This window comes from Nonomuraea polychroma (genome assembly GCF_004011505.1).
Lineage (GTDB): Bacteria > Actinomycetota > Actinomycetes > Streptosporangiales > Streptosporangiaceae > Nonomuraea > Nonomuraea polychroma.
In genome coordinates this window covers 4488653-4718444 of sequence record NZ_SAUN01000001.1, presented here as the reverse complement: position 1 = coordinate 4718444, position 229792 = coordinate 4488653, and the positions used below count along the sequence as shown (strand labels likewise).

Below are 229792 nucleotides of genomic sequence, written 5' to 3'. Positions count from 1 at the left end.
GTATTCGCCCCACTTCTCGTAGACGCGCTTGCGCTCTTCCGCGCCGGCCTCAGCCCAGGGGCGTTCGTCTCCCACGACGAAGAACACGGACTTCATGGTTTCCTCCTCTTGGGTCGCAACCATGACGCACGACCGAGGCCGGAATCGACACCGCCAGGGAAAGTCTTTCCGAGAAGTCAGGACACGATGCTCTCGAGGGCGAAGCTGAGGACGGTGCCGACGACCATCCCGGCGCCGGCGGCCGCGGCGGCCCACTTGCCCAGCGGTTCGCCCTTCGCATGGCCGGCGATGCCCAGCGCGATGCCGGCCAGGCCGAACAGGATCGGGCTGAACAGCACGGACACCGCCGCGCAGACGAACCCGACGATCGACAGCACCTGATCGATCGCCCGCCGGCCGGGGGGAGGACGCCGCGGTGGCTGCGCGCCGGTGCGCCGGTCGTCGCCCGGGGGCGAGTCCTGGGGCGAGGTCACGGACGGCTCCTCTCCGGAGGCGGGAACCACATCACACACCGGAGCGGGTGCCGTGTCGAGCCGCATCCGCCCATCTCAGGCGGTGTGTTCCGGGCGGGTCAGCGGTGCCGGGAGCGGGCGCGCGTGCACGACGTCCAGGCGGGAGACCGCTCGGGTGAGGGCCACGTAGAGCCGGTTCAGGCCGCGCCGTTCGGCCGCGGCGATCGCGGCGGGCTCTGCCACGATGACGTGGTCGTACTCCAGGCCTTTGGCCAGCGACGCGGGCAGCACGCTCAGCCGCCCGGCGAGGTCGAGGCCGTCGTTCCACAGCGCGGACGTCAGCGCCTCGACGGCGGCGTCGGCCGCGATCACGCCGATCGAGCCCTCGAATCCGAGCGCCTCGCGCGCCGCTGCGACCACCCCCGTCTCCAGGTTCGTCACGCGGGTCAGCCGCAGCCGGCCGTCCGAGCGGTACGAGCGGGTGGCGGGCACGTCCACGCGCAGGGCCCCAAGGAGCGTGTTGGCCAGCTCCACCACCGCGGCCGGCACCCGGTAGCCGGTCGTCAGCGCGATGACCTCGCCGTCGGGCTTGCCGAGCAGCGCCATGCGCTCCTTCCACGACGTGGCCGCCCAGGGTGTGGTGCCCTGGGCCAGGTCGCCGAGCACGGTGAGGGAGCCATGCTCGCTGCGCCTGGCCACGGCGCGGCACTCCATGGGGGACAGGTCCTGGGCCTCGTCGACGATGACGTGGCCGTAGCCGCGTGGGCGCTCGATCATGGCGGCGATCTCGTCGAGCAGGACCAGGTCGGCGGGGGTCCAGGAGGCGCTTTTGACGCTGCGGGGCGGCTGGAGCCAGGTGATCGCCGCGCGCTCGGTATCGGTGAGCACCCCCTTCGCCGGATCCCGGCCTCCACGCTCCTCTGAGGTGGTCGTGGCGGGGGTGGGGCCGCGGAGGAGGTCGTACAGGAGCTCCTCTGGCTTGACCGGCGGCCATACGGCGTCCAGGGCCGGGGTGACGGCGCGGCCGATTCGCCGGAGCCAGGCCGCGTTCGCGGTCTGGCCACGAGCCTCGGCCTGGCGTCGGATCGACGCCACCACCCGGGCCCGTACCCGTTCCCGCCCCACCCCGTACGGGAGGGACTCGCGCCGCGTGTCGTCCACGATGCGCCGCAGCTCATCCTCCTGGACGCGCCACCGGGAGGAGCCGTCGGCCACCACGACCGGCTCGACCGGTTTGCTGATCCGCCCGTACACGGCCCTGCGCAGCACCTCGGCCATGCGGGCGTCGTGCTTGACGATCGCCGTCGCCTCGCTGTCCGCGGCCGTGACGGGGACGGTGGCCAGCAGCCGCTCCAGCGTGGTCTGCTCCACGTCCACCTCGCCCAGCGCGGGCAGCACCGCGGAGATGTAGCCGATGAAGGCCCGGTTCGGGCCGAGCACCAGCACGCCGCTGCGTTCGAGCCGCCGGCGGTGCGCGTACAGCAGGTAAGCGGCCCGATGCAGGCCGACCGCCGTCTTGCCGGTGCCCGGCGCGCCCTGCACGCAGATCGAGGCGTTCAGGTCGGCGCGTACGAGGTCGTCCTGCTCGGGCTGGATGGTGGCGACGATGTCGCGCATCGGGCCGACGCGGGGGCGTTCGATCTCGGCGGCCAGGATGCGGCTCTCGCCCTGCTCGCCCTGTTCGAGCCGCTCGTCCTCGTACGAGGTGAGTAGGGTGCCGGACCAGCCGAAACGGCGGCGTACCGCGACGCCCTGGGGGTCGCGGGGGCCCGCCCGGTAGAACGCCCGCGAGACCGGCGCCCGCCAGTCGATCACCACGGGAGGGCCGCCGTGCTCGCCGGAGATGTGCCGCCGGCCGATGTGGTACGACCGCCCCCGATGCTCGGCCGAGCCCTGGCCGAAGTCCAGCCGCCCGAAGAACGGCGGCCCCTCCGGCTCCTCGGTCAACTCCTTCAGTTCCTTCGCGAGGCTCTTGAGTTGCCGTCCCAGCCGCTCGGCGGAGTAGCGGTCGCCGGCCACGGTCTCACCGAGGATCACGTTGTTCCGCGCGCCCTCCAGCATTCTCCGCAGCCCCGCCCGGCACCGTTCGACGTGCTCCCGCTCGTCGTCGAGCGTTCCCATCACACCTCCGGAAACTGTTAACTCGGTTAAGAGATTAACCAGGTTAACACTTTGGTAGAGTGTGCTCATGACGGGACTACGCGAGCTCCAGCGCCGGCGCGTCCATGAAGCCATCTCCGCGGCGGCGGTCGCCCTCTTCCTGGAGCGCGGCTTCGACGAGGTGCCCGTGACGGAGATCGCGGCGGCGGCAGGAGTGTCGAAGCCGACGCTGTTCAAGTACTTCCCGGCCAAAGAGGACCTGGTCCTGCACCGGATCGCCGACCACGAGGGCGAGGCGGCCCGCGTGGTCAGGGGGCGGGCCTCGGGGGAGGTGCCGCTGGAGGCGCTGCGCCGCCACTTCCTCGACGGGCTGGCCGGACGCGACCCCGTCACCGGGCTCAACGACCATCCCGAGGTGATGGCCTTCCACCGGATGGTGTTCTCGACGCCCAGCCTGGTGGCCCGCCTGTTCCAGCACATGTCGCGGGACGAGCGGGCCCTGGCCGAGGCGCTGGGGGAGAGCATGGACGACCTGACCGCCTCCCTGCTCGCCGCGCAGGTGCTGGCCGCACAGCGGGTGCTGGCCCGGCGCAACTGGCAGCTCCTGGCCGAGGGGCGGCCGCTGCGGGAGGTGGAGCCGGAGGCGGTCCGCGCCGCGGAGCGGGCGTTCGCGCTGCTGTCAGCCGGTAGGCGCTGACGGGGCGGGTTCAGGCCAGAGGGCGGGGGGTGGGGAGGCGGAGGCGGTCGACGGCGTCGCGGCGGGTGCGTTCGGGGCGGCGGTCGTAGCGGGCCGTGGTGGCCGGGGACGAGTGGCCGACCAGGGCCTGCGCCGTCGCCAGGTCCACCCCCGCGTCCAGCAGCTCGCCGATGAACGTGCGCCGGAAGTCGTGCGCCGTACGCCGCGCCGCCCCGGCCGCCCCGAGCCGCCGCGCCAGGATGTCGGCGATGCCCTGCCCGGTGAGCCCCACCGGGCGGCCGTCGCGCGTCCGCACCCGCCCCGCCTTGCTGATCGGGCTGAACAGCGCGCCCGGCGCCGCCCCGCGGACCGCCAGCCACCGCTCGACCAGACCGATCGCGTCCGTCGTCAGATACACCAGGCGTTCCTTGTCGCGCTTGCCGCGCACCCGCAGCGACCGCGCGCCCGGATCGTAGTCGGCCAGCGCCAGCCCGCCCAGCTCGGCCCGCCGGCACCCCGTGGAGTACAACACGGCGATCAACGCCGCGTCGCGCACCCCGGCAGGCGAGTCGTCGCACACGGACAGGGCCGCGCCGACCACCTCCGGCGGCACGTGGTGCCCGGTCGGCAGCCGGCTCTGCCGTACCGGAGCCAGATCGGAGGCGCGGGCGAAGTCCTCCGCGCTGGTCTGCCCGAGCCGCCACGCCTCCTTCAGCACCCGCCGCAGCGCCACCAGGTGCTTGTTGACGTACGCCGCCGACCACCCCTGATCGGTGAGCATCGTACGGATGCGCACCGTGTGCTCGTACCGCAGCAAATGCCACGGCTGCCCCGCGCCCGTGGCCGTCTCGTCGCCGGTGAGGAGGCGGGCGAGCCGGTCGAGGCAGCCGCGCATGGTGCGGCGCGACTCCGGGCTGGTGAGCGAGTCGAGGTAGACGTGGTACGGGTCGCGCGCCGGCTCGACCGGCGGCGCGGCCACATCCGGCACGGCGGGTACGGCAGGCAGGCTCACCTGGACGATCTTAGAACGCGCTCATCCCAGAAGGGCCACGCCTTCCAGGAGCCGGTTCACGTCCGAGCGGTCGTTGTAGGGGACCAGCCCCGCGCGCACCGCGCCGCCCGAGTCGCGGATGCCGAGCGCGGCGGTCAGCTCCCAGGCGTAGTTGTGGCCGTTCCAGACGTTGACCCGCAGCCCGGCCAGGTGCTCGGCCACCTGGCGCGGGGTGTGCCCGGCCACGGTGAAGTACGCGGTGGCGGTGCGCCTGGCCGGTTTGCCGTACACGGTGACGTGCGGCATCGTCTCCAGCCCCGCCAGCAGCTCCGCGAACAGCTCCAGCTCGTGCTCCTCCGCCGCCGTCATCGAGGCGAGCAGCCTTTCGCGGCGGCTGCCGGAGCCGGGGACCATGGACGCCAGGTGATCCACCGCCGCCGTCACGCCCTCCAGGTCGGCGAAGGCCGCCGTGCCCGTCTCGAACCGCTCTGGCACCGTGTCCGGCGAGGAGGCCAGCTTGTCCGGCCGGAGCGTCTCCAACAGCGCCGGGTCGGCCACCACCGCGCCGATGTGCGGGCCCGACCACTTGTAGGCGCTGGTGGCGTAGAAGTCGGCGCAGAGCGCGCGCATGTCCACGGGGCCGTGCGCGGTGGCGTGCACGCCGTCCACGTACATCAGCGCGCCCGCCCGGTGCGCCAGCTCGGCGATCGCGGGCACGTCCGGCCGGGTGCCGAGGATGTTGCTCGCTGCCGTCACCGCCACCACCCGTGTACGTTCGCCGATCAGGTCCGCGTACTGCTCCACCGGCAGTTCCCCGGTCACCGGGTCCACCTCGGCCCAGCGGACGGTCGCGCCGGTCTGGGTCCACGGGCGGACGTTGGCGTCGTGGTCCAGCCTGGAGACCACCACCTCGTCGCCGGGGCCGGCGATCGCCCTGGCCAGGCGGTAGGTCAGGGTGGTCATGTTCGGGCCGAGGATCACCCCGCCGGGGTCGCCGCCGACCAGGTCGGCCACGGCCGCGCGGCAGGCCGCCACGATGGCGTCGGAGCGGTGACTGGCCGGGAAGGCGCCGCCCACGTTGCCGATCCCGCTGCGGTAGGCGTCGGCAATCGCGTCGATCACCGATCGGGGGGTTTGGGTGCCGGCCGCTCCGTCGAGGTAGGCGTAGCCGTCGGTCAGGGCGGGGTAACAAGCGCGTACCGCATTAATGGGGAAAGGCATGATATGTAGATGCTCACCCTTCGGGACCTCAACCGTGCCACCTTGGCCCGTCAGTATCTCCTCAAACGCCACAAAGGGGATGTTACCGACGTCGTGCACGGGCTGGCCGGGCTGCAGGCGCAGGAGCCGCGTCCGCCGCTGGTCGCGTTTCGCGGGGACTTCGTCGAGGTGGTTGCTCCAGGTGCGAAGGGGAGGGGTTCGAGCGCGATCACCTGCACACGGCTCTGCACACCCGCACGGTGGTCCGTGCGACCATGTGGCGGGCCACGCTGCACATGGTGACGGCCAAGGACTTCGCCGCGTTCCGGCCGCTGCTCGCGCCCATGCCGGCCGCCGCCGCGCGCCGCTTCGACGAGGTGGACTTCGACGCCGTCGTGGCCGCCGCCGACCGGCTGCCGGCCGCGGGGCTCATGACGTTCAACGAGCTCCGGCCCGTACCCGGCGGCCCTGGAGACCCTGATCGAGCGGTACCTGGCGGCCTTCGGCCCCGCCGCCCCCGCCGACGTGCAGACCTGGTCGGGGCTGGGCGGCCTCAAGCGGGTCATGTCCGGGATGGACCTGGAGCGGCTCGCCGGCCCGGACGGCAAGGAGCTGTTCGACCTGCCCGGCGCGCCGCGGCCGGGCGGCGACGTGCCCGCGCCCGTGCGGTTCCTGCCCGACTTCGACACGCTCGTCCTCGGCCACGCCGACCGCACCCGGGTGGTCGCCGACGCGTACGGAGGGCAGGTCACCACCAAGAACCTGCGGGTCAGGGCCGTCTACCTCGTCGACGGGTTCGCGGCGGGCACCTGGCAGATCAAACGCTCGGGCAAGAAGGCCAGGCTGCTCGTCAGCCCGTTCACCTCGGCGCCGCTGGAGCCGCTGGAGGAGGAGGGGCTGCGGCTGCTGGCGTTCGCCGAGCCCGACGCGAGCGCGCTGTCCCTTGAAGTGGCGGACCCTTGAAGAGATGGGCGCAGTCTGATTGGTTCGGTGCGGAGGTGTCCCCCATGCCGCAGCTTTCCGCCCTGGACGCCCAGTTCCTGCATTTCGAGACCGCGACGAACGTCGCCAACATCGCCGGCCTGGCCATTCTCGACGGCGACCTCAACCGCGCCGACCTGCAGGACCTGCTCGAACGCCGGCTCCCGTACGTGCCCTCCCTGCGGCGCAAGCTGGCCCAGGTGCCGTTCGGGCTCGACCACCCCTACTGGGTGGAGGAGGACGATCTCGACCTCGACTACCACGTACGCGAGATCGGCCTGCCGCCGCCCGGCGACGACAGGCAACTCGCCGAGCAGGTCTCCCGCCTGCACGCCCGCCGCCTCGACCGCGGCCGCCCGCTGTGGGAGATCTACCTGATCCACGGCGTGTCCGGCGGCCGCATGGGCCTCTACACCAAGATCCACCACGCGGCCGTGGACGGCATCGGCGGCGCCGACGTGCTGGCCGCGCTGCTCGACACCAGCCCCGAGCCCGCGCCGCCGCCCGCCGCCGCGCCCGAGCCGGAGGCGCCGCCGCCCGGCCGCGCGGAGATGGTGGCGCGCGGGCTGGCCAGGCTGGCGATGAACCCCGCCCAGGCGGTGCGGTTCGCGGCCCGGGCCGTGCCGCACCTGGACGAGATCCCCGTCGTGTCCCGGATCCCGGGCAGCCAGCTCGTCTCCGGGGTCGCCCGCAAGCTCGCCGGCGCGGGGCAGGCGCCTGAGCTGCCGACGCTGCCCGCGCCGCGCACACCGTTCAGCGGCCCCGTGTCCCAACACCGGCGTTTCGCGTTCGTGTCGCTGCCGCTCGAGGAGATCAAGCAGGTCCGCAAGGCGTTCGGGGTCACGGTCAACGACGTCGTCATGGCCGTGTGCGCGGGCGCGCTGCGCAGGTGGCTGGCCGCGCACGGCGGCGTGCCGAGCCGGCCGCTGGTGGCCGGGGTGCCGTTCTCGCTGCGGGAGGCCGGCGTCGAAGGGCGCGGCAACCAGGTGACGATCATGACGGCGCCGCTGGCCGTGCACGTCGCCGATCCCGTCGACCGGCTGTACCAGGTGCGGCAGGCCATGCACCGGATCAAGGACAGGTTCTCGCTGGCTCCCGCGCGATGGTTGCGCGAGTTCAGCGAGTCGATGCCGGCCGCGCTCATGGGGCTGGCGTCGAGATCGGCGTTCGGGCTGGTGGGGGAGACGCTCCCGCCGATCAACGTCATCGTCTCGAACGTGCCGGGGCCCCAGTTCCCCCTGTACGTGTGCGGCGGGCGGTTGCTGACCCACTACCCGGTGTCCGTGATCACGGATGTGAGCGGCGGCGTCAACATCACCGCGTTCTCCTACGACGGCTCGCTCGACATCGGCGTCGTCACCGACCGGCGGATGGTCCCGGACGCCTGGGAGCTGACCCGGCACCTGCGCGCCGCCTTGGAGGAACTCCGCGACGCCGAGGCCACCCTGCCCCACTGACGGTTGCATCGCGGAACGGTCCTTGCCGCATTGATGTCTAGGCTGGGCGCATGATCCTGAATCGCCGGGTGCTCAACCGCACCACGCTCGACCGCCAGCTCCTGCTGAGCCGCGCCGCCATCACGCCCGCCCAGGCCATCGAGCGGCTGGTCGCGGTGCAGGGGCAGGAGATCGACGCGCCGTACATCGGGCTGTGGACGCGGCTGGCCGCCTTCACCCAGGACGACCTGGCCTCGCTGCTGTACGGCAAGCAGGTGGTACGCGGATCGTTGCTGCGCGGGACCCAGCACCTGGCGCTGGCCGACGACTATGTGTGGATCCGGCCGATCGTGCAGGTGATCCTGTCCAGGACCCGGCAGGCGGCCTTCGGGCGCGTGACGCGCGACGTGGACCTGGAGGAGCTGGCCACGCTGGCGCGCAAGCACCTGGCCGGGCGCACGCTCACCCGTCCCCAGCTGCGCGATCTGCTGAGGGAGCGGTGGCCCGATATCGAGCCGATGGCGCTGAGCTGGTCGGCGCAGGCGCTGGTGCCGATCGTGCACACGCCGCCGAACGGGATCTGGGGGACCGGCGGGGCCACCCCGTTCACGCTGGCCGAGGAGTGGCTCGGGCGGCCGCTGGACGGCACCGGCTCGGTGGAGCGGCTGGTGGAGCGGTATCTGGCGGCGTACGGGCCGGCGAGCGTGATGGACGTGCAGATGTGGTCGGGGCTGACGCGGCTGCGGGCGGTCGTGGAGGGCATGCCCCACTTACGGAAATATCAGGACACCGAGGGTCGCGTCCTCTACGACCTGCCCGACGCGCCCCTCGCCGAGGAGGACGTGCCCGCCCCCGTACGGTTCCTGCCCTGGTTCGACAACCTCATCGTCGCCTACGCCGACCGCGGCCGGCTGATGACCGCAGAGCAGCGCAAGGCCGTGTGCGTCGGCGCGGTCATCTACCCCACGTTCCTCGTCGACGGAACTGTCGGTGGCATGTGGGACCTTAAGGACGGCGTGCTGACGGTCGAGCCGTTCCATCCGCTGCCCGACGGCGTGATGGAGGAGCTGGCCGCCGAAGGGGCACGCCTGATGGCCTTCGCCGGTGTCGAGGAAGGGAGCATCGCATGGCTACCGCCCAGGAGCTCTACGACGACCTGATCGCCGAGCACCTCACCAGGCCCGAGGTGAGCGTGGGACGCATGCTCCACGCGGACGGACTCAAGGTCGGGGGAAAGGTCTACGCGTTCTTCTCCCGGGACCGGGTCGTGCTCAAGCTGCCGGCCGCGCGGGCCGGGGAGCTGGTAGGGGAGGGGACGGCGGAGGTCGTGCGGATGGGGTCGCGGCAGATGCGGGAATGGGTCGCGTTACGGGAGCCCGACGAGGTGGTGTGGCGGAGCCTGATGGAGGAGGCGGCGAGCTACGTCGAGAGCCTGGGCCGCTGACGGGACCGGCCCACGTCCACGGCATGCCGCGTGCGCCGCTGTGGCGTCAGCGGCGGGCGTAGTCGCCGATGGCCGGTTCCAGGAGGTCGAAGACGTGCTGAGCGCTCTCGGTGAGCGCGGCGGCGATCGTGTCGTCGCTCTCCCCGGCCAGGGTGCGGCTCTGCAGCTCGCGGAAGAGCAGCCGGTCCGCCGCCGCGAGCTGCGCGGCCACGGCCCGCGCGGTGAGCCGGCGGTCCTGGCCGCCGGTGGGCCGGAGAGCGTCTTGTCCAGGTTGGGGTGTGTCCTGTCCGGGCAGGGGAGCGTCATGCGGGGAGTCCGGCGCGATCGGCTCGGTGGCGAGCTGGGCCGCGAGCGCTTCCTCACGCTGGTCGTGCAGGTCGCGCAGGCGGGCGACCAGCGTCGGGCTGTCGGCGATCATCCGGGCGAAGTCCTGCCTCGTGAAGCCGATGATCGGATCGCGCCGCTCCAGCGCCGCCATGTACGCCCGCCGCACCGCCCCCAGCGCCGATTCGCCCGGCTCGCGCCCCGAGACCGCCTCGGCCAGCCCCGCCACGAAGACCTCGTGGTGGTCCAGCGCCAGGTCCTCCTTGCGGGGGAAATAGTTCGTCACCGTCATCTTCGCCACCCTGGCCGCGGCGGCGATGTCGGCGATCGTCGTCCGGTCGAAGCCACGTTCCAGGAACAGTTGGGTAGCGTGGTCGGAGATGGCCTGCCTGGTCTCTCGCTTCTTCTGTTCCCGCAAGCCCAAGGTGTCGATGCTCATAGCCACAGTCTTCCATAAATTTTTAGGTTCGACCTGATTTTAGGTTGACCAAGCCCAAGGTTCAACCTAAAGTTAGGTGCGACCCAAGATTAGTGCGTCCATCCAACGCGAGCGAGGAGAGAGTTTTGTCCGAAGCAGCAGAGGTTCTCGAACTGGACGACAACATCGCCGGCGGCGGCGCGGCCGTCGGCGCGGACTCGGTGAAGGCTTACCTGAAGGAGATCGGGCGCGTCCCGTTGCTCACCGCCGAGCAGGAGATCGACCTGGCCAAGCGCATCGAGGCCGGCCTGTTCGCCAGGGAGCGGCTGGACACCGAGCCGGGGCTGCCCGCCGATCTGCGCGCCGATCTGGAGTGGATCGCCGACGACGGCGAGCGCGCCAAGAGCCGCATGCTGGAGGCCAACCTGCGGCTGGTGGTCTCCATCGCCAAGCGCTACACCGGCCGCGGCATGCTCTTCCTGGACCTCATTCAGGAGGGCAACCTGGGCCTGATCCGGACGATCGAGAAGTTCGACTACCGGCTCGGGTTCAAGTTCTCCACGTACGCGACCTGGTGGATCAAGCAGGCCATCACCCGCGCCATGGCCGACCAGGCCCGGACGATCCGCATTCCCGTCCACATGGTGGAGCTGATCAACAAGGTCGCGCGGGTGCACCGCCGCCTGCAGAGCGACCTCGGCCGCGAGCCCACCCCTGAGGAGATCGCCGCCGAGACCGACCTGGAGGTGGCGCGGGTCGTCGAGGTCCAGGGATACGGCCGCGAGCCGGTCTCCCTCAGCACGCCGCTGGGCGACGAGGGCGACAGCGAGTTCGGCGACCTCATCGAGGACACCGAGGCCGTCTCGCCTGCCGACGCGGTGTCGTTCACGTTGCTCCAGCAGCAGCTCAACGCCCTGCTCGACCAGCTCTCCGAGCGCGAGGCGGGCGTGATCAGCATGCGGTACGGCCTGGCCGACGGCCAGCCGAGGACGCTGGACGAGATCGGCAAGGTCTACGGCGTCACCCGCGAACGCATCAGGCAGATCGAGGCCAAGACGATGTCCAAACTCCGTCACCCGTCCCGCGCGCTGGCGCTGCGCGACTATCTCAGCTGACCCCAGCCGAATGGCGATCAATGCCCGGGGTGCCGCACAGGTGATCTTCCTTGGGGGTGGCGGCACCTTTATGGGTGGATCTGGAGGGAAATTTCCGCTCGCCTGGAGAAAGGCCGCGCAAAAAAGAACTCAAGAGTGTCGCATTGGACCTTTGACCGGCAGGGTGGCTGGCCTAGATTCCCAAGCGTGAAACGCACCCGCTCCAGCGTCGTCCACCAGGCGGCCTACGCGTTCAAGAATCCCCACAAGATCGTGCCGCACCTGCGGCGGCTGGCCCGCGACACGTGGTTCAGGCTGCGCACCCGCGATCACGTCGCGTACTACCGGGCGGTCATGAAGTCCGACACCGCGCGCGACCCCAAGGGCGCGGTCGGCTCGCACACCCACAAACGCTGGCTGGCGCTCGGTCGCATGCAATTCGACTACCTCGTCGAACACGGGCTCAAACCGGAATGCCGCATGCTGGAAATCGGCTGCGGCAACCTGCGCGCCGGCCATTTGTTCATCGACTACCTGCACACCGGAAACTACTACGGAATCGACATCTCGCCCGACATCCTCATGGCGGCGCAGGACACGCTCGTCCAGCACGGCCTGGGCGACAAACTTCCGTATCTGACCCCGGTCCGCGATCTGCGTTTCGCGTTCCTGCCCGACGGGCATTTCGACGTCGTGCACGCGCACAGCGTGTTCTCCCACTCGCCGCTGCACGTCATCGAGGAGTGCTTCGCGCACGTGGGCCGCATCATGAAGCCGAACGCCTGGTTCGACTTCACCTTCGACCGGACCGAGGGCAAGGAGCACCAGGTGCTCCGCGAGGACTTCTACTACCGCACCGAGACGCTCGTGGCCCTGGCCGAGAAGTACGGGTTCACGGCGACGTTCATGGAGGACTGGGAACGCCTTCCGCACAAGCAGTCCAAGATCCGGATCACCAAGTCCGCCACGTGAAAACCGTGTGCACACGGGCGGGGCGGGTTTCTAAGGTTGGGGTGTGAGAGACGTACGGTCGTTGCCCAAGGCCCACCTGCACGTTCACCTCGAAAGCACGGTGCGGCCGGAGACCGCGCGCGAGCTCGGCGGATCTCGCGAGCCGGAGAACGGGTTCCGCACCTTCAGGGAGTTCGGCGACGCACGGGCGCGGGTGCGGGAGCTGCTGCGCACGGTCGAGCATTTCAGGCGGATCGCGGTGGAGTTCTGCGAGGACGAGGCCGCGCAGGGCACCCGCTACGTGGAGGTGACCTTCACCGCCGCCTCCCACGGTGAGCGGCTGGGGGCGCCGGAGATGCCCCTGGAGGCGGTGCTCGAGGGGCTGACCGAGGGCGGGGCCAGACACGGCATCGAGTGGCGGGTGCTGCTCGACCACTCCAGGCGGCGGCCGGTGGAGCGGATGTGGCGCACACTCAAGCTGGCCACCCGCTACGACGCCGTGATCGGCCTCGGACTGGCCGGTGACGAGGCCCACCCGCTCGCCCCGTTCGCGGAGGTGTGCGATGCCGCCAGGGACGCGGGGCTGCGCCTGACGCACCACGCGGGGGAGGCGGCCGGCGCGGCCAGCATCCGGGAGGCGCTCGACGTAGGGCACGCCGAGCGGCTCGGTCACGGGATCCGGGTGATCGACGACGACACGCTGGTGGCGGAGGTCCGCGAGCGCGGCATCCCGCTGGAGGTCTGCCCCACCTCCAACGTCCTGCTCGGGTTCGTCCCCTCGTTCGCCGCGCACCCCTTGCCGCGGCTGCGGGCCGCCGGGCTGGCGGTCACGGTCAACACCGACGGGGAGACGGCGCTCGCGGACGAGTACGCCCGCCTGCGCGACGTCTTCGGCTACGACGACCGCGACCTGGCCGATCTGGCCCTGGCCTCGATCGAGGCGTCGTTCGCCCCGGAGGCACTCAAGTCCCGCCTCCGCACCGAGGTGGAGGCCTGGCTCGAGCCGTCCCCGTGACCGGCCGGCCACCTCCCGACGACTGTCACGCCGCAGCCCCCGCGCCGGCGCCTGCCGAGGGGCGTTGCGACGGAGCAGTTCAGCTGCCCCCACCCGCGGAGGGCAGCCACGCAGAAGATCCCGTCTCCGCAATATCGAGACCAGCCGCATCGCCACACCCGCGTTCTTCACCATCGCGCGCTGGCCGACGTGCTGGGCATCTCACTCGACCACCTCGCCGACCGCTCCACACCCGAGTGACCGTTCCGGTCCCTGAAGGGTTCCCGGCCCCGCCCATATGCCGGTTTATTGCACCTTGACTGATGTCTTTTCTCGCTTTTTGCCGCCTGTCTGCGGCGGTGTTGGGATAGCCCGGGAAGCTCCCCTCCCGCGTCCGCGGATCGCGGGAGATTGCCTGGTCAGAGCCGAAGGTCGACTACCTAGGAACATGTCCTATTTGTTCAGACCTGCGACCGCTGCGCCGCCCGCGGCTCGCGCCGCTGCCCTGTTCCTGGTGCTCTGCGTCTCCCTGGCCCTCGTGCCCGGGTCGGCGCTCAACCCGGGCACGTTCTGAGGGCGGCTACGCGCGGGCCAGCCGGATCACGGCGGCCCCCAGCGGCTCCAGCTCCACCTGCCCGGACACCGCCTCCCCGGTGAGCAGGTCCGTCCCCTCCCCTCCTACGGGGACGGACGCGCCCAGCTCGCCGCTGTGGTTGAGCAGGAACACGTACTCGTAGGCGTCGTCGCCCCGCACCGAGCACTCCACGTGGGCGGGGACGCCCTCGAAGTGCCGGCGCACGCCCGCCGCCTCCACCGTCTCCGCCACCAGCGCGTCGAAGGCGGCCTGCTCCAGCAGCGTCGCGACGTAGACGACCCGGCCGGCGCCGTACCTGTTCTCGACCACGGCGGCCCGGCCCGCCAGCAGCCCGTCGGCGTACGCCGCCAGGGCCGTCCCGGTCTCCAGGTGCAGGTCCTCGCGCCACCAGGTGGCGCTCGCGCGCCGCCCGTCGGCGAAGTCGACCGCGAACTCCTCGTGCGGCCGCGCCGGCCAGTACTCGTCGATCTTCGCGCCGATGAGCTCCCGGAACGCCCCTGGGTACCCGTTCGGCCGCACCCGGTTGTCCCCGTCGACCACGCCGGAGAAGAACGACATGAGCACCGTCCCGCCGTTGCGGGCGAACTCGGTGATGCGCCGCACGCCCTCGTCGTCGATCAGGTACGCGTTCGGCACCACGAGCACCTTGTACGACTCCAGCGCCGACGCGGCGGACACCACGTCCACCGGGTAGTGCCGCTCCCACAGCGGCGTGTAGTGCCGCATCACCGTGTCCGTGTAGCTGAAGTCGTTACGCGGCAGGCCGAAGACCTCCTCCAGCCCCCACCAGCCGTCCCAGTCGAACAGGATCGCGATCTCCGAGCGCGAGGTCGTGCCCGCCACCGGCGCCAGCAGCTCCAGCTCCCGCCCGAGGTCGGTGATCTCCCTGAACGTGCGCGAGTCCGGCCCGGAGTGCGGCACCATCGCCGAGTGGAAGCGCTCCTGGCCGCCGCGGCTGGCCCGCCACTGGAAGAACATGACCGAGTCGGCGCCGCGCGCCATCGCCGCCAGCGAGCCGAGCCGCATCCGCCCCGGCTCCTTGACCACGTTGAGCTTCCACTGGCTGACGGCGCTGCTCGACTGCTCCATCAGCATCCACGGCTGCCCGCCCTTGAGCGAGCGGAACAGGTCGTAGTTGAAGGCCGCCGACACGTGCGAGTCGGCCTCGGCCGGGTTCGGGTAGATGTCGAGTGCGGCGGCGTCCTCCTCGGGGGCCCACTTCCAGTAGTCGGCGTGGCGGAAGAACCGCATGAAGTTCGTCATGACCGGGATGTCGTCGCGGAAGGAGCGCACGATGTCCCGCTCGGCGATGTAGCACTCCAGCAGCGCGTCGGAGGTGAAGCGCTTGAAGTCGAGGCGGCGGGTGGGGTTCATCCAGGTGCGGGGGATGTGCGGCACGTCGATCTGGTCCCAGTCGGTGTAGATCTGGCCCCAGAACCGGGTGGTCCACGCCTCGTTCAGCGCGTCGAGGTCGCCGTACTTGCGCCGCAGCCAGCGGCGGAAGTTGACCGCCGCGGCCTCGTTGTACGCCGTCGGCCCGTACTCGTTGCTGATGTGCCACATCGCCAGCGCCGGATGGAACGAATACCGCTCGGCGAGCTTGGTCGTGATGTTCGCCGCGTACTCCCGGTAGATCGGCGACGACGGATCGTAGTGCAGCCGGTTCCCGAAACCGAACGGCTGCCCGTCCTCCCTGATCGGGAACACCTCGGGATGCAGGTGGGTGAGCCAGACCGGCGGCGCCGCGGTGGGGGTGGCCAAATTGACGCTGACGCCGTTGTCGTGGAGGAGGTCCATGACCTCGTCCAGCCAGCCGAACGTGTACTTGCCCGGCTCGGGCTCCAGCGACGCCCACGCGAACACACCGAGCGAAACGGCGTTCACGCCGGCCTCGCGCATGAGCCGGACGTCCTCCCGCCAGACGGCAGGCTCCCACTGCTCGGGGTTGTAGTCGCCACCGAAGGCGAAACCTTTGACGCGGCTCCTGAACGCGTCCATGCGCGTCATCTCAACACTCCTGTCGATAGTTCGGGGCTCGCTCAGCGCCGGTCGATCGAGACGGTGGTCAGCCGCCGCTCGGCGCCGGTGATCTCGCGTACGGGACCGGTCAGCGTCACGGTCCGCTCCGCCACCACGTCCGCGACCGAGCGGCGGACGGATACCCCGACCTCGCCGGGCTCGACGATGCGCCGCCCGTCCCGGCCCGTGAACGCCAGCAGCCGCACCGGCACGTCGAAACCGACGCGTGCGCTGTCACCGGGGTCCAGCTCGACCCGGGCGTACCCCACCAACTGGGCGACGGGCCTCGTCACCGAGGCGACGCGGTCGGCGGCGTAGACCTGGACGACCTCCGCGCCGCGCCGCTCGCCGGCGTTGCGCACCGTGACCGAGCAACGGATGGAGTCTGGCGCCGCGTCGGCCGCCAGATCCTCGTAGGCGAAGCGCGTGTAGCTCAGCCCGTGGCCGAACGGCAGCACGGGGGCGGGGTCGATGTTGCTGACCGAGCCGGCCCCGCCCAGCCTCGGGTGCAGGTAGCTGTAGGGCTGGCCGGCGCTCGCGCGCGGCAGGCTCATCGGCAGCCGGCCCGACGGGTTCACGGCTCCGCTCAGCACGCGGGCGATCGCGCCCGCGCCCTCCTCGCCGGGGAAGAACGCCTGGACGACCGCCGCGGCGTCCCTGACGATCCCGGGCACCGCGTACGCGCGGCCGGTCATCAGCACCACCACGGTCGGCGTGCCGGTGGCCAGCACCGCCTCGGCCAGCTCCCGCTGGGCGCCGGGCAGCTCGAGGTCCTCCACGTCGCACCCCTCGCCGGAGGTGCCCCGCCCGAACAGTCCCGAGCGGTCGCCGAGCACGAGGATCGCGACGTCGGACCCGGCGGCCAGCCGGGCGGCCGCCTCGATCCCGGTCCGGTCGCCGTCGTCCACGCCGGTGCCCCGCTCGGTGACGAGGGTCGCGCCGGGCAGTTCCTCCCGCAGCGCCTCCAGCAGCGTGGGCGCGGCGATGCCGGGCTCGGTTTCGCGGAGCTCGGGGAAGTGCGGCAGGACGTGCTGGACGAAGGAGTAGCAGCCGAACAACGCGGCGAGGTCGTCGGCGTTGGGGCCGACGACGGCGACCCGCTTGCCTGCGGCGTCGCCGAGCGGCAGCAGGCCGTCGTTGGTCAGCAGCACGATCGACTCCTCGGCCAGGCGCCGCGCCACCTCGCGCGAGGCGGGATCGTCGAGGTCGATCGGGCCGGTGAGCGCGGCCGGCTCGTAGTCGTCGTCGAGCAGGCCGAGCGCGGCCTTCTGCCGCAGGACCCGGCGCAGCGCCCGGTCGATCAGCGACTCCTCGATCCGGCCCGACGTGACGGCCTGCTTCAGGGGCTCCAGGTAGGTCACGCCGGTGGGCAGCTCGACGTCGATGCCGGCGCTGAGCGCCTGCACGGCCGCGTCCTCGGCGTCGGCGGCCACGGCGTGCAGCGTGTGCAGGAAGGCGACGGCGAAGTAGTCGGCGACGACGGTGCCGTCGAAGCCCCATTCGTCGCGCAGGACGCGGGTCAGGTAGTGGGCGTCCGCGGCGACCGGGATGCCGTCGATCTCGGCGTAGGAGTTCATGACCGAGCCCGCGCCCGCGTCCCGTACCGCGACCTCGAACGGGAACAACAACGTGTCGGCCACCTCACGGGCGCCGGCGTGCACCGGCGCCAGGTTCCGCCCCGCGCGGGAGTTCGAGTAGCCGACGAAATGTTTCAGTGTGGCGATGACGCCCGCCGACTGCAGGCCGCGCACGTAGGCGGCGCCGATGGTGGCGACCTCGTACGGGTCCTCGGAAATGCACTCCTCGACCCGGCCCCACCGCTGGTCGCGGATGACGTCCAGCACCGGCGCCAGGCCCTGGTGCACGCCGAGCGCCCGCATGCTCTGCCCGATCCGCCGCGCCATGTCCGCCACCAGATCGGGGTCGAACGACGCGCCCCACGCGGGCGGCACCGGATACACCGCGGCCCGCCACGCCGCCAGCCCCGTCAGGCACTCCTCGTGCGCGAGCGCGGGAATGCCGAGCCTCGTGTGGTCACGCAGCCACCGCTGCCGTGCCGCCAGGACGCGGCTGGCCTGCTCCGGATCGACCGGCCGGGTGCCGTAGTGGCGGGTGATCTGGCCCAGCCCGTGGCGGGCGAACGCCTCGAACTCGACCTCCTCGCCCTGCATCGCATCCTGTAGCGGCGCGACGACGCCCTCGTCGCGGTTGACGTTCAGCCACAGGCCGACGAGCTGGGCGAGTTTCTCGTCGAGCGACATGTCCGCGAGCAGTTTCTCGACCCGCCGCGATCGGCGTTCGGCGGCCTCCGACGTCGGCTGCTCAACACGTGCAGGCATACACCCTCGATTGGTCGGAAAGTTTCTGGCTAGCTTTCCGAAAGATTACCGTGACATTGCCGATTCGTTACGGTAGGCTGCGGTCCGCAACCCTGTCAACAGCCCCCTTGGATCAACAAAAGACCGCCGATCGGCCCAGTTCAGAGGGCTGACTGGCTTTCACGTGATTTTCCGAAAGTTGTCACTCGCCGGTGTCAGCCGGATGGCGGCACCGCGGCAGCGGGAGGTTCTGTGTCCCGAGCGACGCTCGCCGACGTCGCGGCGGCCGCCGGAGTGTCGGTGCCGACGGTTTCCAAGGTCCTGAGCGGCAAGAAACACGTCTCGGCCGCCACCAGGGACAAGGTGCTCGAAGCCGTCCGAGCCTTCGGCTACGAGGCGCCGCGCCCGCCGAGCACGCCCCGGGTCGGCATGGTCGACCTGCTCATCGACGGCCTCGGCTCGCCGTGGGCGCAGGTCCTCATCAAGGGCGCGGAACGGGCGGCGGCGCGGTGGGGGTTCTCGCTCGTGGTGACCTCGTCCGCACGCCCCGACTTCGACCTGCGGCGCTGGATCGGGATCATGCGCAAGCGCGGCACCGACGGCATCGTGCTCGTGCTCTCCCGGCACCAGAAGGACGAGATCGCCGCCATCGGCGAGCTGCTGCACGTCCCCCTCGTGCTGCTGGACCCCGTCGGGCAGCGCGACCCGCGCATGTCCACGGTAGGGGCCACCAACTGGTCCGGCGGCGTCATGGCGACCACCCACCTGCTCGAGCTGGGGCACACCCGGGTGGGCTTCATCGGCGGGCCGCTCGACGTGCAGTGCACGCTCGACCGGTACGAGGGCTACCTGGCCGCGCACCGCACGTTCGGCATCGACCCCGACCTCGAACTGACACGCTACGGCGACTTCCTCGTCTCCGGCGGCAAGCGGTTCGGCGGCGAACTCCTCGACCGCGACGACCCGCCCACCGCGATCTTCGCCGGGTCCGACCTGCAGGCCGCGGGCGTCTACCAGGCGGCCGCCGAGCGCGGCGTCCGGGTCCCCGGCGACCTGTCCGTGGTGGGGTTCGACGACTCGCCGCTGTGCGAGATGTTGTCGCCGCCGCTCACCACCGTGCGCCAGCCGCTCGACGACATGGCCAACGAGGCCGTGCGGCTCATCTCCGAGGAGCTGACCCACCCCGGCGGGCCCGCGGGAACCCGCATCGAGCTGGCCACCACGCTGATCGTCCGCGCCAGCACCGAGCGGCTGCCCTCATAGCAGACCGGTAAGCGCGGGAAAGATGAATTCTCCTGCGTGACCCCCTATCCTGATGCCCGGCACGGTCATGATCCCCGTCACCCAGAGGACGGACGCCGGTGAAACCTGGCTTTCTGATCAAGGACCCGCGCAGTCGTGCCCGATTACGGCTGAGCGGCGCCAGCACCACGCAGGAGCGGCTCGCGTTTCTCAACGACGCGAGCACCCGCATCGGGAGCACCCTCGACCTGGAGCAGACCTGCCGCGAGGTCCTGGACGTGGCCGTGCCGCGGTTTGCGGACACCGGCGGGATCATGGTCCAGGAACGGCTCATCACCGAGGGCGAGTTCCCCGTCCGCCCCACCGACGGCACGGCTCTCGTCCGCCGCGTGGCCACCGCCGTGGCGGCCGAGAACCCCTGGGATTGGGACACCGCCTTCCCGGTCGGCGAGGTCGTCGTCTACCCGCCGCACCTGCCGCAGGGCCAGGCCATGGCCACCGCCAAGACCGTGCTGGTGCCGCGGCTCCCCCAGAGCGTCGGCGACGACCACACCAAGGCGTTCGGCCGCGAGATCATCGCCAAGCTGCTTCCCGGCTGCTCCTTCCTCGTCGCGCCGCTGCTCGCCCGCGGCAACGTGCTCGGCTTCTTCGTCCTGCTCCGGCAGGCGGTGAGCGAGCCGTTCCAGGAGGCGGACGTCGCGCTGGTCGAGGAACTGGCCGCCCGTACGGCGATCTGCATCGACAACGCCCGCCTTTACAGCAGGGAGCGGCGTACCGCGCTCATGCTGCAGAGCAGTCTGCTGCCGAGATGCCTGAAGACGCCGCCCTGGCTGGAGGTCGCCTACCGCTACCTGCCGGCCAGCGACCTGGCCGGGGTGGGCGGCGACTGGTTCGACGTGATCTCCCTGTCCGGCGATCGCACGGCGCTCGTGGTCGGCGACGTCATGGGGCACGGGGTACGCGCCGCCGCCACGATGGGCCAGCTCAGAACGGCCACCCAGACCCTGGCCAGCCTCGACCTGGACCCGCCCGAGCTGCTGTTCAGGCTCAACCGGGTGGCGCAGCAGCTCGACTCCGACCAGATCGCCACCTGCGTCTACGCCCGCTACGACCGGGCGGCGGGCACGCTCCAGATCGCCAGCGCCGGGCACCTGCCTCCCGTGCTCGTCCAGCCGGCCGGCGTGGCCGGCCGGCTCCCGGTGCTGCCGGGGCCGCCGCTCGGCATCGGCGCCGAACCCTACGAGATGTACGAGACCGCCCTGCCCGCCGGCGCCATGCTCGCCCTCTACACCGACGGGCTGGTCGAGGGCCGGGAGTGGAACATCGACGAGGGTCTCGACAAGCTCTGCGCGCTCCTGACGGGCCCGCCGCTGGGCATCGACCGGATCTGCGACATGATCGTCCGCGCCCAGTGCCCGAACAGCGAACGCGACGACATCGCCCTGCTCCTGGCCAAGGCGGTGTGACCACCCTGATTCTGTCGGTCGCGCCTGCTTTGCTGATCCGCGCGGACGCACAAGATCGGCTTTTGAAAGGGGGTGCGATGGACGCGGAGGACCGTTTCTGGGACATGGTCGAGGAGGCATGGGCGCCCCTCGGCGAGGAGGTCGGCCGGGCACGACAGGCGCTGACGGACCGGAGCCCCATCGACCGCGCGGCGGTGACCGGCGGCTCCGACGACGGCTTCCTGTACGCGCGCCGCTTCATCGTCGCCATGGGTCGCGACTTCTGCAGCGGAATGCTCCGCAATCCGGATGTCAGATCATTGAGCGGGGTGTGGAGACCGCCACGGATGAGGCATGGGACGTGGTGGTACGCCAGGCGGAGGTGATCGGCCGGCTGGCCGCCGAGCCACGACTGGGATTGGCCGTTGCGGAATCGGCGGCGGACAAGCTGGGATCTCGCGGCGTCAGGTGTACGTGCTGCTGGGCCGGTGGCGTGCGGGCGAGAGCGTCGTGTCGGACCTGCTTTCTCCGGCGCTCCAGCGGCGGCCGGGGGCGAGACCGGTTGCCAGCGGCGGTCGAAGCACGGGTACGCGATCATGTGATCCATGTCGATCCCCCAGGACCCGCCCGTACCCGCACCACCGCAAGAGTCCAGCCATTCACGAACGGCTCGCCGGATCGGCTGCCTAGCCCTGCCGTTAGTGCCGCTCCTGCTGCTCGCGGCGATTGTCATGGCGCCGGTGTGGATCAATGACCACCGGCTGGCGCGCATGGTGGACCGCATCCAGGAGTTTCCGCTGCCGCCCGGAACGGACTTCGGGTACTTCGACCCGCAGGTCGAGGTGAGCGGCGACTCCGGCGACTGCTGGTACACCATCCGCTTCGAACTCTCCACGGACCGGCCTGTCCAAGAGGTGCTGAACCACTATCGCCAGGCGAAGATCGAGGACCCCGACGGAGACCTCGGCGACTACGGGGTCGCGGGCTGGACGCCATTCGACGAGCCCGGCACGCCCGTGGATGGCACCTCCGCCACAAAATCATTGATCATCGACCTGGACGGGATGTACGACGACACCTGGACGGACATGCGCTGCTGGTGAGGTGGCGGGCCGCTCGCGTGCTGAGGCGTACGACCGAGAACGCGTTTCATGATCCGCCAGGGCATCCTGGCCTCCATTCTCGCGGACCCGCGCTCGGCCGTTTCGCCTCCTCCCATGGTGTCCGTTAGGGGAACGCTCAACGAGACAACCTGAGACGTAAGCATCGGCCCGGCCGACCTGTGTGAACGCTGTCTCATATAGGCAGTCCGCGAAACTGTTCGGTGACGGGGGGCCAAGCGGTCCGGTTTGCGGCCCGACCGGAACCAACCGGGCCCGGCCCGGCCTTGAATCAGGCCCTGCCGGCTGTCCGGTCCGGCGACACGCTGGTGGTGCCCAAGCTCGACCGGCTTGCCCGCTCCGTTCCCGATGCCCGGGTCATCGGCGACACCTTGGTCGCGCGGGGTGTGCGGCTGTCGCTGGGCGGCAGCGTCTACGACCCGTCCGACCCGATGTCGAAGATGTTCTTCAACATGCTGGCGGTCTTCGCCGAATCCGAGGCCGACCTGCTGAAGATGCGCACCCGCGAGGGCATGGCAACCGCCCGCTCACGCGGTCGGCTCAGGGGCCGAGCACCCAAGCAGACCGCGCGCCAGCAGGCCGAACTGGTGCGGACGCACGCCACCGGTGACTACACCATCGCCGAACTGATGGAGGTGTTCTCGGTCGGCCGTGCCACCGTCCACCGCGTCTTTGAACGCGCCGCCGTCAGCCCAGCCGCCAGAGCCGAGGACGCTGCGCCCGCGTCCTGATCCCGCTCCGGCAATCGAGCGTTTCCGGGAGGGCCTCAATCATGGGAGTCTGTGCGGCATGCGTCCTTCGCGGATCTATGTCCGCGGGCTGCCCCTGCCCGTTTTGCTTCTCGAACTGCTGGCCGCGGGAGGCTGGCCGCCTCCTGGTGACGCTGCGCTGAGCGCCGTCATGCCGTGGTTTGAAGACCCGGTGGACGTCCTGACGGACGTCGACCAGATGCGTCGTGAGTCCCGGGCCTTGGACTGGATGAGCGAGGATCCGGCCACCGCCGATCATTTCCGGCTGGCGCGGGGCGGCCAGTCCACCGATCTGGTTGAGCTGCCTTGGCTCGACACCGATCTGGCCGTGCTCATCGCGGTCAACCGCCGTCCTGGGGACGACGTCGCCATCGCCCTTGATTACCGCCGCGGGAGCGGTGATCCCGCCGTCGTCGCCTCCGATTGGTGGACAGACCCACAGCAATGCGCCTGGCGGGTGGTCGCGCCGACGTTCTCGGCTTTCGCCGCCACCTTGGGCGTCCACGGACGGCGCCGCTGTCGGTACGTGGGCCCGGACGAACTCCGCGTTCAAATATGGTCGGACGGAACGGGATATCCGATCACCTCCCACGGCGATTTGGCCACGTGGCTCGCCCGGCAGGACGGCCACGAGCGCCAGGAGCCGTTCACCTTCGTCATCGACGAGACCACGACACTTCGCCTCGCCCCGCGGCGGAGCGAGCACGTCGTCTGCGCCGGCGGAAAGCCGGTACTGAGTGCCGGCGAGATCACGTTCACACGGAGCGGTGACGCCTGGCGGGTCAGTGAGATCAGCAACCAGTCGACCGGCTACTGCCCCGACGTCTCCTCATGGGCCGACGTCCAGACCGCTCTCGACGACGCCGGCCTCGATCACCCTGGGGCCTTTACCTTGCCGATCGTCTTCCGCCGCTGCCTCCACTGCGGGCAGCTCAACATCGTGAAAGACGATCACTTCAACTGCGCGTTGTGCGACGAGCCATTGCCTACCGCCTGGAACGCGGACATGCCTGGCGAACCTGAGGCTGGACCGGAGGACGCGGTGGCCGTCTGCGACGTCGTCGCGGGAACGGTCGTGGAGGACGAAGGGCCGTTCGGGCCACGGATACGGCTCGACGGAAACCTCGCATCGATGCCCGCGCACATCAGGGACTTTCCCTGGCGTGGAAGCCGGGCCGATGCGGTCAGGGTTGGGCAGCGCGTCACCGCTGAAGTCGTCTCCGTCGATACGGCCGCCGGGCGGATCTGGCTGTCCTTGGCGGCGACCGAGCACCCGGAGCTCTGGACGTTCCTGAAGGGGCTGCGTGCAGGGGACGTGCTCACTGGCCGGGTCGCCGACATCCAGAACTTCGGTGTGTTCATCGCCCTGGACGAAGGCCCGCTGCACCCCACCTACGCCGGCGTCGGGTTCGTGACGATCCCCGAACTGTCGTGGAAACGCTTTGAGCAGGTGGCCGACGTCGTCCGTACCGGGCAGCGAGTCCGCGGTGAAGTGCTCGCCGTCGATACCACCAACGGCGAAGCCAGGCTCTCCCTCCGTGCCCTGCAGCCGGATCCGTTCCAGTCGTTCGCTGACAATGTCGGGGTGGGACACCGGCTCCCGGGCACCGTCACCAAGATCGTCCCGTTCGGGGTGTTCGTCGAAGTCGCGGACGGCATTGAGGGGCTCATCCACAAGGGCGAGCTCACCGAGGTCCCGATCGATGGACTCGAGCAGATCGTCCAGCCAGGCGACACCGTCCAGGTCTTTATCATCGACCTGGACCGTGACCGGCGCCGCCTGCTCCTGTCACGCACACGCGCCGCCCATGACCGTGTGGGCGGGTCGGCATGAGGCGCCGCCACACCACGTTCGATCGGGACATGGCCGCGCTGTCGGCGCAGGGCGTTCACCGAGATTCACTGCCCGGCCGGGGGCGTCCGGCGCAGGTCGGAGGACAGCTCCCTGATGAGGACCTCGGCATCCTCAAGACCTTCCTGCACCGCTGACCTCTCCACAGAATCGGCCGATGACCGAGCATGAGCAGCCCCGAACCAGCAACGCCGACCCGCATGTCAGAGAAGATCTCCGGAGGGGCGCGGCGCTACAGATCATCCGACACCGACAGGTCACCGAGGGACACCAAGCAGCTCGAGCCGCGCTGGACGACGACGACCCAGCTGTCCGTGCCGCGGCCATCAGCGCCCTGCGCGCTCTCGCGATCCCGGATCTGCCCGACGTTGCCCGAGCGCTACTGCACGACCCCGCCGAAGAGGTCACCACGCGCGCCGTATGGGCCCTCCATGACTCTAGTGATATGACGGTCGCCGATCTGGCACCGCTCGCCTCATCCCCACATCCGGGCCTGCGCGTCACCGCGATTGACCACCTCCGGTACGCGGTCGGTCCAGGAGCCGACGAACTCCTCTCAACCGCGCTCAGTGACGAAAAGCCGGCCGTGCGCCGGACTGCGGTTCCCGGACACCGGATCGGGAATCTCATGTGAGTCCTGCTCGAACACCGCCGGCTGGCCCTCCTGACCCACGCCAGGATCACGCCGCACGAACCGCAGCCGGCCCGGCTGCCCGAGGTCTCAGGGACAAAGTCGCAGGTCAAGCCGAAGACACGAGGAATCCGGCGTGAGCGGGTCGGCCACGTGCGCGAAACCGGCGGGTACGTCGACGCGCAAGGCGCCTTGCGGACGGGAAAGATCCTTGAACGAACCCGAGACCAGGTCAGGAGACGAAACAGTGGAGAGCGAAGGCCGGCCCGTGCCGGATGGCGCCGGCGGGCGGGCGCGGCCGCTGCGCGGCCTGCGGGTGGTCGAGCTGTCCAGCTACGTGGCGACGCCGCTCTGCGGGATGACGCTGGCTCAGCTGGGCGCCGACGTGATCAGGGTCGAGCCGGTCGGCGGCGCGGTCGACCGTACCCGATGGCCGCTGGCCGAGAGCGGCACGAGCCTGTACTGGTCAGGCCTCAACAAGGGCAAGCGGGCCATCGAGGTGGACCTGGCACGCGAGGAGGGCCGCAGGCTCGTCGCCGACCTGGCCGTACGCGCCGGGATCGTGGTCAGCAACGCGGACCGGTTCCCCGAGCTGACATACGAGGCGTTGCGGGCGCGCCGCCCCGACCTGATCCACGTGCTGCTCACCGGCCGCCGCGACGGCGGGGCCGCGGTGGACTACACCGTCCAGGCGGCCACCGGATTTCCCCTCCTGACCGGCCCGCCGGACACCGCCCAGCCGGTCAACAGCGTGGTGCCGACCTGGGACCTGGCCGCCGGGCTCTACCTGGCGGCCGGGCTGCTGGCCGCCGAACGGCACCGCCTGCTGACGGGCGAGGGCCAGCAGATACGTCTCGCGCTCGAAGACGTGGCTCTCGCGACCGCCGGAAGCCTCGGCTACCTTGCCGAAGCCCAGCTCGGCGGCACGCCCAGGCAACGTGACGGCAACCACGTCTACGGCACCTTCGGCCGCGACTTCGCCACCGCCGACGGCGGGCGGCTGATGGTCGTCGCCCTCACCCCACGGCACTGGCGGGACCTTCTCGCCGCGACCGGCCTCACCGACGTGGTCACCGCGCTGTCCGCCGCGCTCGGGGCGGACTTCACCGAGGAGTCACAGCGCCACCGGCACCGCAAGGTGCTCGGCGAGCTGCTCGCGGGCTGGTTCGAGGCGCACACCCTGGCCGAGGCGGAGGCGGCGTTGCGGGACACCCGGGTGTTGTGGTCGGCGTACCGGAGCTTCGCCGACCTGGCCCGCCTGCTGCCGCAGAACCCGCTGATGGCGCGGCTCCACCAGCCGGGGGTCGGCGAGCACTGGGCGCCGGGATCACCGCTGGTGATGGACGGGGAGCAGGCGGGCCCGGCGGCGGCCCCTCTGGTGGGGCAGCACACCGGCGAGGTCCTGCGCGACGAGCTGGGCCTGTCCGCCCCGGAGCTGGCGAAGCTGCGGGAGGACGGCATCATCCGAAGCGGGGAATGACGGAGCGGAGGACGAGCATGAGCACACTGAGCGAGGACGAGCGGGACATCGTCGCCCTGGCCGGCGAATTCGTCGACGAGCGGGTGCGGCCGCGGGTGCGGGACTACGAGTCGGTGGACAAATACCCCGCCGAGTTCATCGAGGAGATGAAGAAAATGGGCTTCTTCGGCCTGCTGGCCCCCGCCGAGCACGGTGGCGCCGACGTCAGCGCCGCCTGCTTCGCCAGGGTGACCGAGGAGCTGGCCCGTGGCTGGATGAGCCTGGCCGGCGCCATCGGCGGGCACTCCGTCATCACCTACTTGATCCGCGCGTTCGGCACCCCGGACCAGCGCGAACGTTACCTGCCGCCGATGGCCGACGGCACGCTCAGGGCCACGATGGCGCTCACCGAGCCGGGCGGCGGCAGCGACCTGCAGGCCATGCGCACCCACGCGGTCGCCGACGGCGACGACCTGCTGATCACCGGGTCCAAGACCTGGATCTCCAACGCTCGCCACTCGGGCCTGATCGGCCTGCTGTGCGTGACCGACCAGGACGCCAGGCCCGCCCACCAGGGCATGAGCGTGCTGCTCGTCGAGCCGGGCGAGGGCCTGCACATCTCCAAGAACCTGCCCAAGCTCGGCTACCGCGGCGTCGAGGCGTGCGAGCTCGTGTTCGACCGGATGAGAGTCCCCGCCTCCGCCGTGCTCGGCGGCGCGCCGAACGAGGGATGGGCGCAGATGATGCGCGGTCTCGAGGTCGGCAGGATCCAGGTGGCCGCCCGCGCGGTCGGCGTGGCCCAGGCCGCGCTCGACGACGCCGTCACGTACGCCCAGGAGCGCGAGTCGTTCGGAAAGCCCATCTGGAAACACCAGTCGGTGGGCAATCTGCTGGCCGACATGGCGACCAAGGTGCAAGCGGCGCGGCTGCTCACCGAGGACGCCGCGCGACGGCTCGACGAGGGCGTCCGGGCCGACATGGAGGCCGGCATGGCCAAGCTGTTCGCCTCGGAGGCCGCGATGCAGGTGGCGCTGGACGCGATGCGGGTGCACGGCGGGTACGGCTTCTCCAAGGAGTTCGAGGTCGAACGGTATTTCCGGGACGCCCCGCTGATGATCCTGGGTGAGGGCACCAACGAGATCCAGCGCAACGTCATCGCGGCGCAGCTCATCGCGCGCAACCCCATCAACTGAACGAGAGAAGCTGATCAGTCATGACGCTACTGGCCGGCAGGACCGCGGTCGTCACCGGCGGCGCCCTGGCCATCGGGCCCGCCATCGCGGAGGTCCTCGGACGGTGCAGGTGAGCTGGACGCCGCACACCGTCACCACCGTCGAAACGGTCGAACCGCACCCCGTGGCGGCCCTGTCGGCGCTGTTCGACGACGGCATGCCCGCGATCGGCCCAGGAGACGCCCTGCCGCCGTTGTGGCACTGGGCCGCGCTGGCCCGCTGGCCCGTCTCCTCCGTGCTCGGCGTGGACGGCCATCCGGCACGCGGGTCGTTCCTGCCTCCCGTGGAGTTGCGGCGGCGCGTGTTCGCCGGCGGCGAGGTCGTCTTCCACGCCCCGCTCACGGTCGGCGCCACGGTCCGGCGTGAGTCGCAGGTGGAGTCGGTCACCGAGAAGGCCGGGCGCTCCGGCAGGCTGGTCGTCGTGGTCGTCGCCACCAGGCTGTACGACGAGCACGACCGGCTCGCGCTCGACGAACGCCAGGATCTCATCTACCGCGACACGGCGCCCGTTCCCTCCACGGCGGACATCGACATCCCGGCGGCCCAGGCACCGGTGGGCGCTCCCTTCAGCCGGGCGGGGGAGTGGGAGTGGGATCTCGCCACGGATCCGACCCTGCTCATGCGCTTCAGCGCCGCCACGTCCAACCCGCACCGCATCCACTACGACTGGCCGTACGCCACCCGCGTGGAGGGCTACCCCGGGCTGGTGGTGCACGGGCCGCTGATGACGCTGGCCCTCGCCGAGATGCTCCGGCTGGAGCAACACGACCTGCCGATCGCACGCCTGCGGCACCGGAACCGCCGGCCGCTGTTCTGCGGCCAGACCGCGCGGCTGCGCCGGATCGAGGACGCCCCGCTCACGCTCGGCCTGTTCGCTCGGGACGCCGGCGAACCATGCACCACGGTGACGATCGAAGGGATCGCACATGCGTGAGCACAACGCCCGCGTCATCGTCGACACCTTGCAGGCCGTCGTCGGCACGGCGGCCGCCCACGTGCAGCCGGCCGACGAGCACCAGGCCGTGGCCTACGACCTGGCGTCCGTGTCGTCGTCCGTCGCGGCCGCCGCGGCCCTGCTCAGCCACGGCCCCGGTGGCCAGGGTGCCGGCGGCCGCGATCGCTGCACTGGCGGCCCCGGCTCCGGCGACCTCGCCGACGACGCGGCCCAGGACGACCTGGCGTTGCTCTACGCCGCCGACGTCGCCGCGGACCTGGCCGGCCGCATGACCGGCCGGGAATCCCTGTGGGGCGTGGAGCGGACCGCGCTGGACGGGATCGCCGCCCACATCGCCGCGGGACGAGACCCGGCACTCCTCGAACCGGTGGCCGAGCGCGTCATGGCCACCCACGAGGCCGGGCCGCGGCACCTGTCCGAGGAGCTGCAACTGGTCCGCACCGCCTTCCGCGAGTTCGCCGCCGACCAGATCGCCCCGGCCGCCGGCCGGATACACCGCGACGACGAGGACATCCCCGACGCCGTCATCGACGGGCTCGCCGACATGGGCTGCTTCGGGCTGTCGATCCCCGCCGCGTACGGCGGCTACGCCGAAGGCGGCGCCGACGAGCTGCTCGGCATGGTGGTGGTGACCGAAGAGCTCTCCCGCGCCTCGCTCGGGGCCGCGGGCTCGCTCATCACCCGCCCCGAGATCATCGGCGCCGCGATCACCCGGGGCGGCACCGAAGAGCAGAAACGCCGCTGGCTGCCAAAGATCGCCTCGGGGGAGCGGTTGTGCGCCGTCGCGGTGACCGAGCCCGACTGCGGGTCGGACGTCGCCGCCATCACCACCAGCGCGGTCAGAGACGGCGACGAATGGGTGCTGAACGGCGTCAAGACCTGGTGCACCTTCGCCGGCCGCGCCCACTACCTGCTCGTCCTCGCCCGCACGGACCAGGACCGCGCCGCCGGCCATCGCGGCCTGTCGCTCTTCGTCGTCGAGAAACCGTCCTTCACCGGCCACACCTGGCGACTCACCCAGGAGGGCGGCGGGAGCGTCGAAGGGCGCGCCATCCGCACCCTCGGCTACCGCGGCATGCACTCCTTCGAAGTCGGCTTCGACGGCTGGCGCGTGCCCGCCGCCGACCTGATCGGCCTGGACGACGGCCTCGGGCGCGGCTTCTACCTGCAGATGCAGGCATTCGCCAACGCGCGCCTGCAGACCGCCGCCCGAGCCGTCGGCGTCATGCAAGCGGCGCTCGAACTCGCCGTGGACTACACCCGGCAGCGGTCGGTCTTCGGCCGGTCGCTCGCGGACTACCAGCTCACCCGGGCCAAGATCGCCAGGATGGCGGCGTTGATCGCCGCGTGCCGGGCGTTCACGTTCGCGGCGGCGCGGGCGGTCGCGGCCGGTGACGGCGGCCTGGAGGCGGCGCAGGTGAAGCAGGTCGCCTGCCGGGCGGCCGAGTGGGTCACCCGCGAGGCCCAGCAGTTGCACGGCGGCTACGGGTACGCCGAGGAGTACGCCATCTCGCGGCTGTTCGTGGACGCCCGCGTGCTGTCGATCTTCGAAGGCGCCGACGAGGTCCTCGCGCTACGGGTCATCGCCCGCCGGCTGCCGAAACCCTGACATCCCGGTCGCCGTCGGTGGCCAGCACTCTGGTGAGCGCCTCCCTGACGGCGGCGCGGACCCTGGCCGGGTCGTCGAGGTCGAAGCCGACCACGAGCCCGTCCCTGAGCAGCAGGAGGATGTCGGCGGTCCGCTCCGCGTCGGGGTGGCCGTCGGCGGCGAGCAGGTCCCGGTACAGGTCGCGGATCCAGCGGCGGTACTCGGCGATGGCCTGCCGCACGGGGTGCTCGGGATCGGGATATTCGGCCGCCGTGTTGACGAAGGGGCAGCCGCGGTAGGTGGGGCCGGCGCCGAACTCGCACATGAACGCGAAGATCGCCATCAGCTTCTCACGTGCCGGGGCGGCGTCCATGGCGCCGACCGCGGCGCGTTGCCGCGCGTCCTGCTCGGTCACGTACGCGCGGACGAGGTCGTCCTTGCTCTTGAAGTGCTTGTAGAAGGTCGCCTTGGCGACGCCCGCCTCCGCGATGATCCGGTCGATCCCGACCGTGTGAACGCCTTCCCCATAGAACAGGCGCGCCGCGGTGTCGAGCACACGGGTGCGCGCCGCGCTCGGGCGACGCCCTTCCAACGTTTCTGCGGTCACCAGTTGACGATACCAGACAGACCTGTCTATTCTCAGGACAAGCAAGAGACAGACAGGTCTGTCTACTATGAAAGGGCATCGTCATGAGCATGTACACCGCCATCGCCACCTCCGCCGGGCGCGACGGCCGCGCAGTCTCCTCCGACGGCCGGCTGGACGTCAAGCTGGCCCGGCAGAAGGAGCTGGGCGGCGACGGCGAGGGCACCAACCCCGAGCAGCTCTTCGCCGCCGGTTACGCCGCCTGCTTCGCCTCGGCGATGCAGCTGGTGGGCGCGCGGAAGCAGATCGACGTCTCGGACGCGTCGGTGACGGCCGAGATCGGCCTGTCGCCCAACGGCAAGGGCGGCTTCCAGCTCGAGGCCACGCTCCGCGTCGAGCTGCCCGACTCGATCGCGCCCGACACCGCTCGCGACCTCGTCGAGGCCACCCACCAGGTGTGCCCCTACTCCAACGCCACACGCGGCAACATCCCGGTCAACCTCGTCATCGAGTAGGACCGGTGCGGAGAGGGGAGTAAGGAAGATAACCCCGCCTACGCTTCCGAGATGACACGGCGGACCGGGTCAGTACGCACGACGGTGTAGCACCAAGCCATCCCCGTGCCTGACGACCGGAGCGGTGATCCCGGCGACCCTGAAGTCGAGCAAGCAAACAAAAACGACTCGGCACAGGAGCCAGACATGACCACGCTCACCGCTCTCACCCACCGCACCATCCCGGCCGTGACCCGCTGGCTGGCCACGCACAGCATCGACGTCCTGCGCGTCAGCCTCGGCCTGATCTTTCTGGGATTCGGGGCGCTCAAGTTCTTTCCCGGAGTCAGTCCGGCCGAGGAGCTGTCGGTGGCCACCGTGCAGGCGCTGTCCTTCGGGATGCTCTCCGGCGGCACCGCGCTGATGGTCGTGGCGGCCGTCGAGTGCTTCATCGGCCTGACGCTGATCAGCGGACGGCTGCTGAAGACCGGCCTGGCCGTGCTGGCCGGGGCGCTGTTGGGGATCATGGCGCCGCTGGTGCTGTTCTTCACGGACCTGTTCCCCGGGCCTCCCACGCTGACCGCGCAGTACGTGCTCAAGGACATCGTCCTGGCCGCCGCGGGACTGGTCATCGCGGCCCGCGCCCTGGGTGCCCGGCTGGTTCCGCAGCAAGGATGAGCCACGGCCGCCTGCCGGCCCGTGTCCCCGGCAGCTCCGGGGACTCGGCCGCCCGTCCGCCCGTGCCCCGGCGGTTCCCGGGACACGGGCGGACCTTCTGTGTCAGCCGCGCTGCGCGCTGAAGGGAGCGATCGCGATCCGGTCGATGACCGGGGCGTACTGCGAGCGGAGGAGCACCCCGGGGAAGGTCTCCGACGCGTAGGTCTTGCCGTCGAAGTTCGGCAGCTCCTCAGCGGAGAACCGCACCGTGTTCTCCCCCTTGTTCAACTCCACCGGGACGGTGAGCTCCCAGAAGTTGTTCTCGTGGAAGCTGTGGGGGAAGAACGTCCGCTGCGGGGCGGCGCCGTTCACCGCGATGTCGGCGTGCCTGGCCAGCGGGTCCGGGTTGTAGTGCGTGGCGGCCGACTGCTCCGGGTTGGAGTAGCGGACGCGCATGGCGTACGTGCCCGCTTTGTCGGCCTGCACCGTGAAGGTGAGGGTGTTGGCGTTGCCGGGCGCGCCGCCGATCCCGGTGACCGCGCTCTTGCCGCTGGACAGGGAGAGCTGCGACGCCTCGGCCGTCCCGGCAAGCTGGGCCGCCTCCGCCTCGTAGGCGGTGCCGGGCAGCGCGTCGCCGGCCGGGCGCACCTCCAGCCGGTCGATGAGCGCCGTGCCGGACGCGCCGGTGACCGTGACCTTGTTGATGCCGCCCGACAGCGACACCGTCCTGGTGGAGCCGTCGCGCCGGGCGTCCTCCATCACCTCGATGCCGTTGACGGATATCGTCGCCTGGCCGGAACCGAGCAGCTTGAGGTCGAGGACGGCCGCGGCGTCCCGGGCGGAGTAGACCCAGAACGTCACCGACTTCCCGCGGTCGGCCGCCACGACCCCCGAGCCGCCGACGCCGTCGTCCTTGACGTCGTAGGCGATGCGGGCCCCGCCCAGGTCGGCCAGTTCGGCCTCGTAGATCGAGGTCGCCGCGGCCGGGTTGGCCAGCGACAGCCGGATCCGGTCGACGATCGCGTCGCCCTTGGTCGCCTTGGCGCCGTCGAGGCTCCGCGCGGCCAGGGAGATCACGTGCTTGCCCGCCTTGAGTTCCACCGTGGTGTCGGCGTGGTCCCACACGACCCACTTGTAGCCGAGAGGCAGGAACAGCTCCTGCTCGGCGGCGCCGTCCACGCGGAGGAAGACATTGGTGGGTCCCTGCTCGCGCACCCGGTCGAAGGTGTTGAGCGAATTGGCGAAGACGCTCAGGTCGTAGCGGCCGTCCTGCGGGACCTCGACGGTGAAGTCGAGCACCCCGTCGGAGCCGGTCCGCAGCCCGCCGACGTTGTAGCGGCCGGAGGTGTAGAACTTCGACACGTCCGAGGGCGAGCCCTCGGGGCCGTTGCGGCTGTAGCCGCCGCCGGTGTACTTGGCGTCCTCGGCCTCGTACGACTGCTCCCACAGCTTGGGCGCGGCCGCCGTCACGGTGCCCGTGCCCTCGGGGCTGAGCACGATCTCGTACGCCGACGACTCCTTCATCCGCGGCAGGTCACCGCTGCCGAAGTCGAACGCCACGGTGCCGTCCTCGACCTTGACGTCGCGCTCGGCGATGATCTCCGGCTGCGCCGAGTCGCCGATCTGCCCGGTCCACGGGATCTCGCGGATCCAGGCGTGCACGGTGGTGCCGAGGACGCCGGCGGGGACGTTCTCGAAGCGGATGTGCCCGGCGCTGCTCGCGCCGCCGAAGATCGCCCGGGCCTGCTTCTTGGCCGGGTCGAGCGTGGCGACGCCCTGCAGCGTGTAGTTCTGCCCCGGGAACGGCGGCGTGACCTGCACGGTGTGCCCGCTCATGCTGCCATAGGCGTTGAGCAGCCACCACTGGCCGTTGGCGCGGTTGGCCTGCACGGCGGAGTCGGACAGGTTGCCGTCGATGTTCCAGTAGGCGATGTCGGCGTCCACCTTCGACTCCTCGATGGCCGACACCCACTGGATCATCTGGCCGGGCACCGAGGTGTGGTAGTTGAAGGCGTACTCGTTGACGTTGATCGGCAGCTTCTTCCCGGCGTACTCGGTGCCGGCGAAGACCTCGGCCTCCCACCCGCGGTAGCGCTTGACGCTCTGCCGCACCTGCTCGGGATGGCTGAGCTCGTGCCAGGTCATCACCTCAGGCACGGTGCCCGCCTTGACGGCGTGCTGCAGGAAGCCCTTCACCTGGGCGTACAGCACGCTGGTGTTGGGGCCGGCGATCCGCGCCTGCGGCATCTTGCCCTTGATCAGCGCGTAGACCTCGTCCCACGCCTTGAAGTAGTCCGTCGGGTCGTTGAGCCAGCTCTTGCGGTTGTAGCTCCACTCGCCGGTGCCGAACATGTTGCCCTCGGGCTCGTTGAACGGCACGAAGACGACGTTGTCCTGATATTTCAGGTCGAGCTCGCGGACCTGGTCGACCTGCTTGGCGATCTTCTCCTTGTACAGGTCGAGCTTCTCCTGCGGGGTGCTGCCCGGCCACTGGTACGGGAAGCCGCGGTGGATGTCGGTCATGTAGATGTACACGTCGCCGTCGGTGCTGTCGGCCAGCGGCTTGACCACCTCCAACGCGTCGGCCCCCGGGTGCTGCGGGCCGTCCTGGGCCTTGGTCGAGACCGTGCGCAGGCGCATGCCCTCGATCAGGTTGTTCGTCGGCACTCCGGGCCCGTACAGGCCGTAGAGCGTGCCGGACGCGCCGCCGTGGAAGGCGCCGGTGTCCTTGGCCAGGTCGATGACGAGCTGGCCCTCGCGGATCACGGTCACGTCGGCGGTGACGGGCCGGCCGCCGGCCGTGCCCTTCACGGTGAACGTCCCGGCCTTGGCGTAGTCCTCGGGGTTCACCTGCGCCCAGGTGATGGCCAGGTCGCGGTCGTAGCCGTCGGAGAAGGTGGCGCGGACCGCGGCCGGCAGGGTCGGCGCGGTGCCGATGAACGTCCGCACCGCGAAGGTGTCCTGGGCCAGGCCCGTCGGGGTGGGCGCCTGGCCGCCGGCGAGGGCGGCGACCTGCTCGGCCGTCAGCGCGGCGCCGTAGACGCGGAAGTCGTCGATCGCCCCGTCGAACAGCGGGTCCGGATAGAACGAGCGGCCGATGAACCCGGCGGACGTCGTGGCGGCGTCGATCAGCTGCGCGGCCGTCACGTTCGTGGCGGCCGAGGCGACGGCGGCGCCGTCGAGGTAGGTGGTGACGCGCTTGGCGGCCGTGTCGAGCGTGACGGTCAGCGTCTTCCAGGCGTTGGCCGGCAGCGCGGCCGACCCCGTGACCTGCGCCTCGCCGCCCGCGGACGAGGCGGTGACCGCCGTGCGCAGGCGGCCGTCGCCGTTGTACGGCGTGGTGAACAGGTAGCGGCTGGTGTCCTTGCCCAGCGCGTAGATCCACTGCCAGGGGGCGGTGGTGCCGTCCCACTTCACCCGAGCCGACACGGTCAGGTCGGTCTTGCCCTTGATCGCCTCCAACGGCAGCTTCACGTAGGCGCCGCTGGAGGTCGGCGCGCCGCCGGGCAAGCTCAGCGCGTGACCTCCGCCCGCGCCGTCGACCAAAGACGCGGTGGAGCCGTTGACCAGCGTCCCGTGCAGGCCGTTGCCCGAGGAGTCGGTGACGGAGCCGGTGGTGACGTCGTCGGCGTCGAACTCGTAGACGAGGGCCGGAGCGGGCGGATCGGCCGCCGCCGCGACCGGTACGCCAAGGGTTAACGCGAGGGTGAGGGCGGCCGGGAGCAGTCCGGCACGCATGGCCTTGGTGATGCTCGGAAAGGTCATCACGATGTCCCTAGGTCATGTGAGCGCTAACAAGTTCGAGGGAGTCGATCCGCAACGCAACCGAGGGTTTCGCGTAGGTTACGTAGCCGCAGCGCGCACGTCAATGGGGCGTTCTCTTACCGTTTCCGGCGTGTCACGATTCGGTATCGTCCGCGGCCTTTGCTCTTGACGCCTGCCTCTCGGAGGAGTGACAGTCGAGCCCAATCGTTGAACCGGTTCGCCACTGCTGCTGAGACATGATCCCATGGATCTCCCTTGCATGGCGTCGTCGGGTCGACGATATGAGGGAGTCCGCAACGCCATCGTCGAACCGGTTCGATGCATTATCAGGAGGTGAGAGTGGCGACGATCGGAGACGTGGCCCGGGAGGCCGGGGTGAGCCGCAGCACGGCGTCGTACGCGCTGTCGGGCAAGCGGCCCATCTCGGAGGAGGTCCGCCGGCGGGTGCTGGCGGCGGCCGAGGCGCTGGCCTACACGCCGAACGCAGGCGCTCGCGCGCTCGCCACCTCCCAGACCAAGGTCCTCGGTCTGCTCGCGCAGTTCCACGAAGACGAGTTCGCGCCCGCGATGATGCAGTACATCCTGGGCGTCACCGACACCGCCCGCGACCTGGGCTACGACACGCTGCTGGTCACCGAGGCCAACGGCGCTCGGGCACTGCGGCGCATCACCGACTCCCGGATGGTGGACGGCGTCGTCCTGATGAACATCGCGCAGGACGACCCGAGGCTGCCCATCCTGCGCGCCGCGCCGCAGCCGGGCGCGCTGGTCGGCCTGCCCGGCGACTGCACGGGGCTCGACGTGTTCGATCTGGACTTCGAGGAGGCCGGCCGGGCCATGGTGGAGCACCTCCACCGCCTCGGCCACCGCGAGCTCATCCTGATCTCGCAGCCCGAGCACGTGGTCGAGCGGGGCGGCGCCTACGTATGGCGGCTACGGGACGCCGCGCGGGAACGGGCGCGGCAACTGGGCATCACCCTGCACGCGGTGTACGGCGAGTCCCGGCAACCCGCCGTGGGCCGCATGCTCAACGGCCTGCTCGACGCCTACCCCGAGGCGACCGGCCTGCTGATCAACAACGAGGCGGCCGCCGCCGCGCTGCCGTCCGTCACCTACCAGCGCGGACTCCGGGTCCCCGAGGACCTGTCGGTCATCGGGCGTTACTCCGAGGAGTTCGCCGCGACCTTCTCCCTGCCCTATTCCTTCATCGAGAGCGCGCCCGACCGCCTCGGCTCCATGGCGGTGCGCCAGCTCGTGCGCCGCGTCGAATCGGCGTCGGCCCGCGACGAGCCGTTCGTCGTGCGCTTCATCTCTCCCGAACTGGTCTCCCGAGGCAGCACCGCCGCCCCGGGAGCGCCTCTCCCGTCTCCGCACGCCCGCTGAGTGCGGGCCCTGCCCCCCGACACCTTCTGGCCGCTCGATGTGAGCGCTAACATTGGAGGAATCGATGAACCGTTCGTCGATGTCCACGAGGGCGGCGGTCTTCGGAACCGCCGTTCTGGCGCTGTCCGCTCTGTCCGCCTGTGCCTCCGCTCCCCAGGGCGGCGCCACTCCCTCGGCCGCCGGCTCCGCCGGCGGGGCCTACACGTGGTGGGACCCGTACCCGCAGCATGACGCGGCCTCCGCCTGGGCCAAGCGGGTGAACTCCTGCGGGCAGCAGGCCGGCGTCACCATCGAGCGCACCGCCTACGACACGACCGCGCTGACCAACCAGGCGCTGCTGGCCGGGCAGGAGGGCAACGCGCCGGACGTCATCCTCCTCGACAATCCGGCCGTCTCGACGCTCGCCGATGCCGGGATGCTCACCGCCATGTCCGACTTCGGGCTGGACACCTCCAGGTTCGACAAGAACCTCATCGCCGCGGGTGAACTGGACGGCAAGACCTACGGCATCCCCATCGGCGCCAACACCCTCGCCCTCTACTACAACAAGAAGATCCTCGACGAGGCCGGCGTCGACCCCGCCTCCATCAAGGACTGGGCCTCGCTCAACGCGGCGCTGAAGAAGGTCAAAGCCGCGGGCAAGAAGCCGATCACTTTCTCGGCCATCGGCACGGAAGAGGGCTCGTTCCAGTTCCTGCCGTGGTTCTGGGGCGCCGGCGCGCAGCTCACCCAGCTCGACTCGCCCGAGGCCGTCTCGGCGCTGGAGCTGTGGACCTCGTGGGTCAAGGACGGCACCGCGCCCAACTCCGTCATCAGCAACTCGCAGAACACCACCTGGGAGGAGTTCCTGACGGGTGAGTTCGCCTTCGCCGAGAACGGCACGTGGCAGATCAACAGCGCCGAGAAGGCGGGCTTCCCCACCGGCATCGTGCAGATCCCCGGCAAGGGCGGGGGCGGCGCCCCGACGCCCACGGGCGGCGAGTTCATCACGGTCCCGGTGCAGAAGGACACCGGCCGCTACAACGTCACCAAGAAGATCCTCGAGTGCATGACCACGCCCGAGGGCCTGGTGGAGACCGGTACGACGTTCGCGTACTACATCCCCTCCACCGCCGAGGGGCAGCAGGCGATCCTCGCCAAGGAACCGGACCTGAAGCCATGGGTCGAGGCCGTGCAGTCCGCCAAGGGCCGCACCAGCGACAACCTCGGCACCAAGTACCCGAAGATCTCCGAGGCGATGTGGACGGCCGTGCAGAAGGCACTGAGCGGCTCGGCCAGCCCGGCCGACGCGCTCAAGGAGGCACAGGCCCAGGCGAAGCAGGCCACCGGCGGCTGATCCGATGACCTCCGTTCGCACCCAATCGGTCACGGTGAGGAGAGCGGCGCACGAGGCTCCGCGGCGGCGCTCTCCGCGGTGGACGGCCCTCGCCTTCCTCGCGCCGCTCGTCCTCTACATGCTTCTCTTCTACGCCTATCCGCTCTACCGCAACATCGAGCTCAGCGTGCACGACTACACGCCGCGCGCGTTCGTGCAGGGCGACCCGGAGTTCACCGGGCTCGCCAACTACGCGAACATCCTGGCCGACGACACCTTCCTGCGGGCACTGAGCAACACCGCGGTGTTCACGCTGGGGTCCATCGCCCTGCAGTACGCCCTCGGGCTGGCGCTCGCGGTCTTCTTCCACCGCACCTTCCGCCTGTCGGTGGCGTTGCGGGCGATGTTCCTGGTGCCGTGGCTGCTGCCGCTGATCGTCTCCGCCTCGACCTGGTCGTGGATGCTCAACAGCGAGAACGGCATCGTCAACTCGGTGCTGCAGGCGTTCGGGATCGGCCAGATCAACTGGCTCACGTCCCCCGACACCTCACTGCTGGCCGTCACCATCGCCAACATCTGGCTCGGGATCCCGTTCAACCTGGTGATCCTCTACGCCGGGCTGCAGAACATCCCGGCCGACCTGTACGAGGCCGCCGGACTGGACGGGGCGAACGCCTGGCAGCGGTTCTGGCGCATCACGTTCCCCCTGCTGCGCCCGGTGTCGGCGATCACGCTGCTGCTCGGCCTCATCTACACGCTCAAGGTCGTCGACATCATCTGGATCATGACGAAGGGAGGCCCAGCGGACGCCTCGACGACACTGGCCATCTGGTCGTACCGGGAGGCGTTCGGCACCGGGCAGCCCGACTTCTCCCCGGCGGCGGCCGTCGGCAACATCCTCATCCTCATCGCCTTCGCCGCCGGTCTGGTGCACGTGCATCTGCAGCGCAGGGAGGAACGCGCATGACGGTCCGCAGATCCTGGTGGAAGACGGCGGTGGGCGTCGTCCTGGTCGGACTGATGCTCTTCCCGGTCTACTGGATGTTCAACGTCTCGCTCACCAAGACGAGCGACATGCGGGCCGACCCGCCGCACTGGTTCCCGTGGGACCCCACGTTCGAGGGGTACACCGCGGCGTTCGGCCAGCAACTGCCGGCCCTCGCCACCAGCCTCTTCATCGGCCTCGGCACGGTCGCGCTCACGCTGCTCGTGTCGCTGCCCGCCGGCTACTCGCTGGCCAAGCTGCGGCCGCTCGGCGCGCGCGGGATCGACTTCCTGCTCCTGGTCGCCCAGATGATCCCCGCCGTGGTCATGGCCATGGGCTTCTACGCGATCTACATCAGGCTCGGGATGCTCAACACCGTCGCGGGCCTGATCGTGGCCGACTCCACGCTCGCCGTGCCGTTCGGGGTGCTGCTCTTCCGCGCGTTCATGGCGAGCATCCCCGCCGAGCTCATGGCCGCGGCCCAGATCGACGGGGCGAGCACCTGGCGTACGTTCCGCTCCGTCATCCTGCCGCTCAGCCGCAACTCGGTGATCACGGTCTCGCTCTTCGCGTTCCTGTGGGCGTGGTCGGACTTCATCTTCGCCTCCACGCTCAACCGCAACAGCGACGTCATCCCCATCACGCTCGGCATCTTCCGTTACATCGGCAACAACACGACCCAATGGAACTCGATCATGGCGACCGCCGTGATCGCGTCCATTCCCGCCGCGTTCCTCCTCGTCCTCGCGCAGCGTTACATCGCCGCCGGGGTCACCGCGGGCGCCGTGAAGGACTGAACGTTCCGTGATTCGAAAGGCCCACCACATGACCGACCGCTCCGTTCCCGTGCTGCCGCCGACCGGCCCGGTACGCCCCCTCGGGCTCGCCCAGGTGTCCATCACCGGCGGGTTCTGGGGCCGCAGGCAGACCGTGAACGCGACGGCCACGCTGTCCCACTGCGAGGCGTGGATGGAGCGCCTCGGCTGGCTCGCGAACTTCGATCGCGTCGCCGACGGCACGACCGGGCCCGACCGCCCGGGCTGGTCGTTCTCCGACTCCGAGGTCTACAAGCTGCTGGAGGCCCTGGCCTGGGAGACCGGCCGGACCGGCGACCCCGGGGCGGAGGCGGCGATCAAACGGCTCACCGCCCGCATCGGCCGGGCGCAGGACCCGGACGGCTACCTCAACACGTGCTTCGGGCACGGCGAGCAGCCGCCCCGCTACAGCGACCTCGAAATGGGCCACGAGCTCTACAACACCGGCCATCTCCTCCAGGCCGCGGTGGCCCGGCTGCGCACCTCAGGCGAGGACGACCTGGTACGGATCGCGCGGCGGGCCGCCGACCACGTGTGCCGCACCTTCGGCCCGGACGGCAATCCGGGCATCTGCGGGCACCCCGAGATCGAGGTCGGGCTTGCCGAGCTCGGCCGGGCCCTGGGGGAGGAGCGCTACGTCGAGCAGGCCCGCCTGTTCCTCGACCGCCGCGGGCACGGGACCCTGCGGGACATCCCGCTGGGCCGCGCCTACTTCCAGGACGACATCCCGATCAGGAGGGCCGACGTCTGGCGCGGCCACGCCGTACGCGCGCTCTACCTCACCGCCGCCGCCGTGGACGTCGCCGTCGAGCTCGGCGACGACGAGCTGCTGCGCGCGGTGGAGCGGCAGTGGGAGCGCTCGGTCGCGCGCCGCACCTACATCACGGGCGGCATGGGCTCCCGCCACCAGGACGAGGGATTCGGCGAGGACTGGGAGCTGCCGCCGGACCGGGCCTACTGCGAGACGTGCGCGGGGGTCGCCTCGATCATGGTGTCCTGGCGTCTTTACCTGGCCACGGGCGACGTGCGTTACACCGATCTGATCGAGCGCACGCTCTACAACGTCATCGCGACCTCCCCGAGCACCGACGGCCGGGCGTTCTTCTACGCCAACCCCCTCCACCAGCGCACGCCGGGCAGACCGGCGGACGCGGACGAGGTCAGCCCGCGTGCCGAGGCCGGCGTCCGGGCCGCCTGGTTCGACGTCTCCTGCTGCCCCACCAACGTCGCCAGAACGCTGGCCAGCCTGGAGGGCTACCTCGCCACGGCCGACGACGACGGCCTGCAGATCCACCAGTACGCGCCCGGCGCCGTCCGCGCCGAGCTGCCCGGCGGGCGGCAGGTCGCCGTGGACGTCGAGACGGACTACCCCAAGTCGGGGACCGTCCGCGTCCGGATCACGGCCGACGCGGCCTCGCCCTGGACCCTCTCGCTGCGCGTGCCCGCCTGGGCGGCCGGCGCCACCTTGACCGAGGACGGGCGGGCGCGGCCGGTCGAGCCCGGCATGGTGGAGGTCCGGCGGGCGTTCCGCGCCGGCGAGGTCATCACCCTCGAGTTGCCGATGGAGCCCCGCTTCACCTGGCCGGACCCCCGCATCGACGCCGTACGCGGCTGCGTCGCCGTCGAGCGCGGTCCCGAGGTCCTGTGCGCCGAATCCCACGACCTCCCGCACCCCGGCGGGCTCGACGCCCTGGCGATCGACCCCCTGTCCAGCCCTCAGGCCGTGCCCGGCGGAGCGCGGGTCCGCGCCCTCCTGCCCGCCCATCCCGACCGGCCCTGGCCCTACCGTCTCTCGGCTGCTCCTCCGGAGCACGCAGAGTGGCTCGACGTACCACTGCGCCCCTACCACTCATGGGCCCGGCGCGGCCCGTCGAGCATGCGCATCTGGTTGCCCGTGTGCACATCCCCCGAAGGAGCGTGACACCATGTCCCGAATCGGAGCGATCGCCTTAGCCCTGGTCACCACGGCCGCCACCGTGGTGACCGCGTCCCCTCCGGCCGCCGCGGCGGGCGCGACGCTGACCGTCAACGTCGCCCAGCCCTTCCGGACGGTCACCCACGCCGCCTCCGGCGGCCTGTACGGCCTGGCGGAGAACTCCCGCCCGGCCGACTCCACCCTGTTGCCGATCAAGGTGAACTCGCTGACCCAGCCCGCGCCCGGCGTCGGCCAGCGCCCCAACGGCCAGCCGCCCGGCGGTGACGCCCTCCTGGTCGCCCCGCAGGCTACCAGGGTCGGTGCGGGCGAGTTCATCCGCATGCCCGACATCTACCCCGACTTCCCCTACCGGTGGGTGAGCTGGGACGACTGGCTGGCCAAGGTGAACACCATGGTCAACGCCCGGCTGTCGGCCACCACGGTCACGAACATCATCGGCTGGGAGCTCTGGAACGAGCCCGACTACACCTGGAACACCGCCGCCGCGGGCACCTTCAACGACGGCTGGGTGCGTACGTACCGGGCGGTGCGCGCGCTCGACACCCTCACGCCGATCGTCGGCCCCAGCACCGCCACCTACAACCGCTCCTGGATGCAGTCGTTCCTCACCCACGCCAGGAACACCGGCACGCTGCCCGACATCATCTGCTGGCACGAGCTGACGAACCCCACCAGGATCGCCGCCGACATCGCCGACTACCGCAACCTGGAGGCGTCGCTGGGCATCAGCCCGCGCCGCATCTCCATCAACGAGTACGCCGCCCCCGCCGAGGTGGACGTCCCCGGCCGGGTCGCCAGCTACGTGGCCAAGCTGGAGCGGGGCGGCGTCGAATCCGCGCACCGGGCCTTCTGGTACGAGTACGGCACCATGAACGGCCTGGTCGTCAACAACAACCAGCCCACCGGCACCTGGTGGTTGTACAAGTGGTACGGCGACATGGCCGGGAACATGGTCACGACGACGTCCACCACGCAGACCGGCCTCGACGGGTTCGCCTCCTATGACCCCACCAGCCGGATCGTCAACGTGGTGTTCGGCAACGAGGCCGGCGCCAACACCGTCAACCTCACCGGTCTCGGCCCGCTGGGCTCCAGCGTGCGCGTCACGCTGCTGTCCACCCCGTCCAGCGGCCGCTTCACCGCCGTGACCGCGCCCACCACCGTCTCCAGCACCACCCGCACGGTCAGCGGCGGCCAGCTCAGCGTGTCGGTGCCGAACATGAGCGCCACCAGCGCCTACCAGCTCGTCGTCGAACCCACCAGCGGGGTGCCGTCCTACCAGCAGCGTTACGAGGCCGAGAACGCCTCCGTGTTCCGCGCCCAGCGGCTGAACGCCTCCAGCGCGTCGGCGGGCGGCTACGTGGGCCGGATCGACAACGCGGGCACGCCGCGCACCGACAGCTACGTCGACTTCGTGGTGAACGTGCCCACCGCCCGCGCGTACACGATGACCATCGGGTACGCCAACGGCACCGGCGCCACCGCCACCCAGGGCCTGGCCTACAACGGCGGGGCCTGGACCACGGTCAGCTACCCGCCGACCTCGGGCTGGGGCCAGTTCGGCGCCACGATCAGCACCACCGTCAACCTCAGGGCCGGCTACAACGTGATCCGGCTGGCGAAGGGCTCACCGTACTTCGCGGGCGGCACCGGATACGCAGAGCTCGACTACATCCAGCTCACCTGACCGAACAGCCGTCCGGCGCGTGGCTCGCCGCGTTCCCCCAGATCGGCCCGCCGCTCATCACCAGGCCGCCTGGACCGCCTGCCCGCCTCCCCAAGGCGGGCAGGCGGTGCCGGTGGCTCCATGAGCCGCGCGCTGGACGTCGACGTGACCCAGCCGGGCGGGTCTGGTCGAGGCAAAGGGCTGCGGGCGAGCGCCCCGGGAACGTCCGCCCGCAGCTCAGGGAATGGATGGGCCGGCCGTGGCGTTGTCCCCGCAACCCCGAAGCCGGCTTTACCCCGCCCGGTAGATCTTTGCCGGATTCGTGGTGTTTTGTTTGCGTTTGTCCGGTTTAAGTCGGTAACGTAGTTCTCGTTGCCGGTGAATGACCCGCGCCTTACCTCTGAAGGCCGGTTGCCGCATCCTCTTGCGCTCCACGTAGCGACTGTGGCCTCATGCCCGGCTACGTCGATCAAGCGAGTGCAAATGTACCGTGTCCCCTAATAAAGGACTGACCCTTGACCATGACTGCCCGCATGCGCTCCATCGCCCTGCTCGCAGCCTCCACCCTCGGCGCCCTGACCATCGGCTCCGCCGCGGCCCACGCCGACACCGGCGAGGGCTCCGTCAAGGCCGTGCTCCAGGGCTCGACCACGGCGTCCTACTTCTGGGACGACTCCTCCGGTCGCGCCGGTGACACCGGCCTGCCCGCATCGGGCAAGCCCATGCAGAAGGGCCTGGCCGCCAGCCCCAGCTGGCCGCTCATGACCGAGGGCTACGTGGTCTACAAGGGCAAGAAGCTGCCCTTCTTCGTCGGTGACCGCGGCCCCGGTGACCCCTCCAGCCGTGGCGTCATGCTGGACCTGGACGCCAAGACCTTCGCCGAGCTGACCGGCGGCACGTTCAACGCCGACACCCTGGGCGTGGACGGCGTCGAGGGCGAGGGCCACATCAAGATCCAGTACGTGGTGACCAAGTGGGGCGACGGCGTCGGCCGCAAGAGCCACCCGGCCGCCTTCTCCACCGGCGCCTGGGCCGAGAAGGACACCGCCTCCGTCTCCACCGTCTCGGTGAAGCACTAGGCCGGTCACCCGGTCAGTCCGTCCGCGAGGAGGGCATCCCCTAGGGGGTGCCCTCCTCGTCTGTATCGTTACAAAGCGATCCAGAGGAAGGACGGTCATGACAGAGGTTCCCCGGCCGCTTTACCGCGACCCCATGTTCGACGGCGCCACCGATCCCACCGTGATCTGGAACCGCGCCGAGCGCACGTGGTGGCTCGTCTACACCAGCAGGCGGGCGACCGCCCCGCACCGCGAGGACGTCAGCTGGGTGCACGGCACCGACCTCGGCGTGGCCTCCTCCGCCGACGGCGGCGTGACCTGGCTGTACCGGGGGACCATCGACGGCCTCGACATCGAGTGGGGGCGGCACACGTACTGGGCGCCGGAGATCGTCGACGACGGCGCCGGCTACCACATGTACGTCAGCGTCATCCACGGCGTCCCCGAGGCCTGGCGGCCGCACGAACGCCACATCCGCCACTACACCAGCCCCGACCTCGTCCGCTGGACCTACCGCTCCACCTTGGACCTGTCCTCCGCGTACGTGATCGACGCCTGCGTGGCCCCGCTGCCGGGCGGCGGACACCGCCTCTGGTACAAGGACGAGGCCCACGACTCCCACACCTGGGCCGCCGACAGCCGGGACCTGTACCACTGGCAGGTCAAGGGCCCGGCGGTCACGATCTCCGCCCACGAGGGCCCCAATGTGTTCACCCTCGGCGGCCACCACTGGATGATCGTGGACGAATGGCACGGCCAGCGTGTGCTCAGATCCGACGACCTCGAGACCTGGCAGCCCCAGGGGCTCATCCTCGACAAGCCGGGGACCGGCGAGCACGACGCCGGCTACGGGCACCACGCGGACGTCGTGGTGACCGGGGACGAGGCGCTGGCCTTCTACTTCACGCACCTGGACGGGGACGACGGGCGGCGTTCGGCCGTGCACGCGGCCCGGCTGCGGGCCCGCGACGGCGTGCTGTCCTGCGATCGCGACGAGCCGCTCACCGGCCCGCTGCTGCCCGTTGAGGGTCCGGCAACACATCCTTGACATCGGCCGATTTTTATCGATACAAACCCCTTTATCGATAAAAGACGGCGGAAGGCTGGATAGCGGACATCGGCGTTCGCGAGCCGGTCGCCCACGCGCGGACGCCCCGTCCGCGCGCCATCCCCCACGGTAACGATCGCCAAAGAGGTGAGCGATGTCCCTGCTCAGAAGATCGGTTGCGACGTTTGCGGCAGCGACCGCCGTCCTGGCCGCAACGGCCGGATGCGGCTCGGGAAGCGAAGGCGGCAGCGGCGGCAAGACCAAACTGAGCTTCTTCTCCTGGGAGAACGAGCAGACGATGAAGCCGCTCATCGACGCCTTCGAGAAGCAGAACCCCAGCATCGACATCGAGTTCTCCACCGCCCCGCCCGTGGCCGAATACATTTCGACGCTGCAGACCAGGCTCGTCTCGGGCACCGCGGCGGACGTGTTCGTGATCGCCGCGGAGAACAAGACCAACCTCGTTCAGGGCGGCTTCGTCAAGGACCTGACCGGCAAGCCGTTCTTGGCGAACATGTCCAAGTTCAACACCGAGGCCTGGTCCGTGGACGGCAAGGCCTACGGCATGTCGATCTCGTCATGGTCCGCCGGCATCCTCTACAACAAGGACGTCCTCGCCAAGGCGGGCGTCTCCGAATTCCCCACGAAGTGGGACGACTTCATCGCGCTGTGCCAGAAGCTCAAGGCAGCGGGCACCACGCCGTACTACGAAGGGGCGACCGGCCTGCCGCTCAGCGTCGCGGCCCTGGTCGGCCACGAGAACGCGCGCCAGGGCGGTGACGTCGACGCCCAGATCTTCGCCGGCCAGAAGAAGTTCGGCGACCTGTGGACCGGGCCGCTGACGACCTACAACCAGCTGTTCACCAGCGGCGTGATGACCAAGGACGTGGTCGGCCTGAAGGGTGAGCAGATCGTGGACGAGTTCGTCAACGGCCGGGTCGCGATGATCGCCGCGGGCCCGTGGGACGTTCCCACGCTGCGGCAGAAGGCGCCGAACATGAACTTGGCCTTCGCCGGCGTGCCCACCCCCGACGGCAAGCCGTTCTGGGCCGGCGCCGCCTCGCCCGGCTGGGCCATCAACGCCAAGACCCAGCACGAGAAGGAGGCCGAGGCGTTCCTGACGTACCTCGGCAGCAAAGAGGCCGTCACGCTGTTCAACAAGGGGACGGCCGCCATGACGACCACGTCCGACGTCACCCCCGTGATCGACAAGGTGCTGGAGCCCAACCTCAAGGCGCTCAAGGACGGCACCTTCTACCTGCCGCAGATCGCCTGGCCGCGGGTCCAGGACGCGCTCAACACCGAGGCGGTGGCGCAACTCCAGCTGATGATCCAGGGCCAGGCCAAGCCCGAGGACGTGGCCGCCGCGCTGGACAACCGGCTCAAGAGCAGCTGACATGACGGTGCTCGACAGAAGGGCGCCCGCGGTGACGGGCGCCCTGTCCTGGCTGATGTCGCCGAAGCGGCTGGAAGGGCTGCGCCTGCAGGCGTTCATGGTGCCGATCGGGATCGTGTTCGCGGTGCTGTTCGCGATCCCGCTGGCGCAGTCGCTCTACTTCAGCGTGACCGACTTCAACGGCTACTCGATGAAGGTCAACTTCGTCGGGCTGGAGAACTACCGGAAGATCTTCACTGACCCGTCGATGCTGGCGGGCCTGGGGTTCACCCTGCTGTTCGCGATCGGCACCACGGTGATCGTCACGGTGCTGGCGATCCCGCTGGCGGTGCTGCTCAACCGCCGCTTCTTCGGCCGCAACGTGGTGCGGGCGGTGTTCTTCTTCCCGGCCATCCCGAGCATCGCGATCCTCGGCCTGGTATGGGCGTTCATCCTGTCGCCGCTGGGCTCGGGCGCGATCAACTGGCTGCTCGACGCGGTGGGCGGGTTCGGCCCCGTGCCGTGGCTGTCGGACGGCACGCTCGCCCAGCTGTCGGTCATCATGGTCGCCGTCTGGTCGTCCACCGGCTGGCACGCGATCCTCTACCTCGCCTACCTGCAGTCCATCCCCGGCGACTATTACGAGGCGGCGCGGGTGGACGGCGCCTCGGCGCGGCAGGCGTTCTTCCGGATCACGCTGCCGCTGCTCGCGCCCGCGGTCACCGTCAGCTCGCTGCTGCTGATGACCGGCGGGCTGAAGGTCTACGACCTGCCCTACACCCTCACCAAGGGCGGCCCCGGCTACGCCACCTTCACCATCACCCAGTCGATCATCCAGAGCGGCATCGCGCAGGCCAAGTTCGGCCAGGCCTCCGCGCTGGCGGTGGTCTTCATGCTGGTCGTGGGCGCGATCGTGGCGCTGCAACTGGTCCTGTCACGTCGTCTCGAAGGACGCCTGTCATGAGGAAGCAGCGTTCCTCGCCGATCCTCTCGCTGGTCATGATCCTGGCCGCGGCCGTGGTCGGCGTGCCCTTCTACTACATCGTCGTCAACACGTTCAAGACACAGCGGGAGACCTCGGCCTCGCCGCTCGCCCCGCCCACGAGCCTGTACCTCGACAACTACGCGCGCGTCTTCGAGAACACGCCGATCCTGCAGTCGTTACTCAACACGGTGTACGTCACGGCCGTGTCAATCGTGATCATGCTGGTCATCGGGTCGATGGCGGCGTACGCCATGCTGCTGCGCACCACCCTGGTCAACCGGGTCGCCGGCGTGCTGCTCGTGATCGCGTTCCTGGTCCCCGGCCAGGCCACGCTGATCCCGGTCTACCGGATCCTGGTGGAGCTGCAGCTCGTGGACAGCCTGGAAGGGCTCATCCTCCTGTACACGGCCGGGTCGATCTTCTGCTACTTCCTCATCCAGGGATACCTCCGGTCGCTGCCGATCTCGATCTTCGAGGCCGCTCGCATCGACGGCGCAGGACCCTGGCAGATCTACTGGCGGATCGTGCTGCCGCTCATCCGGCCGATCCTCATCACGGTCGGGGTGTTCCAGACCATGTGGATCTGGAACGACTTCATCACGCCGAACGTCTTCATCAGCTCGCCCGACAAGCAGACCCTGGTCCTGCAGGTCTACAAGGCCGTCGGGGAGTACTCGGTGGACTGGCCGGCGTTCATGACGCTCAGCGTGATCGTGCTCATCCCCGTCGTGATCTTCTTCATCGCGATGCAGCGGCACATCGTCAACGGGCTCCTGCAAGGAAGCGTCAAGGGCTGAGGCCCTCCATGAGAGGATTCTCCGGTGAGGCGGCGGGGATGGTGACGATCCAGGACGTGGCGCGAGCGGCAGGCGTGTCCGCCATGACCGTGTCCCACGTGATCAACGACCACCCGCACGTCAAGACGGAGACCCGGGCCCGCGTGCTGCAGGCCATCGCCGACCTCGACTACCGGGTCAACGTGGCCGCGCGCAACCTGCGCACCGGGCGCACCGGCACGATCGGGCTGGCCGTGCCCGAGGTCGACCGGCCCTACTACGGGCAGCTCGCCGCCGAGATCATCACGGCGGCGGCCCGGCACAACCTCAAGGTGGCGATCGAGCAGACCGGCGCCTCCCGCGAGGGCGAGCTCGACGCGCTCGCCCTGTCCCGCAACCGGCTCTACGACGGGCTCATCCTCAGCACCGTCGGGCTGGGGCCGGCCGACACCGACCTGCTCAAGGTCGACTACCCGATGGTCATCCTGGGGGAGCGGATCTTCGACGGGCCGGTGGACCACGTCGCGATGCCCAACGTCGAGGGTGCGCGGGCGGCGACCATGCACCTGATCGAGCGGGGCTGCCGCCGCATCGTGCTGATCGACGGCTGGCCCGGGGACGAGGTCGACGTCTCCAGCCTGCGCCAGGACGGCTATCGAGAGGCGCTGGCGGAGGCCGGCATCCCCCTCGACCCGCGGCTGCTCGTCCACATCGACGCGCTCACCATGGAGCAGGGCGCCGCAGCCGCGCGGCGGGTGAGCGAGTCAGGGGTCGAGTTCGACGGCGCGTTCTGCGTGACCGACACCGTGGCGATGGGCGCGTTACGCGGGTTCGCCGACGCCGGGGTGCGCGTGCCGCAGGACGTCAAGGTCATCGGGTTCGACAACATCGCCGAGGGCGCCTACATCGTGCCCTCGTTGTCGTCGATCGACCCCGACCACGCGCTCATGGCCAGCACGGCCGTCCGGTTCCTGGTGGGGCGGCTGGCCGAGAAGGGGAAGAAGCGGCAGGTCGCGCGGGAGTTCATCAGCCGCTTCACGGTCGTGGCCCGCGAGTCGACCGGCGGCTGACCGCCGCCGGTCGACTCGCTGCTGGGGCTCAGCCCTGGGAGGTACGGAAGCGGGGCACGGGCACCCGCGACCAGTCGATGTCCGAGCCCAGGTAGAAGCTCGGGTAGGCGGGCTGGTTGTAGCCGGTCTGCTGCCGGGCCACGTCCACGCGGTACTGCGGGTCGTGCATGAGCGTGTACAGCTTGCGGTCCGTGACCTCCGTACTGAGGAAGATCCGGATCGCCGAGCTGTCGGCCGTGCGCGTCAGCAGCTCCTCCCGCCAGTCGCCGAACACGTCGGCCACCAGGCCCGGGTTGCCCTTCGTCCAGTTGTTGGTCAGCGTGCCCTCCGCGGTGAGCACCGTGCCGCGCTTCCAGTCGTCGATCGTCGGCGTCTGCAACACCGTGGTGGCGGTGCCGTTGACGAGCTGGGTCGTCATGTCGGCCGCCCAGCGGATGCTCATGTTCGTGCCGGGCGTGGTCCGGCCCAGGTGCTCGCCGCGCGCCGACCACAGGCCCGCCTGGATCTCCTGGTTGGGCGGCATCGACGACCATGCCTCCAGGCCGCGGATGGCGGGGTCGATGTCGCCGACCATGCCGCGCCCGGTGTCCCGGCCGCTGTAGCCGCCGAACAGCACCTTTCCGGTGGCGGCGTCACGCATCGCCCATCCGTACGGAGCCCACGCGCCGCCCTCGTGCACGGTCCAGATCTCCAGGCCCGGGTGGTCGGGGTCGAGGTCGCCGACGTGCATGGCGTCGCCGTGGCCGAGCCGCACGCTCTGCCCGGGCACGTTGCTCTGCGGCGGGCCCTCGGCGAACGACGAGTACAGCAGGTCGCCGTCGTCGTCGATGGTCGCGGCCCCGTACACGATCTCCTGCCGGCCGTCATTGTCCACGTCGGCCACGCTCATCGAGTGGAAGCCCTGGGTGGTGAGGTCGGCGTACTCGGGGTTGCTGCCGGGCACGCCGTGGGGCGAGGCGTTGAACGGGTTGGCCATCGGCGCGTGGCCGCTGTCGACGTACCAGACCTCCTTCAGCTTCCTGCCGTTCCAGTCGTAGGCGACCAGCGTGGTGCGGGTGTAGTAGCCGCGGGCGAAGATCGCCGACGGCCGCCTGCCGTCGAGGTAGGCGACGGCGGACAGGAACCGGTCGACCCGGTTGCCCGGCTCGATGCGGCCCATCGCGTAGTCGCCCCACAGCAGGCCGTCGTCGCCGCGGCCCGGCTTGTAGTGGATGGTCTGCAGTTCCTTGCCGGTGGCGCCGTCCAGCACCGACAGGTACTCGGGGCCGGTGATGACGAAGCCGGCGAACTCCCGCAGGCGGTTGTTGCCGCTGCGGCTCGGGGCGTAGACGTCGACGAAGTACGTGGCCAGGTCGACGGCGGCCTCGTGCGACAGCGGGTACTGGTGCTTCGAGGCGATGCCGAAGGCCTGCTCCAGCGTCGCCGGCCAGCGCCCGGCCACCACCTCGGGGTGCTCGTGCCACTTCTCGAACATGCCGACCACGTGGTCGAAGTAGTCCGCCGCGCTCTTGCGGTAGTCGTCGGCGTGCGAGTGGCCGGCTTTGACGTCCTGCTCCGGCATCGTGACGTAACGCTCGGAGACGACCTGGCCGTCGCGTCCGTAGCGGATCATCTTCGTGCCGGGGGCGGTCTTGAGCATCATCTCCGAGCGGCCGTCGCCGTCGAAGTCGTAGACCAGGAACTGCGTGTAGTGGGCGCCCGAGCGGATGTTGACGCCCAGGTCGAGCCGCCAGCGGAGGGTGCCGTCCAGCTCGTACGTGTCGACGTAGGTGTTGCCGGTGTAGCCGCGCTGGGAGACGTCCTTGGAGTTGGACGGGTCCCACTTCACGACGTACTCGTACTGGCCGTCGCCGTCCACATCGCCGACGCTCAGGTCATTGGCCGAGTACGTGTACGCCTCGCCGGCCGGGGTCACGCCGTCGGCCGGTTTCTTCAGTTGAAGATCATAAAACGATTTAACCCAGGGCGTGGCGGCGGCGCTGCGGCGGCCCTCCCGGCCCTTGACGACGGGGGCGACGCGGTACTCGGCCGAGCCGGTGCCGGCGGCGTCGAGGTAGTTGGTGCTGTCGGACACCGTGGCGATCGGGCGGCCGTCGCGGTAGACGCGGAAGCCGGCGCCCTCCATGCCGGTGGCGCCGGCGCCGGTCACCTCGTTGCCGAGCAGCCGCCAGCTGAGGAACACGCCCTCGCTGGTGGAGGCCGCCACCAGGCCACGGTCGAGGTGTTCGAGCCGCACGCCCGCGCCGTGGCCGCCCTCGGGGTCGGCGGCGGCCGGGGCCGCGGTCGCCGACGCGGTGAGCAGGGCGGCCAGGGCGGTGGCGAATAAGCGGCGCACGCCGCTGGGGGATCTCATGGCACAGGGCTCCTGGCGCATTAAATCGATAAAATCTCCCGGAGATTATTGGCCGCCTGTGAGGTTTGTCAAGGATGGATTTCGGTGGCATTTTTCGCGAAATAAATGCGCGAGTTGCAGTGAATTGATTTGCCGATCGCAGACTCGCGTCCGTGTCGCTCCTGTGCCCATGATGGCTGGTGTGCCCGCGGCGCCCGCTCGCCTCGGCCACGGGAACGCATGACCCCGGATTGGAGCTCCCTATGGCCACCTCCGAGACCACCACGCCGGCTCCGACGCTCGACCTGCTGGCTCGGCCGTCCGGCGGGTTCGCCATGGTGGCGATGGACCAGCGCGAGAGCCTCAGGCAGATGTTCGCCGCCGCCACGGGAGAGCGGGTGAGCGACGGCACGCTGACGGCGTTCAAGCTGGCGGTGGCCAGGGAGGTCGGGCCGCACGCCTCGGGGTTCCTGATCGATCAGGACTACGGTTTCTCCCGGGTGGCGGCCGAGCGCCTGATCCCCGGCGGGCTGATCGTCGCCGTCGACAGCCTCCAGCAGACCCCTGACGGGCCTGTCGAGGACACCTCGATCGACGAGCGCGTCCACCTGGCCGCCGCCCGCCGGGCCGGCGCCGTGGCCGCCAAGCTGCTGCTCATCTGGCGCGACGACGAGCACCGGCAGCGCCGCCTGGACATCGCCGCCGAGTTCGTCCGGCGGTGCGCCGCGGCAGGGCTGCTGTCCGTGCTCGAAGGCGTCGCCAAACCGCCCGCCGGGCACACCGCCTCTGGGGCCGTGTTCGACGGGCCTGCCGCGATCAGGGAGGCCGCCGCCGAGCTGGCGGGGCTGCGGCCCAGCCTCTACAAGGCCCAAGTACCGCTCGGCGGGGCCGCGCCCGAGGAGCGGCTGATCGAGGAGTGCGCGCGGCTCGACGAGGTGATCCCCGTCCCGTGGGTGGTGCTCTCGCAGGGCGTGGAGCGCGACGACTTCCCGGCCGCCGTGCGGGCCGCCTGCCGCGCGGGAGCCTCCGGGATGCTCGCCGGACGTGCCATCTGGAGCGACCTCGTCGGCATCGACGTCTCATCCCACGACCTTGCCGCCGCCCTCCGGGCCCGCGCGGTGCCCCGGCTCCAGCGGCTGGCCGAGATCGTCGACGAGCACGCCCGCCCGTGGAATGCTCGCTGAGCGGGGCCGTCGGGCGATCTCGGGCGACACAGAATGACATGGATTGCGCGTCGCTCTGATCACGGCGTCTTGTGCGGTTTTGCCGTTAAAACGTACGAATTAGACCGTACTTCTGATTTGTGGAGGACTTTGTGCGCTTATATGCAGCCATCCTGAGCATCGCCGTCTCGGCCGCGCTCCTCGTCCCACCAGGGTCGGCGGCAGCCGAGCCTGCCGAGCCGCCCCAGCCCGCCGTACGCGACTTCGGCAACGGCCCCGAGCGGAACGAGGTGGCCGCAGGCGCCGCGGAGGGGCAGCGGGCCGAGACGCTCCGCCGGGCCCCGGAGACGACCGAATCGTACGGATTGTCCCGCGACCGCGGGTATCCCAGGCAGGTCCAGCTTTCGACCCCCGCGGAGAACCCCGCCGACGCCTCGATCAAGCTGGGCCTCGTGCCGTACCACGCCATCGCGCCCAAGCTGAACGACCTGCAGCGGCGCAGCGACCGCGTCAGCGTGGAGATCATCGGCCGCAGCCACCAGGGCCGCGACCTCTACCTCGTGACCCTCACCGCCCCCGAGAGCCGCGGCGAGGCCGGTGAGCAGAGCGCCATCCGCGACCGCATCGAGAACGACCCGGCCGGGGCCGCCCGCGACCGCAGGCTGGCCGCCAGGTACAAGGCGCCGATCTTCGTCAACGCCAACATCCACGGCAACGAGTGGGAGGGCACCGACGCCGCGCTGCGTACCATCGAGGAGCTCGCGACCAGCACCGACCCGCAGGTCGCCGACCTCATGAAACGCACCAGGCTGTACTTCAACGTCACCGCCAACCCCGACGGCCGGGTCAACGGCACGCGGGCGAACGGCGCCGGCTTCGACATGAACCGCGACTTCATCACCGCCTCCCAGCCCGAGGTCCGGGCCATGCGCCAGGTGATGATCGACACCCAGCCGGTCGCCATGATCGACCTGCACGGCTACGTCAACGGGACGCTCATCGAGCCGACAACGCCGCCGCACGGCGCCAACTACGAGTACGACCTGTTCATCAGGAACACCTACGCCAACGGGCTCGGCATGGAGGCCGCGGTCAACGGGCTCGGCTACACGCCGGCGAAGGATGGCGTGCACCCGGTGCAGATCCCGTTCCGTGACTCGGACGAGGGCTGGGACGACTGGCCGCCGATCTTCACCCCGCAGTACGCGCCGTTCCACGGCACCGTCGCCTCGCACACCGTCGAGATCCCGCTCCGGGTCAACAACGCCGACTACAACCTGCCCGTCGAGGAGCTGCGCCGCCGCTCCGCGATCAACACCGATGTGGCCGCCGCCGCCATCCGGGCGACCTACGGGTTCGTGCACTCCAAGCACGACCAGCTGATCGCCGACCAGATCGAGGTCTTCCGGCGAGGCGCGGCCGGTGAGCCGTCCAAGGTCGTGCCGCTCGGCATCGTGCCCGGCTTCGGCCCCGAGGACGTCTACAACACGACCTTCCCCCGCGCGTACGTCATCACCGGGCAGCGCTCGGCCACCGCCGCCGCCCGCCTGGTCGATCACCTCATCGCCAACGACGTACGGGTCGAGCGGGCCAAGCGCTCGTTCCGGCTGAACGGGAAGACGTACCCGGCCGGGTCCTATGTCGTGGACATGCGCCAGCCCAAGCGCGGCCTGGCCAACGTGATGCTGGAGCCGGGAGAGGACATCTCCCCCCGGGTGGATGCGATGTACGACATCTCCGGCTGGAGCCACGCCCTGCTCTGGGGCGCCACCGTGGACAGCGTCGCCTCGGGCCCGCTCCACGTGTCGTCCGAGCCGGTCAAGGCCGCCGCACCCACCGGTTCCGTCCCCCGTACCCCCGGGTCGCTCGCGCTGAAGGTGACCGACGCCAAGGAGGTCCAGGCGCTGAACGACCTGCTGGCCCAGGGCGTGGCCGTGACCTGGACGAACGACGGCAGCGCCATCGTGCCGGCCGCCGCCCGCCAGGCTGCCGCGACCGTGTCCGACCGGTACGGTGTCGCCTTCACCCCAGCAGGATCGGCCACCGGCACGCCGCTGGCCCAGGTGCGCATCGCCGCGGCCGCCTCCGCCGACGAGCTCTTCACGCTGCGCGAGATGGGCTTCGCGGTCACGCCGGTCTCCACCGCCGTGCTCAACGCGGGCTTCGACTGGAGCGGCACCGACGTCCTGTACGTCTCCAGCGGGCTCAGCTACGCGGCGCTCAACCCGGCCGCCCGCACGGCGCTCGACGCCTACCTCGCCACCGGCGGCGTGATCACGCGGGGCGGCACGGGAGCGGCGTTCAACGCCGCCGCTGGGCTGCTCACGGCGACCGCGGTCGCCGGACGCGGCGACGCCAACGGTGTGGTGCGCGTGACCTCGTCGTCCGGCCCTGTCGGCGCTGGGTCGCCCGAGCACTCGTTCGTGTACTCGCCACGCTGGTTCACCGCGCTCGGCGCCGAGGTCACCGTCGAGCAGTCGTACGCAACCGACGGCCCCCTCGTGTCCGGCCACTGGCGGCCCGACGACAACGGCATGGGCGGGCCCGAGGCGGCCAGGGGACAGGCCGCCGTGGTCAGCGGCAGGGACGAGCGCGGCGCGGCCGTGGTGCTGTTCGGCACCGAGCCGATGTTCCGCAACCACCCGAAGGGGTTGTTCCCGCAGGTGGCGCGGGCGCTGTACTGGTCGGCCGCGGTCACCGGCGCGACCGTCACCACCCCCTGACGCACCTCGCGCGGGCCGGTGACCCGGACACCAGGTCACCGGCCCGCGCCGCCACCGCCTTCCTGAGCGTCCTGCGTCAGCCGCCTCCTCCCGCACCGTCGCCCTGGCCTCTGCCACGCTCCCGCAGCACCGGCCGGCACGCCGCAGCACCGGCCGGCACGCCGCAGCACCGGCCGGCACGCCGCAGCGCCGACCGGCCTGCACCGCATGCACGTGCTCGGACGTCAAACCACCTTGGTGTTGACCTCCGCGAAGTGGCAGGCGGCAGGGTGGCCGATGCCGCGGTCGGTCAGGGCGGGCTCCTCCACGGCGCAGATGTCCTGAGCCTTCCAGCAGCGTGAGCGGAACCTGCATCCGCTGGGCGGGTCCAGCGGGCTCGGCACCTCGCCGGTGAGGATGATCCGCTGCCTGCTGCGTTCCTCCCGCGGATTGGCCATCGGCGCGGCGGACAGCAGCGCCTGGGTGTAGGGGTGGGCGGGACGGTCGTAGACGTCGTCGCGCGAGCCGGTCTCGACGATCTTGCCGAGGTACATCACCGCGACCCGGTCGGAGATGTGCCTGACCACCGAGAGGTCGTGCGCGATGAAGATGTACGCCAGCCCGAACGCGTCCTGCAGATCCTCCAGCAGGTTGACCACCCCGGCCTGCACCGACACGTCCAGCGCCGACACCGGCTCGTCGAGCACGAGGAGCTTGGGCTCCAGCGCCAGCGCTCGGGCGATCCCGACACGCTGCCGCTGCCCCCCGGAGAACTCGTGCGGGTACCTGTTGCCGTGCTCGGGGTTGAGGCCGACCCGTTCGAGCAGCTCGGCCACCCGGGCCGGGCCGCCGTCCTGCCAGCGGCCGTGGACCTTCAGCGGCTCGGCGATGATGTCGTTGACCGGCAGCTTCGGGTTGAGCGAGGCATAGGGGTCCTGGAAGACGATCTGGATGTCCCGCCGCACCGCTCGCAGCCGTTTGGGCGGCATCGTCGTCAGCTCGTCGCCCTCGAAGAGCACCGAGCCGGAGGTGGGTTTGTGGAGCTGGAGGATGGCCCGGCCCGTCGTCGACTTGCCGCATCCGGACTCGCCGACGACGCCGAGGGTCTCACCCTGGTCGACGTGCAGGGAGACGCCGCTGACCGCCTGGATGTGGCCGGTCACCTTGCGCAGGAGGCCGCCGCCGCGTACGGGGAAGCTCATCATGAGGTCCTTGACCTCGAGCAGGTGGGTCATCGGACGACCTCGCTCCCGGCGCGGAACAACGCGGTGGGATCAGCCGCCGCGGCCACCTCGCGCCAGTGGTGGCAGGCGGCGTAGTGCCCGCCCTCGCCGGCTTCCATGAGACCGGGCTCCTCGCTGCGGCAGGCGTCGTCGGCCAGCGGGCAGCGTGGCGAGAACGGGCAGCCCGCGGGCAGGTTGATCAAGGACGGTGGAGCGCCGCCGATCGGGCGCAGCCGCCCGCCCGAGGTCTCCAGCGACGGCATCGAGCCGAGCAGACCCGCCGTGTACGGCATGCGCGGCTTGTAGAAGATCGAGTCGGTGTCGCCGATCTCGACCGGCTTGCCCGCGTACATGACCAGCACCCGGTGCGCGATGCCCGCGACGACGCCGAGGTCGTGTGTGATCAGCACGATCGCGGCGTTGACGGCGTCCTTGACGGCCAGGAGCTTCTCCAGGATCTGGGCCTGGACGGTCACGTCGAGGGCCGTGGTCGGCTCGTCGGCGATGATGACGTCCGGGTTGTTGATGACCGCCATGGCGATCATCGCGCGCTGGCGCATGCCGCCGGAGAACTCGTGGGGGTAGGCCCGCAGGCGTGCCTCGGCCTGCGGGATGCCGACCAGGTCGAGCATCTCCCTGGCCCGGGCGAGCGCCTGTTTCCTCGGCACCAGGCCGTGCGCCAGCACCGCCTCGGCAAGCTGGTCGCCGATCGTGTGCACGGGGTTCAGCGCCGTCATCGGATCCTGGAAGATCATGGCGATCTTCCCGCCGCGCAGCGCCCGCCGCCTGCGGGCGGGCAGCTTCAGCACGTCCTCGCCGCGGTACAGGATCCGGCCCCGCACGCGGGCGCCGCGCGGGAGCAGCCCCATCACGGCCAGGGATGAGACCGACTTGCCCGAGCCGGACTCGCCGACGATGCCGAGCACCTCGCGCTCGTGCAGCGCGTAGGAGACGCCCCGGACCGCGTGGACGACGCCGTCGTCGGTCGGGAACTCGACGGTCAGGTCCTCCACGCGAAGAATCTCACCGGGGATCTGGTTGGCAGGACTCGTCATCAGGCACGCACCCGGGTCTGTCGAGGGTCGAAGGCGTCACGCAGGCCGTCGCCGATGAAGTTGATGGACAGGGCGATCGCGATGATGAAGACGCCCGGCCACCAGAACAACCACGGGCGGGTGGTCATCGCGCTGCGGTAGGTGTCGATGAGCTGGCCGAGGGAGACGTCCGGCGGCTGCACGCCGACACCGAGGAACGACAGCGCCGATTCCAGGAGCACCGCGTTGGCGACGGCCAGGGTGGCGCTGACGATGATGACGCCGACGGTGTTCGGCAGGATGTGCCGGAAGATGATCCGGCCGGCGGAGGTGCCGACCGCCCGTGCCGCCTCGACGAACTCCTTCTCGCGCAGCGACAGGAACTCGCCCCGGATCAGCCGGCCCAGCGTGGGCCAGGTCACCAGGCCGATGCAGACGGCCAGGATCACGATGCCCGAGTCGCCGAACGAACGTCCGACGATGGCCGCGATGATGAGGATCGGAATGGTGATCATCACATCGGTCAGCCGCATGATGATAGATTCCGTCGTTTTCCTGAAATATCCGGCGAAGGCGCCTGCAAGCGTTCCGACCGTGGTGGCCACGAAGCCGACGATGAACGCGACGATGATCGACTGCTGCGCTCCCCGCATGGTCAGCGCGAAGTAGTCGATGCCGATGTTGTCCTGGCCGAACGGATGCTCGCCGAGATGGATCCCCTGCCCGCCGAGGAACTCGGGGACCACGCTGAGCGTCGGCCTGCCCTGGTTCACCAGCGAGCCGGTGGCGAGATACGTCTTGTCCCACCAGCCGGGCAGGGGCCCGAATCCGATGGAGGTGAACGCCAGCAGGACGACGCCGCCGAAGACGACCATGCCGGTGAGTGCCGCGCGATGCCGGAAGAACCGGCGGCGGACCATCTGACCCTGGGTACGTGCGACGACGGTCATGCCCTGTGCGGCCCCTGGGGCCTGGGCGCTGATCGTCATGGGTGCTTCTCCTTCATGACAGCCTGATCCGCGGGTCGAGATAGGCGTAGACGATGTCGGCCAGCATGTTGAAGACGACGATGGCGGTCCCCGAGACGATGAAGAACGCCATGACCGGGGCCGGGTCCACCTGCTGGAGCCCCTGGAGGAACAGGCTTCCCATGCCCTGCCAGCCGAAGACGTTCTCGGTCACGATGGCGCCGCCGATCACGCCCGCGAAGTCGAAGGCCATCAGCGTGGTGATCGGGATCATCCCGTTGCGGAAGGCGTGCTTGGTGATCACCGTGCGCTCGGGCAGCCCCTTGGCCCGTGCGGTGCGCACGTAGTCGAGGTTCATCACCTCGAGCATGCTGGCGCGGCTGTAACGCGTGTACGTCGCCAGCGAGATCAGGATCAGCGCCATGGTCGGCAGCAGGAGGTGGCCGGCCGCGTCCAGGTTGGTCTGCCAGAAGTCGCCGGTGAAGTTCGGGGTGCGCGAGCCGATCGTCGAGATGGGGCGGCCGCGCACCCGCTCGCTGTAGGCGGCGAAGCCGCGCAACATCCGGTCGACGAAGATCAGCCCGCCGGTGACCAAACCGGTCAGCACGGCGGCGGTGATCGCCTGCCGGCGGAGCAGGCCGCCGAGGCTGTACCCGAGTCCTGCGCAGACGGCCACGGTGACGAGCGCGAGCCCGAAGATCCCCAGCCAGCCGGGGTCGGCCAGCACGGGATCCAGGACCTCGGACAGGAGCACGCCGATCCCCGCGGCCGCCAGGGCCGCGTAGAGCGGGCCCCGGTACTGCAGTCCGGAGATCAGCACGGTCAGCCCGATCGCCGTGCCTCCCGCGAGGACGGCCAGCGCGAAGAGTCCGATGCCCGGATCGGCGAACCAGCGCGTCGCCGAGAGCAGCGCCAGCGTCACGGCCGTGACGGCGGCGCCCGCACCGAACGCGGCGAGCCTGAGCCGCCGGTCGCCCACGGCCAGCGCCGCCCAGGCGAGGCCGCCGACCAGGGCCACCGAGCCGATGACGGCGGGCGGGATGACGGGATCGCGCAGCCAGTCGTTGAACTCGATGGCGATGTACTGCTTGAGCATCACCGCGACCCAGAAGAGCGGGAGCGAGAAGCAGACGAAGGCGGCGAAGGTGACCGAGTAGTCGAAGGCGCTGTACTGCCGCAGCGCCGAGACGATGCCCACGAGCACGCCGATGACGACCGCGAGCACGGTGGCCGCCACGACGAGCTGGAGCGTCGCCGACAGGGCCGCGCCGAGCAGCACGGCCACGTCCTGTCCGTCGCGGTTGACGCCGAGGTCTCCTCGGAACAGGTTGCCGAGCCAGGCCAGGTACCTCAGCGGAAGGGCGACGTCGAGGTTCATCCGGTCGATGCGGTCGGCCATCCTCCTTTCCCGGTCCGGACCCGGAAGCTCTCTCAAGTCCTCCAGCGGGTCGCCCGCGAGCGCCGTCAGCCCGTAGATGACCATGGTGGCGGCCAGGAGGACGAAGAAGGAGGTGATCAGTCTTCGGGAGATGAAGGCGATCACTCGCTACCCCCTTGGTTCATGGTGACGATGTGCTTGCGCGTGGGCCGGGGACTTGCGGGTGCCCGGCCCACGCACGGCTGGTTCAGGATGATCGGACGGCTAGGGCGCCAGCGTCCACTTGTCCATGTTCCAGGTCACCGACGACTGCGCCGGGTTCGGCACGATGCCCTGCAGCTTCTCGTCCCACGCGAGCATGCCCGGGTGGGCGAACAGCGGGATCGTGGCGAGGTCCGTCCAGAGCAGCTTCTCGATCTCGGCGATCATGGCGGGGTGCTTGGTCTTGTCGACCTCGCCGTTGAGCTTCTTGATGAGCTCGTCGACTTCCTTGTTGGAGTAGCAGCCGTTGTTGTTCTCCTTGCCGGCCTCGCTGCACTCCTTGGCCGTGGTGTACGTCGAGCTCCATTGGCTGACCTCGGCCGAGCCGCTCCACGCGAACAGGGCGACGTCGTAGGTGTTGGTGGCCAGCGGTCCGCCGGCTTCGAAGAACTTCTCGTCACCGGCGTCGACGATCTTGAAACCGGCCTTGCCGCAGGAGTCCGCGATCAGCTGCACTTCCTGGGTGCGGCGGGGGTTGGGCAGGTTGTGGCCGATCTTCACTTCCATCCCGGCCTTGCCGGCCTTCTCCAGCAGCGCCTTGGCGCCCTCGATGTCGGGCTGGGCGTAGTTCTCCGCGCCGTTGCCCTGCGCGACGGTGGCGTAGTCGGCCTCGAACGGGAACTTGGTGCGGGCCTGCAGCACCTGTGCCTGCGGCGCCAGCGGCTTGATGAGGTTGTCCACGATGAGCTGCCTGGGCACGCACTTGGCGAACGCCTCGCGCAGTGCCTTGTCCTTGAACGCACCCTCGAAGTTGAAGTCCAGGTGCTCGTAGGTGTACTGGTCGCCGGTCTTCACGGTGACGCCCTGCATGCCTTCGAGCTGGGCGAGCAGGTCCGGGTTGGGCTGGGGCTCGATGAGGTTGACCTCGCGGTTCTGCAGAGCCTGGGCCTGCTCCTCCTGCGAGATGACGCGCATGACGATGGTCGGCGTCGCGGGCTTGGGGCCCCACCACTTGTCGTTGGCGGTGAGGGTCAGCGACTGGCCGGGCTCCATGGCGGAGATCTTGTACGGGCCGGAGGCGGGGAAGAGCGACATGTCCTTGATGCCGCCCTCGATGACCCAGCCCTCGTTGTAGAACTTGATCACCGCCTCCAGCTTCTTGGCGTCCTCCGCCTGAACCGCGGCGATGAAGTCCGCTTCGCTCATGCCCGCGGCCTTGTAGGCCACGTGAGCGGGCAGCAGGTCCGCGGCCCCCGGGCCGTTGCTGTCCCAGTCGGCGAACGGCTCCGAGTACTCGAAGGTGAACTTCTTGTCGCCCGCCTTGCAGGCCGGGGCCTTGACGAGCTCGACGCCGCTGGTGCCGTCGACCTGGAAGCCCTTGACCTTGCCCGACTTGGCGGCCCAGAACAGCAGGGCGTCGTCACAGTCGATGGGGGTGCCGTCGGACCAGACGGCGCTGGAGTTGAACTCGTAGTCGACCGTCAACGGGTCGTCGGAGCTCTTGGTGTAGGTGCCGAAGTCCTTGTCCGGGGTCACGACGCCGTTCTGGCCGTAGTACCAGAAGCCGGCCAGCACCCGCTGCATGGCCGTGCTGTTGACGAGGTTGTTCACCGCCGTGCTGTTGTAGGAGTTGAACTCCTGCTCACCGGCATAGGTGATGGTCTGCGCCGCACCGGCCGCCGAGGCCGAGGGTTTGCTCGCCTGGCCGCCGCCGCTCTGGCCGCAAGCCGACAGCAGAAGCGCACCTCCTGCCACCGCCGCGAGGAATCTCCCAAATCTGTGCCTGTGGGACACGACAGCTCTCCTTTGTCCGAACTAGGGTCAGCGCCGCCAGTTAGTGCGGAATAGAATCATTGACCAATGTTTCGGACAAATTGCCTGACCGTAATGTTGCAGAGTTGATATCTACGTCGACCCGATCCGTAACGTTCCCTGTCAGAACCTCCGCAGGTCGAAAGGCCCCTATAGACATGCGGGGGAGACCTGTGCAAAGGTGTGCGACGACGGCCGTCGGTGACCGAAACTTCTCGATGGATGTATTTTGTGCCCTGACGGCGTCCATTGGAGAGGTGGCTGTTTACGTCATCGGTACGGCGGCTTTTCCTCGCACGCGTGGTTCTGCCATTTATGAATATGGCAATTTGCCGATATGGCTGTCAGGACGAGTCCTTCACTTGGGTGGCCCCGCCGGTCAGCGTGTGATGTGCCGGTGCAGCAGCCCCGACACCCCGCCGGTCACCTTCTCCCGGTACGCCTGCCCCGAGGTTCATCGCGCGGACGCCTGCCTGCCCCCGTAGCGCGACGCGGCCGTCATTTCCGCATGTCGACATAGGCGCGAGACCCCTTCAGGGAAGGACGCCCGCCCATGACGATCTCTCTTGACACCGGTCGGTACACGGTCGGCATGGCCACCAGCGCAGCCGACCTGCGGGCCGCGCAACGACTGCGGTACGAGGTCTTCGCCGAGGAGATGGGGGCGCGCCTGGACAGCCCCGTCTCGGGCCTCGACGCGGACCGGTTCGACGCCTACTGCGACCACCTCCTCGTCCGCGACGGCGCCGAGGTCGTCGGCACCTACCGGCTCCTGCCTCCGGGCCGGACCGACCGCCTCTACTCCGACGGCGAGTTCGACCTGCGCAACCTCGCCCCGATCAGGAAGGGCCTGGTCGAGGCCGGACGCACCTGCGTGCACCCCGACCACCGGGACGGCGCGGTGATGGCCCTCATGTGGGCGGGCATCGCCCGGTACATGACGGAAGGCGGCCACCAGTGGCTGGCCGGCTGCTGCTCGGTGCCGCTCGACGACCAGGGCGTGGTCGCGGCGGCCGTCGTCGATCAGGTGCCGCTCGGGCCGGAGGAGTACCGGGTCACGCCGCGCGACCCGTGGCGCGGCCGCCGGCGCGGGGCCCGCGGTGACCGGTTCGTCCCGCCGGCGCTCCTGCGCGGCTACCTGCGGCTGGGGTCCTGGGTGTGCGGGGCGCCCGCCCACGACCGGGACTTCGGCACCGCCGACTTCTTCGTGCTGCTGTCCATGGCCCGCGTCAACCACCGCTACCTGCGTTACTTCCTCGGAGAGACCGCGCCGGGAGCGACACGGTGAGGGGCCCGGCGAGCGGCACGGTGAGGGGCCCGGTGAGCGGCACAGTGAGCGGCCCGGTGAGCGGCGCCGCCCAGGCCAACCCCTGGCGGCCCGTCGGCCCGTGCACGCCCGCCGCCTGCGTGGAAGGCCCGGCCACCGCCGCGGGGCTGCCCCGGACGGCGGCGCGGCTGACGGTGGCGCTGCTCGTGATCCTCGCCGGCATACCGGTGTCCCTCGCGGCGTGCCGGGTACCGGCCGGCCTGCGGGCGGCGATCACGAGGGCGTGGGCGCGGCTGCTGCTCAGGGCACTCGGCATCCGGGTGGAGGCCGCGCCGGCAGCGCCCGGCGCGGCGGGCCTCGTCGTGGCCAATCACATCTCCTGGCTGGACCCGCTGGTCCTCGCCGCCACGGTGCCGTCGCGCCCGCTCGCCAAGCAGGAGATCGCCGGGTGGCCCGTCGTCGGACGGCTGGTGGCCGGCTCCGGTGCGCTGTTCATCGACAGGGAGCGGCTGTACGCGCTGCCGGCGACCGTCGCGGCGGTCGCGGGCGCGCTGCGGGCCGGCGACACCGTGGTCGCCTTCCCCGAGGGCACCACCTGGTGCGGGCGCGAGATGGGCCGGTTCCGCCCCGCCGTGTTCCAGGCCGCGATCGACGCCGGCGCCGCGGTGGTCCCGGCGACGCTGCGTTACCGCGAGGGCGCGGTGACCTCCACCCGCGCCTGCTACGTCGGCGACGACTCGCTGCTGGCCTCAATGCTGCGGGTGGCCGCCACCCGGGGCCTCGCCGTCGAGGTGACGCTCCTCGACCCCGTACGTCCCGCACCCGCCGGCCGGGCGGCGCTTGCCGCGCTGACCGAGGCCCGGATCCGCGCACACATGCTCGATGACGCGCATGCCGGCCGGGCGCCGAAGCCTTCCTTCATGACGCTCATACCCGCCGCCGGCGCAGTCGACATGGCCCGGCCGTCCTCCATCGCCTGAAGACGCGGCAGTTGACCCATGGAGGAACCGTGCTGGACTGGCGCGCCCGCCCTCGTGGCACTCGTCCTGATGATCGCCGGGACGCAGGGTCCGCTCACGCGGGCACGACGTGGCCGACGCGGAAGAAGCCGTCCGGGTCGTAGGCCCGCTTGACGTCCCGCAGCCGCCGGTAGTCCGCCGCCCCATAGGCGTCCGCCGTCCGCCGCGGGTCGGACAGGAAGTTGAGGAACGTACCGCCGTTGGCGTACGGCCGCAGTTCCTCGGCCAGGCCGGGCACCGGCGTGTCCACGATGACCGACAGCTTGGTGCTCCGGTGGCTGACCGGGCCCGCGTCCGGTCCGGGGCGGCCCATCGCGCCGCCCCAGTGCCGGATCTCCACGGTCTGCGCCGTCTCGGCGGCCCGCACGAGGATGTCGGCGACCTCGCCGGGGACCGTGTCGAACATGTCCATGTGCCGGTTGGGGGTGCCGCCCATCGCCGCGTCCGCGTACGCCATCGCGCGGGTCTCGTCCAGCAGCGCCGGGCCCGCCGCCCGCCACAGCGGCGCCAGCAGCCGCCTGGCCTCGGCGGCCTCCCCGGCGTGCATGACCTTCAGCATCGCCACGTGCCGTCCGGGCAGCGGCCCGCCGGCGGGCATCCGCTTGAGCACCACCGCGGTGCTGATCTCGTCGGGCGCGTCGTCGATCCAGCTCCGGTACGCGTGCACGAGTCCGGCCGCCGCCTCGATGGGGAAGTACGCGAAACCGGCGTACACCCGCGAGACCGGATAGAGCCGGAACTCCAGCGAGGTCACCACGCCGAACCCGCCGCCGCCCCCGCGCAATGCCCAGAACAGCTCGGGATGACTGCTCGAGCTCGCCGTGACGTGCCTGCCGTCGGCCAGCAGCACCTCGGCCCGCACCACGCTGTCGGCGGCGAACCCGTGCTTGCGGGCCAGCCAGCCGAGGCCGCCGCCCAGCGTGTACCCGGTGACGCCGACCGACGGCGCCGACCCCGACAGCGGCGCCAGGCCGAACGGCGCGGCGGCGGCCAGCACCGCGCTCCAGCGTGCTCCCGGCCCCACCCGCGCGACCCGGCGGACCGGGTCCACCAGCACCGATGCCATGGGCGACGTCCTGACCAGCACGCCGCCGTCGCACGCGGCATGCGTGCCGTGCCCGGTCGACTGCACCGCGAACGGCACGCCGTGCGCCCGCGCCGTGAGCAGCGCCGCCCGCACGTCCGCCACCCCGTACGCCTCGGCCACGAGGGCCGGGCGGGCGTCGACCGTGGGGTTGAGCGAGCGGCGCAGTTCGTCGTAGCCGTCCTGGCCCGGCCGGTGCACGGCGCCGGTGAAGCCCGGGAGCGCGATCTCGTCCTGGAGGGTGGAGGTGTACGGCTGGCTCATCGTTCTGCCCTTCTCTGCGGTGATCTGGGATCACTGTGCTGGAGGGCGCTTACGGTCTCGTTCCCGCGGCCTTACCGCGCCCCTTAAGCCCCGAAGGACTCCAGGATGTTGCCGTAGCCGGGAATCGGAATCCGTCCGCCGTCGCCGCCCGGGCTACGTCACCGGTCGTACGGACGGCGTCCTCCGGTCCCGCAGAAGGGGTACCGGCCGGCGTGATCACGCCGGACCACGCTCAGGCCCGCCGCTCCGGCCTCCTCGGCCCCGGCCTCCGCCGCCGGGCAGGGCCCTTGGACCTGGACCGACGACCGGGGCAAGAACATCTCCCTGCCGCAGCGGCCGCAGCGCATCGTGGCCCAGTTCGACTCGGCGGCCGCGCTGTGGGACTTCGGCGTACGCCCCATCGCGGTGTACGGCCCGCACCGGCTCAAGGACGGCAGCCGTGACCGGGCGGTGGGCGAGGTCGACATCACGAAGGTGGAGTCGATCGGGAACGCCTTCGGCGAGTTCAACGTCGAGAAGTACGCCTCGCTCCAGCCCGACGTGCTCGTGGCGGGCATGTACGAGAAGAACAAGCTCTGGTAAGTCCCCGCGGAGTCCGCCGCGGCCGTCGACCAGATCGCGCCGTCCGTGGGCGTGATGCACAGCGGCAAGCCCTTGCTGGAGATCGTCGACGTACTGGGGCGAGCTGGGCCTGAACGTCGTCTCCCCGCCGAAGCCCTCGGAAGGCGGCTTCTGGGAGCTCGTGAGCTGGGAGAACGCCGACAAGTACCAGGCCGACGTGATCCTCGTGGACGCCCGCGCCCAGTCGATGACGATCGAGGAGATGGCGAAGAAGCCGACCTGGGCCAAGCTGCCCGCGGTCAAGGCCGGCCAGCTCTATCCGTGGCGCGCCGCCGAGCGCTACAGCTACCTGGGCTACGCCGACGTCCTGGAGGAGCTCAAGGCCAATCTGGAGAAGGCGCGCGACGACGTCGTCACGTGACGGGCACGATCTCGGCCCGGGTCAGCACACCGTCCTCGATCGTGAGCAGGCCGAGCGTGCCGTGCGGCTGGCGGCGGCGGTCGGTGGGCGAGCCCGGGTTGAAGATCCGCAGGCCCTCGCCCGACTCGTCCAGCGGGATGTGCGAGTGCCCGAAGACCACCAGGTCCGCCTGCGGGAACCGGCGGCGCAGACGGGCCAGCCGGCCCTTGGCCGGGCCGCTGTCGTGGATCATGCCCACCCGCAGCCCCTCCAGAGTGAGCTCAAGGGTCTCCGGCGCCTCCACGTCGGGGCCGTCGTTGTTGCCCTTCACCACGTGAACCGGCGCGTACGTGGCCAGTTCGTCCAGCACCGAGGCGACGCAGACGTCTCCCGCGTGCAGGATGACGTCCGCGTCCCGCAGGTGCTCGGCGACCCTGGGCGGGCACGAGCGCCAGCGCCTGGGCGCATGGGTGTCCGACAATGCGACGACCTTCATGCCCTCGTCATGCCCCGTTCACGCGCGAACGTGCCAGCCACTCCCGCCACGCAGGCCCCTGATCCTCGCCCTTGAAGACGAGGTGGGCAGCGATCATGGACCCGCCGAACCGTTCCTAAGGACTGAGCATGAGTCGCGCGTGCTCAGCCGAACGCTCCGAACGGTGTGAGCGTTCTGGTCGCCCGGCGTTCTCGCCGTACCCGGGCGGCGCGGATCGTGTCCCGTGGTCCGGGGATGCGGGGGTCGGGGCCCCTCACGCCTACGGGCGCCCGTTCGGGCCTGGGCGGTCCGATGCGTGCCTCCTGAGGTAGCTCGAACTCCCGCCCCACGTCAGCGCTCCCGCTTCACGGCAGGATGTACGGCGACGACCAGGCGATGCGCGCGCCCGCCTTCGGCGCTCTCGTCGTGATATTTGCTGACCAGCGACGTCACGCAGGTGGCCAGCTCCTCGGCGAACGCCGCCCGGTCGGCCGCCGAGGCGAAGCGCACCTCGCCGTCGATCGCGAACGTCGTCACCCGCTGCTGCGCCTTCGCGGCTCCCGTGATGAGGGTGCCGACGTCCCGGACGAGCTGCGCGGCCAGGGCCAGCAGCCACCGCGCGGACAGCCGGTCGGGGGAGCGGCCCGGATCGGGCTGGACGGCGGCCAGCGCGTTCGGGGAGATCACGAAGGACGCGGCGGTGGCCTGCATGACCCGCTCGGTGACGTTGCCCTTCCTGCGCTCCTCGACCAGCTCGACCAGGCCGTGCCGCTCCAGCGTGCGCAGATGGTAGTTGACCTTCTGCCGTGCCAGGCCCACCTTTGCGGCCAGTGACGTGGCCGAGCCCGGCTCGACCAGCTCGGCCAGCAGTTTCGAGCGCATGGGATCGAGCGAGGCCTCGGCCGCCGCGGGATCCTCGATCACGGCCACTTCATGCATGGGTGAACGATGGCACCGAAAAAAATCATTGTCAAGACAGGCGGTTTGCTCGGTCTTCAAGGTAGCGCTGCTCCGGCAGGCTCGTCGTCAGCCGGGCCGCCTCCCGGTAGCCGGCCACCGCCGCTTCCGCGTCGCCCGCCATCTCCAGCAGGTGGGCGCGGACCGCCGCCAGCCGGTGGTGCCGCGTCATCCGCTCGTCGGCCGCCAGGCGTTCGAGCAGGTCGAGCCCGGCCCGCGGACCGTGCACCATGGCCACGGCCACCGCTTGGTTGAGCTTGACGACCGGGTTGTCGTCCACGCCGGACAGCACCCCGTACAACGCCAGGATCTGTGGCCAGTCGGTCTCCTCCGCCGTGGCGGCCTCGTCGTGCACGGCCGCGATGGCCGCCTGCAGCTGGTACGGCCCGAGCGCGGTCGTCGACAGTGCCTTGGTCACCAGCTCGACGCCCTCGTCGATGAGCCGCCGGTCCCACAGGCTACGGTCCTGCTCGGCCAGCGGGATCAGCCCGCCGTCCGGCCTGGCCCGCGCCGCCCGCCGCGCCTCGGTCAGCAGCATGAGCGCCAGCAGCCCGGCCACCTCCCCGTCGCCGGGCAGCAGCCGGCGCACGGCCCTGGCGAGCCTGATCGCCTCGCTGGTCAGCTCCGTCCGGTGCAACTCGGGCCCGGAGGTGGCGGTATATCCCTCATTGAAGATCAAGTACAGGACGTGCAGCACCACCCGCAGCCGGTCGGCCCGCTCGGCCTCCGGCGGCATCGCGAACGGCACGCCGGTGGCCTTGATGCGCTGCTTGGCCCGGCTGATGCGCTGCGCCATCGTCGCCTCGGGCACCAGGAACGCGCTGGCGATCTGCGCCGTCGTCAGCCCGCCCACGGCCCGCAGCGTGAGCGCCAGCTGCGAGGGCTGCGACAACGCGGGATGACAGCACAGGAACAGCAGCGTCAGCGTGTCGTCCTGGTCGCCGGGCCGCTCCTCGCCCGGCGACGGCGCCACGAACGCGTCGGCGGGCACGCTGACCGCCACGCTCTCCTCCCGCCGCCGCCGCGCGTGCTCGCTGCGCATGTGGTCGACGACCCGGCGGGAGGCCACGGTGATCAGCCACGCCCGCGGGCTGTCCGGCAGGCCCTGCTCCGGCCACTGCACGGCCGCGTCGAGCAGCGCCTCCTGCACGGCGTCCTCGCAGGTGCCGAACTGCTCGTAGCGCCGTACGAGCACGCCCAGCACCTGCGGGGCCAGCTCCCGCAGCAGGCTCTCGACATCGGCCACGGCCGTCACACCTCGTCGATGATCGGGCGTACCTCCATCGCGCACAGCCGCGCGTCCGGCCAGCGGGCCGCGATCTCCGTGGCCCGCTCGACGCTCGCGCACTCCACGATCAGATAGCCGGCCAGGAACTCCTTGGCCTCCAGGAACGGCCCGTCGGTGACCGCCGGCACGCCGCCCCGCACCTTCACGGTCCTGGCCGCCCCGGGCCCGTCCAGCGCCTGCCCGCCGACCAGCTCGCCGCTCTCGCCGAGCTCCTTCATCAACGCGTCGACCTCGGCCATCACCGCGTCGCCATGATCGGCCACGGCTTGCTGCGACTCCGGGTTGGCGTAGATCATCAGCATGTATTTCACGGGCACATGCTAGTGGCACGGCCGCTCCCGGACCCCGGCGCGGGCGCGACGGCCGCCGGGCCGGCAAGGCCGCTCCGGCGCCGTGACCTGCGTGGACTACGCTTGCAGTGATGTGACCGTCTTGCCTGGGAGGGGGCGATGGGGAGCCTCCCCGTCGCGGAGAGCAGCTTCGTCGGCCGGCGGCGCGAGATCACTCAGGTGTCGAGAGCCCTGTCCCGCGCCCGGTTGGTCACGCTGACGGGCGTGGGCGGCGTGGGCAAGACGCGGCTGGCGCTCGAGGTGGCGGCACGGTCCGAGCGGGTGTTCCGCGACGGCGTGTGGGTGGTCGATCTGGCGGCGTTGCGCGACGGCACGCTGGTGGCCCGGACCGTGGCGGACACGCTGGGCATCCAGGACCGCTCCGGCAGGCCGCCGGAGGAACAGCTGGCCGGTTACCTCGCCGACCGGGCGCTGCTCATCGTTCTGGACAACTGCGAGCACCTGTGCCAGGCGTGCGCGCTGTTCGCCGAAACGATGTTGCGCAGCGTCCCCGGGCTGCGGATCCTCGCCACCAGCAGGCAGACGCTGGGCGTCCCGGGGGAGCACGTCCTGGTGGTGCCGCCGCTGTCGGTGCCCGATCCCGACCGGCTTCCGCCCACGGCCGCGCTGATGCGCCGCGAGGCGGTGCGCCTGCTGGCCGACCGGGCCACGACCGGCACGCGGGACTTCGCCGTGACCAAGGAGAACCGCCATGCCGTCGCGGCACTCTGCGCCCGGCTGGAGGGGATCCCGCTGGCGATCGAGCTCGCCGCGGCCCGGCTGGCGTCGCTGTCGATCGAGCAGGTGGTCAGCCGTCTGGAGGACCGCTTGGCGCTGCTGACCGGCGGGAACCCGGCGGCGCTGCCCCGGCAGCAGACCCTGCGCGCCACGATCGACTGGAGCCACGCGCTGTGCACCCCACAGGAGCGGCGGCTGTGGGCGCGGCTGTCGGTGTTCGCCGGCGGTTTCGACCTGGACGCCGCAGAAAGCGTCTGCGTGGACGCCGATCTGGGCGGGGAGGAGATCCTCGATCTCGTCGACGGGCTGGTGAAGCAGTCGATCATCATGCGGGTGGAGGTGAAGGGCTCCGTCCGCTACCGGATGCTGGAGACGATCCGCGACTACGGCCGGGAGAGGCTGGCCGAGCAGGGCGAGATGGACCGGCTGTCGAGCCGGCACCGTGATTATTTCCTCGGCCTGGTCGAGCGGATGAACGCCGGCTGGAGCGGTCCGGGGCAGGTGGCGGCCCTGGCCCGGTTGCGTACCGACCACGACAACCTGCGGGCCGCGCTGGAGTGGTGCATGCGCGATCCCGCCGGGCCGGAGCCGGCGCTGGCCCTCACGGCGGCGTTGCGGTACCACTGGTGCGTCGGCGGATACGTCACGGAAGGACGCTGGTGGCTGGAGCGGGCGCTGGGCTTGTCCGGCGAGCCCAGCCCGGCGCGCACGGCCGCGCTGTGGGTGGCGGCGTGGACGGCGGTGAACCTTGGAGACCACCGGGCAGCCGGCCGCTGTCTCGGCGAGTGCGAGAGGCTGGCCGAGCAGCAGCATGACGAGGTCTCCCAGGCATACGCGCGCACGATGCGCGGCATCGACGCCATCTACCAGGGACGCGTGAGTGAGGCGATCGGCCACCTCGAGGAGGCGATCGCCGCTCATCAGCGCCTGGAGGAGGCCAATGGCATCCTGCTGTCGATGCTCGTTCAGGCCAGGTCCTACTCCAACGTGGGCGATACCGCTCGGTGCAAGGCGCTGGCCGAGCGGACGCTGACCCTCAGCGAAGAACTCGGCGAGCGATGCTGGCACGCCTACGCACTGTGGGCGTACGGGCTGGAGGTCTGGGCCGAAGGCGACACCGAGCGGGCCGACGACCTGGCCCGCCGTGGGCTGTCGATCCAGTGGGAGTTCAATGACGCCGTGGGCGCCTCGCTGACGATCGAGCTGCTGGCGTGGATCGCGGAGTCGAGGCACGAGCTCGTCCGGGCCGCGCGGCTGCTGGGCGCCGCCGGGGTGATCTGGCGCTCGATCGGGGCGAGCGCCGGGTTCCGCTCCCCTCAGACATCCGAACTCCACGACCGCTGTGTCCGGCGGGTCCGCCACGTCCTCGGGGAGGCGAGGTGCCGGGCGGCGCGGCAGGAGGCCGAGCGGAACTGCACGACCGTCGAGCAGGCGATCGCCTATGCGCTGCACGACTGCCGGCCCCAGCCCTCCGGCGGCTGACCGGGCGGTCCCCCGCACGTGCATGCCGTGGAGGTGCGCTTGGCCGCACGTGACGGCGTGGCCGTGACGGCGGGCCAGGGTTTGCGTCCGCCCTGTCATGGGATCGCCCGGCGGGGGTAGCGGGGAAGATATGGGGGCGACAACGCGCGCCGGGAATCTGCCGCTCGAGCTCACCAGCTTCGTCGGCCGCAGGCGCGAACTGGCGGAGGGCAAGCGTCTGCTCTCCGCGGGCCGGATGCTCACCCTCGTCGGCGTGGGAGGGGTGGGCAAGACCCGGCTGGCGGGTCGGATCGCCGCGGAGATGTCACGCGAGTTCGAGGACGGGGCCTGGCTGATAGACCTGGCGCCGCTGGGGGCAGGAGAGCTTCTCGCCGAAACGGTCGCCGCCCTCGTCGTCGGATGCCCTTATCCGAACATGGAGTCGCTGACCGCGTACCTGCGGGACAAGCAGACGCTGCTGCTGCTGGACAACTGTGAGCACCTCCTTGCCCAGTGCGCGGCACTGGCCGGCGACCTGCTGTCCACGGCGCCCGGGCTGCGCATCCTGGCGACCAGCCGGCAGGCGCTGAACCTCCCGGGTGAGCAGGTGCTGGAGATCGCGCCGTTCACGGTCCCGGAGCCGGCCGAGGCGTCCATGGAGGACGTCCTGCACAACGAGGCGGTGCGGCTGTTCGAGGACCGTGCCTCGTCCGTCGTGCCCGAGTTCAAGGTCAACGACGCCAACATCCTGGCGGTGGCGCGGCTGTGCCGGCGGCTGGACGGCATCCCCCTGGCGATCGAGCTCGCGGCGGCGCGCATGCTGATTCTCTCCGCTGAGCAGATCCTCGAGCGCCTCGACGACCGATTCCGGCTGCTGACGACCGGGCCCACCACCGCGCCGTCACGGCAGAAGACGCTGCGAGCGCTGCTCGACTGGAGCTATGACCTGTGCTCCGATCAGGAGCAGGCGCTGTGGGGGCGGTTGTCGGTCTTCTCCGGCGGTAGCGACCTGGAGGCGATCGAGCAGGTGTGCTCGGACGGCATCGCCAGGGAAAGCGTGCCGGACCTGGTGGCCCAGCTGGTGGGCAAGTCGATCGTGCTGCGCCGCGGGCAGGGCTCCGCCATACGTTTCGAGATGCTGGACACGCTGCGCCAGTACGGACGGGAGCGGCTGGTCGCCTCCGGCGAGGACAAGGCCCTGCGGCTGCGGCATCGCGACTGGTGCCGCGACCTCGCGGCGCGGGCCGAGGCGGAATGGTTCGGCGACCGTCAGATGGAATGGCTCGGCCGCCTCGCCCGGGAACAGGGGAACGTCCGGGCCGCGCTGGAGTTCTGCCTGAACGAGCCCGGTGAGGCCTGGGCCGCGCTCGAGATCGCCGCCGCGATGTGGAGTCACCGGCTTTCGTGGAGCTCCCCGAGCGAAGGACACCATTGGCTGGAGCGGGCGCTCGCCAAGGAGCCCGGCGCCGGGCCGGTCCGGGCCAAGGCCCTGTGGGTCGACGCGTGGCTCGTGCTGCTCCGCGGCGAGCCGGAAGCGGCGAAGCCGTTGCTGGAGGAGTGCCGGACGCTGGCGGAGCGGCTCGGCGACGAGGCCCAGCTCGCCGGCGCCCTTCACATCACGGGCTTTTCCGCGTTGCTGGCCGGAGACTTCGACCGAGCCTTCTCCCTGCTGGAAGAGGCCCTGGCCCGGCGTCGCGTCCTCGGCCATCGGGGGCATGAGTGGGTCGTGCTCTTCCAGCTCGCCATGACGGCCGTCCTCATGGACGACCCACGTTCGGCGAAGTTGTGCGAGGAGGTGCTGGAGAAGGCCACACGCGCGAACGCCGAATGGTCGGTGTCCTACGCCTTGTGGGTCACGGCTCTGGAGCGGTGGCGGCGGGGCGCTCTCCGGGACGCCGTGACCATGATGCGTGACGCCGTGCGGCTCAAGCTGCGCTGCAACGACCATCTGGGCCTGGCCCAGTGCATCGAGGGGCTGGCCTGGGTCCTGGCCGACGACGGGCAGTACGAACAGGCCGCCCAGATGCTGGGCGGCGCCCAGGTGGTCTGGCGGTCGATCGGGACGTCACTGTCCGGTCTGGGGCACCTGGCCGGCGCACACGACCGGTGCGAGGCCACCCTCCGGCGGCACCTGAAAGACGATCGGTTCGAGGCGGCCTTCGGCCGCGGATCGGCGCTCACCGTCGACCAGGCCGCCGCCTACGCGCTGGACGAACGGCCCGCCCGGCAACCCGAATCCGACGTGTTGTCCGTCCTCACCCGCAGGGAGCGGGAGATCGCCGAGTACGTCGCGAAGGGCTTGACCAACAAGGAGATCGCCGACGCTCTGGTCATCGCGCCACGCACCGCGGAGTGCCATGTCGAGAACATCCTCCGCAAGCTCAACTTCACGTCCAGGTCCCAGATCGTCAAAACCTGGGAATCGCGCCGCTCCGACCAGGAGTGACCCGGAGCCTTTGACCTCGGGTTCTGTACGATGAAACGGAGATTCGAGCTCTAGCGGTCCGGCGAGCTCAAGGGGCCTGTCCGCCGGGTGGTGAAAGTCCCGCGGAGACAGCTGTGCACAACGACATGCCGAATCACCGTCCGGACAGGCCGGGATCAGCGACGGTCCCGGAGCCGCTCGTCCGGATCCGGGGACTCCGCAAGCACTTCGGCGGCATCCACGCGCTGCGTGGGGTGGATCTCGACCTCCACGGCGGCGACATCCTCGCCCTGCTCGGCGCGAACGGGGCCGGCAAGTCGACGTTGATCAAGATCTTGGCCGGGATCCATCGCGCCGACGGGGGAGAGGTCGTCGTGGCCGGCCACCCCCTGGGAAGTCAGGCAGCTTCCGTCAGCATGGCCTTCATCCACCAGGACCTCGGCCTCGTGGAATGGATGAGCGTCGCGGAGAACATCGCCCTCGGCGCCGGATACGCCCGGCGCGGCGGCCTCATCTCCTGGCGCGCGGTGCGGCGGCGCGGCACGGACGCCCTGCGGGCCATCGCCTCTCACCTCGACCCTGACCTGCGGATCGCGCAGCTGACGCGGGCCGAGCGCTCCCTCGTGGCCATCGCCCGCGCGCTGGCCACCGACGCGACGATCCTCGTGTTCGACGAGCCGACCGCCTCCCTGCCCGCCGCCGACTGCGTCGTCCTGTTCGACGTGCTGCGTACGCTCCGCGATCGCGGCCACGGGATCCTGTACGTCACCCACCGGATCGACGAGGTCTACCAGATCGCCGGCAGCGTCGCCGTCCTCCGCGACGGACGCGTCGTCAGCCGCGGACCGCTCGCCGGCCGCCGGCCGGCCGATCTCGTACGCGACATCGTCGGCCGGGAGAGCAGGGTCTTCCGGCACCGGCTCCGCCGGCCAGGAGAGGTCCTGCTGCGCGTGGACGGCATGCGTGCCGGGCAGGCGGGACCGGTCGGGTTCGAGCTGCGCGCGGGCGAGGTGCTCGGCCTGGTCGGGCTCGCGGGCGCCGGGCACGTGGACATCGGGCGCGCGCTGGCCGGGGCGTGTCCCGTCCTGTCGGGCCGCGTGCACCTGGCCGGGCGGCCGTACCGGCCGGGCTCGGTGTCGGCCGCCGTCGGCGCGGGCGTCAGCCTCGTGAGCGGCAACAGGCAGGAGGAAGCCGCCGCCCCGGAGCTGAGCGTACGGGAGAACCTCCTGGCCAACCCCGCGACGCGCGGCCGATCGCCGCTGAGCCCGGCGGGGGCGCGGCGGGAGCGGGCCGAGACGACGGCGGTCATCAGGCGCCTGCAGGTCCGCCCCGCCGACACCGAGGCGCCTTTCGCCGCGCTGTCGGGCGGGAACCAGCAGAAGATCCTGCTCGGGCGCTGGCTCGAGGTCCACCGCCGTCTCCTGATTCTCGAGGAGCCCACGGCCGGCGTCGACGTCGGCGCCAAGCCCGAGATCTACCGGCTGCTCGGCGAGGCGCTGGCGGCCGGGCTGGCCGCCCTGCTCGTCTCCGCGGACTTCGAGGAAGTCGTGAACATGTGCGACCGCGCGCTCGTGTTCACGCACGGCACGGTGACCGCCGAGCTCAGCGGCGACGGCCTCACCGTCGCCGCCCTCACCCACGCGGCCACGGCCCCGCCCGCCGGCCGCCGGGCGGACCGTTGCTGACCAGGGAGCTCGTCCGGCGGCGGCTCGCCGCCGGGCACCTCATCGGCGGGTATGGGCTGCCGGCGCTGGCCTTCGTCCTGTTCGTCGTGTTCGCGCTCGCCCTGCCGGACACGTTCCCCACGATGGCCAACCTGACGGCGATCATCTCCGCTTATTCGATCATCGCGATCCTCGCGCAGGGCGCGATGATCCCCATCGTCACGGGCAACTTCGACCTGTCCATCGGCTACGGGCTCGGCCTGAGCCATGTCATGACGCTGCTCTTGGTCGTCAACGCCGGCTGGCCGTGGCCCCAGGCCTGCCTGGCCGTGCTCGCCGGCGGCGTCGCCGTCGGCGTGATCAACGGTTTCCTCGTGGAGTTCGCGCGCATCGACTCCTTCATCGCGACGCTCGGCACCGGCAGCATCATGTACGCCGTCACAGGCTGGGTGACGGGCGGCGCCCGGATCTTCGCCGGCCCGCAGGGCCTGCCCGCCGGCCTCACCGGCCTGTACGAATCGACCTTCCTCAACCTGCCGATCGCCGCCTACTACGTCCTCGTCCTGACCGCTGTGCTCTGGATCGTGCTCGAGCGTCTCGCGCTCGGCCGCTACCTCTACGTCATCGGCTCCAACCCGCGGGCGGCCGAACTCGTCGGGATCCCCGTCCGCCGGTACGTGATCCTCGCCTTCGCCGGCTCCGGCCTGGTGACCGGCTTCGCGGGGATCCTGCTCGCCGCCCAGCAGCAGATCGGCAACCCGAGCGTCGGGCTCGACCACCTGCTGCCGGCGTTCGTCGCCGCGCTGCTCGGCTCCACCACCCTCAAGCCCGGGCGGGCCAACCCCTGGGGCACCGTCGTCGCCGTCGCCGTCCTCGCCATCGGCCTGTCGGGCATCAGCCAGCTGGGGGCGGACTTCTGGGTGACACCCCTGTTCAACGGGGTCACGCTGCTCATCGCGGTCGGCTTGGCCGGCTATTCCGCACGACGCCGGACACGCGCCCGCCCGCCGCTGACCGAGGAGGCGTGAGCATGAAGGCGCGCATGAATCTCAGCGGATTCCGGCGCCGTGCGAGCGTGCCGGCGCTGGCCGCCGTGCTGGCCGCCGTGCTGGCCGCCGTGCTGGCCGGCGGTTGCTCGCGCGGCGCACCCGGTCCCGCGCCGGACGGCGCACCCGACCGGGCGGCCAGTCCGTGCCCCGGCGTGACGGACACGGCCGTGCGGGCGGTCGCCCGGGCCGAAGCGGTGACCACTCCGTGGGACGGCCCCACGACCGGGCCGCGCGCGGTCCCCGGCAAGAGCGTGGTCTTCGTCGCGTCGACCATGACGAACCCCGGCGTGGCGGGCACCGCCAACGGGGTGCGGGAGGCCGCCCGGACCATAGGATGGCGCGTCCGCGTGATCGACGGCCAAGGCACCCCGTCCGGCGTCCGGTCGGCCATGGGCCAGGCGATCGCCCTCCGGCCGTCGGGGATCGTCATCGGCGGGTTCGACCCGGACTCCGTGGCTCAGCAGGTCAAGAACGCCAACGACGCCGGCATCCCGCTCGTCGGCTGGCACGCGACCCGGTCACCTGGGCCCAGCGCGAATCCCCGGCTCTTCACCAACGTGACGAGCCGGGTGGAGGACGTCGCGAGGATCAGCGCGTACTGGATCATCGCCACGTCCAACGGCCGCGCCGGTGCCGTGATCTTCACCGACTCCTCGATCCCCTTCGCGGAGAACAAGTCCCAGCTGATCAGGAAGACCCTGCAGACCTGCTCCGGCGTCAAGCTGCTCGCCTACGAGAACATCCCGCTGCCCGACACCGGCATCCGGATGCCGGTGGTGGCCTCCTCGCTGCTGTCACGCCTCGGCGAGCGGTGGACGCACTCGGTCGCCATCAACGACGTCTACTTCGCCGACGCCGCCCCGGCGCTGCGTGCGGCGGGCCGGAAAGGCAGCGGGCCGCCCTACGCCATCGGCGCCGGGGACGGCGATCCTTCGGCGTTCCAGCGCATCCGGAACCGGCAGTTCCAGCAGGCCACCGTCCCCGAGCCGCTGAACGCTCAGGGCAGCCAGATCATCGACGAGCTCAACCGCGCCTTCGCCGGCCGGCCGCCCAGCGGGTACGTGACGCCCGTGCACCTGACCACGACCGGGAACGTGGGCAACACCACCTCATGGGAGCCGAGCGGCTACCGCGAGGCCTATCGGCGCATCTGGCTCGGGCAGTGAGGGCCGCCGCCGGCGTGCGGCACCCGTAGGCACGTTTCGTGCAGGATGAGGATCTTCACGCCGTCGCCGCCCGGCTGGCCGGGGTGCCGGGTGTGGCGGCCGTGGTGCTGGGCGGCAGCCGGGCCCGCGGCACGCACCGGCCGGACTCGGACATCGACCTGGGCCTCTACTACCGGGGACGGCTCGGGTGCACCGGCTGCGGGCGCTCGCACGGGAGGTGACCGGCGAGCCGGTCGACGTGACGGAGCCGGGCGGGTGGGATCCCTGGGTGGACGGCGGGGGCTGACTCCCACGCCTACGTGGGCGAGGTTGCTCTGTGCCGGCTGCCGTCCGCGCCGGACGGCTTCGGCGAGCGGGCGCAGGCGCTGCTCGCGGCGGCCGGGCGCACGCCGGAGGAGATCGGCCGCGTCATCGACGAGGCGGCGCGGCTCATCGAAGAGGTACGGGCCGCCTGCGGCTCATGACATGGTCCGGCTCTCACCAGCATGTTTCCGCCTGGGCGCGACCCGCTGGTCGAGGGCGCGATCCTGCTCTCGCCGTCGCTGCACAGGGCGACGGACGACGACCTGGACGCGTGGGCGCGGTTCGGGCGGCCGCTGACGGCGCTGGTGCTGGAGTTGGACGACTACCTGCGGCCGGAGAGATCGTCAAGCGGGTCAATCCGGGTGCGTGGCCGCTGCCGACGGAGGTCTGACAGTTTTTTTCGTGCGAACCCTGGTGTTGAAGATTTATTTGAGCAGAATGACCAGAACCCTGGACCTGCGCCCGACTCAGGGTGAGAATCCGATCGTCAATCGAAGATCGTGGAAACGCCCGGGCGGTCCTGCCGTCCCGCGCGTAACGCCAGCTCACCATGGGCGAGGACAGATGCGGGTTGTGCGTGTACTGACTGCGGCGGCGCTGGCGTTCCCGATCGTGACGATCTCCTTGGACTCCTTAGGCCCCTTGGGCCCCGTCGCCGTCGCGGAGGACACGCCGCCGGTCTCGCCTGAGCAGAAGGCCCGGCGGGACAACCGGCCCGTCGAGGTGGAGGCGTTGACCAGCGAGACCCGGCAGGTCTTCGCCGAGCCCGACGGCACCTACACGATGGAGCAGCACGTCCGCCCGGTACGCGTCCGCAAGGGGCGCAGCTGGGTCCCCGTGGACACCACGCTCCGCCTGCGCCCGGACGGCGCCGTCGAGCCCGTCGCCACGGCGGCCGGGCTGACGTTCTCCGGCGGCGGCGACGCCCCGCTCGCCCGCCTGTCGCGCGGCGCCAAAGTCCTGGAGCTGGGTTGGCCGGGCACGCTGCCCGAGCCGGCGCTCAACGGTGACACCGCCACCTACCCCGAGGTCATGCCGGGCGTGGACCTCCAGGTCACCGCGGACGTGGACGGCTTCTCGCACCTCCTGGTGGTCAAGTCGCGGGCCGCCGCGGCGAGCCTGACCGAGCTGACCTACCCGCTAGCCGCCCAAGGGCTTTCGGTGAAGACGGACAAGGTCGGCAACCTGGAGGCCGTCGACGAGAGCGGAGGGACGATCTTCATCGCGCCCACCCCGAAGATGTGGGACTCGGAGGGCATCACCAGCCCGCAGGCGCTCAAAGAAGGCCGCTCACCGGAGGCCCGCGAAGCCACGATGGGCGTGGAGGTCGCGGACAGGCACATGCAGCTCAAGCCGGACCGGAAGATGCTGGCGGATCCGAGGACGAAGTTCCCCGTCTATCTGGACCCGTACTTCTCGGCTGCGCGCGGCTCGTGGACGGCGATCTGGAAGAACTGGCCCAACTCCAACTACCTCAACTCCAGCGACGTCGCCCGCGTCGGCAAAATCAGCTCGACCCAGACGAACCGCTCGTTCTTCCAGATGAACACCGGCTCGGCCATCCACGGCAAGCAGATCATCAAGGCGACGCTGCGCACGTACGAGACGTGGTCGTACTCGTGCAGCGCCCGCAAGGTGGAGGCCTGGGGGACCAGCGCGATCAGCAAGAGCACCACCTGGAACAATCCGCCGGCGAAGACCAGGTTGCTCTCCACGGTGAACGTGGCCAAGGGCTACAGCTCGTCCTGCCTGCCCGGCGGCGTGGAGTTCGACGTCACGTCATGGGCCGCCGACGCCGCCGCCAAAAAATGGCCGACCATGACCATCGGCCTCTACGCCACCAGCGAGACCGACGTCTGGGCCTGGAAGAAGTTCAGGAACAACCCGAGCGTGGTCATCGAGTACAACTCCATCCCCACCGCGCCGCTCGCCGCCGACGCGTGGTCCGACCCGGGCGGAGCCTGCGCCGCCGGCGACACGCGGCCGGTCATCAGCAGCACCACGCCGAAGTTGTGGGCCAGGCTGAAGGACGCCGACAACTCGGTCAAGGGTCGGTTCGAGTGGTGGTCGGCGGCCGGGGTGAAGCTGGGCGAGTACGTCACCGCCCTGGGGTCGAGCGGCACCGCGTTCTCCGCGGTCGTCCCGGCGGGTGCGTACGCCGACGGCGCGCTGATCCGCTGGCGGGTGCTGGCCGAGGACGGCAGAGCCAGCAGCGCGTGGAGCCCGTGGTGCGAGGCGACCGTGGACGCCACCGCCCCCGGCAAGGAGCCGCAGGTCACCTCGCCGCAATACGCGGAGAACACCTGGAACGACGGCGTGGGACTGGCGGGCGCGTTCACCTTCGCCCCCAACGGCGTCACCGACGTGGCCGCCTACGTCTACGGGCTTGACGCCACGCCGGGCACGCAGGTCGCACCCGGGCCGGACGGCACGGCCACGATCCAGCTCACGCCGCGCCACGACGGCCCCAACGTCCTGTCGGTACGCAGCAAGGACCGGGCGGGCCAGCTCGGCCCGATCCGCACGTACGTGTTCAACGTCAACGCAGGCAAGGCGCCGAGCGGCCACTGGGCCCTGGACGAGGGTGGGGGCCCAGTGGCCGGCGACGCCGCGAACACCCACCCCGCCACGCTGTACGGCGCGACGTGGACGACCGGCAAGACCGGTGCGGGACTCCAACTGGCCAACGCCTACGCCCAGACCTCCGGCCCCGTCGCCGACACCACCCGCAACTTCACCGTCACCGCCTGGGCCCGCCTGACCGCCACCACCGGCACGGCCACCCTCGTCACCCAGGAGGGCACCAGAACGGGGGCGTTCGCGCTGCAGTACTCCAAGCCCGACGACCGCTGGGCCCTGACCCGTACCGGCGCCGACGCGGACGCTGCCACGACCGCGCGCGCCCTGTCGGCCGCCGCGCCGCGCCTGAACGAATGGACCCACCTCACAGGCGTGTACGACGCGGCGGCCGGCACCCTCTCCCTCTTCGTCAACGGCCACCTGGAGTCCACGGTGGCCTTCACCCCGCCGTGGAACGCCACCGGCCCTCTGACGATCGGGCGCGGCAAGGTCGCGGGCGCGGCGGCCGAGTTCTGGCCGGGTGACGTCGACGACGTGCGGGTCTACGGCCGGGCCATGTTCGCCGACGAGGTCGCCGACCTGGTCAACAGCGCCGCCACCCTGGTCGGCCACTGGACGCTGGACGAGGAGTCCGGCACCACCGCCGCCGACTCATCCGGCCGGGCCACGGCCGCCACGCTCTCCGGCGCCGCCTCCTGGACGCCGGGCTGGCTGGAGGGCGCGCTCGCGCTCGACGGCGCCACCGGCGCCGCCCAGACCGCCAAACCGGCCGTGTCCACGGCCACCGGCTTCACGGTCGCCCTCTGGACCCAGCTCGACTACCTGCCGACGGCCGACACCGCCGCGGTGGCCCAGGTCGGCAGCAGGGCCGCCGGGTTCCAGCTCGGCTACGACCAGGCGCAGGGGCGGTGGCTGTTCGGCATGGCCGCCGACGACACCGACACGGCGGCCCTCGTACGGACCCGCTCCGACGCCATCCCGAACCCGCTCGAATGGACCCATCTGGCCGGCGTGTACGACCCGCTCGCCGGCCAGCTCCGCATCTACGTCAACGGCCGCCTGTCCACCACCACCGTCACCAACCACGTCAGCAAATGGAGCGCCACCGGCCCGCTGCATCTGGGCCGGACCAAGACCGCGGGCGTCCTCACCGGCTACTGGCCGGGGACCGTCGACGACGTCCGCACGTACGACGGCGTCCTGAGCGCCGAGCAGATCGCCCAACTAGCAGCCCAGTAATTCCCGACCAGCACCCCCGACTGGGAGAGGTTCATGGACCTGCCCGACGAGTTAGACCTGCCCGAATCCCGCTGGAATCGTTTTCAGACCCCCGACGAAACACCCGACCTCCCCGACCCGTCCTGGAACGACCCGCTCCCTCCCAAACCCGAATCCGCCTGGCCGCGACGGCTGGCGACGGCGCTGTCGATCGTCCTCGTCGTGCCCGTGGCGTACGCCATGCCCGCCTACGCGGCCCCGCGCTCGGCGCCGGCCGTGCAGAAAGAAGCGCCGGTGACGGGCGGGAAGGTCCCCGTCAAGCCGCCGCTGGCGGATCCCGCCGCCAAGCAGGCGTGGAAGGCGGCTCCGGCCGTCACCTGGCCCAAGCCGCAGAAGGCGCAGCTGGGCGGCTCCGTCTCCACCCTGGCGGCCGGCTTCCCGGTGAAGCTGGCGCCGGGGACGGCCAAGGCGGCGCAGGCGACGGCCCCGATCAGTGTCGAGTTGCTCGACACCGACCTGCTCGGCCTGGCGATGCGGGTCACGCCGGGGCAGGGGGTGGCAGCGGCAGCTGCGGCCAAGCCGGTCAAAACCCGCCTGGAGGTGGACTACTCCGGCTTCCGGTACGCCTACGGCGGTGACTACGGCTCCCGGCTGCGCCTGGTGAAGCTGGAGGAGTGCGCGCTCACCGGCGCGGCCGGCTGCGCTCAGCCGCAGCCGGTGAAGAGCGACAACAACGTCACGAACGGCACGGTGACCGCCGAGGTGGAGACGGGCGGCCTGTACGCGCTGACCGCGGCTGCGTCCGGCCCGTCGGGCGACCATGCCGCCACCTCGCTGGCGGCTTCGTCGGAGTGGAGTGTGGGTCCTCAGTCGGGGGACTTCACCTGGGGCTATGAGCTGCGCACGCCTCCGGCGCTGGGTGGTGAGGAGCCAGGCGTGTCGCTGTCCTACTCCTCGCAGAGCGTGGACGGCCGCACCGCCTCCACCAACAACCAGGCGTCCTGGGCCGGTGAGGGCTTCGAGCTCAACCCCGGCGGCTTCATCGAGCGGCGTTACAAGTCCTGCATGATCGACGGCAAGAAGACCGGCGATCTGTGCTGGGACCAGGACAACGCCACCATGTCCCTGGGCGACTCGTCGGTCGAACTCGTCAAGGACGCCACCACGAAGCAGTGGCGGCCCAAGCGGGACGACGGCACCCGGATCGAGGCGCTGACCGGCGCCACGAACGGCGACAACAACGGCGAGTACTGGCGCGTCACGACCCCCGATGGCACCCAGTACACCTTCGGCCAGAACCGGCTGCCCGGCTGGGCGACCGGCAAGCCGGAGACCAAGTCGGCGCAGACGGTGCCGGTGTTCGGCAACAACAGCGGCGAACCCTGCTACAACAGCACCCCGGCCAACGCCTGGTGCCAGCAGGCCTACCGGTGGAACCTCGACTATGAGGTGGACACCCACGGCAACGCCACCACGTACTGGTACGAGCGCGAGACGAACTACTACGGCCGCAACATGAAGCCGGAGCTGGGCACCCAGTACGTGCGCGGCGCGTACCTGACCCGGATCGACTACGGCTACCTGAAGAACGAGCTGTTCACCAAGGCCCCCGCAGCCCGCGTGGTCTTCGACGTCGCCGAGCGCTGTCTGCCCAGCGGCACCGTGACCTGCGCCCCCGACCAGCTCAAGAAGGAGACCGCGAGTCACTGGCCGGACGTGCCGTTCGACCAGATCTGCGACGCGGGCGTGACGTGCACCGACCGCCTGGCGCCGACGTTCTTCACGCGCAAGCGCCTGGCCAAGGTCACCACCCAGATCCTCAACACCAACACCGCCAAATGCTCGGGCGCGCAGTACTGCGCGGTGGACTCGTGGGCGCTGGCGCACCAGTTCCCCGCTTCGGGGGACGGCATGAGCCCGGCGCTGTGGCTGGCGTCGATCCAGCAGACCGGTCACGTGGGCGGCACGATCACGCTGCCCGCGGTGAAGTTCACCGGCGTGCAGCTCCCCAACCGGGTGGACGCCCTTGAGGGGCGCGCCCCGCTGGTCAAGTGGCGGGTGCAGGCGATCAACAACGAGTCCGGCGGTGAGCTGCGGATCAACTATTCGGCGGCCGACTGCAAGCCGGGCGACGTGCTGACGGCCGACAAGAACACCAGGCGCTGCTTCCCGCAGCGCTGGGCCCCGCCGAACGAGGCCGAGGTCACCGACTGGTTCCACAAGTATCTGGTCGCCCAGACCATCGAGGTCGACCGGGTCGCGGGCTCGCCCAACGTGGTCACCGACTACGAGTACCTGGACGGCGCGGGCTGGCGCTACGCCGACAACATCCTGGTCAAGCCGGAGCACCGCACCTGGGCCGACTACCGCGGCTTCGGCCGGGTTCGCGTCCGCCAGGGCGACGGGCAGGACGGCAAACGCACGCTCACGGAGTTCCGTTACTTCCGCGGCATGCACGGCGACAAGCTGGCCGACGGCTCCAAGCGCAGCGCGCAGGTGGAGGACTCCGAGGGCGTCAAGCTGGACGACCTTGACCAGCTCGCCGGCTTCGAGCGGGAGGAGATCCTCTTCGACGGTGACGGCGGCGCGATCATGACCGCGACCGTCGAGGAGCCGTGGTCGGTAAAGACGGCCGAGTCCACGCAGGGCGGCGTCACCAAGGCCGCGTACGTGGTCCAGCCCAAGTCCATGGTCACCCGTACCGCGCTGGCCAACGGCACGTGGCAACGGACCGGCGAGGAGCGCGCGTACGACGCCAAGGGCCTGCTCCTCCACGTGGATGAGAAGGGCGACCTGGCGAGCGCCGATGACGACGAGTGCACCCGCTACAGCTACGCCCGTAATGACACGTCCTGGATGCTCGACTACCCCAGCAGGGTCCAGAAGGTCGCCGCCGGCTGCGGCACCGCGGTCTCCACGCTGGCCGCCGGTGAGGTGATCTCGGACGAGCGGGTCCAGTACGACGGCCAGGCGCACGGCCAGCCGCCGACCAAGGGCGACGTGACCTCGGTCCAGGAGCTCGTCTCGGCGGACGGTGCGACGATCACCGGTGCCACCCGCACCTACGACGTCTACGGCCGTGAGACCAGCGAGACCGACCCGGTCGGCACCAAGTCCGTCACCACCTACAGCCCGGCCGCCGGCGCCCCGGCGACGGAGACCACGGAGACGAACCAGCTCGGCCACGTCGAGCGCACCCTGCTCGAACCGGCCTGGGGCGAGCCCATCGCCGAGATCGACGCCAACAACCGCCGCGTCGACATGGAGTACGACGCGCTCGGCCGCCTGATCAAGGTCTGGCAGGCCGACCGCAGCAAGGCGGCCGGGCAGTCGCCCAGCACCGAGTATTCCTACACGGTCCGTACCGACGGCCCCAGCGTCGTCACCACCAAGACGTTGCGCGCGGACGGCGGCTACACCACCAGCCACGAGCTGTACGACGGCCTGATGCGCGAGCGCCAGACCCAGGAACCCGCGCCCACGGACGATCAGACGACTGATCCCGCGCTACGTGACGGGCGCACGATCACCGACACCTTCCACAACTCTCAGGGCGAGGAGTACAAGTCCAACACCGGCTACTTCGCCACGGGCACGCCGTCCACCGATCTGCTGGCGGTGGCCGACTCCGCCGTCCCCAACCAGGTCGTGTCGTTGTTCGACGGCACGGGCGAGGTCAACGCCCAGATCCTCAAGGTGAAGGGCGTGGAGAAGTACCGGGTGACGGTCAAGGAGGAGGGCGACAGGGTCCACGTCACACCGCCGCCGGGCGGTACGGCCACGACCAGGATCGGTGACGCGCAGGACCGGCTGATCGAGCTGCGCCAGTACAAGGGCGCGACCCCGACCGGCGAGTATGAGTCCACGAAGTACACCTACGACCACGCCGGCCGCCTGTCCACGGTGACCGATCCGGCGGGCAACGTGTGGCGTCACCACTACGACCTGCGCGGCCGGGAGATCAAGACCGAGGACCCGGACAAGGGCGTCACGACCACCACGTACAACGACGCGGACGAGATCGTCACCACCACCGACGCCCGCGGCAAGACTCTGTGGTACGGCTACGACGCCCTGGGTCGCAAGACGCAGATGCGCGAAGGCTCGGCGAGCGGCCCGCTGCTGGCCGAGTGGAAGTACGACGCACTGGCCAAGGGAGAGCTCAACGCCAGCATCCGATATGTGGACGGGCAGGCGTACACGGCCGAGATCAACGCCATGGACGCCGACTACCGCACCCTGCGCCAGACGATCACCATCCCGGCGCGGGAGGGCAAGCTCGCCGGCTCCTACCAGCTCAACACCCGCTACACGCTCGACGACCAGGTCCAGTCCATCAGCTTCCCGGCCGGCGGCGGGCTGGAGGCCGAGTCGGTCGTCTACAGCTACGACGGGCTCAGCCAGCCGACCAAGGTCACCGGGCTGTCGGCGTATGTGAGCGCGGCCCGCTACTCGAAGATGGGCGAGACCCTCCAGTACGAGCTGGGCGAGGGCACCAAGAAGACCTGGCTCACCTACACCCACGACGAGGGCACCCGCAGGCTGACCGGCATGCGGCTGGACCGCGCAGGTGCCGCCGCCTCCGACCTGGACCTCAACTACACCTACGACGCAGTCGGCAACATCACCAAGATCGCCGACAGGGTCGGCCAGGACACGCAGTGCTTCAAGCACGACCATCTGCGCCGGCTGACCTCGGCGTGGACGGCCACCGACGACTGCGCCAGTGGCACTCCGCAGTCCGACAAGATCGGCGGCGTGGCCCCGTACGCGGTCAGCTATGCCTATGACGTCACCGGCAACCGGACCCAGGAGATCAAGCACGCCTGGGGCGGCGCGGCCGAGACCGTGCGCGACTACGTCTACCCGGCGGCGGGCGGCAAGCAGCCGCACGCGCTCCAGGCCGTCGGAGCCGACGTCTTCGCCTACGACGCGGCGGGCAACACCACCCGGCGCAAGGTCGGCACCTCCGACCAGAGCCTGGTCTGGGACGCCGAAGGCAACCTGGAATCGGTGACCGAGGCCGGCAAGACGACCTCGTTCATCTACGACGCGGACGGCGACCGGCTGCTCCGCAAGACCCCCACCGACGCCACCCTCTACATCGACGACATGGAGCTGCGCTTCGACTACGCCAAGGACGTCGTCGAGCAGACCCGCTACTACACCATCGGTGGCGAGGCCATCGCGGTCCGCACGCCGGACAACCAGGTCTTCTTCATGGCCAACGATCATCAGGGCACCGCGCAGGCCATGGTGAACGCCGGCACCGGAGACGTGGCCATCCGCAGGCAGACCCCGTTCGGCGAGGACCGCGGGACACCACCACCCTGGTGGCCGGGACAACGCGGATTCGTCGGCGGCACCAAGGACGCGACCACCGGGCTCGTCCACCTCGGCGCCCGCGAGTACGACGCCGGGAACGGCCGCTTCCTGTCGGTCGACCCGATCATCGACGAGGGCGATCCGCAGCAGCTCAACGCCTACGCCTACGCCAACAACAGCCCGGTCACCATGAGCGACCCCGACGGGCAGCTGTTCTGGTTCGCCGTGGGCATCGCGGCCAGGATCGCGGCACGTGCCATCGCCAGGAGGCTGGCCCAGGCCGCCGCCAGGCGGGCGGCGCAGGCCGCGGCCAGGCGGGCGGCGCTCGCCGCGGCCAGGCGGAGGGCTGCCGAAGCGGCCAGAAGGCGCGCCCTGGAGGCGGCCAGGCGGAGGGCCGCCGAAGCGGCCAGGAAGAAGGCGGCTGAAGCAGCGAGGAGGAGAGCCGCGGAAGCGGCCAAGAAGAGGGCGGCGCAAGCGGCCAGGAAGAAGGCCGCGCTGGCCAGGCAGCGGGCGGCCGCCGCGGCGGCCAGGCGACGAGCGGCAGCGGCAGCGCGCCGGGCCGCGGCGGCCAGGCGACGAGCCGAAGCTGCGCGCAGGGCGGTGACCAGGCGTGCGAGCAGGCCCCGGACCACGGTCAGGCATCGGCCCGCCGTCCGTCCGACCAGTCGCAGGGCGGTCCAACGGCAGTCGCCGCCCAAGGCACAGCGAAATCCCCCGAACACCGGCCAGACTCAGTCGCGCGGGCTGACCGACGCGCAGAGACGCTCGATCGACGAGCAGTTGGGAAGGACCCAGCCCACCGGGGCGTACACGAGGAGCGCCCGGACCGAGACGGAAGGCATCGCGTGGCAGGGCACCGCGCACGGCCCGGCCTCCAAGCCGTACGTGTCGGAGGCTCCGCGTTCGAAGGGGTGGGCGCGCGTCTATCGCATCTGGGAGATCTTCAGGCCGCCGGCGGTCCCCCCCAACTAATACCCATGCCGTGTGGTCAAGCGTGATACGGCGTAGTCAACGTTAGCCGAAAGAGAAACGGAGCTCCTGCCCGAACGGTGTCGACCAAGATCACCGTTCGGTGCGGGAGCTCCGTTGTGACGAATGACCGACCCCAGGCCAGGTACGCCCATGCGCAAGCGGCGGCGACGGGCGTGGCCGGCCCTACCCCTCCTTGACGCGGGCCGACGGCGCGGCAGGCGCCTTCGGGCGGCCGACGCGGGCCACATGGAGCAGGGACGCGGGATCGTCCACCCCCAGCCGCCGCGCCAGCTCCTCCCGCGTGGGCCCGCAGTCGATGATCTGGCTCAGCGGATGCGTGGTGTAGCCGAGGCCGGACAGCGTCAGCCAGTGCCGCATGAGCAGGCGCCCCTGCTCCACCTCGTCGCCGGCCGCCCCGACCAGCACCAGCACGTCGCCGTCGTAGTCCAGCAGCCCGCGCGACGCCCCGGCCAGCACCCTGGGCAGCCCCAGCGGGCGCAGCGCCGGGTAGAGGGCGAGCGAGGCGCGCAGGGCGAGCGACTCGAGGCGGCTGAGCGCCAGCGCCCGGTCGCTGAGGCCGTCCAGAAGATAGCGGCGGTGCCGCCGCGTCAGGCGCAACCACGCACGCAGCTCCCGCGTCACCTCCCGGTCCCCGAACTGGTGCAGGTCCGCCGCGAGCAGCAGGTCCGCCAGCTCCCGGCACGCCACCCGGCGCATCCCGCCCAGCCCGGCGGCCACCTCGTCCGGCAGCCGTCCGGGGTGGTACTCGCCGCGGTTCGCGCCCCGCGCCCGCACGTCCGCCGTGGTGAACGGCGTACGGTACGGCTGCGCCGCCCCGTGCAGGAAGCCCGCCCGCAGCGGCCCCGGGTCGGGGCGGAAGGCGACGGACAGCCCCGCGTCCGCGGACACGATCAGGCAGCACTCCACGAACGCCCCCAGGCTGAGGCGCAGGTCGCGCTCCGTGGGGTCGCTGATGGGCAGCGCTCTGGCCGGGTCCCAGCCGACCGCGACCTCGTCCGCCCCGTAGGTGAGCGTCCACGGCTGGGTGTTGTGCGCGCTGGGCGCACGCCAGAAGTCGGGCTCCAGCGCCCGCAACTCGTTCACGAGAGGAGATCCTTGGCGTAGAAGGTGTAGCCGTGCAGCGGGCGCCCGCCCATCGCGACGTACTGGGCGGCGGAGCCGGGGTTGGTGCGCTCGACGTACGTGCTGCGCAGCGTGTGGTAGCCGCCGCGGCGCAGCCCTTCGTGCAGCTCGCGCGCGAGCAGCCGCATGTAGCCGTGCCCCTGCTCGCCGGGGACCGTGCCCTTGATGATGAGCACTGCCTCGCGGCGGTAGCGGGAGCGGGTGGCGAGCAGCCGGAGCTGCTGCAAGAGGTGGAGATTACCCCGGCATTTCGCGACATATTCCGAAATGTCGGGGAGGCACAGCACGAACGCCACCGGCCGCTCCGCCTTCGTCACGTACAGCAGCAGCGCCTCGTCCAGCAGGTACGCCAGCCCGTCCGTCTGCGCGGCCAGCTGCTCGGCCGAGATCTCGGTGTAGTACCCGAGCTGGGCGAAGCTGGCGTTGAGCATCTCCCGCAGGATCGGCAGCTGCTCCGCCACCCGCCGCCGGTCTCCCCGGTGCACCCGCAGCCGCTCGGCCTCGATCCGCCGGTCGTCGAAGGCGAACACCTCCTTGTCCGGCACCGGGCAGATCCAGGTGTCGGACTCGAAGCGGCGGGCGAACCCGTACGCCTCGTACGCGGCCGGGTAATAGGGATGGTTCCACGCGCTGTCGATGAAGCCCCGGTCGCCGAAGCCAGAGGTGATGACGCCGCCCGCCTGGTTCGGCAGCAGCGACACGGGACCGAAGGCCGTCTGCCTGCCCTCGGCCCGCCCTGCGGCGCAGATCCCGTCGAACAGCTCCTCCGCCGCCTCCTCGGCGAACTCCGTCAGCCCGAACAGCTGCGTCCGCCCGCCCAGCTTGGCGTCCAGCGCGGCGTCGGTGTGCAGGGTGGTGCGGGCCACTACCTGGCCGCGCCGCCGCAGCACGTACATCCGCACGCCCTGGCGGAACCAGGTGCGGGCCTGCGCGTGCAGCGGCGGGACGAACCGCGGCTCCCCGGCGTAGACGCGGTCGGTGAGGGAGAGGAACTCGCGCAGGTCACGGCGGGTCTCGACGGGCCGCAGCGCCGCGAGCTCCGCGGGCTCCGTCACGGGCGCTTCACCGGCGGGCCGTCGCCGTCCTCCGTCGTCAGCGGTGTGAACGTCTCGATGTGCGCCATCGGCCCGCCCTCCGCCCGCCAGACGCCGTTGCTGTAGCCCTCGGGCTCGGCGTTGTAGAGCCTGATGTAGCCGCCGGTGGCGTTCTTGGTGCCGTCCGTCACCCACTGCATGAGCTTGCGGTGGTGCCGGCTGCGGGCGAAGCGCAGCAGCGCGTCGCGGTCATCGAAGAACGCCAGCGTGCCCAGCGTGTACGGGAACTCCCAGTAGACCTTGTGCCAGCGGTAGCCCCGCATCCGCTTCATGTCGCGCACCATGCGGAACCACGTCAGCGTCAGCGTGAGGATCGACAACGGCCCCCGGTAACGGGTGGCCCCGACGAACATGGCCGTCGCCTGCCCCTGCGGTGGCGCCTTGCTGAAATCCGTGGTCCTCATGCGTCCTTCACCAGGTAGACGTTCTTCATCTTCGTGAAGCCCGCGAACGGGCCCTCATCCAGGTCGTAGATCCTGACCCGCAGGTCGGCTGCCGTCGGGTCCTCCTTGAGCGACTCGGCGAAGTCGCGTGAGACCGTGCTCAGGTGGGCGACGACGCCCTTGCGGCAGATGTCGGCCAGCTCCCCGCGGTCCACGTCGCCGCGTACCTCGAGGTTGATCACCGGCCGGTACTCCAGCCCGGGCAGCTCCTCCAGCGACAGGCAGAACCTGTTGATCGCCGCGGCGTGCGGATTGCCCTGGTAGAGGCCATACTCGACGTCCTGCGGATACAGATTCGCGCCCATGTAGGAGATCGTCGAGTCCTTGCGGCCGAACAGGAACAGCAGCGGCAGGTTCAGCCGCTCGTCGGTCCACGCCCGCGCGTACTCCTGAGCGCCCAGCGCCTCCCGCACCTCGGCGAGGGTGTGCAGGCGGGCCTCGTCGCCGACGTTGTAGCGGAGCTTGGGCTGCAGGCAGCTCTTGGTGTTGATGGTGCACAGCAGCTCGCCGTCCCCGTTGACCTCCAGGAACGTCTCCAGCGGGTTGTAATGGAAGATCATCGGCAGCCGCTGCTCGCCGGGGCCGAGCAGCCGGTCGCGCAGCCGCTGGTCGACGGCCAGGCGCTTACGCAGCCACACGCTGAACCCGCTCTCCGCGCCCATGCCGATGGTCAGGTCGCTGGCGCCGTAGCCGGAGCGCACCTCCTCGAAGCGCTCCTCCAGGTAGTCGCGGAGCGCCTCGGTCATGCCCTCGCCGCCGACCATGCCGCGGATGCGGTAGTCCTGCCAAGGGAAGCCCGCCTCGTCGAGGCGGTCGCGCAGGTGCTTGAGGAACGGCGGGTACGCGGCCACCACGTAGTCGTAGCCGGGCCCGAAGTGCTCCAGCGTGTCGGTGATCTTCTCCAGGTCGGGACCGGTGTTCTTGACCATGGCGATGCGGGCCATGGCGGCGCCCGTGGTGGTGCCGGTGGCCCACGCGCCCATCGAGTACGCGTTGATCACGAACAGCCGCTCGCCGGGGAAGACCAGCTCGATGTACCCGGCGGCGTTGCGGTAGATGCCCTTGAGCTCGCGCGGCCCGCGTACCCAGTTGTACGGCTTGCCGCTCGACCCCGACGACTCGTCCACGATCACGCCGGGCCGGTGCAGCCTGCCCTCCTGGCAGCGGCTCTGCTCGTCGTAGACGCCGGCGTAGTTGTGCTTGGTGGTCTCGGGGAAGTCCGCCAGGCGCCTGGCCTGCTCGGCGCCGTTCTCCCGCAGGAAGTGTCGGTACGCCGGCACGTCCACGGCGGCGAACTGGCAGGCCACCCTGGCGTGCCTGGCGGCCACCCGGTCCAGCGCGGGATGGTAGCCGCGGGCGACCAGCCGCCAGATGGCCGGATGCATGGCGCCGAGCCGGTAGGCGCCGGTCAGGGCCCAGGAGTAGGCCTGGAGCCTGACCCGGCGCCAGCGCTGGCGGGGGGTGAGCGGCCCGAGGCGGGGACTGAGGCGGGTCATGAGGGGTGAGAGTACTGATGTCGGATTGAAGATGGCTTTACGACCACTTACTTCGGCATGGGGAGGCTGATTGCGGAATGAAGTCTTCCGCATTCGCCTCTAGCGTGAGCAGTGCGAGCTGAGGAGGACGTGGTGAGGGAAGTGTCGTGGCCGCAGGTGAGTGCGCGGCGGCTGGAACGGGCCGGGCTGGGCGCCGCGCCTTGGGGCGAGACGGACCCGGCGCAGGCCGTGGCCGCCATGTGCGGGGCGCACGCCCAGGTGATGTCGGCCGGCGAGGCGTCCGTCGCGCTGCGGCTGGACGGCGTCACCCGGCAGCACGTGCGCGAGGCGCTGTGGAGGGAGTGCAGCCTGGTCAAGACGTTCGGGCCACGCGGCACCGTGCACCTGCTGCCCGCCCGCGACCTGCCCATGTGGGTGAGCGCGATGTCGTCGGTGCCGCCCGGGCGCAGCCCCTTCCCCGAGTCCGTGAAGATGACGCCCGAGCAGACCGAGCAGGTGGTGGAGGCCATCCGCGAAGTGCTCACCGGGGCCGAGATGACGATCGACGAGCTGAGCGACGCGGTCGTCGCCGCCACCGGGCCGTGGGCGGGGGACCTGGTCATGCCCGCGTTCCAGGTGATGTGGCCGCGCTGGCGGCAGGCGATGCACCTGGCGGGGCATCGGGGCGCGATCGTCTTCGGCCCGGGCCGGGGCCGCAAGGTGACCTACACCGCCCCGCCCCCTGCACAGCCGGTCGCCGACGGGCTCGGCGGCCTGGTCAGGAGCTATCTGACGGCGTACGGGCCCGCCACGCCCGACCAGTTCGCACAGTGGGCCGGCGGGCCGGTGCGGTGGGCGGCCCGGGGGTTCGAGGAGGCCGGGCTGGAGGAGGTGCTGTTCGAGGGGCGGCGGGCCTGGGTGGTGGCCGGCGACACGGTGTTCCCCGAGGATCCTCCGCGGGGTGTGCGGCTGCTGCCGTACTTCGACGCGTACGTGGTGGCCGGCCGTCCGCGCGAGCTGCTCTACCCGGGCCCGGCGGCCCAGCGAGCGCTGGCCGGCGGCCAGGCGGGGAACTTTCCCGTGCTCCTCGTGGACGGGGAGGTGCGCGGGGTGTGGCACCAGAAGCGCTCCGGGAACAAGATCGACATCACGGTGGAGCTCCTCTGCGACCTCACCTCCGCGCAGGTGCGCGAGCTGGACGAGCAGGTGGAGCGGGTGGGGGAGGTGCTGGAGGGGCGACCGCGCCTCACCATCGGTCCCGTGTCGGTCGGACCTCACGCCTGATTCCCTATCACTCTCTAACATGCCCTACGATGGGGAATGTTATGGAGCAATACACCGTGGACCAGGCGGCCAAACGACTGGGGCTGCACGTCAAGACCGTCCGTAATTACGTGCGGGACGGGCGGCTGCCGGCCGTGCGGGTCGGCAAGCACTATCGGATCGCCAGGGAGGACCTGGCGGCGTTCGCCGGCCTGCCCGACGACGCCCCGGAGGTCCGGCGGCACGCCGAGGTGTCCAGCATCGTGCAGGTCGACGGCGTCGAGCGGCGTGATATGGACCGGATCAGCACGATGGTCATGGGTTCGCTCGCGGGGCAGCCGCACGGGCTGCGTGTGGAGTTCGTCTACGACGAGGAGCGGGCCCACTTGAAGGTCATCGTCCTGGGCGGGCTCGAGGAGAGTGCCCAGGTGCTGCGGATCATCGACGCGCTGGTGCGGCAGTGAGCGGCAGCCACGGCGTGCACGTGTGCGCGCCCGACGGCCCGCTGCTGCGCGACGAGCGCGACGTGCTCGACCTCATCGGCGAGGCTTGGGGGCACGGCGCCACCTGGGTCGCCGTGCCCGCCGAGCGGCTGCACGAGGACTTCTTCTCCCTGCGCACCGGCGTGGCGGGGGAGATCGCGCAGAAGTTCGTCAACTACCGGATCGGACTGGCGATCGTCGGGGACATCTCCCGCTTCACCGACGCCAGCCAAGCGCTACGCGCCTGGGTGCTGGAGTCCAACCGCGGCAACCACCTGTGGTTCGTCCGCGACCTGGCTGAGCTCGCGGCCAGGCGCTCCTGAGGTCAGTCCCGTGGGTCCGGCCACGCCTCGCCCCAGCCGACGTCTCTGGCACGCCGGTAGAGCTCGCCCTGCCGCTTGGAGACGATCACGTCGCGGATCCCGTCCTCGGCCGTGCACAGACGCAGCGACACCACGCCCTTACGTTTCTGCGGGTGACGCAGCACCCGGGCCTCCGCGCGCGGCGACGGGCCCGCCATGGCGGCGACGTAGGAGAACTTCTCGTCCTCGAAGCTCAGCGTGCCCGCCTTGACCTGGCGGTGCAGGGAGGTCCTGGGCAGTCGTACGGAGAAGTGGCACCAGTCGCGTCCGGGCTGGATCGGGCAGCGGCCGTCGTGGGGGCAGGGGGCGACGATGCTCATCCCCTGCCCGGCCAGCACCTCCCGGGCGGCGGCGATGGTCGCGTAGCCGGCGGGGGTGCCGGGCTCGACGATGACGACCAGGGTGGCGCCGTCCGCGAGCCAGCGCACGACGTCCGGGCGGTCCCGCTCGGGCAGCTCGCCCAGCGCGTACGACATCGTCGCCAGGTCGGCCGGCGGCCGGTCCAGGCCGGGGCGGATGGCGGCGTGCCGCCAGGTCGTGTCCCGCACCGCGGCGGACTCCGACGCGCGGGCAAGACGCCTGCCCAGGTCGATGACGTGCGGGTCGTGCTCGATGACCATGACCTGCCGCAGGGACGGCCAGATCGCGCCCGCCGCCCAGATCGCCGCGCCGGTGCCGCCGCCCGCGTCGAGGTGCGTCGCCGGCTGGAACCCCGGTGCCAGCGCCGCCGCCTGGCGCATCGCGCTGCCGGCGGCGGCGTAGGTGGCGGGCATGCGGTACGCGGCGTAGGCGGCCACATCGGCCTGGCCGCGCAGGTGCGTCCCCCCGGCCGACGGGATGCGGTAACGCTCGGTGAGCTGGGCGACCGACCGGGCCAACTCCTGCGGCGAGTAGCGGGACAGGGCCGTGTCCAAGGCGGCCCTGAGCGTGTCAGGCAGCATGGGTGCATTCGCTTTCATACGAGGCGTTCACAGGATCCTGGCCCGGGCGAGCCCGCCGGCTCCAGCCGTTGCCGCAGCGTGGCGACGATGACGCCCCACACCATGATATGGATCCCGAAGCCGACCAGCACCGCGGCGGCCGTCAGCCCGTAGGCCCGGCCCGCGCCGCCGCTGCCGCCGGCCGCGACGCCTGGCCTTGGGTCGTGCCGGGGCCGCGACGCCTGGCCTTGGGTCGTGCCGGGGCCGCGCCGTCGCCGACCTCCCCTCGCCTGACCGGCCGGGATCCGGGCTGCTGCAGGGCCCGCGACGCGCTCGCCGACGAGGTGTGTCATCGATCCGCGGGCGGGCGGGGGTGGCCGGTCGTGGCGGTGTGCTCGGCGAGGATCCCGGCGATCGCGGATCCCAGGAGGTCTCTCTGCTCCCGGGGCAGCCCCGCGGCCAGCGTCTCCAGCCGATCAGCCATCCCGTCGTGCGCCAGCGCCCCAAGGCGTTCGCCGTCCGGCGTCAGCGCGATCCGGCAGGCCCGCCGATCATGCGAGTCCCGGGTGCGGGCCACCAGACCGCGTTTCTCGGCCCGGTCCACCAGCCCCGTCAGGCTGGACTTCTCCAAGCGCAGGGCGCGGGTCAGCTCCGTCATCCCGACGGGCCCGTCGATGAGCAGGCAGAGCAGCTGCGCCTGCTGCGGCGTCAGATCGTGCTCCTTGGCGACGTCCTCGAACACCTGCTGCACGAGGTGCGCCAGGCGGACGAGCGCCTCGGTGAACCCGAGCACCGGCTCCTTCGTCGTGACCACGCGACCGAGTCTAGTTGACAGTGGTTCGCGGCACGAACTACTTTGTTCGCGCAACCAACTGTTCGTACCACCAACTAGCGCGCGCGGCCCGCCCCAAGGAGCCACTTATGCCGGACTACGGTCACGACCTGCTCTTCAGCGCCAACATCGTGCCGTACGCGCAGCACCCCGACACCGTCGTAGCCCTCGCCCAGCTCGCCGAACGCGCCGGGCTCGACCTCGTCAGCTTCCAGGACCACCCGTACCAGCCGGCGCTCCTGGACACCTGGACGCTGCTCGGCTACGTGGCCGCCGCCACCGAGACGATCAAGCTGGCGGGCAACGTGCACCCGCTGCCGCTGCGGCCGCCCGCCATGCTGGCCCAGGCCGCCGCCAGCCTCGACCTCCTCAGCGGCGGCCGGTTCGAGCTGGCACTCGGCTCGGGCGGCTACTGGGACGCCATCGCCGCCATGGGCGCCCCGCGGCTGACTCCGGGCGAGGCCGTGGCCGCGCTCGAAGAGGGCATCCAGATCATCCGCGCCGCCTGGGACACCGACGCGCCCGGGGCGGTGCACTTCCACGGCGTGCATCACCGGGTGGAGGGCACTCCGCGCGGGCCGCGTCCCGCCCACGACATCGGCATCTGGCTCGGCGCGTACAAGCCCCGGATGCTCCGCCTCACCGGACGGCTCGCCGACGGCTGGCTGCCCTCCCTGCCCCACCTCCAGACCACGGCCAAGATCGCCGAAGGGAACGCCGTCATCGACGAGGCCGCCGCCGAGGCCGGCCGCGATCCGCGCGACATCCGCCGGCTGCTCAACTTGGGTGAGGACCTGCCGCCTGCCCAGCTCGCGGAGCTCGCGCTCGAGCACGGCATCAGCGTCTTCACACTCATGACCGGCGACCCGCGCCAGATCCAGCGGTTCGCCGGGGAGACGGCGCCGGCCGTACGGGAGCTCGTGGCCGCCGGACGCCGCGCCACCCCGGCTCCCGGCACGGGAACCGCCGCCGCCTTCGGCACGGGAACCGCCGCCGCCTTCGGCACGGGAACCATCGCGGACAGCGCCGGGGAAACCGCCCGGCGGGCCACACCTCCAGCGACCGCCCAGACCGCCGCCCCGCAGGGCGCGGCGCTGGGTGTCATCCCGACCCCGGACGACGGCGTGCGCCTGAGCGACGTCCGCGTGTGGGACGAGAGCACCCGGCCAACCGCCCCGCGCCCCGACCTCGCCAGGCGCTACACCGCCAGGGAGCAGGCCAACGGCCGGCACCTCATCGACGTGCACGACCATCTGCGGGCCGAGCTCGCCCAGCTGCGCGACCTGGTCGACCAGGTCGCGGCGGGAGCGCTCGACGCGGAGGCCGCCCGTTCGCACATCAACGCCATGACCATGCGCCAGAACAACTGGACGCTGGGCGCCTACTGCGAGTCCTATTGCCGGCTCGTCACCATGCATCACACCCTCGAGGACGCGGCCATGTTCCCCCGGCTGCGCCGCGTCGAGCCCGCGCTCGCGCCGGTGATCGACCGGCTCAAGGAGGAGCACCAGGCCATCCACAAGATCCTCGAACGCATCGACCGGGCGCTGGTCGCGTTCGTCGGGGACCCGGCCGGCCGCCTGGACGGCCTGCGCGCCGCCGTGGACCTGCTCACCGACAGCCTGCTGTCGCATCTGTCGTACGAGGAACGCGAGCTCGTCGAGCCCCTGGCCAGGCACGGCCTCTGAGCCCGGCGCAGGCGGCGGGAACGCGTGCCGCCTGACAGCAGGACCTCCTGCACCCCGAGCGCGCCGGCAACGGCCACCGCGACTACCCAGAGTCGGCGGTCTACCGCGGACCGCATCCAGCAGCGCGTCGACTGCCTGTCCCGCAACCGCGACGCCATCCTCGCCTGCCTGGCCGTCGTGGAGGCGAGCCAGAAACCGGAGAGCTGAGGTGTCAGCGGGTGTCCCAGCCGATAGCCTGAGCCGATGCGACTTGGCGTCAACGTGCCCAACTTCGGCCCCGGCACCGATCCCGGCATCCTGCGGCAATGGGCGCTGACCGTCGAAGGCCTCGGGTTCGACCTGCTGATGGTGTCCGACCACGTGGCGATCACGCCCGACGTCGCCGAGCAGTATCCCGCGCCGTTCTACGAGCCGTTCACGACCTTGGCCTGGCTCGCCGGCGTCACCAGCAGGATCGGGCTCGGCACGACGGTGCTCATCGTGCCGTACCGGCATCCGCTGCTAGTGGCCCGCATGGCGGCCAACCTCAACGATCTCAGCGGCGGGCGGCTGGTGCTCGGCGTGGGCGTGGGGTGGGCACGGCAGGAGTTCGAGGCGCTCGGGGTGGCGCACGAGCGCCGTGGCCGGCTGACCGACGACCACCTCGCCGTCATCCGCGCCGCCTGGGCCGACGAGGGCGACTACCGTTCCGGCGGCGTGCCGATCTGGGTGGGCGGCGGCAGCGACGCGGCCCTGCGCCGCGCCGTGCGGTTCGGCGAGGCGTGGCACCCGCTCAGGAACACCGTGCCCTGGCTGCGGGAGAGGCTGCCGCGGCTGAAGGCGATCGCCGCCGATCAGCGCCGCCCCGTGCCCGCCTTCGCGCCCAGGATTCTGCTCCGCCTCACCGGCTCGCCCGTGACGGGCCCGGACCGGCCCGCCGGTGAGGGCACGATCGAGCAGGTCACCGGCGACCTCGAAGAACTGCGCCTCCTCGGTGCCGAGACCGTCGTCCTCGACCCGTTCGCCGGCGATCCGGAGGAGACGCGCCGTCCCGAGGCGGCCTGGGAGATGCTCGCCTCCGTGGCCGCCGCCTGGGCGGGCCGGAGCGAACGCCACTGATACGCTTTATGCCGTAAGGAGTGCTGTCCGCGAGGAGAGTCCCGCGTTGGTCGTGTACGCCGGTCAGGGTGACGCGCGCCGCTCGATGGCGTTGTTGTGGCGCACGGGGGAGCGGGACGAGGCCCGGCCCGGGCCCAAACCGGGACTGAGCGTGGACGTGATCGTCGACGCCGCCATCGCGGTGGCCGACGGCGAAGGCATGGCGGCACTGTCCATGCGCAAGGTCGGCGAGCGGCTGGGCCGCACCGGGATGGCGCTCTACACGTACGTGCCGAGCAAGGGCGAGCTGGTCGACCTCATGTACGACCGGGCGCTGGCCGAGCTGCCCGCCGGCGACGACCTGTCCGGCGGCTGGCGTGCGGCGGTCACCACGTGGGCGGAGCACATGTGGGCGTGCTTCCTGCGCCATCCGTGGATGCTGCAGGTGTCGCAGGCCAGGCCCGTGCTCGGGCCGCACGAGTTCGCGGCGCTGGAGACCCTGGTCGGCATCCTGCGGCCGACGGGCCTGCCGCCCGCCAGGCTGCGTGGGGTGGTGGCGCTGCTGTTCGACTTCGTGCGCGGGGCGGCCAGGACGGTCGCCGAGTCGCGGCAGGCCCCGTCGGAGACCGGGGTGTCGGACGAGGAGTGGTGGAAGGCTCGCTCGGCTCTGCTGGAGGAGGTGGCGCCCGGGTTCGCCGCCCGCTTCCCCATGGTGACGTGGGTGGAGTCGGAGGACGACGGGCCCGGCGAGGGCGAGCCGTGGCTGCAGCATCGGGCCCGGCAGACGTTCAGCGCGGGCCTCGCGGTGCTGCTCGACGGTGTCGAAGCGGCCGCCGGCGACTGAGGAACGGGTTTCGCCGCCCGGCGGAAGCGCCATCCTAAGAGGGTGCACATTATCGATCTTCCTCACGCCCTGTACGCCCGCCGCCTGCGCCGCCAGGTCATGGCGGGCCCGCTGCCGCGGCACGTCGGCCTGATCATCGACGGCAACCGGCGCTGGGCCAGGCAAATGGGCCTGCCCAACCCGAGCATCGGCCACAAGTACGGCGCCGACCACATCGAGCACGTGATGTCCTGGTGCGAAGGCCTCGGCATCCGGCACCTGACCATCTTCCTGTGCTCGACGGAGAACCTGCAGCGGCGCGGCGACGAGGAGGTCGCCTTCCTGCTGCGGGTGATCGAGCAGATGGTCGCCGACCGGCTCGACCGGCCCGACGCCCGCTGGCGCGTGCACGTCGCCGGCCTGCTCGACATGCTGCCCGGCAGCACCGCCCGCGCGCTGAAGAACGCCGTCGAAGCCACCCGAGACTGCGCCACCGGCTTCCACCTCACACTCGCCATCGGGTACGGCGGCCGCCAGGAGGTCATCGACGCCCTGCGCGAGCTGCTGTACGAGCGGGCCGAGGCCGGGCAGTCCATGCTGGACCTGGCCGCCACGCTGACCGCCGACGACATCGCCAAGCACCTCTACACCGCCGGGCAGCCGGACCCGGACCTGGTGATCCGCACCAGCGGCGAGCAGCGGATGTCGAACTTCCTGCTGTGGCAGTCGGCCTACTCGGAGCTGTATTTCTGCGAGGCCTACTGGCCGGCGTTCCGCGAGATCGACTTCCTGCGGGCGCTGCGCAGCTTCGGCGCCCGGCAGCGCCGCTTCGGCGGTTGAGTACCCTTGATCTGACCCTCACCGAGGAGACGAGCACATTGCCCGGAACGAACCCGCGTGAGCTCGGCCTGCTGGCCGACTGCGCCAACTGCTTCGGGCTGTGCTGCGTCGCGCTGCCGTTCTCGGCCTCGGCCGACTTCGCCGCCGACAAGGCCGCCGGCGAGCCGTGCCGCAACCTGCGCGAGGACTTCCGCTGCGGCATCCACGCGCAGCTGCGGCAGCGCGGCTATCCGGGCTGCACCGTCTACGACTGTTTCGGGGCCGGGCAGAAGGTCTCGCAGGTCACGTTCGCGGGCACGAGCTGGCGGGAGGCGCCGGAGACGGCGCGGGAGATGTACGCGGTGTTCCCGGTCGTGCGGCAGCTGCACGAGCTGTTGTGGTATCTGGCCGAGGCGCTGACGCTGGAGGGCGCCGCGCCGATCCACGCCGAGCTGCGCCAGGCGCTCGACGAGACCGAGCGGCTCACCCGCGAGGGCGTCGACGCCCTGAAGCAACTGGACGTGCCGGCGCACCGGGGCGCGGTCAACACCTTGCTGCTGCGGGCGAGCGAGCTCGTCAGGGCCGGGCAGCGGGGCAAGGACCGCAGGGGCGCCGACCTGATCGGGGCCCGGCTCAGGGGCGCCGACCTGCGCGGCGCCGACCTGCGGGGCGCGTACCTGATCGGCGCCGATCTGCGGGGCGCGGACCTGCGGCAGGCCGACCTGATCGGGGCGGATCTGCGGGGCGCCGACCTGGCCGGCGCCGACCTCACCGGCAGCATCTTCCTCACCCAGCCCCAGCTCAACGCCGCGAAGGGCGATGCCGCCACCCGCCTTTCCCCGGCGCTGGCCCGCCCTTCGCACTGGCCGGACACCCGCAGCGAGCCGAAGCCGTCGTCCCGGCCCCGGCGCGGGCGGGGCGACCGGGGCCAACCCCGCGGCACCGGCCGCCGCTCCCGCCCTCGCTGAGGCAATCCCTCACCGGCCACCCTCCCGCCTCTCTGGCTCCACCTGCCTTCCAGGGGGCCCGTGCCGAGGCACGTGGCCCCGCTCCTCCCGCAAGGGCCCTGTGCCGTAGCACAGGCCTCCTCAGAGGGGCCTGTGCCGAGGAGTGGAGCCCTGAGTGCCTGAGTGCGGTGCGTGGCCGGGGAGGGCGGGGAGCCCTTACGGGAGGGGCGAGCGCTCCGTGACGTCGCCGAGCGACTCCAGCAGGTCGCGGAGCGTGCCCGCGAGTTCCTCGCGCCGCTCCCCGCTCAGCGCGGACAGCACTCGGTGCTCGGTGGCGACGTGGTCCGGCAGCGCCCGGTCGATCAGCGCGAACCCCTCCTCGGTGAGCGTCACGTAGACACCCCGCCCGTCGGACTCACTCGGCGTGCGCGTCACCAGTCCGCGCTCCTCCAGCCGGTCCAGCCGCTGCGTGATCGCGCCCGAGGTGACCATGGACGCGCGCATGAGCTCGGCGGGCGTCAGCCGGTGCGGAGGGTCGCTGCGGCGCAGCGTGGCGAGCACGTCGAACGAGGCCCTGTCGAGCCCGTGCGCGGCGAACGTACGCCGCAGCTCCGCATCGATCAGCCGGGACAGCCGGGACAGCCGGCCGATCACGGCCATCGGGGAAACGTCCAGGTCAGGCCGCTGCGCGCCCCACTGCTTGAGGATGAAGTCGACGTGGTCTGCCACGGACTCCACCCTACCGATGTCTTAGTGGTGAGGTAAATCACTGGCCAAGTAGCTTAGTGCTGAGATACTTTGTCTTAGTGCTAAGTAATCGATGGACCGTCGTCCTGCTGACCGCGCTGACCCCCGCCATCTGGGGGACCACCTACCTCGTCACCACCGAAATGCTGCCGCCCGACCGCCCCCTGCTCGCGGCGCTGATCCGGGCGCTGCCCGCCGGGATCCTGCTCCTCGCCATCACGCGCCGCCTGCCCCAGGGGATCTGGTGGTGGCGGGCGCTGGTGCTGGGGGCGCTCAACATCGGGGTGTTCTTGGCGTTGTTGTTCGTGGGCGCGTACCGGCTGCCCGGCGGGGTGGCCGCGACCGTCGGCGCCATCCAGCCGCTGCTGGTCGCCCTGCTGTCGGCCGGACTGCTGCACGAGCGGCTGACCCCGCGCACCGTGGTCGCCGCCGTGGCGGGCGTGGCCGGGGTCGGGCTGCTCGTGTTGCGGGCCGACGCCCGGCTGGACGCCGTCGGCGTCGCCGCCGCGCTCGGCGGGGCCGCCGTCATGGCCGTCGGCGTCGTGCTGAGCAAGCGGTGGCCGTCCCCCGCGCCGCTGCTGGCCACCACCGGCTGGCAGCTCGTGGCGGGCGGCCTGCTGCTTCTTCCCGTGGCGCTCGTCGTCGAAGGGCCGCCGCCGGCCACGCTGACCACCGCCAACCTCGCGGGGTACGCCTACCTCACGATCATCGGAGCCTCCCTCGCCTACGCCCTGTGGTTCCGAGGGCTGCGGATCCTCTCGGCAACCAAGGTCACCTTCCTCGGGCTGCTCAGCCCGGTGGTCGCGACCGCGCTCGGCTGGGCCGTGCTCGGCCAGCGGCTCACCGCGGCCCAGGCGCTCGGCGCGCTCATCGTGCTGGGCGCGCTCGTCGCCGCCCAGCTCCAACCCACCCGCACGCGACCGCTGCCGGAGGCGGCGGCACCCCGCGTACTCATCGGAAAGGAATCCTGAACACCATGCGCATCACCATCTTCGGAGCGTCCGGAGCCGTAGGCAGCCGGGTGGTGGCCGAGGCGCTGTCGCGCGGCCACGACGTGACCGCCGTCGTCCGCGATCCCGCTCGCCTGGCCCACACGCCCGCCCGGGTGCGGGCGGGCGACGCCTCGGACGTCGAGCACGTGGCCGCGTTGAGCGCCGGTCAGGACGTGGTGATCAGCGCGACCCGGCCCGCGCCCGGTTACGAGGGCGAGCTCGCGATCACCGCCAAGGCGCTGCTGGCCGGCGTGGCGCGGACCGGCGTGCGGCTGCTGCTCGTCGGTGGCGCGGCGGGGCTGACCGTGCCCGAAGCCGGCGGGCTCCCCCTCGTCGAGACTCCCGATTTCCCGCCCGCGTTGCGGCCCATCGCGCTGGCCTGCAACGAGCAGCTCGAGGTCTGCCGCTCGGACACGGACGCCGACTGGACGTACCTGAGCCCGCCGGCGTTGCTGGAGCCGGGGGAGCGTACCGGCGTCTACCGGGTCGGTGGCGACGAGCTGCTCGTCGACGCGCACGGCAGGTCGGCGATCTCGATGGAGGATTTCGCGATCGCGCTGCTGGACGAGGCCGAGCTGCCCCGGCACCGCGGCAGCAGGTTCACGGTCGCCTACTGACCGACTCTGGCAGCATGATCGATACGTGGCCCCGCCAGCGACCGAGGAGACCGGCATGACCATCGCCCCCTACACCGTGACCGACCCCGTCGCCGAGCACGGCGAGGGACCCGTGTGGTCCAGCCGCTGGGGCGGGCTGCGATGGGTCGACATGCTGGCCGGCGACGTGCTCGCGCTCGACGCTCAAGGCGCGGTACGCCGCCGCCACGTGGGCGCGGTGGCCGCCGTCGTCCGGCCGCGGACGTCCGGCGGCTACCTCGTCGCGGCCGAGCGGGAGCTGCTGCTGTCCGACTCCGACGACCTGGACGCCCCGCTGCGCTCCCTGGGTGAGGCGTGGACCGACCCTTCGATCAGGATGAACGAGGGCGGCTGCGACCCCGACGGCCGCTTCTACATCGGCAGCATGGCTTACGACTCGGCCCCCGGGCGCGGCTCGTTCTACGTGACCGAGCCCGGGGGCACCCTGCGCGTGGTGCTGCCGGAGGTGACGATCTCCAACGGGTTCGACTTCAGCCCGGACGGCGCCCTGGCCTACTACGCCGACACCGAGACCGGGCGCGTGGACGTCCTGGACTACGACCCCGAGAACGGGCTCGGCGCGCGCCGCCCGTTCGCCGTCGTCGACCCCGCGCAAGGGGCTCCCGACGGGCTGACGGTCGACGCCGAGGGCGGGGTGTGGGTGGCGCTGTGGCAGGGCGGGGCCGTGCACAGATACGACGCCGGCGGCCGCCTCGACGCGGTCATCAGCCTGCCCGTACGCAAGGTCACCGCGGTGACCTTCGGCGGCGAGCACCTCGACCGGCTGTTCATCACCACCTCGGCACTGGACGTGGACCGGGCCGAGCAGCCGGAGGCAGGCGCCGTCTTCGCCGCCGACCCGGGCGTACGGGGCCGCCCGGTCCTGCCGACGACGCTCTGACGGATTGGTGGGGGCGACGCCCAGCCCGCGCCTGCGAACGGGAAGGGCCGCCCGCGGCGTCATCCGGCGCCACCACGGCCACCGGTGTGAACGTCGCCCATACCTTGGACAGCCCGGCCGCACCAGGCGGTTCCATGCTCTGGGGAAAAGGGTTCCATGCTCCGGGGAAAGGTACGGGACAGTGGTCACGTTGCTGATTCGCGCGAGATGTGCCTAAGATGCCGCAGCGCTTGATCGCCGCCATGCGGCCGGGCGCCTGATTCCCCGGCGGGCGGCTCCTGCTCCGCCGGACGTTCAGCGGATCTCCCTTACATCGCGGCCGCTGATTCAGCATCACGTGAACGCGTGCGCCCCGGCATGCCCTGGCGCACGCTTCCGCCATTTCCGGCGGCTTCTGATTGATTCGGCAGAGAGGACACACGCATGATCGGCATGCCCGGAAACGGCCCGGCCCCGCGCTCCGTCGGAGCGGACGGCCTGCCCAGGCAGTTCGCCCGCACGCGGCGGTTCAGCCTCGGCGATCCGTCCGCCTTCACCGTCTCGGCGGACGGCGCGTCGGTGGTGTTCCTGCGCAGCCGGGGCGGTGACGACCCCGTGGCCTGCCTGTGGGCGCTGGACCTGGACTCGGGGGCCGAGCGCCTGCTGGCCGACCCGGTGGACCTGCTCGGCGGGACGGCGACGGCCGGGATCTCCGCGTACGCCACCGACGACGCGGCCGGGGTGGCGGCGTTCGCGCTGGCGGGACGGCTGTGGGTGGTGGACGTCGCGAAGGGCGGCGTCCGCGAGTTGCCCGCGACCGGTGACGTGCGGGACCCGCGCCCGGACCCGGCGGGCCGCCGGATCGCGTACGTCAGCGGCGGAGCCCTGCGCGTGACCGAGATCGACGGCTCGGAGCAGCGCGTCATCGCCGAGCCGGACGGGCCGGAGGTCCGGTTCGGCGTCGCCGAGCACGCGGCGGCCGAGTCCATGGGGCGCACGCGCGGCCACTGGTGGTCCCCGGACGGCGACCGGCTGCTGGTGGCCAGGGTGGACGAGAGCGCCGTGGCGTTGTGGCACGTGGCCGACCCGTCGGACCCGGCCCGGCCGCCGCGCGCGGTCCGATACCCGGCGGCCGGCACCGCCAACGCCGAGGTCACCTTGTGGATCGCCGGACTGGACGGCACGCGTACCGAGGTGCGGTGGGACCGGGCGGCCTTCGAGTACGTGACCGCCGCGGGCTGGGACGCGCACGGCCCCTACCTGGCGGTGCAGAGCAGGGACCAGCGGACGGTGCGCGTGCTCGCCGCCGACCCGGACTCCGGGCGTAGCGGCCTGCTGGCCGAGCAGCGCGACGCGCACTGGGTGCAACTGGTCGGCGGCACGCCGGCGCGTACGGCGGCGGGCGCGCTCGTGGCGCACGCCGACGTGGACGGCACCCGGAGGCTCACCCTCGACGGCGTCCCGGTCACCCCGCCCGGGCTGCACCTGCGCGAGGTCCTCAGCGTGGCCGGCGACGACATCCTGTTCAGCGCCTCCACCGACCCGGCGGAGCGGCACCTGTGGCTCCAAGGCGCCGGAGACCGTCCCCGGCGGGTCAGCATCGAGCCGGGCGTGCACGCCGGCGTGTGGCGGGCCGGCACGCTGGTGCACGTCGCCCGCACCTCCACCCGACCCGGCGCCACCACCACAGCCGTGCGTTCCGGCCGGCCCGCCGTCACGATCACGTCGCTCGCCGAGCGGCCGGTGCTGACCCTGCGTGCCATCGCGCTCACCACCACCGACCGCGAACTCCGCAGCCACCTGCTGCTGCCCTCCTGGCACCGCCCGGGCGACCCCAAGCTGCCCGTCCTGGTGGACCCGTACGCGGGCCCGGCCCTGCAGCGGGTCACCGCCGACCAGGCGCCCATGACGTTCGTCTCCCAGTGGTTCGCCGAGCAGGGCTTCGCCGTACTGATCACCGACGGCCGCGGCACCCCGGGACGCGGCCCCGCCTGGGAGCGGGAGGTCCACGGCGACATCTTCGGCCCGCCCCTGGACGACCAGGTGGCGGCGCTGCACGCGGTCGCCGCCCGCCACCCCGATCTGGACCTGAGCCGAGTGGCCATCCGCGGCTGGTCCTTCTCCGGGACGCTCGCGGTCATGGCGGTGCTGCGCCGGCCCGACGTGTTCCACGCCGCGGTGGCCGGGGCGGGGACGAGCGACCAGCGTCTGTACGACACCCACTGGCGTGAACGTTTCCTCGGCCACCCCAACCGGCACCCGGACCGGTACGAGGCCTGCTCGACCCTGCCCGAAGCCCCGCGGCTGACCCGGCCGCTGCTGCTGATCCACGGCCTGGCCGACGACAACGTGTTCGCGGCCGGCACCCTGCGGCTGTCCGCCGCGCTGCTGGCGGCGGGCCGCCCGCACGAGGTGCTGCCGCTGTCCGGCACCGCGCACTCGCCGACGTCCGACCCCGACGTCTTCGAGGGCCTGCTCCTGCACCAGCTCGGCTTCCTGCGCTGGCACCTTCAGGCGTAGCCGGGCTACAGGATCACCGGCAGGGACTGCACCCGCCACGTGCCGGGGTCGGGGGTGCGCCGGGGCTCCTCGGCGAGCGCCAGATCGGGGAAGCGGCGCAGCAGGGCGCCGAGCGCGATCCCGGTCTGCACGCGGGCCAGGGACGCGCCGACGCAGAAGTGCGGCCCGTGCGCGAACCCGAGATGCGCCGACGGCTCGCGCCCGAGGTCGAGCCTGTCCGGGTCATCGAACACCCGCGGATCCCGGTTCGCGGCCGGGATCGCGGCCGTGACCGGCGCGCCCGTGGGCACGGGCACGCCACCGATCTCGATCTCCTCCGTGGTGAAGCGGGGAATGGTCAGCAGTTGCGGGCCGCACCAGCGGATCAGCTCCTCGACGGCGCGCGGCATGAGGCCGGGGTCGGCGCGCAGCGCCGCGAGCTGCCCGGGGTGGCCGAGCAGGGCCACGACCGAGTTGGCGATGAGGTTCGTCGGCGTCTGGCCGGACAGGACGAGCTGCCAGACCATGGTGATCAGCTCCGTGTCGGTGAGCCGGTCGCCGTCCTCCTCCTGGATGCGGGCCAGCTGGGAGATCAGGTCGGCGCCCGGCTCGGCCTTGCCCCTCGCCACCGCGGCCTTGGCGTCCTCGAGGATCCGCGGGATGGCCTGCGCGAAGGTGTCGCCGTGTCCGGCCTGGACGCCGACGCCGTACTCACGCCACCGGGGACGGGCGGCGGCCGGGATGCCGACCATCTCGCAGATCACCTCCATCGGCAGCGGACGCGCGAAGTGCGCCAGCAGATCCACCGTCCCGTCCGGGGCGGCGTGCCCGGGCAACTCGTCGAGCAGGCCCTCGACGACCCGCTCGATCCGCGGCCCGAACTCCGCCGCCTTGCGCGGCGTGAACGCCGGCGCCACCAGCTTGCGCAAGCGCGCGTGCTCGGCGCCGTTCATCTCCGACATGGTGCGCATGTACGGCAGGCAGCCGGCCGGCACGCCGGGCCGTTGATAGCTGCTCTCGTTGGTCTCCAGCCGCGGGTCGGCCAGCATCGCCCTGGCCTCCTCGTGCCGCAGCACGGCCCAGAACGTGTACCCGGGCGCCACGAGCCGCGCCACGGGCGACTCCGCTCCGGCGCGCGCGTACGCGGCGAAGGGGTCGCGCAGCATCTCCGCGCCGGTCAGGTCTATGTCAGGCACGCCGGCCATCGCCACTCCCAGATTTCGAATGATCCCAACATCTGAATGTTGACCGTATCTCGAATGCGGCGAGGACGGCAATCGAGGAGGACGGGAGGGCGACAGTGCCGGCTGGACCCGCACGGCGGCGTCCACCCGGAGGCCGCCCGCCTGGGGCGACCGGCGCGGCTGTGGCGAGTTCTGGTAGGAAGGACCCTCATGTCGGTCTTTTCGTCGTCCACCCCGATGCCTGACGTCGTGGCCAGGCTCCGCGCCGCCGGATGCGTGTTCGCCGAGGACGAGGCGGAGCTGATCGCCGCCACCGCGCGCACCCCCGGCGAGCTGGCCGCCATGGTGGAGCGGCGGATCTCCGGCCAGCCGCTGGAGCACGTGCTCGGCTGGGCCCGGTTCTGCGGGCTGCGGCTGTTCGTGGAGCCGGGGGTGTTCGTGCCGCGGCCCCGCACCGAATTCCTCATCCGCCAGGCCGTCGCGCTGGCCCGGGAGATCCCCGGGACCCCCGTAGTGCTCGACCTGTGCTGCGGCACGGGCGCGATGGGGGCGGCGCTCGCCGCCGGTCTGGAGCGCCCCGCCGAGCTGCACGCCGCCGACCTCGACCCCGCCGCCGTGCGCTGCGCCCGGCGCAACCTGCCCGGCGGGCACGTCTACGAGGGCGACCTGTACGAGCCCCTCCCTGCCACGTTGCGCGGCCGGGTCGACCTGCTGATCGCCAGCCCGCCCTACGTGCCGTCCGGGTCCGTCGGGCTGCTGCCGCCCGAGGCCCGCCTGTACGAGCCGCGCGTGGCCCTCGACGGCGGCGACGACGGGCTGGACGTGGTACGCCGGGTGATCGCGCAGGCGGCCCAATGGCTCGCCCCCGGCGGTCACCTCCTGGTCGAGACCAGCGCACGCCAGGCGGACCAGACCGTGCGCGCCGTCGAGCGGGCCGGCCTGGCGGCACGCGCGGCAGGCTCCGGCGAACTGGACGCCACCGCCGTCATCGGCACCCGCCCCGGCGAGGCCGGCCTGCCTGAGTAGCAAGGGCTACGGCTCATTCTCGACGGCACCGCCGTCACGCGGCATTCACAAAAATAATTTGTCCCGGTTGGCGAGCGAGTGCCGTCATTCGGGCGTCCTGCCTGCATGGACTTCCGTCTTCATTCGCGCTTTCATTTTCTCCGTCAGAGCAGTCGGCGGCACTTCCATTGTGGGGAGAAAATGGTTCGTAGGTGGAGAACATTGGCAATTGCCGTCGCATTCGCGATGGTGGCGGCGAATGTCGCGCCGCCGGCGGCCGCGGCCGGGCGGCGGGATCCGGTGCGGATCACCCGCTTCCTGGGGGAGCAGCGGCTGCCGCACCTGACCCGCTTCGACGGCACCGCCGTGGGCGGCCTGTCCGGGATCGACCGGGATCCGGCCACCGACACGTGGTACTTCATCTCCGACGACCGATGGCGCTACAACCCGGCCCGGTTCTACACCGGCCGCCTGGACATCGACCCGGTGTCAGGGGCGTTCACCGGGGTCCGGCTGACCGGCGTCACGACGCTCACCCGGGCCGACGGCACCCCCTACCCCGGTTACGGCAAGCCGGGGTCGGCCGACCCCGAGACGATCAGGTTCGACCGGCGCAGCGGCCGGCTGCTCTGGGGTGACGAAGGCGACCGGCCGGACGACAGGAACCCGGCCGTTCCGATCTCCCCGTCCGCCGTACGCGCGATGGACCCGCAGGGACGGCACCTGGGAGAGCTGCGGTTGCCGCGGAACCTGCGGCTGACCGACGGCGAGCGCGGTCCGCGCCGCAACTTCGGCTTCGAGGGGCTGGCCGTCACCGCCCGCACGATCACCGCCGTGACCGAGGGCCCGCGCCACGAGGACGGGCCGCTGCCCACGGTCGGGAGGGGTGCGCCGGCGCGGCTGACCGTGTGGAGTCGCCAGGGCCCGCTGCTGGGCCAGTTCGTCTACCCGCTCGACCCGCTGCCCGCCGCTCCCGTCCCGCCGGACGGCGAGGCCGACAGCGGGGTGTCGGAGATCCTCCCCCTCGGCGACTACCGCTACCTGGCGCTCGAACGTGCCTGGATCGAGGGCGTCAACTACCGGGTGCGGCTCTACGAGATCGACCTGCGTGGCGCCACGAACGTGCTGCACAGGCGTTCGCTGGAGCACGGCGGGCCCTACCTGGCGGTGGCCAAACGCCTCGTCCACGACCTGAGCTCGGTCAGCACGCCGGAACAGAACCTGGAGAGCATGGCCTGGGGGCCACGCCTGGCGAGCGGCGAGTGCACGCTGGTCCTCGGGTCGGACGACAACTTCAACCAGCACGAGGTGACGCAGTTCCTGGCGTTCGGCGCCACCGGCTGCCCCTGACGCCGGCGCTAGAGGCCGTGGATGCGGCGGCCGGTGATCTGCTGGCAGGCGATGCGGATGTACAGGTGCCGCTCGCCGCCCGCCCACGGCGTGACACCCGCGTCGGCCACCTGCGCCACCTCCTCCGGCGGCACGTGGTGGGCCGGGCCCTGCACCACGACGCTCCACCCCTCCCGGTTGATCTCGTCGATCAGGTCGACCTCGAACGCGATCTTGATGTCGACCCCTTCGAGCCCCGTGCGCAGGTCCCTGTCCATGACCCCGCCCACGGCGGTGCGGAAGACGATGGAGCCCTCGTACATCCGGTAGTTGACCGGCATCACGGTGGGCCCGTGCGAGCCGTTGAACGCCACGCGCCCGATCCCGCCCGGAGCGATCAGCCGCCGGCACTCCTCCTCGTCGAGGACCTCCAGTGTCGGGTTGGCCATGGCGGGACCGTGCCCAGGCGGCCGGTCCTTGCCTCCGCCGAGCAGCTCCTCCACGGTCGTCCGCAGGGCGTCGGCCAGGCGGTAGAGCGCGCCGGTGTCCGGCATGTCGGGGTTCTCCTCCAGGTATTTCAGATAGCCCGCCGACATGTCGGCGTGCTCGGCGACCTCCTCGCGGGTCAGGCCGAGCCGCGCGCGGTGATGGATGATGCGACGCCCGAGATCCCCCGTCCCAGTCATGATCGCTTCCCCTCCCGTGTAGAACCGGCAGGGCAGCCCGTTGACGCGTGCCTGCCGGTGATCGGCGTCGATGAAGAGCTGCCGGCCGCGGAAGCGGATCGGCATGGACAGCACGCCGAGCCCGCCGGGCAGCATCGGATCCAGCCGCAGCCCGTCGCGCCGCAGCTCCAAGCCCAGATAGCAGCGCTGCAAGAGGTCGAGCGTGCCGCCCATGGCGCCCAGGTGGATGCCTTCCGCGGTGGTGCCGCCCTGGACGTCCATGATGTCGCTGTGGAGCGCTTCGGTGAAGAACCGCCAGGACTGCGCCCGGTTGGCGCGGGCCAGCACCCAGGCGTGCACGACCGCGCTGAGCGTCGAGCCGTGGCTGGTGCGCTCCAGGTAGTACGAGACCGTGCGGGGGATCAGGTCCGGTTCGACGGGGTAGCCGAGCCGCTGCAGGATGCCGATCAGCTCCGCGCCGGTCAGCAGGTAGCACAGCATGAGCGTGTCGGCCTGCTTGGACGCCTTGTAGCGGTTGACGTCGTCGCCGTCGGCCTCCAGGGCACGATCCAGGCGGCGCACGCCGCGGTAGCGGTGCCAGTCGAGCTCTTCCAGGTCGGCGTACCCGCTGAACTGGCTGATGACGCCGTCGTGGAAGTCGACCCGCAGGCGGCGGCCGATCTCGTCCCAGCGGTCCCGCTCGGCCGGGTCCGGCGCCAGGTCGGGCGCCAGGTGGGCGGTCTCGCCGGCGCGCATCAGCAACCAGGACGTCATGACGTTGGTGTAGGCGTTGTTGTCCACGCCGGGGACGGTGGCGCCCGGATAGCGGTCGTGGTATTCGTCGGGGCCCATGACGCCGCGGATCTCGTACCGGTCGCCGTGCCGCACCGCCATCGAGGCGAAGCACCGGGCGATGTCGAGCAGCAGCTCGGCGCACCACGGCGGCATGGAGCCGGTGGCCAGGTAGTGGTGCCAGACGTTGTAGGCGATGGCCAGGCCGACGTGCCGCTGCAGGTGGGAGTGATCGGGCAGCCAGCGGCCCGATTGGGGGTTGAGGTGCAGGACCTGGGTCTCCTCGCGGCCGTCGCTGCCGCTCTGCCAGGGGAACAGCGCGCCGTCGTACCCGGCCGCCCGGGCCGCGTCCCTGGCTTCCGGCAGCCGCCGCCACCGGTAACGCAGCAGGCCGAGCGAGATCTCCGGGAAGCGCAGGCTCAGCCAGGGCTGGACGAACAGCTCGTCCCAGAACACGTGGCCGCGGTACGCCTCGCCGTGCAGGCCGCGGGCCGGCACTCCGGCGTCGAGGTCCGCGGTGTGCGGGGAGAGCGTCTGGAGCAGGTGGAAGACCTGCAGGTGGATGATCGGCGCCAGCTCCGGATCGCCCACGTCGAGCCGGGCGCACTGCCACAGCCGCTCCCAGGCGGCCTCGTGCCGGGCCAGCAGCTCGTCGAACGGCGGTGCGCGGCGTACGTGACGCAACGCCGCCGAGCGGGCGTCGTGGCTGGCGTGGTCGCGTGACGTGGTCAGCGCCACGGTCTTCGTGAGCGTGGTCGGTCGGCCGCGGGCGAGCTCGAGCACGTGCTCGGAGGTGATGCGGCAGGCCTCCCGCTGGACGGAGCCCAGCCTCTGGGGAGCGTCGATCCGGCCGGCCAGGGCGACGGTGATGCGCGAGCAGCGGGTGACGGCGGTCAGCCAGGTGATGTCGTCCTGGGTTCCGGAGTCCTGGCAGGTCAGGTGGTCGCCGCGCAGAGCCCGGTAACGCGCCACGCCGTCGTTCGACACCCGCCCGTCGAGCAGGGACCGCACGCGCAGCTGCCCCGACCAGTTCTCGGCCGTGAACGTGGTCTCCATCGCCGCCAGGTAGGGGTCGGCCATCGACACCAGCCGTCGCTGGCGTACCGCCGTGTCCCTGCCCGCGTGATCGCGCCAGCGCAGTGCCCGCGTCAGCACTCCGTGTCGCAGGTCCAGCTCGTGGCGGTAGGCCAGGAGCTCGGCCTGGTCGGGCGTGAACCAGCCGGTGCCCGGCGTGGCGAACGTCAGCGGCAGCCAGTCGGGCATATTGACGATGTCCTCGTTCGTCACGGTACGGTCGGCCACGACGGAGTCGAGCCGGTTGTAACAGCCGGCCACGTACGTGCCGGGCGTGCGCGTCTGGCCGTCCGGCGTGGCGCCGCGTGTGGCGAACCTGCCGTTGCCCAGCGTGCACAGAGCCTCGCGCAACCCCTCGCCGGCGGGATCGAAGCCTTCGTAGGCCAGCGTCCAGGCGCTCATGGTCGCCCCACGGGCACGCGCCCTGCCACGTCCGCGTCGGCCAGGTCGGCGACGACGGCGTCCGCCCCGGCGGCCCGCATCGCCTCCGCCCGTGACCCGCTCCGGTCCACCGCGACGATCAGCCCGAAGCCGCCCCGGCGGCCGGCCTCCACGCCGGGCAGCGCGTCCTCCACGATCGCCACCTCCGCCGGGGGCGACTCCAGGCGGCGCGCCGCTTCCAGGAACAGCGCCGGATCCGGCTTGCCCGGCAGGCTCAGCTCCGCGGCGTCGGCGCCGTCGACCAGCACGTCGAACAGGTGCAGCAGACCCGCCGACGACACCACCGCGCGGCAGTGCCTGCTGGCCGAGACCACCGCCGTGCGGCAGCCGCGCCGCCGTAGCTCGTGCAGCAACGCCACGGTGGACGGGTACGCCGCGACGCCGTGCTCCTCGATCGCCTTCACGAACAACGCGTCCTTGGCGCGCCCCAGCCCGTGCACGGTCGCCGCACCCGGCTCGTCGCCCGGTCCGCCTTCGGGCAGCGAGATGCCCCGGGAGGCCAGGAACGTCCGCACCCCGTCCAGCCGTGGCCGCCCGTCCACGTGCGCCAGGTAGTCGGCGCGCACGTCGAACGGCGCCGCGCCGCGGCCCCGCAGGAAGCCGTCGAACACGTGCTTCCACGCCGCCGCGTGCACCCGGGCCGTGTCGGTGACGACGCCATCGGTGTCGAAGACGACCGCGCGGAGCCTGCTCAGGTCAAAGGTGGCCATGCCTGGACGCTACCCGCGTAAACGCCCCCCAGCCCTGGCCACCGAACCCGTCTGCCCCGACTATGCGACCGATCGGTCGTTCATATAGTCTTGGCGCATGACAGAAGACGGCCGGCGGCTGCGTGGACTGCGCAGCCGGGAGGCGATTCTCCAGCGGGCGGTCGGGCTGGCGTCCGTCGAAGGGCTGGACGGGCTCTCTCTGGGGCGGCTGGCGGCGGCCGCAGGGGTCAGCAAGTCCGGGTTCTTCGCGCACTGGCGCGACAAGGAGCAACTCCAGCTGGACGCCGTGGAATGGGCCACCCGCCAGTGGATCGAGCAGGTGGTCGAGCCCGCCCTGCGCGCCCCTGCGGGCGTACGGCGGCTGTTCGCGCTGCACGAGGCGCGGCTGAAGTTCTACGGCGACCGGGTGCTGCCCGGCGGATGCTTCTTCTTCGCCGTGCAGGCCGAGTTCGACGACCGGCCCGGAGCGGTGCGGGACCGGGTCGCGCGGGCCATGCGCGAGTGGCACGAGCTCATCCGCCGGCTCGTGGCGGAGGCCGTGACGATGGGAGAGCTGGCCGGGGACGTGGACCCGGCGCAACTCGCCTACGAGATCGACGCGCTGGGGGAGATGGTCATCATCCATTCCCGGCTCCTCGACGGGGCCGACGTCCTCGTCCGGGCGCGGCGTGCCGTGTTGCAGCGGCTGCGGGCCCTTTGTCCAGACCCAGCACTACTTCCGGAGGTTTGACATGGTCGACGGCGGCGTTCTCGAGCCGGTGCAGGTCTATTTCGACGACCTCGACGCGATGGGCCTGCTGCACAACTCGCGCTATGCCTTGCTCGTCGAGCGGGCGATCGGCGCGTACTGGAACCGGCTCGGCTGGTCGGCCGATCCCGCGCGGTCGGCGTTCAAGGACGTCTTCCTGGCGGTGCGGGAGTTCAAGGTCACCTACAACGTGCCTGTTGCCGGGGCCGGCGAGCTGCTGGTGCATTTCTGGATCGAGCGCCTGGGGCGTACCAGCGGGGTGTACGGCTTCCGCGTGGTGTCCGCGGATCAGGCTGTGGTGCATGCCGAGGGCTACCGCGTCAATGTCAACCTGGATCCCGCCACGTTCCGGCCGGCGCCGTTCAGCGACGAGCTCCGCACCGCCGCCGAGCCTTTGCTGCTCACGGCGGCGGCTTCGCTCAGCGGGGCCTGACGAGGAGCGCGGGGACGAGCTCGCCGGCCACCGCGAGCACCGCGGCGATCAGATAGGGCAGGCTGATCAGCTCGGCGGCGCCGGCGCAGGTGTGCGGCGCGGACGAGGCGAGCTGGGCGACCGGTTCGAACAGCGCCGGGACGAGCAGGAGCAGGCCCGCGGCCGGCGCGGCCCGCCGGCCGGTGAGCACCGCCCCGGCCGCGGCCACAGCGACCCAGACCCCGACGGCTTCGGCGGTGAAGAGATGGAGATGGGCGAGCGCCAAGGTGTCTTTCAACTCGGCCATGCACCCGACGTCCTCGCCGGAGGACACCGGCAGGGTGGCGAGGATGCCGCGGACGAAGGTGATGACCAGGACGGCGGTCCAGGCGGCCGCCGTCACACGGTGCGGCGGGCGGTGCGGCTGCTCCCGGCGGGCCAGGAGGCAGGCGATCAGCACGACCGCCGGGCAGAGCGCGAAGAGCCACTCGGCCCGCATCGGGCCGCACGGGGTCGTGTAGGGGACGGCGAGGGTCAACGCGGAGAGCAGCAACGCGGTGGCCGCGGCCGCCGCCCCCAGCACCGGGAACCGGCGTGGCCACCACAGTGCGAGCAACGCCAGCGCCACGGGCAGGAGATCCATGGCCCACCCGGCGCTCCGCCAGACCACCGTCTCCAGGGTGCTGGGCTCCGGCACCTTGTAGGCGAACCAGCCGCAGCTTTCGCCGGGGATGACCGCCGATAAGAGCGCCGGCGTCACGGCCGCCAGCATGGCCAGGAGACGGAACATCGGCGGTCCTTCGGCTCGGGAAGTGATCATGTGGCCCGGGCGAGGCTACCCCATCCGGACCGGTGTGTCAGTCCCGGGAACGCGGCACCGCCGAGGAAGTCAGGAGGCCGGGTCGCGGCCGTCGTCCGTGCCGAAACCCTCCAAGGTCTCCCGTTCCTCCAGGCTGCGCAGCTCCTGGAAGACGGTGATGTGCAGACCGGCGGGGGCGTCCAGGCGGGCGTTGAGCGACTCCCACGGGGTGACCGTGGGCGGCGCCACCTCGGTCGCGCCCGCCGAGACCAGCCGCCCGGTGGTGTCGCGGGCGTCGTCCACCTCGAACGCGACCCGGATCTTCGGCGCCACCTGCCGCCCCACCTCAACCTCGTCGATCATCTTCTTCTGCGCCGGATTCGCGATCTCCAGCGTGGCCCGCCCGGCGTCCAGGATCGCCACCCGGGCTCCGTCCCCGCTCGAGAACGCGGCCTGCTCAGGAAGCCCCAGCACGTCGCGGTAGAAGGCCAGCGCGGCCTCGTAGTCCTCCGCCTCGACCACCAGGCGCAGCTGGCGGACCGGGCGGGGGCCGTTCTGGGGCTCGGCGTGCGTGCTCATGGGAAATCTCCTCCATTAACTCAGGGCCTTTGTTTCCTTGCATCAACCCGGTCGCCCGGCGCGTTCATTCCTGTCCCACCCGTGAGGACCTTTTGCTCATTTTGAAAACGCTCCGGGAACCGGCGCCCGGCAGGAAACGTCATTTTCACCAAACGGGGTTTTCCAGCATTTTCCTGTCAGGGGGACGCCCATGAACGTGGTTTTCTTCGCGGTCGCCATCGCTCTGTTCGCGCTCGTCGCGATCACCGCGATCAAAGGCCTGCTGGCGCTGTCGCGCGCCCGCTCCATCACGGCTTCGGCCACGAGCCATCGGCTCGACGTCTACGAGGCGGCGTACCTGGCGGGCGGGCCGCGCCGGGTCGTCAACACGGCGCTGGTCTCTCTCGTCTCGCAGGGCGGGGTGCGGGTGTCGAGCGAGGGCGTCGTCACGCCGGTGCAGGGCTTCCGCCCGGACAAGCAGCAGCCGGTCGAGCGGGCGGTGTTCAAGCTCGTCAGGTCGGCGCCGGGCGGGCGTACGACGGCGCAGATCCGGCACAGCACGGTCGACGACCACGCGATGCGGCGGCTGACCACACCGCTGTGGCAGGACGGGCTCCTGATGTCGCCGGCCGAGCGGTCGCGGTCGCGGCGGCGGACCAGCCGGCTCTTCCTCTTCGCCGTGCTGGCCGCGGCGGTGGCTGTGGCAGGGCTGGTCCTGCGGGCGCCGGCCGACGTGATCGTGACCGCTGCCGCTGCGGCGGTCGTGGGCTTGGCCTGCTGCTTCTGGCTGCGCCGCGCCATGGCGAACCCGGTGACGAGGGCGGGCAAGGCCGCGCTGGAGCAGGCGGGGGCGCCTGATCTGGCGGAGGGGTCGTGGCCGCCCCCGGACGACGTCCGGGTGGTGGCGCTGCACGGGCTGACCAAGCTGCCCGACCGGCAGCTGGCCGACACGCTGCGGCGCGACACCCGGGTCAGGACCGGCCGGACCGCCACGTGCTGCGCGCCCGGCCACTGCGGGTCGTACCGCAGCTCGTACGTCGTCCACAGCAGTGGCGGCTCGCACGGAGGCGGCTGCGGTGGCGGATGGTCGGAGGGCGGGTTCTTCGACGGCCTCCTCGACTTCGGCGGCGGCTCCAGCGGCTACGGCGGCAGCACCTTCGGGGGCGGGGGCTACGGGGGCGGCACCTTCGGGGGCGGCGGGGACGGGGGCGGCGGAGGTGGTGGCGGCTGCGGGGGCGGCGGTTGCGGGGGCGGCGGCTCGTGAGAGCCGCCACCACCGTCGTCTCCTGACGCTCGCCATGGACGGCGGCCGGTCCAGGCCGGTCGCCGTCACCCCCGCCCGTACCGGTCCTCGGCGCGCCAGAAGTACCAGAAGCCGGCGATGAGCGTGACCACCGCCCAGCACAGGCATGACACCCACACCATCGGCGGGGGCGTGTGGCTGCCGATGAGCAGGTCGCGCATCCACTCGATGTAGGAGGCGGCCGGGTTGAGGTACATGGCGGCGGCCACCCACTCGGGCAACCCGGCGCTGTTGACGACCTTGTCGTGGATGGCGAAGAAGACGCCGGACGCGTACAGCCAGGTGCGCATGATGAACGGCAGGAGCTGGTTGAGGTCGCGCATCGACGCCCCCAGCCTGGCCAGGATGAGGCCCGCCCCGATGTTGAACATCGTCTGCAGCACCAGGACCACCGGGATCATGAGCCACAACCAGGTGGGGAGCTCCCCGGTGATCACCACGATGACGAGCAGCACGCCCATGGAGATGACCAGCTGCTGCAGCTCCTGGATCGTGTACGCCAGCGGCAGCGAGGCCCGCGGGAAGTGCAGCGCACGGATCAGCGACAGGTTGCCGGAGATCGACTTGGCCCCCGCGGTGACCGTCCGCTGCGTGTACGTGAAGACGAACATGCCCGTCAGCAGGAAGGCGGGATAGTTGGGGATGTTCTTGCTGCCGCCCAGGATGAGGCCGAACATCACGTAGTAGATCGCCGCGTTCAGCAGCGGGGTGATGACCTGCCACAGCTGGCCCAGGGCCGAGCCGGAGTATTTCGAGACGTTGCGCGAGGTCGCGTACGTCAGCACGAAATGCCGCCGTTCCCACAGCTGGCGCACGTAGACGGGGAAGCGCGGGCGCGCGATGGCGGGGCGCAGCCCGTACTTCTGGGCGAGCTCGGCCAGCGACCCGCTGTCCTGTGAAGTGTTTTCCAGTTGGCTGCTCATGGGCACCTCGATGCTCGGTGGGTCGTCAGCAGTCCGATCATCCCCTGCCACCCCTGGTGTCGGTCCGGATTTCAGCGGGAGCGTCGTGGACGTGCACACGGTCCTCGCGGTCGCGCCAGGCCTTCAGGCCGCCAGGTGCGGCCGCAACGTGTCGTCGAGCGCGTCGCGCGCGTCGCCGTCGCGAGCGGGCCGTCGCCGTCAACGCCCACAGGATCAGCACGCCGTTGCCCGTCCGGTGTCGGCCTACTGCGCCATGGTCACGCCCGTCACCGCGAAACGTTCCACGTCGGCGACGTGTCCGCCGGTGGAGGCCACGATGGTCAGCGTCCGGCCCGGCGCCGGGGTGAAGGAGACCCTGGCGGACCAGGGCGTGTTCTCGCCGCCCGCGGGCAGGCAGCACTCCTCACCCACGACGGACTTCCCGCGTACCTGGATCCTGATGCTCTCGTCCACGCCCGTGATGCGGCCCCCCACGGTCAGCGGCGAGCCGACAGCGGCGCCGTACTTGGGCGTGGTCAGCGTGAGCGAGGTGTCGTCGGTGCCGACCACCTCCCACGGCGCGTCCCGGCCGGAGCCGTACCTGACCAGGTGGACGATCGCGGCGACCAGCGGCCGCGGGCCCTCCTCGGCGCGGAAGCCGACATGCACGCGCGCGTGCCGCCCCTCCGTCACGGTCTTCACGGCCCGGTCGATCTCTTTGAAGCCGAGGTGGTCGCGGCTGAACGCGATGGCGGTACGGGCCGGATCGAGATGCCAGGCGCCGCGGCCGTCCGCGCGGTGGGCACGCTGCCACTCCTGCGCCTCGGCCAGTGTGGCGAACGGCCACAACGGCTGGTAGTAGCCGGCGACCAGCCGCTCCTCGCCGCCAGGCGTCGGCGGCGAAGCCGGTGACCTGGTCGCGCCGGGTGACGGCGAGGTGGCCGGCAGCGTGGGCGGCGGGGCGGTCGGCGGCGGGGAGGCCGTCGCGGCAGGAGTCTCGCGTGGTGACTCACCGCCGCAGCCCGTGAGGGCCAGCCCGAACGCGATCAGCAACGGCAGCGCATGCTCCATGCGTGGTCTCATACGGACCTCCTGGGGGTAGCGGATCGCGTCCTGCTGACATTAAGACGTACCCGAGACCGGAGGCGGACCATCGCGGAAGTCGCTCGCCCACGGGTGGACGATGGGCATGCGGCCGGAGCCGGAGCCTGGCGATGAGAGCTTGACCTGGAGCCGGCTCCAGCTCCTACGCTGCCGCGCTGTGTTGGTGTTCTCTACACCATCGACAACCGGGGACGGCCGCAATCGACAGGCTCCAGGGAAATCTTCAGGTCAGGAGCTCAGGAGCTCAGGTGGCCGCCGGGCGGGCCCTGACGTGCATACGCTCGCCCTGCGGTCCGAACAACCCCAGGACTTCGGCGGGCTCGTCGTCGGGGTTGGCGAAGGCATGCGGGACGCGCGTGTCGAACTCCGCCGCCTCGCCAGGCGTCAGGATCACGTCGTGCGTCCCGAGCAGCAGCCGCAGCCGCCCCGACAGGACGTACAGCCACTCGTAGCCCTCGTGGACCTTCTGCTCCAGATCGCACCCGGGCCAGTGCGGCGGATAGATCTGCTTGTACGCCTGCACCCCGCCGGGCCGGCGGCTCAGCGGGATGAACGTCGTGCCGTGGCGCTTGAACGGCCGCATGTGCACGCGCGGGTCGCCGGTCACCGGCACGTCGATCAGCTCGTCCAGCTGGACCTGGTGCGCGCGGGCCAGCAGGAGCAGCAGCTCCAGGGTCGGCTTGCGCTGCCCGGCCTCCAGGCGCGACAGCGTGCTGACGGAGATGCCGGTGCTCTTGGACAGCTGCGCGAGCGTCGCCCCACGTTCCTGGCGCAGCGCCCGCAGCCGCGGCCCCACCGATTGGAGCGTCGTCTCGAGGTCCATGCGGCTACTTTGCCATTACGGCAACGATATTTGTCAAATGTGCATGGGATGGCGGACAGTGGCGCATCGGACGGATCGAGAGGAGTCTCGCTGTGAATGCGAAGTACGACGTGGTGGTCGTGGGCGGCGGGGCCGCCGGGCTGAGCGGGGCGCTCACGCTGGGCCGGGCGCGCCGCAAGGTGCTGGTGATAGACGCGGGCGAGCCGCGCAACGCCCCGGCGGCGGGCGTGCACACCTACCTGACGCGCGAGGGCATGCCGCCGCGCGAGCTGCTGGCCGCCGGCCGCGAGGAGGTCATCGGGTACGGCGGCGAGATCGTGACGGGCGCCGCCGTCGCCGCGGAGCGCGTCGAGGACGGCTTCCGGGTGGTGCTGGACGACGGGTCGGCGGTCGTGGCGGACCGGCTGCTGCTGGCCACCGGCCTGGTCGACGAGCTGCCCGACGTGCCGGGGCTGGCCGAGCGGTTCGGGCGCGACGTGCTGCACTGCCCGTACTGCCACGGCTGGGAAGTACGCGACCAGGCCATCGGCGTGCTGGCCACCGGGCCGCTGGCCATGCACCAGGCGCTGCTGTGGAGCCAGTGGAGCGACGACGTGACCCTGTTCCTGCACACCGGGCCCGAGCCCGACGCGGACCAGCGCGAGCAACTGGCCGCCAGAGGCGTCACCGTGGTCGAGGGGCAGGTGGCCGAGCTGGAGGTGAGGGAGGACCGGCTCGCCGGCGTGCGGCTGGCCGACGGCACGGTGGTGGCCTGCCAGGCGCTCGCCGTCGCCACCCGCCTGACCGCCCGCACCGGCCTGCTCGCCGGGCTGGGGCTGAAGACCGAGGACCAGGAGATGGCCGGGCACGTGATCGGCACCCGCATCCCGGCCGACGCGACGGGCGCCACGAACGTGCCCGGAGTGTGGGTGGTGGGCAACGCGGCCAACGTGACCGACCAGGTCATCGTCGCGGCCGCGAGCGCCGTGCGGGTGGCGGCGGCCATCAACATGGATCTGATCATGGAGGAGACCCGCCGCGCCGTCACCGCCCGCCGCACCAGCACTGGGCACGCCGGCGGTCCGCACCGGCAGGCGGAGTCGCACGGCGGGACGGGATGGCACGAGGTCTCCCTCCCTCCTGAGGAGTTCTGGGACGCCTTCTATGGCGAGAAGTCACAGGTCTGGAGCGGCAACCCCAACGTCGCCCTCGTCCGCGAGGCCGCCGACCTCGCCCCCGGGCGGGCGCTCGACCTGGGCTGCGGCGAGGGCGCCGACGCGATCTGGCTCGCCCGCCGTGGCTGGCAGGTCACCGCCGCGGACATCTCCCGCGTGGCGCTGGATCGCGCCGCCGAGCACGCCAGGGCCGCGGAGGTCGCCGACCGCATCGACTGGCAGCGCCATGACCTGGACGCGTCCTTCCCGGAGGGCTCCTACGACCTCGTCTCCGCCTGCTACCTGCACGCTCCTACGGACCTGCCGCGCGAGAAGATCCTGCGCGCGGCGGCCGCGGCCGTCGCGCCCGGCGGGGTGCTGCTCGTCGTGGGTCACGCCGGCTGGCCGTCCTGGGAGCACAACCCTCCCGAGGGCGTGCACTTCCCGTCTCCGCAGGAGGTCCTCGACTCGCTGGAGCCGGCGGCGGGGGAGTGGGAGGTGCTCCGGAGCGAGGAGTTCGAGCGCACTCAGAACACCCCCGACGGCGAGCCGGGCGCCCGGAAGGACAACGTGCTCAAGCTCCGCAGGCTCGTCTGAGCGGCCCACCGATCAGCGCGGGTGTCCCCGGGTCCTGGGGACACCCGCCTTATGCGGAGGCTCCCGGGAGTGCGCGGTAGGCGGTGCCCTTGCCGCCGAGCCGCGTCGGCGGCGCACCCGCCGGGACGAAGGCGGACTGTCCCGGCCGCAGCGTCAAGGCGTCGCCGAGCAGCGCCTCGCCCTCGATGCACAGGACGATCTGCGGCAGGCCGCCCGGCAGTTCGTGCGTGCTCTCCCCGTCCAGGTCGTGGCGGCTGAGGGCGAACTCGGGCGCGGGCGGCCGATAGTGGTGTGCCCCGCGCTCCCCGGGCTCCGGCCGGACCAGGAACGGCTCGCCCGGCGTGAAGTCCACGACGCGCATCAGCTCGGGCACGTCCACGTGCTTGGTGGTGAGCCCGCAGCGCAGCACGTTGTCGGAGTTGGCCATGATCTCCACGCCGACGCCGCCGAGATAGGCGTGCGGCACCCCCGCGCCGAGGTAGAGGGCCTCGCCGGGGCGCAGGCTCACGTGATGGAGCAGCAGCGCCGCGACCACGCCCCGGTCGCCGGGGCAGGCGCGGGCGATGCCGGCGTAGACCGCGAGCTCGGCGTCGTCCGCGTCGAGCAGGGCCGCCTCGACCTCCGCGCGCAGCGGCCGGGAGGCGTCGTCGAGCATCTCGGCGAACACTCCGCGCAGCGCGTCCTCCGACGGTGCCGTCCTGAGCGTGTCGATCCAGGGCCGCAGCCCCGGCAGGCAGAGCCGGTCGAGGAGATCGGCGGTGGCCGCGGGTGAGCGGAAGCCGCACAACCCGTGGAACGGGGTGACCGCGCAGACCATCTCGGGTTTGTGCGAGGCGTCCTTGTACGTGCGGGCGAAGTCGTCGAGCGGGACGCCCCGCGCCGTCTCGTCGGCGAACCCGGCCCGCGCCTGCTCGGTGGTCGGGTGGACCTGCAGCGACAGCGGCCGCGCAACAGCCAGGACCTTGAGCAGGTAAGGCAGGACGGGGCCGAAGCGGGAGGCGGCCGGCTCGCCGAGCGTGCCCGCGGGGTCGGCCGCGATGAGCTCCCCGAGCGGGACGCCGCCGACGGTGGAGGGGGCGCCCGGGTGGGCGCCCATCCAGAGCTCGGCCTGCGGCTCCCCGGTGGGCTCGGTTCCGAACAGTTCCGGCAGGGCGGTCACCGAGCCCCAGTCGTAGGGGCGGATGGTGGTGGCCAGGCGCATTGGGGCGTGCACGGGCGTAAGGCTATCGCAGGCCTACGCTGTCGCCCGGCCCGGTACGCCACCCCTTCGGACCGGTGCCACGACCGAGCGCGTGAGCTAGCGGGCGCGCGGGCCCAGAATGACGGGCATGCTGCGGGTGCTGTTGCCCAGCAGCGTGTCCAGCGGGCACAACTCCTCGGGCCGCGCCGCCGCCCTGATGTCGGGGAACGCCGCGAACAGCGCCTGCAGCGCCACCTCCGCCTCGGCCCTGGCCAGAGGCGCGCCGAGGCAGAAGTGCGGCCCGTGACCGAACGCCAGGTGGGCGGCCGGTGGCCGGGCGATGTCGAATCGGCCGGCGTCCGGACCGTACTGGTCCGGGTCGCGCCCGGCCGAGGCGAAGCAGGCCAGCACCGCCTCCCCGGCCCGCAGGTGCACGCCGTCGATCTCGACGTCGCGCGTGGCGTACCGGAACGGGAAATAGGCGATCGGCGAGTCCCAGCGCAGCGTCTCCTCCACGGCCGCGCTGAACGGACATCGGCCCGAGCGCAGCAGATCGAGCTGCCCCGGCTCGTTGAGCAGGGCGCCGATGGCGTTGGTGATGAGGTTGACGGTGGTGACGTGCCCGGCGATGAACAGCAGGTCGATGGTGGCGAACAACTCCGACTCCGACAGCCGGCCGCCGTCCTCCTCCCGCAGCGCGATCAAGTCGCTGATCAGGTCCTCGCCGGGCGTGCGGCGGCGCTCCTCGATGATCTGATGGAGCAGCCCGTGCAGGTCCCCGCGGACCTGCGGGCTGTCCTCGAGGTCGCTGCTGACCTGCGCGACCGCGTCGGTGAGCTCGTGCAGCCTGTCCTGGTGCGCGCGCGGGATGCCGATCATCTCGGAGATCACCTCGCGCGGCAGCGGGTAGGCGAAGTGCCGCCGCAGGTCCACCGGCTCGTCCGGGGGCAGCTCCGCGAGCCGGTCGATCAGCTCGGCGGTGATCGCGGCGATCTTGGGTCGCAGTTGCGCGATGCGGCGCGGGCTGAACCCGGCGGCCAGCGGGCCGCGGAGCCGCCGGTGGTCCTCGCCGTCGGCGTTCAGCATGGAGATGTCCGTGACGATGCGGGCGATCGCGGTCCCGGGCGGGGCGCTGTCGCGTTCCGCCGGGTCCCAATAGCGGATGTCCCTGGTCATGTCCGGATGGGTCAGCACGGTCAGCAGGGTCGCGTACCGGGTGGCGGCCCAGGCGTCCACGCCTTCCGCCGTCACGGGCACGAGCGGCCCCGCCTGGCGCAGCCGCTCGTTGTCGGCGTGCAGGTCCCGGGTCGCCGGGTCGATGATGAAGCGGATCAGCTCGGTCATGGGTCATCCCGTCCGTTGCCGGCCGACCGCCAGCTTGGCCACGTCGATACCGGGGTCCTGGTCGAGGTAGAGGTCGCGGACCAGCTCGCCGGCGGCCGGCGCGTTGCACAGGCCGTGGCCGGAGAACCCGGTGGCGTACAGGAACGCCGGGGGTCCCGGCTGGTGTCCGATGAAGGCCGTCTTGTCGGGGCTGGCGTCCCGCAGGCCGGTGACGGCCGTGTGCAGGGCCAGGCCGGCCAGGCTCGGGTACGTCACCGCGAGCTGGGCGGCCACGCCGCGCCGCCAGGCCTCCCTGTCGGGGCCCGGGTAGCCCATGCCGATGAGCAGCCGGTCGCCGCGCACCCGTATCAGCAGGCCGCTGGCGGCGTGCAGGGTGACCGGGAGGTCCGGCGTGCCGGGCGGCAGCGGGTCGGTGACCAGCAGCTCCTGCTCGGTCGGCTCCATCAGCGGCAGGTCCACGCCCGCGCAGCGCAGGAGCGAGGCCGACCACGCGCCGGCGGCGCACACGATCGCGTCGGCGGTGATCTCGCCGTCGGCCGTGAAGACGCGGCCCGCCTGCGTGTCGAGGCCGGTGACCGGGCAGCGGGTGCACAACGTGGCGCCCGCCCGCTCGGCCGCGGCGGCGTAGGCGTTGACGATGGCGGCGGTGTCGGAGACGTAGGCCTGCGGCGAGTAGGCGGCGGCCAGCAGCGGCAGGTCGCCGATGAGCGGATTGCGCTCCTTGGCCTCCTCCACGCTGATCAGGCCCACGTCCACCCCGGCGTCCAGCTGCGCGGGCAGGTCGGCCTCGAAGGCGGTCACCTGCTCGGGCTCGCTGAACAACACCAGGTAGCCGACCTGCCGCAGCGGCAGGTCGGCCCCCGGCCTGGCCGGGAAGGCGCGGTAGGCCTCGAGGCTGCGCACGGCCAGCGCCGAGCTGAGGGCGTTGCCGGCGAAGTAGGAGCGGACCACGTCGGCGGTGGCGCGCGAGGCGCCGGAGCCGAGCGCTCCGCGTTCCAGCAGCATGGTCTCGACCCCGGCCTCCGCCAGGTGGTAGGCGATCGACAGCCCGATCACGCCGCCGCCGATCACCGCCACACGCGTATCACTCATGCGCCCTCCTTCGCCGGTCGCATGAGCGATGGATCAGCTGTGTTGATGGGTCGCTCGCTCATGCCGTCGCCTCCAGGCGCCGCAGGGTGTCGCCGGCCTGCCACGGGAACAGGTGCAGGTTCCAGCCGCCCAGGCAGTTGCAGTAGAGCGCCATGTGGGCCATGGCCGAGATGAAGTCGGTGTGGCTGTTGAGCCGCTCCAGGCCGTCCATGAGCCGCCTGGTGAAGCCCCACAGCGTGTCCAGGCCGCAGTAGCCGAGGAACTCCGCCGGAGTGTGGGCGAGCTGACGGGTCATCTGGCGCAGCCACGGCAGCGGCATGCCGTCCAGGGCGGCTCGCACGAGGCCGCCGTAGCAGCTGTAGCCGAGCGGACGGGTCTCGCCGTTGACGAACAGCAGCGTGGTCAGGACCGTGTCGTAGCTGCCGGCCCGCGACTGGATCCGGCCCGCGTGCAGGTCGACCAGCTCGCGCGGCGGCTCGAGCCAGATGCGCTCGGTCTCGGCGTGCACGTCGGCGATCAGGTCGTTGAGCTGCGGGTCGCCGACAGGCAGCCGGGGCAGCTCGTGGCCGCCTGGCTCACCGGCCCGGCGCACCTCGGCGATGACCGGCTCCTTGGTGGTGTAGACCGAGTGCCACACCTCGCGGCCGGCCTCGACCAGGGCGTCCACGTCCTCCGGGACGACCTGGCCGATCGGCGTGGCCGTCATCGGCTCGGTCAGCTCGCCGTACTTGATGCCGAGATGCTGCAGCCGGGAGCAGAACAGCGTCCCGTCGGGGACGGTGCGCCGGTCCACGCGGTACGCCGCGGGCGCGTGCAGCAGCGAATGGACCGGTGCGACGTGGTACAGATGATGGCCCGCGACGAGGGCGTGGCCCTGCAGGCTGCGGTAGGGCAGCGCGTCCCAGAAGCACTGGGCAAGAGCCGGGTTGCGCTGGTCGAGTTCGGCCGCCACGGTGATGCCGAGGGCGGGCCAGGCTATTTCCACACGCTTCGAGTCGTTCACAGTTCGTTACTCTAACGTCACGATTTGTGATGATTCGGGCGGGGGTGTGCCTTTTACCCGGTCATGACCTGGTCTGGGTCGGAGGCGAGCTTGCGGCCACCCCGCCGGCACGTCAGCCCCTTGGACCTCGGCGACCCGGGAACCCGCCGCGGGCGGGACGTCGGATGGACGGCTGTTAGGGGCCGGGGGCGCCGGGTAGCCGACCTGGTCGAAGGCGATGATGAGGGGTAGATCGCTATGCGCGCGAGACATGTTGACATGACAGCAGGGGAGCGGCAGACGCACCTGGCGAAGAACGCGGCCGCGGCCGGGCTGGGCTTCTGCGCCGGAGCCGCGGTCGCGTACCTGTTCGATCCGGCACGGGGACGCTCGCGCCGGGCCAAGGGCCGCGACAAGGCGGCGCACGCGACGCACGAGTTGCGCGACGGCCTGGGCGTCCTCAGCCGGGACCTCGCCAACCGCAGCCGCGGCTCGGCCGCCGCCGTACGGTACCGCGTCGCCGGCCGGTCGACCGACGACCGAGTGCTCTACGAGCGCGTACGGGCGGAGCTGGGCCGCCACGTCAGCTACCCGCACGCGGTCGAGGTCCACGTCCAGGACCGCCGCGTGACGCTCCACGGCGACGTGCTCGAGGGCGAGGAAGAGCGCGTCAGGCGGGCAGTCCGCCACATCCCCGGCGTCAAAGGCGTCGAGACACGCTGGACCACGTACCGTGACGCGGCGGAGTCACCGCGACTCCAAGGCGCGGGCCGGCGCCGCGAGCCGGTGCCCGAACTGCTCCAGCAGCAGTGGTCCCCGACCGCCAGATTCCTGGCCGGCACGGCCGCCGCCGGCATGATGGCGCTGCCGGGCGGGCTGCCCCGGCCGGTCGCCTGGGCCATCCGCGGCGCCGGCGCGCTGCTGGCCGCCCGCGTGGCGACGAACCTGCCGCTGCGGCGCCTGACCGGGCTCAAAGCCGGCCGCCACGCCGTCGACATCACCGAGGGCATCTCGATCGACGCGCCTGCCTCGACCGTGTGGTCGCTGGTGAGCGACTACTCGATCTTCCCGCGCTTCATGCCGGACGTGCTCGAGGTGCGCCGCTCCGCCGACGGCCGGACGTCCCACTGGACGATCAGCGGGCCCGCCGGGACGCCGATCCGGTTCGACGCCACCGAGATCAGGCGCGAGGAGGGCCGGGAGATCGCGTGGCAGTCGGCCGAAGGCGAGCTCATCGCCCACACCGGCTCGCTGACCCTGGCCGAGCAGCCCGACGGCAGGACCCGCGTCCAGGTGCGGCTCGCCTACAACCCGGTGGCGGGCGTGGCCGGCCACGCGGTGGCGCGGCTGCTGGGCGCCAACCCGGCCCGCAAGCTGCGCGAGGACCTGATGCGGCTGCGGTCGTACGCCGAGAGCCGCCGGCAACCGGTCGGCTCGCCAGGCGTCTGACACCCGATCGCGGCCGGCCACCGGCGCGTGTCACCGCCCGGACGTCCCGCTGGGCGAGGGCGATGCCGTGGACGGTGACGGCTGCGACGCCGAGGGCGACGGCGCCGATGAGGGCGACTGCGACGCCGAGGGCGACGGCGCCGATGAGGGCGACTGCGACGCCGCGGGCGGTGACGGCGACGTGCTCGCGACCGGCGCCGTCGTCGTCGGGGCATTGACCTGGGTGACCACCAGCACCGCCGTCGCCGCGCCCACCACCGCCACCAGGGCGGCGGTGACGTACATGATCCGCCGCCTCAGCCGCCTGCGGTGCTCGCGCCGCAGTGCCTCCTCGCGCCGCAGGGCGGCGCGCCTACGCTTGACCTTCCGCTGTGACATGGACACTCCCGAGAAATCCTCGGGCGACACCATAGGGGGAAGGGTGTAATACGGAGCTAAACGATCAGCCCCCACCCGCACGGAGTCTGTATGCACCACCGTAAGGCCCGGCTGCCCGGGCTGCTGCCCGAGGAACTGGACGAGGAGCAGGCCGAGCTCTACCGCGCCATCGCGGGCGGGCCGCGGGCGGCGGGGCCGCAGGCGTTCGCCCTCGCCGACGAGCAGGGACGGCTGCGGGGACCGTTCAACGCGATGTTGCTGAGCCCGCCCGTCGGCCTGGCGCTGCAGGCGGTGGGCACGGCCGTGCGGTACGGCTCGGTCCTGACCCCGCGGATCAGGGAGATGGCGATCCTCACCGTGGCCGCGCACTGGGGCAGCGACTTCGAGCGCGAGGCGCACGAGGCGGTGGGCCGCACGTGCGGCCTCACGGAGTCCGAGCTGGCCGCGCTGCACGTGGGCCGGCCCCTCGTCCTGGACGACCCCGCCGAGCAGGCGGCCATCCGGGCCGCCGCCGCGCTGGCGGCCACGGGCGAGCTGACCGACGAGGAATACGCCGGCGCGGTCGCGGCGCTGGGGGAGCGGGGCCTGTTCGACCTCACGACGCTGGTCGGCTACTACGGCACGCTGGCCATGCAGCTGAGGGTCTTCGCGGGCGAGCAGGGCCACGGGACAGGCTCGGGACGGACGAAACCTTCTCCTTCAGCGTGACGGGCACGTCACACTCGTGCCGAGCCGGGGCCGGCGACGGTTCGATCACTCGCCGCAGCCCCTCCTCGGTGACGCGGAGCTTGCGCGCCATGCCGCCCTCCGGGTCGGGGATGCGCTCGGCGAGGCCGCCACGCAGCAGCACGGCCGCCTGCCGGTTGACGGTGGAGGCGTCGAGCGCGAACGCCTGCGCGAGCTGTCCGATGGACATCGGCCCATCGGCCTCGAGCCGCCGGAGCAGGATGTAACTGCTGCGTTCGAGCCGTTGTTCCGCGGGGCTCGCGAGTTCGCTGACCGCGCGATACGCACACCGGATATGTTCCTGGGCGCGTGTCCCGTCGCGCTAATGCGGCATGAACCTGTCCATCATGGTGTTCAACGGACGCTCGGCGACCTTGTCGAACACCAGCGCCGCCGCCACCGCGAACAGCGCCATCGGCCACGCCACCGGGCCGAGCGGCCTCGAGCCGAAGAAATGGCTGACCCCGGGCGTCTGGACGATCGCGGCCAGCGCCGCCGCCGAGCCGACCGCGCTGAGCAGCACGGTCCGGTCCCGTCCCGCGGTCTGCACCGTCTGGGCCAGCTGGGTGCCGACCAGGGCGACCAGCCCGACCGTACGCGCGCGCGCCGCCGTGCCGGTGAATCTGGCCAGTGTCCAGCCGAGCCCCGCGCCCACCGACGTGACCACGGCGCGCCGGACGATCTCCCGCGTGAGCGCGTGCCCCAGCGAGCTCTCCGGACCCTCCTGCAGCAGGTTCGCGGCCTCCTCTGGCGAGGGCGCGCGCAGCGCGATGGCCAGCGCGGGCGCCAGGTCCGTGAGCATGTTGACGAGCAGGAGCTGGCGGGCCGACAGCGGGGAGGACCCCGAGGTGAGCGCGCCGATCAGGGTGAAGCCGATCTCGCCCAGATTGCCGCCCACCAGGATGGCCAGCGCCTCGCGGACCGAGGCCCACATGGCCCTGCCCTCGGCCAGCGCCGAGACGATGGTCTCCAGCCGGTCGTCGCTCACCACCATGTCGGCGGCCGCCCGCGCCGCCGGGGTGCCGGTGAGACCCAGCGCGATGCCGACGTCGGCCAGCCGGATCCCGGCGGCGTCGTTCGCGCCGTCGCCGGTCATCGCCACCACCTTGCCGATCCGCTGGAACGAGCGCACGACCCGGACCTTCTGCTCCGGCGTGCACCGGGCCACCACGTCGATGGCCGGCAGCCGCTCGTCCAGCCCCGCGTCGTCCAGCTCGTCCAGCTCCGCCCCGGTGAGCACGCGCGGCTCAGCCTCGATCAGCTCGGCGGCGATGGCGGCCGCCGTGCTGGGATGATCCCCGGTGATCATGACGATCTGCACGCCGGCCGCGCGCAGGCGGGTCACGGCCGGGCTGGCGGTGAGCCGTACCACGTCGGCCAGGCCGAGCAGCCCGACGAAGGTCAGGTCCGTCACGTCGCCGTCGTCGAGCTCTTCCAGCTCCGCCGGCCGGCGTTCGGCCACAGCCAGCACACGATGGCCCGAGGCGGCCAGGCGTTCCACGCGTTGCTCGATGCGGCGCCGCTCCTTGTCGTCAAGGGGACGGTCCTCGCCGTCCACGCGCACCTGGGAACAGCGCGGCAACACGGTCTCGGGCGCGCCTTTGACGCTGAGCAGCCGCGCCCGGCCGGTCCGGCCGAGGGTGGCGTGGAAACCCCTGGATGGCTCGAACGGCAGCGCCGCCAGCTCTCGCCAGCCCCGCGCACCCGTCTTGCGGCTCACCCCCGCGGCCTTGGCCCCGGCCGAGACGGCCGCGTCGGTGAGGTGGCTGTGCACGCCGTTGCCCTCCCGATGGGGCGTCGCGCGCTGCCCGGCGGCCAGGACCGCGTCCAGGTCGCCCAGGTCCGGCGCGGACGCCTCGCGGCGGGCGTCGGAGACGCGGGTCAGCCGGATCTCCCCGGCGGTGAGCGTGCCCGTCTTGTCGAAGCACAGCACCTCGACCCGGCCCAGCGCCTCGATCGTCCGCGGGTCGCGTACGTGCACGCCGTGCTCGGACAGACGGCGGGTGGCCGCCAGCTGGGCCGCGCTGACCAGCAGCGGAAGCCCTTCGGGAACGGCGGCCACGGCGAGGTTGACCCCTTCGCCGATGGCCTGGCGCAGCGGCCGGCCGCGTACCAGGCCGGTCAGCGTCAGCACCGCCGCCGCGCCGCCGGCGATCGGCGTGGTGGCGCGGGTGATCCGCGCCAGCCGATCGGCAACTCCGCTGCGCGGCGCCCGCTCCTCGGCGGCGGCCAGGGCGCGGCCCGTCTCCGTGGCCTCGCCCACGGCCACCACCACGGCCGTGGCCTTGCCCGCCGCGATCGACGTGCTCTCGTACAGCATGGAGCGCCGCTCCGCCACGTCCCTGGCGAAGACCGGCGCGGCGTTCTTGGCCACGGGCAGGGACTCGCCGGTCAGCGCCGACTCGTCGGCCTCCAGCCCGTCCGCCGTCACGATGCGGCAGTCGGCGGGCACCACCTGCCCAGCGAAGAGCACCACGACGTCGCCGGGGACCAGGTCACGGGCGTCGACCTCGCCTTCCTCGCCGTCACGCAGGACCCGGGCGCGCACGCGTACGTGCCCGGCCAGCTCGGCCAGCGTCCGGGCGGTGGCCAGCCGCTGCACGCCGCCGGCCAGCGCCGACAACCCCATCACGCTGGACACCAGGGCGGCGTCCACGAGCGAGCCCACCGCGGCCGAGCCCACCGCGCCGGCCGCGAGCACCGGAGTGAACGGGTTGGCCAGCTCCGCCGCCGTCTCACGCAGCAGCGAGAGCCGCCCGCCTCCGGCGGCGGGGACCGGTGCCCGCCTGCGGGCCGCCTCCGCGGCGCTCAGCCCGCCGGGGCCGCTGTCCAGCTCGCGCAGCACCGTCTCGACCGGCATCGCGTGCCACGGCCGAGGGTCGGCCGGGGGCAGGACGGGCGTCTGCGTGGTACGCCAGGCGCGCCAGGCGCCGTGGCCCATCGACAGGAAGGTCGCGACGTGCATCGCGGTCAGGGCGTTGCCCGCGGAGCGCGGGGCGGGGGAGGTGAGCGCGAACAACGCGCCGATGCCGGTTCCGCCGCGAGCCAGCGTCACCCCGCCGGCCGACACCTCGCGTGCCGCCGGGACGGCCGCGATCAGCGGGATCAAGGGCCGCAGGTCGTCGCCCAGCAGCAGATGGGCGCCCCACGGAGGGGGGCTGTCGGCCATCCCCGCCCCGCAGTCGGCCTGGGCCAGGGCCCGCGGGTCCGAGGACACCAGCAACACCCCGGCCCCGTCGGCCTGCAGCCGCCGCACCTGTTCGGCGGACACGCCCGGCCGCACGATGACGCGTAGCCCGGCCTTGCGGGCGGCGGCCACCGCGGCCTCGGCGTCCGGCGAACGTTGCCGCACCGTCTCGGCGGTCGCCTGCCGCTCGCCGTCCCGGGTCAGGGTCAGCTTCGCGCCGCGAGCGTGCAGCCGCCACGGTCCTTCCTCCTGAGCGGCCGCCCGCCGGTCGGGGTCGAACAGCCGGTAGAGCCACGTGGCGACTTCCTCGTGGTCGGCGCCCGGGGCCGGCTTCACCTCGCCCACCGCGCTGCGCGGCGACAGCAGCACGTCCTCGTCGAACACCACCGTGTCGATCCGGTCGAGCCGCCGCAGCGCGTCCCGGTCGGCGATCAGCACGCCCCGGCGCGACAACACGAAACCCAGCTCGGCCGCGAACGTCTCCCGCCCCGCGAACGCCGGCTTGGGCGTGCAGATCATCGCCGTCTGCAGGCCGCGCCGGGCGTTCATGGTCAGCAGCGAGCCGACCACGCCGCCCAGCGGCGCGCCGGCGAGCAGCTGGTCGGCGTACCGCTCGGCGGGGCCGGGCGGCAGCGGCACCGGCCGCGCGGCAGAGATCGCGGAGGCGGCGGCCTGCTCCGGCGTCCCGATCAGACGCTCCTGAACGGCCTCCCACGCGCTGTCCACGGCGTGGTTCTCCCTCACCTGCACCATGCGCTGGGCCAGGTCGACCACCAGCCCCGTCATGCCGGGCGCCAGCCCCTTCGCGGCGGCGCTCGCCACGGGCAGCCATGTCTTCAGCTCGGGCAGGAGAAGGGCGTCGCTGATCGCCTCGCGCAACCGCGGCAGGTTGTCCACCAGCGACACCAGGCCGGGGACCTCCGCGGGCAGTGGCGTGTGACGGATCACCGTCTCCACGACGGTCGCCACGATGCCGCCCACGTCCGCCGCGAGAATCAGCCCGGGAGGGGGTTCGGCGGCCACCCGCGACTCGCTCTTGGACTCCGCCTCGTCGAGCGCCTTCATCAGCTCGCCGGTGTCGGCGGGCGGGTCGTCCAGCGCGACGACGGCGCGCCGCAGCGGCACGTTCACCCGCGCCCACCGCACCCCCGGAACCGCCTGCAGCCTGCTCTCGATCTCGGCCTCCAGGACCGGCTCACGCAGCAGCTCCAGATGGATTCGGCCCGGATACTTCCAGGTGGAGCGCCCGCCGAGTGCGCCGACGGCGTCCGTGACGCGGTGCAGGGTACGGGTGATGTGTCCGAGCATGCGTGTCCACGTACCCCGCCAGACGGGATCAGTCGAGGTCACCGATTAAATCTCGGTGAACACGCCATTACCACAACGCGCGCATGTGCCTGCCGCCTCGCCTGTCCCGATGGAGGCCCTGCGGCATCCGCGGGCGGGCGGGGCAAGTGGGGCCACTACAGTGAAAGACGTGGTCGCGCGTACGGGTTCCAGCGGACGTCGCCAATTCCTCACCCGCGGGATCGTCGTGGCCGCGGGCCGGCGGGTGGCCGAGACGGAGGGCGTCGGCGGGCTGACGATCCGGCGGGTCGCGGCCGAGCTGGGCGCCGCTCCGATGGCGATCTACCGGCACGTCGCGGACAAGCAGGCGCTCATCCTCGCGCTCCTGGAGGACGTGGCCGAGGGCCTGCCGCCGCTGCCCGGTGACGAGGGGACCCCGCAGGAGCGGCTCGTCGCCGCGTTCGCCGCCGTGGACGCCTACCTCGCCCAGCATGTCTGGGTCGTGGAGATCCTGCGCCAGGGCGAGCAGTTCGCACCGCGGGCCGCCGCCCTGTTCACCTGGACCCTGGATCGCTTCGCCGAGCTCGGACAGGACGACCACCAGGGAACAGGCGGGTACGCCGCGCTGTGGTGGTATGTCCTCGGCCACCTGTCCTACCTGCCCGGCGTGGCCCCCGAGCGGCGCGCCGCCCGCGAGCGGCTGCTCGCCTCCTCGGTCGACGACCCCGAGCGGGCCCGCCGCGCGGTCCGCTCGTTCGATCACCAGGCCGCCTTCCTGCACGGACTCCGGGCCTTGGTGGACGCACTCGCGGCGGCGGACCCGCGCTGATCACATCGCGCTCCCACCACCTATTTAGGTTTGCCTAATTTATGTGTACTTTGTACGCATGACTCAGCCTCCCAAGGCCGGGTGGACCCTGGCCGCCGTCTGCCTGGCCGCGGTCCTGCTCACCCTGGACATCACGATCGTCAACGTCGCGCTCCCTGAGATCGCGAGTGAGTTGTCGGCCCGTCTGGACGGCCTGCAGTGGGCCATCAACGGCTACACCCTCGCGTTCGCCGCGCTGCTGCTCACCGCGGGATCGGTCTCCGACCGCGTCGGCCGTCGCGCGATCTTCACGGCCGGGGTCGCGTTGTTCACCGCCGCCTCCGCGGCCTGCGGGGCGGCCTGGAGCCCGGGCGCCCTGACGGCCTTCCGCATCGCGCAGGGCGTGGGCGGCGCGATGGTCATGGGCACCGCGATGGCGCTCATCGCCGGCGCTTACCCGGCGGGACGGGCCCGGCAGGCCGCGATCGGCGCGTTCTCCGCCGCGGGCGGCGCGGCCGCCGGGCTCGGGCCGCTGATCGGCGGCCTGCTGGTGGACACGCTCGGCTGGCGGTGGATCTTCTGGATCAACCTGCCCGTCGGGCTGGTCCTGGTGGCCGGGGCGCTGCTGTGGTTGCGCGAGCCGGCCAGGGAAGCGCCCGCGGGCCGGATCGACGTGACCGGCGCCGTGCTGGCCGTCGTCCTGCTCTTCGCGCTCAACTACGCGCTCATCGCCGGTCCGGGCCAGGGCTGGGGCTCGCCCCGCGTGCTGGCCGCGCTGCTCGCCGGCCTGCTGCTGCTCGGTCTGTTCGTCGCGGTGCAGGCCCGCCGCTCGTACGCGGTCCTGGACGTGCGGTTGTTCCGGATACCGACGTTCACCGGTGCGGTGCTGCTGACGTTCCTGGCCAGGATCACCAGTTTCGGCATCCTGCCGTACCTGATCCTGTGGCTGCAGGGCATGCTCGGCCACTCGCCACTGGAGACCGGGCTGCGGCTGCTGGCCCTGACCCTGCCCATCCTGGTCGTCGCGCCGCTGGCGGGGCGGCTGGGGGAGAAGCTGCCGGCGTCGCGGCTGATGGCCGGTGGCTTCGCGCTGATCGCGGTGGCCTTCGTCCTCATGGCCCGGGTGGGACCGGACAGCTCATGGCTCGTCGCGTTCCCCGGCTTCGTGCTGCTCGGCGTCGGTGGCGCGCTGGCCTTCCCGCCGCTGATGGGCGTGACGCTCGACGTCGTGCCCCGCGAACGGGCCGGGATGGCCTCCGGCCTGTCCAACACGTTCTTCCCGCTCGGCACGGCCACCGGCGTGGCCGCGTTCGGGGCCATCTTCACCACCCGGATCGAGGCCGAGCTCCCCGGTCAGGCCGCGGTGGTGGCCGGCGGCCGGTTCGACCTGGTGAGCCAGGCCGCCCAGGAGACCGCCAGGAACGTCTTCACCGGCGCGCTGGCCACCACCTGCCTGGTCGCCGCGGCCGCCGGACTGGCCGGCGTGGCGATCTCGCTGCTGCTCATCCGGGTACGCGACACCCACCCCGTGCCGGTGGGATGAGCCGTGCGCCGGCCCGCCTACACGCGCAGCAGCGACGGCCAGGTCTTGGGCCCGACGAAGCCGTCCTCGTCGAGGCCCTCGGCCCGCTGGAACCCGCGGACGAGCTCGACCAGGGCGGTGTCGCAGCGGGTCGACTTCAACCAGCCCTCCAGCCCGTCCTGGACCCCCGCGTAGGCGGCCGGCGGCACGTGGCCACGGGCGAACAGGCAGCCTCTGACCGTCTTGACGTCGAAGTTGTCGTCACCGAGGCGGATCAGCGGCAGGTTCTTCACGATGTTCTCCGTCCAGGATGGGTCCGGGTCGCCCTTGATGATGGCGGCGACGGACGCCCGGAAGTCGTTCATGTCGAGGGAGTGCGGGTCCGGCTTGGCGGTGTTGACCTCGCGGTGCGCCTTCACCCGGGAGGCCGGAAGCCCGAACTCACGGCACAATTCCGCGCACAGGCGGATGTAGGCCTCGATCTGCGCCGTGGGCCAGGGCTGGACGCCGTTGTTCTCCGCCTCGATGCCGATCGAGCTGGAGTTGTCGTGCCGCGGCGAGGTCGACGGGGCGTTGTGCCAGCACCGTCCGGCGGCGATGACGTAGATCCGGCCGGACCTGCCGAGCCCGAAGTGGGACAGCGGCCCGTCCAGTCCGGGGCGGCCGTCGCGCACCACGGCCAGCGACGGGTAGTCGCCGCCTCCTGCCGGGCCGGCGGTGTGGTGGCAGACGATGCCCTGCACCTCGGGCTGCGGCCCGTGACCGCGGGTCTTCCATCCGGCCACTTCGGTCACCGGTCCGCCGGTGCGGCGGGCGACGTCGGCGAGCTGGGTCAGAAACGGCATAAGTCAGGAACCTTCATCACGATCGTCGCGGGCAGCTGCTTACAGATCATTAGCATGCCCTATCGATGCGTGACTATGAGAATCGGGGCGATCTTACGCCGACACGGTGACGACGACCTTGCCCGGAGCGCGGCCCTCCTCCTGATACCTGATGGCGGCGGGGATCTCCTCGAACGGGTACTGCCGGTCGATGACCGGATTGACCTGGCCGTCCTCGATGAGCCGGGTCAGCGTGACGAGGTTGCGCCTGTTCTCCTCCGCCGTGCACGCGATCACGTCCGCCAGGGCCACCTTGTGGGGCAGGAACAGACCGGCCGCCAGCGTCGCGAACATCCGCCCGGCCGGCTGCAGCCAGCGGCCGCCCGGCCCGCCGACGAGGACGTGGACGCCCTTGGGCTTCAGGACCCGCCGGTAGGCCGAAGCGCCCCGGCTGCTCGCGTTGTCCACCACGAGGTCGAAGCGGCGGCCGAGCCGGGTGAAGTCCTCCTTGGTGTAGTCGACGACCTCGTCGGCGCCGAGCGAGCGGACCAGGTCCACGTTCCTGGAGCTGCAGACGCCGGTGACGTGCGCGCCGAACGCCTTGGCGAGCTGCACGGCGAACGTCCCCACGCCGCCCGAAGCCCCGTTGACCAGGACCTTCTGCCCGGGCTGGACCCCGCCCCGGTCGCGGACGGCCACCAGGGCCGTGTTGGCCGCCAGCGGCACCGCGGCCGCCTCCTCGAACGACAGGTTCCGCGGCTTCGGCGCCAGCTCGGCCGCACTGACGCGGACGTACTCGCCGAATCCGCCCTGCTTGGACATCGCGAACACCTCGTCGCCCGGAGCGAACTCGGTGACGTCCTTCCCGGCCGCCTCGACCTCCCCGGCCACGTCGGCGCCCAGAATGGTGATCGACGGCTTGCGCAGCCCGGGACCGCCGGGCATGACGCGCGCGACGTACGGCTCGCCGCGCATCAGATGCCAGTCGAAGGGCTGGACGGACGTGGCGCGCACCCGCACCAGCACCTCGCCGGGGCCCGGCTCGGGCCGGTCGACGTCGACGAGCTGGAGCGCGGCGGGCGGGCCGTACGAGCGTAGGACGAAAGCCTTCATGACATGTCCCCATCCTGGAGCGGTTGCCGGAGCGGCTGAACGTCAGTGTCGCCAAGACGCGCTCGCCGGCCAACGGCCGAAAGTACGACCTCCGCGGTGGCCTATAGGCCGGTGGACGCCCCTGCTCCTGGCCGGCAGCCGCGGGTCAGTGCTTGACGCGGTGGGTCTCGTACGCCCACATCGCGATCTCGACCCGGTTGCGCACGCCGAGCTTGGTCATCAGGCTTGCGATGTGGCTTTTGACCGTGCTGAGCGAGATGTGCAGCTCGGTGGCTATCTCGCTGTTGGTCCGGCCGCGTGCGACGGTGAGCAGGATCTGCTCCTCCCGGTCCGTGAGCGCCTCGATGGGCTGCGCGGGCGGTGCGGCGGGACCTGCCCCGGCGAAGGCGCCGAGCAGCCGTCCGGTGATGCTCGGCGCGATCAGCGCGTCGCCGCCCGCGGCCGCCCGGATGGCCTGGCCGAGCAGGTCCGGGCCCGCGTCCTTGAGCAGGAAGCCCCGGGCGCCGGCCCGCAGCGCCTCGTAGACGTACTCGTCCAGGTCGAACGTGGTGATGACCACCACGGCGAGCGGGTCGCCGACGTCGGGACCGGCCAGCTGGCGGGTGGCGTCGATGCCGTTGAGGTGGGGCATGCGGATGTCGAACAGGCACACGTCGGGGCGCAGCCGCCGGGCGAGCTCGACGGCTCGCCGCCCGTCGCCGGCCTCGCCGACGACCTCGATGTCCGGCTGGGCGTCGAGGATCATCCTGAGCCCGGTCCGGGTGATCTCCTGGTCGTCCGCCACGACCACCTTGATGCTCATGTCACCGCCCCGGTACGCGGCAGCACTGCCGTCACGGTCCAGCCACGGCCCGGGTTCGGGCCCGCCTCGCAGGTGCCGCCGAGCAGGCCGGCGCGTTCGATCATGCCGATGACCCCGTACCCCGCCGACGAGATCGTGCGGGTGGAGCTGCCGTCGCCGTCGTCGCTCACCCGCAGGCGCACCGAGGTGTCGTCCGCGGCCACGCTCACCTCGATGCGCGTGGCGTGCCGCGCGTGCCGCCTGGCGTTGGTGACCGACTCCTGCGCGATGCGGTAGATCGCGGCCCCGACCGACGGAGGGAGTCCCTCGAGGTCGCCGCGGATGTCCACGTCGACCGACGGGCCGACGCGGGCCTGGCCGGCGAGCTGTTCGAGATCCGCGATGTGCTTGCCGGGGGCCAGCTCCGCGGGATCGTGCCTGCGCAGCACGCGCACCATGGCGCGCATCTCCGCCAGCGTGCGCGACGCCTCCGCCTCGATCACCCGCAGCGCGTCGGTGGCGGCGCCGGGGTGCGTCGCCGCCGTCGCCAGGCCCGCCTGGGCGCGGATGGCCATCGCCGAGACGTGGTGGGCGACGGTGTCGTGCAGGTCGCGGGCGAGCTGCTCGCGCTCGAGCAGCTTGACCTGGTCGAGCTCGCGCATCCTGTCCCGCGCCCGGAACCGGAAGGCCACGCCCAGCGCGAAGGACGAGAACATCACGGCGAACGCGCCCACCAGGTCGGCGGCGTCGAGGCGTCCTGCGGCCACCGAGATCACGACCGAAGCCACCATGATCGCGAACCCGATCGCGGTCTCCCGCCCCGAGCCCCACCGGAACAACGCGTACAGCGCCACCAGCACGTAGACCATCGTGTACGTCTCGACGGGCGCGCCGCCCGTGAACAACGGCGCCAGGCTCGTGACGACGAAGATGATCAGCACCATCGGCAGCGGCCTGGTGCGCCGCCACAACAACGTGAACACCAGCCCGGCGGTGACGACGACCGAGACGGCCCGCCAGGGAAGATCCGGCCGCAGGATCCCTTCGAGCACCGCGACCGGCACGAGCACTCCGACGAGCGCCCAGTCCCGCCACACCCGCCGTGGGGGGTTGGGGGGACGTGGCTCGTTCCATAAGGAGCGGAGAAGGCCGCGCACCCCCTCATCGTACGAGACCCGGCCCGGTGTGATCGCCCTCGCGGCGGGCCGGGCGTGCGGCGGCGGGCCTGCCACGACGGCCTCAGCCGCGGCCGGTCGCGTAATCCGCGGCGCGGTCAGGGCCGACCCGCTGCCCGGTGCGGAACGCTCCCGAGAACGCCCGCCTGCCCAGTGCGCGGCGCGCCTGCTCCGCGCACTTCTCATGCCAGGCCGCGTGGTAACTCAGCCGCTCCGGTGCGGCGCCCACCACCCGCCACAACATGTGTGCGGCGCCCAGCAGCCCCGCCGCCCGTTCGTGCTCCGCGCGCGCGCCCGCCGCCCACGCCAGCACCTCCAGGCACTGAGTGAGGCACCACCGGTCGCCGATCTCGCCGGCGAACTCGGTGGCCGCCGCCACCAGCGCCTCCGCTCGCGAGCAGTCGCCGAGGTTCCAGCACGCGACGCCGAGCGACAGCTGCGCGTACGCGCGGGAGACCAGCGCGTGATGCTTCTCGCACAGGTTCAGCAGCTCCTCGCCGAGCTCGGCGGCCTGGGCGGGATCCTCGCTCGAGCCGTACGCGGCGCCGAAATACAGGCTGTAGAGCACGCCGTCCATGTCGTCGGCGGCGCGGTGCAGCACCAGGGAATCGCGCAGCAGCTCGAGCCCGCGGCGGCCGTCGCCGTGGGAGAACGCGGCAACGCCCTCGGCCATGAGCGCGCGCGGCAGGATGCGCTCGTTCCCGGCTTGACGTGCGAGGTCGTGGCATTCCCTGAGCCGCGGCAGCGCCGCCGCCACGTCGCCCTGGCGCAGCGCGAGCAGGGTGTACGCCCACAAGGCGAACGCCCGCGTGCCGGTGCCGTCCGGCACCAGCCGCAGGCCGCGTTCCAGCCAGTAGCGGCCCTCGGTGAGCGAGCCGGCCAGCAGCCAGTAGCACCACATCGCCGACGCGGTGCTCAGCCCGACGGGCGCGAGCGGGGGCTCGCTCAGGCACGCGTCGAGCGCCGCCCGCACGTTGGGCAACTCCGTGCGCAGCACCAGGTAACGCTCGTGCTGGTCGGGCACCAGCCGGTCGATGCGGTGCCGCTCGGCCAGGTCCTGGTAGTGGCGGACGTACCGGGAGCGCAGGGGCAGCCGGTCGGCGGAGGGCAGCCGCTCGCTCCCGTACGCGCGCAGGCACTCCAGCATGCGGTATCTGAGCCCGCCCTGCCGTCGCTCGCCGGCCACGACCGATTTGTCCACCAACCCGGTGAGCAGGTCGAGCACCTCCATGTCGTCGATGCCGTTGCCGGCGCACACCGACTCGGCGGTTTCCAGGTCGGCCCCGCCGGGGAACATCGACAACCGCGACCACAACCGCCGCTCCGCGGCCGAACACAGGCCGAAGCTCCAGTCCATGGTGGCGCGCAGCGTGCGATGGCGCGGCAGCACGGCCGGGGCGTCGGCCGCCAGCACGTCGAGCCGCTCGTCGAGCTCGCGGGCCAGGTCCTCCAGTGACGACGTGCGTAGCCGCGCCGCGGCCAGTTCGATGGCCAGGGGGATGCCCTCCAGCCGCCGGGCCAGCCTGGCCACGCACGCCATGTTGCCCGCGTGCAACGAGAAGCCGGGCAGGACCCGCGCCGCGCGCTCCACGAACAGGCGGATGGCGTCGTGGCGGGCGGTCTCCCGCAGGCCGTGCCCCGGGTCGGGCACCGGCAGCGCGGGGACGGCCAGGACCTGCTCGCCGTACACGCCCAAGGTCCGCCTGCTGGTCGCCAGGATCCGCAGCTGGGGAGCGGCCCGCAGCAGCCGGTCCACGAGGCGGGCACAGGCGTCGTGCACGTGCTCGCAGTTGTCGAGCACCAGCAACATCCGCCGGTTCGACAGGTAGTCCACCAGCACCTGGCCGGCGTTGGGGCCGGCGTCGCGCAGCCCCAGCGCATCGGCGACCGTCGGCTCCAGCAGGTCGCCGGTCTCCAGGGCGGCCAGCTCGACGACCTCCACGCCGTCGCGGAACCTGCCCCGGAGGGTCTCGGCCAGCCTGAGCGCCAGCCGGGTCTTGCCGACCCCGCCCGGGCCGGTCAGGGTGAGCAGCCGGCCGGTGCTGAGGATGCGCCTGCATGCGGAAAGCTCACGCCTGCGCCCGATGAAGGGAGATTTGTCAGACAAAATAAGGGTCGTCATGACGGTCCCCCGCACGGGTCCTGCCCGGCGACCCAGGCGGCGATCTGGGTCCGCGAGGTGAACCCGAGCTTGCTCAGGATGTGCTCCACGTGTGCCTCGGCGGTGCGCTGCGCGATCACCAGGGAGGACGCGATCTCCTTGTTGCTCATGCCCTGGGCGACGAGGGCGGCGATCTCCCGTTCCCGCCGGGTCAGCGGCGAGCTGTTGTCGCGTGGCTGCTTGGCCCGCGGCGCGGCACGGCCCATGGCGTACGCGAGCGCCTCGGCGGGGCTGAGCTCGGTGCCCTTGTGGAAGGCGGCGTCGAAGGCCTGCTCGCCGAGGTGTTCGCGGGCCACGGCCACGGCGGTGTCGTGGAAGGCGGAGAGGTAGCCGAACAGCGGCCCGCCGAACGACCGCCAGTTCTCCTGCGCGGCCCCGAGCAGCACCGCCGCCCGCTCGCCAGCGTCGTCGGCGGCCATCCAGGCCAGCGCCTCCATGCACAGGGCGATGCCCAGGCGGTCGTCAAAGGGCTGCTTGAGCCGGATGGCCTCGCGCTCCATCTCGACGGCCTGCGCCGTGTCGCCCTGCTTCCACGTCTCGATGCCGAACACCCACAGCGTGTACGACCGGAACCAGTGCTCGCACTGGGCCTCGCACATCGTCAGGCACTCCTTGTACAGGGCGGCGGCCTGCTCGTCGTGGCCCAGCAGCGAGTGCGCGGTGGCGAGGTACATCAGCGTGTTGACGGCGCCCATCTGGTCGCCGGCCGCGCGGTGGGTCTCGAGCGCCTCGCCGAGGAGCTCCACGGCTCCGGCCGGGTCGCGCTGGATCAGGGCCGCGAGGCCGCAGACGTAGGCGGTGCCGGCGAGGACCACCATGTCGTCGTGCCGGCGGCCCAGCTCCTTGCACTGCTCCAGCATCGCCGCGGCGACCTCGAAGTCGCTCTGCAGGACCGCGAGCCTGGCGTTGACCAGCAGGGCTCGGGCGCGCGTGGCGGTGGGCGCCGGCTCGGCGGCGAGCAGGCGGTCGAGCCAGCTGCGCCCCTCGCGCAGCGCGCCGGCGGCGATCCAGTAGAAGCGCAGCGCGGTGGCGATGACCAGGCCGTTCTCCGCCTGGCCCGGCGTGGTGAGGCAGTAGTCCATGGCCGTGCGCAGGTTGTCGTGCTCGGCGCGCAGGCGGATGAACCAGTCGACCTGGTCGGGCCCGTACCACGCCTGCCCGGAGCGGGTGGCGAGGTCCTGGTACCAGTCGCGGTGCCTGGCCTTCAGCTCCGCCTCTTCGCCCGACGAGCGCAACCGCTCGCGGCCGTACTGGCGGATCGTCTCCAGCAGCCGGTATCGCACGCCGGTCTGGTATTCCTCGCGGGCCAGCACGGACTTGTCCACCAGGCCGTTGACCAGGTCGATGACCTCATCGGACGCGATGCCGTCCCCGGCGCAGACCTGCTCGGCCGCCTCCAGGTCCAGTCCGCCGGAGAACACCGAGAGCCGGCTCCAGAGCAGCCGCTCATGCTCGGTGCAGAGGGCGTAGCTCCAGTCGATCAGCGCCCGCAGCGTCTGCTGGCGCGGCAGCGCGGTCCGCGCCCCCGTCGTGAGGAGCCGGAAGCGGTCGTCCAGCCGGGCGAGCAGCTGCTCTACGGAGATCGCCCGCAACCGGACGACGGCCAGCTCGATCGCCAGCGGCATGCCGTCCAGGCGCCGGCAGATCCACGCCACGGTGTCCCTGTTGGCGTCGGTGACCTCGAAGCCGGGCAGCACGGCCTTCGCCCGCTCGGAGAACAGCCGCACCGCGTCGGATCGCCCCATCGCCTCGGCCGACGGCGCCGCCCCGTCGGCGTCCGGCACCGACATCGTGGGCACCGGCATCGTCCGCTCGCCCGCGACGCCGAGCGCCTGTCGGCTGGTCGCCAGGATCCGCAGCTGGGGGGCGGAGCGCATCAGCGTCTCCACCATGGCCGCGCACTCGTCCAGCAGGTGCTCGCAGTTGTCGAGGAGCACCAGCATCTGCTTGTCCCGCAGGTGGTCGACGAGCACCTCGATCGGCGGCCGGATGGAACGATCCTGGATCTCCAGCCTTTCCAGGATGGCGGGGACGAGCAACTCGGGGCTCTCCAGGGGAGCGAGCTCGACCAGCCACACGCCGTCGTGGAAGGCGCGCCGCAGGTCCGACCCGACGCGCAGCGCCAGCCGGGACTTGCCGACGCCGCCCACGCCGACCAGCGTCACCAGCCTTCCCTCGGACAGAAGCCGCTTGACCTCGGCTACTTCGTGCCGGCGGCCCACGAACGTGTTGAGCTCCGCCGGCAGACCGCTCGAGATCTTCGGCGCGGCCATGGTCATGATTTGCTCCAACTCCGACACCCGGGTGGTCGTGTCGAGCCCCATAACCCAGATTATGTCCAGGCCTTAATCCGGCACTCGATCCACGGTAAAACCCTGGCCGTAGTCAGGTGTTGAGAGCGGAATGCCGCCGGCTGTAGGCGAAGTAGACGATCAGTCCGAGCACGAACCACACGGCGAAGCGCAGCCAGGTCGTGGGGTCCAGGAAGGTGATCAGCCAGATGGAGAAGAGCACGCCGATCGCCGGCACCACGGGCATGCCGGGCGTGCGGAACTCCCGGTGCAGGTCGGGCTGGCGGTAGCGGAGCACGATCACGGCCGCGCACACCACCACGAAGGCCAGCAGGATGCCGATGTTGGTCAACTCGGCCGCCTCCCTGATGGGCAGGAACCCGGCGATCAGCGCGGAGCCGATGCCCACGATCCAGGTGACGCGCGTGGGCACCCGCCGTACCGGATGCAGCCGGGCGAACCACAGGGGCAGGAGCCCGTCCCTGCTCATGGCGAACCACACCCGGGTCACGCCCAGCATGAACGTGAACATGACGGTCAGGATGCCGACGATGGCGCCCGCCGCGATCACCGTGGCCAGTCCGGAGAGCCCGACGGAGGCGAACGCCGAGGAGAAACCGCTCTCCGGGTCGATCTCCCGGTAGTTCTGCATGCCGGTGAGCACGAGCGTGGCCAGCACGTACAGGATCATGGAGATGACCAGGGAGTAGATGATGGCCTTGGGCATGTGCCGCCGGGCGTCCTTGGACTCCTCGGCCGCGGTGCTCATCGCGTCGTAGCCGAAGACGGCGAAGAACACGGTGGCCGCGCCGGTGATCGCCCCGCCGACGCCGAAGGGGAAGAACGGCGTGTAGTTGGCCGGGTCGATGTGGAAGAACCCGACCGCGATCACCAGCAGCACCACGGCCACCTTGATCGCGACCACGAACGTCTCGAACCGGGCGGCCGCCCGGATGCCCAGGTTCAGCAGGTAGGCGATCAGCAGGCAGAGCAGCACCGCGAACAGGTCGACCACGTGCCCTTCCCCGGTGCCCGGCGCGCCGAGCATCCACGGCGGCAGGGTGACGCCCAGCTGTTGCACGAGAAAACCGAAATATCCGGATATGCCGATGGCGACGACGGCGACGATGGCCGTGTACTCCAGCAGCAGGTCCCATCCGATGAACCAGCCCACGAGCTCGCCGAGCACCGCGTACCCGTAGGTGTAGGCGGACCCGGCCTTCGGGATCATGCCGGCGAACTCGGCGTAGGAGAAGGCCGCCGCCGCGCTGGCGATCCCGGCCAGCAGGAACGACACGAGCACGGCCGGCCCCGCCGTCTGGTTGGCCACCGCCCCGGCCAGGGCGAAGATGCCGGCGCCGATGATGCCGCCGATGCCGATCGCGGTGAGCTGCCACAACCCGAGCGTCCGGGACAATTCGCCCTCGTGCTCCTCCGCGATCTGCTCGACCGGTTTGCGGCGGAACACGCCTTGTGTCGCAGCCATGGCTGCCTCCTTCACGTCCCCTTGCCGGGGATGCTTTCCGCCGTGGCCCCGCCCATGCGGGATTTGACCAGTTCGTGGTGGGCACGTGGAGCAGATGGATCTCGAACGGCGGATCGTCAAGGCCGGCCGGTGGCCCATGACCGGGTGGCGGTGCGTCCCCCGGGGAGGGGACCGCAGGACACCGGTGGTCTGCGTGCACGGGGCGGGCGTGTCCAGCAGGGAGCTGCGGCCTCTGGTCGCCGCGCTGGGCGCGCACGTGCCGGCATGGACCGTGGACCTGCCGGGTTTCGGGCGCAGCGCGAAGCCGCCCCGCCCGCTGGACCTGGCGGGCCTGGGCGACGCGCTGATCTCCTGGCTGGAGGCGGAGGATCTGCCGCCCGCCTGCTTGGTGGGCTGCTCGTTCGGCTGCCAGCTCGCCGTGGACGTGGCGGTCCGTCACCCTGAGCGGGTGCACTCGCTCGTCCTGGTCGGGCCGACCGTGGATCCGCAGGCGCGCTCCTGGCCGCGGATGATCGGCCGGTGGCTGCGCAACTCCGTACGGGAGAGCCCGCGCATGGCGCCGCTCAACGTGGCCGACTACTGGGACGCGGGGATGCGGCGGGTCGTCGCCACGTTCGAGGTGGCCATGCGCGACCGCCCGGAGGACAAGCTGCCGCGCGTGGCCGTGCCCACGCTCGTGGTCAGGGGCGAGTACGACCGGATGGTCTCGCAGGCCTGGGCCGAGCAGGTCACCCGCCTGATCCCGCGGGCCAGGCTGGTCATCGTGCCGGGCATGCCGCACATGATCCCGTTCCGCGATCCGCAGGCCCTGGCGCCGATCGTCACGGAGCCGGCGGCATCCCCGTGAGGCTCGCCGGGATCGGCCGGCCGCTGCCCAGGGCGGTGAAAAGCTCCTCCCACAACGGCATCACGACCTGCGGCGTGTAGTCGTGCGCCGTCTCCGCCGCCGCGGTGCCCATCCGCGCGCGCAACTCCCGGTCGCCCATCAGCCGGGCGAGGCCCTCGCCCAGCTTCTCGACATCGCGGGGCGGCACCAGCAGCCCGTCGCGGCCCGGGGTCAGCACGTCCGCCGGTCCCGTGGGACAGTCGAAGGCGACGATCGGCAGGGCGTGGCCCATCGCCTCGATCATCGCCATCGGCAGCCCCTCGATACGCGAGCTGAGGGCGTAGATCGACGCTTTGGCCAGCTCCTCGTGGATACGGTCGGTGCGGCCCATGAGCCGGATCCGCCCGCCCATCCCGTGCTCGTCGATGCGCTCCTGCAGGCGTTGCTGGGACGGTCCGGTGCCGAAGATCCGCACCGTCCACTCCGGGTAGGCGTCCGCGACCGCGGCGAACGCCGGGATGAGCAGGTCGAAGCCTTTCTGCGGCACCAGCCGCCCGGCCGCGATCACGATCGGGTTGTTGTGGTCGGAGTGTTTGCGGTGCTCCATGTGGACCGCGTTGGGGATGCGCACGATCGGCGCGCCGGTGCCCAGGAGCGCGCGGTATTCGGCGCGGCTGGTCTCGGTCAGCACGGAGATCGCGTCGAATCGGCCGTAGTGGCGGGCGATGTGCTCGCGGACGGCCGGGTGGTAGGCGGCCAGGTTCATGTGCTCCTGCGCCACCCGGATGACCTTGCGCGAGGCGCGGCGGGCGGAGATCAGGTTCAGCGCCGGGCGGGTGGTGACCAGGATGCCGTCGGTCAGCGCGGACACGTAGTCCATGACCGCGGCCTCCACGCGTTCGGTGAAGTATTCGGCGGCGAACTCGCCGTACGGGACGATCTTGCCGCGGGCGCGTCGCCACACCTTGCGTGCCAAGGAGTCGGCCGCCACCCCGTCTCGCTGGTCCACCAGGGCCGACAGGCGCACCCGCGGGTCGATGGCGAACTGGGGCTTGGTGCGGCGCCGCACCACGCTGACGATCTCGACGTCGTGGCCTGCCTCGGCCATCGCGCCGGCCTGGTTGACCACCGTGCGTATGGTGCCGCCCATGCCGTAGGCGTGCAGCAGCATGTACCGGATCTTCACGTCTGGTACTCCCACTTCATGGTGGGTGAGAGTACTGGCCTTTTCTGGGGATTGACTGGGAACGGGAAACCTTGGTCTCAATGGATGCGGCGCTGCCGCCCCGACCAGGCCTTCTCCCGCAGGACGTACTTCTGGATCTTCCCTGTGGACGTCTTCGGCAACTCGCCGAACTCCACGGTCTTGGGCACCTTGGACCACGCCCGCACATGATCCATGATCTCGTCCGCGGTGGCTTCGGCGCCGTCGCGCAGCGTCACGTACGCGGCCCGTCGACGACGGCGACGCGGTCACCGTGCGAGGCGGCCGCCCGGTCGAGGCAGGAGACCGCGGTGAGGCTCGAACGACAGGGCGTCCAGGTCGGTCATGCGGCTTTCCTCTTCCGGTATGGGCGGTTGGTGCCATCGTCCTTTAGTCTTCCCTCTCGTGTCCCGACGATCATGGGTGCTCTGGGCGGCGGCGCTGGTGACCGCGCTGGCTCCCGACCTCTACGACTGGGCCTCGTCTCTGCTGACCGCAGACGACGGCAGCCGCTTTTACGCGTACATGTCGTCTGGCTGGTGCCTGGGCCATGAGATCGATTCGATGATCCCGGAGTACCTGATCGGACAGGTCCCGCTCTTCTGGTACGGCGGCGCACCGCTGATCGTCCTGGCCTTGGCGGGCTGGCATGCGAGCGTCAGGACCGGGCGGGACCGGCTCGGCAGGATCGTCGCCCGCGTCGCGGCTGTGGTGCTGCTCCTCCAGCGCCTTCCCGGCGTTGTGCTGCTCCTGCTCGACGGGGCGCTCGATCCGGCGTGCGTGGCCGCCTGGGGGCCGTCGGAGCTGGTGAGCTGGCGACTCGTCTGGGACCTGTACTTCCTGGTGCCCGCGGTGCTGATCCTGCTCGCGGTGCGAGCCCCTCGGGGGGCGTTCGTGCGGCGGGGCCGCTTCGCCCGCACGATGGCCACGGTCCTCACGGTGACGGCGGTCCTGCTGGTCGCGGTGCAGGCGGCTCCCCCCGGCAAGGTGAGCACTGAGCGGGAGCTGGACTGCGCCGGCTTCGGCGACGGCACCGTCAAAGGGCTGAGCGAGGCGGAGAAGAAGTTCCTGTGCGACGTGCGCGGATACAACGACTTCTACGGCCTCGGCGGCATCGAGGGCTGGGAGGATGCGCCCGACCGGGTGGTGCTGTCCCAGGGACACCACCTGTGCGGCCTGGCCACCCGGCACGGCGGCGACGTCAACGTGCCGGCCGTGCAGGACGCGCCGCACGCGCAGCTGCGGGGCGCGCTGGGCTCGCTGTGCCCGGCGGTGGCCCGGTGGCAGGAGCAGGAGGGCAAACGGAAGCAAGAGGAGGAGGCGGCGTACTTCCTCGAGAAGCAGAAGGCCTGCGCCCGGCATCCCCTGCACCGCCCGAAGATCAAGCCGGTGCGGCAGAAGCACGCCACCATGTTCACCGAGTCCTGGACCATCCCTGGATTTGAGGACGAGTATGTGGGCGACGACCCCGACCTGGTGGAGGACCTGGTCGGCAGCGAACGTGGGGCGCTGGCCATCTGGGCGGCCGACGAGATCGGCCACGCCTGTGTGACCGTCGAGTCCTACCGCAGGCGGCCGCCGCTGGAGACCAAGGGGTGGGACGAGGTGGTGGAGGTCGGCTACGACAGCCCGCGCGGCACCCTGGCCCTCTCCGACAGCCAGGGAACGAGCGTGACCGGCCTGACGGCCGCCGGTCCCGGGTCGTACCGGGTGCGGGTGCACCTGCGCGGGCGCAAGCTCGTCTACCAAGTGCCCTATGCCCCTGACGGGGCCGTGGAGCTCCTGATCATGGTGTTCCCCGGCAAGGAGAAGAAACCGGCGGTCTACCGGTAGCACCGCTGGAGGCGGCAGGACAGACTCAAAGGCATGAGCCAGGGGATCGACCGCACCGGACTGAAGGTCACGAGCCGGGAGCAGATCGCCCGCGCCTCCCAGGGTCTGTGTGGGTCACGCCCACTTGTCCGCGCCGGCGAACGGCATGTGCTCGCCCTCGACGTACGTCGGGAACGGCTGATAGACGTTCACCCCCGGGGCGCCACGCAGCAGCAGCGCCGACACGAACGGCTGCTGCTCGCTGGTGATCCGGGTCGACGTCGGGATGTACCTGATCGTCAGGCCGCAGCGGCGCCGGGGCGAGGTGTTGGCGTTGGAGGCGTGCAGGATGTTCGGGTGGTGCACCTCCACGTCGCCGGGCGCCAGCACCAGGTCCGCCGCCTGCGACTCGTCCACGGTCACCGCGCTCTCCGAGCCGAGGACGTTGTCGATGTCGTCACGCTGCCGCAACGCGTGCAGGTCCTCCTTGTGTGAGCCTGGGATCACCCGCACGCAGCCGTTCTCGGGCGTGGACTCGTCCACCGCCAGCCACAACGTGACGACCCGCATCGGCTCCAGCGGCCAGTACGCCCCGTCCTGGTGCCACAGAACCGGCATGCCGGAGAACGGCGGCTTGCTGATGTAGTGCGAGGCGAACAGCGCGATGTCCGGGCCGACGAACAACTCGGCGATGTCCAGCAGCCGCTCGTCGCTCACCAGCCGCACCCAGAACGGGTCCCCGGCGACGAGCTCGGTGGCCAGGTCCTCGCCGAGCCGGTCCGGATGCCTGGCCTGGAGCCAGGCGACGTGGTCGCTCGCCTCGGAGATCAGGTCGCGGTCGAGAACGTTCCGGAAGATCGTGTAGCCGTCGCGGTCGTAGTCCTGGAGGGTCCGGTCGACATCCGTGATCACCATGTACTCCTCTGCAAGGAAGGGCGTCGATCCGGATTCTTCGGTGGTGGCGGCCCGAGTTACTAGTATTCGCCGCTCCATAACTATTAATTTCCTGACATGCCGACGATCCTGCGGTGGGTCGAGTTCGCGGCCGGGCTGCCGTACCACGCGGCTCTGGTACCGGTGACCGGAGGCCGCCGCGACCGGCCCGAGCCGCACGTCCACGCCGACTTCCACGAGCTGGTGTACGTGACCGTGGGGGAGGGCGTCCAGCGCGTAGGCGAGGCCGAGATGCCGTTACGCGCCGGGGACGTGGTGCTGGTACGCCCGCACGACCGGCACGAGTTCGCCGCCACGACCGCCACGGGCCTGCGGTTCGTCAACATCGCTTTCCCGAGCGAGCGCTGGCGTGCCTTCGCCGACCTCGCCGGGCTGCCCGGCACGGCGGACTGGGACCGGCGCGAGCTGCCGCCGGCGGCGCGCGCCGACCTGGACGGGCCGGTCGCGGCCGAGTTCGCGCGCGTGCTGGGGGCCTACTCCGGCGTGCCGCGCGTGCTCGACCTGGTGCGGCTCTGGACGGCGGTCGTCCCGCTGCTGGAGAGCGCGGACGGCACGGCCGTGGACCGGCGGCCCGGCTGGCTGGTGTCGGCCTGCGTCGCGATGAGCCGTGAGGAGAACCTGCGCGAAGGGCTGCCCCGGCTGCTCGCGCTGGCCGCCGTGAGCTCCGGGCACCTGGCCCGCACCATGCGTACGCACTACGGCTGCACGCCCGTCGCGTTCGTGGCCAGGCGGCGGCTGGAGCACGCCGCGCTGCTGCTGACCACGACCACCGAAGGCATCGGCAGCATCGCTCAGCGGTGCGGCTTCTCCGGCCAGTCGTACTTCGGGCGGCTCTTTCAACGGAAGTACGGCATGGCGCCCCGGGATTACCGGGAGGCCACGAGGCGGGCTGTGGTCCCGGCGGCTATGGACACCCAAGATATCAAGTGATTAGATGACTCGCCTCGGGCCCGTTTTCACCCCGCACCGTCACCACAAGTGAAACAGGAGGCCGGGCATGATCCGGTCGCGTCCACTGCTCATCGCCGCCGTCACCTCCCTCTTACTCGCCGGCTGCGGCTCCTCCGGCGGCACCGCCGCGCAGCAGCCCGGCAAGACCGAGCTGAAGCTCTACAACGACAAGGGAGCCTGGAGCAAGTACTTCGACGAGATGGGCGTCCTGTCCAAACAGCAGATCGGCCTGTCGATGAAGTCGGTCGGCTACACGGACGAGCCCACGTACCAGGCGTTCATCAAGGCGTCCTTCCGCACCGACGTGAAACCCGACCTGTTCACCTGGACGACGGGCGGGCGGCTGGCGGAGATCGTCGGCCAGAAACAGGTGGCGGAGACGACCGCGATCTGGCAGGAGGCCATCAAGAACGGCGACCTGTCCGCCGATCTGGCCCCCTACTACACGATCGGCGGCAAGCAGTATTGCGTGCCGTTGAACGCGGCCTACTGGGGCATGTTCTACAACAAGAAAGTCTTCGACGAGCACGGGCTGAAACCGCCCGCGACCTGGGACGAGCTGATCCAGATCGCCGACACGCTGAAGAAGAAGGGCGTGCCCGCCTTCTACCACACCTCCGTGCTGTTCTCCTTCGTCTGGTTCGAGCAGCTCCTCGCCGGCACCGACCCCGACCTGTACGACCGCCTGTCCACCGGCCAGGCCAAATACACCGACCCCGGCGTCGTCGAGGTGATGAAACGCTGGAAGTCGATGATCGACGCCGGCTACTTCAACAACCCCGGTGACAAGACCGACCCGGGCGACGTGCTCAAGACCGGCAAGGCGGCGATGGTGTCGTTCGGGACGTGGTTCAACACGAGCATGACCCAGCGGGGCATGAAGGCCGGCACTGACTACGGCTTCTTCGTGATCCCGAACGTCAACGCCTCGCTCCCCAAGACGTCGATGATCTTCGAGAGCGGCCCGCTCTGCTCGCTGGCCAAGGCGCCTGATCCCGGCGCCAGCATGAAGTACCTCAAGTGGTGGGTGGGGGCCGGCGCGCAGGAGAAGTGGGCCACCGCCAGGGGAGACGTCTCGGCCAACCCCAAGGTCGCCATCGCCGACGAGGCCATCGCGGAGGTCGGCAAGGCCGCGGGCAGCGGAGAATACCGCCTGGTCAACCGGTATTTCGAGGCCACGCCGCCGCCCGTGCTCAGCGCCGCGCTCGACGGCTTCAGCGGCTTCGTCGCCAAGCCCGAGACCTATGAGAAGGTCCTGGCCGACATCCAGGTCGCTGCCGATGAGTACTGGAGCACCCACAAACAGGGCGACTGAGCAGGGGGCTGGGGCTGGGGCTCCGCGTCAGGACGCCGGAGCGACCCGCCACGGGTCCGGGACCTTGTCCCCGTAGCCGATCTCGCGGGCCCCGGCGAACGCGGCCAGCTCGGCGACCGCCCGGCCGACGGCGGTCGCCGCGTCCGCCGGCATGCCGGGCTCGGGGAACAGCCCCTCGATCTCCAGCCGCGCCCGGCGCCGGTCCAGGCGCGGCACCAGCCTGCCCACCAGGCGCTCGCCGTGCAGGATCGGCATGATGTAGTGCCCGTACTGCCGCTTGGCCTTGGGCACGTACATCTCGGTCCGGAACGTGAAGCCCCACAACCGCTGGGTCCGCTCGCGGTCGCAGATGAGGTTGTCGAACGGCGACAGCAGCGTGGTGCGCGGCTCCCAGTCGCGCTCCAGCACCCCCAGCACGTCGCGATGCACGTACCACCGCTCGTCGCCGCCCTCGACCTCGGCCGGCACCACCCGCCCCGACGCCTCCAAGCCGCTCAGCACCTCGGCCAGGCCGGGGTAGCGGTCGCGGATGAAGTGCCGCTCGATGTCCGTCGCACGGGCCACGCCGAGCGCGCGCAACGCGTGCTCGGCCGCCCGCGTCACCGCCTCCTCGCGCGGCAGCGGCGCGGTCGGCGCCCACTCCGGCAGCCGGTGCTCGGTCAGGTCCCACAGGCGGGTACGCCCCTCCCGGCCCGCCACCATGACCTGGCCCTGGAACCACAGGAAGTCCAGCATCCGCTCGACGTTGCGGCCGTTGGTCCACCCGCTCGACCGCCACGCCACGGCCGCGAGGTCCTCGAACCCGCCGACCGGCAGGGGACCCTTCTCGCGCAGCCGGTCGAGGATGTGCCGCCGTAACGCGTCGTTCGCCGTCATCCAGTCGCGGACCTGCCGCGCGTAGCCGGACTCGCCCGCCGGATAGACCCGCATCGTGACCTGGTGAATCGGGTAGTCCTCGGCCAGCACGATCGACGCGGCGTGCGCCCAGTACTCGAACAGCCAGCGCTCGCGCCACAGCAGCACGTCCACGTCGGCCGGATCGTAGCCGCCGACCCTGCTCCAGAGCACCAGCAGGTGACTGCGCGCCACCACGTTGACCGGGTCGAGCTGCAGGCACCGCAACGTCCGCAGCACCTGCCGCAGGCCGTCGAGGTCGTTTCCCGGACGCGGGCCGGCCAGATGCTGGCAGGTCACGGCCAGCCGCCGGGCGGACTCCAGGCCGAGGGTCAGAGGGCGCGACATGGCCGCAGATCGTACTCGAAAAAGCGTTCGACGGCGAGGGTGGCGGCCCGCCGCAAGCCGTCAGGGGACCGGCTCGGCGGCGTACGTGGCCCCCGCCAGAATCGCGCCGTACTGGATGGACACCAGGTGGCGGATCGGGATCGTCACGCTGGACGCGTCCGCCTCCGCTGCCGCGCACCACCCGGCGTACGTCTCCGCCAGCCGCCCCGCCGACGCCCGGATGGCGGGGGTGGCGTTGCCGATCGCGAGCTCGCCCTCCAGCGCCCGCAGCAACATCCCGCCGAACCTGAGCCGCACGCTGTGCAGGCGTTCCCGGATCGAGGTCACCTCGGCGACCGTGGCGGGCCGGTCGTTGCCGGCGGCCCCGGACCGGCCCTCGTCGGTGGCCCCCATCCTGGCCACCATCGGGACGAAGCACCTGCTGGCGCGGATGAACGGCGACCGGCTGACCAGATCCGCGGAGACCGCCGCCAGCACCTCGCTCAAGAGCGTGGAGGTGGCCTTGAGCTCCGTCGCGTGCTCGCGCAGCAGGTCACGGTAGACCTGGCCGGTCGGGGTCGTGTCGCCGGCGGTCGCGTCCGTCCAGTAGGGCACCTCCGCGGTCAAGCCCAGCGCCCCGTACCTCTTGATGTAGGAGTCGCTGGCGGCACCGCTGATGTGCTCCGTGGGCTCATGCCCGAGGGCCTCCATGTAGTCGTACAAATCCTCCATCGCCGGTGTCAGGTAGACGGCCTGCTCCAGCTGTTTCACCGACGGATGCTCGGACTCGCCGGCGTGCAGCGGCACGCCGTACCGTGCGGGCAGGGACGTGAGGACCTCCTGGAGCGCCGGTTCCGGGCGGTTGAGGTAGTAGAAGACGCCGCCGGACTCGCCGTTGTGCAGCGTGGTCAGGAACGACGGCCGCGTGTCGTCGATCAGCCGCATCAGCGCCAGCGTCTCCGGCAGCACCCGATCGAAATAGGCCCTCTTGTACGAGAACGGGAACGTCCACTCGACCTGCTCGTCCGCGGCCGGCCGGTAGAAGTGCCTGCCGTAATGGGTCCGGGTGAACGGCCCGGCGAACCAGCCCTCGTTGAGCCGGGTCCCGTCCGGGTCGAGGCAGGCCACGATGTGCCAGGTGCAGCCGGCGGCGCGGCGCAGCCCGGCGTCGGCGCACAGGCGGCCGGCGAGGTGCGTGACGGTGAGCCCGCCGATGGGCTCGTTCGGATGCGGCCCGGCCGCGACGACGGCATGCCGGGGCCCGTCGCCCACGGTCAGGCAGAGCATGGGGTCGCCGAGGCGGGAGGTGCCGATGCGGCGCAGCGTCGCCACGCCGGGATGGTCGTCCGCCAGCCGGGCGAGGCCGTCGTTGACCTCGTCGACGGTGGCGAAACGGTCGAAGTGGGGGACGGTGTCCAGTTCGGTGAGGAGATTGTCGAGCACGCCCTAGTGTCCCCACGATGATGGCCGCCCGCCATCGTCGGGAGCCCCAAGGTCGCCTTCCGATCCTTGCCAGGTTCTGCCGAGCGGGCTCCGCTGGACGGCCTTCTCACCTTCCTGGATGAGGTCTACGGGGCCGCACGCTGATGGGCAGGTCCGTCACACCGCTGAAGGGAGGGCCCGCCAGGGAGGCCGAACTGCTCGGCGGCGGTCCTCGACGTGCTGCGCGAGCTTGCCCGGCGACTGGTGGATCACGTGGTCATGCCGCTCGCCCGCGGCTCCGCTCGCTAGAGCACCCGGCCCACCCTGGCCGCGGGCCCGTTTGCGGCGCACGATAAAAGAAGGTCATGCCCTTGGACCCCTTTCTTGCGGAGAAACTGCACCTGGTGCGCGACCTGACCAGGGAGCACCTCGCCTCCGACCCGGTGGCCCAGCAGAAGATGACCGACTACTTAAAGGACCCGGAGGAGTGGGTCCTGCCGCCCCACGTGGTGGTGGAGGACCTGCAGGTGGCCGGGCCGCACGGCCCGATCCCCGTCCGCGCCTACCGGCCGCGCGACACGCCCGCGGGCGCCGCCCTGCTCTGGGCGCACGGCGGCGGCTTTTCCGCCGGCGATTTGGAGATGCCCGAGGCCCACGTCGTGAGCGCCGAACTGGCCGCCCGAGCCGGCGTCTTCGTCGCCTCTGTCGGCTACCGGCTGGCTCAGAACGGCGTACGGTACCCCGTTCCGCTGGACGACGTCGATGCGGCCTGGCACTGGCTCACGGTGGAGGCCATGCCGGGCCGGCGCGCAGCCCTGGGTGGCGCCAGCGCGGGAGCGGCCCTCGCTCTCGCAACCGCCCTACGCGCCCGCGACCGCGGCCGGGCCGCCGACCTGCTGCTCCTGGCCTATCCCTTCGCGCACTGCCCCAATCCCGCCCTCGACGACGCGGCCGCCGCCGAGATGGCGACCTTGCCCCCGTTCATGCGCTTTCCCCCAGCGGCGATCGAGGACATGGTCCGCACCTACGTGGGCCGGATCAGCGACCTGCCGCCTGACGCGCTCCCCGGCGCCGCCCGCCTCGACGGCCTGCCGGCCACGCACATCCTGCTGGCCGAATACGACGACCTGCGGGCCTCCGGCGAACTGCTCGAACGCCAGTTGCGCGAGGCCGGCGTGCCGGTGAGCACGTACCTGGCGCGCGGGATGCCGCACGGGCACCTCAACCGCACCCCGTCCCTCCGCGAGGTGGACGCCTCGCTCGACTACTTCGTCGACGCCATGTCGTGATCACTCCGACGGATGACCCAAGATCAGCACCACTGCATCGAGAAGTCGCTGGAGATCCACCTCATTGAGGTCTCGCCGGAGCGCATCGGCTACAGCCGCAAGCGCGCCGGCGAGCCGGTCGAGCGCGGAGACGGTGGCGTTGCCTCGGCCGTTCTCCAAATTGGCGATATAGGGCACCGACAACGCGGCATCGGCTGCCACCGAAGCCACGGTCCGGCCAAGTGGCGCTCGACGGGTTCACAGCCGCCGGCCACGTTCGACGTTGTCCAGGACGCCGCGTACGGCGTTCACTGCGGCTGATCCGCCCGCTCCCGCCGGCGGCGTTGCTGCCGGCCGAGGCCGAGGAGTAGGGCGGATCAGTGAGCGGTGGCGCGGACGGCGTCGGCGATCAGATCGCCGACGCGTTCGGGGTGGCTCGATCTGCGGGACGCCGTCCTGGTCGGCTTCTCGATGGCACCGGTGAGGTCGCCCCGGTACGTGTCCGCCTACGGCAGGCCCGCGTGGCCAAGGCCGCCTTCCTGGGCGGGCTGCCTCCCTTCCTGCTCAAGCCCGACGACAACCCGGCCGGGGCCGCTCCGAAGGAGTTCTTCGACGGTGTGATCGCGGCCGTCAAGGCGGACCGCAACAGGACGTGGCGCGCCTTTCCGGCATGAGCGTCTCCGCCTTCTACCGCAACTTCCAGGCGGTGACCGGGATGAGCCCATCCAGTTCCAGAAGCAGGTCCGGCTGCAGGAGGCCCGGCTGCTGCTCGCTCGCCACCCACCCGGGCGACGTCACCGGGGTCGGCCACCGCGTCGGCTACGACAACCCGTCACGGTTCAGCAGGGAGTACCGTCGCCAGTTCGGTGCGCCTCCCCGCGCCTTCTACCTGCTCCCTACCTGGGCACTGTCACTTCGATGAGAGCCGAAGCGGCAGTCTCGCGTCGTCGAAGTCGGCAGCGCTAACCGACGTTCACGTGCCGTGAACGTGCGTCGGCTGAGAACCAGGGCTTCAGAGGATGCGGCTCGAAACATAGGTGGCGTCTATTGGGGCACCTGCCCCAACTGTACGACTAGACGCATGGCCCAGTGATCCGGCAGTTTGGGAGAAAGCAGATGAGCGACACCCAGGACAACGCCCCCTCCAGCGCGCAGGGCGTGGACCGGAAGGCGGCGGCCGGCTGGCCGGTCGCGCCTGACTCGGTGACCGCGCATGGCAGTGAGAGCGAGAACCCGGCCATCGACTCGCCGACTCCGAAGACCGGCGGTCGTCCGCGCACGAACCGGGACTGGTGGCCCAACCAGCTCGACCTCTCGGTGTTGCGCGCGCACTCGTCCAAGGGCAACCCACTGGCAGAGGGCTTCAGCTACGCCAAGGAGTTCGAGAAGCTCGACGTCGAGGCCCTCAAGCAGGACATCATCGAGGTGCTCACCACCTCGCAGGACTGGTGGCCGGCCGACTTCGGCCACTACGGCGGTCTCATGATCCGCATGAGCTGGCACGCTGCGGGCACCTACCGCATCCACGACGGTCGCGGCGGGGCCGGCGACGGCGCTCAGCGTTTCGCGCCGCTCAACAGCTGGCCCGACAACGCCAACCTCGACAAGGCCCGCCGGCTGCTGTGGCCGGTCAAGCAGAAGTACGGCCAGAAGATCTCGTGGGCCGACCTGCTCGTGCTCGCCGGCAACGTCGCCCTGGAGTCGATGGGTTTCAAGACCTTCGGCTTCGGCTTCGGCCGCGCGGACGTCTGGGAGCCAGAGGAGATCTTCTGGGGTCCGGAGGACGCCTGGCTCGGTGACGAGCGCTACGTCACCGACACCGAGATGGTGCCGCACGTCGGCGCGACCGAGATGGGTCTCATCTACGTCAACCCGGAGGGTCCGCGCGGCAACGCGGACCCGGCTGGGGCGGCGCATTTCATCCGCGAGACCTTCGGACGGATGGCGATGAACGACGAGGAGACTGTCGCTCTCATCGCCGGCGGCCACACGTTCGGCAAGACCCACGGCGCCGGCATCGCGGACGACCACGTGGGGCCGGAGCCCGAGGGCGCGCCGCTGGAGGCGCAGGGCCTGGGCTGGCTGAGCAGCTACGGCACCGGCAAGGGCGGTGACACGATCACCAGCGGTCTCGAGGTGACGTGGACCGACCGGCCGACGCAGTGGAGCAACCGTTTCTTCGAGATCCTCTTCGGCTACGAGTGGGAGCTCACCACGAGCCCCGGCGGCGCGAAGCAGTGGGTCGCGAAGGACGCCGAGGCGATCATCCCGGACGCCCACGACCCGTCGAAGAAGCACAAGCCGACGATGCTCACGACCGACCTGGCGCTGCGCGTCGACCCGACGTACCAGAAGATCTCCCTCCACTTCCTGGAGAACCCCGACGAGTTCGCGTTGGCCTTCGCCAAGGCCTGGTACAAGCTGCTGCACCGCGACATGGGTCCGGTCAGCCGCTTCCTCGGACCGTGGGTCGCCGAGCCCCAGCTGTGGCAGGACCCGGTGCCGGCCGTCGACCACGAACTCGTCGGTGACGCCGACGTCGCTTCCCTCAAGGCGAAGGTCCTGGAGTCCGGCCTCACGACCGCTCAACTGGTCTCCACCGCCTGGGCCTCCGCCGCGAGCTTCCGGTCCACCGACAAGCGCGGCGGCGCCAACGGCGCTCGGCTCCGTCTCGAGCCGCAGCGCAGCTGGGAGGTCAACCAGCCCGAGCAACTCGCGACGGTCCTGGACATCCTCGAGGGCATCCAGCGCGAGTTCAACGAGGCCGGCGGCGCGAAGATCTCGCTCGCCGACCTGATCGTGCTGGCCGGCTCGGCCGCCGTCGAGAAGGCAGCACGCGAGGCCGGCGTGGCGGTGACGGTGCCGTTCCGCCCCGGCCGCACCGACGCCACTCAGGAGCAGACCGACGTCGAGTCCTTCCGGGTCCTCGAGCCGCGGGCCGACGGGTTCCGCAACTACCTGCGTTCCGGCGAGAAGACCCAACCGGAGGTGCTGCTCGTCGATCGTGCCTACATGCTCGACCTGACCCCGCCCGAAATGACCGTCCTCATCGGCGGCCTGCGTTCCCTCGGAGCCAACTTCGGCGGTACCCAGCACGGCGTCCTCACCGACCGGCCCGGCGTGCTCACCAACGACTTCTTCACCAACCTGCTCTCCCCGGGCGCCCGGTGGAAGGCATCGGACTCCGAGGAGCATGTGTACGAGATCCGCGACGTGGCCACCGATGAGGTGAAGTGGACCGCCACCGCGGTCGACCTCATCTTCGGCTCCAACTCCCAGCTACGAGCCCTCGCGGAGGTCTACGCCAGCCAGGACGCCCGCGACAGGTTCGTGACCGACTTCGTTGCAGCCTGGACCAAGGTCATGGAACTCGACCGGTTCGACCTCGCCTGACCTGGCTCCACCCGGCGAGCCCGGTCGAGCCACCATGATCGACCGGGCTCCTCCGCCATGGGATCCAGTAGTCGCGGCCTCCCGCGTCCCCCGGCTTCGTCAGACACTGATTCGGTACGGCGCGGACACCAGCCGACAGATGGACGCGATGCCCGGGGGCCGGCCACGCAGGGCAGCGGACAGCGTCAGTCCTGGGCTCCGGCGTCGATGCTGCCGACGGTCAGGTCCGTCAGCGCCGCGATGGCCTCGGCGACCGTGGCCCGCCCCCGGTTCAGCTCCGCGGCGATCGCCTCGGCCGCGCCCAGCGCGCCGACGCAGCGCAGCCGGAGGGCTTCCTGCGTGAGCCCGGAGTACGGCCGCAGGGCGGTGGCCATCAGGTCCGTGTAGTCGTCGAGCAGCTCACGCTCGATCGCCTCCATCTCCGGGTTCCCCTTGAGCGCGGCGGAGATGGCGGTCCACTCCGGCATGTCGGTGGCGCAGGCGAAGTAGGCGGCGCTCAGGACGCGGGCGATCTCGCGGGGGACGGCCGGGGCGTCACGCAGGGCCTTCTCCGAGGCGGCCCGGTGCCGCTCGTCGAGCCGCCGGTAGAGCGCGATCAGCAGGCCGGGGCGGGTGCCGAAGTGGTCGTAGACGATCGGCCTGCTCACTCCGGCGGCCTCCGCCAGGCTGAGCAGCGTGAGGCTGTCGGTGCCGTGGGCGCGCACGATCGCCATGGCGGTGTCGAGCAGTTGCTCCCGCCTGGCCGACTTGGACAGGCGAGTCGATCCCGTGGTCATCGTCCTCCCTTGCGTTGCCTCCCAGCATAAGCTACAAAATGTAAGTTACAGAATGTAGGTTAGCGAGAGGACATCACCGTGGAGCACTCCGTACTGATCATGGGCGGATCCGGCCAGGCGGGCGCGGCGACCGCAGCCCTCCTGCGCCGGTGGTACCCGGAGCTGCCGCTGACGATCGCGGGCCGCGATCTCGGCCGCGCCCGGCGGGTCGCCGACGAGCTCGGCGGCGCGACAGCCGTGACCATCGATCTGCGGCGAGGCGACCTCGGCCTCCAGGGGACCGACGGCTACTCGGCGGTCGTGGCAACGGTGTGGGACAGCCACCTGAACGGACTGCGTTACGCACAGGACCGCGGCCTGCCGTACGTCAGCATCTCCAGCGGCCTGGTCGACATCGGCCCCGAGATCGTCGCCGCCGGCCTGCGAGCCGGCGCGGCGCCGATCCTGCTGGCCAGCCACTGGTACGCGGGGCTCGTCGTCCTCGCGGTGCTCGGCCTCGCCAGGGAGTTCGACCGGCTCGACACCATCGAGGTCAGCGGCGTGCTGGACGAACAGGACAGCGGCGGGCCCGCGGCCACGGCCGACCTGGCACGCCTGCTGGCCGCCACCTCGGCGGGGCACGTCCGCCGCGACGGCGTCTTCGACTGGGTCAGCGGCCCCGACGCGCAGGTGGAGATCACCAGCGTCGACGGCGCCGTGCTGCCCGGCCAGATCATCCCCATCCTCGACGTGCCGAGCCTGGCCGCCGCGACGGGCGCGCCCAACGTCCGCTTCGCGTTCGCGATCGGTGAATCGGCGGGCAGGCGGCGCGGCGGGCCCGCGTCCACGGAGGTCAAGATCGACCTCGAAGGCGTGGACCGCGCGGGCGCACCACTCAGGACGAGCCGCTACCTCCTCCACCCGGAAGGGCAGCGCGCCCTGACGGCGCTTGGCCTCGCCCTCGGCGTCGAGCGACTGCTCGGCCTGCGCGGCGACCCCGTGCCGCCCGGCCTCCACACCCCCGAGGCGTTGATCGACCCCGGCTACGCGGCCGAGCGGATGGCGGAGATCGGCGCCACCCTTGCCGGAGTGCACGGCGATCACTGACTCCGACGCAGCAGGTGCTGCCGCGGCCTCTCAATCCCGTTGCGGCAGCACCTGCTTGAGAGACGGTGTAACTGGTACAGTCCGGGACTGCTGTAGATCATTTGGACGCCGTTCCCACGTTTCGGAGGACTACTCGATGGGCCGTTTATCGGCTTTCTTATCCGCCGTGCTCATAGGTCCGGCGGCGACGCTCGCCGTTCCGGCCGCGGCGGAGGCCGCCGTTCCCGATGTGGTGAGCGCCGTGCGCAACCAGCTCGCCAAGGGCGCGAGCGTGACGTTCACGCAGTACGGCCACGTCGAGATCAACAACAGGAACAAGTACGACAATCACACGGCCCGAGTGTTCCGCTACCATCCGATGCAAGAGGGAACGCTGGTCCTCGGCGGACGCGGTGTCGTCGCGGCGAGTATCAAGCGCCGGGTGGACTTCGACCGTCACCTGCTCCCGCTCGCCAAGGAGCATGCGGAAGAAGGCGACCCGGTCTCTCGCAGCCTGATCGCGCAGACGCAGCCGCACCGCTGGATCAACACCAAAGGCCGGTTCTACAGCACCGGGCGGCTGTGGACTGCGGACCTGCCCGAGGGAAAGACGTGGGCGCGGCGCGGCGACCGCAGCGCCGGCTCCACGGCCTTCGGCGACCAGATCATCAATTTCTTCGAGATCGCGACGCTCAAAGCGCTGATCGCCGATGCCGAGGAGAAGAAGTTCAACCTGCCGAACCCCGCGGGGAAAACTCCCGACCGCAAGCGGACCGGGTTCTACCGGGGCACTCTCACCTTCGCCGAGTTGTACGACCTCTCACCCACCTTCCGGCAAGTAGCAGGGAAGCGGCCGGACGCGAGTTATGCGAACACGGTCGTGGGATGGAGCATCGTCTTCGACGCGAAGGGGCTGCCCTTCAAGTTCGGCTCCGGCTTCAGCACGCAGGAAAAGGAAAAGTATTACACCCAAGGCGGCGCCACCACGGATATCGTGAGCTGGGGCCCGGCCAGGACTCTTGCGGCGCCCAGCGCGAGGCAGGTCGCTGCCGTCCGCGCTCCCGTCGATGGCCTGCCCGAATTCGACGACCTGGTGGAACTTGCCAAGGTGGACGCTCCGCCCTCGAAGCGTTAGCCGCCGGTCCCGGTAATGCGCGGGCCTGCCACAGCGGCGTCAGGATAGAGCAGCCTCCGCCGCGCCTGCTGCCAGGCGGTCTGCGCCGCGGCCTGGGCGACGGCGAGCCGACCACGTACGTCGCCGAGCTGTTCGGCGGCGGCCAGGTCCTCGCGCAGCCGCCCGGCCTCGCTCGCGTGCTGCTCGCGCCTGGCCAGCTGGGCGCGGACCCGGCCGCCCCCACTGCCAACCCCGATGTCGCACTGCCATGTCCGCTTCCATCTGGCGTGACGCACTTCCATCTGCAAGGCCGTCAGACAACAGCTGTCTGGCGTCTCGGAACTTGCTACCGGAGCCAGGCCTACCTGCGCACTATCAATTAGACGTATGTCTAACTAGGGCGACCGAATGTCATGCAACGTGATAGCACGATCCGAACACGGTGCGGGTGCCCCACTGATTGCTCTTCCAGACGTCGCCTCTGAAGAGCCCTGGCTCGTTCGCGACGCGCGCTTGTCGGCGCGACCGTGGACGAACTGGCTGTCGTCCGGCGCGATGGCCGAGTGGTAGGGCGGGGGCGAGGGCGGAAGAGTAGAGGGCGAAAGGTGGCAGCCGCGCCGCCCGCGGACTAGAGACGGCGTGCCCGAGCCGAGGCCGCGGCTGAGCGAACCGCGCCGTTCGCCGCCACGTCTACCGGATATGCGGATACTTCCAGCCATAGTGCTCCTCGTGCTCGCGGCGGCCTGCGGTACCGCCCGGGCGCCGGTCACTGCCGACGAGTTCGCCGACCGCGCTCGTGAGGTCGCCGAACGCTGGCATAGCTCGGCGGAGCGCGAGCCTTGGATCGAGGGGTTCGTCCCGCTGCGGAACCTGACCCTGGAGCCAGATTGGGGGCGCATGCCGCGGTGGGTGGGCCGGAGCCTCATCAACAGCGCCTGGAAGCTCGAGATCGAGCTCTCGGCCGAGGTGCCTGCCGCGGCCGTGCTGCGCTGGGCTGATGGGGGCACGCTGAGCGTCCCGATCCTGGCGGCCACAGCCGCCTACGCCGGGCTCAGCAAGCCTAAGTCCTTCGTTGACGAGGAGTGCCCGGCCAGGGGCTGCCGGCCGTTGCGAGTGATCGCGGTGGCGCGGGGCGAGGCCACGATGCCCAGCAGCCGGGGGGACGTGCGAGTGCCCACGTGGGACTTCACTGTGAAGGGCGTGCCCGAGCCGTTCCGGCGGGTCGCAGTGGACCCGGCCGCGATGGGCGGGCCGCCCCGGCCGGTGAATGACGGGATCCAGGAGGTGCGCACCTACGAGGTGCGCGCGCCGACTGAGCTCCAGCTGAGCTACCTGCACGGCACCTGCGACACGACCTACGGCTCGCGCGTTCACGAGACGCCCGAAGCGGTGGTCGTGGACGTCGACGTCCGGCGTGACGACGACGTGGAGTTCTGCAACGCGATGGGGAAGACCGACCGGATCGGTGTCACGCTGCGCGAGCCACTGGGCCGCCGGGTGGTGCTGGACTCCAGTAGCGGGGTGCCCCTGCTGTCGCAGAGCGATATCCACCTGGTCGAGTTCCAGAACTACGACCCGCGCCGCTCCTAGTCGTGATCGAGCAGGCTGCGCGGGATTCTGTGGCACCGCCGTAGTGGGAGGTGGCCAGGGTTCGTACGATCCAGTCGCCCAGCTTCTTCCGTACCGGACGAGGCCGTGGAGACCATGCAGCGGATCGACGCCGACTACAGACACCTCTACCCCAGCGACGGGCCGGCGTTCCTCCCTGGCCGAGCATCTCACTGGCATCACGCTGACACCGGAGCTGCTGGAGGGGTCAACTTACCTGTGTGGAGTTATCCCCGAGGTTGGATGCCGCCAGACAGCCGTCAGACAACAGATGTTGTCTGGAAGCAGCGAAGATGACAGTGAAACCCGCCCCGGACCTTGGCACTGTCAGTTCGACGAATATCGAAGTACCAGCGTTTGCGTCATCGAAGTTGACAGTACGGAGCCGAAGATCAACTGCTGGCCAAATTGGCTGTGTTAGGTGCGGCCGTCGCCCAGGGACATGGTTAAGGTGCTTCGCTAGGTCCTCAGCTGTGCCCCCTTCGTTGTGGAGGGCGCGGAAGGCTTGGGCCTGCCTGGTCGTTGGCAGATGCCCGTCGAGGAGGTAGGGGAGTAAGAGTCGCCGCTCCAGTACTTCACGCCACGAGAGTCCCGATGGTCTGCGCACCACGGACACGTTGACCCTCAATGCGTGTTCGTTGCCTGGTGGGATGCCGGGCCGGTCAATTTCGATGGCGACATACCGGAAGCCGTTGGCCAGGTTGCAGTCAGCGCAGCCGGCCGGACCCCGGCTCAATTTGTTGCCGCACTCGGTGCAGATGAGCCGGTCGTAGGCGCCGTCCACCACTCGCCAGAGGTGCCTGTTGGGCTCGTCGATCACCATCTCGGCGATGTCGCGAGTGTGACTGAGCGCTTCAGCTGGCGGGAATCGCCCGCTGAACGCTCAGTCACCGCAGTTGATCGTTACGAGGTGCCGTTAGCCGACTTCTAGAACGAAGAACAGGAAGCTCAGGAACCTCGTGCCGGTGATCTCGCGGAACTCCTCGGGGAACAGTTCGCGGGCTTCCGGCACAAACGGCGGTTCGCTGATGACGCTGATGCGAAAGCCAGCCTCGGTGAAGGCCTCGGTCATCGCGTGCAGCGGCCGGTCCCAGAAGCTCATCCGGGCGGTCTGCCCACCCATGGTCCATTCATCGATCCGGATACGGGTCTCGAAGTACTTGGGCTTTTCCCCGGCCATGTGCTGCCAGAGGGTGATGGAGAAAGGATGCTCGACCGAGACGAGGAGTCGGCCGCCAGGCCTCAGCACGCGTCGAAGCTCGGCCAGTGTCGGTCCCCAGTCTTCCAGGTAGTGCAGCACCAGCGACGCGATGACGTCGTCGTAGGTGTCGTTGGGGAAGGGCAGTGGGCTGGCCAGGTCGGCGACCCGCAGGTCTGCGTCGGTGCCCAGCCGCTGTCGGGCCATCTCCAGCATCCCGGCGCTCGCGTCGATGCCGGTGACGATGGCGCCTCGATCGCGCAGCTCGGCGAACAGGGGGCCTGAGCCGCAGCCGGCGTCGAGGATGCGCCGGCCGGTCACGTCCCCGGCGAGTTCCAGCATCGCGGGACGCTCGTAGTACGCGTTCAGGAGGCTGGTCTCGTTCTCGGCCGTGTACCCCTCGGCGATGCTGTCGTAGTCGTTGAATCGGGACGGATGTGCAGTCTCAACGTGATCTTCGGGCATGGTAGGCATGCGGGCCATTGTGGCCCAGCAGTCTCGGCGGCACAGACATATGCCCGTTCGCCGTGACTGAGCGCTTCAACCGGCCGGAATCGCCGCCTTGCCCTCACCAGCGAAGACGCAGCAGATCGAGCCAGCCGAAGTAGCCCGTCCCCGCCCATAGAATGCGCGGAGCTCGCCAACTCAAGCGCAATCCGCCAACTCCGGCGCTAATCCGCCGGCTGAAGCGCGCAGTCACCCCAAGCCGGGCTCCACCGGATATCAACGTGGTCGCTGATCGGTCCGAGGCATCGGTTCACTGCAGGGATGCGCGGAAGCCCGCGATGGTCTGCCAGGGATGAAGGCCTTCACCGGCCAGGAGCAGTGCGGCCTCGGGCAGGTCTAGGTCGTCGACGGTTTCGGGTGGGTGCCGGTGGTGAGGTGCGCCCGGTTCCCAGAGCTGAAGGGGTTTGAGTGGGCCGGCGTCAAGCACGTTGATGTGGAGGTGGCCGAGCATGCGGTCGGTCAGAGCGGCATTGTTGCGCTGTTCAGAATTCGTGCCAAAGGGTGCCGGCCCAGGGGTCGTAACGGCGTCGGTGCATGAAGTAGCGCAACCCGTCCAGGAGCGTGCCGCCGAGGCAGATTTCATCAATGATGAGCATTCCGGCGGCGGTCAGCAGAGGTCCGGGCTGGTAGAAGGTCAGTTCGCGGCAGCGCTCGCGGGCGGAGTATCCGGCGGTGAGGGCGAGCTGGTCGCGTAGGTGGCAGAACTCATGGAAGCTGCCGAAGAACTGCACCCACTCACGGCCCTCTGCCAGGCGGACTGAGTCCTTTTCCCCACGCGGACACCTGCCAGATCCACAGCCGAGCCGTCGAACACCTCCAGGTGCATCCCACGCACGACCTCGGCACTCACGCCTGTGGCAGCCCCGATCGCCCTGCAGGTCTCCGACGTCACAACAACGCCGTACGCCAGTGAACGGACATCGCTTGACGCACGTACATCCAGCCCTAACGCCTCGGCGATCATCCACACCGGACATCCGTTGCGTACCGCCATCCGATCAGCCCAAGAGGCGAACGATTCACCCGCCTGCGGCTCAACCACCAGTGCCAGACGTCGCCGCCGAGGGAGGCCAACTGTCATTCTGAGCTCTCACTATCAGGTCAACTATCAAGTACCGTGCCGAACTCTCAAGTTGAGGCGACGCCAGACAATGTGCCAGACCGGGTAGGGCCAGTTGACGGCTCAAATGAACAGTCTTTTAATTCACATATGGGGCGGATCGCAGGCGTCACCGCCGCCGAGACCCGCGAGCGGCTGCTGCGGGCGGCCGCCGAGGTGTTCGCCGAGCGCGGCTACGACGGCACGCGCGTGGCCGACATCGCCGCGGCCGCGGGGGTGAGCAACGGCGCCTTGTACGCGCACTTCGGCTCCAAGGCCGATCTCATCGTGGCGGCGCTGCGCGCTCACGGGCCGCGGCTGCTGGCCGACCTGTTCGCCGCCGACCCGGACCGGTCCATCACCGACCTGCTCCTCGTCGTCGGCCGCTGGTTGCCCCGCCGCCGCGAGGCCTGCGGTTACCTCATCGTCGAGGCGCTCGTCGCGGCCCGCCGCGACGAGGACGTCGCCCGGCCGATGCGCGACTACATGGGCGAGCGCGCCGACTGGCTGTCCGCGCTCGTACGGGTCGCCCAGAACGACGGCGAGCTCGACCCCGCGCTGTCGCCGGACGCGCTCGTCCACTTCTGCATGCTGCTGGCGATGGGCAGCGCGCTCGTGCCACCCGACCTGCACGCGGTCGACGACCGGGAGTGGACGGCGTTGCTCACCCGGGTCGTCCGCGCCTTCGCCCCCCCGCCGGCACCATAGCGTCACAGAGCGGAGCACCACGGTGAAAGTGAAGATCGACCCCGAGCGTTGCCAGGGACACGGCCGCTGCTACGACCTCGCGCCGGGCCTGTTCGGCGAGGACGAAGAGGGCTACGGGCAGGTGGTCGGCGACGGTGTCGTGCCGCCGGAGGAGGAGCAGGCGGCCCGCCTGGCTGCGGCCAACTGCCCCGAACGCGCGATCGAGATCCTCTAGGAGGCGTGGCATGACCGTCGACGACCGCTTCAGCCAGGACTTCCGGGAGGCGCGCGGGGACGAGCCGTACGGCACCCGCAACGAGATCATCACCGGCCCGGTCTCGGACTGGGCGACGGATTTCTCGCACGTCGAGCCCGAGTGGGCGGCCGACCCGTACCCCATCCAGGACGACCTGCGGCAGCGCTGCCCGATCGCGCACACCGGGCGGTTCGGCGGCGGCTGGCTGCCGACGCGCTACGAGGATGTCGCGGCCATCGCGTACGACACCGAGCGCTTCTCGTCGCGGTCGATCATCATGAGCAACTTCCGGCCGCCGCGTGAGCTGGCCCCGGTGGGCGGCACGCCGCCGATCTCGTCCGACCCGCCGTTCCACCACGACGCCCGCAAGCTCCTGTTGCCGGCGTTCACCAAGAGCGCGGTCGCCAAGCGGGAGGCGGCGACCCGGGCGTTCTGCCACGAGCTCATCGACGCGCTGGAGGGGCAGGAGGTGGTCGACGCCGCCGCCGATTACGCCCAGCACATCCCGATGCGCGTCATCTCCGACATGCTGGGCTTCCCGCCCGAGGATGGGCCGCGTTTCCGCGAGTTCATCGAGAACGCCCTCGAAGGCGTCAACCTGCCGCCCGAGGAGCGCATCAAGCGGATGGGGCAACTGTTCGACTACCTCTTGGCCCAGATCCGCGACCATGTGGACCACCCGCGCGACGACCTGACGACGTATTTGATCAACGCTGAGCTGTACGGCAGGAAGCTCGCCCCCGACCATGTCGCCGGCACGATGGCGCTGCTGCTCATCGCCGGCATCGACACGACGTGGAGCGCCATCGGGGCGTCGCTGTGGCACCTGGCCAGGACCCCTGCCGATCGGGAGCGCCTGGTCGCCGAGCCGGGGTTGCTGCCGACCGCGATGGAGGAGCTGCTGCGCGTGTACGCGCCGGTGACGATGGCGCGGCTGGTCAAGGAGGACATGCGCTGGAACGGCGTGGACATGAAGGCCGACGATTGGGTGCTGCTGTCGTTCCCGGCGGCCAACCGCGACCCTGCGCAGTTCGAGCGGGCGGGTGAGGTGGTCATCGACCGCCAGGTCAACCGCCATGTCGCCTTCGGCCTGGGCATCCACCGCTGCGTGGGCTCCCACCTGGCCCGCATGGAGCTGCGGGTCGCGCTGGAGGTCTGGCTGCAGCGCATCCCGGCCTTCACCCTGGCCGACCCCTCGGCGGTGACCTGGGCGGCGGGCCAGGTCCGCGGCCCGCGCACCCTGCCCCTCCGCCTCGGCTGACCGCAACACGCCCGTCCTAACTGAGCCGGCGGGCGTCCACGATCAGAGTGACGGCCACGCCCGTGACCGCCAGGGCGAGGGCGGGGGCGATCGCCAGACGAGGGGCGGCGATCAGCAGAGGCACGGCGTCGCTCACCAGACCGCCCCAGTCGGTCACCGGCGGGGGCAGGCCGATGCCGAGGAAGCTCAGCGAGGTGGCCGCGATCAGCGTACGGGCGAAGTCCGCGGTGGCGACCGTGAGCACCGGCCCGGCGATGTGCGGTGCGATGGTGCGGCGCAGCAGGTAGGACGGGGAGGCGCCGAGGGCGCGGGTGGCCAGGACGAAGTCCGAGCCGGCCAGGCGCCGGGTGGCGGTGTGGGCGACGAGGCCGCAGTTCACCCAGCCGAGCGGGACGAGCGCGGCCACCATCGTGCCGGGTCCTGGCGGCAGCACGCCCGCCAGCGCCAGGGCGAGCGTGAGGCCGGGCAGGGCGAGTGCGACCGTGGCCGCGTGCCGCAGCAGCCGCTCCGGCAACCCGCCGGCCAGCCCGGCCACGGTGCCGGCCAGGGTGCCGAGCGCCGTGGTGATCGCCGTGATGGCGAACGCGGTCAGCAAGGAGACCATGCCTGCCGCTGCGGTCCTGGTGAGCAGGTCGCGGCCGAGCTGGTCGGTGCCGAGCCAGTGCCGGGGAGCGGGTGGCAGCAGGGCGAGCGCGGGATCCGGCAGGTACGGGTCGTGGGGGGACAGGACCGGGGTCAGGCCGCAGAACGCCACGATCGCCGTCAAAAGCACGATCCCCGCGCGGCCCGCCCCGGGTGATCCACCCATGAGCCGGCGCCAGGTGAGGCCGGGTCCGGTCATCGGCGGCGCACCCGTGGGTCGGCCGCCGCCAGGCACAGGTCCACCAGGGCCAGGAGCAGGACCGTCGCCGCTCCGATGACCAGCACGTACGCCTGCACGACGGGCACATCCCGCTGCCGGATCGCCGAGATCGCCAGCTGCCCCACCCCCGGCCAGGAGAACAGCGTCTCCACCACCACGGCACCGGCCACCAGGTCGGCCAGCACCGCGCCCCCGGCCGTGATCGCGTTCGGCGCGGCCACGCGCAGCGCGTGCACCGTGACGGCCCGCCGGGCACTCAGCCCCTTGGCGGCGGCCAGCCGGACGAACGGCAACGCCAGCGCCTGGGCCAGGTCGGCGCGCAGCAGCCGGGTCAGCGTGGCGGCGCCCGCCAGCCCGAGCGTCAGCGCGGGCAGCACCAGGGCGCCCGGCCCGGAGTCGCCTCCAGTCGGCAGGGCGCGCAGGCCGACCGCGACCACGCTGATCAGCAGAATCCCGACGATGTACGGTGGCACGCTCGCGACCACCACCGTCACCGCCGTGACCACCCGTCCGCCCAGCCCGCGCGGCCGGAGCGAGGCGAGCACCGCCAGACCGCCCGCGACCAGCGCCGCCGCGCCCGCCAGCCGCAGTGTCGCCGGCAGACGTGCCAGGATCTCGCCCGTCACCGGCGAGCGGTCCACGTAGGAATGCCCGAGATCGCCCCGCACCACCTCGGACAACCATCGCACGTACCGGACCGGGAGCGGCTGGTCGAGGCCCAGCTCGGCACGTAACACGGCGACGCTGCCCGCCGTGGGCTGGATCCCGCCCCGGCGCAGGATCTCCTCGGCCGGGTCCCCGGGCGCCATCGAGGTCAGCAGGAAGACCAGCACCGACAGCACCAGCAGCACGAGCAGCGTCTCCGCGGCACGCCGCAGCAAGAACGCCACGTCAGCCTGACGACGGCGTCAGCTTGCCGAGATCAACGACATACGCCGCATTCTGCACCACCCCGCCGACCCCGGTGGTCGTCACGACGGGATTGTCCTGGTACGCCAGCGGGATCATCGGCCGGTCGGCCGCGAGCAGCCGCTGGAGACGCCGGTACAGGTCCCGCCGCTCGGCCTGGCCGGTCTCGGTCGCGGCCTGGTCGACGAGTGCGTCGAACTCCTGGCTGCGGTAGCCGAGCTTGCGGTCGACGTTCCAGGCCGCGTCGGAGCGCAGGAAGCGGCGGAACAGGTAGTCGGCGTCCCCGTTCGGCACGCTGTACGCGCTGAGGAAGACGTCGTAGTCCCCGGCCTCCATGACGGCCTTGGTCGCCTCGGCCATCGTCACCTTCGCCGGCAGCCCCGCCTGCTCGAACGCCGCCCGCAGCACCTCGGCGACGTCGGTGTAGGGAAACTGCCCCGTCTCGGCCGACGAGATGAGGATCGTCACGGGCGCGGCGGGGCGACCGGCCGCGCTCACCAGTGCGCGGGCGCGCGCCGGATCGTAGGAGGCGGCCACCCCCGGATCGGACAGATCGCCGAAGACCGGCGACAGGAACGCGGCGCCCGGCTTGGCCGTGCCGGCGAGCAGTTTCTCCGCGATCGTCCTGCGGTCGATGGCCAGCTCCGCCGCCTCCCGCAAGCGCGGGTCGGAGAAGGGCTCGCGGGAGCCGTTGAAGGTGAGGTAGTGCGTCAGCGCCGACGGACTGCGGACGACCCGGAACCGGCTGTCGGCGGCGACGGCCGCGACCTGCCCGGACAGCAGCGCCCCCTTGTCGATCAGCCCGTCGACCTCGCCGGCGCGCAGCGCGGCGACCCGCGCGTTGGCGTCCGGGATCACCTTGACCACGATCTTCTTGTACGCCGGCGCCGCCCCGTAGTAGTGCGGGTTGGCCGCCAGCTCTGCCTGCTGCCCCTTGACCCACCGGGCCAGCGTGTACGGCCCCGTCCCCACCGGGTTCGCGGCGAAGTCCCCGGAGGCGGCGAACGCCTTCGGCGACTGCACCATGCTGAAGAACCCGGCCAGCCGCCCCGGCAGATCCGCCACGGGCCGCCGCAGCTCGAACGTCACCCGTCCGCCGTCCGCGCGTACCTCCTCCAGCTGCCCGTAAGCCGCCTCCATCCCGGCGTCGAGGCTGAAGAACGCCGACTGCCGGGGCGCGATGCGCAGGAACCGCTGGACGTTGGCCACCACCGCCTCGGCGTTCAGCGCCGTCCCGTCGCTGAAGCGCACCCCTTCGCGCAGCGTGAACGTCCACCGCCGCCCGCCCTCCGCGCTCTCCCAGGAGGTGGCGAGCGCGGGCACCGGCCGCAGCTTGTCGTCCACATTCACCAGCGGCTCCCAGACGCGGAGCGTCTGGTGCGTGAAGTATGGGTCCTGCGGCCCGGCGACCAGGTCCCGAGGAGCCGCCAAGGTCAGCAGGCCGGCGTCCTCCTGGGCCTCGGGCGAGCCGCCACACCCCGACAGGACCATCCCTAACAGCATGGCCGGCACCACGATCGCGGCTCGTCTCCGCACCCTTGTCTCCCCTCAGCAGCCCAATCCTCCGCAACGATAATGGTTTTCATCATTGGGGGAAAGCAGGCAGCCAGGTCCGGTTCCGGCGGAGGAGCAGGCGGCTCGAGGATGCGATCAACCTGGCTCGGCGTCGCCGCGCACGGTCTTGTACACGCCGTACAGGGTCTCCACCCCGCCGAGGACCATCAGGACCAGGCCGATCTTCGACGGCGTGAAGATGAAGATCTCCTCGTCGAGGCCGAACAACCAGAGCGCCAGGCCGCCGACGAAGGTGGCCAGGCCGGTAAGGAGCGTTTTACGCGCGGACGTCATGCCGGAAACGTTAGTGAAGAGCCAGGCCGACGATCTTCCTGCGCGTTGAGGAGATCGGCGTACATCTTTCGGCTGACGCTCAGCTGCCGAGGAAGCGGGCGGCCTGCTCGCGCATCTCGACCTTGCGGATCTTCCCGGTGATCGTCATCGGGAAGGAGTCCACCACGTGCACGTAGCGGGGGATCTTGTAGTGGGCCAGCCGCCCCGAGCAGAACTCCCTGATCTGTTCGGCCGTCAGCGGCTCGGCGCCGGGCCGCATGACGATCCAGGCCATGAGCTCCTCGCCGTACTTCTCGTCCGGCACGCCGATCACCTGCACGTCCTGGATGTCCGGGTGGCCGTACAGGAACTCCTCGATCTCGCGCGGGTAGATGTTCTCACCGCCGCGGATCACCATGTCCTTGATGCGGCCGACGATGCTGACGTAGCCGTCTTCGTCCATGGCGGCCAGGTCGCCGGTACGCATCCAGCGGGCGGCGTCGATGGCCTCGGCCGTGGCCTCCGGCCGGCCCCAGTAGCCGAGCATGACCGAGTAGCCGCGGGTGCACAGCTCGCCGGGCTCGCCCCGCGGTACGGTCAGCCGGGTCTCCGGGTGCACGATCTTCACCTCGATGTGCGGCATCACGCGGCCGACGGTCTCGGTGCGGCGCGCCAGGCCGTCGTCCGCGCGGGTCATCGTGGAGACGGGTGAGGTCTCGGTCATGCCGTAGCAGATGGCGACCTCGGTCATGTTCATCTCGCTGACCACGCGCTTCATGACCTCGACGGGGCACGGGGAGCCGGCCATGATGCCGGTTCTGAGGGTGGAAAGGTCGAAATTTCCGGACACGGCGAGTTCGGCGATGAACATCGTCGGGACCCCGTACAAGGACGTGCACCGCTCCTCCTGCACGGCCCGCAACGTCGCCTCCGGGTCGAAGCCGGGCGACGGCAGCACGATGCACGAGCCGTGCGAGGTCGCGCCGAGATTGCCCATGACCATGCCGAAGCAGTGGTACAGCGGCACCGGCAGGCACACCCGGTCCCGCTCGGTGTAGCCGAGGAGCTCGCCGACGAAGTAGCCGTTGTTGAGGATGTTGTGGTGCGACAGCGTGGCGCCTTTGGGGAAGCCGGTGGTGCCCGAGGTGTACTGGATGTTGATCGGGTCGTCGAACGTCAGCTCCGCCGCCCGCGCCCGCAGCGCCGCCGGATCCCCTCGCCGGCCGCTTTCGACCAGCTCGTCCCAGCCGTCGTCGCCGATGAAGATCGCGTCCGCGAAGCCGATCTCGCCGATCATCGCCCGGTAGTCGCTGGTCTTGTGCGTGACCGCGCTGATGAGCAGCCGCATGCCGGACTGGTGCACGACGTACGCCAGCTCATGGGCGCGGTAGGCGGGATTGACGTTGACCAGGATCGCGCCGATCTTGGCGGTGGCGTACTGGACGAGCACCCATTCGGCGCAGTTCGGCGCCCAGATGCCGACCCGGTCGCCCTTGGCGACGCCCCGGGCCAGCAGGCCGAGCGCCACCTCGTTGACGGCGGCGTCCAGCTCGGCGTAGGTCCAGCGGCGCCCGGCCGCCACGTCCAGCAGCGCCTCGTGCCCGCCGAACCGCGCCACGGCGCGCTCGAAGTTCTCCCCGATCGTCTCACCCAGCAGAGGTACGTCGGACACGCCGGAGGCGTACGAGAGCATTGCGTCAGCACCCATGCACGCAGGATCTCCCGGGACCGGGCCCATCGCCACCCCCGTTCGGGATAGTCCGCCGCCACCGTGCTCGTCCATGCTGGTGACATGGCCGCACCGCACGGGCCCGCCGAGGCCCTCCACACCGCCGTCGGACGGCTGCGCCGGGCGACGGGGCTGCCCGTCGCGTTCGGCGGACTGGTGCCGGACGGGCGGCACGGCGTCACGCTCACCGAGTTCAGCGGCACCCTGACCGGCGCCCTGCGCGGCCTGGTCGTCAGCGCGGGCAACGGGCTGGGCGGCCGTGATCACCACGGCCCGCACCGGCGCCGTCGAACCCTTGTCGATCAGCGACCGCGTGCTGGACGCCATGACGCTCAGGGCCATCACGCAGGAGATCGAAGACGCCGGGATCCGGGCACGGCCGGCGGACGTGTGCGACCGGCTGTCCCGCCCCGGCGGCAGCCCTGCCGCCGCGGCCTCCTCCCCTGAGCTACGTCATCTCGTCGAGGAGGCCGCTGAGGAGATCTCCCAGGCGTTCGGTGTCGTCGGCGATGGCGATGAGCACGACGCTCACGCCCAGCCCGGGCAGCCGGGCCAGCCGGGCTCGCAGCCCCGGCCAGCCGCCGCCATGACGATAGACGCGGTGCCCGGCGTGCGTACGGACACCCATCCCCCAGGCGTAGTCGATCGGTGTCCCGTCCTCGAGGCGGCCCGGGGTTTGCAGGAGGGCGGAGACGCCGAGTTCGTCGGCATCGAGCGCCTGGCTCCACCTGACGAGGTCATGAGCGGTGGTCCACACGCCTCCGTCGCCCAAGGACAGCGGCGCCGGATGGCGAGGTGCCAACGGCGCCGCGCCGGGAGGCGCCGGGGCGGGGCCGGGCCAGAAGCACGTGTCGTTCATCGCCAAGGGGGTGAAGAGGCGGTGGTGGGCGAACGCGGGCAAAGGCTGATCGGCTGCCCGTTCCACTACGGCGGCCAGACAGACGTATCCGGCGTTCGAATAGACGTACTCGCTGCCTGGCCTGCCCCGCAGGGCGGGGAAGCGGGCGAGGGCCCGCAGGATGCCGGGGCTGGTTCGGTCGCCGTCCAAGAGGGCGTCGATCTCGGCATCCGGGGGCAGGGCCGCGGTGTGGTGCAGAAGGTGCCGGAGCCGAACGCCATCGGCCCATGCGGGGAGCCGGGGCAGCCAGTGGGACACGGCGGAGTCCATGTCCAGCACGCCCTGCCGGACCAGCAGCGCGGTGCGGGCGGCGGTGATCTGCTTGGACAGGGACGCCGCGTAGAGGACGGTCGTGGCGGTGACCGGATCGCCGGTGGCCGTGAGCCCCTGCGCATGGAAGACGGGAGGACTGTCGCCTTGCCGCAGACCGAGGACGAGCGGCTCGTCAGGGCGGTAACCGGCTTCGGCGATGCGCCGCCGCAGTCGCGGCATGCTCAGGTCTCGTCGTCGTGCAGTGAGCGGTGCAGCCGGCCGGCCGCCGCCTCCATGTGGCCGCGCATCGCCGCAGCGGCCGCCTCCGGGGAGCGTTGCTCGACGGCGGCCAGCACCGCCGCGTGCTCGGCGATCGTCGTCTCCGTCCCGCCCGCCTCCTGGATGGCCCGCCGGATCCACACCCGCAGGAGCGAGCGGATGCTGCCGAGGATGTCGTTGAGCACCGAGTTGCCCGCCGCCTGCGCCAGCGTGAGGTGGAAGGCCACGTCGGCCTCCACGAACGCGGTGCTGTCGGCCGCCGCCCGCATGTCCGCCAGATGCGCCCGCAGCTCCTCGACGGCCTCCGGTCCCGCCCGCTCGGCCGCCAGCTCGGCGATGATCACCTCGATGTGCTTGCGTGCCTCGATCAGGTCGAGCACCTGCGGCTGGCCCAGCATCAGGCCCCACTCGATGGCGCTCGGCAGCAGGCTCGACGTGCTCTGCCGCAGATAGGTGCCGTCCCCTTGGCGTACCTCGATGATGCCGAGCACGTCCAGTGCCTTCAGCGCCTCCCTGACCGTGGACCGGCCCACGCCGAGCGTCTCGGACAGCTGCCGCTCCGACGGCAGCCGGGTGCCCGGCTCGAGGTGGCCGGACAACAACTGCGACAGCAGCTGCCTGGCGATCTCGACCACCGCGCTCTCGCGCTGCGGCGCGGCCAGGGAGAGGGTCGCCGTCCCGGCCCGTGCCGGGCGCCTGGCCTTGCCCTCGGAGTCGTCCACGGTCGTTCCTTCCGTCACAGTGTCACGTCAACAACCCGAAGGCGTGCGCCACGTCCACCAGGGTTCGCGTGTCGCCCACGTTCCCCGGGACGACGGCGTACGAGATCGTAGTCCCAGCGGATGCCTCGATCTCCCAGACGGCCACGCCGGGCAGCAGCGGTCCCACTACCCACGCGCTCGCGGCCCCCAACCCGTCCCGGGCCACCTGCGCCGAGGTGATGCCGCCCTTGGCGATCACGGCGGCGAGGCACGGGCGGAGGGCCGTCACGGTGGCGCAGATCGCGGTCATGATCTGCGCGCCGTGTGCCAGCGTGCCGTGATCGGCGAGCCTTTTCCGCTCGCTGGCCACCAGCGCCACGCCACGCTCCGCGAGGTCCCGGCGCGCGATCTCCGCCACCCGGCGTGCTTCCGCCCGCGGGTCCCGCAAGGCGGCGGCCGTGGAGATCGTCCGTATGGGCGCGGCGAGCGCGTCGGCCAGCGCGGCGAGCTGGGCGGAGGCGGCCGCGGTGTGCGATCCGCAGACGATCAGAGTGCCGCGCGCCGGTCCTGCGTGCCCGCCTGCGACGGCCGGGCTGGGCTGGGGTGCCGGTACGACCGCCTCGGGCGCCCGCATCGATGCCGCGTCCGGGGCGGTGGCGGGCGCTGGACGGGAGGCGCGTCGGGGGAGAGGGCGGGGAGGAGGCCTTGGGCGAGGCGGCCGGCGCGTAGGGCGGCCAGTGGGGCGGCGCAGCGCAGCACCACGGGCAGGCGGCCCGCACCCGCGGCGGTGGTCACGTCGTCCAGGGCGGCGGAGATGGCGGCCAGGTCGTCGTCGGTCTCGACATCGGGGACGACGACGCTGCCGGGCGCGGCGCGCCGGAAGATCCCCGCCAGATCGCCGCGCCGTACCGCGTCCAGGGCCACCGTGGTCGCCTCGCGCCCGCCCACCTCCATCGCCCAGCCGGCCATCGTCCGTGCCGTGTAGCCGAAGACCGGGTCGGCGGCGAACTCGGTGTCGGCCGCCACCACGCGCCGGCCTGACACCACGACGTAGTGCACCCCGCCCACCGTCACCCGCCCGATGCCCGGATAGGCCGGAACGAACAGCAGCACCCCGTCGGCCGCGCCCAGCGCGTCCGCCTCGGCGAAGACGTGGCCGCGCAGGGTGGAGTCGCCGCGCAGCACGTACTCGGCGGGCCCGAACCGCGCACGCAGCCGCCGCACCAGCCGCACGGCCTCGGCCTCCTCCAGAGCCCGGCTGTTGGTGAGCACGTAGCAGGGCCCGGAGTCCGGGAGGGCGGCGTCGAGGTCGAGCAGGACCGGCACCCCGGCCGCCGCCTGGGTGCCGGTCGGGTCGTCGTCGAGGACGATCACGCGGCGGCTCATTGAAGCGGCTCCCGTTCGGTCAGCGCCGCCAGGCTCGCCCCGATGCCGCGGACGTTGAAGCACACGTGGTGCAGGCCCTCGCCACGCTCGCGCAGGAACCGGGCGACAGGACCCTCCCGGTACGGCTCCACCAGCTGCAACATCACGTTCCCCCCATCGATGTACACCAGCCGTACCCCGGGATCGGCCGCCCGCTCGTCACCGATCACCGTCAGCCCAAGCCGCTCCACGTAGAACGGCATGGCTTGGTCGGCGTTGTGGGCCGCGATCCCGACATGATCGACGTGGTCGGACAAGGACACCTACGTCAGCCAAGATCCCTGACCTCGGACCTAGCACCGCATAGTCCATGACTCGGGACAGTACGTCTCAAACGCGGCATTGGTCAACCGGTTGACCAATGCCGCGCTGCCCCGTAACGTCGCGGAAACCCGCCCTTTGAAACGATTGAAGGGAAGTGGTCTGCCGCATGCTCGCCTGTCTCCGTACGGCCTCACCTGCGAATTCCTCGATCGTCCGCTCGGTGTCGACGAGCCTGCCCCCCGCCTGGCGTGGAAGTTGCGCTCGGCCACGATGGGTGACCGCCAGACCGGCGGCTACCGCCTCACCGTGGAGACGGCCGGCGAGCTCGTCTGGGAGAGTACGCCGGACCGGCGCGAGGCCCTGCTCGCCCAGATCCCCACCAGGACGCTCGGCCGCCCCGAGGACCTTGCGAGACCATCGTGCACTTCTGCCTGCCCTCGGCCGCGTACCTGACCGGCGTCATCCTCCCCAGGACGGAGGCCACTCCATCTGATGGGCGACATGGAACGAGGGCGGGCCCGCTACGGCGAGGGCGCCGCCGACCGGCTGCTCGCCGCCCTGTCGGGACTCGGCTCCGACCTCGGCCGGTACGGCGTGGCGTTCAACTTCGGCGAGATCTACTCCCGCCCCGGGCTCGACCTCAAGCAGCGGCAGATCGCCTCGATCGCGTCCCTGGTCGACATCGGCGGCGTGGAACCACAGCTGACCGGGCACATCAACGCCGGGCTCACCGTGGGCCTGATCCCCGAGGAGATCGTGGAGGTGATCATCCACTGCGTGCAGTACGCGGGGTTCCCACGCGCGATCAACGCGCTCACCGTGGCCAAGAAGGTCTTCGAGCAGAGAGGTGTGGCATGACATGCCGACCGTCGTACTGATCGGCACCCTCGACACCAAGGGTGAGGAGTACGCGTGGCTGCGTAACCGGCTCGTCGAGCAGGGCAGCGACGTGATCGTCATCGACGCGGGCGTCGGCGCGCACGACGCTCTCGTCGACGTCTCCAACGAGCGGGTCGCCGCGGCGGCCGGCCATGACGTGCGGGCGTTGCGGGAGGCGGGCGACCGGGGCGCCGCCGTCACCGCCATGGGCGAGGGCGCGGCCGCGGTCCTCGCCGGGCTGCACGCCGACGGGCGCGTGGACGCCGTGCTGGCGCTGGGCGGCAGCGGCGGCTCGTCCATCGCCGCGCGAGCCGTGCGCGACCTGCCGATCGGGCTGCCCAAGCTGATCGTCTCCACGATGGCCTCCGGCGACGTGTCGCCGTACGTCGGGGCCAAGGACGTCACGCTCATGCACAGCGTGGTCGACATCGCGGGCGTCAACCGGGTCTCGCGGGCCATCCTCGGCAACGCCGCCGCGGCGGCCGCCGGCATGGCCTCGGCGCACCAGCTCACCAAGGCCGCCCGCACCGCCGCCCGCGAGGACCGGCCGCTGATCGGCGCGTCCATGTTCGGCGTCACCACCCCGGCGGTGGACGCCGCCCGCGAGCGGCTCGGCGAGCTCGGCTACGAGGTGCTGGTCTTCCACGCGACCGGCTCCGGTGGCCGGGCCCTGGAGGCCCTGGCGGCCGACGGCCTGCTCGCGGGGGTGCTCGACCTGACCACCACCGAGCTGGCCGACGACCTCGTCGGCGGCGTGTTGTCGGCAGGACCCGAGCGGCTCACCGCGGCCGGCGCGCACGGCGTGCCGCAGGTGGTGGCGCCCGGCGCGCTCGACATGGTGAACTTCGGCCCCAGCGACACCGTGCCGGCCGCGTTCGCCGACCGCCTCCTGTACGTGCACAACCCGACCGTCACGCTCATGCGCACCACCGCCGAGGAGATGCGCGAGCTCGGCCGGCGCGTGGCCGCCAAGCTGCGCGACGCGAAGGGGCCGGCGGCGTTGTTCGTGCCCCGCCGCGGGGTCTCCGCGCTGGACGCGCCCGGCGCCGCCTTCGCCGACCCGAAGGCGGACGCGGCCTGCTTCGAGGCCATGGAGGAAGGCCTGCGCGGCTCCGGCGTCGCCGTCGAGGACCTGGACCTGCACATCAACGATCCCGCCTTCGGCCGCGCCATGGCCGAGCGGCTCCACCAGCTGATCTCCGGAGGTGCTTCGTGACCAGGCAGGACGTTCTCGACAGGCTCCGCGCCACGGTCGCCGCCGGGCGGCCCATCGTGGGCGCGGGCGCCGGCACGGGCCTGTCGGCCAAGTGCGCCGAGGCCGGCGGCGTCGATCTGATCATCATCTACAACTCCGGCCGCTACCGGATGGCCGGGCGCGGCTCGCTCGCCGGCCTGCTGCCGTACGGGGACGCCAACCAGATCGTCGTCGAGATGGCCTCCGAGGTGCTGCCCGTCGTCCGCGACACCCCCGTGCTGGCCGGGGTGTGCGGGACCGACCCGTTCCGGGTCATGCCGTACTTCCTCGACCAGCTCAAGGCCATGGGCTTCGCCGGCGTGCAGAACTTCCCGACCGTCGGCCTCTACGACGGGCTCTTCCGGCAGAACCTGGAGGAGACCGGCATGGGCTACGACCTGGAGATCGAGATGATCCGGCTGGCCCACGAGCGGGACCTGGTCACCGCCCCCTACGTCTTCGACGAGGACCAGGCGCGGGCCATGGCCGAGGCCGGCGCCGACGTGCTGGTCCCGCACGTGGGGCTGACCACCAAGGGCAGCATCGGCGCGGGCACCGCGCTGAGCCTGGACGAGGCGGCCGAGCGGGTGCAGGCCATGCGGGACGCGGCGGCGGCCGTACGGCCCGACGTGCTCGTGCTCTGCCACGGCGGGCCGATCGCCGAGCCCGAGGACGCCGGCTACGTGCTGTCGCGCACCAAGGGCGTCGTCGGGTTCTTCGGGGCCTCGTCCGTGGAGAGGCTGCCGACCGAGCGTGCCATCACCGAGCAGGTCCGAGCCTTCAAGTCCCTGAGCTTCTGAGGAGAATGTGATGCACGTCAGCCCGGACAACGTGCCCACGATGGCCTTCGACTGGGGGTCCATCAAGTGGTTCGTCACACCGTCGGCGATCCCGGGGGCGAGCAGCACCCTGGGCGAGGTCATCGTCAATCCGGGGAAGGGGCACGCCCGGCACAACCATCCCAACGCCGAGGAGGTCATCTACGTGATCTCGGGGGAGGGGCGGCAGATGGTGGACGACGGAGCGGAGTTCACGATCAAGGAGGGCGACACCGTGCACATTCCGGCGGGCGCCTACCACTCGACGTACAACACGACGTGGCGGCCGCTGCGGCTGATCGTCACGTACACGCCCGGGGGAGAGGAGAAGGCGCTGGAGGCGGCCCCCGACCTCACGCTGCACGAGGCGGGCAGCGTCGCGGAGTGGCGCCAGGCCTGACGCGCCGACGCGGACGAGCGCGTTCATGGAGAACGCGCTCGTCCGCGGCCACCCCCCTGGAGCAGGCTGGGGGTCAACGCGGGATGAAGCCGCGGTAGACGACGCGCCGCCACCGGCGCACCGGCCACTGGCGGTCCTTGATGCCGCTCAGCACGAGGGCGGCCACCCCTCCGGTGAGGAGGCTTCCGACGATGATGCTCATGGTGAGCATGAAGGCGATTTCCATGACGATCCCTTCGTAAATCGTTCAACGTCTGAACGTGTTGGCGTGGAACAGCACCCTTCCCGGCGCTATTCCGTCAGAAGGAGTACGGGCCGAAGCGGCCCCTCGCCACCACGGCGGCCAGGGCGAGCAGCACCAGATTGCCCAGGATCATCTGGTGCTCTTTGCGGCGGGCGTGCGTGACCGCCGCCCCGATCATGACCACGACCAGCCCGGTCGCGGCGAGCGGCGTCAGCACCGGCACGATGCCGAGCGCCGCGGGCAGGATTCAGACCGATGGCGGCCAGCAGCTCGAGCGTGCCGATGGCCTTGACGGCGCCGGGGGAGAAGTCCTCGGTCCAGGCCATGCCGGAGGCGGCCGGCTTCTCCTTCGGCTGGCTGATCTTCATCAGTCCGGCGGCGAGGAAGACGAGGGCCGGCAGGCCGGCGACGACCCACAGTGCGACGTTCATCGGGGTTCCGATCCAAGACGGATTGACTTGAAGCTTCAACCGGGAATCTACGCCGCAGGACTTGAAGCGTCAAGTGAATCCCGGGTGTGATCACTTGAGAGTTCAAGTTAGAGTGGACGTCATGGACGACGCATCACCGCAGGAGCCGCGCTGGTTGAGCGAAGAGGAGATGGAGAGCTGGCTGGCGCTGACCAGCGTGCTCATCAGGCTGTCGGCCGCGCTGGACGGACAGCTGCAGCGCGACGCCGGGATCAGCCATTTCGAATACCAGGTGATGGCGATGTTGTCGATGAGCGAGGAGCAGGCCGTGCGGATGAGCGAGCTCGCGGCGCTCTCCGACGGGTCGTTGTCGCGCCTGTCGCACGTGGTCAAGCGGCTGGAGAAGCGCGGGTGGGTGCGCCGCGCGCCGGACCCCGCCGACGGCCGCTACACCCTGGCCATCCTCACGGTGGAGGGCTGGAAGAAGGTCGTCGCGACCGCCCCGGGACACGTCGAGGCCGTGCGCCGCTACGTTTTCGACCCCCTCACCAAGGCCCAGGTCCGGCACCTGCGTGACATCGGCCGCCGCATCTCCCTCGCCATCGACCCCGACGAGACCTGCCTCGGCGGGCGCTGACCCCACGCCTCCGACCTCGCCGCCCCTCAGCAAGGAGCCTCCGCTCTTCGACGACGGCCCGTGGATCGACGAGCTGACGCCACCGGCCTGGCCCGGCGCGTGGCCGCGATGATGCCCGACGGCGAGCCCGTCCACCAGCACGCCGGCCGCGGGCTCGACCACGGCGCCTGGGTGCCGCTGATGGCGATGTACCCGCTGGCCGACATCCCCGTGCTCCAGCTCAGCCTGCCCGCCCACGACCCGGCCGCGCTCCTGGATCTCGCGGCGCGGCTGGCCCCGCTGCGGGAGGGGGGCGTGCTGGTGATCGGGTCGGGGTTCATGACGCACGGGCTGCCGTTCGTCACCAGGGAGATGCTCGAGGGCGCGGTCCCGTCCTCGGCCGGCCGGACCGGCCGGACCGCACGGTCATCGACGGCTACATGATGGGCTTGTCGAAGCGCTCGCTCGAGATCTGACGTCGGCCAGGGCATCGGCCGCAGCCCTTCGTGCCGGACCGTCCAGGTGTCCGGGAAGCGCGGCGCCGGCGGGCCGCCGTCCCAGCCCCGGGCCATGAGCGCGATCGCCGGCGGGCCTGGATCCAGACGCTGGTGCGCACCATCCTGCTGGCCGAGCCGCTGGTCGAGGCGATCAGGAGCCATCTGGCCGGCGGGTGACGGACCAGGTGAAGCTCAGCTGAGCTCGCGCAACTGGCGGCGCAGCTCGACGGCGCGGTGGAAGTAGTGGGAGGCCAGCGCGGTGCGGCCGGCCGAGCGGTACAGGTCGCCGAGCGTCTGGAAGGCGGCCGCCTCGCCGCTGCGGTCGCCCAGCTGCTGGAAGATCTCCAGCGAGCGCCGCAGCTCATCGCCGCCGTGCGACCGGTCGCCGCGGGCCGCCCGCAGGCCGCCCAGGCCCTGCAGGGCGTACGCGCCGCAGTGCCGGTCGCCGAGCGTCTCGAAGATGTCCAGCGCCCGCCCCTGGAAGCGCATCGCCTCGTCGGGCTCGGCGGTCAGGTCGTGCAGGCGGCCCAGATGCATGGACACGCAACCCTCGCGGTGGGCGTCACCGAGCTCCCCGGCCAGCCGCAGCGCCTCGCCGAGCCACCGGGAGGCCTGCCCGGGGTCCTGCAGCGACAGGTAGACCCGGCCGATCGCCTGGCGCGCGTACGCCTCCCCGCTGGTGTCGCTCACCGCGAGGAACATGGCCAGCGCGTGCCGGAAGTAGCCCAGCGCCCGCAGGTGCCGGCCGGAGAACTGGTTGACCGCGCCCAGCCCGCAGATCGAGATCGCCTCGGCCCGCGCGTCACCGAGCTCGCGGAAGATCGCCCGGGCACGCCGCAGGTTCTCCTCGGCCTCGGTGTAGCGGTCCTGGTAGAGGCAGACCTGCGCGAGCCCGCGCAACATGGCCGCCTCGCCACGCCGGTCGCCGGCCGCGCGGGCGCTGTCGAGCGCGATCCGGTGGGTGCTCTGCCAGTCGTCGAGGCGGCAGTGCAGGTCGAAGTACGGCACGAGCGTCGCGGCGAGCCCCCACGCCGACTGCGCCAGCCCGGCGCCGGCCGCCAGCCGCACGGCGTCCACCAGCGACTCGCGCTCGGCGTCGAACCACGTCAGCGGGTCGGCGGTCAGGCGGCCGAGCGTCTCCCGCTCCAGGCTCCAGCGGGGCGCCGCCTCGGACGTCATGCTGAACAGCGTGGTCGGCAGCCGGGAGGTGGCGTGCTCGGCGGCCGACATCCAGCCGCCGAGGACCCGGGTGAGCGCCTGGCGTTCGACCTCGCCGCCGGCCTTCTCCCTGGCGGTGCAGCGGACCAGGTCGGGCAGGCGGTAACGGGGCTGGCCGAGCGGGTCGGTGCCGACCAGCCGCAGCAGGCTCACGTCCACCAGCGTGTCCACGACGGCGTCCGCGCGGTGCCGGTCGAGCACGGCGTCGGCCACCCAGCCGGGCACGGACGCCGGGCCGAGCAGGCCCAGCCCGCGGAACGCCCGGGCCGCGTCGCCGGGCAGCCGGCGGTAGCTGAGGTCGAACGAGGCACGTACCTCCAGGTCGCCGGCGGACAGCTCGTCGAGCCTGGTCGCCTCGTCCGCCAGCCGCTGCTGCAGCACGCCCAGCGACCAGCCGGGCCGTCCGGCCAGGCGCGCCCCGGCGACCCTGATCGCCAGCGGCAGGTGCCCGCACGACTCCAGGATCGCCAGCGCGGCCGCCCGCTCGCCGGCCACCCGCTCGGCGCCGGCGATCCGGCCCAGCAGCTCCTCGCCCTCCTCCGGTGACAGCACGTCCAGCTCCAGCAGCAGCGCGCCGGGCAGCTCGGTGATGCGCCGCCGGCTCGTCACGAGCACCGCGCAGCCGCTGCCGGGCAGCAGCGCCCGCACCTGGGCGGCGTCGGCGGCGTCGTCGAGGAAGACCAGCATGGGGCGCTCGGCCAGCAGGGAACGGTACAGCGTGGCCCGCTCGTGCGCCGACGGCGGCAGGGCCGCCTCGGACACGCCCAGCGCCCGCAGGGCCTCGGCCAGCAGGTCGCCCGGGTCGGCCGGGGCCTGGCCGGTGCCGCCCAGGCACAGGTGCAGCTGGCCCTCGGGGTAGTGCGCTCGTACGGCGTGCGCGCAGTGCACGGCGAGCGCCGACTTGCCCACCCCCGGCGGGCCCACCACCACGGCGATCGCCGGCGGCCCGTCCGCCGCCTGGTCGCGAGGCCACAGCGCGCCGGTGAGCGCGGCGACGGCCTCCGCCCTGCCGGTGAAGTCAGGCACGTCGGCAGGTAACTGATGGGGCGGGGGAAGGGCGTGCCCGGACTCCGGCGCAGGCCCGTTCTTGGTGGCGCCGCTGGACACGGTGGGGAGGTGGGCGGTCCTGCCGGGCGCGACCCGGATCAAGGCCGGGGTGGCAGGCGCGGCGGCCGGGTCCGCAGGAGGATCGCCGGCCAGCACGGCGGCGTGCGCGTCACGCAGGTCCTGTCCCGGCTCGATGCCGAGCTCGTCGATCAGCTGCCGCCGGATCGTGGTGTACGCGTGCAGCGCCTCGGCCCGCCGCCCGCCGCGGTGCAGCGCGAGGATCAACCGCTGCCACAGATCCTCCCGGTAAGGGTGCTCGCCGATCAGCTCCCGCAGGTCATCGATCGCCGAGGCGTACTCCTCACCGGCCAGCTTCGCCGCCACCAGCTCCTCGGCCGCGCCGAGCCGCGCCTGGGCCAGCGCGCGCAACCGCCCGTCCCACAGCGGGCTGGCAGGCAGGTCGCCCAGGGGGTTGCCGCGCCACAGCGCCAGCGCGGCCCGCAGATGCCCGGCCGCCTCACCGGCGCTCTGCGCCGCCCGCGCACGGCCCACCAGGCTCTCGAACAGCAGCACGTCCAACTGCTCGGTCGCCGGCTCGATCGCGTACCCGGAGGAGTGGGCCACGATCCGCGCCCCCGCATCCCCCACGGCGGTGCGCAGAGAGCTCACGTAGGTCCGCAGATTCGCCACGGCCGACGACGGCGGGTTCGCCGGCCACAACACCTCGATGAGCACGTCCGAGCCGACCACCTGGTTCGCCTCCAGCAGCAGCGAGGCGAGCAGCAGTTTGGGTTTTCTGCCGGCGACGCGGACGATCTGTTCCGGCGTCCGGACCAGCAAAGGCCCGAGAATGCCGAAATTCGGCTGGTCAACCACTACGAACGCACCTACTTCTCAGGTGGCGCAGTCGCGCCGATTCGTTTTGGGTCGTCGTTCAAGCCGGCTCGGCCTTTATACCGATTTTGGATGTTCTCTGTATGCCGTATTCCCAATCTGGGTTTCCAGCACGAGCACTTCTCGTGTTTCACCTGCAGAAAGGATCCGTATGAGACCCAGAGGGGTGCTTACGGTGGGGTTCCTCCTGGTGGCCGGACTCATGTCGGGCCAAGTCGCCGTGGCGGGCCAGGTCGCCGTGGCGGGCCAGGCCGCCCAACAGGCGGCGCCGACGCCGGCGCCGGCCCCCACGCCGGACCCCAACGACCCGCCGGACACCGTCGAGGTCCCGCCGGTGTCGACCCTGGCGACGCCGGCCTTCCAGCTCCCCTTCCCGTGCGGCCAGAGCTGGACGGGCAACTCCAGCAACAGCAGCGCCCACCGGTCGTACGAGATCGACTTCAACCGGGGCAGCACGGCCGGCGCCGACCTCGGCGACACCGTCGTCGCCGCCGCGGCCGGCACCGTGGTCATCTCGGCCCACCAGGGCTCGGCCAACGGCTTCGGCAACCTGGTCAAGATCGACCACGGGGGCGGCTGGACCACGTTCTACGCGCACCTGAACGTGCGCTCGGTGAGCGCGGGCGCCCGCGTCACCCAGGGCCAGAAGATCGGCACGGTCGGCAAGACGAGCAAGCCGGGCAACAACATCAGCCCTCACCTCCACTACGAGGTGCGCCAGGGCACCGGCTACCCGGGCAACATCCGCAAGGCCGTCTTCAACGGCGTCACCTTCGGCTACCCGAACCAGACGCTGACCTCCAGGAACGCCTGCGGCGGCGGTGGCGGCGGCACCAACCCGCACACGCCCGAGGAGGTGTGCGGCAGCGGCTTCGAGGTGATCGACTCAGCGGCGCTGGGCTCGGCCGGCACCGCCTACCTGCTCTACAACACCGGCAACGGCAACAACTGCGTGGCGACGATCAAGAAGACGTCGCTCGGCACCGCCACCGCGACCAGCGCCTTCCTGGAGGTGCAGGGCAAGGCGCGGGTGAGCGACAGCGGCAGCTTCGCCTACTACGCCGGACCGGTGCGCGCGGCCGCGGCAGGCAAGTGCGTCAAGTGGGGCGGCACGGCCGGCTCCGCCACCTACACCAGCCCCTTCGAGCACTGCGGCTGACCGGCGCAGGGGCCTGCCGGGCACGGCCTTTGACGAGTGTCGAGCAGCGCACCTAGAGTCCCGACCTGATGATCGGCTACCGGCCGAAAGTTTTCGGCAACGCCGGACGGAAAGGACACCCCTGACGTGCGCATGTACGACAACCCGGTGATCGGCGGGTTCCATCCGGACCCGAGCGTGTGCCGGGTCGGCGAGGACTACTACCTCGTGTGCTCCAGCTTCGAGTACGTCCCCGGCGTGCCGATCTTCCACAGCCGCGACCTCGTGCCTGGCGGCAGATCGGCAACGTGCTCGACCGGCCCGCACAGCTGGATCTCCCGCCGGAGGCGTCCGCCTCCGGCGGGATCTACGCGCCCACCATCCGGCACCATGACGGCCGGTTCTACCTGATCACGACGAACGTCGGCCGCGGCACCTTCGTCGTCACCGCCGACCGCCCGGAAGGCCCCTGGTCGGACCCCATCTGGATCGACCTGCCCGGCGTCGACCCCGACCTGGCCTGGGACGAGGACGGCTCCTGCTGGAGCGCCGTGTCGGGGAACCAGGTCGCGCGGGTCGACCCGGACAAGGGCGAGATCCTGGAGGGGCCGTACCCGATCTGGTCGGGCACCGGCGGGAAATATCCAGAAGCGCCGCACCTGTACCGGGTGGACGGCTGGTGGTACCTGCTGATGTCCGAAGGCGGCACCGAACGCGGCCACGCCGTCTCCATCGCCCGCGCCCGCTCGCCCCGCGGCCCCTTCGAACCCGGGCCGGTCAACCCGATCCTCACCCACCGCGGCACGGCCCGGCCGATCCAGAGCACCGGGCACGCCGACCTCGTGCAGGCCGCCGACGGCAGCTGGTGGATGGTGCTGCTGGGCACCCGGCCGCGCGGCCACAGCCCCGACTTCCACGTCCTCGGCCGGGAGACCTTCCTCGTCCCGGTCACGTGGGTGGACGGCTGGCCGGTCGCGGGACCGGTGGAGGAACGCCATCCCGCGCCGGCCGCCTGGCACCCGTTCCCCGAGGCGCCGGCCCGGGACCACTTCGACGGTGAGACGCTGGCGCCGTGCTGGATCTCGCCGCGCAGCCGCCCCGACGGCTCCTGGTCGCTGACCGAACGGCCCGGCCGGCTCACCCTGCACGCCACGGGGCCGACGCTGGACCGCCCCGGGCACACCTTCATCGGCCGCCGCCAGCAGCACCACGACTGCCGGGTCACCGCCCGGCTCGAGCCCGGACCGTCGTCACAGGCGGGGCTGTCGGTGCGGATGGACGAAGCCCACCACTACGACCTGGAGGTGAGCGACGGGCAGGCGCGGTTGATCGCCCGGATCGGGCCGCTGCGGCAGTGCGTGGCCCAGCACCCCGTGCCGCCCGGGCCGCTCACGCTCGCCATCGACATCCGCACCCGCGACATCCTGCCGCCGTCCGTGACCGGGCCGCCCGCCGGACCGGTGGGCGTCGAGGCGCGCGGGCCGGACACCATCGCCTTCTCCGCGGGCGGGGTGCTGCTCGCCGAGCTGGACGGCCGGTACGTGTCCACGGAGGTCGCCACCGGCTTCACGGGGCGGGTCATCGGCATGTACGTGACCGAGGCAAGCGCGAGCTTCGACTGGTTCGAGTACGCCGCCGCCGGCGGCCGGTGAGAGCCGCCGCATAGGTCGTGTGCCGCGTGGGGACTCAGTAGGGTGAGAGCAGGACCGCCGGCTGGTGGGCGGGGCGTAGGGAGGTGCGCGTGGCGCGGCTGACGGCGCCGCGGTGGCGGGCGGCCGACCGCGCCCCCGCCGACCGTGTGACCACGGTGGAAGTCTTCTTCGACGTCGTCTTCGTCTTCACGCTCACCCAGCTCACCCACATCCTCGAAGCCGACCTGTCCCTCCCCGGCTTCGGGCGCGTGCTCCTGCTCTTCGCCATCCTGTGGTGGATGTTCGACGGCTACGTGTGGCTGCCCAACCACGTCCCGCCCCGGCTGCCCGCGCAGAAGCTGCTGCTCTTCGTGGCGATGGCGGGTTTCCTGATCGCCGCGGTCGGCATGCCGCGGGCCTTCGACGGCACCGGGGTCGTCTTCGGCATCGGCTACCTCGTGGTGATCATCGTCCATCTGATCCTCTTCACCCAGGCCGACGTCGGCAAGGGTCTGCGCCGGCTGGCCCCCTACAACCTGGCGGCGGCCCTGCTGGTGCTGGCCGGCGGGTTCGCCGGGGGAGCGGCCCAGTACGTGTGCTGGGTGGCGGCCTTCGCCCTGCAGATGGTCGTCCCCTACCTTGTGCCGCGCCGGTCATGGGTGAGTGTCGTGTGGTCCTTCCGCATCGCCCCTGAGCATTTCGTGGAGCGGCACGGCCTCCTGGTGATCATCGCGCTCGGCGAGTCCGTCGTGGTCATCGGGATGGGCGTGGACGTCGCGCACCTGTCCGCCGGGATCCTCGCCATGGTGGTGCTGGCGCTGGCGCTGCCGGGCGCGTTGTGGTGGACATACTTCACCGACACCCCTGCCGCCGAGGCCGTGCTGAGGGCGGCCGAGCCGGGCTCGCGGGCCCGGCTGGCGCTGCGGCTGGGCTTCGCGCACATCCCGGCGCTCCTGGGCGTCATGGTCGCGGCTGCCGGGGTGCACGGCGCGGTCGCCCATCCCGGCTCCCCGGCGTCCTGGCCGTCGGCTCTGGCGCTGGCCGGCGGGGTCGTGATGTTCCTCGCCGGGATCGTGTGGGACCGCCGGTCGCTGCATACGCTGCCGATCGGTGGCCGGCTGGTCACGGCGGCCGCCGTGCTCGCGACGATGCCGATCGGCACGGCGGTGAACGCGGGCCTCCAGCTCACCGCGGTGGTCGCGGTGCTCGTGGCGATGCTGCTGGTCGACCGCCGCCACCACGCGCAGGCCACCGCCGGCGAAGCGGCCGGGTAGGGCCTCCGCACGGTCGTCGAGCCGGCCGCCGGCGACTCGCCCTCCTGATCGTCAGCCGAGCGGCAACTTGTGCCCCGCATGTCCCCACTTTATTGCCGGAAAGTTTTCGGAAATTTGTCAGGGGCGGTCGCTCCGACTTGGGACTGTGACCCGCGCGAATGCCCTCAACTGCGGCAGCAACATCACACCCGACGTACCTCTTGACACGATTTAACAAGCCCCTTAGGTTGCCGCAATATTAACGAATCTTCTCGAAAGTTTCGGTGGCATCACCGGTCGAAAGGACGGCATGAGGGGCCAAGTACCAAATGACACGAGCCCGGCGACCGGTGAGCCCGCACCGTGGCAGGACACGCGGCGCTCGCCCGCGGAGCGGGCCGCCGCGCTCGTCCCGCTCATGACGCTGGAGGAGAAGGTGGCTCAGCTCGTCGGCGTCTGGGTCGGCGCCGATGCCTCAGGGGGAGGCGTCGCGCCGCACCAGGCCGACATGACGGGCGTGGAGTGGAACGAGGTCATCCGCAACGGGCTGGGTCAGCTGACTCGCCCGTTCGGGACCGCGCCCGTCGACCCGGTCGCGGGCGCCCGCTCGCTCGCCGCGTCCCAGGATCAGATCGTGGCCGCCAGCCGGTTCCGGATCCCCGCCCAGGTGCACGAGGAGTGCCTGACCGGGTTCGCCGCCTGGAAGGCGACCGTCTACCCGGCGCCGCTCAGCTGGGGCGCGTCCTTCGATCCCGAGCTGGTCGAGGAGATGGCCGGGCAGGTCGCCCGGACGTTGCGGGCCGCGGGCGTGCACCAGGGCCTCGCCCCGGTGGTCGACGTGAGCAGGGACTACCGCTGGGGCCGCACCGAGGAGACGATCGGCGAGGACCCCTACCTCGTCGGCACCATCGGCGCCGCCTACGTGCGCGGCATCGAGGGCGCGGGCGTCGTCGCCACGCTGAAGCACTTCGCCGGGTACGCCGCCTCCCGCGGCGGCCGCAACCACGCCCCCGTGGCGATGGGGCGCCGTGAGCTGGCCGACGCCGTGCTGCCGCCGTTCGAGATGGCCCTGCGCCTGGGCGGCGCCCGTTCGGTCATGAACTCCTACGCCGAGATCGACGGCCTGCCGGTGGCCGCCGACGCGGAGCTGCTGACCGGGCTGCTGCGCGGCGAGTGGGGGTTCAGCGGCACGCTCGTCTCGGACTACTTCGCGATCCGCTTCCTGGAGCGCCTGCACGGCGTCGCCGCGGACGGCGGGGACGCGGCGAGGCTCGCCCTGCGTGCCGGGATCGACGTCGAGCTGCCGACGGTCGACACGTTCGGCGCCCCGCTGATCGAGGCGGTGAAGGCAGGCGACGTCGACGAGGCGCTCATCGACCGCGCCCTGCAGCGGGTGCTGACGCAGAAGGCCGAGCTCGGCCTGCTCGACGCGGACTGGCAGGCGCTGCCGGACAACGTCGAGGAACTGCGCCTCGACGACGAGACCGGCCAGGACCTCGCCCTTCGGCTGGCGCGGGAGTCCGTGGTGCTCCTGCGCAACACCGGCGGGATCCTGCCGCTGGCGCCAGGCCGGCGCGTCGCGCTCGTCGGCCCGGTCGCCGACGACCCGATGGCGATGCTCGGCTGCTACACCTTCCCCGCGCACGTGGGCCCGCACCCCGAGCACGGGCTCGGGGTGGACATCCCGTCGCTGCGCGAGGCTCTCGGCGAGATGGTCCCGGACCTCGCGTACGTGGCCGGCTGCGACATCAGCGGCGACGACACCTCCGGCATCGAGGCCGCGGCCGCCGTGGCCGCGGAAGCGGACGTGTGCGTGCTGGCGGTCGGCGACCGGGCGGGGCTGTTCGGACGGGGCACCTCCGGCGAGGGGTGCGACGCGACCGACCTGCGCCTGCCGGGCGTGCAGCCCGAGCTCGTGCGGGCCGTCCTCGCCACCGGCACCCCCGTGGTGCTGGTGGCGCTGGCCGGCCGCCCGTACGCGCTGGGCGCGGAGACCGACGCGGCCGCGGCCGTCGTCTACGGCTTCTTCCCCGGCCAGCGGGGCGGCCAGGCCCTCGCCGAGGTGCTCACCGGCGCGGTCAACCCGTCCGGGCGGCTGCCGGTCAGCGTGCTGCGCGACGCCGGCGGCCTGCCGTCGACGTACCTGTCGCCGCCGCTGGGCCGCCGCTCGGAGGTGTCGTCCGTGGACCCGACGCCCGCCTACCCGTTCGGGCACGGGATCGGCTACACCACGTTCGACTGGAGCGACGCGGGCGTGCGCGGACCGGCCGAGTGGCCGGTCGACGGCGAGGTCACCGTCGAGATCACGGTGCGCAACACCGGGTCGCGGCCCGGCACGGAGGTCGTGCAGCTGTACCTGCACGACCCGGTCGCGCAGGCGACCAGGCCGGTGGTGCGCCTGGTCGGCTACGCCCGCGTCCCGCTGGAGCCGGGACGGGCCGCCCGCGTGTCCTTCACGGTCCCGGCCGACGTCACGTCCTTCACCGGGGTGCGTGGCCGGCGCATCGTCGAGCCCGGCGACGTCGAGCTGCGCTTCGGCCGCTCCAGCGGCGACACGGCGGCGACCGTGCCGCTGACCCTGACCGGCGCCGAGCGCGAGATCGGCCACCACAGGAAGCTGCTGGCCACAGCCGGCGTAGCCCGCGAGGGAGTGCCGTCGCCTGGAGGAGCGGCGGGAGCGGAGCGACCAGAGCGGGGGAAGGCGGCGGCATATGGCGACCGAGCCCGCCTCACGGAGTGAGGCCATGAACACGCGCGGGATGAGCACGACACTCGAGACTCCGGACACCCGCGAGGTCCGGCCCGCGACGGGCCGCCGCCGCAGTGCCCGGCCGGGCACGTGGCGGCACGCATTACGCCGCGACTGGCAGCTGTACTCGCTGGTGATCCTGCCACTGCTGTTCTTCCTGATCTTCCGGTACGCCCCGATGCTCGGCAACGTGATCGCCTTCAGGAAGTTCGAGCCCGGCGGCAGCATCTTCGGCGAAACCTGGGTGGGCCTGCGCTACGTGGAGATGTTCCTGAACGACCCCACGTTCTGGACCGTGTTCACCAACACGCTCATCCTCGGCGGCCTGACTCTGCTGTTCTGCTTCCCGCTCCCGATCGTGCTGGCGCTGCTGCTCAACGAGGTCCGCAACCGGAGCATCAAGCGGTTCCTGCAGTCGGTGTCCTACCTCCCGCACTTCCTGTCGATGGTCATCGTGGCCGCCATGGTCATGCAGATGCTGGCCATCGACGGGCCGATCAACCAGATCGTGAAGGCGCTCGGCGGGGAGGCCACCCCGTTCATCCAGAAACCGGAGTGGTTCCGCACGATCTTCGTCTCGTCGGAGGTCTGGCAGACCGTCGGCTGGGGCACCATCCTCTACCTGGCCGCGCTGACCACCATCGACGAGCACCTCTACGAGGCGGCCCGGATGGACGGCGCGAGCCGGTGGCGGCAGATCTGGCACGTCACCCTGCCGGGCATCCGGCCGACGGCGATCACGCTGCTGATCCTCAACCTCGGCACGTTCATGGCCACCGGCTTCGAGAAGGTCCTGCTGCTGTACAACCCGCTGACCTATCCGACCGCCGACGTGATCTCCACGTACCTGTACCGCATGGGCGTGGAGTCCAGCTCCATGAGCTACGCCGCCGCGATCGGCCTGTTCGAGGCGCTCGTCGGGGTGGTGCTGATCGTGTCGGCCAACTTCATCTCCCGCCGCACAGTAGGGACGGGCCTGTGGTGACGACCGTCAAGAGCCGGGGCTACCGCGTCTTCCAGGGGATCAACGCCGTCATCCTGACCGGCGTCGTGATCGTGACGCTGTATCCCTTCGTCAACATCATCGCGCGCTCGTTCAGCGACGAGCGTTACATCGTCTCGGGGCAGGTCAACTTCTTCCCGCGCGGGTTCAACGTCAAGACGTACCAGCTCGTGATCTCGGACCCGATGTTCTGGACGAACTACCGCAACACCGTGGTGTACACCGTCGTCGCCACGGCCATCGCGATGGTGCTGACCACCTGCTACGCGTACGTGTTGTCGAAGAAGCACCTCAAGGGCCGTACGGTCCTCATCTGGGTGGCCATCTTCACCATGATCTTCTCCGGTGGCCTGATCCCCCAGTACGTGCTGGTCAACAGCCTCGGGCTGACGAACAGCATCTGGGCCATCGTCCTGCCCAACGCCATCAGCGTGTTCAACCTCCTCGTCATGAAGGCGTTCTTCGAGGGCCTGCCGCAGGACCTGGAGGAGGCCGCCGCCATCGACGGCCTGAACACCTACGGCATCCTGTGGCGCATCGTGCTGCCGCTGTCGAAGGCGGTCATCGCCACGATGGTGCTCTTCTACGCGGTCTCGTTCTGGAACTCGTGGTTCACCGCGTTCCTCTACCTGAACGAGCAGGAGTTGTTCCCGGTGACCATCTACCTGCGCAACCTCATCGCGGGGGCGACCGGCGCCGAGTCCGCCGGCGCCGTGATGTCCGAGGTGTCGGCGGCCGCGGCCAACATCCAGGCGGTGACGATCATGCTCACCGTCCTTCCCATCCTGGCGGTCTACCCCTTCGTGCAGAGGTACTTCGTCTCGGGCGTCATGCTCGGCGCGGTCAAGGGATAGCCATTGTCCATCCGAAAGGAACCCCCCATGCAGCACATCTCCCGGCGTCAGGCACTTATCGGGCTGGGTGCGCTCACCTTTGTCGTCGCGGGCTGCGCCGATGACGAGGTCCCGAAGAAGGCCGCCGATTCGGCGAACAAGGCGGGCGCCATGGCGAGCTTCGGTGTCAACCAGCAGTTCAAGGCCACCGAAGCGGTCTCGTTCGACGTGCTCTACAACAACCACCCGTTCTACCCGCTCAAGAACGACTGGTTGTTCTGGCAGGAGCTGACCAAGCGCACCAACGTGACGCTCAAGCCGGTGGCGGTGCCGCTGAGCGACTACGAGAAGAAGCGCGGCCTGCTGGTCGGCTCCGGGCAGGCCCCGCTCATCATCCCGAAGACCTACCACCCGTCCGAGGAGGCGTTCGTCGCCTCCGGCGCCATCCTGCCGGTCAGCGACTACCTCGACCTGATGCCGAACTTCAAGGACAAGGTCGCCAAGTGGAAGCTGGAGCCGGAGCTGAACACCCTCCGGCAGTCCGACGGCAAGTTCTACCTGCTGCCCGGCATCCATGAGAGCCCTTGGGTGGACTACTCCCTGGCGGTCAGGACCGACATCCTGGACAAGCACGGCCTGGCGCTCCCGAAGACGTGGGAGGAGCTCTACACCGTGCTCAAGGCGCTGAAGAAGGAGTACCCCGACCTCTACCCCATGACCGACCGGTGGGGTGTGCCCACGCCGGGCGGCAATCTGATCAAGCTCGTCGCCCAGGCCTACGGGGCGAAGGGCGGTTGGGAGTACCAGCACGCGACCTGGGACGCCGCCGCCGGGAAGTTCGCCTACACCGGCGCCATGCCGCAGTACAAGCAGGCGATCGAGTACCTGCACAAGCTGGTGGACGAGAAGCTGCTCGACCCGGAGAGCTTCACCCAGCAGGACGAGCAGGCCAAGCAGAAGTTCAACTCCGGCAAGTCGTTCGTCATCAGCACCAACGCGCAGACGATGATCAACGACTACCGGCCGACGCTGACCAAGCTCGTCCCCGACGCGAAGATCGTCAAGATCCCGGTGCCCATGGGACCGGTGGGCGAGTACAAGATCCAGACGCGGCTCGAGAACGGCGTCATGATCTCCAAGAAGGCGCTGGAGAACAAGAACTTCGTCGCCATGATGCAGTTCGTCGACTGGCTCTACTACTCCGACCAGGGCCAGGAGTTCGCCAAGTGGGGCGTCGAGGGCACGACGTACACCAAGGACGCCTCCGGGAAGTTCACGCTGAACAAGGACATCGACTTCATCGGGCTCAACGCCGGGGCGCCCAAGCACCTGCAGAAGGACTTCGGCTTCTCCAACGGCGTGTTCGCCTACGGCGGCCCCACCAAGCTCGTGCAGTCCACCTTCTCCGAGGAGGAGCTGGAGTTCCAGAACGTGATGAACGCCCGGCAGCTCTGGCCGGTCGAGCCGCCGCACCCGTTCAACGACGTCGAGCGCGAGCAGGCCACGCTGTGGGAGACGCCGCTGAAGGACTTCGTCACCCAGCAGACGCTCAAGTTCATCCTGGGCGAGCGCGACCTCAGCGAGTGGGACGCCTACGTCAAGGAGCTCGAGGGCAAGAACATGACCGCCTACGTGAACCTCGTCAACACCGCCTACGAGCGGTTCAAGAAGGAACACGGCTGATCTGATGCGGACCGTGGTTCCGGACCGGGCCTCGGGGCGGCTGCCGGTGCCCATCACGGAGTTCGACTCCTCCTACCGGCCCGACAACCCGGTCCACGACACGGCGTTCAACGCCGCGTACCTGGCCCCGGTGCCGGCGGCCGGGGGAGAGGTGGCCGACCATCTGGTCACCCGGGGCGACGACGGCCGGGCGAGCGTGCTGGCCCGGTGCGAGCCGGGCAGGCCCCGATCGGCCCGGCCCAGGGAGCTCGACGTGCTCCGGGAGGCCGCCGAGCCGGCCAGGAGCCACCGGAGCCTGCCGGTCGCCGGCGGTAGGGTGGACGCCGATCTCATGCTCGGCCGCCACGAGGTCACCCTGGTCGAGCCGACGCCGGTGGTGGACGAGACGCCGCCGTGGTGGGACGACGGGCGGCTCTTGGGGCAGGAGGTTCAATGAGCGAGGTGACGGCCGGGCGGCGGTTCGGCCAAGGACCGCTCTCGCGGGCCGCCGCACTCATCTACACCCTGCTCGTGGTCGAGGGCATGTTCCTGGTCGCGGCCGCGCCGGGGCTGCTCGCCCTGCCCCTGCTCGGCCTGGACGCCAGCAACGTGCCGCTGGCGGTGCTCTGCGCGCTGCCCGCCGGCCCCGCACTGTCGGCCGCGCTCTACGCGCTGCGCCACCGCAGCCGGGACCTGGCGGACCTGCACCCGGCGGCGGCGTTCTGGCGCGGCTACAAGGCCAACGTGCGCGGGGTGCTGAAGATCTGGGTCCCGTGGCTGGCCGGATTGGCCGTCATCGGGACCAACTTGGCGAACTTCGCCGCCGCCGGGGTTCCGGGGTGGTGGGCGGTGCTGCTGGTGCTCGTCGCGGTGGCGGCGCTGCTCTGGGCCGCCAACGCGCTGGTGATCTCCTCGTTGTTCGAGTTCCGGGCGGTGGACGTGGCCCGGCTGGCCACCTACTTCCTCATGCGCCACCCCAAGGCGACCCTGGGCAACGTGTCCGTGCTGGTCGTGGCGGCCGGCGTCACCGTGATCGCCACCGAGCTGGCCTCGGCCGTCCTGGCCTCGGCGTTCGCGGCGGCGCTGCTGTGGAACAGCCGGCCGATGATCGCCGAGGTCCAGGAGGAGTTCACCGCCTAGGGGATGCGCCGGCCGCGCGCGTCCGGCACTCCCGACTTGCGGAAGAAGTAGGCGTTGACCTGGTCGCGCCACTCCTCGGCGCAGCGGAGCTGCTCGTCGAGCAGCTCCTTCACCCGGGCGTGCAGCGCCGGGTCCACCAGCCCTTCGAGCTTGTCCCAGTGCGCGCGCATGTCGGCCACCTCCTCCGCGCCGGCGAAGTGGGTGTCGTAGATGTGCTGGACGACCGTCGAGCCGCTGTGCAGCACGTGCCCGTACGGCACGTGGTGGAAGAACAGCAGCAGCTCGTCCGGGCACTGCTCCAGGGACTCGTAGACGTCCGACCACGGCTGCGGATACTGGCCGGTGCAGCCGGTGCCGGTGGCGCGGGTGCGGTCCACGCCGACGCCGTCCCGGTCGGCGAAGTGGTACGTCCCCCACGGCGTGTACTCGTAGCCGTCCACGTCGGGCCCGTAGTGGTGACCCGGCCTGACCATGAAGCCGACCCCCAGCGGCGCGGTGTACCGCTCATACGTCCGCCAGGAGCCGTCCATCATCGTGTGCAGCGTGCTCCGGAGCGGCTCGGGGGACGGGGCGAACGTCAGGTCGATCCACTCGTCGAGGACGGCGGCGGGGTCCAGGCGCGGGTCCCAGGCGAGCCGCCCGAAGGCGTACAGGTTGGCCTGTGCGAGGGGGTGGCCGGTCCAGTAGAGGTCGTCGCCCACGTTGGAGACCGCGACGAACTCGGTCGCCACGTCGGCCACGGTCGCCCCTTCCGGCCCCCATGGGCCGAAGCCGAGCACCTCGCGCCACATCGGCGCCAGGTAGCAGACGTGCTTCTGCTGGCCGGTGTACTCCTGTGTCACCTGGAACTCCACCGCCAGGCGGGTCCCGGGCATGGCCGCGATCACCGGCGAGACCGGCTCACGCGGCTGGAAGTCCATGGGGCCGTACTTCACCTGCAGGATCGCGTTGTCGCCGAAACGCCCGTCGAGCGGGGCGAAGTGGTCGTAGGCCGCGCGGGCGCGGTCGGTCGACCGGTCGCGCCAGTCCTGCCGGTGGTTGTAGACGAACGCCCGCCAGTGCACGACCCCGCCGTGCGGGGCCAGCGCGTCGGCCAGCATGCCGGCGCCGTCGGCGTGGCTGCGCCCGTACGCGAACGGGCCGGGCTGGCCCTCGGAGTCGGCCTTCACCACGTAGCCGCCGAAGTCGGGGATCGTCTCGTACACCCGCGCGGTGGTCGCCGCCCACCACCGCCGCACGTCCTCGTCGAGCGGGTCCGCGGTCGGCAGGCCGCCGAGCACGATCGGGGCGGCGAAGGTGACCGACAGGTGCACGCGGATCCCGTACGGGCGCAGCTCGGCGGCGATCGCGGCCACCTCGCCGAGGCGGTCGGTCAGCAGGCGGGCCTCCGTGGCGTGCACGTTCACGTTGTTGATCGCGATCGCGTTGATGCCGCAGGCGGCCAGCAGCCGCCCGTAGGCCCGCACCCGCGTCAGGTCGTCGCGCAGGACGCCGTCCCGCCAGAAGATCGACCCGCCCGCGTAGCCGCGCTCGACCTGCCCCATGACCGGGTGCACGTCGATGTTGTCCCAGTGGTCGAGCATGCGCCGCCGTGTCGCCGGCTCGTGCCGCTCCGCCTGCCGTGCCGCCTCGAACGCCGGCTCGCCGAGCCTGACCAGGTGGAACAGGCCGTACAGCAGGCCGGCCGGCGCGCTCGCGAGCACGACCGTGACGCCGTCGCGGCGGGCGAGCACGTGACCCTCCTCGCCGATCGGCCCGGCTTCCGCCATGACCGCCGCCGCGACCGGCGGCAACGGGCCGGCCGTGGTGAGCGCGAGCACGAGGTCGAAGGGGCCGTCACCGGTGCGCCGCACGGTGCCGCCGTACCGGGCGCAGGCCGCCGCGACCTCGGCGTGCACGGTCCCGGCGAGCGCGCCGTCGCCGAGCACGAGGGTCCGGCGCGAACCGATCGCGCGGAACGCCTCCGGCGGCAGCCACGCCGCGTGCACGTCGGTCAGCTCAGGAATGGTCACGAAGCTCCTCCGGCCCGTCACGATGATCGGTCGTGGACGAATCTATCGAAACCACTCACGCCGTCAGACCAGGCCGGGCCGTGCTATCCGGTGATCAGCGCGTCGACCACCAGCACCTCTTCGCCCGCGGGCCCGTCCAGCCTGATCGGCACCTCCCACGCCCCGGACATGGGGAACAGCTCACCCTCGGCCACGAAACGGCCGGGCCCGGCCTGCCGCGCGATGACCTCGGGCGTGGAGTGCCCCATGCCGGGCATCACCGTCGACACGGCCACGGAGTCCGGTTCGCCCGAGGTCACCAGCACCTCGACCGAGACGCGGCCCGTCGTCGGCTCGTCGATGACGACGGTGACGGCGTAGCGGGCGCCCGTGCTGCTCACGCGGAGCGGCTCGGCCCCCAGGCTCCGCCCCACGATGAAGATCACGGCTGCCGCCACGACGAGGGCGACGGCGATCACGATCCGCTTCATCGGGCGGCCTCCGCGACGTCCACGGTGAACGGCACGGTCACGATGCGGTCGGCCAGGGCGTACTGGGCCCAGGCGAGATACCGCCCCGCCTCCGGGAAGCCGAAGGTGAACCGCAGCCGGGAACCGCCGGAGCCCATCTCGTGCACATGACCGAGGAAGTCTCCGTCCTGGCTGCGGACGATCAAATGACCGCCCATGCCGAGCCACGGCCGCACGGGTCCGGCGGCGTCGACCTCGACCGTCACCGGCCGGCCCGCGACGGGCTCGGCAGGCGACATCCGCGGCGGCGCGCCCGGCTCCTGTCCGGTGCCGTCGGTGGCGGCGGGCTCGGTGCCGTCGGCGCCGCCTCCAGGGGTGGCCGGGTCCGCCGCGCCAACGACGCTGAACCGTCCGGTGAGGAGTTGTCCTCCGGAGTCCTCCCGTTCCAGTTCGACGTGCGCCGTGTACGTGCCGGCCCGGCCGGCCCGCAGCCTGACCTCCAGCCGCCCCGCCGCCGTGCGCAGCGGGTGCACGTGACGGAAGAACCTCCCGTCCTCGCTGGTGACGACCACGTGGGCGAGCGCCTCGTGATGGACCGCGAGATCGTCCACGGGCCGCCCGGTGGACCCGTCGACGAGATCCACCCGCACGGTGAACTCCTCTCCTGGGGCCGGCCGCGCCGGCACCGTCGTCACCCGCCCCTGCACGAACGGCCGCCCGCCGGCCTGCGACGTGACCACGGGCGCGGCGCCGTCCGGCGGCCCGGCAGGCAGCATCGGCTCGAACACGATCGCCATGACCGCGACCGTCAGCCCCACGGCCGCGCCACCCGACACCGCCATGGCGCGGCCCGGCCGGGCCATGGCCCCGGTGAGCAGGCCGCCCACCAGCAGCAGCCCCGCCACGAAGAAACCGCCGTAGATCAGGAGCTCCGCCCCGGACCCGCGCTCCACGAGCACGCGGAACGGCACCACGGCGACCTCGTTCCCCGCCCGCAGCGTCAGCTCGTGCGGCCCGGTCCGCTCCACCCTGAGCTCCGTGTACTGCGGATCCCGCAACGCCGGACGCGCCACCCCGGTCACCGTGCGGCCGTCCTCGACCGACCGGACCGCCAGCTCGACCGGCGGGCCGGTGACCGGCTCGAAGGCGATGACGCCGATCCGCAGCGGCCCGGGCACCCGCGTGGTGCCCTTGACCACCACGGTGACCTCCATGCCGGCGATCGTCTGGGCGATCCGCAGATCCGCACCCGCCGAGACGTTGTGCGCCGCGGCCGGCGCGGCGCACGCCAGCACCAGCACGGCGACCAGACAGAGCAGCCGGATCATGCCCTGTCGTCGACGGGCGGATCGACCGGATCGGCCTGGCCGGCCGGACTGGGCCGGCCGGCCGCGTTGGGCAGGAACAGCGCCCCGAGTATGAGCCCGATCAGCCCCGCCACGATCGGCGCGCCGGTCCACAACTCCGGCGTGGTGGGCAGCCCGCCGCCCGTGGCCGCGGCGAACCCGATGTACAGCGACCAGGTGGCGAAGCTCGACAACCCGGCGAACGCCCAGAAGGCGTAGCGCCGGTCGGCCGACGGGCGCAGCCAGAGGATCAGCAGGTCGGCGGCGAGGCCCCCGGCCACCACGGACAGCAGGATCGACACGTTGTCGAAGTCCGTCTGCGCGCCCGGCATGAGCACCGCCAGCGCGTACATGATGGTCACGCTGCCGAACGGCAGCCGCCACCGCCGCACCAGCAGCAGCACGGGGGCGAGCAGGACGACGTTGGTGAGGGCGATCGCCGTGGCGAGCCCGTACGCGCCCCCGTCGTCCGGGAAGGAGAACGCCTCGACGATGCGGGAGGCGCGCCACTGCAGGGCGTCGCCGTACGACAGGAACAGCGACACCAGCGTGGTCGCGAACGCCAGCCCGATCAGCGCCGGCAGCAGCCGGCCCAGCGTCGGCCGCGCGCCCACGTCAGGGGCGTTCCAGGCCGAGCGGAGCGGCGTGGTGATGATGAGCAGCATCGACGTGACCAGCCCCAGATGCGACGGGCTGAACAGGATGTCGATGCTGGTCTCGATGCCGAGGAGGGTGTGCCACATCATGTCGGCGAAGCCGAAGGCGGCGAACGCGGGCACCGCCAGGAGCCCGGCCAGATACCCCTGAGGCACCGCCGCCAGTCCCTGCCGGCCGGCGCGTGCGTTGCGCCACACCTGCCAGAGGATCCAGCCGGATACGGCCGCGAATCCCGAATAGAACGCCGCGTGCCACGGCGTGAAGAACGTCTCCAGCTCGCTGAGGTTCGAGTGGGCCCAGGCGTCGATCATCAGCCCGATGCCGAACCACACCCCCAGCAGCGCGGTGACGAGATCAGTACGGAGCGACACCCACGTCCGCGGCTCCCCCGTGTCCACCAATAACCGTCGAATTCCGGCATTTGCTAAAGCCACCTCGAGCCTCCCTTCGCCTGATTCGATCTTTCCAGACGCGGCGATAATGTGGCGCGCCGAATTATCAGCCAGAGGTGGCTTTGTGTCATGGCCATTTAGCGCTGCGTCTTGAATGTGACAGTTCCCGGAGTGGTAATGCACGGCCCGTGACCGATATTCGCCGAGACCGGAGTGTGACATGCATCACCCGAAACTCGCCGCCCGGACGGTCACCTCTTCCGCGCCCGGACCGTCATAGGGGTGGTCCCGGTACGAAGGGACCCCGATCATCCCCAGAGGAGCGTTTGAGAATGACGAACACCGACCTGCGAAGCGCCGTTGACGGCCGCGTGTTGTCGCCCGGCGACGAGGGCTTCGAGCAGGCCACCAAAGCATGGAACCTGGCGGTCGACCAACGGGTGGCCGCCGTCGTCGAGGCCGCGGGGGCCGGCGACGTGGCGGCCACGGTCGGGTACGCCCGCCGCTCCGGCCTCGCGGTGACCGCCCAGCCGACCGGCCATGGCGCATCGGGCGACACCGACGGCGTGATCCTGCTGCGTACGAGCAAGCTGGACGAGCTGCACGTGAACCCTGAGGAGCGCACGGCACGCGTGGGCGCCGGCGTCCAGTGGGGGCGGGTCCTGGCCGCGGCCGGGCCGCACGGGCTGACGGGCCTGGCGGGCAGCAACCCCGTGGTCGGCGTGACGGGCTACACCCTTGGCGGCGGCGTGAGCTGGTTCGGCCGCAAGCACGGCTTCGCCGCCGACAGCGTGCGGGCCTTCGACGTCGTCACCGCCGACGGCGGGCAGGCCAGGGTCACCGCGGACGCCGACCCCGACCTGTTCTGGGCGCTGCGCGGCGGAGGCGGCGACTTCGCGCTCGTGACGGCCGTCGAGTTCAGCCTGTATCCGGCGCCGAGCCTGTACGGCGGCAGCGTGATGTGGCCGGGCCACCGCACCCGCGAGGTGTTCGACGCCTTCCTGGAGATCACCGCCGAGGCCCCGGACGAGCTGTCCGTCTGGTTCAACCGGATCCAGGCCCCGCAGGCGCCGCCCATGGTGGGGCTCGCCGTCGCCTTCCTCGGCGACGAGGCCGAAGGGCGGGCGCTGCTGGCCCGCCTCGACAAGATCGACGACGTCATCGCCGACAAGCGCGGCCCGGTCGCGGTCGCGAACCTGGGCGACATCACCGCCGAGCCCACCGCCCCGGCGCCCGTCCGCTCCCGGACGGAGCTGCTGACCGGGATCGACGACGCGGCGATCGAGGTCTTGGCGGGCTCGCCGCTCGAGCCGGTGGTCGGCCTCCAGCTCAGGCACCTCGGCGGCGCGCTGGCCGCCTCCCGTCCGGGTGCCGGGCCGAGCGGCCCGATGGCGGAGCCGTACCTGCTCTACATGCTCGGGCTGGCGCTCAACCCGGAGCTGTCCGCGGCCGTCGGCGCCAAGCAGGCGGGCCTCGCCGAGGAGCTCGGCGCGCGGGTCAGCGGGCGCAAGCCGTACACGATGCTGGCGCGGGGCGAGCGGGCCGCGGCGGCCTTCTCCGGGGAGACGATCGCCAGGCTGCGGGAGATCAAGCGGGCCCGCGACCCGCAGGGCGTGGTGCGGGCCAACTTCCCCGTGCTGGCGTAACCCTCTCCCTCCTGCGGCTCGACCGGCGGCGACCGGTCGAGCCGCGGGTTCGTGACCTCAGCCGAGTGGTGCGGCGATCTGGATGAGGTCGATGTCGGGCGCGTAGCCGGCCGAGGCGTTGCCGAACGTGATCGTGTTCGCGCCCGCGGCCAGGACCACGTCGACGACCGTGGTGCGGTAGTTCGACCAGCCCAGCGTGTTGCGGAAGTAGTGCCTGACCGGCGCGCCGCCGCCCGCGGAGATGTCGGCGTAGCGGTCGACGATGTTGGAGTTGTAGTTGGTGGCGCCCTCGCCCAGCTCGCCGTTGGCGTACGTGACGACCATGCGGTAGCGGCCGGCGGCCGGGACGGTGACGTTGTTGAAGCGCAGCGTGTTGGCCGCGCCCGCGCCGATGTAGCCGACGTACGCACCGCCCGACGCCGCGGAGTTGGACGCCACCCTGGCGGCCCCGCTCAGCGTGTTCGCGGAGGATTCCGCCTGGTACGAGGTGATCGTCCCGGTAGTGGGCGTGACGTCGATGTAGTCGATGTTGACCGCGTCCCGGTCGTCGGAGGCGTAGGCGTTGACGTCGACGCGGTTGATTCCGGCGGTCAGGAACACCTTGGTGGTGACGGTGTTCCAGGTGTTCCAGTCGGCGGTGCCGGGCAGCGTCACGGTGGTGAGATCGGCGCCGTTGAGCCGCATCCGGACCGAGCGGGTGGCCGGGGCGCCGCTGTACGGGCCCGCCGAGTAGCGCAGGGCGATGGCGTAGTAGCCGTCCGCCGGGGCGCTCACCACGAACTTGGTGCTCGCCGTGGTGCTGGCGCCGTATCCCTCGGCGAAGGACGTGCCCGAGTAGCCGGTGTTCGGGCCGTAGGTGACGCGGGCGGAGCCGGCCAGGGCGGCGTACTCGGCCTCGTACCGCTGCGGCGAGGCCGCCTGGGACAGGTCCTTGTCCGGGGTGATGACCACGTGGTACGCCGACGTGCCCTTCAGCCCGGTCAGCGGGATCGTGATCTGCCCGCCGGAGGCCGCGTAGTCGCTCTCGCTCACCCGATACGGGCCGGGGGAGGCGTTCAGCCCGGTGGTGTCGACGCCCCACACGGTGGCGTGCACGGTGCCGCCCAGGGAGGAGGGGATGCCCTTGACGACCAGATTTGTGTCGTAGGTGCCGCTCGCCGGGTTGTTGCCGCCGAAGATCACCCGGGCCTGCTTCTTGGCCGGGTCCAGCGCCGCCACGCCCTGCAGCGAGCCGCCGGGCGCGGGCGGGGTCACGGCGACCGTCGTGCCGGTCAGCTCGCCGTACCACTTGTACAACCACCAGCCGCCGGTCGCCTGGTTGTTCCTGGTGACCAGGTCGTTGAGCCCGCCGGCCGTCGTCCAGTACGCCAGGCAGCCGTCGACCTTGCTGTTCTCGAACTTGGCCACGAACTGCACCAGGTTGCCCGGCACGCCGAGGTCGCCGGAGAACCGGCCGTACTCGTTGATCGAGATCTGGCGTGGCGAGATGCCCAGGCTCGACTCGATCGCCCGGTAGTCGGCGTAGTGCTCGTGCCAGCCGGTGAAGAAGTCGTCGCCCAGCTCATGCCACGTCGTGACGTCCGGGAGCACGTTGTTGTCGCGCGCGAACGTCATGAACCTGCGCAGGTCGGCCGAGCGGTAGGAGGCGAAGTTGGGGCCGGCGATGCGGGCGCCGGGGTCGATGGAGCGGATGCGCTGGTAGACGGTCTTGTAGTCGTTGAGGAAACCGGTCAGGTTGCCCGAATACCAGATCTGGTCGGGCTCGTTGAACGGGACGTAGACGTAGGAGGTGCGGTACGGGTCGGCGACGACCTTCCTCGTCATCGTGTCCACCTTGGCCAGGTAGTCGTTGATGCCGAGGTTCTCGTACGGCCACTGCTTGTAGATGTCCTGCATGTAGATCTGGATGTCGCGGCCGCCCGCCCGCTTGAACATCGGGGCGATCTTGAGTGCGTCGCCGTTCGGGTGCTGCAGGCCGTCCGGCGCCTTCTGGGCGGTGACCTGGGGTTTGAGTGCGGCCAGCATGGTCTCGTTCGGGATGCCCTCGTCGCCGAGCCCGTACAGGAAACCGGTGGCGCCGTAACGCAGGGCGCCGGTCTGGGTCGCGAGGTCGACGACCAGCTGGGACGGCGCGGCGGCGCCTGGAGTCGCGGGTAACACACTGATCACGAGGGCCGCCGCCAAGGCCGCGGACCCAGCATTTCTCCTCCTCATGGCGCTCCTCACAGCGCTCGATGTGATCGGTCACATCTTTCTGCTGCATGAGTGTGAACGGTCACATCGATTCGGAAAAGAGCTGTTGCCAGGTTGTTACCGGCGAATGTCAGACGGCGGCGCGCACATGTGTTGGCCTACACTTGTTGTCATGGCGTTCACAGAACGATCGGCGGCGACCCGGACCTCCATCCTGGAGGCCGCCAGGAAACTGCTCATCGAGCGCGGCTACGAGGCCATGACGATCCGGGCGGTCGCCGCCCAGGTCGGCGTCGACCCGTCGATGGTCATGCGTTACTACGGCAGCAAGGCCGGGCTGTTCAGCGCCGCCGTGGACGTGGACCTGCGGCTCGCGCAGGTGCCGGAGCCGCCGGCGGACCGCCTCGGCGAGCTGCTCGTGCGCCACTTCCTGGCCCGCTGGGAAGGCGGCCTGTCCGACGACGTGCTGATCCTGCTGCTGCGGTCCGCCTCCACCAACCCCATGGCCGCCGAGCGCATGCGCGAGGTCTTCCAGACGCAGATCGTCGCGTTCGTGGCCCGGGTGACCGGCGCGGACGACGCCCCGCACCGGGCCGGGCTGGTCAGCACGCAACTGCTCGGGCTGGCCCTCACCCGCTACGTGCTCCGGCTGCCGCCGATGGCGGAGGCCGACCCGGAGAGCCTGGTCCGCGACCTCGGGCCGGTCGTGCAGCGTTACCTGACGGGCTGACGCCGCACCACCCGCGGAGGGCGTCCGGCGATCTCGGCGGCTCGGTGAAACTTTCACCGGTGAGCCGCAGGTCGAGGCCCCGGACCGGCGCGTTCCGGTTGACGGCTGTCGCTGCTCGTGCGATCAAAGCCCGAACAGGGACAGCCGTGCCCTCATCAGGCTGTCCTTTCCACTCATTCCGGAACGGGTGCTCGTCCGACCGATGGGAAAGCGCTTGCTTCACCAGGCGCGGAAAGGCAGAGAGCGGCCTCGACAATTCAATCCCAGTCCCGGCGCGGCCGGCGCCGCCTGCTCGCGACGGTGGCGCTTGGTACGTGCTCGTCAGCGAATGTTAGCGCTACCACGGGAGATCTCCCATGAAACGCTTGGCAATCCTGCCCCTCCTCCTGATCATCTCCTTCTTCTTCCCCGTCCAGAGCGCCCTGGCCGACACGAACGTGGCCAGGTCGGCGACGCCGTCGGCCTCGTACACCTCCCCGTGGGAGAGCGTCGCGGCGATCAACGACGGCATCGACCCGCCGCGCTCCAACGACACCGTCAACCGCCGCTGGGGCACCTGGCCCAACACCGGAACCCAGTGGGCCGAGCTGACCTGGACCTCGGCCCAGACCATCAGGTCGGCCGACGTGTACTTCTTCGACGACGGAGGCGGCGTGCGCGTGCCCGCCTCCTGGAAGCTCCAGCGCTGGACCGGCAGCGCCTATGCCGACATCCCCGGCACGTACCCGATCGCGGTCAACGCCTACAACACGGTCACGTTCTCGCAGATCAGCACCACGCGGCTGCGCGTCGTCCTGAACAGCGGCCAGGCGTCGGTCGGGCTGCTGGAGGTCAGGGCGTGGGCGCCCGACTCGAACCCCGGCCCGAGCGGCTGGAACCCGCCCGCCCACCTCGTCACCCCGCTCAACGAGGTGTGGCAGCACCAGGAGAGCACGTACCCCAACCTGTACGGGTTCCGGAACTACGGCTGGGACCAGATCATGGCCAACGGCGGCTCGATCAACTACTGCGTGCGCTGGGACTCCAGCGCCACGGTGACGGCCGCCCAGCGTGACCAGATCCACGCCACGCTGGCCCGCCAGTTCAAGAAGTGGATGGACGTCATGGTCGGCCACAACGGCTGGCCGTACACGAACGTGCCGGTGAAGGTGGTCGGCTGGGCCGTGCGCGACCGCGCCCAGCTCCAGTGGAGCGACACCTCCGTCGACATCTACGTCAACAACATCCGCGAGAACGCGCCGCAGTGCGCCGAGCCGTGCGGCCGCTTCTTCAACCAGAACGGCACCTACCCCAACTGCCCGGGCGGCGCGTCGCACCACTACGACATGTCGCTCTGGCTCACCGCGGGCTTCGGCGGCGGCGCCGGTGGCGACTGGGGGCAGCGGATCGGCAGCGAGTACTACATGAACAACCTCAACGCCGACAACATTCACATCCTGCTGCATGAAATGGGCCACTCGTTCGGCCTGGACGACTTCTACGACTGGACGCCGACCGGCCAGTGCTGCTTCCTCATGAAGGCGGGCAGCGCGTCGTCGATCACGGAGTTCGACGCGTGGATGTTCCGCGACTGGTGGCGGCACCTGAAGAGCCGCTACGGCCTCTGAGCACGACGAGGGCCGGCCGTCAGGTCAGACGGCCGGCCCTCGGCCGCGTCAGTTCACCGTGAGCGTGTACTCACGGGTGACGGGGGTGCTCTGCTTGTCGTAGTCCCTGAGCTGGACGGTGACCTTGTAGGAGCCCGCCTTCGCCGGCGTGCCGGTGACGGCCCCGGTGAACCGGTCGAGGCTCAGCCCGTCGGGCAGCGCGCCGCGCACGACCTGCCAGTCGTAGAACGGCACGCCGCCCTTGGCCCTGAGCCGCTGGTCGTAGGCGGCCCCGCTGGTCGCCGCGGGCAGCGAGGAGGTCTCGATCGAGGGCTTGAGGAACGGGGTCAGGTTCCGGTTGAGCTTCCAGCCGGCGGCCTCCGCGATCAGCAGCGTCAGCTTGGTCAGCTCCCACCGCCGGGTCGGGAAGTGGTGGCGCCAGCCGCCGTTCTGGCCGCTGAGCCGGTCCCAGTACGGCTCGTCGCCGGGCACGTGATAGCTGGTGTCCAGCGGCACCGGGTAACCCTGGTAGTCGATGACGTCCTGGTCGTCCCTGCCCTTGGAGGCGACGTAGTCGGCCATGCCCCTCCAGTCGCTGTGGAAGGCGACCGCGTGGCCGTACTCGTGCATGACCAGGCCCTGCACGTCGATGTACTGGCCGAGGTCGGTCTTGTACCAGTCCTCGTCCTCCAGGGACGTGAACAACTTCATGAGCTGCTCGTCGTACTCCAGGATCATGCTGGTCGAGCGGTGGTACGGGGTCGGCTTGCCGTTCTGGGTGTGGAACTTGCCGTTGACCGTGGGATAGCCGGTCGAGTACGGCGTCTGGATGCCGCGGAACCACACGTACATGCCGTTGTACGGCTTGGCGTTGGTGGCCTCGACCTCGTTCTGCCAGTCGTTGCCCGGCAGCCGGTTCACCTCGTCGCCGGCCGGGACCGCGTCGAACGGCTCCAGATCGAAGAAGGCGAACCAGTTCTTCACCGCCCGCTCGGCCGCCTTGCGCACGGCGGGGTCGGAGAAGTAGCCGGTGATGGTGTCGTACCGGTAGTCGAAGTCGATGGGGATGGTGGGCTCGAGCGGCGTCTTCTCGTCCTGCTGCACCCGGATCGGCATGGTCTGGGTGCGTTTGGCGCCGGTCGCGTCAGTGGTCTTCATGACCCACTGGTGCAGCTCGTCGCTGCCCGCGCCCTGCTTGGAGTGGATGGCCAGCCGCACGACCTCCCGGTCGTACGGCCCGGTCAAGGTGAAGGACTTGGTCGCGCCGGTGGCGGTCAGCTCGCTCGGCATGTTGAACATCAGCCGGGAGGTGCCCTTGGCATGCAGCTCCACCTTGAGCGGATAGGTGATGCCGGGCACCCGCGGCGCCCGGACGGTCAGCTCCACGTACGGGTTGGCGAGGTAGCCCTGCCAGTCCACGAGCTGCACGCCGTAGTCGTTGACCTTGCGGAAGAAGATGTCGTACACCTCCAGCGCGGGCGCCTCCTTCGGGGCGGCGAGGCTGGGGGAGGGGAGGGACAGCGCGCCCGCCAGGGCGGCGAGCGCGCCGAACATCGTGACCTTCCTCATGGAAGCCTTTCTAGGAGTTCGCCTTCACTTCCAGCAGCCCGACCGAGGCCTGGCCGCTCTGCAGTGCGACCCGGAGCCTGGTCGTGGTCACGGGGGTGAACGTCACCCGGTTGTAGGCGTTGAGCGCGGTGGGATAGGTGCCGGGGATGTCGGCGTAGGCGCTGCCGGTCCAGTACTGCAGCTTCCAGGAGGCGGGCAGCCGCACCCCGCCGCCGTCGTCGAAGAAGTACACGTCGGCGGATCTGATCGTCTGCGCCGACGGCCAGGTCAGCTCGGCCCATTGCGCGCCGGTCTGCGGCCAGGTGCCCCAGCGGCGGTTGACGGTGTCGTTGGAGCGCGGCGGGTCGATGCCGTCGTTGATCGCCGCGACGCTCTCCCACGGGGAGGTGTACGAGGCCGACGGCGTGGCGCTGCGCGCGAGGTTCGCCGGCCCGGCCCCGACGTTGAGGGTGAACGTCCTGGTCACCGGCGTGCTGAGCCGGTCGTAGTCGCGGAGCTGGACGGTGAACGTGGACGAGCCCGCGGTCGTCGGCGTGCCGGTGATGGCGCCGGTGAAGCGGTCGAGGCTCAGCCCGGCCGGCAGCGAACCGCTCGTGACCTGCCAGTCGTAGAACGGCACACCACCCTTGGCCTCCAGCGCGTGCTGGTAGGCGGCGCCCGGCGTGGCCTGGGGGAGCGAGGTGGTGACGATGGACGGCGGCAGGAACGGGGTGAGGTTGCGGTTGAGCTTCCAGCCGGCGTTCTCGGCCACCAGCAGGGCCAGCTTGGTGAGCATCCAGCGGCGGGTGGGGAACAGGTGCGTCCAGCCGCCGCTCTGACCGCTGAGGCGGTCCCAGTAACGCTGCTCGCCGGGGATGTGGTAGCTGCTGTCGAGCGGCACGGCGTACCCCTGGTAGGCGACCACGTCGGGGTCGTTGCCGCCGCCCTGCACGTAGGAGCGCATGCCGGCCCAGTCGCTGTGGAAGGCGACCGCGTGGCCGTACTCGTGCATGACCAGGCCGTGCACGTCGAGCACCGAGCCCTGGATCTCCGTCCTGTACCAGTCCTCGTCGGCCAGGGAGGTGAACAGCTGCTTGTTCGCCTCGTCGTACTCGAAGATCATCGCGGTGGAGCGGTGCAGCGGGCCGGGGAGCTGCTGGCCGCCCCGGGTGCTGTAGCGGCCGTTGCCGGCCGGGTAACCGGTCGAGTACGGGGTCTGGATGCCGCGGAAGAACACGTACATGCCGTTGTAGGCGGACTGGTTGGTGACGTTGATCGTGTTCTGCCAGTCGTTGCCCGGCAGGTGGTTCGGCTCCGCCCCGGCCGCGACGGTGTCGAACGGCTGCATGTCGAAGAACCGGAACCAGTCCTTGACCGCCTCCTCCGACGCCGTCCGGAAGGCGGCGTCGTTGAAGTAGCCGGTGATGGTGTCGAAGCGGTAGTCGAAGGTGATCGGGAGGGTCGGCTGCAGCGCGGTCTTCTCGTCCTGCTGCACCCGGATCGGCAGGGACTGCTGGTACGTCGTGCCGCCGGCGTCCCTGACGTTCAGCCGGAGCGTGTAACTTTCATCCGGACCCGGGCCGCGTTTGGAGTGGATCGCCAGCTTGAACGTCTTCTGCTCGGCGGCGCCGGCGAAGGACAGCGTCTTCGTCGCGCCGGTCGCGGTGAGCCGGCTCGGCAGGTCCATCATGAGCCTGGAGGTGCCCTCGGCCTTCAGGTCGACGGTGACCGGGTAGCGCACCTCGGGCGGGGGTTTGACGGTCAGCTCGACGTAGGGATTGGCCAGGTAGCCCTGCCAGTCGACGAGCTTGACGCCGTAGTCGTTGACGGTCCTGCCGAACATGTCGACGACCTGGGCGGTGGGGGCGGCGTGCGCGGCCTGCGGCACGCCGGTGAGTAAGGAGCTGCATAAGAGCGCCGCTACGGACAGACGCGTGCGGCGGAACCCACGGTTCATCGGGACTCCTCCACCAAAGGATTTGGGAATACCTTTTCCCACGCGCACAGTAAGGTGTAACACAGCACCGGTCAATCACCGGACTTGACGATCTACAACGTAAAGGCGTCAGGAGGTAGCGCGCCGCGTCGACTCCCTCAGCACCAGGCTTGCGGGGACGATCGTCACCCCGCCCTCCGACGGCTGGCCGGCGATGGCGTCGAGAATGTGCCGTGCGGCCAGCCGGCCGATCTCGCCGAGGTTCATGTCCACGGTCGTCAGCGGTGGCCGGCAGCCCAGCGCCATCGGCTCCCAGTTGTCGAACCCCACCAGCGCCACGTCCTCGGGCACCCGGCGCCCCCGCTCGCGCAGCGTCTCGGCCACCCCGCGGGCGATCTGGTCGCTGCCGCAGAACACGGCGTCCACGTCGGGCGCGGCGTGCAGCAGCACGTCGGCGCCCTGCCGCCCCCACTCCTCGCTCCACTGCCCGAACAGGATGTCGCCCGCCGGCTCCAGCCCCGCCTCGGACAGGGCCGTGGTCAGGCCGTGCGCCCGCCGCCGCGCGGCCTGGAACCGCTGCGGCCCCGTGACGTGCCCGATGCGGGTGCGTCCCGTCGCCAGCAGGTGGCGGGCGGCCAGCGCGCCGCCGCCCTCGTCGTCCGGGATGATCGACACGTCGGACTCGTCGGTGGACTGCGTCATCGCGTACACGACCGGCACCGGCAGGTCGCGGCCGATGCCGGGGCGCGGCTCGGTGCGCCGGCCGGTGACGATGATGCCCTCGACGCGCCTGGCCAGCAGCCGCTCGACGTAGTGGCGTTCCCTGATCGGGTCGTCGCGCGTGTCGCACATGAACACCGAGATCTGCCCGGCGCCCAGCGCGTCCTCCGCGCCCAGCATCACCGGGATGCTGAAGCGCCCGAAGCTGTCGCCCGTGACCAGGCCCACCGTGTACGTGCGGCCGGCCAGCAGGCCCTGGGCGAGCGGATTGGGCCGGAAGCCGAGCCGCTCGGCGGCGGCCAGCACCCGGTCGCGGGTCTCGATGCGCATGCGGCCGCGGCCGTTGAGCGCCTTGGACGCGGTGCCGATCGACACGTCGGCCGCGGCCGCGACGTCCCTGATCGTGACGCTCTTCGCGGTCCGTTCGGAGGCGTTGGCCAACCGACTCCCCTTTCGCGGTCATGATCTGACACGCACAGTCTCGCTCTTGACCAGTGATGTATCACACCTTACCCTCCGATTGAGCAAACCTATTCCCAAGTTTTCTCATTCGAGGTCAGGAGCTCAATGCAGCAGATCCCCGGTCCCGCCGTACCCTCCAGCCGGGCCGTGCTGCGGCCGATCGGCGTCAACGACGCCGTCATCACCGGCGGGCCGCTCGCGCGGTGGCAGGAGATCAACCATGAGGCGAGCATCCCGCTGGGCCTGGAGCAGATGGAGCGCTCGGGCGCGCTGCCCAACCTCCGGCGCGCCGGAGCTCGGGCGGGGGAGGGCGACGGGCCCTTTCAGGGGTACCGGTTCCAGGATTCGGATCTCTACAAGCAACTCGAGGCCGTCGCATGGGAGCATGTCCGCGCTCCGGAGCCCGGCTACGCCGCCTTCATCGAGCAGGCGTCGGCCGTGCTGGCCAGGGCGCAGCGGCCCGACGGCTACCTCAACTCGCACTACCAGGTCGTCAAGCCGGACAAGATCTACGCCGAGCTGGAGTACAGCCACGAGATGTACTGCGCCGGCCACCTGTTCCAGGCCGCGGTGGCGGCCGCCCGCGCGGGCGTGGGCGACAGCCTGCTGCCGATCGCCCGCCGCCTGGCCGACCACCTCGTCGAGGTGTTCCTGACCGGCGGCAACGACGGCATCGACGGCCACGCCGAGGTCGAGACCGCGCTGGTCGAGCTGTACCGGTTGACGGGCGAGGGCACTTACCTCGACCTGGCGGCCAAGCTGATCGACAACCGCGGCAAGGGCCTGATCCCCGACAGCGGCATGGGCATGCTCTACGCCCAGGACCACCTGCCGGTGCGCGAGGCCGACACCCCGGTCGGCCACGCGGTGCGCCAGCTCTACCTCGACGCCGGCGTCGTCGACGTCTACCTGGAGACGGGCGACGAGTCGCTGCTGGAGTGCTCGGTGCGCCGCTGGGAGGACATGGTCGCCACCAAGACCTACATCACCGGCGGCCACGGCTCGCGCCACGACGGCGAGGCGTTCGGCGAGCGTTACGAGCTGCCCTCCGACCGCGCCTACAGCGAGAGCTGCGCGGCGATCGCGAGCATCCACTGGAACTGGCGGCTGCTGCTGGCCACCGGCCACGGCCGGTACGCGGACCTGATCGAGCGCACCCTCTACAACGCCTTCGCCGCCTCCACCTCCGCGGGCGGCACCCGCTTCTTCTACGTCAACCCGCTGCAGCGCAGGAACGACCTCGTCGAGGACGCCTACCTGGGGCGGCGCAGGGAGTGGTTCGCCTGCGCCTGCTGCCCGCCGAACATCATGCGCCTGGTCGCCTCCCTCGGCGGGTACCTCGCCACCGAGACGGCCGCAGGCCTCCAGCTGCACCAGTACGCGGCGGGCCGCATCGAGGCGGCGGGCGCCCGCCTGCGCGTGGAGACCGACTTCCCCTGGGACGGAGTCGTGCGCATCACGGTGGAGGAGGCCCCGGCCGGCGACTGGGAGCTCGCGCTGCGCATCCCGTCCTGGAGCGAGTCCACGTACGTCGACGACGGCCCCGCCCGGGCCGGCGAAGACGGATATTTCCGCATCCGCCGCTCGGCCTGGCGCGCCGGCGACACCGTCGAGCTGCGGCTCGACATGACGCCCAGGCTCATGCGCCCCCACCACCGGATCGACGCGGTCAGGGGCAGCGCGGCGCTGCAGCGCGGCCCGCTCGTCTACTGCTTCGAGCAGGCCGACCAGCCCGAGGGCGCCGAGGTGGACGACCTCGCGATCGCCCCCGGCGCCGTGCCGCGTCCCGTCGCCCGCGAGATCGACGGCGTGGGCCGGACGGTACTGCTCGAGATCGGCGCCGTCGTGGTGAATCAGCCGCGCGGCGGACTGCCGTACGCCGGCACCCCCCTGGCGACCAGCACCAGCGTGACCGCGACGGCCATCCCCTACTTCCAGTGGGACAACCGCGACGGTGGCGCGATGCGGGTCTGGATCCCCCTCGCGTAAGGAAGCACGCCGATGAAGAGACGTGATCTGTTGAAGCTGGGCGGGCTCGCCGCCCTCGGCACCGCGGCAGCCGCCTGCGGCGGTGGCGGCGGCTCCGGCGCGGCCGGGAACACGCAGCTTCAGTTCATGTTCTGGGGCTCGACGTTCGAGAAGAAGGCCGTCGAGAGCATGCTCGAGCAGTACGAGCAGAAGAACCCGGGCGTCAAGGTCAAGCCGCTGTTCACCCCCGACGAGTACGACGTGAAGCTCAACACGCTCGTCGCCAGCAACAAGCTGCCGGACGCCGGCTACGTGCCGATGTCGATGTCCTTCCGCCTCGGCGAGCAGGGCAAGCTGGTCAACCTGTTCCCGTACCTGCAGAAGTATCCGCAGCTGGCCGGCTACCTGCCGGACGCGTACCTGTGGACCGGGCAGGACAACCTGCACGCCATCGCGACGGCGAACGAGTCCATGCTGCTGTGGTTCAGCAAGTCCGCCGTCGCCGCGGCGGGGGTCACGCCGCCCGCCGACGCCGCGTCCGCCTGGACGTGGGACCAGCTCGTGGAGAACGCCTACAAGCTCACCGTCGACCAGAACGGCAAGCGCCCGGACGAGTCCGGCTTCGACCCCAAGCAGGTCAAACAGTTCGGCGTCTCCATCAGCTTCACCTACGGCGCCGCCTGGTACGGCTTCCTGCGCAGCAACGGCGCCGACTTCGCCGACGAGACGGGCAAGAAGTGCCTGCTGGACACGCCCGAGGCCATCGAGGTGTTCCAGAACCTGCAGGACCTGGTCTACAAGCACCGGGTCGCGCCGGGCCCCGGCCAGCTCGCCGCCACCGGCGACGAGGTTCCTGGCACCAACATCCTGCTCAAGACCAAGCGGGTGGCGATGGTGGTGGACGGCCACTGGAGCCTGCTCGACATGAACGAGAGCAAGGTCGACTTCGGCATGGGCGTGCTCCCCAAATACGGGGAGCCGTTCACCGCCAGCCAGGTGGCCGGCGCCTCGGCGGTGTTCGCGGGGAGCAAGCACGAGCAGGAGGCCGTGGAGCTGCTCGCCTTCCACAACGACCCGCGCAACGTCGACCTGTTCGCCAAGGGACTGTGGATGCCCCAGGAGAAGAAGTACTACGAGGACCAGGCGGCCATCGACTCCTGGACCAAGAACGCCCAGCACCCGCCGGAGTTCCGGACCGCGGTCGTCGACTACGCGCGTGACCACGGCGTCCCCGACCTCCGCAACCGCGTCAAGAACATGTCCGCCATCAGCAGCGACGTGCTCACCCCCGCCCTCCAGGAGCTCGAGAGCGGCAAGCGTCCGGCCGCGGAGATCATGAAGGCCGCCGCTCCCAAGATCACCAGCATGCTGCAGGGCTGGCACCACACCCAGGACCTGTGATGCGCCGCCTGGAGACCCGCTGGGGCATCCTCATGGCGCTGCCCGCCATCCTCGGGTTCCTGATCTTCACGATCGGCCCGATGGCGGCCTCGGCCTTCTTCAGCCTCACCGACTGGACGATCGGCGCCAGCCCGTCGTTCGTCGGGCTGGACAACTACACCGCCATGGTCGGCGACGAGCTGTTCTGGGCGTCGCTGACGACGACCACGTACTACACGCTCGGCTCGGTCCCGCTGGTGCTCATCGTCAGCTTCGCCGTGGCCATGCTGCTCAACCAGAAGGCCCGCGGCCTGGCGGTGTGGCGGACGATCTTCTACCTGCCCACGCTGGTCCCGGCCATCGCCAATGTCGTGCTCTGGATCTGGATCTTCAACCCGGACTTCGGGCTGCTCAACTCGCTGCTGCGGCAGGGCGGGCTGCCCGCCTCTCAGTGGATCTACGCCGAGTCCACCGCCGTCCCGTCGCTGATCATCATGAGCACCTGGGGCTTCGGCAACACCATGGTGATCTTCCTGGCCGGGCTGCAGGGCGTGCCGCGGCACCTGTACGAGGCGGTGTCGATCGACGGCGGCGGCCCCTTCCGGCGCTTCTGGCACGTCACGCTGCCCATGATGACGCCGACCATCTTCTACAACCTGGTGGTCGGCGTGGTCGGCACCTTCCAGGTCTTCAACCAGGCGTACGTGATGACCGAGGGCGGCCCCAACCACGCCACCCTCTTCTACGTCTACTACCTGTTCCGCAAGGCGTTCACCGAGAGCGAGATGGGCTACGCCAGCGCCCTCGCCTGGACCCTCTTCATGATCATCATGGTGGTGACGTTCCTGATGTTCAGAAACGCCCGCCGCTGGGTCTACTACGAGATGGCAGGTGCGCGATGACCGCCGTGGCGGCCCCGGACCGGCCCCGCGCGAAGGGCGTGGCCCCCACCCAAGGGCTGCGCAGACCTCGCAGGTACGGCCGGATCCTGCTCTACGCGGCGCTGGTGGCAGGGTCGATCCCGACCCTGCTGCCGTTCGTGTGGCTGGTGCGCAGCGCCCTCATGCAGGACAGCCAGATGTTCGTCTCGCCGCCGGAGTGGATCCCCGCGCCGTTCCAGTGGTCCAACTTCAGCGAGGCGCTGACCACGCAGCCCTTCGACCGCTACTTCGTCAACACGCTGGTCATCGCCGTCATCAGCGTCCTGGGCACGGTGCTGACCTGTTCGGTGGCCGCCTTCAGCTTCTCGCGGCTGCGCTGGCGTGGCCGCGACGTGGTGTTCGCGCTGCTGCTGAGCGGCGTCATGCTGCCGTACGCCGTCACGCTCATCCCGACGTTCGTCATGTGGCAGGAACTGGGCGCGCTGGACACGATCGCACCGCTCACCGTACCGAGCTGGTTCGCCGGGGCCGGCGGGGGAGTGTTCAACATCTTCCTGCTGCGGCAGTTCTTCCTGACGATCCCCTTCGAGCTCGACGAGGCCGCCTACATCGACGGGGCCTCGCCGTGGCGGGTGTTCTGGACGATCGTCATGCCGCTGTCGAAGCCCGCGATCATCGTGGTCACCATCTTCACGTTCATCGGCACCTGGAACGACTTCCTCGGCCCGCTGCTCTACCTGCAGAGCGAGGAGAACTACACGTTGTCGCTGGGGCTGGCGTCGTTCCAGAGCATGTACCTGACGCAGTGGGGTTATCTCATGGCGGCGTCCGCGGCGGTGATCGCGCCGATCATCGCGCTGTTCTTCTTCCTGCAGCGCTACTTCATCGAGGGCGTCACCCTGACGGGGATCAAGAACTGATCGCACGGGCGCGTTTCCCGGCGCGCCCGCCGCCGCGGAACCGCGGGCCGCGGCGACGGCCGGGTGCGCGCCCCGGTCAGCTTCGGAGGAGCGCTGCAGCCAGCTCGGCATTGAGCTGGGCGAACGCTGCCCATTCAGGCGGCGTGACGGCGCACGCCCGGGCGACGGCCGAGCGACTGCACGCGCGCTGCTCCCATCCATTCAGCCGCCCGCCGCGGATGGCGAACGTGACGGCAAGGCCCTCTGCCCACCCGCATATGTCGTGGTCGCCGCCCCCCTCGACGGTGACGCGCTGCACGCTCGTCACCCATTCGAGCGCGGCCAACTCTGCGTGGATCCGAGCGGCCAGTTCGAAGGTGAGCGCCGCTGCCGCACGATCGCGCGCCGCTGTCAGCACGTCACGCGCGGCCCCGGTGTTCGTCCCATCGAGCGCGGAGATGACGGCGGCGGCCAGCCGTTTCCTGGACTGCGGGCCGACGCCGAGCCTTGTCGCGATGTCGCGTTCGGCGGCGGTGAGCCGGTCACGCGTGTACGACAGCGGGAACGCTCGGTGCAGCCCCGAGACCGCCTGCCGTGCCCTCGCCCCGCCGAGGTAGGGACCGAAGCCGACGACCCCGTCGAACTGTGCGACGTGGCTCGTTCGCGTCCCGGCGGTGTGCGGCCGCGTGTCGATCACGATGTAGATCGACGTCTCCGCACCGCCCGGCGTGCGATTCCAGGGCGGCATGCCGGCTTCCAGCAAGTTGCGCTCGAGCCATGCGGCCTCGTGCACCGAGTCGCACGCTACCGCCTCGACGCGGGCGACTCGGGCGACCATCTCTGTCAGGTGCCGGCGATCGCGCAGGTCACCCCAGTAAGACTGCACCCGGCTCCGAAGGTCGGTGGCGCGCCCCACGTAAAGGGTCCGGCCGCGCCGGTCGCGGAACCGATAGACGCCAGGCTCATGAGGCAGCCGTGCTGCCGCGCGGCCCGGCGGGCGCGAGCAGCCGAAGATCTAGCTGACACCAGGCCGAGTGAAACATCGGCCGCCAAGGGTGTCAACGATCGTCACGCCGCATCGCCTGACGGCGGCCATGCGATCGTTGGGCCCTCGCCTGCGCTTTCGCGCAGTCTCATCTAAGGTCTCGTGAAGATATCGATTGCTGCCGAGAGCAAGCTGGTCACGGCATCTTCTTGACGGTCGGCATGTCGGCTCCTACATTTCTCAGAAATCGATTGCTCGCCCCTGAGCTCTCAACATCAGGAGGATGGTTATGTCGGCCTTCGAGAGGGTGACCCGCCGATCGCTGCTGCGTGGCGGAGCCGTCGTGTTGGGTTCGGCCATGGCGGCGCCGCTGCTGTCAGCGTGTGGGAGCGGGGGCAACGGCGGCAGCTCCAAGGAGCTGACGTTCTGGAACTTCTACGGTCCCAACCCGCAGGCGGACGCGCAGAGCAAGTGGTTCACCGACCTCGTGGCGGCCTGGAACGCCAACAACGAGGTCAAGGTCAAGCTCCACTACCTGCCGGTGTCCGAATACCTCGCCGGCACCGCGCTGCAGACGGCCTTCTCCGCCGGGCAGGGCCCGGACATCTTCCTGCTCAGCCCCGGCGACTTCCTCCGCTACTACAACGGCGGGGTGCTGACCGACCTCACGCCGCACCTCAAGCCCGACCAGATCGCCGACTTCGACGGCGGCGTGCTCGACACCCGCAAGGTCGACGGCAAGGTCTACGGCCTGCCGATGGAGCGCGAGCCGCTGGCCATGTACTACAGCATCGACGCCTTCGAGCAGGCCAAGCTGTCGGAGGGCGACCTCCCCAAGACGTGGGACCAACTGCTCGACGTCGCCGCGAAGCTGACCACCAAGGACCGCTTCGGGTTGCTGTTCGAGACCATCCCCGGCTACTACCAGAACTTCACGTGGTATCCGTTCATGTGGATGGCCGGCGGCTCGGCCGTGCCCGAGAACGGCGGGCCCGGCTTCAACGCGCCCGGGATCCACAACGCGCTCAAGCTGTGGCAGGACGCGATCACCACCAAGGTGGCGCCGCGCAAGCCGCAGGGCGACGGCGCCGGCAACGCGCCGGCGAACCTGGGCAGCGGTTTCGTCGCCATGCAGCAGAGCGGCATCTGGTCGGTGTCGCAGATGGAGCAGGGCAAGAAGGACTTCCCGTACGGTGTCTTCCCGCTGCCCGTGCCCGACGGCGGCACGTACACGACCGACATCGGCGGGTGGGCGTTCGTGGGCAACGCCAAGGGCGCCAACCCCGAGGCGGCGGCGAAGTTCATCGCCTGGGCCCTGGCGGCCACCGACGCGGACGGCGTCGAGCGCGGCCGGCAGTGGAACACGGTCGTCAAGACGAACCTGCCCGCCCGCAAGTCCGTGCAGGAGGCGGCCAAGGCCGCCGGCGCGTTCGACAAGCCCGCGCTGAAGGTCTTCCTGGACCAGGTCGTCCCCGGTGGCCGCGGCGAGCCTCGCTACACGCCCGAGGTCTACAAGGCGGTTTCCGACGCCATCCAGGCAGCCCAACTCGGCGGTGTCGCCCCGGCCCAGGCGGCGGCCGACGCCGCCGGCAAGATCGACGCTTTCCTGAAGGGCTACAAGGGTGCCGCGATGCTCTGACCCCGCCCCGCCCGTCGCCCGTGGGCGGTGGATCGGCGCGACGTCGCGCCGGCGTCAGGGCAGCACCTCGATGATCCCCGTGACCTGCTGAGAAAGGCGACAAGCACATGGCCATTTCGGTCGACCCGGGCACGGTCGTCAGCAAGCCGCCTGACGCCGCACCTCCGGTGTGGACCCGCCGCAGGCGGGAGGCCCTCGCCGGGTACGCCTTCGTGGCGCCCGACCTCATCGGTCTGCTGATCTTCGTCGGGCTACCCATGGTGCTGGCCCTCGGCGTCTCACTGTTCAGCGTGGACGGGTTCGGCGGCTACACCTTCGTCGGACTGGACAACTTCCGGCAGATGGCCGGGGACACCCAGCTGTGGCAGAGCGTCAAGGTCACGTTCACGTACATGGTGACGTTCGTGCCGATCGGCTTCGTCGTCAGTCTCGGGCTCGCCCTGCTGGTCCGCGACCACTTCCCGGGCGTCGGCCTGGTGCGCACCATGTTCTTCCTGCCGCACGTCATCAGCCTCGTCGTGGTCGGCGTCGTGTGGCAGTTCCTGCTGGTCGACAAGCAGGGCGCGGTGCCGGCCCTGCTGCGGCCCTTCGGGCTGGGCGAGGTGTCGTTCCTGGGCAACCCCGCCCTGGCGCTCGGGTCGCTGGTGGCGATCAGCATCTGGTTCCTCATGGGCTACCAGATGCTGATCCTGCTGGGCGGGCTGAAGGACATCCCCAAGGAGTACGAGGAGGCGGCGCGGGTCGACGGAGCCACCGCCTGGCAGCGCTTCCGCCACGTCATCTGGCCGCTGCTCCGCCCGACCAGCTTCTTCGTGCTCGTCAACTCCACCGTCGGCGCGGTGACCGGGTTGCAGGCCTTCGACCTGGTGTACGTGCTGACCAAGGGTGGTCCGGCGGGGAGCACGTCGACCGTGGTCTTCTACATCTACCAACAGGCCTTCACCTTCAACAACTACGGCTACGCGGCCGCGCTGACCACTGCCGTGGTCGCCTTCCTGGTCGTGGCCACGGGGCTGATGTTCGGCGCGACGAAGGGAGGCAGGTTCGATGTCGGTTAGGCTGCGCGCGCTGGCCGGCTACGTGCTGGCGGCCATCACCGTGGCGCCCCTGGTCTGGCTGCTGGTGTCGGTGCTCAAGCCCGCGGACGAGCTGTTCCAGGTGTCGGTGCCCAGCAGGCTCACCCTGGACAACCTGCTCTACGTGCTGACCGAGGTGCCCATCGGCCGCTACATGCTCAACAGCGCCGTCGTGTCCGTGGCGGTGACGGTGGTCGCGCTCGTGCTGCACTCGATGGCGGCGTACGCGCTGGCCCGGCTGCGGTTCCCGGGCCGGCAGGTCATCTTCTCGGTGATCGTCTCCACGCTGCTGGTGTCGCTGCCGGTGATCCTGGTGCCGCTGTTCCTGGTCGCCAGGCAGCTCGGGCTGCTGGACACGTACGCCGGGCTGATCCTGCCGGCGATCTTCCACGCGTTCGGGATCTTCCTGCTCCGGCAGTACTACCTGACGATCCCGCGCGAGCTGGAAGAGGCCGCCGACCTCGACGGATGCGGATATTTCCGGCGCTGGTGGCAGGTGGTCGTGCCGCTCAGCCGGCCCATCCTCGCCTCCCTCTCCGTGCTGTTCTTCCTGGCCAACTGGAACGCCTTCCTCTGGCCGCTGACCGCCACCCGCGACCCGGACCTGCGCATGGTGCAGGTCGGGATCGCCACCCTCCAAGGCCAGTACGGCTCGGCCTGGAACTACGTCCTGGCCGCGACGGTGGTCGCGGCCGTGCCCACCCTGATCGCGTTCGTGCTCGGCCAGCGCCGCCTGGTCGAGGCGATCAAGACATCCGGATTGAAGTAAGGACCGAACGACATGACCTATGGCGAGTACGGCAGCAGCCTGCGCGACCTGCCCCGCCTGCGTACCTCGAGGCGCAAGCGGATCTCCAGCTACGACCGCACGGGCGGGAACGAGGACCGGCTGACCGTCCAGGCCGGCACCACGGTGACCCTGGCCGACATCGAGGGGCCCGGCTCGATCAACCACATCTGGTGCACCGTGGCGCTGCCGCTGAAGGACGTGCCGGACGCGGTGGACGTCGACTACCTGCGCAGGCTCGTCCTGAAGATCACCTGGGACGGCCAGGAGCACCCCAGCGTGCTGGTGCCGCTCGGGGACTTCTTCGGCATGGGCCACGCCAAGACCGCGAACTTCGTCTCCGCGCCGCTGCAAATGAGCCCGCAGGACGGCAAAGGCTTCAACTCGTGGTTCCACATGCCCTTCGCCGGCCGGGCGAAGGTGGAGCTGATCAGCGAGCTGTCGGCCGAGCCGGTGTTCTTCTACTACTACATCGACTACGAGCTGTTCGACTCCGCTGCCGACGATCTCGGCTACTTCCACGCCCAGTGGCGGCGCGAGCGGCCCACCGACGGCGTCGAGCAGGGGACGCAGAGCAACCGCGAATACCAGGTCGAGGGCGTCAACGACACCGGCGACGGCAACTACGTCATCCTGGAGGCCGAGGGGCGCGGCCACTATGTGGGCTGCGTGCTCAACATCCGGAACCTGCGCGAGACCAGCGACTGGAACTGGTACGGCGAGGGCGACGACATGATCTTCATCGACGGGGAGCCCTTCCCGCCGTCGCTGCACGGCACCGGCACCGAGGACTACTTCAACACCGCGTGGTGCCCGACGCAGACCTACCACGCCCCGTACCACGGCATCACCATGCCCGGCGGGGACAACTGGAGCGGGGAGATCTCCCTCTACCGCTTCCACGTCGAGGACCCGATCACCTTCACCGAGTCCATCAGGGTGACGATCGAGCACGGCCACGCCAACAAGCGCTCGGACGACTTCTCGTCGGTCGCGTACTGGTACCAGACCCTGCCGCACCGGCCGTTCGGGATCGCACCCGTCGAGGAGCGCCTGCCCTTTCCGGCAGCTTAGCAATCGATTTCTAACGGCCGGATGGACCGCCTGCCACGGGGGATGGGACGAGGTTGCTCAAAATCCAAGACGTCGCGCGACACGCCGGGGTCTCCGCCGCGACGGTTTCGCGCGTGCTCAACGGCCGCTCCACGGTCAACCCGGAACTGGCGGCACGGGTGCACGCGGCGGTCCGTGAGCTCGGATACCGGCCCAACGGAGTGGCGCGCAATCTCCGGCGCAGGCAGACCACGTTGTGGGCGGTGCTGGTCTCCGACGTCGGCAACCCGTTCTTCACCTCGCTCGTGCGCGGGGTGGAGGACGGCGGCCGGCGGTTCGGCTACTCGGTCGTGCTGTGCAACACCGACGAGAACCGGGCCAGGGAGGCCGAGTACATCGCGGTCGCGCTGGCCGACAACATGGCCGGCGTGATCATCTCTCCGGCCGACGACAGCACCGACATCAGCGCTCTCGTCGCCGCGGGGACCGCCGTGGTGACCATCGACCGGGAACTGGCCGAGACCGAGGTCGACGCCGTGCTGGTCGACAACGAGAAGGGCGCCGAGATGGCCACCGCCCACCTGCTGGAGTCCGGCTACCGGCGCATCGCCTGCATCACGGGCCCGCGCCGGATGTCCACCGCCATGCAGCGGCTGCGGGGCTACCAGCGGGCGCTGCGGGCCTTCGGGCTGCCACAGGACCGCGCCCTGATCCGGCACGCCGACTTCCGGGAGGAGGGCGGGTACTCGGCCATGGCGTCCCTGCTGGACGAAGGGGTGGAGATGGACGCCGTCTTCGCGGCCAACAACCTGATGACGGTGGGGGCCGTGGAGTGCCTGACCGAGCGGGAGGTGCCGATCCCGGGGCGCGTCGGGGTGATCGGGTTCGACGACATTCCGTGGGCCCGGCTGTTCCGGCCGGGGTTGAGCACGGTGCGGCAGCCCACGTACGAGCTGGGGCGGGCGGCGGCGCAGCTGCTCGCCGACCGGATCGACAATCCGGCTCGCCCGACGGCCCGGATGGTGCTGCAGACGGAACTGCATCTCCACGAGAGCTCCCGCCCCCGTCACCTCTGACGCCACCATCGGGAGTGGCCCGTGCACTGACCCCGCCAGACCTCGGATCGGCCGTTCACTGACGCCCTTGCAACCGGTGCCAATCGATTTTGCCTTGATCCGCATCAGAAGGGTACGCTACCCGCCTACGTAGGGCATATCGCCGGTTGCCGCCCGCCTCCGCCGGACAACGGGTGTGCGGTCGGCAGCGGCGGGCGCTCGTGGCGAGCGGGCATCCCCGGTTACAGCTGCGTGGCCGGCAGATCGGGGGGGCCAGTGTTGCGGGACCGTCGCGCCGAGTGCGCACAGCTCGATGGCCTGCTCGAAGCCGTCCGAGGTGGTGAGAGCCGGGCGCTGGTGATCCGCGGCGAGCCCGGAGTGGGCAAGACGGCGCTGCTGGACTACGTGGCCGGGCGGGAGCAGGAGTTTCGCATCTGCCGCATCACGGGTGTGCAGTCGGAGATGGAGCTGGCCTTCGCCGCGCTGCACCAGCTGTGCGCCCCGATGGCGGATCGGTTCGAGCAGCTTCCGGACCCGCAGTGCGATGCGCTGCGCGCGGTCTTCGGGCTGAGCTCCGGACCGGCGCCCGATGGTTTTCTCGTCGGGCTGGCCACGCTCGGCTTGCTGGCCGAGGCCGCCCGGGATCGCCCGCTGCTGTGCCTGGTGGACGACGCGCAGTGGCTCGATCGGGCGTCCATGCAGGCCTTGGCGTTCGCCGCCCGTCGCCTGCTGGCCGAATCGGTGGCGGTCGTGTTCGCGGTCCGGATCCCGGACGAGGCGTCGGAGCCGGCCGGTCTGCCGGAGTTGGCCGGCCTGCCGGAGATGCTGGTCACCGGCCTGCCTGATGAGGATGCGCGGAATCTGCTGCGTTCCGCGCTGCCCGGACTGTGGGACGAACAGGTGCTCGATCGGATCGTCGCCGAGACGCGGGGCAACCCCCTGGCGCTGCTGGAGCTGCCGAAGGACTCGACCCCGGCAGAGCTCGCGGGTGGTTTCGGCCTGCCCAGCGCGCGGGTCCTCACCGGCCGGATCCAGGAGCTCTACCAGCGGCGGGTGCTCCGGCTCCCGCCGGAGACGCGGCGGTTGCTGCTGATCGCGGCCGCGGAGCCCGGTGGCGAGCCGGCCTTGTTGTGGCGGGCGGCCGACCGGCTCGGCATCGGCATCGAGGCGGCCACGCCCGCCGTGTCCGCCGGATTGGTCCAGATCAGCGAGCGGGTACGGTTTCACCATCCGCTGGTGCGCTCGGCCGTCTACTGGGCGCCCCCGCCCGAGGAGCGGCGTCGGGCCCATCGCGTGCTGGCCGATGTCACCGACCCGCAGGCCGACCCCGACCGCCGCGCCTGGCACGCGGCACAAGGAACGCAAGGCCCGGACGAGCACGTCGCGGCAGAGCTCGAACGCTCGGCCGGGCGCGCACAGGCCCGCGGCGGGCTGGCGGCGGCCGCGGCGTTCCTGGCACGGGCGGTCGAGCTGACCCCCGATCCGGCCCGCCGCCAGGAGCGCGCGCTGGCCGCCGCGCAGGCGAGCCACCACGCGGGTACGCCGGACGCCGCACTGAGGCTGCTGTCCATCGCGGCGGCGGGCCCGCTCGACGAGCGCCGGCGTGGCCGGGTCGACC

Annotated in this window: 200 protein-coding genes and 6 pseudogenes (2 of these 206 cut by a window edge); 122 read left to right on the top strand and 84 right to left on the bottom strand. The window is 71.1% G+C overall.

What is annotated here, in order from left to right; translation table 11 throughout:
• The 3 genes from EDD27_RS21455 to EDD27_RS21445 form a co-directional block, all read right to left on the bottom strand.
• Positions 1–96, bottom strand: the 5' portion of a protein-coding gene (locus tag EDD27_RS21455; RefSeq protein WP_127933986.1) for a hypothetical protein. It extends 234 nt beyond the left edge of the window; only the first 96 of its 330 coding nucleotides appear in the window; it begins with the start codon at positions 94–96; its stop codon lies off the left edge, out of view.
• Positions 97–176: 80 nt separating this feature from the next.
• A complete protein-coding gene (locus tag EDD27_RS21450; RefSeq protein ID WP_206641571.1) occupies positions 177–473 on the bottom strand; it encodes a hypothetical protein in 297 nt (98 codons plus the stop codon).
• 75 nt (positions 474–548) lie between these two features.
• The gene (locus EDD27_RS21445) at positions 549–2573 is read right to left on the bottom strand and encodes a HelD family protein (protein ID WP_127933985.1); all 2025 of its coding nucleotides are present in this window, start codon (positions 2571–2573) and stop codon (positions 549–551) included.
• A gap of 67 nt (positions 2574–2640) precedes the next feature.
• Here EDD27_RS21445 and EDD27_RS21440 point away from each other — a divergent pair, with 67 nt between their 5' ends.
• Entirely contained in the window at positions 2641–3249 is a 609-nt protein-coding gene (locus tag EDD27_RS21440) for a TetR family transcriptional regulator (protein WP_206641570.1), read from the top strand.
• 10 nt (positions 3250–3259) lie between these two features.
• Here EDD27_RS21440 and EDD27_RS21435 read toward each other — a convergent pair whose 3' ends face one another.
• Both EDD27_RS21435 and EDD27_RS21430 read right to left on the bottom strand, forming a co-directional pair.
• Complete coding sequence (locus EDD27_RS21435; RefSeq protein ID WP_241564176.1) at positions 3260–4240, bottom strand: tyrosine-type recombinase/integrase; 981 nt, start codon at positions 4238–4240, stop codon at positions 3260–3262.
• A 21-nt stretch (positions 4241–4261) separates the two neighbouring features.
• A complete protein-coding gene (locus tag EDD27_RS21430) occupies positions 4262–5440 on the bottom strand; it encodes a cysteine desulfurase-like protein (protein ID WP_127933983.1) in 1179 nt (392 codons plus the stop codon).
• A gap of 239 nt (positions 5441–5679) precedes the next feature.
• Here EDD27_RS21430 and EDD27_RS58800 point away from each other — a divergent pair.
• From EDD27_RS58800 to EDD27_RS21410, 5 genes and pseudogenes are all read left to right on the top strand, one after another.
• Positions 5680–6036: pseudogene (locus EDD27_RS58800) on the top strand (DNA glycosylase AlkZ-like family protein); the annotation flags it as partial.
• On the top strand, positions 5984–6382 hold the full coding sequence (locus EDD27_RS56775) for a DNA glycosylase AlkZ-like family protein (protein WP_421917310.1): 399 nt from the start codon (positions 5984–5986) through the stop codon (positions 6380–6382). The pseudogene EDD27_RS58800 and the gene EDD27_RS56775, both read left to right, overlap by 53 nt.
• A gap of 44 nt (positions 6383–6426) precedes the next feature.
• Positions 6427–7857, top strand: a complete 1431-nt coding sequence (locus EDD27_RS21420; protein ID WP_127933982.1) for a WS/DGAT/MGAT family O-acyltransferase — start codon at positions 6427–6429, stop codon at positions 7855–7857.
• Positions 7858–7907: 50 nt separating this feature from the next.
• Entirely contained in the window at positions 7908–8996 is a 1089-nt protein-coding gene (locus tag EDD27_RS21415; RefSeq protein WP_127933981.1) for a winged helix DNA-binding domain-containing protein, read from the top strand.
• Positions 8963–9280: a hypothetical protein gene (locus tag EDD27_RS21410; protein WP_127933980.1), complete on the top strand. Its 318-nt coding sequence runs from the start codon at positions 8963–8965 to the stop codon at positions 9278–9280. Before EDD27_RS21415 ends, EDD27_RS21410 begins: the two co-directional genes overlap by 34 nt.
• A gap of 46 nt (positions 9281–9326) precedes the next feature.
• Here EDD27_RS21410 and EDD27_RS21405 read toward each other — a convergent pair whose 3' ends face one another.
• The gene (locus EDD27_RS21405) at positions 9327–10043 is read right to left on the bottom strand and encodes a TetR/AcrR family transcriptional regulator (RefSeq protein WP_127933979.1); all 717 of its coding nucleotides are present in this window, start codon (positions 10041–10043) and stop codon (positions 9327–9329) included.
• Positions 10044–10219: 176 nt separating this feature from the next.
• On the opposite strand from EDD27_RS21405, the pseudogene EDD27_RS21400 reads away from it, so the two are divergent.
• The 4 genes and pseudogenes from EDD27_RS21400 to EDD27_RS57845 all read left to right on the top strand — a co-directional run.
• Positions 10220–11137, top strand: a pseudogene (locus EDD27_RS21400) (RNA polymerase sigma factor); the annotation flags it as partial.
• 186 nt (positions 11138–11323) lie between these two features.
• Positions 11324–12088, top strand: a complete 765-nt coding sequence (locus EDD27_RS21395) for a class I SAM-dependent methyltransferase (RefSeq protein ID WP_127933977.1) — start codon at positions 11324–11326, stop codon at positions 12086–12088.
• A gap of 43 nt (positions 12089–12131) precedes the next feature.
• The gene (add, locus tag EDD27_RS21390; RefSeq protein WP_127933976.1) at positions 12132–13082 is read left to right on the top strand and encodes an adenosine deaminase; all 951 of its coding nucleotides are present in this window, start codon (positions 12132–12134) and stop codon (positions 13080–13082) included.
• A gap of 427 nt (positions 13083–13509) precedes the next feature.
• A complete protein-coding gene (locus EDD27_RS57845; RefSeq protein ID WP_277750736.1) occupies positions 13510–13635 on the top strand; it encodes a hypothetical protein in 126 nt (41 codons plus the stop codon).
• Between the two features lie 6 nt (positions 13636–13641).
• Here the strand turns inward: EDD27_RS57845 and EDD27_RS21385 are convergent, their stop codons facing one another.
• Entirely contained in the window at positions 13642–15663 is a 2022-nt protein-coding gene (locus EDD27_RS21385) for a beta-galactosidase (protein WP_241564175.1), read from the bottom strand.
• A 32-nt stretch (positions 15664–15695) separates the two neighbouring features.
• Entirely contained in the window at positions 15696–18014 is a 2319-nt protein-coding gene (locus EDD27_RS21380) for a beta-xylosidase/alpha-l-arabinosidase (RefSeq protein ID WP_127933975.1), read from the bottom strand.
• 231 nt (positions 18015–18245) lie between these two features.
• On the opposite strand from EDD27_RS21380, the gene EDD27_RS21375 reads away from it, so the two are divergent.
• The 12 genes from EDD27_RS21375 (at position 18246) to EDD27_RS21320 (ending at position 30288) form a co-directional block, all read left to right on the top strand.
• Positions 18246–19256, top strand: coding sequence for a LacI family DNA-binding transcriptional regulator (locus EDD27_RS21375; RefSeq protein WP_127933974.1), 1011 nt, complete (start codon positions 18246–18248; stop codon positions 19254–19256).
• A 98-nt stretch (positions 19257–19354) separates the two neighbouring features.
• Positions 19355–20701, top strand: a complete 1347-nt coding sequence (locus EDD27_RS21370) for a PP2C family protein-serine/threonine phosphatase (protein ID WP_127933973.1) — start codon at positions 19355–19357, stop codon at positions 20699–20701.
• A gap of 77 nt (positions 20702–20778) precedes the next feature.
• Complete coding sequence (locus tag EDD27_RS21365) at positions 20779–21066, top strand: DUF4240 domain-containing protein (protein WP_127933972.1); 288 nt, start codon at positions 20779–20781, stop codon at positions 21064–21066.
• A gap of 354 nt (positions 21067–21420) precedes the next feature.
• Complete coding sequence (locus tag EDD27_RS21360) at positions 21421–21783, top strand: hypothetical protein (protein WP_127933971.1); 363 nt, start codon at positions 21421–21423, stop codon at positions 21781–21783.
• Positions 21784–22004: 221 nt separating this feature from the next.
• Positions 22005–22532, top strand: coding sequence for a recombinase family protein (locus EDD27_RS21355; protein WP_277750735.1), 528 nt, complete (start codon positions 22005–22007; stop codon positions 22530–22532).
• A 58-nt stretch (positions 22533–22590) separates the two neighbouring features.
• Complete coding sequence (locus EDD27_RS56770; protein WP_241564173.1) at positions 22591–24384, top strand: S1 RNA-binding domain-containing protein; 1794 nt, start codon at positions 22591–22593, stop codon at positions 24382–24384.
• Positions 24381–24539, top strand: coding sequence for a hypothetical protein (locus EDD27_RS54425; RefSeq protein ID WP_164903719.1), 159 nt, complete (start codon positions 24381–24383; stop codon positions 24537–24539). Before EDD27_RS56770 ends, EDD27_RS54425 begins: the two co-directional genes overlap by 4 nt.
• A gap of 20 nt (positions 24540–24559) precedes the next feature.
• A complete protein-coding gene (locus tag EDD27_RS21340) occupies positions 24560–25036 on the top strand; it encodes a HEAT repeat domain-containing protein (RefSeq protein WP_127933970.1) in 477 nt (158 codons plus the stop codon).
• A gap of 244 nt (positions 25037–25280) precedes the next feature.
• Positions 25281–26513: a CoA transferase gene (locus EDD27_RS21335; protein ID WP_241564172.1), complete on the top strand. Its 1233-nt coding sequence runs from the start codon at positions 25281–25283 to the stop codon at positions 26511–26513.
• Between the two features lie 17 nt (positions 26514–26530).
• Positions 26531–27685: an acyl-CoA dehydrogenase family protein gene (locus EDD27_RS21330; protein WP_127933969.1), complete on the top strand. Its 1155-nt coding sequence runs from the start codon at positions 26531–26533 to the stop codon at positions 27683–27685.
• A gap of 103 nt (positions 27686–27788) precedes the next feature.
• The gene (locus tag EDD27_RS21325; RefSeq protein WP_241564171.1) at positions 27789–28658 is read left to right on the top strand and encodes an HTD2 family dehydratase; all 870 of its coding nucleotides are present in this window, start codon (positions 27789–27791) and stop codon (positions 28656–28658) included.
• Positions 28651–30288: an acyl-CoA dehydrogenase family protein gene (locus tag EDD27_RS21320; protein WP_127933968.1), complete on the top strand. Its 1638-nt coding sequence runs from the start codon at positions 28651–28653 to the stop codon at positions 30286–30288. Before EDD27_RS21325 ends, EDD27_RS21320 begins: the two co-directional genes overlap by 8 nt.
• On the opposite strand, the gene EDD27_RS21315 is transcribed toward EDD27_RS21320, so the two are convergent.
• Positions 30260–30874: a TetR/AcrR family transcriptional regulator gene (locus EDD27_RS21315; RefSeq protein ID WP_206641569.1), complete on the bottom strand. Its 615-nt coding sequence runs from the start codon at positions 30872–30874 to the stop codon at positions 30260–30262. The two genes, EDD27_RS21320 and EDD27_RS21315, sit on opposite strands and share 29 nt — an antisense overlap.
• An 83-nt stretch (positions 30875–30957) precedes the next feature.
• On the opposite strand from EDD27_RS21315, the gene EDD27_RS21310 reads away from it, so the two are divergent.
• Positions 30958–31368 (top strand): organic hydroperoxide resistance protein, encoded by a 411-nt coding sequence (locus EDD27_RS21310; RefSeq protein ID WP_127933967.1) that lies wholly within the window; start codon positions 30958–30960, stop codon positions 31366–31368.
• A gap of 186 nt (positions 31369–31554) precedes the next feature.
• Complete coding sequence (locus EDD27_RS21305) at positions 31555–32025, top strand: DoxX family membrane protein (protein ID WP_127933966.1); 471 nt, start codon at positions 31555–31557, stop codon at positions 32023–32025.
• Between the two features lie 102 nt (positions 32026–32127).
• On the opposite strand, the gene EDD27_RS21300 is transcribed toward EDD27_RS21305, so the two are convergent.
• Complete coding sequence (locus tag EDD27_RS21300) at positions 32128–35769, bottom strand: LamG-like jellyroll fold domain-containing protein (protein ID WP_206641568.1); 3642 nt, start codon at positions 35767–35769, stop codon at positions 32128–32130.
• Between the two features lie 339 nt (positions 35770–36108).
• Here EDD27_RS21300 and EDD27_RS21295 point away from each other — a divergent pair, with 339 nt between their 5' ends.
• From EDD27_RS21295 to EDD27_RS21240, 12 genes are all read left to right on the top strand, one after another.
• Positions 36109–37152, top strand: a complete 1044-nt coding sequence (locus EDD27_RS21295) for a LacI family DNA-binding transcriptional regulator (protein ID WP_127933965.1) — start codon at positions 36109–36111, stop codon at positions 37150–37152.
• Positions 37153–37216: 64 nt separating this feature from the next.
• Positions 37217–38488: a sugar ABC transporter substrate-binding protein gene (locus EDD27_RS21290; protein ID WP_206641567.1), complete on the top strand. Its 1272-nt coding sequence runs from the start codon at positions 37217–37219 to the stop codon at positions 38486–38488.
• Positions 38489–38492: 4 nt separating this feature from the next.
• On the top strand, positions 38493–39434 hold the full coding sequence (locus EDD27_RS21285; protein WP_127933964.1) for a carbohydrate ABC transporter permease: 942 nt from the start codon (positions 38493–38495) through the stop codon (positions 39432–39434).
• A complete protein-coding gene (locus EDD27_RS21280) occupies positions 39431–40249 on the top strand; it encodes a carbohydrate ABC transporter permease (RefSeq protein WP_127933963.1) in 819 nt (272 codons plus the stop codon). The genes EDD27_RS21285 and EDD27_RS21280 overlap by 4 nt, the downstream gene beginning before the upstream one ends.
• Positions 40250–40256: 7 nt before the next feature.
• Positions 40257–42188, top strand: a complete 1932-nt coding sequence (locus tag EDD27_RS21275) for a glycoside hydrolase family 127 protein (protein ID WP_241564170.1) — start codon at positions 40257–40259, stop codon at positions 42186–42188.
• 4 nt (positions 42189–42192) lie between these two features.
• A complete protein-coding gene (locus EDD27_RS21270) occupies positions 42193–43890 on the top strand; it encodes a carbohydrate-binding protein (RefSeq protein WP_127933962.1) in 1698 nt (565 codons plus the stop codon).
• A 500-nt stretch (positions 43891–44390) separates the two neighbouring features.
• On the top strand, positions 44391–44948 hold the full coding sequence (locus tag EDD27_RS21265) for a hypothetical protein (RefSeq protein ID WP_127940845.1): 558 nt from the start codon (positions 44391–44393) through the stop codon (positions 44946–44948).
• Between the two features lie 97 nt (positions 44949–45045).
• Positions 45046–45975, top strand: a complete 930-nt coding sequence (locus tag EDD27_RS21260) for a glycoside hydrolase family protein (protein ID WP_127933961.1) — start codon at positions 45046–45048, stop codon at positions 45973–45975.
• Positions 45976–46129: 154 nt separating this feature from the next.
• Complete coding sequence (locus tag EDD27_RS21255; protein WP_127933960.1) at positions 46130–47371, top strand: ABC transporter substrate-binding protein; 1242 nt, start codon at positions 46130–46132, stop codon at positions 47369–47371.
• A gap of 1 nt (position 47372) precedes the next feature.
• Positions 47373–48314: a carbohydrate ABC transporter permease gene (locus EDD27_RS21250; protein WP_206641566.1), complete on the top strand. Its 942-nt coding sequence runs from the start codon at positions 47373–47375 to the stop codon at positions 48312–48314.
• On the top strand, positions 48311–49132 hold the full coding sequence (locus EDD27_RS21245) for a carbohydrate ABC transporter permease (protein WP_127933959.1): 822 nt from the start codon (positions 48311–48313) through the stop codon (positions 49130–49132). Before EDD27_RS21250 ends, EDD27_RS21245 begins: the two co-directional genes overlap by 4 nt.
• An 8-nt stretch (positions 49133–49140) precedes the next feature.
• On the top strand, positions 49141–50181 hold the full coding sequence (locus EDD27_RS21240; RefSeq protein ID WP_206641565.1) for a LacI family DNA-binding transcriptional regulator: 1041 nt from the start codon (positions 49141–49143) through the stop codon (positions 50179–50181).
• A 28-nt stretch (positions 50182–50209) separates the two neighbouring features.
• Here the strand turns inward: EDD27_RS21240 and EDD27_RS21235 are convergent, their stop codons facing one another.
• Positions 50210–52534 (bottom strand): rhamnogalacturonan lyase, encoded by a 2325-nt coding sequence (locus tag EDD27_RS21235; protein ID WP_127933958.1) that lies wholly within the window; start codon positions 52532–52534, stop codon positions 50210–50212.
• 242 nt (positions 52535–52776) lie between these two features.
• Here EDD27_RS21235 and EDD27_RS21230 point away from each other — a divergent pair, with 242 nt between their 5' ends.
• The gene (locus EDD27_RS21230) at positions 52777–53697 is read left to right on the top strand and encodes a hypothetical protein (protein WP_127933957.1); all 921 of its coding nucleotides are present in this window, start codon (positions 52777–52779) and stop codon (positions 53695–53697) included.
• 131 nt (positions 53698–53828) lie between these two features.
• On the top strand, positions 53829–56399 hold the full coding sequence (locus tag EDD27_RS21225; protein ID WP_241564169.1) for a M14 family zinc carboxypeptidase: 2571 nt from the start codon (positions 53829–53831) through the stop codon (positions 56397–56399).
• 224 nt (positions 56400–56623) lie between these two features.
• Here EDD27_RS21225 and EDD27_RS58355 read toward each other — a convergent pair whose 3' ends face one another.
• The 5 genes from EDD27_RS58355 to EDD27_RS21200 form a co-directional block, all read right to left on the bottom strand.
• Positions 56624–57613, bottom strand: a complete 990-nt coding sequence (locus EDD27_RS58355; RefSeq protein ID WP_127933956.1) for an ABC transporter ATP-binding protein — start codon at positions 57611–57613, stop codon at positions 56624–56626.
• Complete coding sequence (locus EDD27_RS58350; RefSeq protein WP_127933955.1) at positions 57610–58656, bottom strand: ABC transporter ATP-binding protein; 1047 nt, start codon at positions 58654–58656, stop codon at positions 57610–57612. Before EDD27_RS58350 ends, EDD27_RS58355 begins: the two co-directional genes overlap by 4 nt.
• Positions 58656–59624 carry an ABC transporter permease gene (locus tag EDD27_RS21210; RefSeq protein WP_127933954.1) on the bottom strand — a complete coding sequence of 323 codons (969 nt, stop codon included), beginning with the start codon at positions 59622–59624 and terminating at the stop codon, positions 58656–58658. The genes EDD27_RS58350 and EDD27_RS21210 overlap by 1 nt, the downstream gene beginning before the upstream one ends.
• A 13-nt stretch (positions 59625–59637) precedes the next feature.
• On the bottom strand, positions 59638–61146 hold the full coding sequence (locus EDD27_RS21205; protein ID WP_127933953.1) for an ABC transporter permease: 1509 nt from the start codon (positions 61144–61146) through the stop codon (positions 59638–59640).
• A 99-nt stretch (positions 61147–61245) separates the two neighbouring features.
• The gene (locus EDD27_RS21200) at positions 61246–62976 is read right to left on the bottom strand and encodes an ABC transporter family substrate-binding protein (protein WP_127933952.1); all 1731 of its coding nucleotides are present in this window, start codon (positions 62974–62976) and stop codon (positions 61246–61248) included.
• A 571-nt stretch (positions 62977–63547) separates the two neighbouring features.
• Here EDD27_RS21200 and EDD27_RS21195 point away from each other — a divergent pair.
• Together EDD27_RS21195 and EDD27_RS21190 are read left to right on the top strand one after the other, a co-directional pair.
• Positions 63548–64282 (top strand): GNAT family N-acetyltransferase, encoded by a 735-nt coding sequence (locus tag EDD27_RS21195; RefSeq protein ID WP_127933951.1) that lies wholly within the window; start codon positions 63548–63550, stop codon positions 64280–64282.
• A gap of 32 nt (positions 64283–64314) precedes the next feature.
• Positions 64315–65241 carry a lysophospholipid acyltransferase family protein gene (locus EDD27_RS21190; protein ID WP_164903716.1) on the top strand — a complete coding sequence of 309 codons (927 nt, stop codon included), beginning with the start codon at positions 64315–64317 and terminating at the stop codon, positions 65239–65241.
• A 94-nt stretch (positions 65242–65335) separates the two neighbouring features.
• On the opposite strand, the gene EDD27_RS21185 is transcribed toward EDD27_RS21190, so the two are convergent.
• Entirely contained in the window at positions 65336–66628 is a 1293-nt protein-coding gene (locus EDD27_RS21185) for an FAD-binding oxidoreductase (protein WP_127933949.1), read from the bottom strand.
• Between the two features lie 348 nt (positions 66629–66976).
• Between EDD27_RS21185 and EDD27_RS56760 the strand changes: the two genes are divergently transcribed.
• Positions 66977–67210 carry a TroA family protein gene (locus EDD27_RS56760; RefSeq protein WP_241564168.1) on the top strand — a complete coding sequence of 78 codons (234 nt, stop codon included), beginning with the start codon at positions 66977–66979 and terminating at the stop codon, positions 67208–67210.
• Positions 67211–67370: 160 nt separating this feature from the next.
• Positions 67371–67610 (top strand): ABC transporter substrate-binding protein, encoded by a 240-nt coding sequence (locus EDD27_RS56755; protein WP_241564167.1) that lies wholly within the window; start codon positions 67371–67373, stop codon positions 67608–67610.
• Here the strand turns inward: EDD27_RS56755 and EDD27_RS21175 are convergent.
• The 4 genes from EDD27_RS21175 to EDD27_RS21160 form a co-directional block, all read right to left on the bottom strand.
• Positions 67603–68085 carry a metallophosphoesterase family protein gene (locus EDD27_RS21175; protein ID WP_127933948.1) on the bottom strand — a complete coding sequence of 161 codons (483 nt, stop codon included), beginning with the start codon at positions 68083–68085 and terminating at the stop codon, positions 67603–67605. The two genes, EDD27_RS56755 and EDD27_RS21175, sit on opposite strands and share 8 nt — an antisense overlap.
• Before the next feature lie 330 nt (positions 68086–68415).
• A complete protein-coding gene (locus EDD27_RS21170) occupies positions 68416–69003 on the bottom strand; it encodes an ArsR/SmtB family transcription factor (protein WP_206641564.1) in 588 nt (195 codons plus the stop codon).
• A gap of 31 nt (positions 69004–69034) precedes the next feature.
• Positions 69035–70267, bottom strand: a complete 1233-nt coding sequence (locus tag EDD27_RS21165) for an RNA polymerase sigma factor (protein ID WP_206641563.1) — start codon at positions 70265–70267, stop codon at positions 69035–69037.
• 5 nt (positions 70268–70272) lie between these two features.
• Positions 70273–70611, bottom strand: coding sequence for a YciI family protein (locus tag EDD27_RS21160; protein WP_241564826.1), 339 nt, complete (start codon positions 70609–70611; stop codon positions 70273–70275).
• A gap of 147 nt (positions 70612–70758) precedes the next feature.
• Here EDD27_RS21160 and EDD27_RS21155 point away from each other — a divergent pair, with 147 nt between their 5' ends.
• From EDD27_RS21155 to EDD27_RS21115, 9 genes are all read left to right on the top strand, one after another.
• Positions 70759–72858 (top strand): ATP-binding protein, encoded by a 2100-nt coding sequence (locus EDD27_RS21155; RefSeq protein WP_127933945.1) that lies wholly within the window; start codon positions 70759–70761, stop codon positions 72856–72858.
• A 130-nt stretch (positions 72859–72988) separates the two neighbouring features.
• A complete protein-coding gene (locus EDD27_RS21150) occupies positions 72989–75283 on the top strand; it encodes an ATP-binding protein (protein WP_127933944.1) in 2295 nt (764 codons plus the stop codon).
• Positions 75284–75408: 125 nt separating this feature from the next.
• Positions 75409–76947, top strand: a complete 1539-nt coding sequence (locus tag EDD27_RS21145; RefSeq protein WP_127933943.1) for a sugar ABC transporter ATP-binding protein — start codon at positions 75409–75411, stop codon at positions 76945–76947.
• A complete protein-coding gene (locus EDD27_RS21140; RefSeq protein ID WP_206641562.1) occupies positions 76941–77954 on the top strand; it encodes an ABC transporter permease in 1014 nt (337 codons plus the stop codon). Before EDD27_RS21145 ends, EDD27_RS21140 begins: the two co-directional genes overlap by 7 nt.
• Positions 77955–77956: 2 nt before the next feature.
• On the top strand, positions 77957–79141 hold the full coding sequence (locus tag EDD27_RS21135; protein ID WP_206641561.1) for a substrate-binding domain-containing protein: 1185 nt from the start codon (positions 77957–77959) through the stop codon (positions 79139–79141).
• 38 nt (positions 79142–79179) lie between these two features.
• Positions 79180–79362 (top strand): nucleotidyltransferase domain-containing protein, encoded by a 183-nt coding sequence (locus EDD27_RS21130; RefSeq protein WP_127933942.1) that lies wholly within the window; start codon positions 79180–79182, stop codon positions 79360–79362.
• A 78-nt stretch (positions 79363–79440) separates the two neighbouring features.
• Entirely contained in the window at positions 79441–79605 is a 165-nt protein-coding gene (locus EDD27_RS54420) for a hypothetical protein (protein ID WP_164903715.1), read from the top strand.
• A 403-nt stretch (positions 79606–80008) separates the two neighbouring features.
• Positions 80009–83263 carry a LamG-like jellyroll fold domain-containing protein gene (locus EDD27_RS21120; RefSeq protein ID WP_127933941.1) on the top strand — a complete coding sequence of 1085 codons (3255 nt, stop codon included), beginning with the start codon at positions 80009–80011 and terminating at the stop codon, positions 83261–83263.
• A gap of 33 nt (positions 83264–83296) precedes the next feature.
• Positions 83297–89539 (top strand): RHS repeat domain-containing protein, encoded by a 6243-nt coding sequence (locus EDD27_RS21115; RefSeq protein ID WP_127933940.1) that lies wholly within the window; start codon positions 83297–83299, stop codon positions 89537–89539.
• Between the two features lie 183 nt (positions 89540–89722).
• Here EDD27_RS21115 and EDD27_RS54415 read toward each other — a convergent pair whose 3' ends face one another.
• From EDD27_RS54415 to EDD27_RS21095, 4 genes are read right to left on the bottom strand one after another with little or no spacing between them, the layout of a single operon-like run.
• Positions 89723–90643, bottom strand: a complete 921-nt coding sequence (locus EDD27_RS54415) for a nitroreductase family protein (RefSeq protein ID WP_164903714.1) — start codon at positions 90641–90643, stop codon at positions 89723–89725.
• Complete coding sequence (locus EDD27_RS21105; protein WP_206641560.1) at positions 90640–91737, bottom strand: hypothetical protein; 1098 nt, start codon at positions 91735–91737, stop codon at positions 90640–90642. Before EDD27_RS21105 ends, EDD27_RS54415 begins: the two co-directional genes overlap by 4 nt.
• Entirely contained in the window at positions 91734–92180 is a 447-nt protein-coding gene (locus EDD27_RS21100; protein WP_127933939.1) for a DUF4188 domain-containing protein, read from the bottom strand. Before EDD27_RS21100 ends, EDD27_RS21105 begins: the two co-directional genes overlap by 4 nt.
• Complete coding sequence (locus tag EDD27_RS21095; protein ID WP_127933938.1) at positions 92177–93715, bottom strand: phenylacetate--CoA ligase family protein; 1539 nt, start codon at positions 93713–93715, stop codon at positions 92177–92179. The genes EDD27_RS21100 and EDD27_RS21095 overlap by 4 nt, the downstream gene beginning before the upstream one ends.
• Before the next feature lie 132 nt (positions 93716–93847).
• Here EDD27_RS21095 and EDD27_RS21090 point away from each other — a divergent pair, with 132 nt between their 5' ends.
• From EDD27_RS21090 to EDD27_RS21080, 3 genes are read left to right on the top strand one after another with little or no spacing between them, the layout of a single operon-like run.
• Complete coding sequence (locus tag EDD27_RS21090) at positions 93848–94978, top strand: winged helix DNA-binding domain-containing protein (protein WP_206641559.1); 1131 nt, start codon at positions 93848–93850, stop codon at positions 94976–94978.
• 29 nt (positions 94979–95007) lie between these two features.
• Positions 95008–95421, top strand: coding sequence for a helix-turn-helix domain-containing protein (locus tag EDD27_RS21085; protein WP_241564166.1), 414 nt, complete (start codon positions 95008–95010; stop codon positions 95419–95421).
• A complete protein-coding gene (locus tag EDD27_RS21080) occupies positions 95418–95762 on the top strand; it encodes a DUF4180 domain-containing protein (RefSeq protein WP_127933937.1) in 345 nt (114 codons plus the stop codon). Before EDD27_RS21085 ends, EDD27_RS21080 begins: the two co-directional genes overlap by 4 nt.
• 2 nt (positions 95763–95764) lie before the next feature.
• Here the strand turns inward: EDD27_RS21080 and EDD27_RS21075 are convergent, their stop codons facing one another.
• From EDD27_RS21075 to EDD27_RS21065, 3 genes are read right to left on the bottom strand one after another with little or no spacing between them, the layout of a single operon-like run.
• On the bottom strand, positions 95765–96742 hold the full coding sequence (locus tag EDD27_RS21075; protein ID WP_127933936.1) for a small ribosomal subunit Rsm22 family protein: 978 nt from the start codon (positions 96740–96742) through the stop codon (positions 95765–95767).
• Between the two features lie 14 nt (positions 96743–96756).
• A complete protein-coding gene (locus EDD27_RS21070) occupies positions 96757–97074 on the bottom strand; it encodes a hypothetical protein (RefSeq protein ID WP_127933935.1) in 318 nt (105 codons plus the stop codon).
• The gene (locus EDD27_RS21065) at positions 97071–97535 is read right to left on the bottom strand and encodes a MarR family winged helix-turn-helix transcriptional regulator (protein ID WP_164903713.1); all 465 of its coding nucleotides are present in this window, start codon (positions 97533–97535) and stop codon (positions 97071–97073) included. Before EDD27_RS21065 ends, EDD27_RS21070 begins: the two co-directional genes overlap by 4 nt.
• Positions 97536–97642: 107 nt before the next feature.
• Between EDD27_RS21065 and EDD27_RS21060 the strand changes: the two genes are divergently transcribed.
• The 5 genes from EDD27_RS21060 to EDD27_RS21040 all read left to right on the top strand — a co-directional run bounded on the left by EDD27_RS21060 (position 97643) and on the right by EDD27_RS21040 (position 102928).
• Entirely contained in the window at positions 97643–99241 is a 1599-nt protein-coding gene (locus EDD27_RS21060; protein ID WP_127933933.1) for an LLM class flavin-dependent oxidoreductase, read from the top strand.
• Between the two features lie 243 nt (positions 99242–99484).
• Positions 99485–100339 carry an LLM class flavin-dependent oxidoreductase gene (locus tag EDD27_RS21055; RefSeq protein ID WP_127933932.1) on the top strand — a complete coding sequence of 285 codons (855 nt, stop codon included), beginning with the start codon at positions 99485–99487 and terminating at the stop codon, positions 100337–100339.
• A gap of 46 nt (positions 100340–100385) precedes the next feature.
• Positions 100386–101162: a TetR/AcrR family transcriptional regulator gene (locus EDD27_RS21050; RefSeq protein WP_127933931.1), complete on the top strand. Its 777-nt coding sequence runs from the start codon at positions 100386–100388 to the stop codon at positions 101160–101162.
• 99 nt (positions 101163–101261) lie between these two features.
• Positions 101262–101981 (top strand): polyprenyl diphosphate synthase, encoded by a 720-nt coding sequence (gene uppS, locus EDD27_RS21045; RefSeq protein WP_127940835.1) that lies wholly within the window; start codon positions 101262–101264, stop codon positions 101979–101981.
• Positions 101982–102049: 68 nt separating this feature from the next.
• Positions 102050–102928: a pentapeptide repeat-containing protein gene (locus EDD27_RS21040; protein ID WP_241564825.1), complete on the top strand. Its 879-nt coding sequence runs from the start codon at positions 102050–102052 to the stop codon at positions 102926–102928.
• Between the two features lie 195 nt (positions 102929–103123).
• On the opposite strand, the gene EDD27_RS21035 is transcribed toward EDD27_RS21040, so the two are convergent.
• On the bottom strand, positions 103124–103636 hold the full coding sequence (locus EDD27_RS21035; RefSeq protein ID WP_206641557.1) for a MarR family winged helix-turn-helix transcriptional regulator: 513 nt from the start codon (positions 103634–103636) through the stop codon (positions 103124–103126).
• A 77-nt stretch (positions 103637–103713) separates the two neighbouring features.
• On the opposite strand from EDD27_RS21035, the gene EDD27_RS21030 reads away from it, so the two are divergent.
• The 4 genes from EDD27_RS21030 (at position 103714) to EDD27_RS21015 (ending at position 108681) form a co-directional block, all read left to right on the top strand.
• A complete protein-coding gene (locus tag EDD27_RS21030; protein ID WP_127933930.1) occupies positions 103714–104625 on the top strand; it encodes an EamA family transporter in 912 nt (303 codons plus the stop codon).
• Between the two features lie 5 nt (positions 104626–104630).
• The gene (locus EDD27_RS21025; protein WP_127933929.1) at positions 104631–105263 is read left to right on the top strand and encodes an NAD(P)-dependent oxidoreductase; all 633 of its coding nucleotides are present in this window, start codon (positions 104631–104633) and stop codon (positions 105261–105263) included.
• Positions 105264–105318: 55 nt separating this feature from the next.
• Positions 105319–106182 carry an SMP-30/gluconolactonase/LRE family protein gene (locus EDD27_RS21020; RefSeq protein WP_127933928.1) on the top strand — a complete coding sequence of 288 codons (864 nt, stop codon included), beginning with the start codon at positions 105319–105321 and terminating at the stop codon, positions 106180–106182.
• A gap of 423 nt (positions 106183–106605) precedes the next feature.
• Entirely contained in the window at positions 106606–108681 is a 2076-nt protein-coding gene (locus EDD27_RS21015) for a prolyl oligopeptidase family serine peptidase (RefSeq protein ID WP_241564165.1), read from the top strand.
• Positions 108682–108686: 5 nt separating this feature from the next.
• On the opposite strand, the gene EDD27_RS21010 is transcribed toward EDD27_RS21015, so the two are convergent.
• Complete coding sequence (locus EDD27_RS21010; protein ID WP_127933927.1) at positions 108687–109865, bottom strand: cytochrome P450 family protein; 1179 nt, start codon at positions 109863–109865, stop codon at positions 108687–108689.
• Between the two features lie 189 nt (positions 109866–110054).
• On the opposite strand from EDD27_RS21010, the gene EDD27_RS21005 reads away from it, so the two are divergent.
• Positions 110055–110870, top strand: a complete 816-nt coding sequence (locus EDD27_RS21005; RefSeq protein ID WP_127933926.1) for a putative protein N(5)-glutamine methyltransferase — start codon at positions 110055–110057, stop codon at positions 110868–110870.
• A 201-nt stretch (positions 110871–111071) separates the two neighbouring features.
• Positions 111072–112199, top strand: a complete 1128-nt coding sequence (locus tag EDD27_RS21000; protein WP_241564164.1) for an esterase-like activity of phytase family protein — start codon at positions 111072–111074, stop codon at positions 112197–112199.
• Positions 112200–112207: 8 nt separating this feature from the next.
• Here the strand turns inward: EDD27_RS21000 and EDD27_RS20995 are convergent, their stop codons facing one another.
• Positions 112208–115111, bottom strand: a complete 2904-nt coding sequence (locus EDD27_RS20995; RefSeq protein ID WP_127933924.1) for a pyridoxamine 5'-phosphate oxidase family protein — start codon at positions 115109–115111, stop codon at positions 112208–112210.
• Entirely contained in the window at positions 115108–115860 is a 753-nt protein-coding gene (locus EDD27_RS20990) for an HAD family hydrolase (protein ID WP_127933923.1), read from the bottom strand. Before EDD27_RS20990 ends, EDD27_RS20995 begins: the two co-directional genes overlap by 4 nt.
• A gap of 97 nt (positions 115861–115957) precedes the next feature.
• Here EDD27_RS20990 and EDD27_RS20985 point away from each other — a divergent pair, with 97 nt between their 5' ends.
• Positions 115958–116590, top strand: coding sequence for a TetR/AcrR family transcriptional regulator (locus tag EDD27_RS20985; RefSeq protein WP_127933922.1), 633 nt, complete (start codon positions 115958–115960; stop codon positions 116588–116590).
• 1 nt (position 116591) lies between these two features.
• Positions 116592–117041, top strand: coding sequence for an acyl-CoA thioesterase (locus tag EDD27_RS20980; protein ID WP_127933921.1), 450 nt, complete (start codon positions 116592–116594; stop codon positions 117039–117041).
• On the opposite strand, the gene EDD27_RS20975 is transcribed toward EDD27_RS20980, so the two are convergent.
• Both EDD27_RS20975 and EDD27_RS20970 read right to left on the bottom strand, forming a co-directional pair.
• On the bottom strand, positions 117028–117810 hold the full coding sequence (locus EDD27_RS20975) for a hypothetical protein (RefSeq protein ID WP_127933920.1): 783 nt from the start codon (positions 117808–117810) through the stop codon (positions 117028–117030). The two genes, EDD27_RS20980 and EDD27_RS20975, sit on opposite strands and share 14 nt — an antisense overlap.
• Positions 117811–117909: 99 nt before the next feature.
• A complete protein-coding gene (locus tag EDD27_RS20970; protein WP_127933919.1) occupies positions 117910–118398 on the bottom strand; it encodes a VOC family protein in 489 nt (162 codons plus the stop codon).
• A gap of 190 nt (positions 118399–118588) precedes the next feature.
• Between EDD27_RS20970 and EDD27_RS57840 the strand changes: the two genes are divergently transcribed.
• On the top strand, positions 118589–119641 hold the full coding sequence (locus EDD27_RS57840) for a TIGR04222 domain-containing membrane protein (RefSeq protein ID WP_127933918.1): 1053 nt from the start codon (positions 118589–118591) through the stop codon (positions 119639–119641).
• A gap of 65 nt (positions 119642–119706) precedes the next feature.
• On the opposite strand, the gene EDD27_RS20960 is transcribed toward EDD27_RS57840, so the two are convergent.
• From EDD27_RS20960 to EDD27_RS20950, 3 genes are all read right to left on the bottom strand, one after another.
• On the bottom strand, positions 119707–120603 hold the full coding sequence (locus tag EDD27_RS20960; protein ID WP_127933917.1) for an ABC transporter permease: 897 nt from the start codon (positions 120601–120603) through the stop codon (positions 119707–119709).
• Between the two features lie 243 nt (positions 120604–120846).
• Positions 120847–121665, bottom strand: coding sequence for a hypothetical protein (locus EDD27_RS20955; RefSeq protein ID WP_206641556.1), 819 nt, complete (start codon positions 121663–121665; stop codon positions 120847–120849).
• 265 nt (positions 121666–121930) lie between these two features.
• A complete protein-coding gene (locus EDD27_RS20950) occupies positions 121931–122509 on the bottom strand; it encodes a helix-turn-helix domain-containing protein (RefSeq protein WP_127933916.1) in 579 nt (192 codons plus the stop codon).
• A gap of 92 nt (positions 122510–122601) precedes the next feature.
• Between EDD27_RS20950 and EDD27_RS20945 the strand changes: the two genes are divergently transcribed.
• Complete coding sequence (locus tag EDD27_RS20945; RefSeq protein WP_127933915.1) at positions 122602–124239, top strand: FAD-dependent oxidoreductase; 1638 nt, start codon at positions 122602–122604, stop codon at positions 124237–124239.
• Positions 124240–124288: 49 nt separating this feature from the next.
• On the opposite strand, the gene manA is transcribed toward EDD27_RS20945, so the two are convergent.
• The 4 genes from manA to EDD27_RS20925 all read right to left on the bottom strand — a co-directional run bounded on the left by manA (position 124289) and on the right by EDD27_RS20925 (position 128858).
• Positions 124289–125452, bottom strand: coding sequence for a mannose-6-phosphate isomerase, class I (gene manA / locus EDD27_RS20940; RefSeq protein ID WP_338324653.1), 1164 nt, complete (start codon positions 125450–125452; stop codon positions 124289–124291).
• Positions 125453–125536: 84 nt separating this feature from the next.
• The gene (locus EDD27_RS20935) at positions 125537–126763 is read right to left on the bottom strand and encodes a cytochrome P450 family protein (protein ID WP_127933914.1); all 1227 of its coding nucleotides are present in this window, start codon (positions 126761–126763) and stop codon (positions 125537–125539) included.
• A 3-nt stretch (positions 126764–126766) separates the two neighbouring features.
• A complete protein-coding gene (locus EDD27_RS20930; protein WP_127933913.1) occupies positions 126767–127855 on the bottom strand; it encodes an NAD(P)/FAD-dependent oxidoreductase in 1089 nt (362 codons plus the stop codon).
• 58 nt (positions 127856–127913) lie between these two features.
• On the bottom strand, positions 127914–128858 hold the full coding sequence (locus tag EDD27_RS20925) for a cucumopine synthase-related protein (RefSeq protein WP_127933912.1): 945 nt from the start codon (positions 128856–128858) through the stop codon (positions 127914–127916).
• Between the two features lie 258 nt (positions 128859–129116).
• Here EDD27_RS20925 and EDD27_RS20920 point away from each other — a divergent pair, with 258 nt between their 5' ends.
• The 3 genes from EDD27_RS20920 to EDD27_RS20910 all read left to right on the top strand — a co-directional run bounded on the left by EDD27_RS20920 (position 129117) and on the right by EDD27_RS20910 (position 131372).
• On the top strand, positions 129117–130286 hold the full coding sequence (locus EDD27_RS20920) for an SRPBCC family protein (RefSeq protein WP_164903712.1): 1170 nt from the start codon (positions 129117–129119) through the stop codon (positions 130284–130286).
• Between the two features lie 67 nt (positions 130287–130353).
• Complete coding sequence (locus tag EDD27_RS20915) at positions 130354–130713, top strand: hypothetical protein (protein ID WP_127933910.1); 360 nt, start codon at positions 130354–130356, stop codon at positions 130711–130713.
• Positions 130714–130754: 41 nt separating this feature from the next.
• Positions 130755–131372, top strand: a complete 618-nt coding sequence (locus EDD27_RS20910) for a carboxymuconolactone decarboxylase family protein (RefSeq protein ID WP_127933909.1) — start codon at positions 130755–130757, stop codon at positions 131370–131372.
• Here the strand turns inward: EDD27_RS20910 and EDD27_RS20905 are convergent.
• Both EDD27_RS20905 and EDD27_RS20900 read right to left on the bottom strand, forming a co-directional pair.
• Positions 131260–131685 carry a MarR family transcriptional regulator gene (locus EDD27_RS20905; protein ID WP_127940829.1) on the bottom strand — a complete coding sequence of 142 codons (426 nt, stop codon included), beginning with the start codon at positions 131683–131685 and terminating at the stop codon, positions 131260–131262. The two genes, EDD27_RS20910 and EDD27_RS20905, sit on opposite strands and share 113 nt — an antisense overlap.
• Before the next feature lie 27 nt (positions 131686–131712).
• Positions 131713–135885 (bottom strand): cation-translocating P-type ATPase, encoded by a 4173-nt coding sequence (locus tag EDD27_RS20900; RefSeq protein ID WP_127933908.1) that lies wholly within the window; start codon positions 135883–135885, stop codon positions 131713–131715.
• A 169-nt stretch (positions 135886–136054) separates the two neighbouring features.
• Between EDD27_RS20900 and EDD27_RS20895 the strand changes: the two genes are divergently transcribed.
• Both EDD27_RS20895 and EDD27_RS20890 read left to right on the top strand, forming a co-directional pair.
• Entirely contained in the window at positions 136055–136693 is a 639-nt protein-coding gene (locus EDD27_RS20895; protein WP_164903711.1) for a TetR/AcrR family transcriptional regulator, read from the top strand.
• 58 nt (positions 136694–136751) lie between these two features.
• On the top strand, positions 136752–138215 hold the full coding sequence (locus EDD27_RS20890) for an MFS transporter (RefSeq protein WP_127933906.1): 1464 nt from the start codon (positions 136752–136754) through the stop codon (positions 138213–138215).
• 17 nt (positions 138216–138232) lie between these two features.
• Here the strand turns inward: EDD27_RS20890 and EDD27_RS20885 are convergent, their stop codons facing one another.
• The 7 genes from EDD27_RS20885 to EDD27_RS20855 all read right to left on the bottom strand — a co-directional run bounded on the left by EDD27_RS20885 (position 138233) and on the right by EDD27_RS20855 (position 148025).
• Positions 138233–139039, bottom strand: a complete 807-nt coding sequence (locus EDD27_RS20885) for a peptidoglycan recognition protein family protein (protein WP_127933905.1) — start codon at positions 139037–139039, stop codon at positions 138233–138235.
• 93 nt (positions 139040–139132) lie between these two features.
• Positions 139133–140131: an NAD(P)-dependent alcohol dehydrogenase gene (locus tag EDD27_RS20880; protein WP_127933904.1), complete on the bottom strand. Its 999-nt coding sequence runs from the start codon at positions 140129–140131 to the stop codon at positions 139133–139135.
• 145 nt (positions 140132–140276) lie between these two features.
• A complete protein-coding gene (locus tag EDD27_RS20875; protein WP_127933903.1) occupies positions 140277–140933 on the bottom strand; it encodes a response regulator in 657 nt (218 codons plus the stop codon).
• Positions 140930–142069 carry a sensor histidine kinase gene (locus EDD27_RS20870; RefSeq protein WP_127933902.1) on the bottom strand — a complete coding sequence of 380 codons (1140 nt, stop codon included), beginning with the start codon at positions 142067–142069 and terminating at the stop codon, positions 140930–140932. Before EDD27_RS20870 ends, EDD27_RS20875 begins: the two co-directional genes overlap by 4 nt.
• An 82-nt stretch (positions 142070–142151) precedes the next feature.
• A complete protein-coding gene (locus EDD27_RS20865) occupies positions 142152–144209 on the bottom strand; it encodes an ATP-binding protein (RefSeq protein WP_127933901.1) in 2058 nt (685 codons plus the stop codon).
• On the bottom strand, positions 144206–146572 hold the full coding sequence (locus tag EDD27_RS20860) for an ATP-binding protein (protein WP_241564162.1): 2367 nt from the start codon (positions 146570–146572) through the stop codon (positions 144206–144208). Before EDD27_RS20860 ends, EDD27_RS20865 begins: the two co-directional genes overlap by 4 nt.
• A 61-nt stretch (positions 146573–146633) precedes the next feature.
• On the bottom strand, positions 146634–148025 hold the full coding sequence (locus EDD27_RS20855; protein WP_127933900.1) for an amino acid permease: 1392 nt from the start codon (positions 148023–148025) through the stop codon (positions 146634–146636).
• A gap of 94 nt (positions 148026–148119) precedes the next feature.
• Between EDD27_RS20855 and EDD27_RS20850 the strand changes: the two genes are divergently transcribed.
• Positions 148120–148872, top strand: a complete 753-nt coding sequence (locus tag EDD27_RS20850) for an alpha/beta fold hydrolase (RefSeq protein ID WP_241564824.1) — start codon at positions 148120–148122, stop codon at positions 148870–148872.
• Here EDD27_RS20850 and EDD27_RS20845 read toward each other — a convergent pair.
• Entirely contained in the window at positions 148847–150037 is a 1191-nt protein-coding gene (locus EDD27_RS20845) for a glycosyltransferase family 4 protein (RefSeq protein ID WP_127933898.1), read from the bottom strand. The two genes, EDD27_RS20850 and EDD27_RS20845, sit on opposite strands and share 26 nt — an antisense overlap.
• Before the next feature lie 77 nt (positions 150038–150114).
• A pseudogene (locus tag EDD27_RS20840) lies at positions 150115–150297 on the bottom strand (acyl-CoA synthetase); the annotation flags it as partial.
• A gap of 163 nt (positions 150298–150460) precedes the next feature.
• Between EDD27_RS20840 and EDD27_RS20835 the strand changes: the two are divergent.
• Positions 150461–151888, top strand: coding sequence for a hypothetical protein (locus tag EDD27_RS20835; RefSeq protein WP_127933897.1), 1428 nt, complete (start codon positions 150461–150463; stop codon positions 151886–151888).
• A 114-nt stretch (positions 151889–152002) separates the two neighbouring features.
• Here the strand turns inward: EDD27_RS20835 and EDD27_RS20830 are convergent, their stop codons facing one another.
• A complete protein-coding gene (locus EDD27_RS20830; RefSeq protein ID WP_127933896.1) occupies positions 152003–152782 on the bottom strand; it encodes a phytanoyl-CoA dioxygenase family protein in 780 nt (259 codons plus the stop codon).
• A gap of 96 nt (positions 152783–152878) precedes the next feature.
• Here EDD27_RS20830 and EDD27_RS20825 point away from each other — a divergent pair, with 96 nt between their 5' ends.
• Together EDD27_RS20825 and EDD27_RS20820 are read left to right on the top strand one after the other, a co-directional pair.
• A complete protein-coding gene (locus tag EDD27_RS20825) occupies positions 152879–153751 on the top strand; it encodes an AraC family transcriptional regulator (RefSeq protein ID WP_127933895.1) in 873 nt (290 codons plus the stop codon).
• 67 nt (positions 153752–153818) lie between these two features.
• A complete protein-coding gene (locus tag EDD27_RS20820) occupies positions 153819–155087 on the top strand; it encodes an ABC transporter substrate-binding protein (RefSeq protein WP_127933894.1) in 1269 nt (422 codons plus the stop codon).
• Positions 155088–155114: 27 nt separating this feature from the next.
• Here the strand turns inward: EDD27_RS20820 and EDD27_RS20815 are convergent, their stop codons facing one another.
• On the bottom strand, positions 155115–156329 hold the full coding sequence (locus EDD27_RS20815; RefSeq protein WP_127933893.1) for a winged helix-turn-helix domain-containing protein: 1215 nt from the start codon (positions 156327–156329) through the stop codon (positions 155115–155117).
• Positions 156330–156389: 60 nt separating this feature from the next.
• Positions 156390–157751, bottom strand: a complete 1362-nt coding sequence (locus EDD27_RS20810; RefSeq protein ID WP_127933892.1) for a M14 family zinc carboxypeptidase — start codon at positions 157749–157751, stop codon at positions 156390–156392.
• Positions 157752–158101: 350 nt separating this feature from the next.
• On the opposite strand from EDD27_RS20810, the gene EDD27_RS20805 reads away from it, so the two are divergent.
• Positions 158102–159019, top strand: a complete 918-nt coding sequence (locus tag EDD27_RS20805; protein ID WP_206641554.1) for an alpha/beta hydrolase — start codon at positions 158102–158104, stop codon at positions 159017–159019.
• Here the strand turns inward: EDD27_RS20805 and EDD27_RS20800 are convergent.
• Positions 159020–159241 (bottom strand): annotated as a pseudogene (locus EDD27_RS20800) (hypothetical protein); the annotation flags it as partial.
• 137 nt (positions 159242–159378) lie between these two features.
• Between EDD27_RS20800 and EDD27_RS20795 the strand changes: the two are divergent.
• The 3 genes from EDD27_RS20795 (at position 159379) to katG (ending at position 162391) form a co-directional block, all read left to right on the top strand.
• Positions 159379–159672, top strand: coding sequence for a hypothetical protein (locus EDD27_RS20795; protein WP_206641553.1), 294 nt, complete (start codon positions 159379–159381; stop codon positions 159670–159672).
• Positions 159669–159920: a helix-turn-helix transcriptional regulator gene (locus EDD27_RS20790; RefSeq protein ID WP_206641552.1), complete on the top strand. Its 252-nt coding sequence runs from the start codon at positions 159669–159671 to the stop codon at positions 159918–159920. Before EDD27_RS20795 ends, EDD27_RS20790 begins: the two co-directional genes overlap by 4 nt.
• Positions 159921–160114: 194 nt before the next feature.
• Complete coding sequence (katG, locus tag EDD27_RS20785; RefSeq protein ID WP_127933889.1) at positions 160115–162391, top strand: catalase/peroxidase HPI; 2277 nt, start codon at positions 160115–160117, stop codon at positions 162389–162391.
• A gap of 185 nt (positions 162392–162576) precedes the next feature.
• On the opposite strand, the gene EDD27_RS20780 is transcribed toward katG, so the two are convergent.
• On the bottom strand, positions 162577–163167 hold the full coding sequence (locus tag EDD27_RS20780) for a TetR/AcrR family transcriptional regulator (RefSeq protein ID WP_127933888.1): 591 nt from the start codon (positions 163165–163167) through the stop codon (positions 162577–162579).
• A gap of 78 nt (positions 163168–163245) precedes the next feature.
• Here EDD27_RS20780 and EDD27_RS20775 point away from each other — a divergent pair, with 78 nt between their 5' ends.
• Both EDD27_RS20775 and EDD27_RS20770 read left to right on the top strand, forming a co-directional pair.
• Positions 163246–164253, top strand: coding sequence for a saccharopine dehydrogenase family protein (locus EDD27_RS20775; protein WP_206641551.1), 1008 nt, complete (start codon positions 163246–163248; stop codon positions 164251–164253).
• A 136-nt stretch (positions 164254–164389) separates the two neighbouring features.
• The gene (locus tag EDD27_RS20770) at positions 164390–165367 is read left to right on the top strand and encodes a hypothetical protein (protein WP_164903709.1); all 978 of its coding nucleotides are present in this window, start codon (positions 164390–164392) and stop codon (positions 165365–165367) included.
• On the opposite strand, the gene EDD27_RS20765 is transcribed toward EDD27_RS20770, so the two are convergent.
• A complete protein-coding gene (locus EDD27_RS20765) occupies positions 165364–165648 on the bottom strand; it encodes a hypothetical protein (RefSeq protein WP_127933886.1) in 285 nt (94 codons plus the stop codon). The genes EDD27_RS20770 and EDD27_RS20765 overlap by 4 nt on opposite strands.
• A 418-nt stretch (positions 165649–166066) precedes the next feature.
• Between EDD27_RS20765 and EDD27_RS20760 the strand changes: the two genes are divergently transcribed.
• The 3 genes from EDD27_RS20760 (at position 166067) to EDD27_RS54410 (ending at position 167885) form a co-directional block, all read left to right on the top strand.
• Complete coding sequence (locus EDD27_RS20760) at positions 166067–166936, top strand: hypothetical protein (RefSeq protein WP_127933885.1); 870 nt, start codon at positions 166067–166069, stop codon at positions 166934–166936.
• Positions 166937–166979: 43 nt separating this feature from the next.
• On the top strand, positions 166980–167375 hold the full coding sequence (locus EDD27_RS58795) for a DUF6461 domain-containing protein (protein ID WP_421915552.1): 396 nt from the start codon (positions 166980–166982) through the stop codon (positions 167373–167375).
• A gap of 210 nt (positions 167376–167585) precedes the next feature.
• Positions 167586–167885, top strand: a complete 300-nt coding sequence (locus EDD27_RS54410) for a hypothetical protein (RefSeq protein ID WP_164903708.1) — start codon at positions 167586–167588, stop codon at positions 167883–167885.
• Here EDD27_RS54410 and EDD27_RS20750 read toward each other — a convergent pair.
• From EDD27_RS20750 to EDD27_RS58790, 3 genes are all read right to left on the bottom strand, one after another.
• Complete coding sequence (locus EDD27_RS20750) at positions 167871–168635, bottom strand: class I SAM-dependent methyltransferase (RefSeq protein ID WP_421915550.1); 765 nt, start codon at positions 168633–168635, stop codon at positions 167871–167873. The two genes, EDD27_RS54410 and EDD27_RS20750, sit on opposite strands and share 15 nt — an antisense overlap.
• Before the next feature lie 506 nt (positions 168636–169141).
• The gene (locus EDD27_RS54405) at positions 169142–169390 is read right to left on the bottom strand and encodes a hypothetical protein (RefSeq protein WP_164903383.1); all 249 of its coding nucleotides are present in this window, start codon (positions 169388–169390) and stop codon (positions 169142–169144) included.
• Positions 169294–169740 carry a TniQ family protein gene (locus tag EDD27_RS58790; RefSeq protein ID WP_127933883.1) on the bottom strand — a complete coding sequence of 149 codons (447 nt, stop codon included), beginning with the start codon at positions 169738–169740 and terminating at the stop codon, positions 169294–169296. Before EDD27_RS58790 ends, EDD27_RS54405 begins: the two co-directional genes overlap by 97 nt.
• Positions 169741–169869: 129 nt before the next feature.
• Here EDD27_RS58790 and EDD27_RS20740 point away from each other — a divergent pair, with 129 nt between their 5' ends.
• From EDD27_RS20740 to EDD27_RS20730, 3 genes are read left to right on the top strand one after another with little or no spacing between them, the layout of a single operon-like run.
• On the top strand, positions 169870–170466 hold the full coding sequence (locus EDD27_RS20740) for a TetR/AcrR family transcriptional regulator (protein WP_127933882.1): 597 nt from the start codon (positions 169870–169872) through the stop codon (positions 170464–170466).
• Positions 170467–170488: 22 nt separating this feature from the next.
• Entirely contained in the window at positions 170489–170680 is a 192-nt protein-coding gene (locus tag EDD27_RS20735) for a ferredoxin (RefSeq protein ID WP_127933881.1), read from the top strand.
• Between the two features lie 10 nt (positions 170681–170690).
• The gene (locus EDD27_RS20730; RefSeq protein ID WP_127933880.1) at positions 170691–171962 is read left to right on the top strand and encodes a cytochrome P450; all 1272 of its coding nucleotides are present in this window, start codon (positions 170691–170693) and stop codon (positions 171960–171962) included.
• A 16-nt stretch (positions 171963–171978) separates the two neighbouring features.
• On the opposite strand, the gene EDD27_RS20725 is transcribed toward EDD27_RS20730, so the two are convergent.
• The 5 genes from EDD27_RS20725 to EDD27_RS20705 form a co-directional block, all read right to left on the bottom strand.
• Entirely contained in the window at positions 171979–172803 is an 825-nt protein-coding gene (locus tag EDD27_RS20725) for an ABC transporter permease (RefSeq protein ID WP_127933879.1), read from the bottom strand.
• Positions 172800–173714, bottom strand: a complete 915-nt coding sequence (locus EDD27_RS20720) for an ABC transporter permease (RefSeq protein WP_127933878.1) — start codon at positions 173712–173714, stop codon at positions 172800–172802. The genes EDD27_RS20725 and EDD27_RS20720 overlap by 4 nt, the downstream gene beginning before the upstream one ends.
• 1 nt (position 173715) lies before the next feature.
• Complete coding sequence (locus tag EDD27_RS20715; RefSeq protein ID WP_127933877.1) at positions 173716–175269, bottom strand: ABC transporter substrate-binding protein; 1554 nt, start codon at positions 175267–175269, stop codon at positions 173716–173718.
• 114 nt (positions 175270–175383) lie between these two features.
• Entirely contained in the window at positions 175384–175581 is a 198-nt protein-coding gene (locus EDD27_RS20710; protein ID WP_127933876.1) for a DUF5708 family protein, read from the bottom strand.
• A gap of 79 nt (positions 175582–175660) precedes the next feature.
• On the bottom strand, positions 175661–177268 hold the full coding sequence (locus EDD27_RS20705) for an AMP-binding protein (RefSeq protein ID WP_206641550.1): 1608 nt from the start codon (positions 177266–177268) through the stop codon (positions 175661–175663).
• 84 nt (positions 177269–177352) lie between these two features.
• Between EDD27_RS20705 and EDD27_RS55625 the strand changes: the two genes are divergently transcribed.
• A complete protein-coding gene (locus EDD27_RS55625) occupies positions 177353–177736 on the top strand; it encodes a hypothetical protein (protein WP_206641549.1) in 384 nt (127 codons plus the stop codon).
• Between the two features lies 1 nt (position 177737).
• Here EDD27_RS55625 and EDD27_RS20695 read toward each other — a convergent pair whose 3' ends face one another.
• The 5 genes from EDD27_RS20695 to EDD27_RS20675 are packed head-to-tail and all read right to left on the bottom strand — an operon-like array spanning position 177738 to position 181107.
• Positions 177738–178679 (bottom strand): serine hydrolase domain-containing protein, encoded by a 942-nt coding sequence (locus EDD27_RS20695; protein WP_127933875.1) that lies wholly within the window; start codon positions 178677–178679, stop codon positions 177738–177740.
• A gap of 2 nt (positions 178680–178681) precedes the next feature.
• Positions 178682–179440 carry a FadR/GntR family transcriptional regulator gene (locus EDD27_RS20690; protein WP_127933874.1) on the bottom strand — a complete coding sequence of 253 codons (759 nt, stop codon included), beginning with the start codon at positions 179438–179440 and terminating at the stop codon, positions 178682–178684.
• Positions 179441–179462: 22 nt separating this feature from the next.
• Positions 179463–180053 (bottom strand): nucleotide-binding domain containing protein, encoded by a 591-nt coding sequence (locus tag EDD27_RS20685; RefSeq protein ID WP_127933873.1) that lies wholly within the window; start codon positions 180051–180053, stop codon positions 179463–179465.
• The gene (locus tag EDD27_RS20680; protein ID WP_127933872.1) at positions 179966–180805 is read right to left on the bottom strand and encodes a four-carbon acid sugar kinase family protein; all 840 of its coding nucleotides are present in this window, start codon (positions 180803–180805) and stop codon (positions 179966–179968) included. Before EDD27_RS20680 ends, EDD27_RS20685 begins: the two co-directional genes overlap by 88 nt.
• Positions 180802–181107: a VOC family protein gene (locus tag EDD27_RS20675; RefSeq protein WP_127933871.1), complete on the bottom strand. Its 306-nt coding sequence runs from the start codon at positions 181105–181107 to the stop codon at positions 180802–180804. Before EDD27_RS20675 ends, EDD27_RS20680 begins: the two co-directional genes overlap by 4 nt.
• 79 nt (positions 181108–181186) lie before the next feature.
• Here EDD27_RS20675 and EDD27_RS59215 point away from each other — a divergent pair, with 79 nt between their 5' ends.
• From EDD27_RS59215 to EDD27_RS20650, 5 genes are read left to right on the top strand one after another with little or no spacing between them, the layout of a single operon-like run.
• Entirely contained in the window at positions 181187–181561 is a 375-nt protein-coding gene (locus EDD27_RS59215; RefSeq protein ID WP_479680928.1) for a glycoside hydrolase family 78 protein, read from the top strand.
• A gap of 48 nt (positions 181562–181609) precedes the next feature.
• The gene (locus tag EDD27_RS20665) at positions 181610–181966 is read left to right on the top strand and encodes a carboxymuconolactone decarboxylase family protein (protein ID WP_206641548.1); all 357 of its coding nucleotides are present in this window, start codon (positions 181610–181612) and stop codon (positions 181964–181966) included.
• Position 181967: 1 nt separating this feature from the next.
• Positions 181968–183203 (top strand): Tm-1-like ATP-binding domain-containing protein, encoded by a 1236-nt coding sequence (locus EDD27_RS20660; protein WP_127933868.1) that lies wholly within the window; start codon positions 181968–181970, stop codon positions 183201–183203.
• Positions 183200–184021, top strand: coding sequence for a phosphoenolpyruvate hydrolase family protein (locus EDD27_RS20655; RefSeq protein ID WP_127933867.1), 822 nt, complete (start codon positions 183200–183202; stop codon positions 184019–184021). The genes EDD27_RS20660 and EDD27_RS20655 overlap by 4 nt, the downstream gene beginning before the upstream one ends.
• Before the next feature lie 10 nt (positions 184022–184031).
• Positions 184032–184439 (top strand): cupin domain-containing protein, encoded by a 408-nt coding sequence (locus tag EDD27_RS20650; RefSeq protein WP_127933866.1) that lies wholly within the window; start codon positions 184032–184034, stop codon positions 184437–184439.
• A 73-nt stretch (positions 184440–184512) separates the two neighbouring features.
• Here EDD27_RS20650 and EDD27_RS54400 read toward each other — a convergent pair whose 3' ends face one another.
• The 3 genes and pseudogenes from EDD27_RS54400 to EDD27_RS58340 all read right to left on the bottom strand — a co-directional run.
• A complete protein-coding gene (locus EDD27_RS54400) occupies positions 184513–184665 on the bottom strand; it encodes a hypothetical protein (protein ID WP_164903706.1) in 153 nt (50 codons plus the stop codon).
• Positions 184666–184738: 73 nt separating this feature from the next.
• Positions 184739–184906 carry a DoxX family protein gene (locus tag EDD27_RS58345; RefSeq protein ID WP_338324652.1) on the bottom strand — a complete coding sequence of 56 codons (168 nt, stop codon included), beginning with the start codon at positions 184904–184906 and terminating at the stop codon, positions 184739–184741.
• 85 nt (positions 184907–184991) lie between these two features.
• A pseudogene (locus tag EDD27_RS58340) lies at positions 184992–185051 on the bottom strand (hypothetical protein); the annotation flags it as partial.
• 184 nt (positions 185052–185235) lie between these two features.
• On the opposite strand from EDD27_RS58340, the gene EDD27_RS20640 reads away from it, so the two are divergent.
• From EDD27_RS20640 to EDD27_RS54395, 3 genes are all read left to right on the top strand, one after another.
• The gene (locus tag EDD27_RS20640) at positions 185236–185730 is read left to right on the top strand and encodes a MarR family winged helix-turn-helix transcriptional regulator (RefSeq protein ID WP_127933865.1); all 495 of its coding nucleotides are present in this window, start codon (positions 185236–185238) and stop codon (positions 185728–185730) included.
• A gap of 60 nt (positions 185731–185790) precedes the next feature.
• Complete coding sequence (locus tag EDD27_RS20635) at positions 185791–186153, top strand: DODA-type extradiol aromatic ring-opening family dioxygenase (protein ID WP_338324651.1); 363 nt, start codon at positions 185791–185793, stop codon at positions 186151–186153.
• Positions 186154–186215: 62 nt separating this feature from the next.
• Positions 186216–186383 (top strand): hypothetical protein, encoded by a 168-nt coding sequence (locus EDD27_RS54395; RefSeq protein WP_164903705.1) that lies wholly within the window; start codon positions 186216–186218, stop codon positions 186381–186383.
• Positions 186384–186398: 15 nt separating this feature from the next.
• On the opposite strand, the gene EDD27_RS20630 is transcribed toward EDD27_RS54395, so the two are convergent.
• Positions 186399–189311, bottom strand: a complete 2913-nt coding sequence (locus EDD27_RS20630; RefSeq protein ID WP_241564160.1) for an AfsR/SARP family transcriptional regulator — start codon at positions 189309–189311, stop codon at positions 186399–186401.
• A gap of 205 nt (positions 189312–189516) precedes the next feature.
• Between EDD27_RS20630 and EDD27_RS20625 the strand changes: the two genes are divergently transcribed.
• From EDD27_RS20625 to EDD27_RS20585, 10 genes and pseudogenes are all read left to right on the top strand, one after another.
• A complete protein-coding gene (locus EDD27_RS20625) occupies positions 189517–190524 on the top strand; it encodes a M23 family metallopeptidase (RefSeq protein WP_127933863.1) in 1008 nt (335 codons plus the stop codon).
• A 132-nt stretch (positions 190525–190656) separates the two neighbouring features.
• Positions 190657–191414 (top strand): annotated as a pseudogene (locus tag EDD27_RS20620) (glycoside hydrolase family 43 protein); the annotation flags it as partial.
• A 45-nt stretch (positions 191415–191459) separates the two neighbouring features.
• A complete protein-coding gene (locus tag EDD27_RS58335) occupies positions 191460–192155 on the top strand; it encodes a beta-xylosidase family glycoside hydrolase (RefSeq protein WP_338324757.1) in 696 nt (231 codons plus the stop codon).
• A gap of 89 nt (positions 192156–192244) precedes the next feature.
• Complete coding sequence (locus EDD27_RS20615; protein ID WP_164903704.1) at positions 192245–193408, top strand: low temperature requirement protein A; 1164 nt, start codon at positions 192245–192247, stop codon at positions 193406–193408.
• Between the two features lie 289 nt (positions 193409–193697).
• Complete coding sequence (locus EDD27_RS20610; protein ID WP_127933861.1) at positions 193698–196127, top strand: beta-xylosidase/alpha-l-arabinosidase; 2430 nt, start codon at positions 193698–193700, stop codon at positions 196125–196127.
• 4 nt (positions 196128–196131) lie between these two features.
• Complete coding sequence (locus EDD27_RS20605) at positions 196132–197121, top strand: ABC transporter permease (protein ID WP_127933860.1); 990 nt, start codon at positions 196132–196134, stop codon at positions 197119–197121.
• Positions 197115–197993, top strand: coding sequence for a carbohydrate ABC transporter permease (locus tag EDD27_RS20600; protein WP_127933859.1), 879 nt, complete (start codon positions 197115–197117; stop codon positions 197991–197993). Before EDD27_RS20605 ends, EDD27_RS20600 begins: the two co-directional genes overlap by 7 nt.
• 27 nt (positions 197994–198020) lie before the next feature.
• Complete coding sequence (locus EDD27_RS20595) at positions 198021–199655, top strand: ABC transporter substrate-binding protein (RefSeq protein ID WP_127933858.1); 1635 nt, start codon at positions 198021–198023, stop codon at positions 199653–199655.
• Between the two features lie 4 nt (positions 199656–199659).
• Positions 199660–200091, top strand: a complete 432-nt coding sequence (locus EDD27_RS20590; protein ID WP_206641547.1) for a glycoside hydrolase family protein — start codon at positions 199660–199662, stop codon at positions 200089–200091.
• Entirely contained in the window at positions 200088–200774 is a 687-nt protein-coding gene (locus EDD27_RS20585; protein WP_127933857.1) for a YesL family protein, read from the top strand. The genes EDD27_RS20590 and EDD27_RS20585 overlap by 4 nt, the downstream gene beginning before the upstream one ends.
• Here the strand turns inward: EDD27_RS20585 and EDD27_RS20580 are convergent.
• From EDD27_RS20580 to EDD27_RS20565, 4 genes are all read right to left on the bottom strand, one after another.
• On the bottom strand, positions 200771–202786 hold the full coding sequence (locus tag EDD27_RS20580; protein WP_241564159.1) for an alpha-glucuronidase: 2016 nt from the start codon (positions 202784–202786) through the stop codon (positions 200771–200773). The genes EDD27_RS20585 and EDD27_RS20580 overlap by 4 nt on opposite strands.
• An 83-nt stretch (positions 202787–202869) precedes the next feature.
• Positions 202870–203256: a FixH family protein gene (locus EDD27_RS20575; protein ID WP_127933855.1), complete on the bottom strand. Its 387-nt coding sequence runs from the start codon at positions 203254–203256 to the stop codon at positions 202870–202872.
• Positions 203253–204563, bottom strand: coding sequence for a hypothetical protein (locus EDD27_RS20570; protein WP_127933854.1), 1311 nt, complete (start codon positions 204561–204563; stop codon positions 203253–203255). Before EDD27_RS20570 ends, EDD27_RS20575 begins: the two co-directional genes overlap by 4 nt.
• Entirely contained in the window at positions 204560–205609 is a 1050-nt protein-coding gene (locus EDD27_RS20565; RefSeq protein WP_241564158.1) for a hypothetical protein, read from the bottom strand. Before EDD27_RS20565 ends, EDD27_RS20570 begins: the two co-directional genes overlap by 4 nt.
• A gap of 353 nt (positions 205610–205962) precedes the next feature.
• On the opposite strand from EDD27_RS20565, the gene EDD27_RS20560 reads away from it, so the two are divergent.
• Positions 205963–207276, top strand: coding sequence for an FAD-binding oxidoreductase (locus EDD27_RS20560; RefSeq protein ID WP_127933852.1), 1314 nt, complete (start codon positions 205963–205965; stop codon positions 207274–207276).
• Between the two features lie 57 nt (positions 207277–207333).
• On the opposite strand, the gene EDD27_RS20555 is transcribed toward EDD27_RS20560, so the two are convergent.
• Positions 207334–209445, bottom strand: a complete 2112-nt coding sequence (locus EDD27_RS20555; RefSeq protein WP_206641546.1) for a carbohydrate-binding protein — start codon at positions 209443–209445, stop codon at positions 207334–207336.
• Between the two features lie 196 nt (positions 209446–209641).
• On the opposite strand from EDD27_RS20555, the gene EDD27_RS20550 reads away from it, so the two are divergent.
• Together EDD27_RS20550 and EDD27_RS55620 are read left to right on the top strand one after the other, a co-directional pair.
• Positions 209642–210199 (top strand): TetR/AcrR family transcriptional regulator, encoded by a 558-nt coding sequence (locus EDD27_RS20550; RefSeq protein ID WP_127933850.1) that lies wholly within the window; start codon positions 209642–209644, stop codon positions 210197–210199.
• Positions 210200–210555: 356 nt separating this feature from the next.
• Entirely contained in the window at positions 210556–211806 is a 1251-nt protein-coding gene (locus EDD27_RS55620) for a hypothetical protein (protein ID WP_206641545.1), read from the top strand.
• A gap of 48 nt (positions 211807–211854) precedes the next feature.
• Here the strand turns inward: EDD27_RS55620 and EDD27_RS20535 are convergent, their stop codons facing one another.
• The 3 genes from EDD27_RS20535 to EDD27_RS20525 form a co-directional block, all read right to left on the bottom strand.
• Positions 211855–213354: an Ig domain-containing protein gene (locus EDD27_RS20535; RefSeq protein ID WP_127933849.1), complete on the bottom strand. Its 1500-nt coding sequence runs from the start codon at positions 213352–213354 to the stop codon at positions 211855–211857.
• 10 nt (positions 213355–213364) lie between these two features.
• Entirely contained in the window at positions 213365–215290 is a 1926-nt protein-coding gene (locus tag EDD27_RS20530; protein ID WP_127933848.1) for an Ig domain-containing protein, read from the bottom strand.
• A gap of 108 nt (positions 215291–215398) precedes the next feature.
• Positions 215399–216430 carry a LacI family DNA-binding transcriptional regulator gene (locus tag EDD27_RS20525; protein ID WP_127933847.1) on the bottom strand — a complete coding sequence of 344 codons (1032 nt, stop codon included), beginning with the start codon at positions 216428–216430 and terminating at the stop codon, positions 215399–215401.
• A gap of 126 nt (positions 216431–216556) precedes the next feature.
• On the opposite strand from EDD27_RS20525, the gene EDD27_RS20520 reads away from it, so the two are divergent.
• Genes EDD27_RS20520 through EDD27_RS20505 form a run of 4 tightly spaced genes read left to right on the top strand, consistent with a single transcriptional unit; the run spans position 216557 to position 221600 of the window.
• Positions 216557–218440, top strand: coding sequence for a glycoside hydrolase family 127 protein (locus EDD27_RS20520; RefSeq protein ID WP_127933846.1), 1884 nt, complete (start codon positions 216557–216559; stop codon positions 218438–218440).
• Positions 218441–218452: 12 nt separating this feature from the next.
• The gene (locus EDD27_RS20515) at positions 218453–219820 is read left to right on the top strand and encodes an ABC transporter substrate-binding protein (protein WP_127933845.1); all 1368 of its coding nucleotides are present in this window, start codon (positions 218453–218455) and stop codon (positions 219818–219820) included.
• Positions 219820–220701, top strand: coding sequence for a carbohydrate ABC transporter permease (locus EDD27_RS20510; protein WP_127933844.1), 882 nt, complete (start codon positions 219820–219822; stop codon positions 220699–220701). Before EDD27_RS20515 ends, EDD27_RS20510 begins: the two co-directional genes overlap by 1 nt.
• Positions 220698–221600 carry a carbohydrate ABC transporter permease gene (locus tag EDD27_RS20505; protein ID WP_127933843.1) on the top strand — a complete coding sequence of 301 codons (903 nt, stop codon included), beginning with the start codon at positions 220698–220700 and terminating at the stop codon, positions 221598–221600. Before EDD27_RS20510 ends, EDD27_RS20505 begins: the two co-directional genes overlap by 4 nt.
• A 76-nt stretch (positions 221601–221676) precedes the next feature.
• On the opposite strand, the gene EDD27_RS20500 is transcribed toward EDD27_RS20505, so the two are convergent.
• Positions 221677–222552: a GIY-YIG nuclease family protein gene (locus EDD27_RS20500; RefSeq protein WP_338324756.1), complete on the bottom strand. Its 876-nt coding sequence runs from the start codon at positions 222550–222552 to the stop codon at positions 221677–221679.
• A 301-nt stretch (positions 222553–222853) separates the two neighbouring features.
• On the opposite strand from EDD27_RS20500, the gene EDD27_RS20495 reads away from it, so the two are divergent.
• The 6 genes from EDD27_RS20495 to EDD27_RS20470 form a co-directional block, all read left to right on the top strand.
• On the top strand, positions 222854–224203 hold the full coding sequence (locus EDD27_RS20495) for an ABC transporter substrate-binding protein (protein ID WP_127933841.1): 1350 nt from the start codon (positions 222854–222856) through the stop codon (positions 224201–224203).
• A gap of 107 nt (positions 224204–224310) precedes the next feature.
• Entirely contained in the window at positions 224311–225261 is a 951-nt protein-coding gene (locus tag EDD27_RS20490) for a carbohydrate ABC transporter permease (protein ID WP_127933840.1), read from the top strand.
• Complete coding sequence (locus EDD27_RS20485; RefSeq protein WP_127933839.1) at positions 225251–226048, top strand: carbohydrate ABC transporter permease; 798 nt, start codon at positions 225251–225253, stop codon at positions 226046–226048. Before EDD27_RS20490 ends, EDD27_RS20485 begins: the two co-directional genes overlap by 11 nt.
• A gap of 12 nt (positions 226049–226060) precedes the next feature.
• Positions 226061–227140 (top strand): glycoside hydrolase family 172 protein, encoded by a 1080-nt coding sequence (locus EDD27_RS20480; RefSeq protein WP_127933838.1) that lies wholly within the window; start codon positions 226061–226063, stop codon positions 227138–227140.
• Positions 227141–227193: 53 nt separating this feature from the next.
• Positions 227194–228195, top strand: coding sequence for a LacI family DNA-binding transcriptional regulator (locus EDD27_RS20475; protein WP_127933837.1), 1002 nt, complete (start codon positions 227194–227196; stop codon positions 228193–228195).
• Positions 228196–228453: 258 nt separating this feature from the next.
• On the top strand, positions 228454–229792 hold the 5' end (the start) of the coding sequence (locus EDD27_RS20470) for a helix-turn-helix transcriptional regulator (protein WP_421915535.1). 1409 nt of this gene lie beyond the right edge of the window; the window shows 1339 of its 2748 coding nt (coding positions 1–1339); the start codon lies at positions 228454–228456; the stop codon falls past the right edge of the window.

What these genes read in the sequence shown, in the direction of transcription:
- EDD27_RS21445 (WP_127933985.1), bottom strand. Translation starts at nt 2,573, where the DNA reads ATGGGAACGCTCGACGACGAGCGGGAGCACGTCGAACGGTGCCGGGCG.
- EDD27_RS21440 (WP_206641570.1), top strand. Translation starts at nt 2,641, where the DNA reads ATGACGGGACTACGCGAGCTCCAGCGCCGGCGCGTCCATGAAGCCATC.
- EDD27_RS21430 (WP_127933983.1), bottom strand. Translation starts at nt 5,440, where the DNA reads ATGCCTTTCCCCATTAATGCGGTACGCGCTTGTTACCCCGCCCTGACC.
- EDD27_RS56775 (WP_421917310.1), top strand. Translation starts at nt 5,984, where the DNA reads ATGTCCGGGATGGACCTGGAGCGGCTCGCCGGCCCGGACGGCAAGGAG.
- EDD27_RS21420 (WP_127933982.1), top strand. Translation starts at nt 6,427, where the DNA reads ATGCCGCAGCTTTCCGCCCTGGACGCCCAGTTCCTGCATTTCGAGACC.
- EDD27_RS21415 (WP_127933981.1), top strand. Translation starts at nt 7,908, where the DNA reads ATGATCCTGAATCGCCGGGTGCTCAACCGCACCACGCTCGACCGCCAG.
- EDD27_RS21410 (WP_127933980.1), top strand. Translation starts at nt 8,963, where the DNA reads ATGGCTACCGCCCAGGAGCTCTACGACGACCTGATCGCCGAGCACCTC.
- EDD27_RS21405 (WP_127933979.1), bottom strand. Translation starts at nt 10,043, where the DNA reads ATGAGCATCGACACCTTGGGCTTGCGGGAACAGAAGAAGCGAGAGACC.
- EDD27_RS57845 (WP_277750736.1), top strand. Translation starts at nt 13,510, where the DNA reads ATGTCCTATTTGTTCAGACCTGCGACCGCTGCGCCGCCCGCGGCTCGC.
- EDD27_RS21385 (WP_241564175.1), bottom strand. Translation starts at nt 15,663, where the DNA reads ATGACGCGCATGGACGCGTTCAGGAGCCGCGTCAAAGGTTTCGCCTTC.
- EDD27_RS21380 (WP_127933975.1), bottom strand. Translation starts at nt 18,014, where the DNA reads ATGCCTGCACGTGTTGAGCAGCCGACGTCGGAGGCCGCCGAACGCCGA.
- EDD27_RS21365 (WP_127933972.1), top strand. Translation starts at nt 20,779, where the DNA reads ATGGACGCGGAGGACCGTTTCTGGGACATGGTCGAGGAGGCATGGGCG.
- EDD27_RS56770 (WP_241564173.1), top strand. Translation starts at nt 22,591, where the DNA reads ATGCGTCCTTCGCGGATCTATGTCCGCGGGCTGCCCCTGCCCGTTTTG.
- EDD27_RS54425 (WP_164903719.1), top strand. Translation starts at nt 24,381, where the DNA reads ATGAGGCGCCGCCACACCACGTTCGATCGGGACATGGCCGCGCTGTCG.
- EDD27_RS21340 (WP_127933970.1), top strand. Translation starts at nt 24,560, where the DNA reads ATGACCGAGCATGAGCAGCCCCGAACCAGCAACGCCGACCCGCATGTC.
- EDD27_RS21330 (WP_127933969.1), top strand. Translation starts at nt 26,531, where the DNA reads ATGAGCACACTGAGCGAGGACGAGCGGGACATCGTCGCCCTGGCCGGC.
- EDD27_RS21320 (WP_127933968.1), top strand. Translation starts at nt 28,651, where the DNA reads ATGCGTGAGCACAACGCCCGCGTCATCGTCGACACCTTGCAGGCCGTC.
- EDD27_RS21310 (WP_127933967.1), top strand. Translation starts at nt 30,958, where the DNA reads ATGAGCATGTACACCGCCATCGCCACCTCCGCCGGGCGCGACGGCCGC.
- EDD27_RS21305 (WP_127933966.1), top strand. Translation starts at nt 31,555, where the DNA reads ATGACCACGCTCACCGCTCTCACCCACCGCACCATCCCGGCCGTGACC.
- EDD27_RS21300 (WP_206641568.1), bottom strand. Translation starts at nt 35,769, where the DNA reads ATGACCTTTCCGAGCATCACCAAGGCCATGCGTGCCGGACTGCTCCCG.
- EDD27_RS21290 (WP_206641567.1), top strand. Translation starts at nt 37,217, where the DNA reads ATGAACCGTTCGTCGATGTCCACGAGGGCGGCGGTCTTCGGAACCGCC.
- EDD27_RS21285 (WP_127933964.1), top strand. Translation starts at nt 38,493, where the DNA reads ATGACCTCCGTTCGCACCCAATCGGTCACGGTGAGGAGAGCGGCGCAC.
- EDD27_RS21280 (WP_127933963.1), top strand. Translation starts at nt 39,431, where the DNA reads ATGACGGTCCGCAGATCCTGGTGGAAGACGGCGGTGGGCGTCGTCCTG.
- EDD27_RS21270 (WP_127933962.1), top strand. Translation starts at nt 42,193, where the DNA reads ATGTCCCGAATCGGAGCGATCGCCTTAGCCCTGGTCACCACGGCCGCC.
- EDD27_RS21265 (WP_127940845.1), top strand. Translation starts at nt 44,391, where the DNA reads ATGACTGCCCGCATGCGCTCCATCGCCCTGCTCGCAGCCTCCACCCTC.
- EDD27_RS21260 (WP_127933961.1), top strand. Translation starts at nt 45,046, where the DNA reads ATGACAGAGGTTCCCCGGCCGCTTTACCGCGACCCCATGTTCGACGGC.
- EDD27_RS21255 (WP_127933960.1), top strand. Translation starts at nt 46,130, where the DNA reads ATGTCCCTGCTCAGAAGATCGGTTGCGACGTTTGCGGCAGCGACCGCC.
- EDD27_RS21250 (WP_206641566.1), top strand. Translation starts at nt 47,373, where the DNA reads ATGACGGTGCTCGACAGAAGGGCGCCCGCGGTGACGGGCGCCCTGTCC.
- EDD27_RS21245 (WP_127933959.1), top strand. Translation starts at nt 48,311, where the DNA reads ATGAGGAAGCAGCGTTCCTCGCCGATCCTCTCGCTGGTCATGATCCTG.
- EDD27_RS21240 (WP_206641565.1), top strand. Translation starts at nt 49,141, where the DNA reads ATGAGAGGATTCTCCGGTGAGGCGGCGGGGATGGTGACGATCCAGGAC.
- EDD27_RS21235 (WP_127933958.1), bottom strand. Translation starts at nt 52,534, where the DNA reads ATGAGATCCCCCAGCGGCGTGCGCCGCTTATTCGCCACCGCCCTGGCC.
- EDD27_RS21230 (WP_127933957.1), top strand. Translation starts at nt 52,777, where the DNA reads ATGGCCACCTCCGAGACCACCACGCCGGCTCCGACGCTCGACCTGCTG.
- EDD27_RS58355 (WP_127933956.1), bottom strand. Translation starts at nt 57,613, where the DNA reads ATGACCCACCTGCTCGAGGTCAAGGACCTCATGATGAGCTTCCCCGTA.
- EDD27_RS58350 (WP_127933955.1), bottom strand. Translation starts at nt 58,656, where the DNA reads ATGACGAGTCCTGCCAACCAGATCCCCGGTGAGATTCTTCGCGTGGAG.
- EDD27_RS21210 (WP_127933954.1), bottom strand. Translation starts at nt 59,624, where the DNA reads ATGACGATCAGCGCCCAGGCCCCAGGGGCCGCACAGGGCATGACCGTC.
- EDD27_RS21195 (WP_127933951.1), top strand. Translation starts at nt 63,548, where the DNA reads ATGACGATCTCTCTTGACACCGGTCGGTACACGGTCGGCATGGCCACC.
- EDD27_RS21185 (WP_127933949.1), bottom strand. Translation starts at nt 66,628, where the DNA reads ATGAGCCAGCCGTACACCTCCACCCTCCAGGACGAGATCGCGCTCCCG.
- EDD27_RS21175 (WP_127933948.1), bottom strand. Translation starts at nt 68,085, where the DNA reads ATGAAGGTCGTCGCATTGTCGGACACCCATGCGCCCAGGCGCTGGCGC.
- EDD27_RS21170 (WP_206641564.1), bottom strand. Translation starts at nt 69,003, where the DNA reads ATGCATGAAGTGGCCGTGATCGAGGATCCCGCGGCGGCCGAGGCCTCG.
- EDD27_RS21160 (WP_241564826.1), bottom strand. Translation starts at nt 70,611, where the DNA reads ATGCTGATGATCTACGCCAACCCGGAGTCGCAGCAAGCCGTGGCCGAT.
- EDD27_RS21155 (WP_127933945.1), top strand. Translation starts at nt 70,759, where the DNA reads ATGGGGAGCCTCCCCGTCGCGGAGAGCAGCTTCGTCGGCCGGCGGCGC.
- EDD27_RS21150 (WP_127933944.1), top strand. Translation starts at nt 72,989, where the DNA reads ATGGGGGCGACAACGCGCGCCGGGAATCTGCCGCTCGAGCTCACCAGC.
- EDD27_RS21145 (WP_127933943.1), top strand. Translation starts at nt 75,409, where the DNA reads ATGCCGAATCACCGTCCGGACAGGCCGGGATCAGCGACGGTCCCGGAG.
- EDD27_RS21135 (WP_206641561.1), top strand. Translation starts at nt 77,957, where the DNA reads ATGAAGGCGCGCATGAATCTCAGCGGATTCCGGCGCCGTGCGAGCGTG.
- EDD27_RS21120 (WP_127933941.1), top strand. Translation starts at nt 80,009, where the DNA reads ATGCGGGTTGTGCGTGTACTGACTGCGGCGGCGCTGGCGTTCCCGATC.
- EDD27_RS21115 (WP_127933940.1), top strand. Translation starts at nt 83,297, where the DNA reads ATGGACCTGCCCGACGAGTTAGACCTGCCCGAATCCCGCTGGAATCGT.
- EDD27_RS21100 (WP_127933939.1), bottom strand. Translation starts at nt 92,180, where the DNA reads ATGAGGACCACGGATTTCAGCAAGGCGCCACCGCAGGGGCAGGCGACG.
- EDD27_RS21095 (WP_127933938.1), bottom strand. Translation starts at nt 93,715, where the DNA reads ATGACCCGCCTCAGTCCCCGCCTCGGGCCGCTCACCCCCCGCCAGCGC.
- EDD27_RS21085 (WP_241564166.1), top strand. Translation starts at nt 95,008, where the DNA reads ATGGGGAATGTTATGGAGCAATACACCGTGGACCAGGCGGCCAAACGA.
- EDD27_RS21075 (WP_127933936.1), bottom strand. Translation starts at nt 96,742, where the DNA reads ATGCTGCCTGACACGCTCAGGGCCGCCTTGGACACGGCCCTGTCCCGC.
- EDD27_RS21070 (WP_127933935.1), bottom strand. Translation starts at nt 97,074, where the DNA reads ATGACACACCTCGTCGGCGAGCGCGTCGCGGGCCCTGCAGCAGCCCGG.
- EDD27_RS21060 (WP_127933933.1), top strand. Translation starts at nt 97,643, where the DNA reads ATGCCGGACTACGGTCACGACCTGCTCTTCAGCGCCAACATCGTGCCG.
- EDD27_RS21055 (WP_127933932.1), top strand. Translation starts at nt 99,485, where the DNA reads ATGCGACTTGGCGTCAACGTGCCCAACTTCGGCCCCGGCACCGATCCC.
- uppS (WP_127940835.1), top strand. Translation starts at nt 101,262, where the DNA reads ATGGCGGGCCCGCTGCCGCGGCACGTCGGCCTGATCATCGACGGCAAC.
- EDD27_RS21025 (WP_127933929.1), top strand. Translation starts at nt 104,631, where the DNA reads ATGCGCATCACCATCTTCGGAGCGTCCGGAGCCGTAGGCAGCCGGGTG.
- EDD27_RS21020 (WP_127933928.1), top strand. Translation starts at nt 105,319, where the DNA reads ATGACCATCGCCCCCTACACCGTGACCGACCCCGTCGCCGAGCACGGC.
- EDD27_RS21015 (WP_241564165.1), top strand. Translation starts at nt 106,606, where the DNA reads ATGATCGGCATGCCCGGAAACGGCCCGGCCCCGCGCTCCGTCGGAGCG.
- EDD27_RS21010 (WP_127933927.1), bottom strand. Translation starts at nt 109,865, where the DNA reads ATGGCCGGCGTGCCTGACATAGACCTGACCGGCGCGGAGATGCTGCGC.
- EDD27_RS21005 (WP_127933926.1), top strand. Translation starts at nt 110,055, where the DNA reads ATGTCGGTCTTTTCGTCGTCCACCCCGATGCCTGACGTCGTGGCCAGG.
- EDD27_RS20995 (WP_127933924.1), bottom strand. Translation starts at nt 115,111, where the DNA reads ATGAGCGCCTGGACGCTGGCCTACGAAGGCTTCGATCCCGCCGGCGAG.
- EDD27_RS20990 (WP_127933923.1), bottom strand. Translation starts at nt 115,860, where the DNA reads ATGGCCACCTTTGACCTGAGCAGGCTCCGCGCGGTCGTCTTCGACACC.
- EDD27_RS20985 (WP_127933922.1), top strand. Translation starts at nt 115,958, where the DNA reads ATGACAGAAGACGGCCGGCGGCTGCGTGGACTGCGCAGCCGGGAGGCG.
- EDD27_RS20980 (WP_127933921.1), top strand. Translation starts at nt 116,592, where the DNA reads ATGGTCGACGGCGGCGTTCTCGAGCCGGTGCAGGTCTATTTCGACGAC.
- EDD27_RS20975 (WP_127933920.1), bottom strand. Translation starts at nt 117,810, where the DNA reads ATGTTCCGTCTCCTGGCCATGCTGGCGGCCGTGACGCCGGCGCTCTTA.
- EDD27_RS20970 (WP_127933919.1), bottom strand. Translation starts at nt 118,398, where the DNA reads ATGAGCACGCACGCCGAGCCCCAGAACGGCCCCCGCCCGGTCCGCCAG.
- EDD27_RS57840 (WP_127933918.1), top strand. Translation starts at nt 118,589, where the DNA reads ATGAACGTGGTTTTCTTCGCGGTCGCCATCGCTCTGTTCGCGCTCGTC.
- EDD27_RS20960 (WP_127933917.1), bottom strand. Translation starts at nt 120,603, where the DNA reads ATGAGCAGCCAACTGGAAAACACTTCACAGGACAGCGGGTCGCTGGCC.
- EDD27_RS20955 (WP_206641556.1), bottom strand. Translation starts at nt 121,665, where the DNA reads ATGAGACCACGCATGGAGCATGCGCTGCCGTTGCTGATCGCGTTCGGG.
- EDD27_RS20950 (WP_127933916.1), bottom strand. Translation starts at nt 122,509, where the DNA reads ATGGACCTCGAGACGACGCTCCAATCGGTGGGGCCGCGGCTGCGGGCG.
- EDD27_RS20935 (WP_127933914.1), bottom strand. Translation starts at nt 126,763, where the DNA reads ATGACCGAGCTGATCCGCTTCATCATCGACCCGGCGACCCGGGACCTG.
- EDD27_RS20930 (WP_127933913.1), bottom strand. Translation starts at nt 127,855, where the DNA reads ATGAGTGATACGCGTGTGGCGGTGATCGGCGGCGGCGTGATCGGGCTG.
- EDD27_RS20920 (WP_164903712.1), top strand. Translation starts at nt 129,117, where the DNA reads ATGACAGCAGGGGAGCGGCAGACGCACCTGGCGAAGAACGCGGCCGCG.
- EDD27_RS20910 (WP_127933909.1), top strand. Translation starts at nt 130,755, where the DNA reads ATGCACCACCGTAAGGCCCGGCTGCCCGGGCTGCTGCCCGAGGAACTG.
- EDD27_RS20900 (WP_127933908.1), bottom strand. Translation starts at nt 135,885, where the DNA reads ATGCTCGGACACATCACCCGTACCCTGCACCGCGTCACGGACGCCGTC.
- EDD27_RS20890 (WP_127933906.1), top strand. Translation starts at nt 136,752, where the DNA reads ATGACTCAGCCTCCCAAGGCCGGGTGGACCCTGGCCGCCGTCTGCCTG.
- EDD27_RS20885 (WP_127933905.1), bottom strand. Translation starts at nt 139,039, where the DNA reads ATGCCGTTTCTGACCCAGCTCGCCGACGTCGCCCGCCGCACCGGCGGA.
- EDD27_RS20880 (WP_127933904.1), bottom strand. Translation starts at nt 140,131, where the DNA reads ATGAAGGCTTTCGTCCTACGCTCGTACGGCCCGCCCGCCGCGCTCCAG.
- EDD27_RS20875 (WP_127933903.1), bottom strand. Translation starts at nt 140,933, where the DNA reads ATGAGCATCAAGGTGGTCGTGGCGGACGACCAGGAGATCACCCGGACC.
- EDD27_RS20865 (WP_127933901.1), bottom strand. Translation starts at nt 144,209, where the DNA reads ATGACGACCCTTATTTTGTCTGACAAATCTCCCTTCATCGGGCGCAGG.
- EDD27_RS20860 (WP_241564162.1), bottom strand. Translation starts at nt 146,572, where the DNA reads ATGGGGCTCGACACGACCACCCGGGTGTCGGAGTTGGAGCAAATCATG.
- EDD27_RS20855 (WP_127933900.1), bottom strand. Translation starts at nt 148,025, where the DNA reads ATGGCTGCGACACAAGGCGTGTTCCGCCGCAAACCGGTCGAGCAGATC.
- EDD27_RS20850 (WP_241564824.1), top strand. Translation starts at nt 148,120, where the DNA reads ATGGATCTCGAACGGCGGATCGTCAAGGCCGGCCGGTGGCCCATGACC.
- EDD27_RS20830 (WP_127933896.1), bottom strand. Translation starts at nt 152,782, where the DNA reads ATGGTGATCACGGATGTCGACCGGACCCTCCAGGACTACGACCGCGAC.
- EDD27_RS20825 (WP_127933895.1), top strand. Translation starts at nt 152,879, where the DNA reads ATGCCGACGATCCTGCGGTGGGTCGAGTTCGCGGCCGGGCTGCCGTAC.
- EDD27_RS20820 (WP_127933894.1), top strand. Translation starts at nt 153,819, where the DNA reads ATGATCCGGTCGCGTCCACTGCTCATCGCCGCCGTCACCTCCCTCTTA.
- EDD27_RS20815 (WP_127933893.1), bottom strand. Translation starts at nt 156,329, where the DNA reads ATGTCGCGCCCTCTGACCCTCGGCCTGGAGTCCGCCCGGCGGCTGGCC.
- EDD27_RS20790 (WP_206641552.1), top strand. Translation starts at nt 159,669, where the DNA reads ATGAGCGTCTCCGCCTTCTACCGCAACTTCCAGGCGGTGACCGGGATG.
- katG (WP_127933889.1), top strand. Translation starts at nt 160,115, where the DNA reads ATGAGCGACACCCAGGACAACGCCCCCTCCAGCGCGCAGGGCGTGGAC.
- EDD27_RS20780 (WP_127933888.1), bottom strand. Translation starts at nt 163,167, where the DNA reads ATGACCACGGGATCGACTCGCCTGTCCAAGTCGGCCAGGCGGGAGCAA.
- EDD27_RS20770 (WP_164903709.1), top strand. Translation starts at nt 164,390, where the DNA reads ATGGGCCGTTTATCGGCTTTCTTATCCGCCGTGCTCATAGGTCCGGCG.
- EDD27_RS20765 (WP_127933886.1), bottom strand. Translation starts at nt 165,648, where the DNA reads ATGGAAGTGCGTCACGCCAGATGGAAGCGGACATGGCAGTGCGACATC.
- EDD27_RS20750 (WP_421915550.1), bottom strand. Translation starts at nt 168,635, where the DNA reads ATGGCCCGCATGCCTACCATGCCCGAAGATCACGTTGAGACTGCACAT.
- EDD27_RS58790 (WP_127933883.1), bottom strand. Translation starts at nt 169,740, where the DNA reads ATGACAGTTGGCCTCCCTCGGCGGCGACGTCTGGCACTGGTGGTTGAG.
- EDD27_RS20740 (WP_127933882.1), top strand. Translation starts at nt 169,870, where the DNA reads ATGGGGCGGATCGCAGGCGTCACCGCCGCCGAGACCCGCGAGCGGCTG.
- EDD27_RS20730 (WP_127933880.1), top strand. Translation starts at nt 170,691, where the DNA reads ATGACCGTCGACGACCGCTTCAGCCAGGACTTCCGGGAGGCGCGCGGG.
- EDD27_RS20725 (WP_127933879.1), bottom strand. Translation starts at nt 172,803, where the DNA reads ATGACCGGACCCGGCCTCACCTGGCGCCGGCTCATGGGTGGATCACCC.
- EDD27_RS20710 (WP_127933876.1), bottom strand. Translation starts at nt 175,581, where the DNA reads ATGACGTCCGCGCGTAAAACGCTCCTTACCGGCCTGGCCACCTTCGTC.
- EDD27_RS20705 (WP_206641550.1), bottom strand. Translation starts at nt 177,268, where the DNA reads ATGGGTGCTGACGCAATGCTCTCGTACGCCTCCGGCGTGTCCGACGTA.
- EDD27_RS55625 (WP_206641549.1), top strand. Translation starts at nt 177,353, where the DNA reads ATGGCCGCACCGCACGGGCCCGCCGAGGCCCTCCACACCGCCGTCGGA.
- EDD27_RS20695 (WP_127933875.1), bottom strand. Translation starts at nt 178,679, where the DNA reads ATGCCGCGACTGCGGCGGCGCATCGCCGAAGCCGGTTACCGCCCTGAC.
- EDD27_RS20685 (WP_127933873.1), bottom strand. Translation starts at nt 180,053, where the DNA reads ATGCGGGCGCCCGAGGCGGTCGTACCGGCACCCCAGCCCAGCCCGGCC.
- EDD27_RS20680 (WP_127933872.1), bottom strand. Translation starts at nt 180,805, where the DNA reads ATGAGCCGCCGCGTGATCGTCCTCGACGACGACCCGACCGGCACCCAG.
- EDD27_RS20665 (WP_206641548.1), top strand. Translation starts at nt 181,610, where the DNA reads ATGGAACGAGGGCGGGCCCGCTACGGCGAGGGCGCCGCCGACCGGCTG.
- EDD27_RS20660 (WP_127933868.1), top strand. Translation starts at nt 181,968, where the DNA reads ATGCCGACCGTCGTACTGATCGGCACCCTCGACACCAAGGGTGAGGAG.
- EDD27_RS20650 (WP_127933866.1), top strand. Translation starts at nt 184,032, where the DNA reads ATGCACGTCAGCCCGGACAACGTGCCCACGATGGCCTTCGACTGGGGG.
- EDD27_RS54400 (WP_164903706.1), bottom strand. Translation starts at nt 184,665, where the DNA reads ATGGAAATCGCCTTCATGCTCACCATGAGCATCATCGTCGGAAGCCTC.
- EDD27_RS20640 (WP_127933865.1), top strand. Translation starts at nt 185,236, where the DNA reads ATGGACGACGCATCACCGCAGGAGCCGCGCTGGTTGAGCGAAGAGGAG.
- EDD27_RS20625 (WP_127933863.1), top strand. Translation starts at nt 189,517, where the DNA reads ATGAGACCCAGAGGGGTGCTTACGGTGGGGTTCCTCCTGGTGGCCGGA.
- EDD27_RS20610 (WP_127933861.1), top strand. Translation starts at nt 193,698, where the DNA reads ATGAGGGGCCAAGTACCAAATGACACGAGCCCGGCGACCGGTGAGCCC.
- EDD27_RS20605 (WP_127933860.1), top strand. Translation starts at nt 196,132, where the DNA reads ATGAACACGCGCGGGATGAGCACGACACTCGAGACTCCGGACACCCGC.
- EDD27_RS20595 (WP_127933858.1), top strand. Translation starts at nt 198,021, where the DNA reads ATGCAGCACATCTCCCGGCGTCAGGCACTTATCGGGCTGGGTGCGCTC.
- EDD27_RS20590 (WP_206641547.1), top strand. Translation starts at nt 199,660, where the DNA reads ATGCGGACCGTGGTTCCGGACCGGGCCTCGGGGCGGCTGCCGGTGCCC.
- EDD27_RS20585 (WP_127933857.1), top strand. Translation starts at nt 200,088, where the DNA reads ATGAGCGAGGTGACGGCCGGGCGGCGGTTCGGCCAAGGACCGCTCTCG.
- EDD27_RS20575 (WP_127933855.1), bottom strand. Translation starts at nt 203,256, where the DNA reads ATGAAGCGGATCGTGATCGCCGTCGCCCTCGTCGTGGCGGCAGCCGTG.
- EDD27_RS20570 (WP_127933854.1), bottom strand. Translation starts at nt 204,563, where the DNA reads ATGATCCGGCTGCTCTGTCTGGTCGCCGTGCTGGTGCTGGCGTGCGCC.
- EDD27_RS20560 (WP_127933852.1), top strand. Translation starts at nt 205,963, where the DNA reads ATGACGAACACCGACCTGCGAAGCGCCGTTGACGGCCGCGTGTTGTCG.
- EDD27_RS20550 (WP_127933850.1), top strand. Translation starts at nt 209,642, where the DNA reads ATGGCGTTCACAGAACGATCGGCGGCGACCCGGACCTCCATCCTGGAG.
- EDD27_RS55620 (WP_206641545.1), top strand. Translation starts at nt 210,556, where the DNA reads ATGAAACGCTTGGCAATCCTGCCCCTCCTCCTGATCATCTCCTTCTTC.
- EDD27_RS20535 (WP_127933849.1), bottom strand. Translation starts at nt 213,354, where the DNA reads ATGAGGAAGGTCACGATGTTCGGCGCGCTCGCCGCCCTGGCGGGCGCG.
- EDD27_RS20530 (WP_127933848.1), bottom strand. Translation starts at nt 215,290, where the DNA reads ATGAACCGTGGGTTCCGCCGCACGCGTCTGTCCGTAGCGGCGCTCTTA.
- EDD27_RS20520 (WP_127933846.1), top strand. Translation starts at nt 216,557, where the DNA reads ATGCAGCAGATCCCCGGTCCCGCCGTACCCTCCAGCCGGGCCGTGCTG.
- EDD27_RS20515 (WP_127933845.1), top strand. Translation starts at nt 218,453, where the DNA reads ATGAAGAGACGTGATCTGTTGAAGCTGGGCGGGCTCGCCGCCCTCGGC.
- EDD27_RS20510 (WP_127933844.1), top strand. Translation starts at nt 219,820, where the DNA reads ATGCGCCGCCTGGAGACCCGCTGGGGCATCCTCATGGCGCTGCCCGCC.
- EDD27_RS20505 (WP_127933843.1), top strand. Translation starts at nt 220,698, where the DNA reads ATGACCGCCGTGGCGGCCCCGGACCGGCCCCGCGCGAAGGGCGTGGCC.
- EDD27_RS20495 (WP_127933841.1), top strand. Translation starts at nt 222,854, where the DNA reads ATGTCGGCCTTCGAGAGGGTGACCCGCCGATCGCTGCTGCGTGGCGGA.
- EDD27_RS20490 (WP_127933840.1), top strand. Translation starts at nt 224,311, where the DNA reads ATGGCCATTTCGGTCGACCCGGGCACGGTCGTCAGCAAGCCGCCTGAC.
- EDD27_RS20485 (WP_127933839.1), top strand. Translation starts at nt 225,251, where the DNA reads ATGTCGGTTAGGCTGCGCGCGCTGGCCGGCTACGTGCTGGCGGCCATC.
- EDD27_RS20480 (WP_127933838.1), top strand. Translation starts at nt 226,061, where the DNA reads ATGACCTATGGCGAGTACGGCAGCAGCCTGCGCGACCTGCCCCGCCTG.